The organism is Amycolatopsis sp. (genome assembly GCF_035546795.1).
Classification (GTDB): Bacteria; Actinomycetota; Actinomycetes; order Mycobacteriales; family Pseudonocardiaceae; genus Amycolatopsis_E.
The window spans coordinates 1-220160 of sequence record NZ_DASZWC010000001.1 but is presented as its reverse complement, the minus strand read 5'-3'; the positions used below and the strand labels follow the sequence as shown (position 1 = coordinate 220160).

Below are 220160 nucleotides of genomic sequence, written 5' to 3'. Positions count from 1 at the left end.
GGCCGGTACGCTGCTCGCGCTGTCGACGTTCGGCGTCGGGTATGTGACCCGCCCGCTCGGCGCGATCCTGCTCGGGCACCTCGGCGACCGGTTCGGCCGCAAGCGGGTGCTGGTGCTGACCCTGCTGATGATGGGCGCCTCGACGGTGCTCGTCGGCTGCCTGCCCAGCTATCACACCGCCGGCATCACCGCGCCGGTCCTGCTCGTGGCACTGCGCCTGCTGCAGGGCCTGTCCGCGGGTGGCGAGCAGGCCAGCGCCAACTCGATGTCGCTGGAACACGCGCCGGAGAACCAGCGCGCCTACTACACCAGCTTCACCCTCAGCGGCACCCAGGCCGGGCAGATCATCGCCACCGCGGTCTTCCTGCCGGTGGCCGCGCTGCCGAAGGACGATCTGCTGTCCTGGGGCTGGCGGATCCCGTTCTTCGCCAGCGCGCTGATGGTCGTGGCCGGTTACCTGATCCGCCGCACACTGGAGGAAACGCCGGTGTTCCGGCGCGAAGCCCGCCACGGCGAGGTGGCGAAAATGCCGTTGGCGATCCTGCTGCGCGAGCACTGGGCGGACGTGCTGCGGGTGATCGTCGCCGCGCTGATCGCCTCGGTGAGCACCATCTTCACCGTCTACGCGCTGAGCTACGCGGTGAACACGGTCGGCCTGAGCAAGACCCCGATCCTGTGGGCCGGGGTGCTGGCGAACGTCGCCGCGGTGATCACGATCCCGTTGTGGGCCAAGCTTTCCGACCGGATCGGGCGCAAGCGGATCTTCATCGCCGGTTCGCTGGGGTGCGCGGTGCTGATCTTCGCCTACCTCGGGGCGATCGCCGCCGGCAGCTACGGGTGGATCTTCGTGGTGGGCATCCTGATGTTCGGTGTCGTGTACACCGCGACGAGCGCGGTCTGGCCCGCCTTCTACGGCGAGATGTTCCCGGCGCGGGTGCGCATGTCCGGCACCGCCATCGGCACTCAGATCGGGTTCGCGATCAGTGGTTTCCTGCCCACCGTGGCGGCCGCGGTCGCCGGGGACGGCAAGGGCGCATGGCTCGGCGTGTCCGTTTTCACCGCCGGGCTGTGCATCGTGAACGCCATCGCGGTGGCCACCGGCCGGGAGACCTTCCGGGTGCCGACCGCCAGGCTCGGACTGAAGAACGCGAAGGAAACGGCGCGCCAGGAGGCCGTCGCGCAGTGAGGGAGTACCGCGTCTACGCGCTGGCCTACGGTCATCGCGCCGGTATCCGCGGCCGGCACTTCCTCGGCTGCGGCGAGCACGAATGGAACCAGCCGCATCCCACGGCCTACTACGTGTGGCTCGCGGTTTCCGGCAGCCACACGGTGCTCGTCGACGCCGGGATCCGGCCGGAGCGGGCCGGCGCGCTGGACGGTTACGAGCCACCGCACCGGGTGCTGGCCGATTTCGGCGTGGCGCCCGGTGCGATCGACCAGGTCGTGCTCACGCACCTGCACTACGACCACGCCGGGACGGTCGCGGACTTCCCGCGCGCCCGGTATGTCGTGCAGCGTTCGGAGTACGCGTACTGGACCGGTCCGTGGGCGCGGCGGATCACCCGTGAGCAGTGGCTGCTCGACGAGCAGGCGCTGGCCTTCCTCGGCGACGCGGGGGAGCGGCTGCGGCTGGTCGATGGTGACGTCGAGCTCCTGCCCGGACTGAGCGTCCACCTTGTCGGCGGGCACACCGCGGGCATGCAGATCGTCCGCGTCGCCACCGCGGCTGGGCCGGTGGTGCTGGCCTCGGACGCCACGCATTTCGCGGAGAACCTCGAAGCCGACCGGCCCGCCCCGCTGGTGCACACGATGACCGGCATGTACGGCGCCTTCGACCGGATCAAGGAACTGGCCGGCGCGCGGCGGCTGTTCGTGCCGGGGCATGATCCCGTTGTGCTGGAACGGTTTCCGGCGGAGATCGACGGCCGCGTGGTGCGGATCGCCTGAGGTTGCACGCGGTCTGCCGAGGACGGTTGGATGAGCCCCGTGACAGACCGGGAAGAGCGGGAAAGACACCGCCAGGACAGGATCACCGGGTACCGGCGCGATGCCGCCCCACTGATCCACGCCCTGACCGAGGCCGGTTTCGACTGCACCGGCTTCGGCAGCTTCGTCAACAGGGTCACGCCGGGCGTCATCGAACCGGCCGCCTTCGATGGACCGGGCGCGACCGAAATCCTGCTGGACTGGCTGCCGTGGATGACCAACGAGCACGTCAAGGGCTCGATGGTCCGGCATCTGCGCACCAAGGCGGCGAAGGGAACCGCGACCGGAGCCCTTGTCGCCGAGTTCACGAAATCCCCGAACCCGCACTACAAGTGGATCGTCGGCGACGTGCTGGCCTTCCTGGTCACCAGGTCGCAGCTCCGGCGGCTGGTCCCGCTCGCCGCGGATCCCGGCCATGGCTGGGGGCGGCAGATGCTGGTCTCCTGCCTTTGGCGGGTGAAGACACCCGAAGCCGACGCCGTGCTGCTCAGCTCGCTGGATGACCCGGACGTCACCCGCCACGCGATGTCGGCGTCGCGCCGCCGGTTCGGCAACCGGCAGGCCCGCCGGCACATCGCGCCGCTCGCCGGCCATCCCGCCGAACAGGTCCGGCGCGCGGCCCGTGACTGCCTCCGCAGGATCGACAAACGCCTGGCGGGTGAGGACTCCTGATCACCGCAGCACGCGGTACTTCACGTGGGTGACGGTCGGTGAGGCGATGACCTCGAACGGCTCGAACTCGATCTTTCCGGCGTTGTCCAGCGGACGCTCGCCGGCGCCGAGGGTGACCGGGACGATGTGCAGCCACATCTCGTCGAGGTGGCCGGCGACCAGGTACTGGTGAATGGTGTTCGCCCCGCCCGCGATGACGATCTTCCGGTCGCCGGCCACCTCGCGCGCCTGCTTCAGCGCCGACTCGATGCCCTCGGTGACGAAGCTGAAGGTGGTGCCGCCTTCCATCGGCAGGCTCTCCCTCGCGTAGTGGGACAGCACGAACACCGGCGCGTGGTACGGCGGGTTCTCGCCCCACCAGCCCGTCCACGACTCGTCCCAGGCGCCGCGGCCGGGGGCGAACATGTTGCGGCCCATGATGAACGCGCCCACACCCTCGTTGAACTCGTCCAGCAGCGCGGCATCGGCCTCGTGACCGGGCCGCGTGGTCTCGAACTGCCACTGCGGCAGCCGCATCCCGCCGTCGCCGAACGGTTCCTCCTGCCGCTGGTTGGGGGCGGCGGTGTAGCCGTCGAGGCTGATGCACGTGCGGCAGATGACGAGGCTCATGGGTATCCCTTCAACGTGGGCCGGTTCAGCACGGTAGACCCCCGCGGCGGGGAAAAGTCATCGCGCGGAGATCTCGGCGACGATCGAGTCGAGGTGGACCGGCCGCAGGTCGTTGACGTCGAGACCGACGTTGAGCTGCCGCTCGCGCAGGCGCCACTCGCTGTGCACGTGGCCGTGCAGCAGCCACCGGCCCTCGTCCGGCAGCCGGTACTGCGACGCCCGGTCGTCGCCGGTGTGGTCACCTTCGTACGGGAAGTGGCACAGCAGCACGCTCCGGCCCGCGATGCGCCGCCGCGCGAATGCCTGCACCGTCGCGAAATACTCCAGCCACGCGCGCTGGTACTTGTGGGCCTGCCGCGAACCGGGCCATGGCTGGTCGTGGTTCCCGGTGATCAGGTGGATCTCGCCGTGCAGCCGCCGCAGCGAACCGGCGAACCGCGCGAGGCGGCCCATGCCGACATCGCCGAGATGCCACACCTGATCGCCGGGTTCGACGGTCTCGTTCCACAGCTCGACCACGGCGGCGTCATGCTCGGCGGGGGAGCCGAACCCGCGCAGGCCCGCCACCAGCTGGTGATCGAAATGTGTGTCCGAGGTGAACCAGACGTTCACGGCCGGAGGTCCAGGTCGCCGAGAGCCATCCGCCCCACGGTAGCCGGTCCGGATTCCGCCGCCGACCGTCAGCCGACCGCGCGGCCGCCGGTCCAGTACCGGGCCCGCAGGGCCTTCTTGTCCACCTTGCCGAGCCCGGTCAGCGGGAGCGCGTCGACGGCGAGGACCTGCTTCGGTGATTGCACGGAACCCTTGCGCTCTTTCACCATCTGCTGGATCTCCGCCACCACCGTGCCGCCGAGTTCCCGGCCTTCGCGCAGCACGACGATGGCGGTGACCGCTTCGCCCCACTTCTCGTCCGGCGTGCCGATCACGCCGACCTGCGCGACGGCGGGATGCTCGGCGACCACGTCCTCGACCTCGCGCGGGAACACGTTGAACCCGCCGGTGACGATCATGTCCTTCGTCCGGTCGACGATGTACCAGAACCCGTCCTTGTCCGAGCGTGCGACGTCGCCGGTGCGCAGCCAGCCGTCGCGGAACGTCTCCGCGGTCGCGTCCGGCAGCTGCCAGTACCCGCCGGCCAGCAGCGGGCCGCTGACGCAGATCTCCCCGGGTTCGCCCGGCGCCACGGGATTGCCGTCGTCGTCGAGCAGCGCCGCGCGGATGAAGGCCGACGGCCGCCCGCACGAGGTGAGCCGCGCCTCGCCGCCCTCGATGTGGTCCTTTTTGGACAGATAGGTGATGGCCATCGGCGCCTCGGACTGCCCGTAGTACTGCGCGAAAATCGGCCCGAACCGGTCGATCGCCTCGCGGAGCCGGACCGGGTTGATCGCCGACGCCCCGTAGTACACGGTCTCCAGGCTCGACAGGTCGCGGGTGCGCGAGTCGGGGTGGTCGAGCAGCGCGTAGATCATCGACGGCACCAGCATGGTGGCGGTGATCCGGTGCTCCTCGATCGTGCGCAGCACCTGCGCCGGGTCGAACTTCGCGGTGACGAACAGGGTGCCGCCCTTGATCACGGTCGGCACGAAGAACGCCGCGCCGGCATGGGAGAGCGGGGTGCACAACAGGAACCGCGGACTCTCCGGCCATTCCCATTCCGCCAGCTGGATCTGGGTCATCGTGTTCATCTGCTGGGCGGTGCCGATCACGCCCTTGGGCTTGCCGGTGGTGCCGCCGGTGTAGGTGATCGAGACGATGTGGTCCGGCGGCAGGATCTTCGCCTTCAGCTGCCGGGGCTCGAACTTCGCGGCGGTGGCGACCAGATCGTGGGTGTCCGCGCGCGTGGCCGCGAGGCGCTCGGGCACCGGGCCGATCGTGAGCACCTTGTCGAGCCCGGGGCACTTCTCGAGCAGTGCGATCGCGCGGTCGGTGAAGTTCAGGTCGGTCACCAGCGTGGTGATCCCGGCGTCGTTGATCACGTACGCGTGGTCGTCGGCGCTGCCCAGCGGGTGCAGGCTGGTGCGCCGGTAGCCCTGCGTCTGCCCTGCGCCGAGGATGAACAGCACCTCGGGCGCGTTGAGCGCGAGCAGTGCCCCCGCGGATCCGGTCCCGGCGTCCAGGTGCTCGAAGGCTTGGACGTACTGGCTGATCCGCGCGGTCAGCTCGCCGCCGGTCAGGGTGACGTCGTCGAGGTGGAGCACGGGCCGGTCGTGGTGCCGGTTGAGCCCGGTGACCATCAGGTGGCCGTTGTGCACGCCCAGGCGCGTCGTCTCGGGGCCTGGCGTCAGGTCTGCTGGGGAACGTTCGTCGGTCGCTGCCACGTCCGTGATACTAGAACGTGTTCTAGATGTGGGCAATGCGCCGGTTCCGAAGGCGAGCGCGCCAAGGGATAACGCGACCAGCGCCCGGGAACGGAACCGGCGCGCCCACGCCGCACACACCCCGCCACCGGACCGGTCCCCAGCGCCCGCGGTTTCCGTTGAACACTGCGCAAATCGGGGCCGGAGGTGGGGTGTGCAGGGCGCGGTCACGCGCGTCCGTCGCCACCGCACCCCCGAGTAGGTCCGGGCACCACGGGCCGGTGCCCACCTCGATCCGGCCCGTGGTGCCCGGCAGGAGGAACCCGATCTATTTCACCGCCGGTGTCCCTCGATCAGCACGCGCGCCGCCCGGACCGACTTTTCCACCACGAGTCCCGGCGGGTAGCCCTGTTTCACGAACACCCCGTCGAGCCAGAAGACGCCGTAGCCGTGCGCCTGGGTGAACAGCTGCTCCATCAGTTCGAGCGCGTCCTGGGGCCGGTCGCATACCTGCAGGCACAGCATCAGGAACTGGTCGGTCAGCCCGCGCGTCTGCTCGTGGAGCTCGGCGTGTTCCGGGCCCTGCAGGCCGTCGGCGTGAATGAGGTTGATCCCGGCCCGCCGTTCCAGCAGGTAGCCGGTGTATGCGCCGAAGGCGGCGGCGAGCGCGTCCGCGGGGTCGTCCTCGCCGGCGATCGCGGTGCGGACCCGGCCGGCGAGCTGGCAGGCGACGGCGGCCGCGGCGGCCGCGAGCAGGCTTTCGCGTTCCGGAAAATGCCGGTACGGCGCGCCGGGGCTGACCTTCGCGCGCCGCGCGACCTCGGCGACGGAGAACCCGGCCAGGCCCCGGTCGGCGATCAGGTCGAGTGCGACCTGAACGAGCTCGGCACGGAGGTTGCCGTGGTGGTACTTGCCGCCCATGTCGTGGCTCACATCTTCCGCCCGGAATATGTAAGAGCCCTCTTACGTCGGGCAGGTATGAGGGGTCTTACCTGACACCCCGCATTGTCGTACACCGGAGGGTTCATGACCACGACCACGAACGCCATCGCCGTCCCGTCGCCGGGCGCCCCGCTGGCGCCGACCACGATCGAGCGGCGTGACCTGCGGCCGGACGATGTGCTGATCGACATCGCCTACGCCGGGATCTGCCACAGCGACATCCACCAGGCCCAGGACGACTGGGGGCGGGCGATCTTCCCGATGGTCCCCGGGCACGAGATCGCCGGCGTCGTCGCCGCGGTCGGCCCGGCCGTGACGAAGTACCAGGCCGGTGACCGGGTCGGAGTCGGCTGCATGGTCGACTCCTGTGGTGAGTGCGAGTACTGCCGGGCGGGCACCGAGCAGTTCTGCGTGAAGGGCAACGTCCAGACCTACAACGGCGTCGGCTTCGACGGCGAGAACACCTATGGCGGCTACAGCACGCAAATTGTCGTCAAGGACGCCTTCGTGTGCCGGATTCCCGAGGGAATCGGCCTCGACGTCGCCGCGCCGCTGCTGTGCGCGGGCATCACCACCTACTCGCCGCTGCGCCAGTGGGGCGCGGGGCCGGGCAAGAAGGTCGCCGTGATCGGGCTCGGCGGGCTGGGCCACATGGCCGTGAAACTGGCGGCGGCGATGGGCGCCGAAGTGACCGTGCTCAGCCAGAGCCTGAAGAAGCAGGAGGACGGGCTGCGCCTCGGCGCGAAGGAGTACTTCGCGACCAGCGACGAGTCCACCTTCGAGACGTTGCGCGGCCGGTTCGACCTGATTCTCAACACCGTCTCGGCCAGGCTCCCCGTCGACTCCTACCTTGGCCTGCTGCGGGTCGGCGGCGCGATGGTCAACGTCGGTGCGCCCGGGGAACCGTTGTCCTACAACGCTTTTTCGCTGTTGGGTGGCAACAAGGTCCTCGCCGGCTCGATGATCGGCGGGATCGCCGAGACGCAGGAGATGCTCGACTTCTGCGCCGGGCACGGTATCGGCGCGGAGATCGAGACGATCTCCGCGGACGAGGTCAACACCGCGTACGAGCGCGTCGCGAACAGCGACGTGCGGTACCGCTTCGTGATCGACACCGCCACCATCGGCGCCTGAGCGGCACGGGAGGCCCGGTCCGTTCGGGCCTCCCGGAACCGGCGGCCCGCCAGCCGGGCCGCCGCCGTCTGTCCCGCCTGTGCTGCCGGCGAATCCGGCAGCTGAGGGCGCTCTCAGACTGGAGTTCAACGAGCGCGGAATTCTGGCACACTGATGCCCATGGCCGCTGAGAAGTCCGGGCCGCCTGCGTTCGCGCGCAGGGCCAACACGATCGCCGCGAAGGTCGCCGGCCGCCGGATCCTGCCGGTGTGGGCCCTGGTCGGACACCGCGGCCGCAAATCGGGCAAGTCTTACCAGACGCCGATCGCGATCATCGGGTCCACGCGGGATGCCGTCTACATCGGGCTGCCGTGGGGGCGCCGAACCGACTGGGTGCGCAATCTGCTGGCCGGCGGCGGCACGCTCACGTGGAAGGGCCGGGAGTTCGCCGTCGCCGAACCCGCGTTCGTCGGCAAGGACGAGATCTTGGCCGAGACGTCCGGACTGCGCCGCCAGGTCGTCCGGCGGTGGAGCATGGACGACTTCCTGCGCTTGACGGTGCGTCCGGCGGAGCGGCCCGACCCTTCTGTATAACGACCTATACGCGGCGGCCACTATGCGCCGCGGATCCTATGCTCGGGCGATGACGCGAGCGGATGGCAGGCCGGCGTGGCTGCCCGTGTGGTCCACGGCCTCGGCGCTGCGCGCAATCCGGGCCACCGTGGTGGTGCCGGGGCTGTTCGCGTTCGGCTACCTCGTGCTGGGCGATCCGCAGATCGCGACGTTCGCCGCGTTCGGCGGTTTCGCCACGCTCGTGCTGGCGTCGTTCGGCGGGCGGTGGCAGGACAAGGTGCGCGCGCACCTCGGGCTGGCGCTCGCGGGGAGCGTGCTCGTGGTGATCGGCACCGCGGTGAACTCCTCGGTCCCGCTGGCCACGCTGATCACGGTCCCGGTGGCGTTCGTGGTGCTGTTCGCCGGGGTGGCGGGACCGAACGCCGCGTCCGGCGCGAACGCCGCATTGCTTGCGTACGTGCTGCCCGCGGCTTCGCCCGGCACGCTCGACATGATCCCGGCCAGGCTCGGCGGCTGGTGGCTCGCGTCCGTCGCGGGCACTGTCGCGGTGCTCGTCCTCTCGCCGCGTTCGTCCGGCTCTGCCCTGCGGGAGGCGGCGGCGCGCTGCGCCCGGGCGCTGGCGGACCAACTCGATGCGGCACTGGCGGGCGACTCCGGGCCCGCACACCGCGCGGCGTCCATCGACGCCAAGCACGGGCTGCTCGCCACGTTCACCGCGACGCCGTACCGGCCCACCGGGCTGGCGACCGCCGACCAGGCGATGGACAACCTCGTCGGGCTCCTCGAATGGGCCGCGTATGTGATCACCGACAGCCTGAGCGAATACCGGGATCTGAGCACCATCGCCGAGGCGGAACGGGACCTGCTCGCCGAAACCGCGGCCGTGACGCGGGACATCGGCACCCTGCTCAGCGGCGGCGCGGTGGAAGTGGACCTGGAACCGCTCGAACGGCGGCTCGCCGCGAGCGTGGAATACCTGCGGCGCATCGACAACGCCGGCGACGGCTATGCCGAAGCCGTGCACGTGTCCTTCCACGCGCGCACCGCGGCCGTCGCGGCACACACCGCGATGGCGGACACGCTCGTCGTGGCCGGGCGCGCCGACCGTTCGATCGTGTCCGGCTCGCGACGCCGGTGGTACGGCGAGACCTTTGAATCCGCCGCGACCGACGAGCGGCGGCTGGCCGGACTTCTCGCGGCGACGCGGGTGGTGTCCCGGCACGCGAGCCTGCGGTCGGTGTGGTTCCTCAACAGCCTGCGTGGCGCCTTGGCCCTGGCCGCGGCCGTCGGGGTCGCCGGCGTCACGGGCGTCGAGCACGGGTTCTGGGTCGTCCTCGGCACGTTGTCGGTCCTGCGCACCAGCGCCGCGTCGACGGGCGCGACGGCTTTGCGCGCCTTGCTGGGCACGGTGATCGGGTTCGTGGTCGGCGCGTTGCTCCTGCTGGTGATCGGCACCGGGCCCGCCGCGCTGTGGATCGCACTACCGGCCGCGGTGCTCGTGGCGGCCTACGCGCCGGGTGCGCTGCCGTTCGTGGCGGGACAGGCGGCGTTCACGGTCGTGGTGTCGGTGCTGTTCAACATCCTCGCGCCGGCGGGCTGGGAGATCGGCGTGGTGCGGATCGAAGACGTGGCGATCGGCTGCGCGGTGAGCTTCGCCGTCGGAATCGTGTTCTGGCCGCGCGGCGCTTCTTCGGTGGTGGCAGACGATCTCGCCGACGCGTTGCGGGCGGGTGGCGCGTATCTCGCCGAGTCGGTGGACTGGGCGCTCGGGCTCCGGACGGCGGTTCCGCGGGCCGCGGCCGCGATCGCGGCCGGTGTGCGCCTCGACGACGCGTTGCGCGGGTTTCTCGCCGAGCAGGGCTCAAAACGCCTGCCGAGAGACGATCTGTGGCGCCTCGTCGCGGGCACGATGCGGGCCCGGCTGACGGCGTACTCGCTGGCGGGATTGCCCAACCCGGAAGCCGGGCCCGACCGGTTCCGCACGCAGCTGTCCGACCAGGCCGGTCAGCTCGCCGCCTGGTACGACCATCTCGTGTCGCGGCTCGACCGGACCGACCACGGCGCGGTGCCCGTGCTCACGCCGCCGGAATTCCGCGATCCCCGCTCGGCCGGTGCGAGCGTGGCCGATCTGTCCTGCGCGCTCTGGGTGGGGGAGCACCTGCGGCACCTGATGGAACGCCTGCAGGAACTCGTGCCCCCGGCCACGCTGGTCGCGGATCTGCGGCACCGGCCATGGTGGCGCTGACGCGGTCCGGGTCAAGCGGCCATCGCCCCCGGTGCGGTGACCGAGGCGGACACCCGTGCGACGAATTCCGCGTTGGACTTCGTGGTGCGGATCTGGTCGAGGAACTGTTCGGTGGCGCGCTTCGGGTCCTGACCGGCGAGCGCGCGGCGGACCTCGGTCATGACGGCCAGTTCGGCGGGCGCCAGCAGCAGCTCGTCCCGGCGGGTGCCGGAGGCGAACAGGTCGATGGCGGGGTAGACGCGGTGGTCGGCGAGGGTGCGGTCGAGGCGCAGTTCGGAGTTCCCGGTGCTTTTCAGTTCCTCGAAGAAGACCGTGTCCGCGAGGGATCCGGTGCCGACCAGCGCGGTGGCGATGATGGTGAGCGACCCGCCGTCTTCGATGTTCCGCGCGGCACCGAGGATTTTCTTCATCGGGTGCAGCGCGCCTGCATCGACGCCGCCGGACAGGATGCGGCTGGAAGTGCGGGCGGCCAGGTTGTAGGCGCGGCCGAGCCGGGTCAGGGAGTCGAGCAGCAGCACCACGTCGCGGCCCGATTCCACCAGGCGTTTGGCCCGTTCGAGCGCCAGCTCGGCGATGACGGTGTGCTCGGCGGGTTTGCGGTCGAACGTCGACGCGACCACTTCGCCGTGCACGGTGCGGCGCATCTCGGTGACCTCTTCCGGCCGCTCGTCGGCGAGCAGCACCATGAGGTGCGCGGTGGGGTGGTTCGTGGCGACGGCGTGGGCGATCGCTTGCAGCACAGAGGTTTTACCGGTGCGCGGCGGGGCGACGACGAGCGCGCGCTGCCCTTTGCCGATGGGTGCGACGAGGTCGATCACGCGGGTCGTGAGCTGCGGGCGCCCGGTTTCCAGGACAAGCCGTTGGCCGGGGTGGACGGGCGTGAGCCGGTCGAACACCGGGCGGTCCCGGATGGGCGGGGCGCCGTTGAGGGCAAGCAGTTCGTCGCCCTCCAGGACGATTTCGTCGCCACGGCGCAGGCCGTGGCCGCGGACGAGTCCCCAGGGGACGGTGGGCCCGCCGGGGCCGTAGCCGAGGGTCGCGGACTTGCCGTGGATATCGAGAATTCCTTGGTATGGCATGGGTTTTCAGCTCCTGAGAGAAGGGGCGATCAACGCGTGAGCGGATCGCCGGAAACAGCAAACCCGAAGTACTTCGGGAGTGAGGGGAGAAGAATTTCCTCCGGGCGGCCGAGCCGACATCCGTGAGGAATGTTGCCAGTGTAGCCGGATCTTCCGGTATCGCGCAAGCCGGGTCCCGCCAGGGGTAACGTCCGGGCGGCGCACCGTCACTGTCCGAAGTGGACCCGCGGCGGCGCTGGTCTGGGGATACGGACACCGGCGATGCGGAAGTCGGCCGGGTTCCCACGCCGCGGCTTCGGCCACGCGCTTGGCCGGGGCGAGCCTGTGCACCGGCGGCTTCGCCCAGTTCGGCCGCTCCGGCGTTAGTGGCCCGGCCCAGCGGCAACCTCGACCCTGGCGTGGCTCACACGCCGCGCTGCCCGTTCAGCGAAGACGAGCAGGAGCGCTGAGCCCGGGCAAGCCGAGGTGCTCGCGCAGCGTCGTGCCTTCGTACGCCGTCCGGTAGACGCCGCGGTCCTGGAGTTCGGGCACCAGCTTGTCGACCATATCGTCCAAAGAGGACGGAACGAGATGTGGCGAGATGTTGAACCCGTCGACCGCCCGCGTGCGGACGTAACGCGCCCATTCGTCGGCGATCTGTGACGGCGTGCCGACGAAGACGCGTTGCCGGGGCTGGACTTCGAGCACCAGTTCGTGGATCGACAGCTGCTTCTCGGCGGCCAGCTCGCGCCACTGGCGGATCCGGTCGAGCTTTCCGGTGCGGTGCTCGATCGAGATGGTGCCGCGCGAAGGGTCCAGCTCGTCCTCGACCGGCTCGATGTCCGGCAGCGGCCCGTGCGGGTCGTAGGCCGAGAGATCCTTGCCCCAGTACTGCTCCAGGAAGGCGATCGCCCGCTGCGGGTTCATCTGCTGGCGGCGGACCCATTCCGCGCGCTCCTGCGCTTCGGCGGCGGTGTCGCCGAGCACGACGGACGCGCCGGGCAGGATGCGGACGGAGTCGGCGGGCCGGCCGTAGGCGGCGAGCCGGGCGCGCAGGTCCGTGGCGTAGGCGAGCGCCTTGCCGTATTCGGTGTTGGCGGAGAACACGACATCGGCGTGGCGGGCCGCCAGGTCGCGGCCGCCGGGGGAGTCGCCGGCCTGGAACAGCACCGGCCTGCCCTGCGGGCTGCGCGGCAGCGTCGGCGTGACGCGCAGATCGACGAGATCGGTATGGCGTTCGACGGGATGGATCGAGCCGGGGCGTGACCACCGCTCCGTTTCCGCGTACCCGGCGATCGCGCCGGTGTCCCACGAGTCCCAGATCGCCTTGGCGGCCTCGACGAACTGGGTCGCCCGCTCGTAGCGGCGCTCGTGCTGCAGCCAGCCGCCCCGGCGGAAGTTGGCGCCGGTCCAGGCATTGTCGGTGGTCACGATGTTCCAGCCGGCGCGCCCGCCGGACAGGAGGTCCAAAGTGGACAGCCGGCGGGCGAGGTCGGCGGGGAAGTTGTAGGTCGCGTTCTGGGTCGCGACCAGACCGATGTGCCCGGTCGCGCCGGCGAGGGCGGCCAGCTGGGTGATCGCGTCGGGCCGCCCGGCGACGTCGAGCGAGTGCACCCGGCCGCGGTTCTCCCGTACGCGCAGCCCTTCGCCGAGGAAAAACGCGTCGAACAGGCCGCGTTCGAGCGTGCGGGCGACCGCGACATAGGTCTCGATCTCGGTGTGTTCGGCGTTCGACGGGTCGGCCCAGATGTACTGCGGGCCGACCCCGGTGTAGAAGACGCCGAGGTGCACCTGCGCGTTCTCGTCATACGGCTCGGACATGGCTGCCCTTTCGGCTGGTCGCGGCGAAGCGGTTGGCGGGCCGGGGGAGTCCGAGCGTCGCGCGCAGGGTTTCGGCGGGTGGGTGCGGCGGGAGCGCGGGCAGCACCCAGTCGGCGAGCAACGGCAGATCGACCGACAGCACCGCCGGGTGCAGCCGGACGCCGTCCACGACATCCGCGAGTTCTTTCAGCAACCGGCTCAGGTCGCCCGCGGAACCGGTGTGCCGTAAGCGATCCGAGGGCCACGGGGTGGCCGCGTCGAGCCGCGCCAACCGCTCCGTGGCGGGTTCGTTCGCGTCGAGGACCACGTCGATGTCGGCGAACACCAGTGGTGCACCCGATTTCCGGGCCGTCCCGGCGTCGCGCGCCAGGTCGTGTCCGGTCACCAGTGCGATGTCGGCCTCCACGCCCAGCGATCCGGGCGCGATGACCACCGGCTGTCCCTGGGGCGGGCGGGGCGTGATGAGCGGGCCTTTCACGGAAAACGCGGCGCCCTCGAAGTCGACGTGGTGCACTTTGTCCGGGTCGAGGTAGCGGCCGGTCGCGACGTCCTTGATGACGGCGTCGTCCTCCCACGAGTCCCAGAGCCGCCGCACGACCTCGACCACGTCGCGCGCTTCGGACGCGGGGACGTCATCGGAGCGGACCGTCGCCAGCTCGTCGCCGCGCGCCGCGCCGACCAGCCACGCCGCGCGGCCGTGCGTCGCGTGGTCGAGAGTCGCCAGCTGAGCGGCGACATGGAACGGCTCCGTCGTGGCGGTGTGGATCGTGGGCGCCAGGCCGATTTTCCCGGTCAGCGTGCTCAGGTACGCGGCTCGCGCGCCGGCCTCCAGCCGCCCGGCCACATCGGGTCCCGTGCTGGGAGGCAGGGGCGAGTCGGCGAAAGTCACGAAGGTGAAGCCGGCTGCTTCGGCTGTGCGCACCACGTCGCGGATCTTTCGTGGATTCAGCACGTCCGCGGGCGCCTGGCCGGCCAGGCGCCAGGCCGCCGGATGGGCGCCCGCCCCGTCCACCTCGAGCGCGAGAAACATGGCTCCGCCCCATTTCCTGTTTGCTGTCAACGAGATCGACAGTAAACAGTTCGGGCGGGCCGGAGCCGGCTGTTCAGTATGTGGGAGGCTCAGGTGAGTTCGGCCGAGACCACCGCGGGAAGCCCCCGAAGGCCGGTGAGCAGTGGCTCGATCTCGTCAGCGGGCAGCAGGACCGCGCACGTCATGCTGCTCTCCCGGACCCCGTCCCGGATGTCGACGGACAGCTCGTGCACGACGCGGCCCCCGTGCGCCAGCAGGGTGACCAGGCCGGGGATCTCCTCGACCCCGCCGACGAAGTAGGCGGCGATCCGGCGCCGGACCGGCATCGAGGTCCGGGTGGCGAGGGAAGTGGAACCGAAGGACATGGCGAAACTCCACGGGAAAGGGAGACTGGCTGGAAGCCGGGCCAGGTCCCGGGAGGATGCGGCTTTGTCCGCGATCGTCGACACTGCGCGCCGGCGACCTGGTTCAGCCGGCGCGCCGGGCTACGAGTCGCTGGGACATCATGAGGCGCTGCACGGGCACAGGCTAACACGAGCCGCGTCCGGGACAACCCTCCGCCCCGAAGCGCGTCTCTACCTGCGTGCCGAACGAAACCGTGCGATGGATCCGCGGCCTGGGGGCGGCGCTGGGCGTGACGGCGCTCCTGACCCCGGTGCACGCCACCGCGATGGCCGTGTTCCTGCTCGGGTCCGGGCGGTTCGACGCCGGCGGCCAGGGTGGTCCGTTTCGCGCCTGCACGGCCGATTCGGCCGTGTGTGAAGGCCCCGACGTCGTGCTGATGACCGGCTCCGCGCTGGTCGTCGCCGCGGGGGTGGCGCTCGCCGCGTGGGCCGGACGGCGCGCGGGAGGGTTCAGCCGGAGGAAGCCCGCCGGGTTCCTCGCCTGACCCGCCCGGCCCCGGCGACGGACTGTGTCCACTGTGGAGTGGCCGGTGACCCGGTGACCAGTTCTCGATCTCGACCGGTGACGGGCCCGCCCCGATCGCGCGGACCGTCGGGCTGCACCTGTCGGTGTTCGACGATCGTCGGCTCCCCCGTGCCAAGCGGGTTGGATGACCGGCACGGCAACGAGAACCGGTCCTCCGACCGATCGCCGTGGCAGGATCGGGACCGTGGGGGACGGGGAGGCGAAGCGCGCCAGGGCCGGGGTATCCGTCGTGTTCGCGGTCTGTGGCGCCTCGTTCGCCACCTGGGCTTCGCGCGTCCCGGCGGTGCAGCAGCAGGCCGGGGCCAGTACCGGTGAGCTGGCGATCGCGTTGTTCGGCCTGGCCGCGGGATCTGTGCTGGCGCTGGCCGCCGCGGGGCCGCTGATCACCAAGATCGGCAGCCGCCGGGCCGCGGTGCTCGGCGTCCTCGTGCTGGGTACGGGGCTGGGGGTCGTCGTCCTCGCCCACGACGTCGCCGCGCTGACCGCGGCCCTGATCTGGCTCGGCGTGGGCAACAGCGTGCTCGACGTCTCGATGAACGCACACGCGGCACGCGTGGAAGACCGTTACGGCCGCCCGATTTTCGCCGGGTTCCATGCGTTCTGGAACATCGGCGGCCTCGTCGGCTCCGGGGTCTCGGCCCTGGCGGCGGCCGCCCGGGTGCCGGTGGCCGTGCACTTCCCCGCCGCCGGGCTGGTCGCGCTGACCGTGGGCCTGTGTGCGGTGCTGACCCGCTTCTTCACCACCCCGGACACCGGTCAGGGCGGGCCCGCGCTGGTCAGGCCCGGCCGGGTACTGCTGCCGCTCGGCGTGATCGCGTTCTGCGGATTCGTCGCCGAGGGTGCCGTGAACGACTGGAGTGCCGTGTATCTCACGGACATCGGCGGGGCGTCCGGCTCCGCGGCGTCGCTCGGCTATTTCGCCTTCTCCAGCACGATGATCTTCATCCGCCTCATCGCCGACCGCACGAGCGATCGGGTCGGTGCCGCCCGTCTGATGCGTGTCGCGGCGGCGGTCACGGCCGGCGGGTTCGTGCTCCTGGCCGCCGTGCCCCAGCCAGCGGTCGGCGTGGCAGGCTTCGCCGTGCTCGGCCTCGGCGTCGCGGCGATCGTCCCGCTCGCCTGGAGCGCCGCGGGCCGGGCGCGGCCCGAGGCTCCGGCGATGGCGATCTCCGCGGTCGCCACCTGCGGTTACCTGGGGTTCCTCGTCGGACCGGTGCTCATCGGCGGCCTGGCCGGCGTGATCGGCCTGCGCCTGGCGATGCTCACCGTCGCCGCGCTGGCGTGCGCGGTGTATTCGCTGGCGCCCTCGGTGCGGGCCGGCGCGCCTGGAACACGTGCGCGGACATCCAGGCGGTGACGGGCCCCGGGCCGGGCCGTCATGGCTTTGGCGATCGCGTCGGTGGCGGCCGCGAGATCGAACCGCCCCGGCGGGATCCCGGCCCCGCCGGCGAGGCCCGCCGACGTCGGCGATCACCTGAATGTCCGTCTCGGGAGAGCGCTTTCAGGACCCCCCGTCCGGCGGCCTCTCCGGGGCTTCTGGTAAAAGGTGCGGGGCGTCTGTCATGGACGAAGACGTCCCCGCTATGCTCGCGACCCCCACCGCCGAGAACTTCACAAGGACAACTACATGGAAACCGAGAGCGACCAGCCGGCTGCGTCAGCGGACATCCTCAGCAGCGCGGCCCATGCCGCCCGACTGACCATGTTGGACACCATGGAAGAGAAGGTCCGCTACGCCTGCGAGGCGCTGGACCAACCGTCGACATCGGACGTACTCGCGTTCCTGATGACCTACGGCGTGGTCAACCATCCGAAACGGGAACGTGCCGGCGTGGCCGCGCACGTGGCCAAGTGGCGCGAGGAGCGCGGCCTCGGTGACACCGGGGAACTGCCCCGGCTGTCGGTGGAGATGCTGTCCGAACTGGACGACCGCCGCGCCGGGGAGACCACGGCGGTCACCGAAGACAAGCCCGAGGCCGCCGCGGAGCCCGCCGCGGCCGCGGTGACCGGGACGCTCGACGAGAAGCCGGCCGCCACCAAGAAGCGGCGGACCACCCCGGAGGGTTCGCGCGGGTTCTACCTGGTGGCGTTCATGTCGCTGCTGGTTTCGGTGGACACCTCGTGGCGCTTCTTCGGCGAGAAGCTCGGCATCGTCAACATCTACGAGCGGGCCGCCATGTTCGCCGTGGTCGAGGTCGCGCTGATCGCCTGCGGTTTCGCGATGCGCGCCGGAATCCGCAGCGCGAGCGGAAAGCCGGGACCCGCCCGGCTGATCCTGTGGGCGCTGTGCGCCGCGTCCGGCTACATGGCGTTCGACCTGGCCGGCCCCGTGTCCGGCCTGGCGCGCGTCACCCTCGGCCCGGTGCTCGGCGTGGTCATGCTGCACCTCGCGCTCGGCATCGAGCTCCGGCACGGCCGGCAGCGGGTCACCACCTGGGCCCGGGTCAGCCGTGAACTGAAAGAGCGCTTTCTTTCCCGGCTCGGCCTCGGCGACGACGAGCGTGACGCGCTCGCCCGCACCCGCGACCGTGCGGCGCGGCGCGCCGCGCACCTGGCCCGCGCGTCCTGGTTCACCCCGTTCCGCAAGGCCCGGCTGGACCGGGCGCTGCGTTCCGCGAACGTGGCGCACGACGACCGGATGCGTGCCCGGCTGATGGCGGAGCTGGCGGCCGTCCAGCACGCCAACGAACTGCGGCGCCTCGACCTCGCGTCGCCGTGGTCGGACTCGCTGGCCGCGACCCTGAAGTACCTGAAGCGCTAGTACCGCGTTCTGCCACACTGCGTGCCGTCCCCGCTCATGGGGGCGGCACGCAGTGTCAGTTGTGGACCCCGGCGCGGAGAAGTCGTTCGGGCGCCTGCTCCCGGAGTGCGTCGCCGGAGACCGGGGCCTGGCCGTGGAGTGCTTCCCAGCGGGCGTTGTGCGCCGCCGGCCACAGGCCGGCCGCCCAGGCGACCTCCAGTTCCGCGGCGGTGAACCGACGTCCCCGAATGTCCTGATAGGACGCCAGGAACGCGGCCGAACTCCCGACGGGCGCCAGCGTCGCCGGCCGGGCTCCGGCGAAGGTCCCGCTCGCGGCACCCACCAGCGAGGCCTCCGGCTGCCAGGCCAGGCTGTCCCAGTCGTGCACCGTCCACACCCGTGTCCCGTGCCAGCTCAGATTCTGTGCCTCGAAGTCCGCGTGGCCCAGCACGCACGGCAGGTCAGCGGCCAGCAGCCGCCGCCGTGCCCGCTCCGCCGTGTCCGTGACGTGCGCGGGCACGACGCTCTGGTCCCGGTCGTCGAGGAAACCGATCGCCGGCCACAGCCCGGGATCCGAGTGGTCCCAACGTGCCCAGCGCGGATTCGGCAGCGGAGGCGCGACGCGGAGGTCGGCGAGCCCGGCCATCAGCCGGGCGAACACGTCGGCGTAGCGCACGGCCACCTCCGGCGAGTCTCCGCGCAACATCTCGCCCCCGGGCCGGAACTCCTCGGCGTGCACGCCCAGCGAACCGACGCGCACCACCGGCGTGAGGGGCCGTGCGCAGGGGAATCCGTTCCCGGCGAGCCGGGCCTGCGCCGCGACACAAGACGCGGCCCGGCCGTCGTCGGGGCGTGCCTTGATGACCACAGGGGCGCCATCGGTCAACCGGAGTGCGAAAACCGCTGACAGCTGCCGCAGCCGGAACAGCACCCCGGCAGGTTCGCTGCCGAGGTGGTCCAGGCACCATCCGGGTAACCAGTCCGGCAAGTCGTCCGGCATGGCCACAACTGTGCCAGTGTGGCCATGCCGGAAGGTTCCCACGGGGTGGCGCGGGCCGTGATTCGCTGTCCGGCGGGGAAATTCACCCTCGTGAAACCGGACAGTAACGCCTTTCGCGGCACGTTCGTCTCCGAAGAGGGGACAAACGGCGCGAAAGGACGGGACCATGCGAACGACCCGACTCTTGGTGACTGCCGTGACCGCGTTCGCGGCAGTGCTCATTCCGGCGACCGCCCAAGCGGGCGGAGCGCAGCCATCGACGATAGCCGGCGGCCTGAACGCCCCGCGGGGATTGGCTTTCGCCCCGGACGGCGCGCTCTACGTCGCCGAGGCCGGCACCGGTGGTTCGGGCCCCTGCCTGCCCGGGCCCGAAGGCGGGCAGGTCTGCTTCGGCACCAGTGGTTCGGTGACGCGGATCGGCCACCACGGTCAGAAACGCGTGCTGACGGGCCTGCCGTCGCTGGCCGGTCCGGGTGGCGCGAACGCGATCGGCCCGTCCGACGTGTCCTTGCAGGGCAACGGCGGGATGTACGTGACGGTCGGGCTCGGCGGGAACCCGGCGACGGTGCGGCCGCAGCTGCCCCCGGCCGGGCAGCAGCTGGGTTTGTTGCTGCGCAACGGAAAACCGGCCGCGGACATTTCGGGCTACGAGGTGCGGGCGAACCCGGACGGTGGCGAGGTGGACACGAACCCGAACTCCGTGGAGGCGCTGCCCGGCGGCCGGGCGGTGGCCGACGCGGGCGGGAACGACCTGCTGTGGGCCGGGTCCGACGGCCGGATCACCACGATCGCGACCTTCCCGGACCGGCTGGTCGACGCGCCCCCGCAGCTCGGCCTGCCGCCGGGCACGAAGATCCCGATGCAGGCCGTGCCGACCTCGGTCGTCCGTGGCCCCGACGGCGCGCTCTACGTCGGTGAGCTGACGGGCTTCCCGTTCCAGCAGGGCGCGGCGCGGGTGTGGCGCGTGGTGCCTGGGCACGCGCCGCAGGTGTACGCGCAAGGGTTCACCAACATCATCGATCTCGGTTTCGACCACGGCAGGCTGTACGTGCTGGAGATCGCGCGGAACGGTCTGCTCGGCGCCGAGACCGACCCGTCGGGCGCGCTGTTGCGGGTGGACCGGCATGGTCCGCCGCAGGTCGTTTCGCAGAACCTGACCCTGCCGGGCGGCCTGGCACTGAAGGACGGCAACGCCTACGTGTCGAACTGCGGCGCTTGCCCCGGCCCGGCCGGTTCCATCGTCCGCATCCGGTTGTGAACTCTCGACGGTTTCGGCCGGCACGGGGCGGCGTGGGCGCGGTTGCTAACGGACGGACGCGCGGCGACGGCCCTGCCCGGGATGTCGCGTACATCGGCCGCGCTGAACTGAACCTGACCGGCCCGGAGGCTCGCTTCGCGGCGGCGCCGCAGCTGCGGGTCATCGCACCCCGTGACGCTTTCCTCGACTGAAGCTCGTGCCCCGCCCTACCTCAGGTGCCGGGCGAAGAACCGGTTCCCGGATTCGCCCTCGAACCGGGGGACGCCGGTGTGCCCGCCCATGTTGGCGTGCAACGTCTTCTCCTTCGAGCCGAAGGCGTCGAACAGGTCCAGGGCTCGCTGCCGGTCGTTGCCCTCGTCGTCCCATTGCAGCAGGACGTGCAGTGGAATGGTGACCTGGCGGGCCTCGCCGAACATGGCGCGGGGCACGAAACTTCCGGCGAACAGCACGGCGGCGGCGATCCGCGGCTCGACCACCGCCAGCCGGACGCCGACGGAGATCACCCCGCCCGCGTACCCGACCGGGCCGCCGATCCCCGGCAGCGCAAGGAGGGCGTCCAGGGTGGCCCGCCACTCCGGGACCGACTTTTCGACCAGCGGGAGGATGAGCCGGTCGATGATGTCGTCGCCGGCCGGCCGGCCGGCGGCCAGCGCCTGGCGCAGTTCGGCGCGGGCCTCCTCGGCGACGGGGGACCGGGGCCGGTCACCGCTGCCGGGGAGTTCGATGGTGGCCGCGGCGTAGCCCTCGGCCGCGGAGTGCCGGGCCCGGGCCGCAAGGCGCGGGTACATCCTGCGCAGTCCGCCCGGATGGCCGAGCAGGATCAGCGGGGCCGGTGCGGATCCGGGCGTCCACAGGATGCCGGGGATCTCGCCGAGGGTGAACTCGCGTTCGAGGACGCCGTCGCCGAGGCGCCGTTCGGAGGTGAATCGCATGGTCGTGCCTTTCGGGAGTGCTGGTGTACGGCGCTCCCGGACGACCTATCGCCCGACCGTGACCCCGGAGGGGAGCACCCACGTCGTTGCGTTCACGGGTACCACCTCCTCGTTCTCTCTCACGGCCCCGCGAACTTAGCAGCCGCCGCCGTGCTCCGCCAACGGGTTTTCGCGTGCGACGTCATCGCGAAGCCGCTGTTGAAGGAGCGCCTGCCGTGGCGAACGCGCCCGCGACGACGGCCACGACGACGGCGGCCAGCGCGATGACGGCGGTGGGGGACCACCGCAGGATGCCCGCCCCGGCCGCGGCCCCGGCGAGCATCGCGGCGATGGAGCCGAGCCGCCGGTGCGGCTGGGCGCCGGGGCCGCCCGCCAGCGCGCTGTCCGCGGTCAGGCCGGTGAGTGTCAGCGTCAGTACCGTCGTGGTCAGGTCGCGGGCGCCGAGGTGGCGGACGGTGCTGTTCTGCACGCCGAGCGCGGCGCCGAGCACGGCGATCGTGGCGTAGCCGGCCCCGCCGCCGAACGGCAGGACGCCGGTGCCGGTGAGCAGGGCGACCAGGCCGAGGATGATCGCCTCGCCGGTGAACGCGATGCCCAGCCAGCGGCGGGGACCGACCTCGGCCAGGGTGTGCGCGAGCCGCCCGCCCGCGAACGCGCCGACCACGAACCCGCCGATGGCGATCGCCGAAGCTATCGCCGACAGCCCGGAGCCCGGGGTGATGCTGAAGCCGAGGAACACCACGTTCCCGGTCATGTTCGCGACGAACACATGCCCGAGGCGCAGGTAGCTGACGGCGTCGACGAGCCCGGTGACAGCGGTCAGCACGAGCATCGCGGCCACGGTCTGCCGGGAGCCCAGCGGCGAGGGGACGGGCATCGGGTACTCCCTTCCGGAGGGGCGCGCTCGGCGGGTGGGGCCGAGGCGTTGACACCGGTGATGTCTACTCCCGCTCCGCCGGGCGCGCTCGCCGAGGCCCCGGCTGTTCGTGTCCACTGTGGACGATGCCGCCACCGCTCAGCTCGGGGCCGGTGCGAGATGCCCGAGTTTGTCGGGGTTGTTGACCGTGCGGATCGTCTGGATCCGTCCGTCGAGCACCTCGAGCGCCCACGTGCTGAGGACCTTCCCGTCCCGGTCGCGGAACACCGCGCCCGGCTGGCCGTTCACCTGGTGCGGCCGCACCTGCGCGCCGGCCTTCGCGAACAGCGGCATGAGCGCGGCCAGCGCCCGGGTCACGTTCCCGGCGCCGGTGAAGCGTTCGGCCCACTGCGGGGCCTTGCCGCCGGCGTCACCGATCAGCCGCACATCAGCGGACAACAGCTCGGTCAGCCGGTCGACGTCCCCGTCCCGGAACGCGTCGAGGAACCGGCCGGCGAGCTCCTCGCGTTTGCTCCGGTCGGCTTCGAACCGGGGCCGGCCCGCGTCCATGTGCCGGCGCGCCCGCACCGCGAGCTGACGGCACGCGGCTTCCGAGCGTCCGACGGCGGCGGCGACCTCCGGGAAACCGAACCCGAACACCTCGCGCAGCACGAAAACCGCGCGTTCGAGCGGGCTGAGCCGTTCGAGCAGCAGCAGCGCCGCCATCGACAGCGAGTCGGCCAGTTCCGCCGAGCGCTGCGGGTCCTGATACGGATCGGCCAGCAGCGGCTCGGGAAACCACGGCCCGACATAGGACTCCCGGCGGACGCGGGCCGAGCGCAGCACGTCGATCGCGATCCGGCTCACGGTCGCCGACAGGAAAGCCTTGGCGGAAGCGGGTTCGGTCGCGGAGGCCGCATAACGCAGCCACGTCTCCTGCACCGCGTCCTCGGCCTCGCTCACGCTGCCCAGCAGCCGGTAGGCGATCGAAAACAGCAGCGGCCGCAACCCCTGGAACTCCTCGGCCCGCGTCATGCGTGTTCCTTTCACCAGGGGATCGGGCCGTCTTCGCCGAAGAACCCGGCCGTCGGGCCGTCCGCTCCCAGCGTCGCCATGCGCACCAGCACCGCGGCGCCTTGCGCGACGGTGAGGAATCCGGTGTGGTTGTTGCTGTCCGTGTCGACGAAGCCGGGGGCGACGGCGTTGACGAGCACGCCGTCCTTCCGCAGCTCGTTGGCGTACTGCACGGTCAGCGCGCAGAGCGCGGACTTCGACGGGCTGTACGCGGCGGACGGCAACAGCGAGGCCATGGGCCCGTCCGGATCGCCGGCGAGGGTGACCGAAGCGGCGTGACTGCTGACGTTGACGATGCGCGGCGCGGGCGACCGGCGCAGCAGCGGCAGCATCGCGTTGATCACCCTGATCACGCCGAACACGTTGGTGTCGAACACTTCCCGTACCATGTCCACGTCCACCGAGCTGGGCACCTGGTCGTGGGCGTCCTCGGGGGAGACCGGCCCGGAGCCGGTGATGCCGGCGTTGTTGATCAGCACGTCGAGCCGCCCGAAGCGGTCCTCGACCTGGTTCGCGGCTTCCCGCACGGTGATCGGGTCGGTCACATCCAGGGTGAGCGCGTGCACGTCACCGCCCGCCGCGCGCAGTTCCGCCGCGGCGTCCTCGCCGCGGCGCGCGTCTCTGGCACCGATCAGCACCGTCATGCCCAGCGCCGCGAGCTGCTCGGCGGCGCCGCGGCCGATTCCCTTGTTCGCGCCCGTGACCAGCGCGACCTTCCGCTCACTCATGTCAGCTCCTCGTTGTGGGTCCCTCTTCGAGACCCCAGACGAGACAGCCCGGCCCGCTGTGACATCTGCTCACCCCGGCCGGGCTTCGCGACGCCATTCCCGTGGCGTCGCGCCGTTTTCCCGGCGGAAGATCCGCGCGAAATATCCCGGGTCGGACAGGCCGACCCGGCGGGCCACCTCGGCGACCGGCAGCTCGGTCCCGGTGAGCAACCGGCGCGCTTCGGTCATCCGGTGCTCGGTGATCCAGTCCAGCACGGTCCGCCCGGTGCGCCGCCGCACCAGTGTGGTCAGGTAGCCGGGTGTGATGCCGACGCTCCTGGCCACGTCGCGCAGCGACAGCGGGCCGGCGAACCGCTGCCGGATCACCTCGAACACCTCGGCCAGCAGGGTTTCGTTGCTGCGGCGCAGATCGTCCACGACATCACCGGCCAGCCGCGTGACGTCGACCAGCAACAGGGTCAGGTGTGCCAGCGCGGCCTGGCGGTACCCCTCGGCGCGATCGGCGAGCTCCGTTTCGATCGCCGCTATCGCCGCCGTCCACACCGGACGTCGTTCCGGCGGCACGTGCAGGCGCAGCAGCCCGCCTGCAATCCCGTGCAGGAAAGGGAAAAGCAGCGGATGGGACCGCCAGGACGGCGACTGCCCGGCACCGGCCAGCGTGGCCGGATCGAAGAACACACCCCGGCCCACGGCCGCCGGGGCGAGCACGGCCGGATCGATCAGCGCGCCGGGAGCCAGCACGAACGCGTCGCCGTCCTGGATGTGATCCGCCGGCTCGCCCGCGCGGTCGATGTAGACGAGCACCGGGAAGTCGTGGATGTGGCGCTTCCCGTGGCCGGGCTGTGGATCCTCGTCGAACCGCAGCACGGACACCGGCGGCGTCTGCGGGGCCGTGCGGTAGCGGTAGATCGGTACCCCGGCGCGGTAGCCGACCGGCCTGGCGACTTCGGGCATGAGCTGAAGATAGTCCTACTTTCGCCGACAATCGACCATCTTTGCCGGTCCACCGGACAGCACCATGGAAGGCATGACGAACAATCATCCCAGCGACACCTCCGAGGAACACGACTACCTGCCTGCCGCCGGCAAAGACGCGTTGCTGCCGTGCTACGACCTGTTCACCGCCCTGCTCGGGGTCGCGAAGGTGCACCGCACCCTGATCGGCCAGGCCGGGCTCTCGCCCGGGCAGCGCGTGCTCGAAATCGGCTGCGGGACCGGGAACATGTCGCTGCGCCTCAAGCGTGCCCACCCGGGCGTCGAGTTCGTCGGTTCGGATCCTGACCCGCTGGCGCTGCGCCACGCGCGACGGAAGGCCCGCCGTCTCACCGGAATCCGGTTCGAGCGGGGCTACGCGCAGCGCCTGCCGTATGCGGACGCGAGTTTCGACCGGGTCCTCTCGGCGTTGATGCTGCACCACCTGGACGACGCCACGAAGCGTGCCGCGGCCGCCGAAGTCGCGCGCGTGCTGCGCCCGGGCGGCCGCCTGCACCTGGTCGATATGACCGCGCAAGGCCAGGGCTGCATGGCTTCCTGTCCCGGCGGATGAGGAAAACCGGCCACCTCGCCGGCCACGGCGGCATCCCGGCGTTGTTCGAAGAGGCGGGCCTCCGCTGCACCGAGACAGCCGCGCGCAACCACCCGGTCATGGGCCGGATCGGCTACTACCGCGCGGAAAAGGCCTGATCGCGGCCGCGGCGACGGCACGGCGTCCGCACTGTGGGATCGCTGCTGAGGATTCGCCGGTCGGCCTAGGCTTTCGCGTCATGACCACCGCACTGCCGCTGATCGACATCTCGCGGTTCCGCGACCCCGCTGCCGACCGCGAGGAGTTCCTGGCGCAGCTACGCCACGCCGCACACCACGTCGGTTTCTTCTACGTGGTCGGGCACGGCGTCCCCGAGGCACTCACGTCCGGGTTCTTCGAGGTGGCCAGGCGGTTTTTCGCACTGCCACCGGAACAGCGGCTGGAGATCGAGAACATCCACTCGCCCCAGTTCCGGGGCTACACGAGCACCGGCCACGAGTACACGGCGGGCTCGCCGGACTGGCGCGAGCAGCTCGACATCGGCCCCGAGCGCGTGACGCCCGAGACGGCGCCCGGCGACCCGGCGTGGAAGCGGTTGATCGGGCCGAACCTCTGGCCGGCCGCGCTTCCCGAACTGCGGGAAACGACGCTGGCCTGGCAGGCCGAAGCGCTGCGCGTCAGCCGGGAGGTGCTGCGGGCACTGGCCGCGGCGCTCGGTCAGGACGAGGGCTACTTCGACGAGTGGTTCGACGAGGAAGCGGCGACCCATGTCAAGGTCATCCGCTACCCCGGCCGCCCGGCCGAGGACGCCGACCAGGGCGTCGGGGTGCACAAGGACTACGGCTATCTCGCCCTGCTGCAACAAGACGACGTCGGCGGGCTGCAGGTGGAACAGCCCGGCGGTGGCGGCTGGATCGACGCGGCTCCGGTGCCGGGCAGCTTCGTGTTCAACATCGGCGAGATGCTGGAGATCGCGACACAGGGCTACCTGACGGCGACCCGGCATCGGGTGGTCAGCCCGCCCGCCGGGGCCGAACGGTTCTCGATCCCGTTCTTCCTCGGGCCACGGCTGGACGCCGTCGTCGAACCGCTGAAGCTGCCGGCCGAGCTGGCGGGGCAGGCGCGCGGGGTCAGCGAAGAGGAGCACAACCCGCTTTTGGCGGCGTACGGGGAAAACGCGCTCGTCGGCTGGCTGCGTTCGCATCCCAAGGTCGCGGAGCGCTGGTGGTCCGACGTATCGGCGGACCGCGGATGACGCGCGAGCGATCGTTCGAGACACGCCAGATCCACGCCGGTGCCGCACCGGACTCGGCGACCGGGGCGCGGGCGACGCCGATCTACCAGACGAGCTCCTTCGTCTTCGACGACGCGCGGCACGCGGCCGAGGCCTTCGCCTTGCGGGACCTGGAAACCCACGCGTACACGCGGCTGTCCAACCCGACCACCAGCGTCGTCGAGGAACGGCTCGCGGACCTGGAGGGCGGGGTGGCGGCGGTCGCCGTCGCAAGTGGACAGGCCGCGTCGAGCCTCGCGCTGCTGAACCTCGCGCGCGCCGGTGACCACATCGTTTCGGCCGCGACGCTGTACGGCGGCACGTACAACCTGTTCGCGTACACCCTCGCCGATCTCGGGATCTCGGTGGATTTCGTGCGTGACCCGGACGACCTGGGGCAGTGGCGTGCGGCCGTCCGCCCCAACACCAAGGCGTTCTACGCCGAAACGGTGGGGAATCCGCTCGGCAACGTGCTGGACGTGTCGGCGGTGGCCGGGATCGCCCACGACGCCGGGGTGCCGCTGGTCGTCGACAACACCATCCCCACCCCGTACGTGACGCGCCCCGTCGAGCACGGCGCCGATTTCGTGGTGCATTCGACGACGAAGTTCCTGTCCGGGCACGGCACCGGCATCGGCGGCATCGTGCTCGACGGCGGCCGGTTCGACTTCCGCGCGCAGCCGCGGCGGTGGCCGCAGTTCAACCAGCCCGACCCGAGCTACCACGGGCTGGTCTTCGGCGACGAGTTCGGCGACCTCGGCTACAGCCTGCGGCTGCGCACCAGGCTCGTGCGTGATCTCGGGCCCGCGGTCTCGCCGTTCAACAGTTTCCTGCTGGCACAAGGCATCGAGACGTTGTCGCTGCGGATGGAACGTCATGTGGCGAACGCGCGGGCGATCGCCACCTGGCTGTCCGGACGGCCGGACGTGGCGGCGGTCCACTACGCGGATCTGCCCGGCAGCCCCTGGCACGACGCGGCGAAGCGGTATCTCTCCCACGGCGTGGGCGCGGTGCTCGCGTTCGAGCTGAAGGGCGGGCTCGACGCGGGACGGCGGCTGGTCGACCGGGTGCGGCTGTTCAGCCACCTGGCCAACATCGGTGACGTGCGCAGCCTGGTGATCCATCCCGCCTCGACCACCCACGCCCAGCTGGACCCGGAACAACAGCTCGCGAGCGGTGTCACGCCCGGGCTCGTGCGCCTGTCGGCCGGGCTCGAAGGCATCGACGACCTGATCGCGGACCTGGAAGGAGCCCTCCGTGGCTGAGTTCGGCGGCAGCACCGGAAAGGTCCACTATGGACATTGGGTACCACCGGAACCCCGTGCCGTGGTCGTGTTCTTCCACGGCCTCGGCGAGCACATCGGCAGCTACGAGCCGTTCGCGGCTGCGCTGAACGACGCCGGTTTCGCGCTGTGGGCCGCCGACCACGCCGGGCACGGCCGAAGCGAAGGCGTGCGGGTGCTGATCGAGTCGGTCGACAACCTGCTCGACGACGCGGAAACCCTGGTGCGGCTGGCTCGCGAAGCGCATCCGGACCTGCCACTCGTGGTGGCCGGGCATTCGCTCGGTTCCCTCGTCGCGGCCCTGCTCACCGGGGAACGCGCGGTGGCGCCGTCGGCGCTCGTGCTGGCGGGCTCGTCGCTGCTGCCCGAAGGCGGCGGTCTGGCCGAACTGGTGGCCGGCGGCGTCGATCTCTGGGAGCTGCGCAAGGACCCCGCAGAGCTGAGCAGGCATCCGGACTTCGTCCGGCAGATCCGCGAGGACCCGCTCACCTGGGACGGCGGCCTGCGAGTGGAAACGTTGCGGGCACTGGGTGAAGCGGCGCCGCGAGTGTCCACTGTGCTCGGTTCGCTCAACCTGCCCGTCCTGCTGCTGCACGGCGCCGAGGACGACCTCGCTCCCGCGTCCGGCGCGGAGCGGGCGGCGAAACTCCTGCCGGACGCGCGCGCCGTGATCTTCCCCGAGGACCGGCACAACATCCTCAACGAGCTCGACCGCGACGAGGTCTACCGCGTGCTGATCGGGTTCCTCGACGAAACCTTGCAAGGAGACAGATGAAGCGCCTGATCCTCCCCGTGCTCGCGGCGGCTCTGTTCGCCGCGGCGGCCTGCGGTACGGGTGGCGTGACCAGCCCCGGGGCCGCGACGTCCAGCCAGGCCGCGACCCCGCCGGACGACCAGCTCGACACCAGCGCCACCGTGGACGTGCGGCTGGTGCTGGAGCCGACCAGCTTGAACATCTTCGCCACCTCGGGCGCGGCGCTCGACCAGATCCTGCTCGACAACGTGTACCAGGGCCTGGTCGGCATCGACACCGGCGCCAAGGACAAGATCGTGCCGCGGCTGGCCACGTCGTGGGACATCTCGGCCGACGGCCTGACCTACACCTTCCACCTGGTGCCGGACGCGAAGTTCCACGACGGCTCCCCGCTGACCTCGTCGGACGTCGTATGGTCGTTGCGGCAGCAGATCGCGCCCGGCTCGAAGGCCGTGTACGGCGCGAACTTCGCCTCCATCGCGCACGTGTCCGCCCCGGACCCGCGGACCGTGCAGATCGGCCTCAACAGCCGCGACACCTTCCTGCTGTGGAACCTCGCGCAGCGCGGCGGCATCGTGTACAAGCAGGGCACCGACTTCTCCACTTTGGACTCGGCGGAGAACGGTTCCGGGCCGTTCACCCTGGCGCAGTGGAACCGCGGCGCGTCGATCACCTTGGCCCGCAACGACACCTACTGGGGAGCCAAGCCGAAGGTGGCCAAGGTGGTCTTCCACTACATCACCGAACCGAGCGCCGCCAACAACGCGCAGCAGACCGGGCAGACCGACATCGAGACGGCCGCCGACCCGACGCTGCTGCCGGCCTTCACCGGCAACGGCGACTTCTCGGTGCTGAAAGGCACCACCACCGACAAGTTCACGCTGGCGTTCAACGGCACGCAGGCGCCGTTCACCAACCCCGACGTGCGCCACGCCATCCGGCAGGCCATCGACAAGCAGTCGATCATCAAGGCCTACGGGGCGGGCACCGCGATCGGCAGCGCGGTACCCCCGCAGGACCCATGGTACGAGGACCTGACCTCGATCGACGCCTACAACCCCGATAACGCCAGGAAACTGCTGGCCGCCGCCGGTTACGCGGGCGGGCTGCAGCTGACGCTGGACGTGCCCGGCATCTACCCGGCGTCGATCACCGACGTGCTCGTGTCGGACCTCAAGCAGGTCGGCGTCACGCTCACCGTGCGGCCGGTCGAGTTCCAGACCTGGCTGTCACAGGTGTTCAAGAACCACGACTTCCAGCTGAGCCTGGTCGATCACGCCGAAGCACGCGACATCGCCAGCTACGCCACACCCGGCTACTACTTCGGCTATGACAACAAACAGGTCCAGCAGTGGTACGGCCAGGCACGGACAGCGGCGAGCGACACCGAGCGCGACGGCCTGCTCAAGCAGGTGGCGCGGCAGGTCTCGCAGGACGCGGCCACCGACTGGCTGTTCCTGGCCGAGGCGGACACGGTGGTGCACAAGGGAATCTACGGCGTTCCGCAGAACGAGACGAGCAACCGGTTCAACCTAAGCGCGCTCGCGGTGGGCAAGTGAGCGAGGAGCCCCGGTGACGCTGTACGCGGTACGCCGGGTGGCGTTGCTGCTGGTGTCGCTGGCGGTGGCGAGCGTCATCGTGTTCGCCCTGTTGCGGCTGCTGCCCGGGGATGTCGCCGCCACCATCGGCGGCATACAGGCCAGCCCGGCGCAGCTGGCGGCGATCCGCGCCGATCTGGGCCTGGACCGGTCGATGGCCGTGCAGTACGGCGACTGGGCGGCGGGGGTGCTGCACGGTGATTTCGGGCGCTCCCAGCTCAACGGTGGCTCGGTGAGCAGCGAACTGTGGCAGAAGCTGCAGGTGACCGCCCCGCTCGTGGTGGGCGCGGTCGTGGTGGCGCTCGCGATCGCGGTCCCGCTGGGCACACTGGCCGCGGTGCGCAGCCGTTCGGCGGTGGGCACCGGGCTGAGTGTGTTCTCGCAGCTCGGCATCGCGATCCCGACGCTGTGGCTCGGCCTGGTGCTGGTGCTGGTGTTCTCGGTCGAACTGGGCTGGCTGCCCGCGCAGGGTTTCCCGGACGACGGCTGGTCCGAGCCCGGGCTCGCGCTGCGCAGCCTGGTGCTGCCGTGGATAGCGCTGGGGCTGACCGAAGGCGCGGTGCTGCTGCGCTTCGTGCGGTCGTCGGTGCTCGGCGTGCTGCATTCGGACTACGTGCGCACGGCCCGCGCCAAGGGGCTCACCCGCGGCCAGGCGCTGGTGCGCCACGGGTTCCGCAACGCGGCGCTGCCCGTGGTGTCGGTGCTCGGGCTGCAGCTGGCGGCGCTCATCGTGGGCGCGATCGTGATCGAGCGGGTCTTCACGCTCCCCGGGGTCGGCAGCATGCTGGTCACCGACGTCGGGAACCGGGATCTGGTGAAGGTGCAGGGCGAGGTGTTCCTGGTGGTGGCCGCGGTGCTGGTGATCGGGTTCGTGATCGACCTCGTGCACCGGCTCGTCGACCCGCGGCTGCGGGAGGCGCGGTGACGGTCCTGACCGCGCTCATCCGGCGTCCCGGCGGGGCGTTCGGCCTCGCCGTGCTCGCCCTGCTCGTGCTGGCCGGCGTCGTTTCGCTGTGGTGGACCCCGTTCGACCCGGAGACGACGGACCCGGCGAACGCGTGGCTTTTGCCGTTCCAGCAAGGACATCTCCTCGGAACCGACCAGATCGGGCACGACCAGTTCAGCCAGTTGCTCGCCGGGGCGCGCGAGACGCTCGTGGCCGCGGTGGCGTCCGCGGCCGTCGCGACCGTGCTCGGCCTTGTCCTGTCGCTGACGGCCGTGCTCAGCCCGCGATGGCTGGGCGCGGCGGTGGTGCAGCTGATCGACATCGTGATCGCGTTCCCGACCCTGCTGCTCGCGATGGTGCTCGCCGCGGTCTACGGCAGCTCGCTGGCGACCGTGGTGGTGGCGATCGGCATCGGCTTCGGGGTCGTCGTGGCGCGGGTGACGCGCGGGGAACTGGCGAGCGCGCGGGGCAGCGACTTCGTGCTGGCCGCGCGCGCGAGCGGGGCGCGAACGTGGCGGATCGTGCGCAAGCACCTGCTGCCCACGGTCGCGCCGACCCTGATCGTGCAGCTGTCGCTGGTGATGGCACTCGCGGTGCTGGCCGAGGCGGCGCTGACCTACCTCGGCTACGGCAGCTCGCCGTCGTCGCCTTCGTGGGGCGGGATGCTGCACGAGCAGCAGGCCTACATCAGTGCCCGGCCCCTGCTGGTGATCTGGCCCGGGCTGGCGGTCGCGGTCACCGTGCTGGGCTTCAACCTGCTCGGCGACGCATTACGCGACTCGACCGACCCACGACTGCGGAGCGGGGTGCGATGACACTGCTGGAGGTCGCGGACCTCACTGTCCAGATCGGAGGGCGCAAGGTCCTCGACGAGGTCGGTTTCACGGTGGCGGCGGGGGAGCGGCTCGGCCTGATCGGGGAGTCGGGCTCCGGGAAGTCCCTGACCGCGCTGGCGGTGCTGGGCCTGCTGCCCGAAGGCGCCCGGGTGACCGGCAGCGTCCGGCTGGACGGCGCGGAACTGCTGGGGCTCGGGGACAGGGCGCTGTCGCGGGTGCGGGGCGAGCGGATCGCCATGGTGTTCCAGGAACCGCTTTCCGCGCTGAACCCGTTGATGCGAGTGGGAAAGCAGATCGCCGAATCGTTGCGGCTGCACCGGGGCGTGTCCCGGAAGCGGGCGCTCGCCGAGGCGGTCGAGCTGGCCGCGAAGGTGGGGCTGCCCGATCCGGAGCAGGCCGCCCGGGCCTTCCCGCATCAGCTTTCCGGTGGACAGCGGCAGCGAGTGGGCATCGCCATAGCGCTGGCGTGCCGGCCCGCCCTGCTGATCGCCGACGAACCGACCACGGCGCTGGATGTGACCGTGCAGGCCGGAATCCTCGACCTGCTGGGCAGGCTGGTGCGCGACGAAGGCAGCGCGCTGCTGTTCATCACGCACGATCTGGCCGTGCTCGCACAGGTGGTGCAGCGGGTACTGGTGCTCGGTGGTGGCCGCGTGCTCGAAGACGGGCCGCTCGCGGACATCCTGCGCGCGCCGGCGCATCCGTCCACGCGGACGCTGCTGGAAGTGGCCCGCGCCGGTTCGTTCCGCCGGGCCGAGGAGGCCACGCCATGACCCTGCTGGAGGCGGCCGGCCTGAGCCGGTCCTACCGGTTACCGCGCCGCGGACTGTTCACGCCCGGCGGGCAGCGCGAAGCCCTGCGAGACGTGAGCCTTTCGCTGGAGGAGGGCGCCGTCCTCGGCATCGTGGGCGAGTCCGGTTCGGGCAAGTCCACGCTGCTGCGCCTGCTGCTGGCGCTGGACCGGCCCGATGCCGGCGTCGTGCGGTACCGCGGCCGGGAGGTCGCCGGGCGCGACCTCGCGTGGTTCCGGCGCGAAGTGCAGGTGGTGCTGCAGGATCCGTTGAGCTCGCTCAACCCGCGCAGCACGATCCGCGACAGTGTCGCCGAACCGCTCGAATGCCTCCGCGTTCCCGGCGACCACGACGCGCGGGTCGCGGAACTGCTGACCGCCGTGGGCCTCGAACCCGATGCGGCGCGGCGATATCCGCACGAGTTCTCCGGCGGCCAGCGACAGCGCATCGCGATCGCCCGCGCACTCGCGCCGGGCCCGCGGGTGCTCGTCGGCGACGAACCGTTCTCGGCGCTGGACGCCTCGGTCCGGACGCAGATCATCGCACTGGTGCGCGACCTCGCCGCGCGCTTCGGGCTGTCGCTGATCCTGGTCTCGCACGACATCGGCGTCGTGCGGCAGGTGTGCGGCGAGGTGCTCGTGCTCTCGGCCGGTGAGGTCGTCGAACGCGGCACCACCGCCGAAGTACTGCACGCGCCGCGGCACCCGTACACCAGGGCGTTGCTGGCGGCGGTGCCGCAGCTGCCGGAGGAAGTCCGGTGAAGTTTCCATCGAACCCGAAGGAGTACCGAATGACCACCATCGAGACCGGCGCCTTCACCGCCGAGTGGCAGGCGTGGCACCGCGCGCACGACGAGAAACTGGCCGCGCCCAACGGGTTCCTCGCGATCACCAGCCTGCACTGGCTCGGTGACGTGCCGACGCGATACCCCGACGCCCCGGGCGCGTGGTCGACCGGCCCCGACGGCGTGACCGTGCTCCTCGACGAGGGAACCGAGCTCGTCGTCGACGGCGAACCGGTACGCGGGCGGCATTCGTTCGGCGTGCTGCCCGAACGCGGCGGCGTGAACGCGGTCTGGGGTGACGCGGTGATCGAGGTCGCCCGGCGCGGCGGGCACGACATCCTGCGACCGCGCCATCCGGGCAACGCGCTGCGCACCGCCTTCGCCGGGACACCGGCCTACGCGCCGGACCCGCAATGGGTGGTCACCGGACGCTACGAGGCGTTCGACCACCCCCGGCCGACGACCGTCGGCGCGGCCGTCGAGGGGCTCGAGCACGTGTACGACGCGCCCGGCCGGATCCACTTCACGCTCGACGGACAGGAGCTGAGCCTGACCGCGTTTCCCGGGCACGACAAGGAAAGCCTGATCGTGCTGTTCACCGATGCCACCTCCGGCGTCACCACCTACGCGGCGAACCGGGTGCTGCAACTGGCGCGGCCGGACGCGGACGGGCAGGTCACGCTGGACTTCAACCGGGCGGCCAACCTGCCCTGCGCGTACACCGACCTCGCCACGTGCCCCTTGCCCCCGGCGGAAAACCGGCTCCCGGTCGCGATCGAGGCCGGCGAGCAGATCCCCGCCGAACGCCGCTGACCGTGACGATCACTTCGCTGGCCTTCCTCACCCCGGGCAACTTCGCCGACGACGACCCGTACCCGGGGCTCGAGGACACGCTGCGGCTGTTCGAGTACGGCGAAAACCTCGGCTTCGACGGCGCCTGGATCCGGCAGCGCCATCTCGAACACGGGGTCGGCTCGGCGGCGGTGTTCCTGGCCGCGGCCGGGCAGCGCACGCGGCGGGTCGAACTGGGTACCGCGGTGATCCCGATCGGCTACGAGAACCCGTTCCGGCTGGCCGAAGACCTCGCGCTCGCCGACGTGCTTTCGCGCGGACGCCTGCAGGTCGGGTTCTCCACCGGGATGCCGCACGCCGAGCTGCTCGGTGATCTCGTCCACGACGGCGACTGGCGCTCGTTCGACCTGGGTTACGGCCGCATCGCCCGGGTGCTGGACAACCTGCGCGGCGACTACCTCGGCGACGAGCACACCGTCATCCACTCGCCCGGCAACACCCAGCGGCCCCGGCTGCAACCGCACGATCCCGGACTGACCGACCGGATCTGGTACGGCGGCGGCAGCCTGCGCTCGATCCGCTGGGCCGCTGGGCGCGGGCTGAACCTGCTCACCGGCAACGTCATCAGCGGCGAGGGCACCGACGACTTCGTCACCGCCCAGCTCGCCCTGATCAGCGAGTACCGGCGGCTGATCGCGCCGGACCGCCCGGGGCGGGTGGCGCTGGGCCGCGTGATCGTCCCGTTCGACAGCGCCGGCGCGCCGACACGGACCCGGTACCGCGAGTACGCGGCCGCCCGGCACGAACGCACCCTGAAACCGCAGGGGGAGCGGCGGACCCTGTTCGCCCGTGACGTGGTCGGCACCTCGGAGCAGATCCTCGAACAGCTCTCGGCCGACCCGGCGGTGGCCGCGGCCTCGGAACTGCGCCTCGAGCTGCCGTACGAGTTCGGCCGGCAGGACTACGAGCAGATCCTGCACGACGTCCGCACGGTGATCGCGCCGCAGCTCGGGTGGCGGCCGGAAACCGTTGCCCGCGTGTAGGGGTGCCTACCCGGCGGTGATCGCGGTCTCGATCTGCTGACGCGCCTGGATCATCAGTTTCGGCTGGGTGATGCTCAAATGCGCGGTCAGCCGCCCGTCGGGCGTGTGCCACGCGGCGCTCCACTTGGGCGCGCCGGCGTCGCGGATCTCGACGGTGTCCGCGGGCCCGTGATGGCCCACGTACTGGATCTTGCGGCCGAACTGGTCGCTCCAGAAGTAGGGCACCGGGTCGTGCACCGGCAGCGGCCCGCCGCTGCCCAGGATCACCCCGGCCACGGTTTCCGGTGCCGAACGCGCGTCGTCCCAGTGCTCGACGCGCAGCCGGGTGTTCCAGCGCGGCGACCAGCGGGCCGCGACGTCGCCGATCGCGTACACCCGCTCGCGGCTGGTCCGCAGGTGCTCGTCCACCACGACCCCGGGGTCGGTCTCCACCCCGGAACCGGCCAGCCAGCCGGTCTCCGGCCGCACCCCGACCCCGGTCACGACGACGTCGGCGGCCACCTGCGTGCCGTTGCTGAGCGCCACCCCGTTTCCGGTCACCTCGCGGACCCCGGTCCCGAGCCGGAGGTCGACCTCCGACCACCACTCGGCGATCCGGCTGCCCACTTCTTCGCCCAGTGCCAGCGCGAGCGGCGCCGGCCCGGGTTCCACACACGTGACGCGGCAGCCCGCCTTCAACGCCGACGTCGCGACTTCCGCGCTGATCCAGCTCGCGCCCGCGAGGACGACGTGCGCGCCCGGAACCAGCCGGGAACGCAGGCGTGCGGCGTCTCCGGCCGTGCGGACGGTGAACTGCGGGCCGGGACCGGGCAGCCGGATGGGGCTCGCGCCGGTGGCGATGATCAGCGCGTCGAACGGGATCTCCCCGCCGTCGGTGTGCACGACGTCGCGATCGGGAGCCAGCGACGTGGCGGGCACGCCGAGGCGCAGATCCGTGCGCAGCAAGGAAAAATCGGTGCGCAGCGTCGTGTCGCGCTCTTCGTTCAGCGCACCCTTCGTCAGCGGCGGCCGGTCGTAGGGCGGGCAGGACTCCGCGCACAGCACGGTCAGTTCGCCCTCGTGCCCCTTCGCGCGCAGCTGCTCGCACACCCGCGCGGCGGCGAGGCCGCCTCCCACCACGACAATGTGGCCCATCGATCGTCTCCTCACGGTGCGGCTGGACGAATGGTGCCACGGCCGCGAGCCCCGGGGCTGTGATCTGCGTCAGTGGTGCCAGGGCAGCCGGACCGGCTGGGCGGGCAGGGTGCCACCGGTGAGCCCGGCCAGCAGCGGCACCAGGCCGAACGGGTAGACCACTTCGGTCGTGGCGGCCAGTTCGGCGGTGGGCCACCAGCGGTGGCCGAGGATGTAGCGGCGTTCGATGCGGTCGAAGCCCCGGGTGTCCACGTCGTGGCCGGCGACCCGGTGGAAGAAGAAGTCGTCGCGGAAGACGCCCTTCGCCCAGGTGAATTCGACATATCCGGAGGTCAGTGCCACGCACGAGCCGAGCGCTTCGGGCGGCACCCGCAGCCCGGTCTCCTCGAGGAGTTCGCGGGACGCCGCCTCGGGCAGCGACTCGCCCTCTTCGACCCCGCCGCCGGGGGTGAGCCAGCAGTGGCTGCCGTCCTTGTTCGCGAACCGGAACAGCAGCAGGCGATCGTCCTCGTCCAGCAACAGGACACGCGCCGTGCGGCGCCGGTATTCCTCGGTCACTCCGACGAGACTAGCAATGACAACGCGGCCGGACGATCATATCGTCCGGCCGCGCCCGGTGCGTACCTCAGCCCTGGCGGGTGTTGAACCTCGGGTTGCGCTTGTTGATCACGAAGGTGCGCCCGCGCCTGCGGACCACGATGGAGCCCGTCTGCTGCTTGAGCGACCTGATCGAATTCCTGGCCTTCATCTCTCGCCCGTCCTCTCTCCCCGTGCGCTGCAACGCTTTCCGGGCCGGGCGCATTCCCTACCAGCGGTCGTGGTGCAGCACCTCCGACAATGGCTGGCGCGGCGCGGGGCGGAACGTGTCGCCGGTGTGGAAGGCAGTAGGGATCAACGCGGCCTGCCGCACGTCGTCGGGCAGACCGAGCACCTCGGCGGCTTCCTTCTCGTAGGTCAGGTGGAGCGAGGTGTAGGCGGTGCCGAGGCCGAGGGTGCGCGCGGCGAGCATGTAGCTCCACACCGCGGGCAGGATCGAGCCCCACAGCCCGGCCTGGTTGCCCGGCGGGAACTGCCCGCCCGGCACCGTGATCGCGGCGATCACCAGCACCGGCACTTCGTGCAGGTGCTCGGACAGGTAGTCGGCGCTGCTCTGGACACGGTGCTGGGTGGCGGCACGCGCCGCGTCACCGCTGTAGCGCTCTTCGGGGCTCGGGCCGCTGTCGCGGTAGGTCTCGAAGGCACGGCGGTACAGCTCCGCGAGCTTCGCACGCTGCCCGGGGTCGGTGACGACGATCCAGTGCCAGCCCTGCGAGTTCGAGCCGGTCGGGGCCTGCAGCGCGAGGGTGAGCGCCCGCTCGACCAGCTCGGCGGGCACCGGCCGGGTCAGGTCCAGCCGCTTGCGTACGGTCCGCGTCGTGCTCAGCAGTTCTTCCGGTGTCATACCCCGATCTTGGCATCCGGCTGAGCCCGCAGCGTCGCGAGTTCACCACGTGAGCTGATGCCGAGCTTGGGATACGCCTTGTACAGGTGGTAGGCCACGGTGCGGGGGCTGAGGTAGAGCTGCGCGGCGATGTCGCGATTGGACAGTCCCTCTGCCGCCAGCCGGGTGATCTGCAGTTCCTGCGGGGTCAGCCGGGCGAAGACGTCCGGCACGGGTGCCTGGGTGACGTTCGCCCCGGCCGCGCCCAGTTCCGTCCGCGCGCGGGCCGCCCACGGGGCCGCGCCGAGGCCCTCGAACGTGCGCTGGGCGGAGGCGAGGTGTTCGCGGGCTTCGTTCTTACGCCGGGCCCGCCTCAGCCATTCGCCGTACAGCAGCTCGGTTCTGGCCCGTTCGAACGGGCGGCCCCGCTCGTGGAGTCCCAGCGCCCGCAGGTAGTGCGCACCGGCGTCGGCGTCCGGCGCGGTCATCGCCCGGCAGCGGGCGACGAGTGCGTCGATCCACGGCCGCCCCAGGGTTTCCGCCCAGTTCGCGTAGCGCGCGAAGGACACGTCGACGCCCAGCCGGACGCCCGCCTCGACGTAGTCCGGGGTCGAGCGCAGCACCGCGACCTGGTGCCGGCTGGGGGAGTGCGCGAGTGCACCGAGCCGGTCGAAGGCCGCCCGCATCCGCCCGTGGCCGAGATCGAGCAGCGCCAGCGCCGCCTGTGTCCAGGCGGAGCCCGCACGGCCGTCGAGTCCCGCGCCCGCGGCGTGCGCCCGGCAGCGTTCCTCGTCGCCTTCGATGGCGGCGAGATACGCGAGCGCGCCGTGTGTGTAGCTGGCCCACAGGCCCTGGCCGGTGTCGGCGGCGATGCGCAGTGCTTCGTCGCCGTTGCCGAGCGCTTCCCGGTGCAGGCCGAGCTGCGTCTGCGTCAACGCGAGCTGACCCAGCCCGCCCGGCAGGGCGAACAGCATCCCGGTCTCGCGGGCGGTGTCCACCAGCGTCGTCGCGACCTGTGCGGACACCTCGTCGAACCCGGTCACGAAGGAACGGCTGGCCACCTCCGCGAGCCCTGGCACGCCCGCCGTCCCGGCCGCGCCGACAGCCTGCTCCAGCACCTCGGGCAACGGCGGGAAGCCGCCGGTCTCGACGCCGACGGCAGTCGCCGCGCCCCACCGGGCGAGCCACGCGACCGACAGCAGGGGATGCCCGTCGGGCAGGTCCAAGCGGTCGAGCGCGCGGGACATCAGCGCCGTGCCATCCGGGGCGGCCCAGCCCGCGTGCAGCGCCTTCATCACCATCCAGAAAGCACGTCCGGCATCGGTGCTTCCCGCTGCGCCTTCGAGCAACAGGCTGTGTGCCTGCGGCAGTGCGCCGCGCGCGAAGGCCGCCGACGCGCGCACTTCGGCCAGGCGTGACCGGAGCGTCGGATCGGTGACCCCGGGCAGGATCCGTTCGGCCCGCCCGCGCGCCCAGTCCAGCTGTCCACTGTGGACGGCGGACTCGCAGGCGCTGGTCAGGCGCCGGGCCGCGTCGTCGTTGTTTTCGCTCAGCTGTGCGGCCTTCTCGTGTGCGCTGGCCGCCGCGGCGTAGGCGTTGCGGGCCTGTGCGCGCAGCGCCGCCTCCTCCAGCTGCGCGGCTACCTGCTCGTCGGGACCGGGGGAGGCGACCGCGCGATGCCACGCCTGGCGGTCGCCGTCGCCACGTGCGGCGTAGGTTTCGGCGAGCGCGTTGTGGGCCGCGACGCGTTGCACGAGCGCGGCGCCGTGATACACGGCGGCGCGGATCAGCGGATGCCGGAATTCGAGCGCGCCCGAGACGAGGTTGTGCTCCTCGGCGGGGCGCAGATCCGCGACGCCGACGCCGAGGGCTTGCCCGGCCTGCAGGATGACGGTCGCTTCGCCGGAATCGTCGGCCGCGGCGAGCAGCAGCAACGTCTGGGTCGCGGCAGGCAGCGAGCGGACCTGGTGGTGAAAGGCGTCGAGCACCCGGCTGGTCAGTGGCAGGGGACCGGGCTGCGGTTGTGTCGTGACGATCGAGGGAAGTTCCAGTAGCGCCAACGGATTTCCGCGCGTTTCCGCGACGAGCCGGCGGCGCAGGGCGGTCGGCAGGGTGCCGTCGAGCAGGGCTTCGGCGCTGTCGTCGTCCAGCCCGGTCAGCCGCAGTTCCGGCAGCCCGGCGCCGGTAAGCGCGTCGGCGTAGTCGCGGACGGCGAAGATCACCGCGATCCCTTCGCGATCCAGCCGCCGCGCCGCGAACAACAACGCCTCCGCCGACGCGCGGTCCAGCCACTGAGCGTCATCGATCACGCACAGCACCGGCGCGTCCTCGGCGACCTCGGCCAGCACCGAGAGCACCGCCGCGCCGACCATGAACCGGTCACCGCCGCCGTCGCTGAGCCCGAACGCCCCGGACAGCGCCTGACGTTGCGGCCCCGGCAGCGCGTCGAGGCGATGCAACTCCCGGCGCAGCAGCAGATGCAGGCCGGCGAACGGTAATTCGGCTTCGGACTCGATGCCGGCGCCCCGCAACACGCGGAGCCCGTCCGCAGTGGTCACGGCATGTTCGAGCAGGGCCGTCTTCCCGATACCGGGCTCGCCGCGAAGCACGAGCGCACCGCTGACGCCGGCGCGGGCCCGCGCCAGCAGCGCGCCGATCTCGCGCAGCTCCGCGTCCCGCCCCCTCAACATGCACAGACCCTACGGTCACAAGTACTGATACCGATACCGATTACCCATACCCGGCGCGCCCGTACTGTTCCGGACATGACCTTGAACAGTAAAAACGCCATCATCTACGGGGCCGCCGGCGCGATCGGCTCGGCCGTGGCCACCACCTTCGCCGAGCACGGCGCGAGAGCGTTCCTCGTGGGCCGCACCAAGGAAACCCTCGACGCGCTCGCGGCCGAGATCACCGTGAAGGGCGGGCAGGCCGACGTGGCCGTGTTCGACGCGCTGGACGAGGCCGCGGTCGACGAGCACGCCCGCACGGTCGCCGAGACCGCCGGCGGCATCGACATCTCCTTCAACCTCATCTCCGGCGGCGACGTGCAGGGCATCCCGCTCGCGGACATGACCACCGCCGACTTCACCCGCCCCGTGCTCACCCGGCTCACCGCCAACTTCGTCACCGCCCGCGCCGCCGCGCGCCACATGGTCAAGCAGCGCTCCGGCGTGATTCTCGCGCTGGACAGCGGATCCGCGCAGGGCAGCCCGATGATGGGCGGCACCGGCCCGGCCGACGCGGCCACCGACACCCTCGTCCGCAACCTCGCCGCCGAACTGGGCCCCCAGGGCGTCCGGGTGGCGGGCATCTGGACCGCGGGGCTGCCGGAAACCCTGTCGCCGGAGAAGATCGCCAAGCACAGCGGGGCTCCCGCGATGGACGACGCCGCGTTCCAGGGGCTGCTGCAGCACCTCGACGGGATGCGGATGACCAAGCGCTCGCCCCGGCTGGCCGAGGTGGCCGCCACCGCGGCGTTCCTCGCCTCCGACGCTGCCGGCGCGATCACCGGCACCTTCGTCAACGTGACCAGCGGGATGTTCCCGGGCTGATCGTCAGTGGTGGTACTGGTGCACCACGGCGTGGCCCTTGCCGCGGGAGATCATGAACCTGTTCACCGGCGTGGTGAAGAGGAAGGCGATCACCAGCGACGCGGCGAGGGAACCCCAGAACAACAGGTCGCCGAGCCCGGAGTCCATCGCGCCGGGCACCGCGACGATCACCAGGTTGTCGAGGATCTCCATGACGGCGATGGACACGGTGTCCGCCGCCAGCGCCACTTTCAGCGCCGAGCGCACGTCCAGCCCCGCCCGCAGCACGCCGCGCATCGTCAGCGCGTAGCCGAACGCGAAGGCCAGCACGATCGAGATGACCACGGTGGCCGCGTTGTGCAGCGCGAACGCGGTGCCGATGACCATGCCCAGTACCTCCCCGATGGCGCAGCCGGTCAGGCAGTGCAGCGTGGCCTGCGCGGCGGCGGACCAGGTGGCGGATGCGGTGTGGTGCTCGTGCATGACGGCTCCTCCTCATATACCCCCCCAGGGTACTCGAACCCGTCGCCTCCCGCATTCGGCGGTACGGGGCCGGGCGGGAGGGTGCCTAGGCTGGCGACTGCGTGGTGACGGGCGTCACCCGCGCCCGCGCCGCCGGTTCAACGACGAAACGAGGTGGCTGCACTGATGACGGGAAACAAAGCTGTCGCATACGTCGGAAAGGGCGCCGTCGAGGTCCAGGACATCGACTATCCGGGCTTCGTGCTGCACGACGGCCCCGGGGTCAACAAGGCGAACGTGGGGCGCGAATGCCACCACGGCGTGATCCTGAAGAACATCGCGACCAACATCTGCGGCAGTGACCAGCACATGGTCCGCGGGCGCACCACGGCGCCGGAGGGACTGGTGCTCGGCCACGAGATCACCGGCGAGGTGGTCGAAACCGGCCGGGACGTCGAGTTCGTGCACAACGGCGACATCGTGTCGGTGCCGTTCAACATCGCCTGCGGCCGCTGCCGCAACTGCAAGGAGGGCAAGACCGGGATCTGCCTCAACGTGAACCCGGACCGGCCGGGCTCCGCGTATGGCTACGTGGACATGGGCGGCTGGGTCGGCGGGCAGGCCGAGTACGTGATGGTGCCCTACGCGGACTGGAACCTGCTGAAGTTCCCGGACCGCGACCAGGCGATGGCCAAGATCCTCGATCTGACCATGCTGTCGGACATCTTCCCGACCGGCTTCCACGGCTGCGTCACCGCCGGGGTCACCGTCGGGTCCACGGTCTACATCGCAGGTGCCGGACCGGTCGGGCTGGCCGCCGCCGCTTCGGCGCAGCTGCTCGGCGCGGCGGTGGTCATCGTCGGGGACCTCAACCCCGAGCGGCTCGCCCAGGCCCGCAGTTTCGGCTGCGAAACCGTGGACGTCTCCCAGGGCGACCCGAAGGACCAGCTCAACGAGATCCTCGGCGAGCCCGAGGTGGACTGCGGCGTGGACGCCGTCGGGTTCGAGGCGCGCGGCCACGGGCGCGACGCCGGCACCGAAAAGCCCGCCACGGTGCTGAACTCCCTGATGGACTTCACGCGCGCGGGCGGCGCGCTCGGCATCCCCGGCCTGTACGTGACGGGGGACCCCGGCGCCGCCGACGAAGCGGCCCGTGAGGGAGCGCTTTCGCTGCGGATCGGCCTCGGCTGGGCGAAGTCGCATTCGTTCGCCACCGGTCAGTGCCCGGTGATGCGCTACCACCGGAAACTCATGATGGCGATACTGCACGACAAGGTACAGATCGCGAAGGCGGTCAACGCGACCCCGATCCCGCTCGCCGAGGCGCCGCGCGGGTATCACGAGTTCGACCAGGGCGCGGCCCGCAAGTACGTGCTCGACCCGCACGGAATGCTTTCACGCAACTGACACCTGCTCGTCCATTAGAGTGGCCGCGTGGACGACGGCGGTGACTATCGCGGAACGCCCGTCCGGCCGGGAAATCCGCCCGGCCGGACGGTTCCGCGTCACGTGCGCCGCAAGCGGAAGCGGGTCTGGCGCCGGGTCCGGCGGACGCTGTACTGGCTGATCGGCCTGGCCGTGCTCGGCCCGGTCGCGGCGTTCGTGATCACCTACTTCCTCGTGGACGTGCCGGATCCGAACGCGCTCGCGGCCAGCCTGAACCAGCCCGTCACGCTGTACTACGCCGACGGCTCGACCCTGTATGCCAAGGGCGACGCGCAAAGCCACCAGGTGGTCACCTGGGCACAGATCCCGCAGTCGATGAAGAACGCGCAGATGGCCGCCGAGGACGAGACGTTCATGACGAACAACGGCTTCGACCTCAAGGCGATCGCGCGCACGGTCTGGAACCAGGCCACCGGCGGCACCGGCGGCGGCTCGACCATCGGGCAGCAGTACGTCAAGAACGCCACCGGCAACGACGCCCCGACCCTGACCCGCAAGTTCACGGAAATGGTGCAATCGTACAAAATGACGCGCACCTATTCCAAAGAGGACATTCTCACCGCGTACCTGAACACCGTCTATTTCGGACGAGGCGCCTACGGGGTGCAGGCCGCCGCGCACGCGTATTTCAACGAGGACGTCGGCCGGCTCACCAACGAACAGGCCGCACTGCTCGCCGGGCTCGTGCAGGCGCCGGGCCAGGCGGGCAGTTCCGACTACCAGCACCGCCGCTACACCTACGTGATGGGGCGGCTGCTGGCGAACCACTGGATCACCCAGGCCGAGTTCGACTCGGCGCAGTTCCCCGAACCCGTCGCGGACGCGGCGAAGAACGGCGGGTCGAACTTGTCGGACCGGCAGTTCATCGTGTCCGAGGCGTTCGCGGAACTGGCGCGGCAGGGCTTCTCCGAGCAGCAGCTGACCGCGTCCGGCGCGCGGATCTACACCACGATCCAGCCGCCGGCGCAGACCGCGGCCGAGCAGTCGGTCGCGAAGATCATGGCGGCGGACAAGGACTATCCGGACGAGGGCAGCGCGCTCGTCTCGGCGAACCCGGCGACGGGGGAGATCATCGCCTACTACGGCGGCGACGGCTCGACCTCCTACGACCTGGCGACCACCCCGCAACAGCCCGGCTCGTCCTTCAAACCGTACGTGCTGGCGGCGGGGCTGCGCGCCGATCCGCAGCACATCGGCCTCGACACCGTCTACGACGGCAGCGACAACCAGACGATCGCCGGGCAGCTGGTGCACAACTCCGACGGCGAGGGCTCCCCGCGGATCACCGTGAAGGACGCGATGACCCAGTCGGTCAACACCGTCTTCTACCGGATGGGCGCCGAGGTCGGCGTGCAGGCGGTGCGCCAGGCCGCCTGGGACGCCGGCATTCCCACCAAGATCACCACGTCGCTGGGCGGCTCGTTCGACTCGCTGCAGAACGACGACCCGGCGACCGGCGCGGGCACCGGCACCACGGAGCTGGGCATCGCGATCGGGCAGTACCCGGTGCGCCCGCTCGACCAGGCACAGGGCTACGCGACGTTCGCCGGCAACGGGATGTACGTGCCGCTGCACATCGTCTCCCGGGTGACGGACGACAGCGGCGGCCAGCAGCTCTACGAGTTCGATACCGCGCCGAAACCGGCGTTCAGCCCGGATTCCGCGACCAACGCCGCCATCGCCGGCACCGTCACAGCCTCCCTGTCCGACGTCGCCACGTCCTCGGGCGACAGCCTGTCCGGCAGCAGGCCCAACGCCGCGAAAACCGGCACGGCGCAGTTCGAGGACACCGGGCACAACTCCGAGGCGTGGATGGTCGGGTACACGCCGCAGGTGGTCACCGCGGTGTGGTTCGGCAACGAGAAACAGCCCGCGCCGATCTACGGCAACTACCACAACGGGCACGGCAAGGAGCGCGGGTACGACGTCTACGGCCGCGAAGAACCAGGCTACATCTGGCAGGCGTACATGGACGCCTACCTCGACGGGAAACCGGTGCGGGCCTTCCCCCAGGTCCCGCTCATCACCGCCCCGCCGCCCGCGCCGACCACCACGACGGAACCGCCGTCCACCACCGAAACCCCGACGACGGAACCCCCGAGCACCAGTCTCGCCCGCCCGAGCTTCACCCGGCCGACGGTGCCCACCATCCCCACGTGCTACTTCGGCGGCTGTGACTCCACGAGCCCGGCCCCGACTTCGCGGCACCGCCCCGGGCACGGCTGAGCCCTTCCGCCCCGTCAGGCTGCGTCGGCGACCGTTGCCCGTGCGGCGCAACATTTTCCGTTCACCTCGGTCGGCGAGACTCGGGCGCCGATTCGAGGAGGCCAGATGAAACGTCTAGGAGTCACCGTCGCCGCCGGTGCGCTCGCCGTGTCGTGCGCCGTCGCGGGCACCGCGGAAGCTGCCGCCCCGCTGCGCGTGCGGGACGACAATTACCGTGCGCAGGCAGGAAAAACCCTGCAAGGGCGCAGCGTGCTCGCGAACGACGACGGCTCGGGGACCCTGGTCGCGCACACGTCGCCGGCGCACGGTTCGCTGAAGATCGGCCCGGACGGTTCGTTCAGCTACACGCCGGAAGCCGGGTTCACCGGCACCGACACGTTCACCTACACCGTCAGCGACGCGGTCCGGCTCTACCGCACGCACATCCCGCCGCTCGCCACCATCGACGGGGTGGCCATCACCGGCGGGGCCTACGGTTCGTCGCTGACGCCGGTGCCCGGCAGGCCGGGGGAGTACTACGGGCTCACCGACCGCGGCCCGAACGTCGACGGGCCAGGCGGGGAAAAGGTCGAGCCCCTGCCGGACTTCACCCCGGCCATCGGCCGGTTCCAGCTCGTGGACGGCAAGGCCGTGCTCAAGCAGGTCATCCCGCTGCGCGCGAAGGATGGCACGCCCTACAACGGGCAGGCCAACCCCGCCGCGAACACCGGTGAGACGATCGTCGACCGCGACGGCCACGTGCTGCCCGCGAGCGCGGACGGCTACGACTCGGAAGGCCTGGTGGCGCTGCCGGACGGCACGTTCTGGGTGTCCGACGAGTACGGGCCGTTCATCACCCACTTCGACGCGCGCGGCCGGGCGATCGGGCGCCTCTCGCCGTACGACGGCACGCTGCCGGCGGAACTGGCGAACCGGGTCCCGAACAAGGGCATGGAAGGGCTCACCAGCACGCCCGACGGCCGCACGCTGGTCGGCATCATGCAGTCGGCGCTGCAGCAACCGGACCTGACGAAGAAGCCGGGCAACGTGGCCCCGGTCCGCATCGTGACCTATGACCTGCGCACCAAGCGCACCCACGAGTACCTGTACCTGCTGGACGATCCGAAGGCCAACGGCGGCGCGGTGAGCGAGATCACCACGCTGGACGTCACGCATTTCCTGGTGGACGAGCGGGACGGCCATTTCGAGCCGGGCGCGTACAAGAAGCTGTTCAAGATCGACCTTTCCGGGGCCACCGATGTCGGTCCGGAGTCGGCGGTCCCCGGCGCGAGCTATGACCCCGGGAAGGGCGGGTTGCTGCTCGGCGGCAAGACGATCGAGACGCTGACCGGCACCGACGACACGGCCACCACCACGGCCGACCTCGCCGCGGTGGGCGTCAGACCGGTCACGAAGAAGCTGTTCGTGGACGTGGCGGGCCTGGTCACCTCCCTCGACCCGTCCGGCGGCTTCTTCGGACACGACAAGATCGAGGGCGTCGCCACCACCGACGGCGGTCGCACGGTCGTCGTCAGCAACGACAGCGACTTCGGCATCGACGGGGTCACCACCGACACTCCGCCGTACGAACTGCACCCGAAGACACTGCCGGACGGCAGTCAGGACGACGGCGAGTTCCTGGCGATCGACACGACGAAGCTGCCCGCGAAGACGAGCACCGCGACGGTCTCGATCACCGTCAAGTAGGCCGGGGGCCGTGCGGCGGGCGCCACACCGTTCGCCGCACGACCCGGAACCCGGCGCGTTCGAGGTTCGCCGCGCTGACGGACTCCGGACGTGCGGTCGCGACGGCCAGGCCGCAGCCCGCCTCGGCGGCGATGTGCAGGCGGTGGCGAAGGGCGCTGGACTGCGCGCCGCGCCCGCGGAAGCAGGGGAGCGTCGAGGCGCCACCGAGCACTGCGACGTTGTCGTGGATCGTCATCGCGGCTGCCCCGATGGGCGTTTTTCCGTCCACCACAACGAATTGTGTACGCCTTCGCTCCGGTGCCCGGCCTCGATGAACCGGGCGATCGTGCCCGTCGCTTCGTACCCGGCCAAGAGGATGCGCGCGAAGGCATCGACATCCTCATCCTCGGCCTCGTGTACCCGCGCCACCGGATCGCTCGGCGCATCCAGTTCCTTGACCGCGAGTAGCCGGTCCGGCAACCGGACGAGGCCCGCGGCCTCGGGTGCGGCGATCCCCGTGACCGTGGACAGGAACCCAAGGTCGGGGTGCCCCACGGCGACGATGAGCAGGCCGTCTACCTCGCGCGTCTGGAAGCCGCCCGGGATACCCGCCTGTTCGGCGGCGGCGCACGCGAGGGTCGCACGGCGGAACAGGGCGAGTTCGGCGAGGCTCACGACTGACGGCACGGGTGCGAGTCTGCTACCCGGCCGCCGGCGCGTTCAACCGTGGCTGGTGAGCCGTGAGTTCAGGATCTTCGCGCGGGTGGCCAGTTCGCGGGTCGTCGGCTTGCGGCCGTCGGGGAGCTGGGCTCGCAGCGCCGCCCGCGAAATGACACCGAGCGCTTCGGGGTAGCGGCGAAGCGAACCGACGGGGACGATCCGGAACTGCTCGTGGTCGAGGATGAGTTTCGGATCGCCGATGTCGGTCCGCAACAGTTTGTCGAGTTCGTCGACCGTGACCTTCATTCGTTCTCACCTCGTCCCCCGCTTACCCGGGGCGAACCGGTCGAAAACCGGCCCGTTGCCCAGCCGGTGATCGTCCTGCCCGGTCGTCACGAATCACCTGAAGTGTATAACGACATATACGGCACGGCGATCGACGCGATCATCATCGCAGCTCGACCGCTCCTCTCACCGAAAAACCGCCCCGAGGGGCCACGAATGCTAGTTTTCGGCGGTGAGCAGCGAAGAACTCCGCCCGCAGAAGCGCGGCCGCAAGATCGCCATGACGCCCGACGAGATCGACACCTTCCTCGGCACCGAACGGACCTGCCGGGTGGCCACGAACGGCCCGGACGGACCGCACGCGACCCCGCTCTGGTTCGTCTGGCACGACGGGAAACTCTGGCTCAGTTCGCTCACCCGCAGCCGCCGCTGGGCCGATCTGCAAGGCGACCCGCGCATCGGAGTCGTGATCGACGCCGGCGTGGAGTACCAGGAACTGCGCGGGGTCGAGTTGAGCGGCACGGCGGAGGTGGTCGGCGAAGCCCCGCGCACCGGCGCGGAGGAGCCCGGGCTGGTGCAGCCGGAACTGCTGTTCGCGCGCAAGTACCTCGGTGGCGACCAGATGTTCCACGACGGCAGGCACGGTTGGCTGCGTGTGACCCCGGACAAGATCACCAGCTGGGACTTCCGCAAGCTGGGCTGATCGCGCACCACGGGGAAATACTTGACCCGCTGGGACCAAAGTCCCCTATTCACTGAAGTTTTGTCATTGATTCCCCGCTACTCCCATCGGGTAGCGGGGAATGATTCTTTTCCGGATCCGTGGACACGCAGGTGGTGCGGTGTAACGCTGATTCCTCTCGAATTGGGGAGTTGAGATGACCAAACCTGAAACGCCCATTCCCGGTTATCGGCGGACGTTGGTGTGGCGGGCTTTCACCGGGGTCACCGAGCTGGTGGACCGGGTGATCGGCTGGGACCGGCTGCCGTTGCCGCTGGGGCTGCTGGATCTGATCGGGCTGCGCACCAAGCTGCGGCAGGAGAATCTGCACGACATGTCCGCGTTGCCGGCGGTGAACACGCCACCGGTGGCGCCGATGCGCCCGGAGTTCCTGGTGCACCGCACCGCGGACGGGACGCACAATGATCTCGCCGAGCCGGCGATGGGGATGGCGGGCTCGCGGTTCGGGCGCAACATCCCGCCGGAGCGGATCGTCAAGGCGGACGCGGAGTCGGTGCTCACGCCCAATCCGCGGGAGGTGAGCCGGAAACTGTTGACCCGTACGGCTTTCGTGCCTGCCGGTTCGGTGAACTCGCTGGTGGCGGCGTGGCTGCAGTTCATGATCCGGGACTGGTTCAGCCACGGCACCAGCCCGAAGGAGAACCCGTGGGAGGTGCCGCTGGCCGAGGACGATCCGTGGCCCGAGCGCCCGATGCACATCATGCGCACGCCGGAGGACCCGACGCGGCCGCCCGCGGACGCGGATCTGCCGCAGACCAGGGTGAACGTGCTGACGCACTGGTGGGACGGTTCGCAGGTGTACGGGGTCGGCGCGGAGGACGGGCAGCGGTTGCGGACCGGCAGCGATGGGAAGCTCGCGGTGCTGGACAACGGGTTGCTGCCGGTGCCCGAGGATCCGGAACGGGATCCGGCGCGGGTGCCGGGGTTCTGGCTGGGCACCGAGTTGCTGCGGACGGTCTTCACGTTGGAGCACAACGCGATCTGCGACAAGCTGCACTCGGAATACCCGGCGTGGGCGGACGAGGAGCTGTTCCAGCGGGCGCGGCTGGTGAACTCGGCGTTGCTGGCGAAGATCCACACGGTCGAGTGGACCCCGGCGGTGATCAGTCATCCGACGACGAAGGCGGCGTTGCGGGCGAACTGGTTCGGGATCGCGGGTGAGCGGGTGCAGAAGTTGTTCGGGCGGCTCAGTGACAGTGAGGTGATCAGCGGGATCCCTGGCGGGCCGACGGATCACTACGGGGTGCCGTTCGCGCTGACCGAGGAGTTCGTCGCGGTGTACCGGATGCATCCGCTCATCCGGGACCAGTGGGAGTTCCGTTCGGTGGCGGGCAACGAGCCGATCCTGGACGCGGAGTTCCCGGACATCGCGGGGCCGAACGCGATGAAGGTGCTCAATAGCGTTTCGGTGACCGATCTGCTGTACTCGTTCGGCACGCTGCATCCCGGTCTGGTCACGTTGCACAATTTCCCGAAGCACCTGCAGGAGTTCCAGCGTCCGGACGGGCATCTGCAGGATCTGGGCGCGACGGACATCCTGCGGTCGCGGGAGCTGGGGGTGCCGCGGTACAACGAGTTCCGGCGGTTGCTGCATCTGGCGCCGGCGCGGGATTTCCGGGAGCTGACCGATGATCCGCGGTGGGCGGAGGAGATCAGCCGGTGTTATGACGGGGACATCGAGCGGGTGGACCTGTCGGTGGGGATGTTCGCCGAGCGGCGGCCGGCGGGTTTCGCGTTCAGTGACAGCGCTTTCCGGATCTTCATCCTGATGGCTTCGCGGCGGTTGAACAGTGACCGGTTCTTCACCGAGTACTACCGGCCGAACGTGTACAGCCAGGCGGGGCTGGACTGGATCCGGGACAACTCGATGGTTTCTGTGCTGTTGCGGCATTATCCGGCGTTGCGCCCGGCGCTGGTTTCGGTGACCAACGCGTTCGAGCCGTGGGCGGCGACGGGATGAGTGCGGTGCGGCAGGCGGATCTGGTGCTCGAAGGCGGTGGGGTGAAGGGCCTCGGCGCGGCGGGCGCGGTGATCCGGTTGCTGGAGCGTGGTTTCCGGTTCGAGCGGGTGGCGGGGACGTCGGTGGGTGCGCTGGCGGCGGCGCTGGTCGCGGCGGGGGTGGATGCGGACGGGTTGTCGGAGGCGATGTCGCGGCTGGTGTTGCGCAAGGTGCCGGATCGGTCGGCGCCGCCGATAGCGGTGGTGTCGGAGGGGCTTTCGTGGCTCACCGGTGGTCATCTCTATCAGGGTGAGTATGTGCGCGATTGGCTCTACGGCGAGCTGGCGGCGCTGGGGATCCGGACTTTCGGGGATCTGCGCCGGGACGACGCCGCCGACGATGCCCGTCTGGGTGGGGAGCGGCGTTACAAGCTGGTGGTGATGGCCACCGACATCACGCACGGGCGGTTGCTGCGGCTGCCGTGGGACTACCGGCGGCTTTACGGGCTGGATCCGGATGAGCAGGTGGTGGCGGACGCGGTGCGGATGTCGTTGTCGATCCCGTTCTACTTCCAGGCGCGGACGCTGACCGCCGTTCCGGGTGGGGAGGTGTCGACGGTGGTGGACGGTGGGGTGCTGTCGAACTTCCCGGTGGAGGTGTTCGACCGGACCGACGGGGTGGCGCCGCGGTGGCCGACGTTCGGGGTGCGGATGTTGCCCGATCTGCCGGAGGGGCTGCCGGGGGCGTTCCCGGTGTTGCATTGGCTGCCGCCGCAGTTGCAGATGTTCGTGGAGGTGGTGGCGACGACGTTGCTGGGGCGGGATCAGACGCACCTGGATCTGCCGGGGGTGCGGGCCCGGATGATCGATGTGGACACCTCCGGGGTGGGTGTGGTGGATTTCGGGTTGCCGGAGAGTGATCGGCGGATGCTGCTGGATCGCGGGGCGAAGGCGGTGGACGACTTCCTGGCGCAGTGGAACCGGGCGTAGCCCGTGACAGGGCTCCGGGGTCAGCCGGCTGTGCCGGCGGCGGGTGGGATGGTTCCTGCTGCGGGTACCGGGTTGGGGCCGGGTAGTGGGGCGGCGGCGCCGAGGCCTTTTTCGGCGGCCGCGGCGCGGACGGCGTCGATGACGAGTTGCAGGGAGGGCCGGCGGGAGTTGGCTGTGCGGTGCGCGATGGACACGGTGCGCATGACCGGTTCGGTGAGGGCGACGATGTCGACCCCTGGCGGCCGGAGCACGAGGCCGAGGTCGGAGACGAGGGTGACGCCGAGCCCGGCGCCGACCATGGCGAGCGCGGTGGCCTGTTCGCCGACTTCGTGGTTGATCTTGGGTTCGAAGCCGTGGCGCTGGCAGGCGAGGCGGACGGCGCGGCCGAAGTGGGAGCGGGGGCCGGCCAGGATCCAGGGTTGTTCGGCGAGTTCGGTGAGGTGGATGTTGGCGGCGGGGATGACGCCGCGGGGTACGGCGGCGTGCAGGCGTTCGACGGCGATGACGACGCGGGTGAGTGCGGGGTCCCAGGGCATCGGGTAGTCGGAGTAGTCGATGACGAAGGAGAAGTCGAGTGCGCCGTCGCGGACGGCGCCGGCGGTGTCTTCGGGGGCGAGTTCCTTGGTGCGGACTTCGATGCCGGGGTGTTCGGTGGCGAGTGCGGTGAGTGCGTGTGGTAGCAGGCCGGAGGCGACGGAGGCCCAGACGCCGGCGGTGAGGCGGGCGGAGACGCCTTCCTGTGCTTCCTCCAGTGCCATGGTGGCGCGTTCGACGGAGCGGAGGATCTCGTCGGCGTGTTCGGTGAGGACCATGCCGAGTTCGGTGAGCTGGACGCGGCGGCCGAGGCGTTCGAAGAGTTTGGCGCCGACGTCACGTTCGAGCTGGGCGAGCTGCTGGGACACCGCCGACGCCGTGTAGTGCAGGGCGGCCGCGGCCGCGGTGACGGTGCCGCGGCGGTGCAGTTCCCGAAGCATCCGCAAGCGGTGCAGCGAGAGCTCCATGCGTCCCAGGGTAGGCAACCGCGGCGCAGTGTGCAGGAAGCGTGAACGGAACCGTGCATGATCCTTAACTGGACGCGCGGGGATTTCCTGCCGCACTCTGGAGTCACCGGCCGGGCGGGCCGGGAAAACCCTTCTTCCCCGTTGTGGGCCCTGCTGTGCCCAAAAGGAGGATCTTCCGTGACCACGATGCACGACCAGGGCGCGACCCTGCCTCAGCTTCCCGCCGCGCCGGGCGCCGGGCACGCCGAGCCGTTGCTGCGGCTGACCTGGACCGACCGGGTCACCGGCGCCCACGGTTATCTGGTGGTGCACACGCTGGTGTCGGGGCTGGCGACCGGGGGGACCCGGATGCGGGCCGGTTGCACGATGTCGGAGGTCGAGGATCTCGCCCGGGGGATGGCCGCGAAGACTGCCACGTTCGAGCTGCCCGTCGGGGGCGCCAAGGGCGGGATCGATTTCGACCCGAAGCATCCGGACGCGGTGGGGGTGCTGGAGCGGTTCTGCCAGGCGATGCGGCCGTGGCTGGATGCCCATTGGGTGACCGCGGAGGATCTCGGGGTGCCGCAGCATCTGATCGACGAGGTGTTCGCGCGGTTGGGGCTGGAGCAGTCGTACCACGCGGCGATCCGGCGGGCGGCGGATCCGGCGCGGACGTTGCGGCGGGTGCGGGCGGGGTTGAACGCGCCGGTGCCGGGTGGGTTGCTGCTGGGCGACGTGATCGGGGGTTACGGCGTGGCGCAGGCGTGTCTCGGGGTGGCCGGTGCGAACGGCTGGGAGACCGGCGCGACGACGGTGGCGATCCAGGGGATCGGCACGATGGGTGGTGGCGCGGCGTGGTATCTGCACGAGGCGGGGATGAAGGTGGTCGCGGTGGCCGATGCCGCGGGCACGTTGTACCGGGCGGGTGGTCTGGACATCCCGGCGTTGCTGGAGCTGCGGGACGCGTTCGGCGAGATCGACCGGTCGAGGGTGCCGGCCGACGTGGAGTTGTTGCCGCGTAACGCTGTCGTGGGTACGCGGGCGGATATTCTGGTGCCGGCGGCGATCTCGTACGCGATCACGCCGGACAACACGGTGGACGTGGCGGCGAAGGTGGTCGTGGAGGCCGCGAACGCGGCGACGACGCCGGAGGCCGAGGCGATGCTGGCGGTGCGGGGGATTCCGGTGATCCCGGATTTCGTGGCCAACGCCGGTGCCGCGGCGTGGGCGTGGTGGCTGTTGCTGGGGCAGGTCGGGGCGAACCCGGCGGATTCGTTCCACCGGTTGCGCACGGAGATGCGGGCGAAGGTCGCGTTGCTGGTGGGGCAGTGGCTCGCCGAGGGGGTGCCGCCGCGGCGGACGGCGCAGGAGCTGGCGTCGACGCGGGCGGATCTGCCGGAAGGGGTCGTGATCCCGTGACGCGGTGGGGCCGGTGGGTGGTTCGCCTGCCGGCCCCGGTCCGGGTCAGGCCGTGGTGAGTTTGATCCGGGAGCGGTACCACAGCAGGGTGGCCGCGCCGAGGCCGAGCACGACCCAGCCGATCGGGCGGCCGATGGCGAGGAAGGTCGTGACAGGCAGGCTCAGTGCCAGTACGAGCAGCAGGGCGGAGTGCACGACCGCGACGGTGCCGGCGAGCGCGGTCAGCACGGCGGCGGCGTGAGGGTCGAGCCGGACGGGGATTCCCTTGCGGCGGGCGAGGAATCGGCTCACGACGAGGAGCAGGGGCCGGCGCACGAGCACCGACAGCAGCAGGAGTGCGCCCAGTGGGCCGGTGATGACGGCGTCGTGGGTTTCGATCACGACCTGGCTGCCCCCGGACAGTGCGGCCACGATCAGCGCGACGGCGAACGCGATCGTCATGACGACGCCGACCGGGTCGATCCGGCGGCGGATCGCGAATTCGGCGAGCGTGATCACGGCCGGGATGGCGGCGCCGATGGCCAGTGCGGTGAAGTCGTTCGTGACGTGCGGCCGCAGCAGCAGGTAGGCCAGCAGCGGCAGTGCGGCGTTGAGCACGATGCCCGGGCCGAGCCTGGAGGGCAGTACTTGTTTCGGTGACGGCATTTCCGTTGTCCTCCCTCGATTGTGCTGTTGATCGTGGCGGGTGCCGGGGGCGGAGCGCGTCGGCGTGGGGGTGGCGATCGGGATTTGCGGTCCGGAGTGGACGTTTGCACCCGGGGGTTGACGTGCGTTTTCCACCCTCGGGTGCGGGACCCGTGGCGGGCGTGGCCGGTAGCGTCGGGGCGGTGGCCGGTCTTGTGGTTCAGCGTTCGCGGGTCCTGCTCCGGCGGCGGGCGGCTGTGCTGGTGCTGTTCGTCGTGGTGGCGGCGACTGCGGTGCGCACGGAGCCGGATTCGCTGACGCGCGGCACCGGGCCGCTTGTGCTGGGCGCGATGCTCGTCGTGTTGCTCGGCGGTGTGGCGCTGTTGTACGGGCTGGCGGCGTGGAAGCCGGTCGAGCGGGTCGTGCTGGGGCTGGTGATGCTCGGTTCGCTCGTGCTGGTGTGGTTCGAGCCGAACGGGGTGGGTTATTTCGGGGTGTTCATCATCGCCAGCGCGGTGGCGTTCCGGGCGATGGACCGGCGTGGCGGGCTGGTGGTGGCGGCGGTGTTCCTGGTCGCGATCGGGGTGCTCGGGGTGTTGTCGGGGCATCGGCCGCTGATCACGGTGCTGCTCAACGAGCTGGGTGCGATCGCGTTCTACCGGCTGGGGATCTACGCGCACAAGCTGGAGGAGCGCACCGCCGAGTCGGAGCGGCTGGTGGTGGAGCTGCGGGAGTCACGGCAGGCGCAGGTGCGTGCGGCGACGCTGGCGGAGCGGCAGCGGCTGGCGCGCGAGATGCATGACGTGCTGGCGCATTCGTTGTCCGGGCTGGTGTTGCAGCTGGAGGGTGCGCGGTTGCTGGCCGCGGCGGACCCGGCGGACCCGCGGCTGGCCGGCACGCTGGACCGGGCGCACCGTCTGGCGCAGGCCGGGCTTGGTGAGGCCCGGCAGGCGATCGGCACGTTGCGCGACGAGGAGCTGCCCGGTCCGGAGCGGTTGCCCGCGTTGGCCGGGGAGTTCGAGCGCGACACCGGGATTCGTTGTGATTGCGTCGTTTCCGGGGAGCAGGTCGAGCTGCCGGCGGAGATCCGGCTGACGGTGTACCGGGTGGCGCAGGAGGCGTTGACCAATGTCCGCAAGCACGCCGAACCGGTGCGGGTCGAGGTGCGTCTTGGCTACGGTCCGGGCGTGGTGGTGCTGACGGTGGAGGATTTCGGGGTGCCGGCGGGTGCCGGGGACGGGCAGGGTTATGGGGTGACGGGGATGCGGGAACGGGCCGAGCTGGCCGGTGGCACGCTGGCGGCGGGGCCGACCGGGACCGGTTTCCGGGTGGCGCTGCGGGTTCCGGCGTGATCCGGGTGCTGCTGGCCGACGATCAGCGGGTCGTGCGGGAGGGGCTGGCGATGCTGCTGGGCCTGTTGCCGGGGGTCGAGATCGCCGGTGCGGCCGCCGATGGTGACCAGGCGGTGGCGCTGGCGCTGGAGTTGCGGCCGGACGTGGTGCTGATGGATCTGCGGATGCCGCGCTGTGACGGGATCGAGGCCACCCGCCGGCTGGGGGCGCGGGCCCCGGAGGTCCGGGTGGTCGCGTTGACCACCTACGCCGACGACAGGTCCGTGCTCGACGCGTTGCGCGCCGGGGCGCGGGGTTATCTGACCAAGGACGCGGGCGCCGAGGATATTCGCCGTGCGCTGGAACAGGTGACCCGGGGCCAGGCCGCGGTGGATCCGGCGGTGCAGCACCATCTGATCGCCGCGCTCGCCGGAGCTGCCCCGGCCGCCGAGCGGCCGCCGGACGGGCTGACGCGGCGGGAGGCGGAGGTGCTCGGTCACATCGCGAACGGGTTGTCCAACAACGAGATCGCGCAGCTGCTGACGGTCAGCGAGGCGACGGTGAAGAGTCACGTCAACCGGATTTTCGGGAAGATCGGGGCGCGGGACAGGGCGCAGGCGGTCACCTACGCGTACCGGCACGGGCTGGCGCCGGGTTGAGCGCCAGCCAGCGGATGTCGCGGCCGAACGACCACACCAGCGCGGTCAGTGCGAGCGCGGCCACCGCTGCGGCGGCGGGCAGCGGGCACACACTGGCGACGAGCAGCGCGATTCCCTGGATGGCGGCGACCGTCTTGCGCGCGATACTCGCGGGCAGTTCGGCGCGCAGCCATGGTGCCGGCCACGCGGCGGCGGCGAACAGGTAGCGCATCGCGCCGATCGCCAGCACCCACGGCCCGACCGTCCACGCGACGTGCACGCTGAGCACCAGGATCAGGAACGCGTCGATCTCCATGTCGAAGCGTGCCCCGAACGCGGAGGTGGTGCCGGTGCGGCGCGCGACTTTCCCGTCCACGGCGTCCAGCGCCAGCGCCACCGCGGCGAGCGGGACGAACACCGCGAGTGGGCCCGGGGTGCCGAGGTGGTCGGCGACCAGTGCGGTCACTCCGCCGGCCAGGATCGCCCTGGCGAAGGTGACGTGGTCGGCCGGGCCGAAGGCGGCGCGCCCGGCGTGGCGCATCGCCGAGCCGAGCAGCAGCACCAGGCCCAGCCCGTAGAAAACCCCGGCCAGCCAGCCCGCCGGGCCGAGGCCGGCAGCGGCCCCGAGCAGCGCCAGCAGCAGGATCTGTGCGGCGAAGCCTGCGGACGGCGCGCCCGGCGTGTAGACCGGATTCTGCTGTGCTCGTGTGATCATCGTGGTCCCCGCACCTTTCTGGGAGGTCTTCCATGACACGTTCGGCCCGGGCGTTCTGGTTCAAATCGCCTGGGGAGTGCGAGATCCGGGCCGCGGCCCTGCCCGCGCGCGGCGCGGAAGACGTGCTGGTCAGGACCCTGTTCTCGGGGGTGAGCCGGGGCACGGAAACGCTGGTGTTCTCCGGCGGGGTGCCGGAGAGCCAGTACACGGTGATGCGGGCGCCGTTCCAGGAGGGCGAGTTTCCCGGGCCGGTGAAGTACGGCTACCTCAACGTCGGCGTGGTGGAGGAGGGTCCGTTGCTCGGGCGGACCGTGTTCTGCCTGTACCCGCACCAGACCCGGTACGTGGTGCCGGCGGACGCGGTGACGTTGGTGCCGGGCACGGTCCCGCCGGGGCGGGCGATCCTCGCCGGCACGGTCGAGACCGCGGTGAACGCGCTGTGGGACGCGGCGCCGCTGGTGGGGGACCGGATCGCGGTGCTCGGCGCGGGCATGATCGGGTGCAGTGCCGCCGCGATCCTGGCGAAAATCCCGGGTGTGCGGCTGGAACTGGCCGATCCCGATCCGTCGCGGGCCGCGGTCGCGGAGGCGCTCGGGGTCGGGTTCACCTCGCCGGAGCGGGCGCGCGGCGACTGTGATCTGGTGATCCACGCGAGCGCGTCGGAGGCGGGGTTGGCGCGTTCGCTGGACCTGCTCGCGCCCGAGGGGCAGGTGATCGAGCTGAGCTGGTACGGCGACCGGCGGATCAGCGTGCCGCTCGGGGAGAACTTCCACTCGCGGCGGCTGAGTATCCGTGCCAGCCAGGTCGGCACGGTCTCGCCCGCGCGGCGGCGCAGCTACGGTGAACGGCTCGCGCTCGCGCTGGACCTGCTGGCCGATCCCGCGTTCGACGCCCTGATCACCGGGGAGAGCGCGTTCGACGAACTGCCCGCCGTGCTGCCCCGGCTCGCGGGCGGGCAGCTGCCCGCCCTGTGTCACCGCATCACCTATTCCTGAAGGAGCACGTCTTGTTCAGCATCACCGTCCGCGATCACGTGATGGTCGCGCACAGTTTTTCCGGTGAGGTCTTCGGCCCGGCGCAGCGCCTGCACGGCGCGACGTTCGTCGTGGACGCGACCTTCCGCCGGGCGGACCTGGACGGCGACAACATCGTGGTCGACATCGGCCTGGCCACCGGGCAGCTCAAGGAGGTGCTGGCGGACCTGGACTACCGCAACCTCGACGAGATACCGGAGTTCGCCGGGATCAACACCTCCACCGAGTACCTGGCGAAGGTGATCGCCGACCGGATCGCCGCGCGCATCGAGGCCGGCGCGCTGGGCGAAGGCGCGCGCGGCCTGGCCGGGCTGACCGTCACGCTGCATGAATCGCACGTCGCATGGGCGAGCTACGAGCGCACGTTGTGAACACCGTCCACTTCGTACTGCCCGCCGATGTCGACGATCCGGCCGCGCCCAGCGGCGGCAACGTCTACGACCGGCGCCTTGCCGAGGGCCTGCGGGCCGCCGGGTGGACGGTGCACGAGCTGCACGAGGTGAACCGGCTGGCCGCGCTGCCCGTGGGTTCGGTTGTGCTGCTCGACGGACTCCTCGCCTGCAATGCCCCGGAAATCGTTGTCCCGCAAGCGGAACGGCTCCGGTTGGCGGTGCTGGTGCACCTGCCGCTGGCCGAGGAGACCGGGCTGAGCGCGGCGGCCGCCGCCGAACTGGACGCACGGGAACGCGAGGTGCTGCACGCCGTGGCCGCGGTGGTGGCGACCGGCCCCGCGGCGTCCGGCCGCCTCGCGGTCCGGCACGGCCTGTCCCTGGTGCACGTGGTGCCGCCCGGGGTCGATCCGCAGCCCCGGGCCCCCGGCACGGACGGCGTGTCGTCCCTGCTGTGCGTGGCGTCGGTGACCCCGCGAAAAGCCCAGGACGTGCTGGTCGAAGCGCTGGCCAGGGTCGCGGAGCTGCCGTGGCACTGCCGCCTCGCCGGCCCGCTCACCCGTGCCCCCGAGTACGTCGGCCGGGTGCGTGAACTGATCGCGCGGCACGGGCTGGCGGAGCGGATCGACGTGCTCGGCCCGCGCACCGGCCTCGCCCTCGATGCGCTCTACGCCCAGGCGGACCTCGTGATCCTGCCGTCGCACGCCGAGACCTACGGCATGGTCGTCACCGAGGCGCTCGCCCGCGGCATCCCGGTGCTGGCCACCGAACCCGTCGCGGAAACCGTTGGTGTGTATGGCATCGTGGTACCGCCCGGCGACGTGGGAGCGCTCGCCGGCGCGCTGCGCCACTGGTTCGAGGACCCGGTCTCCCGCGAATGGCTCCGCGCGCAGGCCCCGGAACTGCCCGGCTGGGGCCGGACGGTGCACGACATGGCCGACGTCTTGACGGGGATCGCCGGATGAGCTTCTCCCCGGACTGGCTGGCCCTGCGCGAACCCGCCGACGCGGACGCCCGCTCCGCCGAACTCCTCGGCCCGCTGCGCGAATTCCTGGCCGGCGCGGGCGAACTGACCATCCGCGACCTCGGCTGCGGCACCGGCTCGATGGGCCGCTGGCTCTCGCGCAGGCTGCCCGCCCCGCAACGCTGGGTCCTGCACGACCACGACCCGGCGCTGCTGGCCGAAGCCCGACTGAACCTGATCGCCCGCGGCCCCGTGTCAGGAGTGGAGACACGCGAAGGCGATCTCACCGGTCTGCGAGCCGAGGACCTGACCGGTACGTCGTTGGTGACCGCCTCGGCACTGCTGGACCTGCTCAGCGCGGCGGAGGTGAACGACCTCGCCACCGCCTGCGTGGCGGCGGGAACTCCGGCACTGTTCACGCTTTCGGTCGCCGGGAGGGTCGAAATGACGCCAGCCGAACCACTCGACACCGCGTTCAGCGCGGCGTTCAACGCCCACCAGCGGCGCGGGACCCTGCTCGGCCCCGACGCACCCGAGGTCGCGGCCGCCGCCTTCGAACAGTGCGGCGCCCGCGTCCTGACCAGGCCCAGCCCGTGGCGGCTCGGCCCGCGGCAGGCGGTGCTGACCGCGGAATGGCTCACCGGCTGGGTCGGCGCGGCCTGCGAACAGGACCCCGGCCTCACCCGCCACGCCGGCGCGTACCTGCGCCGCCGCCTCCAGGACAGCGTCGAGGTCGTGGTGCACCACCAAGATCTGCTCGCCCTGCCCGGAGCGGCGTCATGACCCGGCGGCTCTGGCCGTGGCTGCGGCTGGCCATCGCGCTCGGCATCCTCGCTGTGCTCGGCTGGCGGCTGGGGACCGGCGCGTTCCTCGACGGGCTGCGGGTCATCGGCCCCGGCTCGCTGCTCGCCGCCCTCGGCATCGGCCTGCTCACCACCGTGTGCAGCGCCGCGCGCTGGTGCCTGATCGCCCGCAGGCTGGGCCTGGAACTGACCCTGCCCGCCGCGGTCCGCCACTACTACCGGGCGCTGCTGCTCAACGCCGTGCTCCCGGCCGGAATCCTCGGCGACGTGCACCGCGCCGTGGACCACGGCCGCCGCTCCGGCGACGTCGGGCGCGGCATGCGAGCGGTGTTCCTCGAACGCTTCGCCGGGCAACTGATACTGCTGTCCCTCGGTGCCGTCGTCCTCGTGACACAACCGTCGATCACCCGGGATCTGTTGCCAGGCAAGGAAATCCTCCTCGGCGTGCTCGCTGTCGTGATCGTTGTGGCCGCAGTGGTCTTGTGGGCGCGAAGGGGCGGCGGCCGGATCCGCCGCGGCGTCACCAGGTCACTCGCCGACGCGCGCTGTCTGCTGGCTCGCGACACCGGCCCCCGCGTCGCGCTGCTCTCCTTGATCACGCTCGCCGGGCATGTCGGGCTCTTCGTCGTGGCCGCACGGGCGGCCGGGGCGGACGTGCCGGTCACGCGGCTGATCCCGTTGCTGGTGCTGGCGCTCGTGGTGATGGGCCTGCCCCTGAACATCGGCGGCTGGGGCCCACGGGAAGCCTTCCTCGCACTCGCGTTCGGGGCGGCCGGGCTCGGCGCGGACCAGGGCCTCACCGCCGGGGTCGTCTACGGCGTGCTCACCCTCGTCTCGGCCCTGCCGGGCGTCCTCGTCCTCGGCTACGAGTCCAGGATCGCCAGGTACTCGCCGAAACCGGCCACCAGCGCGGCCAGCACCTCCTTGCCCTTCCGGGCCGACGCGAGCGAAGGACGCCCCACGATCCCCGAAGCCGTGTACGCGGCCAGCCCGAGCGTGAGCAGATGACGCCTGTCGTCGGCCACCGTGTCGACCGTGTCATAGCCGGGCCGGACCAGCTGCGGGTGGGCGTGCAACAGGATCGAGGTTTCCAGCTCGCCGCCGTGCATGTCGCTGTCCAGCGAGGTCTCCAGGCCCGCCGCCGCCCTGGCCGACTCCCAGTCGGGCAGCCCGGGGAACAACGCCATCCCGCCACCGGCCTCCTGCACCACGTTGGCCAGCACGTAGTTCCCGCCGTGCCCGTTGACCAGCACCAGATTCCGCACCCCGGAACGGCGCAGCGAATCCGCGATATCGCGGACCACCGAATACAATGTGCGCGCCGAAATGCTGACCGTTCCCGGCCACGCCGCATGCTCCTGCGAACAGGAAATGGTGACCGGCGGCAGCAGTTCCACCGGATGCTTTTCCGCGATGGCACCGGCGATGGTGCAGGCGATCACCGTGTCCGTGGCCAGCGGAAGGAACGGTCCGTGCTGTTCGAAACTCCCCACCGGCAACAACGCCACGTTCGCGTGGCGGCGCTGCGTGTCCACCGTCGTACCCAGGGGCAGCAGGTCCATGAAGGTCACGCCTTTCGTGGTGGGAGCACCGGCCCTCCTGTATACCGGGATAGGCGCCCTGTCGACGACCGATACGAGGGACGAATGCCGAAAGCCATCGAAAGTGAAGACATCGCCGAGTCCACACTGGTGACCCGGCGCGGCACATTCCGCGCCGTGGCGTTCCGGGACGGCGGCGCCGAACACCTGGCCATGGTTTACGGAAATCCCGGCGCGGACTCCGACGTGCTGGTGCGCGTGCATTCCGAATGCATGACCGGTGACCTGTTCGGCTCCACCCGCTGCGAATGCGGCGAACAACTGGAAGCCGCGCTCGACGCCATCGTCGACGAGGGCGGCGGGATCCTGATCTACCTGCGCGGGCACGAGGGCCGGGGGATCGGGCTGGTCGCCAAAATCCGCACGCACATCCTGCAGGACGAGGGCCTGGACACCGTCGATTCGGCCACCAGCCTCGGTTTTCCGGTCGACATCCGCGACTACGGCCCCGCCGCCCACGTGCTCGGCCACCTCGGGGTGCGCTCCGTGCGGCTGATGTCGAACAACCCGGACAAGATCAGCGCGCTGGAGGCCCACGGTATCCGGGTCGCGGCCAGGGTCCCGCTGCTCGCCCCGCCGAGTCAGGACAACATCCGCTACCTCACCGCCAAACGTGACCGCCTCGGCCACGACCTGCCGCAACTCGACCACTTCGCCGGAAAATGACCGCCGAGCTGCTGCCGGTGGCCCGCGAAGCCGTCGCGATCGCCCACCACGTCATCCGCTCCCGGGCCCCCGCCACGATCACCGCGAAAGGCGACCGCGACCTGGTGACCGACATCGACCTCGCCGTCGAGGACGAGGTACGCGGGTTTCTGGAACGCGAAACCCCCGAGATCGGCATCCTCGGTGAGGAACACGGCCACACCGGCCGGACCGACGGCCACTGGTGGGCGCTGGACCCCATCGACGGCACCGCGAACTTCGCGCGCGGTATCCCCCTGTGCGGGGTGTCGCTCGCTCTGGTGTCCGGCGACCGCGCGGTCGTCGCCGCGATCGACCTACCGTTCCTCGGCGTGCGCTACACCGCCGCCGAAGGCGAAGGCGCTTATGCCGGAGACGAGCTCATCGCCGTCTCGACGGCCCAGGAACTCTCCGACGCGATCGTTTCCGTCGGCGACTTCGCCACCGGGCCCGGCGCCGAAGCCAGGAACAACGTCCGCCTCGCCCTGCTGGCCCGGCTCGGCGCACACGCACAGCGGATCAGAATGCTCGGCACCGCCGCGATCGACCTCGCCTGGGTCGCCGAAGGCAAGCTCGACGCCACCGTCATCCTCGCCAACCTTCCCTGGGACACCATGGCGGGAGTCCTGCTCGTCCGCGAAGCCGGGGGAGTCGTGCTCGACGTCGACGACACCGAGCACACCACCGCCTCCGCCGCCACCATCGCCGTCGGCGCAGCCCTGCGCCCGAAGCTCATGGCCCTGCTGCGGGAGTCCACAGTGGACGCCTTCCGGTAAGCGCTTTCACGCCACGCCAACCGCCGCCCGGCGGCGAAAGCCGGGACACCCCACCGTCGCCCCGATCCCCAGCCGCACCCTGCGGTCGCGACGCCGCGACCGCGAACACCAGCGTGCTCTGCGCGCGTCCGTTGCCGTTGCAGCGCAAGGAAAACCGGGCCCTCGCCGGACGGGCCGGCCCCGGGATGAAGGAGAATCCGTGGCGCGGCCGCCAGTCAAGAGGGTGGCGCCTGCTCGCGCGCCCGTCCCGAGGAAGCGCTTTCAACCAACCCCTCGACCCTGCCACCAGCCAATTCGGACGGCTGTTCACTCGGAAGAGTGGTGTTGGCGGACCGTGCGTCCCGGGCCGTGTCGCGGTGCCTCTCTTCTCACGGGCGTGCCGGTCCGGATCGTCCAGCCCCCCGAACGGACCGGACCGGCACGCCCCTATCGGACCCCGGTCCTGGGCGGTGCTCCGGCGCGGAAGCACCGCCCAGGACCATCCCCGGACACTTCCCCGGGGCCGCAAGGTTCACGGCCGCTGACCCTATGATGGGCGGACCGTATCGACCGCCCGGGTCGGCACCGGAACGACAAGGACGAGCAGGCCGGAAATGGTGGCTCGGGACGCAGCGCCGGCGGCGGCGCCGATCGGCGAAAGACCTGGTCCGACACGTCTGCTATTGGTCGAGGACGACGACGGGGACGCCCTGCTCGTGCAGGAGCTCCTCGGCGAGGTCGACGCCGAGGTGCAGGTACGCCGGGTCCGTTCGCTCGCCGAGGCCAAACCGGTGCTCACCGGCAGCGAATGCGTCCTGCTCGACCTCGGCCTGCCCGACACCCACGAGCTCGACGGGCTGCGCTGGCTGCAGCAGCACGTCCCCGAAGTCGCCGTCATCGTGCTCACCGGCCTGTCCGACGAGTATCTCGGCGAGGAAGCAGTCCGCACCGGTGCCCAGGACTACCTCGTCAAGGGCCAGGTCGACGGCCGGCTGCTGAACCGCGTCATCCGCTACGCCGTCGAGCGGTTGCGGGCCGAGGAGGTCCAGCGGCAGCTGCGCGAAGCCCAGATCTACGCCGAGGAGAACACCCGCCTCGAACGCGGGCTGCTGCCGTCCCCGGTGCTGTCCGACCCGGCGGTCACGGTCGCCGCCCGCTACGCCCCCGGCGGCCAGCAAATGTTGCTGGGCGGCGACTTCTACGACGTGGTGCAGGCCGCGGACGGCTGGGTGCACGTGATCGTCGGCGACGTGTGCGGGCACGGGCCGGACGAGGCGGCGCTCGGGGTGTCGATGCGGGTGGCGTGGCGGACGATGGTGTTCGCGGCCCGCCCGGTGACCGAGGTCCTCACCACGGTGGACCAGGTTTTCGCCCACGAACGGCACAAACCCGGCCTGTTCACCACGATGTGCATGCTCTCCATCGACCCCACCCGCACCGCGGGCAGGCTCTACCTCGCCGGGCATCCACCGCCCCTGCTGCTCACCGCGGACGGGGTGCGCACCCTGGACGCGCCCGTGCGTACCCCGATCGGCATCGGCGACGGCACCGTCTGGCCCGGCGTCGACGTCCGGCTCGGGGCGCGGTGGTCGGTCCTGCTCTACACCGACGGGCTCATCGAAGGCCGGGTCGGCACGAAACGCCGCTGCCTCGACGTCGGCGGGCTGATCGAGCTGATCCAGGCCGCGCGCGAGGCGGACCCGGGGATCAGCACGGAACGGCTGCTGGACGAGGTGATCAGCCAGGTGCGCAGCCTCAACGGCGGCGATCTCGACGACGATCTCGCCGTGCTCGCCGTGACCGGGACAGGCCGCGTATGACCGCGACAGCAGAAGCCCCGGCGCTTCCGCGCCGCCGTGTCGAACGGGTCGACCGCTGGCCGCTGAGCCGGATCCTCACCGTCGGCGTCGGGCTCATCGCCCTGTTTTCGGTGGCCGCGATCGTCGTCGGGCTGCTCGCGCTGACGAACCTTCGCGACGCCAGGGCGCAGGTGGTCGATCGCATCGACCCGGCGAGCCAGGCCGCGCTGCGGCTCGACGCGGCCCTCGTCGACCAGGAAACCGGCGTCCGCGGCTACGCGCTGAGCGGCCAGCGCGACTTCCTCGAGCCCTATATCTCGGGGCAGGCCAGCGAGCAGCAGGCGACCGCGAAACTGGCGTCGCTGCTGGCCGGAATGTCCGTGCAGACCGGAGACCTCAGCCAGGTCACCGCGCTCGCGCAGAGCTGGCGCACCGGCTACGCCGAACCGGCCGTGCATGCCGTGGACGCCGGCGGCACCGCGTCCTCGGGCACCAACATCGACGTCGGCAAGACCACCTTCGACAGCGTCCGCGCCGCCGTCACCACCCTGCAGAACGACCTCACCACCGCGCGCGCCGACGCCACCGGCAGACTCAACCATTCGGCCACGGTGCTGGACATGGCGTGCGTCGGCATCGCCGTGATGTTCATCCTCATCGTGCTGGTGCTCGCGTTCGGCCTCCGCGCCGCCGCGATCCGGCCGCTGTCGCGCCTCGCCGCCGAGGTGCGCACGGTCGCCGACGGCGACTTCGCGCACGAGGTCGTGCCCAGCGGCCCGCGCGAGGTCCGTTCGCTCGGCGAAGACGTCAACCTGATGCGCGAACGCATCCTGCACGAGCTGTCCGCGCTGCGGTCCGCGCACGACGTGCTCGACGCCCGCACCCAGGACCTGCAGCGCTCCAACGCCGAGCTCGAACAGTTCGCCTACATCGCCTCGCACGACCTGCAGGAACCGCTGCGCAAGGTGGCCAGCTTCTGCCAGCTGCTGCAGCGCCGCTACTCCGGCCAACTCGACGAACGCGCCGACCAGTACATCGAGTTCGCGGTCGACGGCGCGAAACGGATGCAGGGCCTGATCAACGACCTGCTCGCGTTCAGCCGGGTCGGCCGGGTGGTGCGCCAACCCGTCGCGGTCTCCTGCGAGTCCGTGCTGGAGCAGGCCAAGAACAACCTCGCCACCGTCATCGAGTCCTCCGGCGCGACGATCGAATCCGGCGAGCTGCCCACCGTGCCGGCCGAAGTCCCGCTGCTGACCGCGGTGTTCCAGAACCTGCTCGGCAACGCGCTCAAATTCCGCGGCGAGGACCCGCCGCACATCGAGGTCACCGCCGAGCGCGACGGCGGGTTCTGGCGGTTCTCCGTCACCGACAACGGCATCGGGATCGACCCCGGCTACGCCGAACGCATCTTCGTGATCTTCCAACGGCTGCACAACAAGAGCGACTACCCGGGCACCGGGATCGGACTGGCCCTCTGCCGCAAGATCATCGAACACCACGGCGGCACGATCTGGCTCGACACCACCGTCGAGCGCGGCTCCCGCTTCTGTTTCACGCTGCCCGCGCTGCCCGAGGGAGAGGACGAAAATGGCCGACCCGAGCCCACTTGACGTCATCGACGTGCTGCTCGTCGAGGACGACGCAGGCGACGTGCTGATGACCCGCGAAGCGTTCGAGTACCACAAGCTGCGCAACAACCTGCACGTGGTCAGCGACGGCGAACAGGCCCTGCAGTTCCTGCGCCGCGAAGGCGAGTACACCGACGCGCCCCGCCCGGGCCTGATCCTGCTCGACCTGAACCTGCCCCGCCGCGACGGCCGCGAGGTGCTCGCCGAGCTGAAGGACGACCCGGAGTTGCGCGTCATCCCCGTCGTCGTGCTGACCACGTCCGAGGCCGAAGAAGACATCGTGCGCAGCTACCGGCTGCACGCCAACGCCTACGTCAGCAAGCCGGTCGACTTCGACCGCTTCATCGAGGTGATCCGGCAGATCGACGACTTCTTCGTCACCGTCGTCAAGCTTCCCTGAGCCGCCGGTCCGCGTACGCTTCGGGATGCTGGTAACGGATTCGAGGAGCAGCGATGGCGGACTGGCCCGACGACGGGGACGACGAGGTCTTCGAGCAGCTCGACGGGAACGACACCCTCGAGTATGGCCGCCCGGCCGACCCGCTCGACGAGGGCTACTCGCCGGCCGAAAAGCCCTGGGCGAGCGAGGATTTCGGCACCACACCCCAGGAAGCGGCCGCGGGCGAGAGCCTGGAGCGCAGGCTCGCCCGCGAACTGCCCGAGGGCACCGGCGGGGACACCGACGGACTCGGCGACAGCGAGGACACCGACGGCGAACTGCTCGACGACGAGGTCGGTGACCTGCGCGCGGGCCGGCTCGTCGCCGGTGACGGCGGGGACACCGAGCTGTACGCGTCCGACATCGGGGTCGACGGCGCCGCCGCGTCCGCGGAAGAAGCCGCCGTGCACGTGGTCGCCGAACGCGACGAGTACTGACCGGGCACCTTCGCGCATCCGGAACAGCCGGTGTTCGCCTGGCGGTGAACGGGAGGTCGGGATGGAACAGCAACGGCCGGTCGTCGGCCCGGCGGAACTGTTCGACGCCATCGGCAGCGGCTACGAGGACGCGTTCGGCCGCCCGCCCGTGGTGGCCAGGGCGGTGGGAGAGCTGCTCGCGCTGCTGCCCCCGTCGGCCAGGGTGCTCGACATCGGCAGCGGCACCGGCCGGCCCGTCGCGCACGCGCTGGCCGGCGCCGGCTGCCGGGTCACCGGCCTCGACGTGTCCGGGGTGATGATCTCCATCGCCCGCGAACAGGTTCCCGACGCCGAATTCGTGCACACCGACGTCCGCGCCTGGACGTCACCGCCGGCCTGCTGGGACGCGGTGTGCGCGTACTTCCCGTTCCTGCAGATGCCGCGCGCGGACACCGAAGCGGTGCTGGCGAACGTCGCGCGCTGGCTCGTGCCCGGCGGCTACCTTTCACTGATCACGGTGCCGATGGACGCCGAGGAGCTGCCCGTGGACTTCCTCGGCCACCCGGTGCGGATCACCAGTTTCCCCGCACTGGAGCTGGAGGAGCGAGTGACCGCGGCCGGGCTTCGCGTCGTGTCCACCTACTCCGAGATCTTCGAACCCGATGGCGGGCAGGCCGAGGAACACCTGCTCATCACGGCCAGACGGCCCTGACCATTTGCGTGTTTCCCGCTCCGCGACCGGGGGTACGCGGGCGACATGGCTGACATGACATCCACCGTTCCCGGCGTCCGGCTGAACAACGGGGTGACCATTCCCCAGTTCGGGTTCGGGGTGTTCCAGATCCCGCCCGAGGACACCGCCAACGCGGTCCGCACCGCGCTCGACGCCGGCTACCGGCACATCGACACGGCGCAGATGTACCGCAACGAGGAAGGCGTCGGGGAGGGCATCCGCGGGGTGCCGCGCGAAGAGGTCTTCGTGACCACCAAACTCGCCAACGACGCGCACGGCCACGACAACGCCATCACCGCGCTCGAAGGCAGCCTGCAGCGGCTGGGTACCGACTACGTCGACCTCTACCTGATCCACTGGCCACGCCCCGCACACGGCCGCTACACCGAAACCTGGCTCGCGTTCGAGGAAATCCTCAAGGCGGGCAAGGCCAGGGCCATCGGCGTGTCCAACTTCCAGCCCGCGCACCTCGACGACATCCGCGAGGCGGGCCCGGCTCCCGCGGTCAACCAGATCGAGCTGCACCCCTATCTGCAACAACGCGAACTGTCCGAATACCACCGCGAGCACAGCATCGCGACGGAGGCGTGGAGCCCGATCGCGCAAGGGGAAGTGCTCGGCGACCCGGTGCTCGCCGACCTGGCCGGCGCGCACGGGAAAACCCCGGCACAGGTCGTGCTGCGGTGGCACATCCAGCTGGGCAACATCGTGTTCCCGAAGTCCTCGACCCCCGAGCGCGTCCGGGAGAACATCGACATCTTCGACTTCGAACTCGGCGAGGACGAAATGACCGCGGTGGAGAAACTCGACCGCGGCCACCGCACGGGGCCCGACCCGGACACCTTCGAAGGCTGAGTCTCACCGGCCCATCGCCGCCGCGAACAGGTCGATCACGTCGTCGTCGAGGTGGCCGTCGGTGAGGTAGCCGCCGAAAATCGGCACCAGCAGCTCCGCCAGATCGCGCGCCACCTCACCGAGGCCCTCGACCATGCTCCACACGAACCGGTAGGTCTCCGGATCGTCCACGTGCAGCACGTTCAGCGGGAAGCGATACCGCAGGCCGGCCGTCACCCCGAACTCGCCGGGGCTGGCGAACAGCGAACCGAAGGAATACTTGTTCGCGTTGGTCGCCACGAAACGGAACAGCTCCGGATCCGGGCGCAGGTCCCGCGCCCCCGCGCCGATCAGGTGCACGAACGCGGCCACCCCGCCGTCCGGCGGCTGGGCGTGCACCAGGGTGAACAGGTACTCGTTGACACAGCGCCACATCGGGATCCCGTCCACGGACCAGTCGAGCACCTCGAACCGGTTCGTGGTCCTCGCCCCGTCGTCGATCGCGTCGACGAACACGTCGAACCGGGACATCGTCATACTCTGTGGAACGGATCGCACGGCCGGGCGGATTACTCCGTTGCCGAGCGTGTCCCGGTTCTGATCAACTGACGGTATGCGGGCAGGCAGGGAAGTGGCGATCGTCGGCGCCGGCGCACTGGGCACGGTGTTCGCCGCCGCGGCCGAACGAGCCGGCCTGGACACCGTGATGTGCGCGCGATCCCGCGTCCCCGCCCTGGTGCTCGAACGCGACGACGGCGCACACACCCTCGACGTGCCTGTCGTCGACGACCCGTCCGCCGCCGGGCCCGCCGGCTGGGTACTGGTGACGACCAAGGCACAGGACACCGCCGCGACCGGGCCGTGGCTGAAACGCTTGTGCGGGCGGGAAACCGTCGTCGTGGTCGTGCAGAACGGCGTCGAACACCGCGCAAACGCCGAACCGCTCGCCGGCCCCGCCACTGTGCTGCCCGCACTGGCCTACATCGCCGCCGAACGCGTCGCCCCGGGCCGGGTCGTGCACCGGCGTGGCAGCCGCGTGGTCGTCGAAGCCGGGCCGGCCGGCGTGGCCTTCGCCGAACAGTGGGCACCGGCGGGGCTCGACGTGGTGCTAGAACCGGATTTCCGCACCGCCGCGTGGCGCAAACTGCTCAGCAACGTCGCCGCGAACCCGATCACCGCGCTCACCTCGCGCCGGATGGAAGTGCTGCGAGAGCCGAAGGTGCGGGGCCTGGCGAGCACCCTGCTCGCCGAAACCGTCGCGGTCGGGATCGCCGAAGGCGCCCGCCTCGGACCCGGGGACGTCGACGAGACGCTGGCGTTCTACGACGGCTTCGCCGAGAGCGACGGCACCTCCATGCTCTACGACCGGCTCGCCGGGCGTCCGCTGGAACACGAGTCGATCAACGGCGTCGTCGTCCGGCTCGGGCGACGGCACGGCGTGCCGACCCCGGCCAACGAAGCCCTGTGCGCGTTGCTCGGCGCGGTCGGCTGAGCTGCGGCAACCGCTTCCAGGATCTGGGAGCCGTGGACAGCGCCGCCGGATCGGCGATCCTGGACCCATGACGGTGTCCCTCACCCAGGTCGAACACGACAACGGTGCCGTCGAACTGCGCATCGTCGTACCCGGCGCGCACTGGCTCCCCGAGGTCGCCGCCCACCTCGCCCAGGCCTACCCACGGTCCGGCGAGCCGGCCGCCCGCATCGAGGTCGCGCCACGCCGTGTCTTCGCCGGGGGTGCGGAGGTCTCGCTGGCCCGCCTCGAGTTCGACCTGCTGCTCTTCCTGTGCCGGAACGCCGGCCGGGTCTGTGACCGGCACGCACTGCTGCGGCACGTATGGCACACCACGGACCGGCGCGGCGCCCGCACCATCGACGTGCACATCCGCAAGCTGCGCACCAAAATCGGCGTCCTCGGCGCGGCGATCACCACCGTCCGGGGCGTCGGCTACCGCTTCGACGGCGCCGGTCTCGTCCACATCGACCACCCCGCCAGTCCTTCTTGGACAGGCAGCGCCACCACCCGGCAGACTCCAGGGTGACCAGGGGTTTCGCAGTCACCCGCGGCAACGAGGGTGGCTGGGAGGGGCCCGGTGGGTGGTGTGCGCCCCGCGCCCACAGCGCTCGCCGTCGGGCGCCGTCCTCGCTACTGACCCGCGCCGCTCCGCGTCTGCGGCCGGGTGTTCGGGCGGACGCCGGGGTTGGCGATCGCGGCCGTCATGCAATAGCCGATGGGCCCCCGTGAATCGTGCAGGGTGCAGTGTCCGACGGCGACACCGTCGGCGCTGGAATGGCCACCCGAAGCCAAACCGACATACTCGCCCTCCGGCAGGCGGCTCAAATAGAGGCTGTAGTCGGCGTTGATGAACTCCAGTTGCTGTTCCCCGGCGTGCGCGAGGGGGCTGGCGGTGTCGGCGGCGAGCGCGGCGCGGACGAACGGGCTCAGCGGCTCGTTTTCCACCAGCTCGCAGGTTTCGCGGACCCACGTGCGGCGGCCGTCGAGGTGCCAGCGTTCGGGAGTGGCGCCGGCGCGGTGCGGCGGCAGGGTGCCGGGGCGCGGGGCGTCCCACGCCGGGGTGGCCGGGGCGGGGTCGGGCGGCTGCTCGCTTTCCCGTAGCTGCACGGCGGTCGCCTTGGCGTACACCGCGTCCCCGGCGTGCACGGTCGCCTCGCAGACCCGGATCCGGTGCCCGTCCCGGATCCTCGTCGTGCTGATCTCCAGCGGAGCCAGGGGAGCGCTGCGGAACAGGTCGACGGTGAGCCTCGCGAACCGCATCCCCGGGCCCGGCTGCTCCGCCTCCAGCGTCCGCGCGAGCAGACCGCCCAGGAGCCTGCCGTGCGTCATCGAGGGCACCCACCAGCTGCGGGCATGCGGGGCCGGGACGAACCGGCCATCGGTCAGGGCGAAAAAGGCCTGCGGCACGCGGAAATCCTTTCGAGCGGGTCTACTGCGCCGGGCGTAGCGGATCGAGCCGGCGGATCAGTTCCACCGCCGCCTCGGTGAGCGCGGTGGCCTTGCGTTTCGTGCCGCAGTTCGCGATCTCCCGGCCCGCCTCGCCGATGATGCTGGTGATCACCGAGACGGTCAGCCGGTCCACCGGATCCGCACCCGCCCCCAGCAACACCGCGTTCTGCCGCACCCATTCGCGGGTGCGGGTGCGGCGCACCAGTTCGAAACCCGGTGGCCCGTCGTTGTCGAGGAACAGGCGCACGAGATCCCGTCGCTGCCACGAGCCTTCCAGGTACGCGCGCGCCCCGACGATCAGCAGCGCCAGTGGATCCTCCTCGCCCTCGGCGCGCGCCTTGGCGACCGAGGCGGTGGCGTTGTGCTCGTGGCTGGCCTGGTGGTCCTCCCACAACGCGAGGAACAGTTCGGTCTTACCGCCGAAATGGTGGTATAGGCTGCCGACGCTGGAATGGGCGCGCTTGACCACCTCGGCCACGCTCGCGTCGGCGAAACCCTGCTCGCCGAACACCTCGCGCGCCGCGGCCAGCAGCACGCGGCGGGTTTCGGCGGTGCGGCTCCACTGCCAGGCGCCGCCGGTGCCTGCTTTGCGTGCCATGTCCGTACTCCGTTCCCGGTACCGAGTCCGATTTTAGAATTTCGTCTCCGTGTCGGCGCCGACGTCCCCCGGGAAGCCTCTTGCCCCGGCCGCCACCGATCCGATCAAATCGATGGAGATCGAATTTCTCCGCTGGTGCGGTGGGAAGGACGTGGGGTGAGTACTGCGAACCCGGACATCCGGGGTGACAAGTACAAATGGGTCGCGCTGACGAACACGACGATGGGGGTGCTGCTGGCCACCATCGACTCGTCGATCATGCTGATCGCGATGCCGGACATCTTCCGCGGCATCCAGCTCGACCCGCTGCTCCCGGAGAACAGCTTCTACCTGCTGTGGATGATCCTGGGCTATCTCGTCACCTCCAGTGTGCTCGTGGTCAGCGTCGGGCGGCTCGGTGACCTGTTCGGCCGGGTCCGGATGTACAACCTCGGGTTCGTCATCTACACCTTCGCGTCGCTGATGCTCACGATCGACTGGATGACCGGGCACGCCGGCGCGATTTGGCTGCTGGTGTGGCGGATCGTGCAGGGCGTCGGTGGCGCGTTCCTGGTCGGCAACTCCGGCGCGATCCTCACCGATGCCTTCCCCGCCCGGCAGCGCGGGCTGGCGCTGGGCATCAACAACGTCGCGGGCATCAGCGGCACGTTCATCGGCCTGATCCTGGGCGGGCTGCTCGCCCCGATCAGCTGGCGGCTGGTGTTCCTGATCTCCGTGCCGTTCGGGATCCTCGGCGCGGTGTGGGCCTACCGCAAGCTGCACGACCTCTCGACCCGCTCCGGCGAGCCGATCGACTGGCTCGGCAACGTGACCTTCGCCGTCGGCCTGATCCTGGTGATGATCGGCATCACGCACGGCATCCAGCCACACGGCGGGCACACCATGGGCTGGACGAGCCCGCTCGTGCTGGGCTGCCTCGGTGGCGGGGTCGCGCTGCTGATCGCCTTCGGGATCATCGAAACCCGGGTGCGGTACCCGATGTTCCGGCTGCCGCTGTTCAAGATCAGGGCGTTCACCTTCGGCACCCTGTCCACGTTCCTGTCCGCGCTCGGCCGCGGCGGGCTGATGTTCATCCTGATCATCTGGCTGCAGGGGATCTGGCTGCCCCTGCACGGCTACAGCTTCGAGGAAACCCCGTTGTGGGCGGGGATCTACATGCTCCCGCTCACCGTCGGCTTCCTGGCCGCCGGACCGGTCTCGGGCTACCTCTCCGACCGGTTCGGGGCGAGACCGTTCGCCACGTCGGGCATGCTCGCTGCCGCGGTCACCTTCGCACTGCTCGAACTGCTGCCCATCGACTTCCCGTATCCGGCGTTCGCGGCGATCCTGTTGCTCAACGGCCTGGCGATGGGCTGCTTCGCGTCACCGAACCGGGCCGCGGTGATGAACAGCCTGCCCGCGAACCACCGCGGCTCCGGCGGCGGGATGAACTCCACCTTCCAGAACTCCGCGCAGGTGTTCTCCATCGGCATCTTCTTCACACTGATGATCACCGGGCTGGCCGCCGCGCTGCCGACCACGCTCACCACCGGCCTGGAGGCACACCACGTGCCAGCCGCGGCCGCGCAGGCCGTGGCCGCGAGCCCGCCGGTTTCCGTGCTGTTCGCCGCTTTCCTCGGCTACAACCCGATGCAGCACCTGCTGGGCGACAACGTGATCGCGCAGCTGCCGCCCGCGGACTCGGCGGCACTGACCGGCAACACGTTCTTCCCGAACCTGATCTCCGGGCCGTTTCAGCAGGGCCTGCACATCGCCTTCGGGTTCGCCATCGCGGCCTGCCTCATCGCCGCGGGCGCCAGCGCCTTCCGCGGCAGCCGATACGTGGCCGAGCTCGAAACACCGGTGCTCACACACAAGAACTAGCCGTGGTGGACCGCCTCCACGTTGTGCCCGTCGGGATCGCGGAGGAAGACCGCGTAATAGCCAGGGTGGTACTCCGGCCATTCACGCGGCGCGTGCAGCACCTCCACGCCCGCGGCCACGGCGGCCTCGTGCACGTCGTCGACGGCGGCGCGGCTCGGGGCGGCGAAAGCCACGTGCAGCTCCCGTGTTTCGCCGCCGGTGGCCGGGCTGAGCCAGAACTGCGGCCCGCTCTGCCCGGCCGCCAGCGCGACCACGGAACTGTCCCCGGCCGGGAAGCGCATCGCCTCGCGCATCCCGATCGGGGCGAACACGCGGATGTAGAAGGCGGCCGCCGCGTCGACGTCTCCGGCCTGAACGCCAAGGTGATCCAACATGCCGCGCACGCTAACGGACACCTGCGACAATTCTCCTTCCGTCAGTAGCTCCGCCAGGTCCCGGCCGGGTTCCGCGACTCGACGCCGGGCCTGCCGTAGTCGCAAACGCCATCCGGGAAGGTGGCGCGCAGGCTCGCCTGCTGCGCGGAGGTGAACCGCACCGGGTAGTCGCCGAAGTCCAGCGGCCGCAGCCGGCACTTCAGCACGTCCATCGCGATGTCCTCGCCCGCCACCGTGCGCGGGTTGCCCGCCACCGGATACGTGGCGGCGCACTGGCTCCCGGTGAGCGGCGCCTGCACGCGCTGCCCGCCCACGTAACAGCCGTCGCCGACATCGCGCGGCTTGTCCGCCAGTACCTTCTGGGCGAGGCTGCGTCCCGAGCGGTCCGTGTCGATCGCGGTCAGCCAGCGGTCCATCGCGTTCAGCTCATACACGCTCGCCGCGGCGGCGTCGGTCGCCTGGTTTTCGATGATCACCTGGTTGGCCGCGGTCCCGTTGGCGTCGATCAGCCGCTGCCGCGCCGTGAGCGACCACTCGGTGGTGTGGATGTCATTGCCGAACCCGGCCAGGTCAAGATCGGTGCGCTGGTCGATGATCGGCGTCTCGCGCAGGCCGCGCGACGCCGAGTTCAGCAGGTCGTCGGCATACGCGGCGGAGAGCGCTTTCTTGTCGGCCGTCGTGCGCTGCGGGACGGCCACGCCGGTGTAGTCGATCCCGCCGATGCCCGCGTTGAGATCCACGAACTGCGGCGCGCTGATCTGGCCCGAGTTCAACGCCGCCAGCCCGTACTGCACGCCGACGCTGTCGAGCGTGCTGCGCACGAACCCGGTCGCCGGGTCACGCCCGAACTGGTTCGCCAGCTGCTCGTTGGCGTTGCACTTCACACCGCCGGGATTGGTCACCGGATCCCACCGCGCCGTCACCGGGATCGCCGCGTTGCAGCTGCCGGTCGCCGTCGCGCGGCTGGCGAAGGTGAGTTCCCACGACGTGCAGGTGGTGTAGTCGCGGTAGCCCGACACCGCGAGCTTCTGCGCCGCGGTGAACGAGGCGTCCTTGGCGAAATACTGGTTGAACAGGCGGCAGTCGGTGACCGGGCCCGCCGTGCTCAGCGGGTCCGGGAACGACACGCCCGGGATGATCCCGTCCACGATCCCCGGGTACGCCTCGGCGATGTCGTACTGCTGGATCGCACCACCCGAGCCGCCCCAGCCGATCGTGTGCAGCACCGGGCCGTAGGTCTCGATGAAATGTTCCTTGACCATCATCGCCGCCTCCGCGGAGATGATCGGGCTGCAGTTGGTGTCGAGCACGTTCAGGCTCGACGAGGCCACCGCGTAACCCTGGCCGAGGAACAGGTCCTGCAGCACGCCACCGGTCGCGGCCCCCTGGTGGTACCCGCCGTTGCAGCCGCCGCCAAAGGTGTAGACCAGCCTCGAGTTCCAGCCGCGGTCGGTGGTGAACGGCGAGGGCTGACCGTCGTAGAGCGCCGCGATCTCGTACACCGCGCGGTCGATCGTGCCGCGCTCCACCCGCACGATGTAGGGCAGCCGGCGGCCGTTCACCGTCGCGGTGGCCAGATCCGCCGGCCTGGCGCCGGGATCGGCGAGCGGGGCGAACGCGCCCGCGGTGGTGCGGTACTGGTAGCTCACCCGGGTCGGCGCGGTGCACGACGGCTGTTGCGCTGGTGGCAGGCCGTAGGCCGTCGTCTCGCAGTAGAACGGGAGTTGTTGCCGTCCCGAGAAAACCGGCCCGGCGGCGGGATGGTTGGTCACCCGCAGCTTCGCCGTCCGGTGCCCGCCCGAGGCGGTGATCTCGTTGACCCCGTCGCGAAGCCCGGTCACCAGGCCGAGCAGGGTGCCGTCCGGCCCGGGGTGGAAGTCCGCGGTCACGTCGCGCCCGTTCGCCGAAACCCGGGCCGGGCCGGTGACCGAGACCAGCACCTGCCCGCCGCTGACGAACTCCGGATGGGGATTGGACACGCTGGTGATCGCGAGCTGGGACGCAGGGGAGGCGGCGGCGGTCACCGGGACCGCGATCGGCGCCACGAGCGCGGCCAGCAACGACAGGGCACGCCAAGTACGAATTCTCACCGAACACTCCATTGGCTCGGTGGCACCACTTCCTTGTGGCGCCTGGCGAACGCCGGTATAGCACAGCGTGCATTTTCAGAACAGCATTCGGTGCGGCGGCCTCGCCAGTTCCTGATACGCCGGTATCATATACACCCGTACCACAACGAAAACCGCAGCTGGGGGCTTTCCTTGCCGAGAACGGTGGATCACGAGCTGCGGCGGTCGCAGATCGCCGCGAGTCTGGTGCGGCTGGCCGCGAGGCAGGGCCTGCACACGGTCACGATGCGGGCCGTCGCGGCCGAGGCCGGGATCTCGCTGCGCCTCGTCCAGTACTACTTCGACACCAAGGCCGAGCTGATCCAAGCGGGCCTGCGCCAGCTGCAGCACCAGAGCAGCCAGCGCTGGGCGGCCCGGGTGGAGAACCTGCCGAGCCCGCACTCCGGGCGCGCTGTCGTCGAGGCGTTCCTGGCCGAGGCGCTGCCCACCGGGGAAGCCAGCCGCACCTTCCACGTCGTCGGCGCCTCGTACGCGGCGCTGGCGATGACCGACCCCGAACTGACCGGCAAACCCGTCGTCGCCGGCCTCAACCATCTGGAGGCGGAACTCGCCGGCACGCTGCGGAACGCGCAGGCCGACGGCGAACTCCGAGCCGGCATCGACCCCGCCCGCGAAGCCGCCCGGCTGATCGCGCTCAACCACGGCATCGGCACCGCCGTACTCGTCGGCCAGCGCACCGTCGCCGAAGCGCGGGGAATTCTCCGCTACCACGTCGATCAGTTGTTCAGCACGGACCGCATCCCCCAGTGAATCACCGGCACGCAAGCCCTGTTCAGCAGTGGTCTGAACCAAGGCACGAAAGGGCAACGATCGCGTACGCACTGCGCGGGTACTAATTGCGCAACCGCGCTGGCATGTGGTTACTTTTCCGCTTCGAGCCAATCCAGAGAGGCGGAGACACGTGGGGCTGAGTTTCTCCAGACGATGGCGCGCGGGCGCCGTGGCGCTGGCGGCGATCCTGCTCGCCGGGCCGTTCGCGCCACAGGCGCAGGCACAGGAGGGCGGCGGCAAGGTCCTCCGGGTGGCGCTGGTGCAGGAGGTGGACCACCTCAACCCGTTCCTCGCCTCGTTCGCCTCCAGCACCATGATCGGCCGGATGACCTGGGAGTTCCTCACCCTGCCCTCGGCGCAGGACAACACCCCCAGCCCGGGCCTCGCCACGTCCTGGAAGTCCTCCGACGACAAGCTGACCTGGACCTACACCATCCGCGGTGGCGTGAAGTGGTCCGACGGGCAGCCGGTGACGGCCAGGGACGCCGCCTACACGTTCAACCGGATCATGACCGATCCCAAGGCGCAGGAGGCCAACGGCACCTACGTCGAGAACTTCGAGAGCGTCACCGCACCCGACGACGCGACACTGGTCATCAGGACCAAGACGCCGCAGGCCAGCATGAACGCGCTGGACGTGCCGATCGTGCCCGAGCACATCTGGTCCGGGATCGGCGACATGGAGGACCCGGCCACCGACACCGTGCCCGTGGTGGGTGTCGGTGACGGGCCGTTCCTGATCACCGAGTACCGGCCCAACGAGCTGGTGCGGCTCAAGGCCAACCCGGACTACTGGCGCGGTAAGTCCAAAGTGGACGAGCTGCAGTTCATCAGCTACAAGAACGCCGACGCCGCGGTCAACGCGCTGAAGAACAACGAGATCGACTTCGTCAACCGGCTCACCTCGACCCAGTTCGACGCGCTGGCCGGCCAGTCCGGCATCGCCACCAACAAGGCCAACGGCCGCCGCTACCGGGAGATGATCATCAACCCGGGTGCGCAGAACGCCGCGCGCCAGCCGATCGGCGACGGCAACCCGGCGCTCAAGGACGTGCGCGTGCGCCAGGCCATCGCCAAGGCGATCGACCCCCAGACGCTGATCGACAAGGTGCTCGGCGGCTACGGCCAGCTCGGTTCGAGCATCATCCCGGCGTCTTTCCCCGTCTACCACTGGGATCCCACCGGCGCGCAGCGCTACAAGTTCGACCCCGCCGCCGCGAACGCGCAGCTCGACGCCGCCGGTTACCCGAAGGGCACCGACGGGATCCGGGTCGGCCCGGACGGGAAACCGTTGGAGCTGCGGCTGATCGGCCGCGCCAGCGAGGACTTCGCCCAGCGCGCGTCGGACTATGTCGTCAGCTGGCTCGGCGCGGTCGGTATCAAGGTGAACAAGCAGCTGGTCTCGGACAACGAGGTCGACGAGCGCACCAACGCCGGCGAGTACGACCTCGCGTTCTCCGGCTGGGGCACCACCCCGGACCCGGACTACATCCTGTCCAAGGAGACCTGCGCCGCGCTGCCCGCGACGGCCGGCAGCAGCAGTAGCACCGCGTTCTTCTGCGACCCGCAGTTCGACGCGCTCTACGCGCAGGAGACCGCCGAAACCGATCAGGCCAAGCGCGCCGATCTGGTCAAGCAGGCCCAGGCTCGCTACTACGACCAGGTGCCCAGCGTGGTGCTCGACTACGACAACGTGCTCGAGGCCTACCGCTCCGACCGGTTCTCCGACTTCCCGAAGCAGCCCGCGGGCACCGGGCAGATCATGGAGCAGAGCGGCTACTGGGGTTTCTACGGCGCCACTCCGGCCGGCGGTTCCGGCAGCGGCGGTGGTGGCGGGCTGTCCACGGGCGCGTGGATCGGCATCATCGCGGGCGTGGTGGTCATCGTGGCGATCGGTGGCACCGTGGCGGCGCGGCGGCGCAAACCCGCCGAAGACCGGGAGTAGCGGTGTCACAGGCGCTCCAGGAGGCCGAACTGGCCGACCCCGACGAGCGGCGCGGCGGAACCGGCTGGGGCCGGTTCCTGCTGGGCAGGCTCGGCGGGGCGGCCGCCAGCCTCCTGCTCGTCATCGCGCTGGGGTTCCTGCTGTTCCGGATGATCCCGGGCGACCCGGTAGCGACGCTCACCAAGGACCGGGCCAACAGCCCGGAGCAGATGGCCGCGCTGCGCGAGCGGCTCGGCCTGGACAAACCGCTCATCCAGCAGTTCCTGGACTACGTGTTCGGAATCTTCCGCGGCGACCTCGGGGTGTCGTACGGGTTCAACCGGCCGGTGGCGGACCTCATCGCGGAACGGTTCTGGCCCACCCTGCTGCTCGTGGGCACGGCCACCGTGCTGGCGGTGGCGCTCGGGCTGTGGCTCGGGGTGCGGGCGGCATGGCGGCGCGGCAGCGCGTTCGACCGCACGCACACCGGGATCGCGCTGACCCTGTGGTCGGTGCCGCAGTTCTGGCTGGGGCTGCTGCTGCTGATCGCCACGCACGGGCTGTTTCCCAGCGGCGGCATGCGTTCCCCGGACACGCCGCCGGGCTTCTTCCCGCAGCTGGGCGACATCGCCTACCACCTGGTGCTGCCGTGCGTGACGCTGCTGGCGGTGATCTACGCGCAGTACATGCTCGTGATGCGCTCGTCGCTGCTCGGTGAGATGGACGCCGAGTACCTGGTCACCGCCCGCGCCAAGGGGTTGCGGGAGGACATGGTGCGCCGCAGGCACGCGGTGCCCAACGCGCTGCTGCCCACGGTGACCCTGGTGTTCCTGCAGTTCGGCCTGGTGGTCTCGGGCACGGTCACGGTGGAGACGGTGTTCTCCTGGCCGGGCCTCGGGCTGCTGACCTACGAGGCACTGCGGGTGCCGGATCTTCCGCTGCTGCAAGGAGTTTTCGTGGTGCTGGCCGGTTCGGTCATCGTGATGAACCTGATCGCCGAGGTGCTCTACCGGGTGCTCGACCCGCGGGTGCGTGCGCAGTGACCGCGGCGATCGTGTGGCAGCGGCGGCGTTCCGCCGTTGCGGGAGTATGGCGGGAGTTCGCGGCCAACCGCGGTGGCCTGGCCGGGCTGGCGGTGCTCGTGGTGATCGTGGTGCTGGCCCTGCTGGCGCCGGTGATCACCGACCAGGCCGGGCTCGACGTCACGAACGCGCCCGGCAGGCCGTTGCAGGCGCCGAGCGGGAAGTTCCCGCTGGGCACCGACATCGACGGCCGTTCGGTGCTGTTGCTGACGTTGTGGGGCGCCCGGGTTTCGCTGCTCGTCGGGTTCTCCGCGACGATCCTGTCGGTGCTGATCGGCACCCTCGTCGGTCTCGCCGCCGGGCATTTCGGCGGCTGGGTGGCGGCGGTGCTGCTGCGGTTCACCGACTTCTTCCTGGTACTGCCGTCGCTGGTGCTGGCGATCGCGCTGTCCACCGTGCTGCCGCAGGGCATCGCGACGATCATCCTCGCGGTCGGGGTGACGTCGTGGCCGACCACGGCACGGCTGGTGCGCGCGCAGACGCTCACGATCGAAAGCCGTCCCTACATCGAGCGTGCGAAGGCGCTCGGCGGCGGGCACGGCCACATCGTGGGCAAACACGTGCTGCCCGGGGTGCTTCCGCTGGTACTGGCGAACACGACGCTGGTCGTCGGCAACTCGATCATCGCCGAGTCCACACTGTCGTTCCTCGGCCTCGGTGACCCGAGCGCGGTGTCGTGGGGCTCGATGCTGCAACGCGCGCTCCAGTCCGGCGCGGTCACCGGGGGAGCCTGGTGGTACCTGCTGCCGCCGGGGCTGGCGATCGTGGTGATCGTGCTGTGCTTCACCCTCGTCGGCCGCGCTTTGGAAACCGTGCTGAACCCACGGCTGGCCCGGGGCACCGGACGGAGTGGGCGCGACGGAGGAGCGCGCTCGAAGGAGGACCGATCGGGTGCGGGTGTCCCGCAGGACAAGGGGGCGCGGGCTTGAATCCGTTGCTGGAGCTGAAAAACCTCGGCGTCACCTACCGCACCGGTGGTGGGCGGGTCGAGGCGGTGCGCGACGTCAGCCTGGCGTTGCAGCCGGGGGAGACGCTGGGCCTGGCGGGGGAGTCGGGCTCGGGCAAGTCCACGGTCGCGATGAGCGTGCTGCGGCTGCTGCCGAAATCCGCGCGCGTGTCGGGCGAGATCCTGCTCGACGGCGAAGACGTGTCGGAAATGAAATGGGGCCGGCTGCGCGCGGTCCGCTGGGCGCAGGCGTCCGTCGTGTTCCAGGGCGCCATGCACGCGCTCAACCCGGTGCGCAAGGTCGGCGCGCAGATCGCCGAGCCGATCCGGCTGCACGCCGGGAAACCGCCCAGCGAAGCCGAAGTCCAGGCGCGCGTGACGGAACTGCTCGAATCGGTCGACCTGCCGGTGTCCCGCGCCACCGCCTACCCGCACGAGCTCTCCGGCGGCCAGAAGCAGCGCGTGATGATCGCGATGGCACTGGCCTGCCGGCCGCGGCTGATCATCGCCGACGAGCCGACCACGGCGCTCGACGTGATCGTGCAGGCACAGGTGCTGGACCTGATGCGCAGGCTGGTCGCCGAACAGGAGCTCGGGCTGGTCATGATCAGCCACGACCTGTCGGTGCTCGCCGCCACCTGCGCCCGGATCGGCGTGATGTACCAAGGGAAACTGGTCGAGCACGGGCCGAGCGCGGAACTGATGGCACAGCCACGCCACGATCACACCCGGGCACTCGCCGCCGCGTTCCCCACGGTCGGCGACCCGGTCTCGCGCTACGCCCCGGCGACGGCGACCCCGCTCCCGCCGGAGCCGGAGCGTGCGGCCGGCGAGGAAGTCCTGCTCTCCGCGCACGATCTGCGGGTCACCTTCCGCGACCGCACCGGCGCGAAGATCCACGCCGTCGCGGGCGTCGACCTCGAAGTCCGGCGGGACGAGATCGTGGCACTGGTGGGCCAGTCCGGCTCCGGCAAGACGACACTCGCCCGGACCCTGCTCGGGCTGCAGAAGCCCACCTCGGGCGCGGTGCGCTACGCCGGCGAGCCGGTCCCGTCCTCCGGCGCCGGGCTGAAGGCCTACCGCCGTCAGGTCCAGCTCGTGCTGCAAGACCCGACGAGCGCACTGAACCCGCGGCACACCGTGTACGAGGCCGTCGCCGAGGGGCCGCGTATCCACGGCCTGTCCGGTGACGAACGGCAGCTCGTCATCGAGGCACTCGAAGCCGCCGAACTCCGCCCCGCGGAACAGTTCCTGTCCCGGTTGCCGCACGAGCTCTCCGGCGGGCAGCGCCAGCGGGTCGTCATCGCGGGCGCGCTGGCGCTGCGACCCGGAGTGGTGGTGGCCGACGAACCGGTGGCGTCGCTCGACGCGTCCGTGCGCGGCGAAATCCTCGCGCTCCTGCTGCGGCTGCGCCGGGAACTCGGGCTGGCCGGGCTGGTCATCACGCACGATCTCGGGCTGGCGTGGAACATCGCCGACCGGGTCGCGGTGATGTATCGCGGGGAGCTGGTGGAGGTCGGTACCGTCGAAGAGGTCCTGCTCGATCCCCAGCACGATTACACCCGCTCGCTGCTGGCGGCACTGCCCGGCCGGGTGCAACGCGCTGCCGCCGCGAATCCGTCCCGGCGCGGTGTGTAATCTCCCAGAACGAAATGGCGACCACTACTGATCCCGTGCCGGACGCCCCCTCGCTGGGCGAGGCCGCCGGGGCGCCGGCCGAGGCGCGCCCGGGAAACGGCCGTGTGCGCGTACCCTCCCGCTTCCCCTACCGGACCATCTCGATGGGGACCATCGGCAGTGTCCTGCTCCTGCTCGGCGCCCTCGGTGCCGGCGGTGTGCTGATCCGCGACCCGGTCATCGGTACCGGGCCGCTGTCCTGGATCCGTTACGGGCACGGCCAGATGCTGGCCAACGCCGTGCTCTACGCCGGGTTCGGCCTCCTGATGTGGGCGTGGGTGCGGCTGGGCCGGTACATGCTCGCCGGGCGGATCGGCACCCGCCCGATCCTCATCGCCGCCGCGTGCTGGATGGGCCCGCTGCTCGTCTCGCCACCGCTGTTCACCCGCGACGTGTTCTCCTACCTCGGCCAGGGCGCGCAGCTGCTGCACGGGCTCGACCCGTACGCGCACGGCCCGGCGGAGCTGGAGATCCTGCCCAACATCGTGCAGAACGTGCACCCGGTGTGGCAGACCACGCCCGCCCCGTACGGGCCGCTGTTCCTGCTGGTCGCCAAGGGTGTCGTCGCGCTGACCGGGGACAACGTCATCGCGGGCGTGATCGTCACGCGGCTGGTGCTGCTGCTCGGCCTCGGCGCGATGGTCTGGGCGATGCCGCGGCTGGTGCGCCACCTCGGTGGCAAGCTGCCGGTCGCCATGTGGCTCGCGGTGGCCAGCCCGATGACGGTGATCCACCTCGTCGGCGGCCCGCACAACGACCTGATGATGCTCGGCTTCCTCACCGTCGGCCTCGTCGCCGCGCTGGAACGCAAACACGCGGTCGCGATCGCACTGGTCACGCTCGGCATGCTGATCAAACCGACCGCGGCGGTCGCGCTGCCGTTCCTGGTCTGGGTGTGGGCCAACCACCTGCCCGGTGAGAACAGGCTGCGCAACTTCCTCAAGGCCGGTGCGGCCTCGGTCGGGATCTTCGCCGTCGTGTTCGTGCTCGGCACCTGGGTTTCGCTGGGTTCGTTCAACCTCGGCTGGGTCACCGGCCTGCAGGCGCCCACGCTGGTGACGAACTGGCTGAACTTCCCGACCGGCATCGGCCAGGTCGTCTACACCCTGGTGCACCTGGTGATCAACGTGCCGGAGTCGCCGTTCGTCACGGTGGCCCGCGCGCTGGCCATGCTGACCCTGGCGGTGTTCGGGGTGCGGCAGTGGTGGAAGTCCCGCTTCGGCGGCAACGAAGCCATCTTCCGCGCGGCGATGACCTTGCTGGCCACCGCGATCCTCGCCCCGCCCACCCTGCCCTGGTACCTCACCTGGGGCTTCGTGGTGGCCGCGGCGTTCCCGTGGCGGCGCAGGCACCTGGCCATCGTCGTCGGGGTCGCGATCTTCCTGGTCATGGCCTACTACCCGACCGGTGAACAGGCGCTCTACGACTGGTGGTTCGTCGCCGTGACGATCGGCTGCGGTGTCTACGCCGCGGCGTCGCTGCTGCGGCCGGACCCGCTGGGCCTGATCGGCGCCTGGCGCCGCCAGACCGGTGCCGCGGAAGCTTCGGTGGAGCAGGGCGGCCAGGTTTCGCGGAGCTGACGTCAGCCCGCCGCGCTCCAGCCGCTGATCCCGGTGATCTCCGTGCGCACCACCGGGCCTTCCGGCGGCCGCTCGCGGTACTGCGGGTACTTGGCCACCAGCGCGTCCACCGGATGGCCAGGGACCACGGCGGCGAAGCCGTCGGCGCGCACCCACCACAGCCGGGCCCAGTCTTCGTCGTAGGCGTCGGCGAGGAACGCGACCGACGGGTTGGCGGCGATGTTCCGCAGCCGGCGCAGATCGGTGCCGCGCTTGGGTTTGTGGTCGACCGCGAACACGATCGCGCCGCGGTCCACGGCGAACGTCACCGGCACCAGATGCGGCACGCCGGCCGCGTCCACGGTCGCCAGCCTGGCCACCCTGGCCGCGGCGAACCGTTCCCGTGCCTCGTTTTCCGACAGTCGCATGCCCGCACGCTAGCCGCAGATGAGCCTGTCCGCCGACAGTGCCGCCGTGACACCGAGCGGGATCGTCGCCGCGCCCGGCCGGTGCCCGAACGGCAGCCCCCACAGCATCGGCACCCCGAGCGTGCCCAGCCTGTCGAGCACCAGCCCGCGCACGGTTTCGGGGGCGCCGCATCCGGTCCATGAGCCGAGCGCGATCCCGCGCACACCCTCGAACCAGCCGGCCCGCAAAAGCTGCGTGAGCATCCGGTCGATCCGGTACACGGCCTCGCCGATGTCTTCGAGCAGCACGATCGCCCCGGCGGCCGAGCGCTGTTCGGGCGTGCCGACGCCGGCGGCGAGCAGACTCAGATTGCCGCCCGTCAACGTTCCCGCCGCCGCACCGGGGACGAGAATCTCTGCCGCCGTCAGCTCCGGCGTCGATTGTCCGAAAAGGACGGAGCGCAGGCCTTCGGCCGCCTCCGCGTCCCAGTAGGTGCCCGCCGGCATCGCGGAAAACAGTGTCACCACGCCGAGTTCCGCCGCCAGCGCCTGATGCAGCGCGGTCACGTCGCTGGAGCCCGCGAACACCTTCGGCCCCGCGGCCCGCAGCGCGTCCCAGTCCAGCAGGTCCAGCATCCGCTGTGTGCCGTAGCCGCCGCGAGCCGCGATCACCGCCCGTACCGCCGGATCCAGCCAGGCCGCCTGAAAATCGGCGGCCCGCTGCGCGTCGGTTCCGGCGAGGTAGGGCAGCCCAGGATGCCGCTCCCCGGTGAACCGCTTCACCGTCAGGCCCCAGCCTGCCAGTTCGGCCGCGGCCGCCTCCAGCAGTTCCGGCGCGACCGGCCCGGCCGGGGTGACCAGCGCGACGGTGTCGCCGCGCCGGATCACCGCTGCAGGTCCAGTCGTGGCACACCGGGGGCGTCGAACCCGAAAACCTGGCCGTAGAAGGACAGTTCGGCCTCCAGGGCGGCGATGATGGTCTCCGCCTTGCGGAACCCGTGCTGCTCGCCTTCGAAGGTCAGGTAGGCATGCGGGATTCCCTTGCCCCGCAACGATTTCACGAACCGGTCGGCCTGCTCCGGCGGGCAGATCTGGTCGTCGAGGCCCTGCAACAGCAGCACCGGCCCGGTCAGCTCACCCGCGTGCGCGAGCGGCGAGCGCTCCTCGTAGCGGGCCCGGGTTCCGGGCAGCGGCCCGATGAGCCCTTCGAGGTAGCGGGATTCGAAGTCGTGGGTCTCGCCGCCGTCGCCGGTCCAGCCGGCCAGGTCGAGGATCGGGAACTTGATCGTGCCCGCGCCGAACACCGGGCAGGTGGTCATCGCCGCGGCGGAGGTGAACCCGCCCGCGCTGCCCCCGCGGATCGCCAGCCGGCGCGGGTCGGCGATGCCCTCGGCGACGAGCGCCTGCGCCACTGTCACACAGTCGCCGACGTCCACGACACCCCACTGCTCCCGCAGCCTGTCCCGGTATGCGCGGCCGTAGCCGGTCGAGCCGCCGTAGTTGACCGCCACCACGCCGATGCCACGGCTGGTGAAGTAGGCGAACTCCAGGTCCGGCACCGGGAAGTTGCGCCCGGTCGGGCCGCCGTGGACGTGCACCAGATACGGCGGCAGCTCCCCGTCGGGCGCCATGTGCTCCGGGTTCGCGGGCGGGTAGACGTAGGCGGGGATCTGTGCTCCGCCCGGGCCGGTGAACATCCGTTCCTCGGGCGAACGCAGGTACGCCGTGGACACCGGAGCGGGCTCGGCGGCGAGTTCGGTGACCGCGCCGGTGGTGGTGTCCACGCGCAGGACAGCGCTTTCCCGGCCGGGGCCCGAGGCGATGCCGAAGACCCCGCGGTCGTGTGCCGCGATGGTCGGCGCCCATTCCGCGAGCTCCGGTGCCACCTCGCGAACCGTGCCTTCGTGCTCGTCGAGCACGGCGAGCCGCCCCGAGTCGAGCACCGCGTAGCGGCCCTCACCGAGCGGGGCGAACCAGCGCGAGCCGATCTTCCACAGCGCACCACCGAGTTCCGCTCCCGCCGGAGCCAGCGCGGTGCTCGCGCCGTCGAGGGTGATGCGGTGCAGGTTCCACCAGCCGTCGGGATCCAGCAGCGCGAGCAGCGACGCAGGGGAGTCCCACTCCAGCTGGCACACCGACACACCGTGGCCACCCGCGAGGACCCGGTGCGGCCCGAACGTTCCGTCGGCGCGTACCTCGGCCACGCACAGTTCCGTTTCGTCCCACGGCATCGCCGGGTGATTCCAGCCCAGCCACGCCGCGTGCGTGCCATCCGGGGACAGCTGCGGCGCGGTCAGGAAGTGGTGGCTCGCGGCCAGCGAACGGATTTCGCCCTCCGCGAACGCGACGAGATCGCGGCGGATGTCGGTGCGCCGCGGCCCGGTGCTCTCCTCGCGGACCGCCCACACCGTGCCGCCGGGCCCGGGACGCAGATCGCCGTAGCGGACACCCTGCCGCGTGCCGGGCTCGGGCGTGACGGGGCTGATGTTCCCGGTGCCCAGATCGCGGACGTACACACGCTGGTCGTCCCAGTTCGTGAAGTACAGCGACCGGCCCGTGACCAGCCACGGACGGCCGCCGTACTCATGTACGCGGTTACGCGCGTTCCACGGTGCGGGAAGCATTTCCTCGCCCGCGCGCACCAGCGCGAGCCGCCCGCCCTCGGCCGGTCTGGCCTCGGCCCACCACGCCTCGCCGTCGACGATGCCGAGCCACTGCGGCCCCCCGCCGGCCCCGGCGACTTCGGTGGCACTGATCGGTGAGGGCCAGGATCCACACGGTGTGCTTTCGGGCATCGCTGCACTGTAGTCGGCCGGGCTCCATACGTGACCGGCTCCACTAGACTCAAGCAGGGGCGGCGGATGCCGATCATGTAGCGGTGGCTTAGGGTCGAGGTGTCATGGCTCGTGTTATCCACGTCTTCCGCCAGCCCGACCGGTTTGTCGCCGGAACAGTCGGGGAGCCCGGGGACCGCACTTTCTACCTGCAGGCGTCCGAGGACGTCCGCACCATCAGCGTGACCATCGAGAAGCAACAGGTCGAAGTGCTCGCCGAGCGCCTCGGTTCACTGCTGGAAGAGGTCGCCAACCGCTTCGGCGCCGATGTGCCCGAGACGGCGCCCGATGAGCTGGTCGACGTCGACCCGCTGCGGGTGCCCGTCGAGGAGGAGTTCCGCGTCGGCACGATGGGCCTCGGCTGGGACGCCGAGAGCAAGGCCGTCGTCGTCGAACTGCTCGCTATCACCGAGGGCGAGGTCGACGAGACGGTGGTGCTCGACGACACCGAGGAAGGCCCCGACGCGGTGCGCGTGTTCCTCAGTCCCGTCGCCGCCCGTGCCTTCGCCGAACGCGCCGACCGAGTCGTCAACGCCGGGCGCAAACCGTGCCCGCTGTGCGGGGAGCCGCTGGACCCGGCGGGGCACATCTGCCCGCGCCAGAACGGGTACCGGCGCGAGACCGGCCTGACCGAGGAATAGCGTCCGTGGCCGAATCCGTCAGCGCGACCGATCCCCGGGCGAAGCAGTTGATCGCGCACGGAAAGCTGGACGTCGAGGGCCGCCTCGTCGATGCCTCCAACGTCACGCTGTTCTGCGCCGTGGAGCTCGACGGCCTGCAGGCGAACGCCGTGTACAAGCCGGTATCGGGCGAGCGGCCGCTGTGGGACTTCCCCGACGGCACCCTCGCCGGCCGGGAGGTCGCCACGTACCTGCTGGCGGAGGCGCTCGGGCTGGGCGCCATCCCGCCGACCGTGCTGCGCAACGGGCCGTTCGGTCCCGGCATGGTGCAGCTGTGGGTGGAGACCACGGACGAAGAGCTGATCGACGTCCGCCCGCCCGAGGAGGTGCCGCCCGGATGGAAAGTCGTGCTGCACGCGCACGACCGGCTCGGCGAGCCCGCGGTGCTCACGCATTCGGACCATCCCGGCGTGCAGGGCCTCGCGCTGCTGGACATCGTCGCGAACAACACCGACCGCAAGGGCGGCCATGTGCTGGCCGGGGAAGACGGTCAGGTGTACGGCGTCGATCACGGGATCTGCCTGCACGCCGAGCCGAAGCTGCGCACCGTGTTGTGGGGCTGGATCGGGGAGCCGCTGCCGGGCGACGGCATCGAGAAGCTGCGCGCGCTGCCGGAGAAGATCTACGGCCCGCTCGGCGACGAGCTGTCGGAACACCTGACAGGCCTGGAAATCAGCGCGATCGCCGAACGCGCCGAAGCGCTGCTGGCCGCCGGCGTCTTCCCGGAACCGGGCGACGACTGGCGCGCCATCCCGTGGCCGTTGTTCTGACCGACGCCGACCGCGCCCGGCTGGGTCGCTGCGGGCTCGACATCGGGGAAGCGCTTTCCGCTGCCGTGACGCCCACGGCCGGATGACGGTGCTGAAGGTGACCCCGGAGCGCGACATCGCGGAAACCGAGGCCACAGCGCTGCGAGCGTGGTCGGGCAGCCCAGCCGTGGCCGATCTGCTCGACGCCGACCTGGATGCCGGAGCGCTGCTGCTCGACGGCATCGTGCCCGGCACGACCCTCGCCGAGCGCGGCACCGCCCACCGGACTTCCTTCGCTGGCACAGCGAGTGGAGTTCATGTTCGACCTCGCCGGACGCCGACGCGACGACCGCATCCCGGCTGACCTGCTTGCCTCCTCACGCGCGGCCGCTCTCGCGCTCGCCGCGAAGGGGCCGCGCAAGCTGGTGCACGGCGATCTGCATCCCGGCAACGTCCTGGCCGGTGCCGGACGCGCTGTCGCGATCGACCCGCGCCCCTGCATCGGTGACCCGGCGTTCGACGCCGTGGACTGGGTGCTACATCCCCGCCATACTCAGCTGTCCGTCTTCGACGCGGACCGGGTGCGTGCGTGGTGCGAAGCGCTCGCCGTATTGGTCGCGATGTCCCGGCTGCGCACCCACAAGCCGGACAACTACATCGAATCGTTGCTCGAGCTAGCCCGCGAAGTGCCACCAATCCGGTGACTGTGTTCACCCGAACCACTGGCAAACCCGCGCGTGACGTTGCGGCGGGGCCTGTGTCTGGAATACCGAGGGCACCGAAGAAGACCGAGGTGAACATGGGCGGGGGTGGGCATGACCGCGGCGACCGGTACGGGTACGGGGGCGGCGCTGGACGACGCGACGCTTGTCGCTCGGGCTCGTGACGGGGACGTACGCGCCTACGAGGAGCTGGTCCGGCGCTACCAGACGCCGATCTACCGGCTCGCGTTGCGCATGCTCGACAGTGCCGGCGACGCCGAGGACGTGGTGCAGGACGTGTTCCTCACCGTGTGGCGGCGGCTGGAGCAGCTGCGGGAGGACGCCGCGTTCGTCGGCTGGCTGTACCGCACCGCCACCAACCGCTGCCTCAACGTGCTGCGGGCCCGCCGTCCAGTGGCCGACGTCGACCTGGACACCACCGAAACCCCGCGCGGCGACGCGAAACCCGAGCACGCCGCGGAAGTCAGCGCTCAGATGGCAGCGCTTACCCGTGCGCTCGCGGACCTCACGCCCGCGCAGCGCGCCTGCTGGCTGTTGCGGGAGATCCACGGCCGCTCCTACGACGAGATCGCCCAAGCGCTCGACAGTTCACCCACCGCGGTCCGGGGCCGTATCTTCCGTGCCCGCGCGCAACTGGCGGAGGTGATGCAGCCGTGGCGGTAGAAACAAGCTACGACCTGCCCTGTGGCCGCTCACTCGAGCGGATCTGGGCCGACCTGGACGCCCTCGACGAGCACGAACGCACCTGCCCGCACTGCTCGACGGCGCGCGGCAGCCTGCTTGCGCTGCGTTCGGCCACGCGGGAACTGGCGGCCGAACGCGCCGAGCCGCGACTGGACCTGACCGACCGGATCATGGCCGCCGTCCGCGCCGATGTCCGGCGCCGCGGCGACATGCTGCCGGTCCGGGCCGACGAGCCCGGCGCGCTGGAGATCAGCGAACAAGCCGTCGCCGTGGCGTTGCGGTTCGCCGCCGACGAGATCGGCGGTGTCCGGGCACGGCGATGCCGGGTGCAGGCGATCAGTCACGACGCCGACGGCGAAGCGGTGCTGCACGCCGAACTCACCGTCGCGGTCGAGTACCGGGAGGACCTCGCCGAGGTGCTCGAAACCGTGCGACAGCGGCTCACCGCCGCCTGCGCGGCCGCGGTCGGGCTGCGGCTGGCGACGCTGGATCTGGTGGTCGCCGATCTCTACGACCGATGAGGAGGTGACGATGAGCGTTCAATGGATCATCGAGGAACCCGTGGTGGCAGCGGTCGCCGCCGACGCGGCCCGCGCCACGCCCGGCGTGGTCCGGCTCGAAGCCGGCGTCGCCGGTCTCCTGCGCGCCTGGGGCCGCGGGAAATGGCAGCAGGTCAAGGGAATCGACCCGGTGCCTGCCGAAGGCGTGCTCGCCGAGTCCGGCGACGGCGAACTGCGGGTGCGGGTCGGTATCGCGACCGCGGGTCAGGTCCCGGCGGCCGCGGTCGCCCGGCAGGTGCAGCGGGAGGTCCGTCGCGCCGTCACCCACCACACCGGGCTGGACGTGGCCGAGGTGTCGGTCGTCGTGCTGGACATCGAGCCGGCGGCGGCGCCGTGACCGCGCGCTCGGAGACAGTGGCCCAGCTGCTCGGCGCGCTGTCCACGGTGGACGGATTGCGGCCGGCGCCACCGCTGCTGCGCTCCACCGTCACGCGGAACACCGACGCGCTCGCGTTCGACATCGACGCCGAGGTGGTGCGGATCCGGCTCGTCGCCACCGCACTGCCACTGCCCCCACTGCTGGCGAACGCCGGTGAGGTGGTGGCGAAAACCCTTGCGGGCACGCCATTCGCGGCCGCGCGGATCGAACTGGTCGTGACCGATGTGGACAGTGCCGCGTTCCGGCGGCCAGAACAACCGTGACTTCCGGTCCCCGGCGGTGTCCTACCCAGTGAACACAACGAGAAGGAGATGACGAACGATGGCCACGAGCACCGAAGAGAAAACACCCGCCCGCGCCGAGAACAGCGCGCCGCTGGTGACCAGTCAGGGCACCACCACCATCGCCTCCACGGTCGTGCAGAAGATCGCCGGGCTCGCCGCCCGTGAGATCAACGGAGTGCACGATCTCGGCGGCGGCATGACCCGCGCGTTCGGCGCGATCCGCGACCGCATCCCCGGCGCGAACGCCAGCGCGGGCCAGGGTGTGTCGGTCGAGGTGGGGGAGAAGCAGGCCGCCGTCGACCTACAGCTCGTCGTCGAGTACGGGGTATCGATCGCCGACCTGGCGCGCGCGGTGCGCTCGAACACGATCAGCGCGATCGAGCAGATGACCGGCCTGGAAGTGGTCGAGGTGAACATCGTCGTCAACGATGTGCACCTGCCCGACGAGGACGACGTCGAGCAGCAGCAGGCCACCGGCCGGGTGGAGTAGGCCATGACACCGACCGTGCTGGGCCTGCTGACCGGGCTGGTGCTCGGGCTCGCGGCGGCCTTCGGCGGGTTCGGCGCCTTCCTGGTGGTCGCCGTGCTCGCCGCGCTCGGGCTGCTGGCGGGCCGGGCCCTGGAAGGCAAGCTCGACCTGTCCCAGCTGCTCGGGCGGGACCGCCGATGACACTGACCGACACGCGCGGCACCACGGTCGTCACCGACAAAGCGGTGCGGCGGATCGCGGGACAGCTGCTCGGCGGGAAGGTCGGCGCGAAGGTCACCGGCGAACGGGTGAGCCTGGACGCGGAACTTTCCGTCGAGTACCCGAAGTCCGTCGCCACGGCCACCGACCGCGTGCGCGCCGACCTCGCCCGCGACGTCGCCGAGCTGACCGGGCTGACCGTCGAGCGGGTGGACATCACCGTCGTCTCGCTCGACGGCGGTGGGGAACGGAGGATCGAATGATCCGCCGCCCTCGCCGCAGCCTGGCGGCGACGCTCGTCGCCCTGGTCGGGCTCGCCCTGTGCGCCCTGGTCGCCACCAGCGCCATCCAGCTGCTGGTGCACCAGAAACCGGTGCTCGACTACCACGCGGCCGCCACCCGGCTGCACGACCTGCACTGGAACGAGCTGCCGGTCGTGATCGCCGGTGCGGTGCTGGCCGCGCTCGGCCTGGTACTGCTGCTGACCGCGGTATTGCCGGGGAGGGCGCTCGTGCTGCCCCTGCAGGGGGGAGGCGGCACGAGCGCCCCGCTCGACTCCGGGGCCGCCCGGCGCGGCATGACGAACACGCTGCGCGCGGCCGCCGAGTCGATCGACGGGGTGGGCTCGGCGAAACTCAAGCTCGGGCGCCGGAAGCTCAAGGCCCGCATCACCCCCGACCGGCTGGCGGGCGACGAGCTCGGCCGGCAGGTCACCGCCGCGCTGGACGAGCAGCTGGACCGCATCGCCCCGGCGCGCCGGCCCGCCACCAGGGTCAAGATCGGGAGGTCGTGACATGGCGAGCCTCAACCGCCCGGCCCGGCTCAACCGCACGCTGCTGGCGTTCTTCGGCGTGGTGCTGCTCGCGGCCGGCGCGTTCGCGATCACCACGTCGTATGGCTGGCTGCGGCTGATCGACCGGGAGCAACCGTTGGTGCCCGGCTCCGAGCTGCCGCCGATCTGGGTGCTCTGGCTCGTGGCCGTCGTCGCGGTGGTGCTGGGTCTGCTGTTCCTGTGGTGGCTGTCCGCACAGGCGTTGCGCCGTCCGAAGACTTCCGCGTGGCGGTGGGAAAGCGCGGAGTCGCGGGGCAGCACGAACCTGGCGGCCTCGGTCGCGACCGAGCCGTTCGCCGGTGAGGTGGGCCGTTACCGCGGCGTGGCCTCGGCCGACGCTGTGCTGTCCGGCAACCAGGATTCGCCGACCCTGCTGGTGACCGTCACGGCCGAACCGGACGCGGATCTGACCGCGGTGCGGGAACGCATCGCCACACTCGGTGTGCCGCGCCTGAAGGAAGCCCTCGACCTGACGGATCTGCCGACAGTGGTGGAGTTCCGCTTCGCCGACACAGGTACGCGGGTGCGGTGAGTACGGCTCAGGCCGGAACTGATTCCTTGCCCGCGTCGTAAGCGGCGCGGGCCTGGGCGATCGCGAGGCGGTGCCGTTCGGCCCAGCCGAGCAGCCCGGTGAGCGAGGTGTACAGCTCGCGCGCCATGTCGGTGAGCGAGTATTCGACCTTCGGCGGGACAGTCGGGTACACGGTGCGCACCAGCAGGCCGTCGCGCTCCAGCTTGCGCAGGTTCAGCGTCAGCATGCGGCGGCTGATGCCCTCGATGTGGCGCTCCAGCTCGGTGAACCGCACCGGCCCGTCGGCCGCGGCGACGATGATGCCGATACTCCACTTGCCCGCGACGTGGTCGAGCACCTCGACGATCGGGCAGGCCTCGGCGATGGGATCGGACATGAGCGGCCTCCTTCCGGCCGCTCAACGTTACCTCAGATCAACCCTGTTACACATAGTCTCCTGAGCGACCGTCGGCCAGTTCGCGCAGCGTGGGCGTGCTGACCTGGACGGTCACAGGAATGTGCCACTGGCACACCAAACTGCCTTCTTTCGCGCATCGCCCGAGGAACACAAGATGGGCACTGTTACAAATCGTGCCCTCTTGGAGTTCAGATGACCCAGACCAAGCCCACCACCGACCGGTCGCGGCTGCTCGCGCTGGTCGTGCTCTGCGCGCAGACGCTGATGATCGTGCTCGACCAGACGATCGTGAACGTCGCGCTGCCCTCGATCCGCGACGATCTCGGCTTCTCCCAGTCCGGCCTGGCGTGGGTGATCAACGCCTACGGCATCGCGTTCGGCGGGCTGCTGCTGCTCACCGGCAGGCTCGGCGACCTCGTCGGCCGCCGCAAGGTGTTCCTCGCCGGGATGCTCCTGTTCACCGCCGCCTCCCTGGTGTGCGGGCTGGCTTGGAACGCCGAAGTGCTGGTGGCCGCCCGGTTCCTGCAGGGCGTAGGTGGCGCGACCTCCTCCGCGGTCGTACTCGGGATGATCGTCGGGCTGTTCCCCGAACCCGGCGCGCGGGCCAAGGCCATCGGGGCGTTCAGCTTCGTGCAGGCGGCGGGTGGCTCGATCGGGAGCGTCGCGGGCGGTCTACTGACCCAGGCGGTCAGCTGGCACTGGATCTTCCTGATCAACCTGCCGATCGGGATCATCGCGGCGGGGATGTCGCTGCGCGTGCTGGAAGACGACCGCGGCATCGGGCTCCGCAACGGGGCGGACGTGTTCGGCGCGATCCTCGTGACCGCGGGCCTGATGCTCGGCGTCTACACGATCGTCGAGGTCGACGGGCACGGCTGGGGATCGGCGCACACGCTGGGCTTCGGCGGGGCGGCCGTGGTGCTGCTGATCGCTTTCGTGGTCCGGCAGGCCACGGCCCGCAACCCGTTGCTGCCGTTACGGATCTTCGCCTCGCGCATCCTGTCCGGCGCCAACGTCGTGCTGGCCCTGCTGGTCGCCGCGATGTTCGGCTTCCAGTTCCTCGTCGTGCTGTATATGCGGCAGGTGCTGGCCTACTCGGCCGAGCAGACCGGGTTCGCGATGCTGCCGGTGGCGCTCGCGATCGCGGTGGTCTCGCTCGGTCTCTCGGCCAGGGCGACGGCCAGGTTCGGGGAACGGCCGGTGCTGCTGACCGGTCTGGCGCTGATCACCGCCGGTGTCGTGGTGCTGGCCCGCGTCCCGGTGGACGGGCATTACGTCACCGACCTGCTGCCCGGGCTGCTGCCGATGGGGATCGGCTTCGGGCTCGCGATGCCCGCGCTGATGGCGCTGGGCATGAGCGACGCGCGGCCCGAAGACGCCGGGCTGGCGTCCGGCCTGTTCAACACGACGCAGCAGGTCGGCGGCGCGGTCGGGCTGTCGGTGCTCGCAGTGCTGGCCGCTACCCGCAGCGACCGGCTCGCCGCATCCGAGCCACTGCCCTCGGCATTGGCCGCGGGTTTTCACCTGGCGTTCTGGATCGCGGCCGCCCTGGTCGCCGCGGGTGGTGTGGGCGCGGTGGTGTTCCTCAGGCCGCGTGCGGGCCGGTCAGAATGAACCGGCTCATCGAGCGCAGCGCGGCGACGACCTGGGCGGGGGCCTTGTCCGGTGCGCCGGCGTCATACGGCGGCTGCGGGTCGTACTCGATCCCCAGCTGGATGCCCTGGGCGAAGGTGTCCCCGGCGATCCGGCCGGCCAGGGTCAGCGCCATGTCGATGCCGGAGGAAACCCCGGCCGCGGTGACGTACTTCCCGTCGCTGACCACGCGCCCGGAGCTCGGCTGCACGCCGAGCGAGGGCAACTGGTCCAGCGCCAGCCAGTGCGAGGCCGCCCGGCGCCCCTTCAGCAGTCCGGCGGCGGCGAGGATCAGCGAGCCGGTGCAAACCGATGTGGTCCAGACGCTGGTCGCGTCGGCGCAGCGCAGCCACTCGTGCACGGGGCCGTCGGTCATCTGGCCGGTCTGCCCCGGTCCGCCGGGGACGACGATCACCTCCGGGTCGGGCAGTTCGTCCAGCGTCGCGGCCACCTCCAGCCCGAGGCTGCCCACCTCGTTGGTCACCGGGCCCGTGCGCTCGCCGACGAAGACGACCTCGGTCTCGGGCAGGCGGCTGAGCACCTCGTAGGGGCCCACCGCGTCCAGCGCGGTGAACCGGTCAAACAACAGGATCGCGATCCGCATGATGCTCCTTGTCCGATCGGGAAAATCCGGGATGGAAACGACGGCGGTACTCGGCGGGCCCCACGTCGAGGGCCCGCAGGAACGCGCGCCGCATCGCCTCGGGGGTGCCGTAACCGCACTGGCGGGCGATGGTCTCGACGCTGTCGCGGCTGTCCTCCAGCAGCCGGCGCGCGGCCTCGAGGCGGACGCGGTCGACGTAGCGGCCGGGGTTCATCCCGACTTCGGCCGCGAACACGCGCGCGAACTGCCGTGGCGACAGCCGAGCACGCTGGGAAAGCGCTTCCACGGACAGGTCGGCCTCGGGGTGCTCGACGATCCACTGCTGCACCTCGCCCACCGGTTCCCGCTGCGCGACCTGGGTGGACAGCTGGGCGCTGAACTGCGCCTGGTTGCCCGGCCGCCGCAGGAACACCACCAGCCGCCGCGCCACGGCCAGCGCGGCCTCGCGCCCGAGCTGGTCCTCCACCAGCGCGAGCGCGAGGTCGATCCCGGCCGTCACCCCGGCCGAGGTCACCACATGCCCGTCACGCACGAAGATCGGCTCGGTTTCGACGTCGAGATCCGGGAAGCGGTGGGCCAGCGACTGGCAGTATGCCCAGTGCGTGGTGACCCGTTTTCCGCTCAACAGCCCGGCTTCGGCGAGCAGGAACGCCCCCGTGCACACCGAAACCAGCTGCCCCGCCTGCCCGCCGCGCTCCCGCAGCCACGCCACGAGCGCGGGATCGGCCGGCCGCGTCCCCTCGCCGCCCGGCACCAGCACCATGTCCAGGCCGGTGGCCGCGCGCAGATCCCGGTCCGGGAGCACGCACAGATTGCTGGAGCTGCGCACCGCGCCGCCGCCGAGGCTCGCCGTGGCGATCTCGAACGCCGGCGCGCCCCCGTGCGCCGCCTGCCAGGTGTTCGCCCCGGCCAGTACCTCCAGCGGACCCGTGACGTCGAGGCTCTGCACGCCGTCGAAGAGAACGATGAGCACCGACCGTGTCCGCATGCCTTCGATCGTCGCTCCCACCAGCGATGACGGCAATGACCTGTTTCCCACCTTTCCTGCCACGGGACCGACGCCCGGCGTGGCGGCAAGACGGCCCGCCGCCGCGGCGCTACCGTCCCCGGTCGTGCGATCCCATTCCTATGACGACGTCCTTTCCGGGCCGCGTAAGCGGAAGATCCCCGAGGTGGCCGCGGAAGCGGGGCTCGTGGTCGAGGAACCGGGCAGCGGGTTCTGCGGCGCGGTGGTCCGGCTCGAGTACGGCAATGTCGTGCTCGAAGACCGCCGCGGGAAGCATCGCGTCTTTCCGTTGAGCCCGGCCGGGTTCCTGCTCGAAGGCAAACCCGTGACCCTTGTGCCGCCGAAGGCCGCGGCCAAGCCCGCGCGCACGATCTCGGCGTCCGGCTCGGTGAAGGTGCAGGGCCTCAAGGCGCGCACCGCCCGTGACTCGCGGATCTGGGTCGAGGGCAAGCACGACGCGGAGCTCGTCGAACGCGTGTGGGGGCACGACCTGCGCGTGGAGGGCGTCGTGGTCGAACCGCTGGACGGCGTGGACGTGCTCGCCGAGCGCATCGAGGAGTTCGGCACCGGCCGGGAACGGCGGCTGGGCGTGCTGGTCGACCACCTCGTGCCGAACAGCAAGGAATCCCGCCTGGTCGACGCGATCCACGACGACAACGTGCTGGTCACCGGCCACCCCTACGTCGACATCTGGCAGGCCGTGAAACCCGCGGCGGTCGGGATCAGGGCGTGGCCGGAGGTGCCGCGCGGGCAGCCGTGGAAGGAAGGCGTCTGCACTGCTCTCGGCTGGGGCGAGCCCTACGAAGGATGGCAGCGGGTGCTCGGCGCGGTGTCCGGTTTCCGCGACCTGGAGACCCCGCTGCTCGGCGCGGTGGAGCGGCTGATCGACTTCGTGACCGTCCCGCGGGACTGAGTCGCCGAAGGTCACGCGATGGTCACTTCGGGTGGCGCGGTGGCTGCCAATGGTCACTTTCTGCCACGATAGCGACATGACACCGGCGCTGATCTGGCTGATCGTGGGCATCGCACTCATGGTGGCCGAGGTCGTGTCCGGTGACTTCGTGCTGCTGATGCTCGGCGGCGGCGCGCTCGTCGGCGCCGGGGCCGCGCTCTTCACCGGCAACGCGGTCATCGACGTGATCGTGTTCGCCGTCGCGTCCGCGGCGCTGCTCTGGCTGGCCCGGCCCGCGCTCAAGAAACGCTTCCTGCACGGGCCCGACGTCAAGACCGGCATCGAGGCGCTGGTCGGCACGAAAGGCGTTGCGCTGTCCACCGTGGACGGTGACGGCGGCCAGGTGAAGCTGGGTGGCGACGTGTGGAGCGCGCGCAGCCTCGCCGAAGGGGAGGCAATCGAACCCGGCACGAGGGTGACCGTGGTACAGATATCGGGCGCCACGGCCGTGGTGTCCCCGGAGCTATGACAAACCGACCCGCACACTGGGAGAGAACTTGGGAACCGCAGCCGTCATAGTCGTTGTGGTCATCGCCCTGTTCGTGATCGTCACGATCGCGAAGGCGATCATGGTGGTCCCGCAGGCACAGTCGGCGGTGATCGAGCGGCTCGGCAGATTCCGCACGGTGGCCTCGCCCGGCCTGAACTTCCTGGTGCCCTTCCTGGACAAGGTGCGCGCCCGGATCGACCTGCGCGAACAGGTCGTCTCCTTCCCGCCGCAGCCGGTGATCACCGAGGACAACCTGACGGTTTCGATCGACACGGTCGTCTACTTCCAGGTCACCGACTCGCGGGCGGCGGTGTACGAGATCTCCAACTACATCGTCGGTGTCGAGCAGCTGACCACCACCACGCTGCGGAACGTGGTCGGCGGCATGACCCTGGAGCAGGCGCTGACCTCTCGCGACCAGATCAACAGCCAGCTGCGCGGGGTGCTGGACGAGGCGACCGGCCGCTGGGGCATCCGGGTCGCCCGAGTCGAGCTCAAGGCGATCGACCCGCCGCCGTCGATCCAGGACTCGATGGAGAAGCAGATGCGCGCCGACCGGGAGAAGCGCGCGATGATCCTGAACGCCGAAGGTCAGCGGGAAGCCGCGATCAAGACGGCGGAAGGGCAGAAGCAGTCGCAGATCCTCGCGGCCGAAGGCCAGAAGCAGGCCACGATCATGGCCGCGGAGGCGGACAGGCAGTCCCGCATCCTGCGCGCCCAGGGTGAACGGGCCGCCCGCTACCTGCAGGCGCAGGGCCAGGCGAAGGCGATCGAGAAGGTGTTCGCCGCGGTGAAGGCGGGCCGCCCGACGCCGGAGGTGCTGGCCTACCAGTACCTGCAGACGCTGCCGCAGATGGCGCAGGGCGACGCGAACAAGGTGTGGCTGGTGCCCAGCGACTACGGCAACGCCCTGAACCAGTTCGCCCGCGCCTTCGCCAAGCAGGACGACGACGGGGTGTTCCGGTACGAGCCGGCCAAGGACGAGGACATCCAGCCGCCGACGTTCGACGACGACGAGGTGTCCTCTTGGTTCGACACCTCCACCGACCCGCGGATCGCCGAAGCGGTGCGTGAGGCGGAGAAGGTCGCGCGCCAGGAGGTGCCGGGGCCGCTGGGTTCGGCGGGCAGCCCGGCTCCGCCGGCGGCGAACGTGCTGCGCGGCACGTCCGCCGCGCCGAAGGCCCCGGTCGACGCACCGCCGACGCCGGCGGCGGAGCCGGTCGAGCCGGAGGAACCGCAGACGGTCAAGCAGCAGCCGCCGACGCCCCCGCAGGCACCGCAAAGCCAGCCGCCCCAGCAGAACCCGAACCTGCCGCTGCGTAACCCGGGCCAGCATTACTCACCGCCGATCAGCCCCTACCCGTCGCAGCAGCCCCCGCAGAACCCAGGCCAGCAAGGGCCCCAGGGACCGGGCAGCGGCCCGCTCCCGAAGCCGTAACCGCAAGCCGCGCAGTGGCCCCGCTCCCGAACCGGGAGAGGGGCCACTGTCGTCAGGTGCGGGCGTAGGTCGCGTCGTCGGTGATGTCGGCGCGAGACCGATCTTTCAACAGCACCACGCAGATCACCGTCACCACGGCGGAGAGCACGATGTAGGCCGAGATCGAATACGGCGTGCCGGTGACCTGCAGCAGCCACGTCGCCAGCAGCGGCGCGGGGCCACCGGCGAACACCGACGCGAGCTGGTAGCCCAGCCCGGCGCCGCCATAGCGCAGATGCGTCGGGAAGCTTTCCCCGATCAGGGCCGCCTGCGGTCCGTACTGCAGCGCGTGCACCATCAACGAGATGATCACCGCGACGAAGATCGCGACGTGCCCGCCACCCTTGAGCACCGTGAAGTACGGGAACGCGATCACCCCGGTCAGCACCGCGCCGATGAGGTAGATCCGTTTGCGGCCGACGCGATCGGAGAGCTGGGAGAAGAACGGGATCGCGAACAGCTCCAGCGCCGCCGCGACGAGCACGGCGTTGAGCACGAACGTCTTCGAGTAGTGGTGCTGGGCCACCACGTAGACCAGCACGTAGCTGGTGAACAGGTAGAACGGCATCTGCTCGCTGAACCGCAGGCCCGCCGAGAGCAGGATCTCGCGCCAATGGTGCTTGACCGCGTCGACGACCGGGCTGCGCGAGATCCGCTTCTTCGCCACCACGGCGGCGAACATCGGCGTTTCCAGGATGCGCAGCCGGATCACCAGCCCCACCCCGACCAGCACGAGACTGAGCAGGAACGGGATCCGCCAGCCCCAGGAGTTGAACGCGTCGTCGGACAACAGCGCCGAGAGCAGCGTCATCCCGCCCGTGCCCAGCACCAGCCCGACCGGCACGCCGATCTGGGCGAAACTGCCCAGCAGCCCGCGTTTGCGCTGGTTGCCCCATTCCATCGCGAGCAGCACCGAACCGCTCCACTCGCCGCCGATCGCGAGACCCTGGATCAGCCGCAGCACCACCAGGATGATCGGCGCGGCGATGCCGAGCGTGGCCGCACCGGGCAGCACGCCGACGAGACCGGAGGCGATCCCCATCAGCAGCAGGGTGATCACGAGCGTGACCTTGCGGCCGATCCGGTCGCCCCAGTACCCGAAGATCGCGGCGCCGACCGGCCGGGCGGCGAACCCGACCGCGTAGGTCGCGAAGGACTGCATCGCCCCCGCATAGCTGCTCGACGCGGGGAAGAACAGGTGCGGGAAGATCAACGCCGCCGCGGTGTTGTACAGGAAGAAGTCGTACCACTCGATGGTGGTGCCGATCGCGCTGGCGAAAGCCGCCCGGCGGACCTGGGTGCGTTGTTCGCTGTCCTGGCTGTCGACGACCTTTTTCGCTTCGTTGGGCCCGAGAACCATGCCACGTGCCTCCTCTGTGACCGGAATCACTCTGGAGGTCAAGATGACTCACGGATCGGGTGATGTCCAGCGGCGATGGACATTCACTTTCCGCGATCACCTCCCGGGCGGTGTTCACCAGGACATACCATCTCGGCGTGCCCGAACCGAAACCTCTGCGCGCGGACGCCCGGCGGAACCGGGTCCGGGTGCTCGAAGCCGCGGAGACCGTGTTCGCGCGGGACGGCACGAGCGCGCCCACCGAGGAGGTGGCGAAGGAGGCCGGGGTCGGGGTCGGCACCGTGTTCCGTCATTTCCCCACCAAGGAAGCCCTGCTCGAGGCCGTGCTCCTGGAGCGGATGCGCCGGTTCGCCGCTGACGCGACCACCTGGGCCGAGGCCGACGAACCGGGCACGGCGTTCTACGCGTTCCTGAGCCAGTGGGCCGACATGGCCGCGACCAAGAACGCCTACTCCGACGCCCTCGCCGCGGCCGGCGCGCGCGTGCCCAGGCTCGGTGCCGAGGTCGGCGCCGCGGTGCGCGACGCGCTCAACTGCCTGCTCAGCCGCGCACAGGAGGTCGGCGCCGTTCGCGACGACGTCGGGGTCACCGAGCTGATCGCGTTGATGGTCGGCGCCTCCCGTGCCGCCGAGCACCTCGGCGACGACCCGGCCCTGCGGCAACGGACGCTCGAGATCGTGTTCGACGGGCTGCGCCCGGCCGGGGTCAGGCCGGCCCGATCGGCTCGAGAGCAGGACGTTTCGCGGTGATCGTGTCGCCGGAGGACTCCTTGCGGATCCGGCGGCCCAGCCACGGCAGCGCGTGCTCGCGTGCCCAGCGCAGATCCTCGGCACGCTGGCGCCTGCGGTCCACCCGCGGCTTCGGTCCCAGCTCGGCCGGGGCGAGTTTGTTCGGCACGCCAAGGACATCCAGCACCGCGATCGCCACCTCGGTGTGGCCCAGCGCGTTGAGGTGCAACCGGTCGGCCGACCACATCCGCCGGTCGCGCAGCTGCCGCATCGCCCACATGTCCACCACCAGCGTGCCGTGCCGGGCGGCGAGGACGCGGATGTGCTCGTTGTAGATCGCGGTGCGGCCGCGCATCTTGCGGAACAACGGGTCCTCGACCCCGTCGACCCCGGTGAACAGCACGACCGTCGCCCCCGTGGCGGCGAGCCGGGCGACGGCCTCGTCGTAGGACGCGACGAGCGCGTCGATGTCGACCTTGGGGCGCATCAGGTCGTTGCCGCCGGCGTAGAGGGTGACCAGGTCGGGCTCCATTGCGAGCGCCGGTTCGAGCTGCTCGTCGAGCACCTGGCCGAGCAGCCTGCCGCGGATCGCGAGATTGGCGTAGCGGAAGGCGGGCTCCCCGGCGGCGAGCTGTTCGGCGACGCGGTCGGCCCAGCCGCGCACGCCGTTCGGCCGAGCCGGATCGTCGTCGCCGACGCCCTCGGTGAACGAATCCCCGATCGCCACTAAGCGCTTGCTCATGCACTGGACTCTATCCGGGCCCGGTGCTCCGCTACATGCACCCGGGTCGCGCACCGAGTGGAGCAGTACCGGCGCCGCCCGTTGCGCGAGGTGTCGACGAACACCAGTCCGCAGCCCTCGCGTGCGCAGACGCCCATCCGGTCCGGATCCTCACAGGCCAGATGCGCCAGCCCGCCCGCGGTGTAGGCCCGGGTGCGCTCCGTGCGGCCCGCATCCTCGCTCGCGTAGTGCAGGTGCGCGGGCATCCCGTTGTGCCGGGAAACGTAAGGGCGGCAAGCGGAATCGGCCAGCAGCCGGTTCACCAGCCCGACCCTGGTGTCCACATCGGACGCTTCGAACACGGCACGCAGGCGGCGCCCCCAGGCGATCGCGTCGGCGGCCTCGGCTGCCGAGAGCCGCGTGATCGACATCCCCGCTTCGCGCATCATCGCGAGCAGCTCGGCCGGCGCCGCGTCCTGGAGGTTGACCAGTCCCGCGGCGACCTGGGCGGCCGAGCCGCCGTAAGGGTTGAAATGCACTTGTCCATTACAGCAGGCTGGGTGCATGGTCCACCAGTGCCCCGGCTGCGGCTGTCCCGTCGCCGAACTGATCGCCCGCTCCGGCCACCGGTCCTCGGCGGGCCACGTTCGCTACCATCGCTGTATCTGTGGTCGATGGCTGGTCGAGGTGGAGGGAAACCTCGTGGCGTCGACCGGAAGCGGGGGATCATGACGGGGCGCGGGCTGGTGCTCGGCGGTGGCGGCGTGGCCGGTATCGCCTGGCAGACGGGATTGCTGGCCGGGCTCGCCGCCGAGGGCGTGCGCCTGGCCGAAGCCGATCTGTTCATCGGCACGTCCGCGGGCTCCACCGTCGCCGCGCAGCTGACCAGCGGGCTGCCGCTGGAGGAGCTCTACCGCAGGCAGGTCGACCCCGCGCTGCAGACGACGGAACTGCCGTCGGTGGTGGATGCCGAGGCGCTCGCGGAGATGTTCGGGGCCGCCACGGAGGCCGACCCGGCGCAGCTCAGGGCACGGATCGGCCAGCTGGCGCTGGCCGCGCGGACCGTCCCGGAAGCCGACCGCCGTGCCGTGATCGAGGCGCGCCTGCCGGTACACACCTGGCCGGAGGCGGACCTGCGGATCGTCGCGGTGCACGCCGGCACCGGCGCGGAACGGATCTTCGACCGGCACTCCGGGGTCGGCCTGGTGGACGCGGTCGCGGCGAGCTGCGCCGTGCCCGGCAGCTGGCCACCGGTCACGATCGGCGACGCCCGCTACGTCGACGGTGGCGTGCGCTCGCCGGAGAACGCCGATCTGGCGGCCGGCTGCGCGAAGGTGCTGGTGGTGAAGGCGATGAACATCCCGGGGATGAACGAGCTCGAAGCGCAGGTGGCGGCACTGGAGGCGCAGGGCAGCCTGGTCACCGTGACGGAGCCGGACGAAGCCTCGCTCGCCGCGATCGGGGTCAACCCGCTCGACCCCGCCGTGCGGGAGCCTGCCGCGAAGGCCGGCTACAGCCAGGGGCTGCGGGCGGCCGCCGCGCTTGCCGGGTTCTGGGGCTGAGTCAACGGGTGCGGAGCTTGCTCACCGAGATCGTGAGCAGGCCGCGGTCGAGGTTCGCCTGCATGCTCCGCGCGTCGGCGCTCAGCGGCAGCGTGCTGCGGTAGCAGAACCGGCCGCTGCGCCGCACGCTGTCGGGTGCGCTGCCCTTGGCCGGCACCTCACCGCTGACGCACAGGTCGCGCACCCGCACCTCGACCAGCACGTTGTCGCAGCAGGCACCGGGCAGCTCCACTTCGAACACGAAACCCCGTTCGGTCTCCTGAATGCCGACCACGGGTTTCCAGGCGCCGGGCGTGGCCCAGCCGGGGGAGAGCACCGGCCGCATCCGTTCGGTGAACCCGGAGAGCAGGGACAGGGGCTCGGCCGGGAGCCCGGTGCAGGGCTCGGGCTGGGCGACCGCGCGTCGTATCGGGACGGACTCGTTCATTGGTCCTGCCTCCGTTGCGGCGACACGGCGGCGGGGGAAGCGGGGTGCACCACGTCGAACTCGATACCGCGCTGGCGGGCGCGTAGCTCCGCGACGGCGAGCACCGAGGCGCCCTCGGTGTCCAGAGTGTCCACTTCGGACAGATCCAGCACGAGGCGGCGCAGCGTGCCCCGCAGGCGGCTGGTGAGCAGCTCGGCGAGACGCGGCGCGGTCGACCAGTCGAGCTCGCCGGCGATGACGACCACCGCGGTGTCCGGCGTGGGGCGGCGCACCTGCAGGCGCAGCCGGTGCGGGATGACGGGCTCGGTCCGGCGCTGACGCGGGAACCCGGCGAGGTGATGCGAGGAAGAAGATCTTGCGGCGGTCACGATGGTGCCTCCTGGAGCCACCGCGCAGCGGGACGGGACAGCCGGACGGAAAGCAGTCGCGGGCCCCGCCGGTAGGGCGGCGCGGGATGTTCGTCGGCGACGGCTGCCGGTTGAACCGTTCGTTCCAGTGTAGGGGAAATCACTCACCCGCGACACACACCGGCCCCAACGGCCCAGGTCGGCGCCGGGGGCGGCGAATTTCGCCCGGCGCACGGAGCGCGGAACGATCACCGGGCGCGGCACGTCGGACGGGACGGAGTTGCCCGCCACCCGAGAGGAACACGCCGTGAACGACGCCTGGCCCGAGACCGTGGGCGGCTGGGAACTCGCCCGGCACGGCGACATCGAGAACTACCGCAGGCGCTTGACGAACAACGTCACGGTCACCGCGGTCTGGGAGAACAAGGCCGGGACCGGCAGGCTGAAAGCCCACGTCGAAACGCTGGGTGTGGGGCGCACGCTGACCAGCAGCCGCACGGACTTCACGGACAAGGAGGCGTTCTGGACCGCCGCGCGCTGCGTCCTCGACATGGCCGCGAACCTGCCGTCGGTCGGCGCGGGCAACGAGAGCCCGGCCGAGTCGGCGTTGGCCGGTGAGGTCGCCGGCAGCGTCGAGGCCGAACCGGGCAGCAACGGCGTCCCGGAGGCGGAGCTGACCTTCACCCTGGTCGACGGACGCACGGTCACCTTGATCCTGTCCGACGAGCAGGCGTTCGACCTGACCAGTGCCATCGACGGCCTCGACCGGCATGTGTGGTTCGAGCAACGCGACGAATCCGGGGACGAATCCGGGGATGAGGACGCCCCGGCCGACGATGTCGAGGTGGAGCCCGTCGAGGTGCCCGACGTCGAAGAGGTCCGCGCGGCGCCTGACACCGGCCACGACGTGGTCACCCTGTTGGAGTCGCAGTTCGGGGTCACCGAGGACTACCTCATGGCGCACGTCGACTGGTCGGCGCTGATCGTCGTCGGCGAACCCGCGGTGAGTTCCCTGCTCCAGCGCGGCGCCGAACTGCAGGCCGCGCTGGCGCCCCGCTGGTACCCGGTCGTCGCGCAGCGGCCGGGTGAGCAGTGGATCGTGCTGCGGCGCACCGGGTTGTACTACGGCCGCGAGTGACTCAGCCGTCCTGGACGAGCCGCAGGTGCCGTTTGTCAGCGGGCGCGCGGCTCGTGCCCGGGGCGGCGGGTGGCGGCGTCGTTCCGCTGGTGAGGTCGGCCAGCATCTGGGTGGTCTGGCGGCGCCGGGTGCGGCGGACGTAGATCAGCGTGGTCGCGACGCTCTCGTGCCCCAGCAGGTCGGAGAGGTCTTCGAGCGCGACGCCCTGTTCGTAGGCCAGGAATCCGACGCTGTGCCGCAGCGAGTGCGGAACGACATCGTCGGGTGCGTCGAGGCCCGCGCCGCGGGCGGCCGTGTGCAGGAGGTTCGCCAGGTCTCGCTGGGTGAGCGGGCGCCCGGTGCCGGTGGCAAACAGCCAGCCTGAGAGTTCGGCGGCCGGGGTCTGTTCCCGTTCGGCACGGACGGACAGGTAGTCGTCCAGCGCGAGTTCCGCCTGGCCCAGCACGTCTGCCTTCTTGCGGTGGCCGCCTTTGTTGACGTAGCGGAGGATCCGGTGGCCCTGGTCGATGCCGAGGTCGCCGTCCGGGCCGATCCGCGCGTGCAGGATCGCGCCGGAGCGGACACCGGTGGTGGACATGATCTCCAGGATCGCCCGGTCACGTAGCGCCGCTTCACTGCGGAGGCGTCCGGCGCGGGCACGGACGTAGCCGAGCAGGGCGACGAGCTCGTCGTAGGTGAGCGCGCGGGTCAGGGATTCGGTGTGGTCGCGCTTGTTCCGGGCGACCAGCCGGGCCGGGTTGTCGTCGTGCACGCGATTGTTGATCAGCTCGGTGTACCAGGCCGATACCGCCGCGAGCCGGGCGTTGTAGGTGGCGGGACTCGTGGGGCCGAGGCCGGCGATCCAGTCTTTGACGTCGGCGAGGCGCGCGTTGAGCGGGTCGACGCGGTGCCAGCCGCAATAGGACAGCCACAGCGAGAGACCGCGCCAGTAGGAACGCCGGGTCTGGTGGCTTTTCATATGCCGGAACCAGGCCCGCGTGACGGGCCGGGCGCCGTACCGGTCGGCCGGGTCTTCGGCGGGCAGGGCGGGCAGCTCGGCGATCGCGTCACGCAGGAGGTCGGCGAGCTCGGCCGCATCGGGTTCGCGCGCGGGCAGCGGCCGGGGCTCGTACGGCGCGAGCGAGATAGGGGAGAGGTCGTCGCTCGCGGGCGATCCGTTCCGGGGCTCCATGTTGCTCCACACCTCGACCGAGTTTCGTCACCGTGACGATCACGGCTTTCGTCGTCCAAGTTCCGACCGGCCCGATCCTAGCGCATACACTCGCGATAACCGGGATTATCGAGGGCTTCTCGCAATCAGATTCATGAAAGATAATGAGTTATTTCCAATCAAGAATGCGATACTGGTAGACTAGTGCCGTGGAAGAAATCGCAGATCAGAGGCTTGAGACTCCGGCACCGCCGCGCCGGGATGCCGACGGACGTCGCGAGCCCCCGCTGGACGCGGACCTGTGCCGGTTCTGCCAGCGGCATCCGCGCAAGGGCCTTGGCGGGCGTGGGCGCACTGCCGACACCTGCGACCATGTGTGGGCGGTCGACGAGAAGGGGCGCGAAGTGACCTGCGCCCGCCTGGACGAGGCCGACCAGGTCATCCACGCCACCTACGGGGCGGCGTTCCCCGGCCTCGACCTCGCCGGATTCGGTCGTGACGTTTCGGCGGCGCTGGCCGTGATCACGCCGCTGCAGCAGGGCCTCGCGGCGCTGGACAACCGGCTCGACGAAGAAGTGACCGCAGCCAAAGAAGCTGCCGCCGAGGCCGAAGCCGCGCGCGACGCGGCACTGACACGCGCGGCGCAGGCCGACGCTCACGCCGCCGAAGCAGAAGAGCGGGCCGTGTCGGCGGAGCGCGCAGCGCGGGAAGCCGAAGCGAAGGCCGCCGACGCCGCGCAACAAGCGGCACGGGACCGCGCGGCCGCCCAGCAGGCCACAGCCGACCGGATCGCCGCGCAGGGCAAGGCTGAGGCGCTGGAAGCCCAGGTCGACCGGCTGTCCGCGGAGCAACGCCAGGCAGCGGAGCGCATCGAAGACCTCACCCGCGACGTCGCCGCCCGCGGCACGGAGGCCGAAGCCGCCCACGCCCGTGCCCGCAGCCTCGAACAGGACCTGCGGGACGCCACCGAACGCCATCGCGCCGAACTCGGCGAACTCCACGGCCGGTACGAGCAGGCGTTGGCCGACCTGCGCGCGCAGGACCAAGCCGCGCGCCGCCAGTTGCAGGACGACTACGACCAGCACACCCGTGTCCTGCGCGAGGAACACCAGGTGGCACTCGACGCCGAACGGGCACGCACTTCCGAACAAGCCGCCGCCCGCGCCCGAGCCGAAATCGCCGTCGACGAGGCCCGCGCAGGCACGGCGTCTGTCTTTCAGGCCGCCGAACGAACAGCGAGCCGGCTGACCGTACTGCGTGAGGGCGTGCTCACTGCCCTGGCCGACGAACCGCAGCAACTGCCCGGAACCCTGCGGGAGCTGCTCGCCGCCACGGGATAGCCGTGGCCTCCGGGAGAAAGCGGTCGGTTACGGCTGGGTAGGCTCCTGGCCAGGGGATCTTCAGGCTCTGGCGGAGGTGCTGGGTGGTCGCGCCGATGTGCACGGACGAGGAGCCGGAGGACCTGCGGTGCTTCCCGGAGATCGCCCGGCAGGAGCTGTTCCGGTTTTCGCCCCGGCCCCTGCGGACCTGGCATTCGTCAATCCCGGACGCGGCCGCGCGGATCGGCTTGGGCTGGCCGTGGCCCTGCGCAGCCCGCTGTGGCTGGGGTTCGTGCTCGACGATGTCGCCTCGGCGCCGCCGGCGTTCGTCTCGCCCGACCTCTTGCGTGTCAGTCCGGTAGCCAATGCAGTTCGTGCGCCAGGGTTTTGGCGACGGCACGGATGCGTCGGTGCAGCGGCGACTGCTCGCGTGGGAGGACCAGGTGGATCGTCAGGCTGGACGCGCCCCGCAGCGGCCGCCAGGTGAGACCGGCCGGTTGTACCGTGACCGCGGCTTCTCCGGCCGGGGCGAGGGTGAGCCCGTCACGCAGGTCGCGCTGAGACATGTCGAACGAGACTGCGGGCGTGTGGAATCGGGACTGTGGCCGGGTGTGCCGGAACACTGCGGACAGCTGATCGTGGATGACGGGGTTGGTCGCACGGTCCGGGAGCCGCAGCGGATACGCGGCCGCGTCGGCGATGTCGATCTCCGGGTGTTCGGCCAGCGGATGGTGCTGTGCCAGCTGGACCCCGACCCGCTCACGCCGCAGCAGGAACCGGCGCACGCCACGGCCCGGCTGTTCACCACGGGTGATCCCGGCATCGATGCGGCCGTCGGCGACCGCGGGAGAGATCTCCGGTGTCGCCATCGGGACCGCGCCGACCTCGAGGCCGCTGTTGCCGTGAATCAGCCTGTCCACCAGCGCCGGTGCCGTCTCGGCCCCGGCGCTGAGGCTGTATCCGATGCGCAGCGTGCCCAGTTCACCGGACGCCGCGCTCCGGGCGGTGGCCCATGCCCGGTCGAGCGTCGCCAGCGCGGGCGGCGCGGACTCCGCCAAAGCCGCACCGGCTGTGGTCAATACGACGCTACGTGTGTTGCGGACCAGCAGGGCCGTACCGAGTTCCGCCTCCAATCGGCGCATCCGGGCGCTGAGTGCGGGCTGTGCGATACCGATCCGTGCGGCCGCGCGCGTGAAGTTCAACTCCTGCGCCAGCACCAGGAAGTACCGCAGGCTCACCGTATCCGGCGCCATGTGCCCTCCCCGTCGATTGATAACGACCCGCTCTGAGCCTATCCCGTACCGGTCTTTCCCTCGACCGCGAATCAAGCCCTAACCTGCGCATATGGCGGTTCAACCGGCCGCAGTACCCGTCGCCGGGATCGGTCGACCGGGGTGTCGATGCGAAGACGGACGTGTCCGGCCGAACGCAGGAGGTTTCCATGGCCAAGGGCTACTGGGTGAGTGTCTACCCTGCCATTTCCGCCCCCGAGAGGCTGACTGCCTACGACAAGCTGGCCGGTCCGGCTGTCCGGGCCGGAGGCGGGCGGGTCCTGTCCCGTGGCGGTCGAGTCGTCGCCCACGAGGCAGGAATCACGCGACGCGTCGTTCTGATCGAGTTCGACAGCTTCGAACAGGCCGTCGGGGCATACGAGAGCGAGGCATACCAGAAGGCGCTGGTGGCCCTCCCCGACGGCGTCGAGCGCGACTTCCGCATCATCGACGGCATCGACTGACCGGCGGGCGCAGCGATCCCAGGAGCAATACAGCTCAATCTGTACAGGTAAAACTGTACAATTCAACCTGTGGGTTCTAGGGTGGCGGTATGAGTGAGAGCCCGCGTCTGTCGCCTTCGGCGGTTCAGGCTTCGCGTGAGGTCCGCGCGATCATCAGCCGTCTCCGGCGCCGGATCCTCAACGCCGCCGAAGACGAGGACCTCACGCTCGGGCAGGCGTCCGTGCTCGCCCGCCTGTCCGGCCGGCAGGGCGTCACCGCCAGCGAGCTCGCGGCCGCAGAGGGAGTGCGCCACCAGTCGATGACGACGACCATCGGCGCGCTGACCGCGTTGGGGCTGGTGGAACGCCACCCCGATCCCGAGGACGGGCGCCGCCTCCTGATCGCGCTGACCGGGGAAGGCCAGCGGCGGGTGGACGAAGGACGGCAGGCCCGGCACGAATGGCTCGCCGGTGAGTTGCAGCAGCGGTGCACGGAAGAGGAACGCCAGGCCGTGATCACCGCGATGGCGGTCCTGGAGCGCCTCACCCATGACTGACCAGAAAACGGCGGGGTTCGACCGGCGGCTGCTGCCGCCGATGATGCTGGGTTCGATCCTGAACCCGATCAACTCGACGATCATCGCCGTCACACTCGTCCCCATCGGTGACGCACTCGGCGCGCCGCCCGCGCAGACCGCGTGGCTGGTCTCGGCTCTCTACCTGGCCACCGCGCTCGGGCAGCCGGTCGTGGGCCGGCTCATCGACATTTTCGGCCCGCGCCGGCTGTTCCTCGTCAGCACGAGCCTGGTCGGGGTGGCTGGTGTCGTCGGCACCCTGGCCCCGAACCTGGGGGTGCTGATCGGCTCGCGGGTGCTGCTCGGGTTCGGCACCTGCGCCGGATATCCCGCCGCGATGGCGCTTGTGCGCAGTGAAGCCAGGCGAACCGGGCGGGACAGCCCCGGCGCGGTGCTGACCGCGCTGGCCGTGGCGAACCAGACCATCGCCGTGATCGGTCCGCTGCTGGGTGGCCTGCTGGTCGGGCTGGGTGGCTGGCGCGCCACCTTCGCGGTGAACGTGCCGCTGGCAGTGGTGGCTGTGCTGCTGGGTTTGTTCCGGCTGCCCAAAGAAGCCGGAACGGGGGAGTCGCCGGAGCGTGGGCGTCTCGCCGATCAGCTGGACTTGCCTGGCATGGGGCTGTTCGCGGTGATGCTGGTGTCGTTGCTGCTGTTCCTGATGAACCTGCACCTGCGCGACTGGTACCTGCTGCTGCTCGCCGTCGCCGCGAGCGTCGTGTTCGCGGTGCGGGAGCTGCGGGCTCCCACGCCGTTCATCGATCTGCGGGTGCTGGGCGGCAACACACCACTGTTGATCACCTACGGGCGTGCGCTGGTGGCGTACATCGTCGCCTACTGCTTCCTTTACGGGTTCACGCAGTGGACGGAGGACGGCTTCGGGCTCTCGCCCTTTCACGCGGGGCTGGTGCAGATCCCGATGTTCCTGGTCGCCATCGGCGTCTCCATCCTGACCGGCCGGCGCAAAGGGGTGCGCGGCAAGCTGCTCGTCGGCGCGCTCGGGCAGATCGCCGCCTGTGTGGTGATGCTGACGCTCGCCGGGGACAGTCCCGTGTGGATGCTGGCTCTCGTCGCGGTGATCTTCGGTATCCCGCAGGGGCTGAACAGCCTGGCATTGCAGAATTCCGTTTATTTCCAAGCGGATCCCGAGCGCACCGCGTCCTCGGCCGGTCTGCTGCGCACCTTCGCCTACATCGGCTCGATGGTGGCTTCCTCCACTACGGCCGCTTCGTTCGGGGCGCGCGCGGACACCGGCGGCATGCACCACCTCGCGTGGATCATGCTCGGTGCGGGCGTGCTCTACCTCCTCGCCACCGTCTTCGACCGCACCCTCGGCCACGTAGCCCGCACCTGAAAGGCCCGATTCCGTGCCCCGCACCGCTTTCCTCGCGATGGACCTCCAGCTCAACCACATCGGCCGCACGCCGGCCGACTACCTGCCGCGCGCCGTACGCGCCCTCGACACGGCGCGCGGCGCGGGTGTCCTGGTCGTTCACGTGGCGCTGCGGCTGCGCCCCGGTCACGTCGATGCCCACCCGCGCAACAAGACCTTCGGCTCCCTGCCCTCCCAGCTGTACACCGCGGACGACCCCGGCGCCGCGATCCACCCCGACGTCACGCCCGTGGACGGCGAGATCGTGGTGTACAAGAACCGGGTGAGTGCCTTCGCGGGCAACAACCTTCGGCAGATCCTGGCCGCCCAGGACGTCGATCACCTCGTCCTGGCGGGCATCGCCACCAGTGGCATCGTGCTGTCGACCGCGTTGCAGGCCGCCGACCTCGACTACCGGGTCACCGTCCTGTCCGATGCCTGCGCCGACCCCGACCCCGCGCTGCACGACACGCTCGTGAACGACGTCCTCGCCCGGCGTGGCGAAGTCGCCACCATCACGGAGTGGCAGCAGAGCCTGTGAAGCCCGCGCATACCGGGGACAAAGTGGGCCCACCTTCGGCGAGCGTCGCCCGACGGTGGCTGGGCAAACTGGTCGGATGAACGCCTACGACGGCACGCCCGCGCATGCCACCATGGACTGGGCGGGCGAGGCCAACCACGCCCAGCACGGCGATCCGGTCCAGGGTGCGGCGCGCTGGTCTACGAGGCGACCAGCCAGGACAAGCTGCCCACGCACCTGCCCCTCGGGCGCGACGCGATCGAGCGGCTGGAGGTGAAGATCGCCCGGCTGCGTGACGATCTGGCCTCATGGCGGGAAAAGTCAGCGGCCACCGCCCATCCCCGGCTGATCCGCGGTGGAACTCAGGCGCGGTCTGCGACCAGATCGAGTACGAGGTCGAGGTAACGGCCGGTCATGCCTTTCATCGCGGTGATACCGAAGGCGTAGCGGTCGACCCGGCTGTGGCCGCGGGCCCGCAGCGTGGTGCCCTCGACGGTCGCCGTCTCGAGGGTGACGTCGAGGGGTCCGCTGGTACCGCGGACGGTGAGCGTGCCGTGCAGGACCCACGTTCCGCCGGTCTGTTCCAGCCCGGTCGAGGCGAAGGTGATATCGGGGTGCTGATCGGTCTCCAGGTACTGGCCGGAGCGCACGGTCCGGTCCCGCCCGGCGTTGCCGGTGTCGATGCTCGCCGCGTCGATGGTGGCTGTCGCGGTGGAGCCCGCCACCGGGTCCGTGACGTTCAGTTCTCCTTCGCGGATCCGGAAGGTGCCGCGGACGGGGCCCAGGCCGAAGAAGTGCTTCGTCTTGAAGGACAGTCCGGACTGGGCCGCGTCGATGCGGTAGGTGCCGGCGGCGGGGATTTCGACGGCGCCGGCTTCGGTGTTGGTCATGGCGGCCAGTGTGGCCCGGATCGGCGGCGCGTGCCGGATTTTCGGCGAGAGATTCAGCGGTGTCCGGCGAATTGCACCACCTGCTGGAACGTCGGCCGGTTCTGCCAGGTGCTCGACGGGTCCGTCACCCCGCCCAGCGGCCGCTGCACGATCGAGTCGGCGCACCACTGCTGGCCCGCCGAGCAGTTGTCGTCGGCGGGGTAGACCGCCGACGCCGGTTCCGCGGCGGCTTGCGTCAGGCTCGTCAGCAGCGCCGTCCGGCACGCCGCGAGGTCACCGCCACCGCAGTAGGGCTGTCCGAGCGGGCCCGCGACCGGTTCCCCGAGCACGCTCCGCAGGTCTTTGTCCACATAGGACCACCAGCCGAGCTGGAACGCCGAACCCCGGTGCGGCACCGATTCGTTCGCGCTGGCGGATCCCGCGGACGGCCCGGTCTGGCCGTTGGACGGTGACTCGTTGATCTGCAGGGCGCCCGTCATCGCGGTGAACAGGTCCGGTCCCATGCCGGGGCCGAACTCGGCCTGCACGAGCAGCGGCCACCACGCGTCCATCACCCGGATCGCGTCCGCGTCGGTGTAGGTGTGGCTGCCGGGGGAAGTCTCGACCCGCTTGGCACCGTGGGCAAGCCACGTCCGCAGCTGCTCGACGGCCTTGGCCTGCGCGGGATCGGTGACCGTCTGTGAGTCGATCACCCGCAGCAGTTCCGGGAGCACGTCCTCGCCACGCAGGTCGGTGACCGCGGCGTCCTCCATCGCCTTGACCACGTCGGCGCGGCTGATCTTCGCGCCGCTGCGCACCAGGGCGCCCAGTCGCGAGTCGAGCAGATCCGAGCGGTGCACGCTGCCGTCACCGAACCCGGCCGCGGTGTAGCCGAGCGCTTGTTTGTTGTTCCAGGACACGTAATAGTCCTGCCCGATGGAGTTCGGATGCTGTGCAGCGGGGGTGTGTGCGTCGTCGTTGGTGGCCGGGTTCCAGCCGCTCCATTCGTACCGCGGTTCGCCGAGTATCGGCAGGTTCGGGTCGACCCCGGCGGGGCGGACCGGGTTCCAGCCGGAGTTGAAATAGGCGGCCTCGGTCGAGTTCACGTAGAACCAGTTGAAGGTGTAGTTGATCTGCGCGGCCGCCTGCTGGAACTGCTGCGCGGTCGCCATTTGCGCGGGGTCGTTGAACTTCTGGAAGCCGATGATGGAATCGGCCTCGTGGCGGTAGGTGGAGCGCTGGCTCGCGTAGGCGACGGGTTTGCCGCCGATCGTCGCCCGTGACTGCACCAGCCCGTAGCGGGTTCGGTAGACGATCAGCTTGTAGGAACCCTTCGCGGTGCTGTCGGCGATCGTGGGGCTCCACGCGTCGTCGACCTCGAGCGCTTCCATCGGCACGCACTGGCCGTTGTCGAGGTAGGCGCTCGAGTTCTTGGTGACCACCGAGCCGTCCGTGGTGCACAGGGTGACGGCGAAGGTGTCGGTGATGTCCTGGCTCGCGGAGGTGGCGCTCCACGCGTAGTCCTGACCGCGGCCGAGCTGCACGTAGAAGTTGGTGCCGGCGAACGCCACGCCGCGCGCGCTGATTCCCGGGCCCTGCAGTTCTTCCAGCATCAGCAGCTGCGGGGCGAAGTAGCCGGTCTGCGGGCCGAACACGGCGATCGGGTGCCCGTCGTCGGTGTGCCCGCCGGACACCACGAGCGCGTTGGACATGCCGTGCTTGTCCGAGAGCATGGCTCCGGGCAGCACGCCGTTGTCGAACATTCCCTTGGCGGGGCTGAGGTTCGCGGGTACCGCGACCTCGGCCTCGGCGTTGGTGACCGCCGACCCGGTGGGGTCGTAAACCTCTGTCTGCGGGGTGACCGAGCCGGGGTCGGGAGTGGCCACGCCCTCGGGGTTCGCGGGGCTGGCGCCGTAGGGGAACGTCTGTCCGTCGTGGAGGGTCAGGTCGGCCTCGGGGTCGTTCTGCTCACGGAAGGACTGCCACACCTGGTCGCCGAGCTGCGTACCGTATTTCGCCTCGGCCGCCTGTTTGACCAGTGCGGACTGGACCTCGCCACCACCGCCGGTGCCGAACAGCGCGCCGACCACGCCCGCGATCGCGATGAGGTCGGTCGGGGTGAACGGGGCGATCGTGCCTGCGTTGGTGATCGCGTCGACGTGGCCGGTGAGCACGTATTCGCCGGGGAAGTAGCGGCCGTCGTGCGACTGCTGGATGTAGGTGTTGAGGCCGTCGAGGTAGGCGGTGATGTCGCCGAGTGCCTGCGCGCCTTCGGGTCCGCTCTGCGCGATGCGGTCCACCTGTGCCTGCAGGTCCTGTTCGGTGTAGGGCGCGGCGGCCCAGAAGGTCTGCTCCAGTTCGCGGTTCGCTTCGGCGCCGCCGGCGAAGCCGCTCAGCTGGCCGCGCCCGACGTGGCGGAAGACGTCCATCATCCAGAGCCGGTCCTGGGCGGCGGCGTATCCGGCGCCGAACTCGGTGCCCGCGCGGGTGCTGCCGTAGACGTGCGGGATGCCGGACTTCTTGTCGCGCACGATCTTCACGTCCGAGCGTGGCTGGATCGTGCTGGCCACGTCAGCGGAGGCGACGCCGAACGAGGAGTCGTTGAAGTAGTCGTCGATCGTGTCGTTGGTGAGCTGCTGGTAATTCCCGGCGAGCTGCTCGTAGGGCTTGAGCTGGTCGTCGGTGTGCGCGGGCCGGGTGCCGAAGAGCCGGTTGGCGAGGATGTCGGCGAGCGTGGCGTTGCCGTTTTCGCCGGGCGGCAGGATGTCGTCGCACTGGCCAAGGCAGTAGCCGCCCGCGGCGGCGGCCCCGGCGGGCGCGCTGACTCCGGCGGTGAACGCGATGACGGCGGTGGCCAGCGCCACCAGTGTCCGGGCGGTCCGGGGCATGCGCACGCTCCTTCCGGCGGGGGCACGACATCGTGCGGAGCGAGACACTACCCGTCAGTAGGCGTATTACGAAAGTCCCTCACGTTTTCTCACCGGACCGGCGGAACGACGGTCACTCCGCCCTCGGCGGAGTCGGTGGAGCGGCTGAGTTTCTCCCAGGCGTCGAAGTCGTCCCGCACGCGCCGGCGACCGGCGGCGACCAGACGCAACGCGTCCGAGCCGAGCACGATGTGCACGGGCGGCTTCTCCGCGTCCAGGAGAGCGAGGATGGCGTCGCCCGCGCGATCGGGGTCGCCGATGCCCTGGCCCGCGAGGGCCTGGCGCCGGGTCCGGATCGGGTCGAACAGTGCGTCGTAGTCGGCGATGCTGCGTGGTGCGCGGACCAGCGACCTGCCCGCCCAGTCGGTTTTGAACGCGCCGGAGGCCACGGCGGTGACCCGCACGCCGAACTGGGTGACCTCCTGGGCGAGGGTGTCGGTGATGCCTTCCAGCGCGTGTTTGCTGCCTTCGTAGAACGCCAGCCCGGGGAAGGTGGTGTGCCCGCCCATCGAGGTGATGACGAAGATGTGGCCGCCGCGCCGTTCCCGCATACCGGGCAGGACGGCTTTCACGCTCGCGACCGTGCCGAAGACGTTGACCTCGAACTGGCGGCGCAGATCGGCCATCGACGACTTTTCGAAAGTGCCTTCGAGCCCGTAGCCGGCGTTGGCCACGAGTACGTCGATCGGGCCCAGTTCCGCTTCGCCGGCGCGCACCGTGGGGGCGATCCGGTCCTCGTCGGACAGGTCGAGGATGAAAGCGCGGGCATGGCGGGGTTGTGTCCGGGCGGTGGTCAGGACTCGGCGATGCCCCGGGCGGGCGCGCCGGTGGGTTCGCTGCCCCAGCTGGCCAGCAGTCGCAGGCGTTCCTGGGATGGCAAGCCGGCCGGCGCGGAGTAGACGACGAGCGAGTGGCCCGGGTCGGCGACCGAGGTGAAGATCTCGTACTGCAGTTCCAGGTCACCGGCGACCGGGTGGTGGAGGCGTTTGAGGCCGGTGCTGCGTTCCTGGACGCGGTGTTCCGACCACCACGCCGGGAACTCGGGCGAGTGCATCATCAGCTCACCGATCAGGTTGGCAATGCGCTGGTTTCGCGGCTGCGCGGCGGCGGCCAGCCGTAACCCGTGCACGTAGTCGCGGGCGGCGCGTTCCCAGTCGCACCACACCAGGCGGGCACGCGGGTCCAGCAGCGTCCAGCGCGCCATGCTGCGTTCCCGGCGCGGCAACTCGGCCACCTCCGGAAACAGCGACGCCCACAACGTGTTCCCGCCGGCGACGGTGAGGTTCCGGTCGCTCGCGAAAGCGGACGCCAGCTCCATCGACTCCAGCACCTGCCGCAACGCGGGCCGGAGCCGCGACGAGTGCTCGCCCGGGTCCTTGTGCCCGGCCGTGGTACCCCCGAGGGCGAACAGATGCCGCCGCTCGATGCCGTCGAACTGCAGCGCGTCGCAGAGGGCCTGCAGCACCTGTTCGGACGGCTGCCGGGCGCGGCCTTGTTCCAGCCGGGTGTAGTACTCGGTGCTGACCCGGCCAGCTGCGCGACCTCACCACGCCGCAGGCCCGCGACCCGGCGACCGGCGCCGAACTCGACCGGCAGACCGATCGCATCCGGTGTGAGCCCGGCGCGGCGGGCCCGCAGGAAGTCGCCAAAGTCGTTCTTGCCCATGCCTCAAGTCTGCTCTTGGCCCAGCTGATCACCGAGGTGATAGCCAGCCCTGCCAGTACTACGCACCAGGTGCCGCGGAGCGCACCAGCGCGGTGGCCAGTTCCGTGAGCTGCGCGCGTTCGCCCGGGGCGAGGCACCCGGTGAGCTCGAAGACCCGGCGGCTGATCTCGGCGGTGGCCTCCTCGGTGAGCCGTTTGCCTTGCGGGGTCAGGGAAACGAGCACGGCCCGGCCGTCGTGCGGCGACGGTGCGCGCCGCACCAGCCCGCGTTTCTCGGCGCGGCTGACGAGGCCGGTCATCGACGACTTGTCCAGGCCGAGATGGGCGCCGAGTTCGAGCATTCCGGCCTGGCGGTCCCGCAGTACGCCGAGCAGGCGGATCTGGATGATCGACAGCTCGTGTTCGGCGCCGACCGCGGACAGCAGTCGCTGTGTGAGGAAAGACAGCTGCACCAAAGCGTCCACGGTGTCGAGCGGAGTATCCGTGCTCATGGGCCTACCCTACTTGACCTAGTACGTGGCACAAACTACTCTCCAATTAGTACGTGCCACAAACCACTTCGCTCAGGGAGGCCCCATGTACGCCGCAGTGGTCCACGAGTTCGGCACACCGCCCTGCTACGAGCAATTCGAGACACCGAGACCGGCGGGGGAGCACGAGGTGCTCGTCGACGTCCTGGCCGCCGGGCTGCACCCGCGGGTGCGTTCGTCCGCCGACGGCAGCCACTACAGCTCCGAAGGCACGTTGCCGCTGATCCCCGGCGTCGACGGCGTCGGGCGCACCGCCGAGGGCGAGTTGCTCTACTTCGTCGCAGTGGACGACGCCGTGGGCACGATGGCCGAGAAGGCGGTGGCCGACCGCCGCCGCACCGTTGCGCTGTCCTCGGCCGCCGACCCGATCGCCGTGGCGGCGGCGATGAACCCGGGCATGTCGTCATGGGTCGCGCTGCGGCGGCGCGCCGGGCTCGAGCCGGGGCAGTCCGTTCTCGTCCTCGGTGCAACGGGCAACGCCGGGCAACTGGCGGTGCAGATCGCCAAGCACCTGGGCGCCGCGCGCGTATGTGGGCGCCGGCCGTTCACCGGAACGGCTGGAAATGGTGCGGCGCATCGGCGCCGATGAGGTGGTCAACCTCGGCGACGGCGCGGACAGCCTGGCGCGCGCGGCCGCGGACGTCGACGTGGTGCTCGACTACCTGTGGGGCGAGCCGACGGAACAGGCGATGCGCACCCTGCTGACCGCTCGTGCGGACCGGGCAAAACCGTTGACGTGGACGCAGATCGGGTCGGTGGCGGGTGCGGAGATCACGCTGCCGTCGTTCCTGCTGCGCGCGGGTGCCCTGAACATCCTCGGCAGCGGACAGGGTTCGGTGACCACCGCCGGCATCGTCGCCGAGCTGCCCGCGCTGGCCGACGAGATCGCCAAAGGCACGCTCGCGATCGACCCGCTGCCGTTCCCGTTGGAGCAGGTGGAAAAGGCGTGGCAGGCCCCGGCCGCTCCGGGGCAGCGCGTGGTGCTCACCGGCCCCGCCGGGCACTGACGGCGTTTTTCCTTGCCGGAAAAGGGGAAGCCCCGGCCGGTGTTCGACGACTTCGACGCCGCCGTGATCCCCCTCGACGAGTCCCGGATCTTCGTCCGCCACGGTGGCGCGGGGCCGCCCGTCCTGCTCGTGCACGGTCATCCCCGCACGTCGGCCACCTGGCACCGGGTCGCACCGCTGCTGGTGCGGCGCGGATTCACCGTGGTGTGCCCCGATCTGCGCGGCTACGGCCGCTCACGCGGGCCGAAGTTCACCACCGACCACACGGGATACAGCAAACGCGCCGTCGCCGCTGACCTCGTCGCCGTCATGCGCGAGCTCGGGCACGAGCGTTTCTTCCTCGCCGGGCACGATCGCGGCGGCGGGGTCGCGTTCCGCCTCGCGTTGGACCATCCGGGCGCCGTGGCCAAGGCCGCGTTCCTGGACGCACTGCCGATCATCGAGCACCTGCGGCCGATCACCCTCGAGTTCGCGACCCAGTGGTGGCACTGGTTCTTCTTCGCCCAGCCCGGCATCCCCGAACGCGTCATCAACGCCGACCCGGACGCCTGGTACCGGGGCGACCCGGACCGGATGGGGCGGGAGAACTACGAAGAATGGCACGCCGCCACCCGGGATCCCGACGTGGTGCGGGCCATGCTGGAGGACTACCGCGCCGGGCTGACCGTGGACGTCCGCGACGAGTGGGCGGACTGGGCCGCGGGCGTACGGGTGCGGTGCCCGGCGCTGGCCCTGTGGTCGTTGCGCGACGACCTCGAACAACTGCACGGCGACCCGGTGGCGATCTGGCGCCGCTGGGCCCCGACATCCGCGGGCACGGCATCGACTCCGGGCACCACATGGCCGAAGAGGCCCCGGACGAGCTCGCCGCGGCGCTGGCCGGTTTTTTCGGTAGGTGAACCGGGCCCGCCCGGGGCAGAATCCCCGGGTGAGCGTTGACCTGCGTGTGTGTTTCCTCGGCGACTCGTTCGTCGCCGGCGTCGGCGACCCCGAGTACCGGGGCTGGGCCGGGCGGCTCGCCGCCCGCACCCAGCAGCCGTTGACCTGCTACAACCTCGGCGTCCGCCGCCAGACCAGTGAGGACGTGCGTGCGCGGTGGCGTGCCGAGTGCGCGCCGCGCCTGCACGGCTTCGCCGGTGCGCTCGTCCTCTCGTTCGGCGTCAACGACACCATGCACGAGAACGGGCGCAGGCGCGTTGCGCTGGAGGATTCGGTGGCGAACCTGGTGGCGATGCTGGGGGAGTGGCCGGTACTGGTCGCCGGCCCGCCTCCGATCGCCGACGACGAACACAACCGCCGCACCGCCGCCCTCAACGACGCACTGCGCGCCGCCTGCGCGGAGCATCGCACACCGTACGTGGACGTGCTCGAACCCCTGCGGGACAACAAGAACTGGATGCGCGAGGTGGAAGCCGGCGATGGCGCGCACCCGGGTGCGGAAGGCTACGCCGCCTACGCCGACCTCGTCTGGCCACAGTGGACGGACTGGCTCACCGGGCGCTGAGGCCATGGACGCCGCCGGCGGCGACGGCGCCCAGCTTGTCCGGATTGGCCACGTTGTGCACCGTGGTGATCCGCCCGTCGGGGCCGAAATCGAACGTGACCGTGGAGATCACTCGCCCCTGCCCGCTGAACAGGATCCCGGGCCCGCCGTTGATCTCGACGATCCGGGCTTCCATCTCGCCCGGGGGCACGCCCTGGTAAGTCACCGTGCCCAGGGCCGCGAACCAGGACGCCACCGTCGACGCACCGAGAACCGGGCGCAGTGCCTGGCGCACCTTGCCGCCTCCGTCGGTCCACAATGTCACGTCCGGCGAGAGCAACTCCAGCAACGCATTCACGTCCCCGCCGGTCGCCGCGGCGAAGAACCGGTCGGTGATCTCGCGCTGCCGCGCCCGGTCCGTGCTGAACCGCGGCCGCCGGGACCGGACGTGTTCCCGCGCGCGGTGCGCGGCCTGGCGCACGGCGGCCTCGGAACGCTCCACCGACTCGGCGATCTCGGCGTGGCTGAAGCCGAACACCTCCTTGAGCACGAACACCGCGCGCTCCAGCGGGCTCAAGGTCTCCAGTACCACCAGCATCGCCATGGACACCGAGTCGGCATCGGCGACGGTGTCCGCGGTGTCGGCCACCGTGAGGATCGGCTCCGGCAGCCACGGCCCCGCATAGGTTTCCCGTTTGTGCTGCGCCGAACGCAGCCGCGCGAGCGCCACGTTCGACACGATGCGCGAGAGGTAGGCCTTCGGGTCGGCGACCCCGGAGCGGCCGGCGGCCGCCCACTTGATCCAGGCTTCCTGCACCGCGTCCTCGGCGTCGGACGCGCTGCCGAGGACGCGGTAGGCCACCGAGAACAACAGCCCGCGGTGCCGTTCGAACACTTCCTGGCCAGGATCGGTCACCGGACACCCCGGGTGAAGCGCCCGCCGCGCGGCCAGAACGCGCCCGAAGCGGGCAGCTTCTTCATCCGGCCATACGTCGGCCACGGTGAGGCGGTCACCGTTTCCTTATACCTGACCGCCGGACGCCCGGTCAGGAACAGCCGCCGCGGCCGGTCGTCGGGGTGGGTGAACTGCACGACCGCGTCACCACGGCCGAGGCTGACCGGCGTGTGGTAGTAGCCGAACCGGAAAACCTTGGGCTGTTTCCCTTGCAGCACACGGAAAATCGAGACGGCCGCGTGCACCCCGGCCGGCATGCCGCCCTGACAGGTGCCGTGCATGACGCCGTAACCCTGCTTGATCGCCGCCGCGTCACCGACCGCGTACACGTCCGGATGCGTCACCGACCGCAACGTGGCGTCGGTGACGATACGGCCGCGCTCGTCGGTCGCCAGTCCGGCGGCGGCCGCGAGCGGAGCCGCCCGGGTGCCGCTCGTCCACAGCACCACGTCGGCGTGCATGGTCTCACCCCCGGCCAGTTCCACCGCGTCAGGCAGCACCTTCACGATCTCGGCCCCGGCGCGCACGGTGACACCGAGCCGCTCCAGCGCCGCCTGGAGGTACGCCCGCGGCTTCTCCCGCATGTTCGCGCCCGGCTCGCCCCGGCCGAGCAACACGACGTCCAGTCCCGGGTGCTGCTCGGCGATCTCGGCAGCCGACTCGACGCCCGTCAGCCCGGTGCCGGCCACCACGACCGTCCCGCTGCCGAGCCGGGTGAGCCGGTCGGCCAGCAGTTCCGCGTCCTGGAAACTGTTCAGGGTGTAGGCGTGATCGTCCACCCCCGGCACCGTGTCGGCCACCGTGCCCAGTGCGTACACGAGCGTGTCGTAGTGCAGCACCCGCTCGTCGTCGATCCGCACCGTTTTCGCGTCCGCGTCCACCGCCGTCACCCAGCCTCGGACGAACCGCGCACCGGTGCCGGCCAGCAGCTCGGGGATGTCGAACCGCGCGACCTGCTGGCCGGTCCCCGTCATGTGCAGCCGGAGCCGTTCGGTGAACGTCGCTTGCGGGTTCACCAGCGTGACCCGCACGTCGTCACGTCCCTTGGTGCGCGCCGCCAGCTGCGTCGCCGCCGCCATGCCGGCGTAGCCCGCGCCCAGAATCACCACGTTCTCCATCGTCCGCTCCCTTTTCCGGGTCAGTTACGACCACCAGATGCGGACGGCCCGGCGATCCGTGACAGGGAGCCGTCGTGACGCGCGGCACAGTCAGCTGAACTGCTCGCGGGCCCGGGAGATCAGCGCCCGTGCGGCGGGACTGTTCGGCCCTGCCGCACGCCAGGCCAGCGCCAGCCCACCGCGCAGCACCGGCCGCACGATGGGCAACGGGTGCAGATCCGGTGAAGACCGGGCGAGCGAGTCGGGCAGGATCGCCACCCCGAGCCCGCGCGCCGCGAGCTTCGCCAGCATGGGCGGTGCCCCGGCCTCGAACGCGATCCGCGGGCTGAACCCGGCCGCGGCGCACGCCTGGTCCAGATGCGAGCGGATCCCGCTGCCCGGCGGCAGGCTGATCAGCGGCCGGTCCCGCAAACCCTTGAGCGGCAGCGAATCCCGCCCGGCCAGCTCGTGCCGGTGACCGACCGCCGCGGTGATCGCCTCTTCCACCACGACCAGGATTTCCAGCTCCGGCGGCGGTTCCGGGCCGAGCGCGAGCAACGCCGCGTCCAGCGTGCCCGCACGCAGGCCGGCGATGAGGTGATCGGAGTTGGCCTCGGTGAGCGTGATCTCCACGGCCGGATGGTCGTCGTGGAAACCGGCCAGCAACCCGGGCAGATCGACGTTGTGCGAGGTCACCATGCCCACCGCGACATGCCCGCGGACCAGCCCGGTCAGCTCGTCGACCGTGCGGCGGGCACCCTCGACGGCCGCGAGCGCCGCACGCGCGTAGGGCAGCACCGCGGCCCCGACCTCGGTCAGCCGCACCGTGCGCCCCGAGCGGTCGAACAACTCCTGACCCAGCTCACGTTCCAGCCGGCGGATCTGTGCGCTCACCCCGGGCTGCGCCACGTGGACCTGCTCCGCGGCCCGGGTGAAATTGCCCTCCGCGGCCACCGTGACGAAGTATTCGAGCTGCCGAAGTTCCATAACCGTTGATTCTAGTAGTCAGCAGAACCAACTCTTGGACTTCTCGCTACACCGGCGTCAGGCTGGAGTCATGACGAACAAAGCCAACACCCCCGAGGACCTCGCCCGCCTCTTCGTCGAGCTCGCCAATGCCGGCGACGCCGACGGCCTGGCAGAGCTGTACGAACCCGACGCCGTTCTCGCGTTTCCGCCTGGATCGCAGACCGTGGGGCGGGCCGCGATCCGCGAAGTGCTCAAGCAGTTGCTCGCCCGCGGCGGCGACTTCCAGGTCGAAGAGGCGATGCCCACCGTCTATCACGGCGACCTCGCGCTGACCTCCACCAAACCCGCCGACAACACCGGCGGCCGCGTCCAGGTCGCGCGGCGCCAGGCCGACGGCAGCTGGCTGCGGATCATCGACCGCCCCGAGATCCGGAGCTGACATGCGCGTCCTCATCACCGGGGCCGGCATCGGCGGGCTGACCGCCGCGCTGAGCCTGCACGCAATGGGCATCGACGCCGTCGTCCTCGAAGCCGCCCGCGAAATCCGCCCGCTCGGCGTCGGCATCAACCTGCTGCCGCACGCGGTCGGCGAGCTCACCGCGCTCGGCCTCGGCGATGAACTCGCTGCCATCGGGATCGCCACCACCGAGAACGTCTACTGCGACCACACCGGCACCGACCTGTTCACCGAACCGCGCGGACTGGCCGGCGGCTACCGCTGGCCGCAGTACTCCGTCCACCGTGGACAGTTGCAGCGGATGCTGCTCACCGCGGTCGAGGCACGCGGCATCCCAGTCCGCACCGGCAGCCGCGTGACCGGCTTCGAGCAAGACGACGACTGCGTCCGTGCCGCAGGCATCGAAGCCGACGTCCTCGTCGGGGCGGACGGGCTGCACTCGGCGATCCGCGCCCAGCTGCACCCCGGCGAAGGACCGCTGAACTGGTCCGGCGTCCGCATGTGCCGCGGCATCACCGAAACCGGGCCGTTCCGCACCGGCCGCACCATGATCATCGCCCGCGGCCCCGGCGACGCCGAGCTGATCGCCTACCCGATCGGACCGGCCACGATCAACTGGGTCGCGATGGTGGCGGTCGCCCCGCCGGGACCGCTACCCGGCGACGCCGACTGGAACACGCCAGGCAGCGCCGAGGACGTCGTGCCCTACTTCGGCTGGGACCTGGGCTGGCTCGACGTGCCGCGGCTCATCACCGACAGCGAACGGATCTTCGCCTACCCGATGGTCGACCGCGACCCGCTCCCGCACTGGGGCCACGGCCGCGTGACCCTGCTCGGCGACGCCGCACACCCGATGTACCCCGTCGGCGCGAACGGCGCCTCCCAGGCCATCGTCGACGCCCGTTCACTCGCCGCCGCGTTGAGCACCGAAACCCTTGCCGTGTACGAGAAAACCCGTCGCGAAGAGACCGCGGCCGTCATCGCCGCCAACCGCGAGATGCAACGCACCGGCCACGCCCGCACCGCCGGCGAACTCGCCCACATCACCGACACCTACCGGCGCGACACCCGCGCCGACACCCTTCGCGGAGCCTGACATGACCACCTTCGTCCTCATCCCGGGCGCCTGCCACGGCGGCTGGTGGCTCGAACCCGTCGCCGCGCGACTGCGCGCGCTCGGGCACCGCGCCTACGCGCCGACCCTGACCGGACTCGGCGAACGCCGACACCTCGCCACCGCCACGGTCAACCTCGACACCCACATCCAGGACGTGCTCGGCGTGCTGCGGAACGAACAACTGGAGGAGGTCGTACTGGCCGGGCACAGTTACGGCGGGATGGTGATCGCCGGCGCCGCCGACCGCGCCCCCGAACGCGTCTCGTCGCTGGTGTTCATCGACGCGTTCGTGCCCCGCGACGGCGATTCCTGCTGGACGCTGACCACCGAGGAACAGCACGAGTGGTACCTGGACGTGGGGGAGGACGGGCACTCGATACGCCCGCTGCCCTTCTTCGACCCGCGCGCCACGCCACACCCGCTGGCCAGCCTGCTGCAGCGGATCCGCCTGACCGGCGACCTCGGCCGCTTCGCCCGCACCTACGTCTACGCCACCGAATGGGACGGGCAGTCGCCGTTCGAGCCGTTCTATGACCGCTACCGCGACGATCCCGAGTGGACGGTGCACGCGCTGCGGAGCCCCCACAACGTGCTGCGCGGCAACGCCGACGAGGTGCTGAAGATCCTGCTCGACGCGGCGGAGTAGAAACGGACGTATGGAGGACGTCGTCGAACACCGCTACGGCGCGGACGAACTGCGCCTGGTCACGGCGTCCTTCCGGACCCACCACTTCGTGCCGCACGCGCACAGCGACTACGCCATCGCCGCCGTCGAACGCGGTGTGGAAGCCGTCCGCTACCGCGGCGCCACCGAGTACGCGCCCGCCTGCTCCTGCTCGACGCCGACACCATCCACGCCGGCCGCCCCGCGATCGCCGAAGGCTGGGACTACCGCGTGTACTACGTGCCCCCGGCAGTCATAGAAGAGATCGCCGGGCACCGGCCCACGTACACCACACCGACGCCGCACGATCCGCAAACCGTTGCCACGCAAGAACAATTCGCGGCACTGTGCACCGACATCGTGGCCCGCCACACCCGGCGTTGCCTCCGCGACACCGCATCGCCCGTCGTCGGCAGGATCCGGCGGCACCTGTCCGAAGACCTGCACCACACCCGCCGCCGTCGCCGGGATGCCCCGGTTCCAGCTGCTGCGCGCCTTCCGCCGCGAAACCGGCCTCACCCCGCACGGATATCTCCGGCAACTGCGGCTACGCCACGCCCAGCAGCTCCTCTCCGCCGGGCACACGGTCGCCACGCCGCCGCGGAAAGCGGTTTCTACGACCAGGCCCACCTGCACCGCCACTTCCGGCGGACCTTCGCCGCCGCACCAGGACGATTCGCCAGCGGCTAGCGGCGCCGCTCGGCACGCGCCGCCCACCGGCCCTCGTCCCGCACGATCCGCACCGGATGGTCGAAGCACTTCGTGACCTGATCACTGGTCAGCACCTCGTCGACCGGCCCCGTCGCCAGCGCCCGCCCCTCACGCAACAACAGCGCGTGCGTCGTACTCTCCGGCAGCTCCTCCAGGTGGTGCGTGACCAGCACCGTCGCCAGGCCCGGGTTCTCCTCCCGCAACTCGTCCAGGCTGGTCAGCAACTGCTCCCTGGCCGCGAGATCAAGCCCGGTCGCCGGCTCGTCCAACAGCAGCAGACGCGGCTGGGGCATCAACGCCCTGGCGATCAACGCCCGCCCGCGCTCGCCCTGCGACAGGACAGTCCAGCGCGCCTCCCGCCGGGAGTTCAGGCCGAGCATGCCGATCAGCCGGTCGGCCCGCGCGACCTGCTCGCGCGTCGGCGCCCAGCGGGGGACCAGCTCGGTGGTGTTGGTCAACCCCGTGAGCACGACGTCCCGCACCCGCAGGGGAGTGCCGAGCGGATGCCGCGGATCCACGTGCCCGACGTAGGAACGCAGCTCACGCATGTCCACCCGCCCGAGCCGGTGCCCGAGCACCTCCACATGCCCACGAGTGGGATGCGTGCGCGCGCCCAACAAGCCCAGCAGCGTGCTCTTACCGGCGCCGTTTCCGCCCAGCAGCGCCCAATGCTCGCCTCGGTGCACGGTGAGCGAGACCGACTGCAGCAGGTAGCTGCCGGAGCGCACGAGGTCGACGTCGTACGCGGCGAGCACCGGGCCGGTGCTCGCCGGGATCGCGGTGCTCACTGCGCCACCGCCGCCCGCACACCCGAGAGCACCGTTTCCAGATTGTCCACTGTGGCCTCGACCGCCGCCGCGGCATCACCACGCTCCAGCGCGTCGAGCAGATCCGCGTGCGCGCACGACACGTCGGGCAACCCCGTCTCGTGCCGCACCATCTCGATCAGCGTCTCCCGCAACAACGGCAGCGCCGCGAGGAACAGGTTCAGCAGCAAGGCATTCCCGGACAACTCGACGATCGCGCGGTGGAACTCCAGATCGGCGTCGACGAACGCCGCGGGCGCGCCACCACGTCGCTGCTGCCGGTTCCGCAGCCCGGCCCGCAACCGCTCGATGTCCTCCGGCCGGACCCGCTGCGCGGCCAATCGGGCCGCCTCGACCTCCAGCGCACGCCGCACCTCATACACCTCCAGCAGCCGCGCCCGGCGCAGCAACTGCTGCACGCCGGAGGACTCGGCCGGCGGCTCCGCGACGAACGTGCCCGCACCGTGCCGGACATCGAGCAGCCCATCACGCGCCAGGAGCCGCACAGCCTCGCGCACCGACGAGCGCCCGACGCCGAGCTCCTCGGCGAGGCGCACCTCGTTCGGCAACCGCTCGCCAGGTGCCCATTCCTTGCGCCGCAACCGTTCCCGCAACAGGTTCTCCACCTGCGGGACCACCGGACCATGCCGTAGTTCGCCCACCACTACCTCCTGCGCGGAACCGTAACACAACCTCCTCAGACGTCTGAGGACTTTCGCGTGCCGGTGATCGACTCGACATACTGTGCCCGTGACGACCACAGCGATCGCACTGCGTGGCCTGCGGGCCGGGGCGGCCGGTGCGGCACTGGCAGGAGTCTTCTGGGCCGTGGCCGCCGCGAACGTCAGCCTGCCGTTCTACGCCCCGCGCCTCTCGTGCGACCGGACCCAGGACCAGTACTGCCTCGGCACCGGGTTTTTCAGCCTGCTGATCGGCCTGGTGCTGGTGGTGCTGATCATCATCGTCGCGGTGGTGCTGCTCGGCTGGGGGCTGCTGGCGTTGTTCCGGGTCCGGCGCCCGCTGCTGGTGGCCTTGGCCGGACCGCCGATCATGTTCATACTGGCGTGGCTCAGCAGCACCGTCGGGGTGACGGTGTTCCGGTCTTCGATCGTGCAGGTGGTCGCCGCGTTCGTCGCCTACGCACTGTCCGCCCTCGTCCTGTCCCGGTTGGCCTGAGGCGGGTCCTCTAGGGCGAAGTGTCCAGGAACACGACGTCCGGGGGAGCACGATGGGCAGGACCGACGACATGGGCGCCAGCGTGGGGGAGTGGTTGCGGGGGCTGGAAGTGTTCGCGGGCCCATTCGCGGATTTCGACCCCGCCGGAGCCCCGGCCGAGCCCCCGGAGCTGTTCATCGCTGGCTGCGCGAGGCCGTCGCCGCAGGCGGCCCCGATGCGCGGGTGCTCATCGTCAAGAACGTGGACACCAAGGCTGGCAGTTCGCCGCGCACGCCGAGAGCCCGAAGGTCCGCCAACTCGCCGATCGTCCCCACGCGGCGCTGACGTTCCACTGGCCGCTGCACGGATGCCAGATCCGCGTGCGGGGCACGGTGGAACCGGCCGCCCCGGAGTAGAGCGCCGCCGACCTGCTGGCCCGCGTGCCTTCCGTACGTGCCGAGATGCTGCTGAGCGGTCAGAGCACGCACCTGGATACACCGGACGAACGAGACAGCGCTTTCCGTACGGCACTCGCCCGGATCGAGGCGGAGCCCGATCTGGTCAGTCCGGAATGGACGCTCTGCATCGCCGCCCCCGCGATGGTCGAATTCTGGCAGGCGGACGAGGACCGGATGCACACCCGGCTGCGCTACGAACGCGCCGATCGCCGCGGCCCGTGGGAGCGCCACCTGCTCTGGCCCCGGCCTTCTGCGGGCAAAACCGGTTGCCGCGCCGGGGATCATGGTCGTGATGAAGATGCACGCCGACCAGGTCCCGACGAGCGTGGGGCTGGTGCGTGCCCTGCTCGCGGACCAGTTCCCGCCGTGGGCGGCGCTGCCGGTGACTCCGGTGCGATCCTGGGGCACCGATCACGACATCTACCGCCTCGGCGACGGATTGTCGGTCCGGCTGCCGAAGATCGGCTGGGCGACCGCGCAGGCCGCGAAAGAAGGGGAGTGGCTCCCGAAGCTGAGGCCACGGCTGCCGGTCGCCGTGCCCGTCTATGTCGCGAGCGGTCGCCCGGGCCGTGGCTATCCGTACGAATGGTCGATCTGCGAGTGGCTGCCCGGTCACCCCGCCGGGCCTGCCGACGATCTGTCCACAGTGGCTGGTGATCTCGCATATTTCTTATACACATTAAGGAAAATCGAGACCAGGGGAGCGCCACTACCGTCTCCGGGCAGTCGAGGCGGCCCACGCTCCAAGCTCGATGAACCGGTCCGGGCGGCCATCGCGAAACTGGGCGATCGTGTCGACGGACGCGCGCTGATCCACTCGTGGGAGGAGTCGCTCGCCGCGCCGGCATGGCAGGGCCCGGACACCTGGATGCACGGCGATCTGCTGCCCGGCAACCTGCTCGTCGACGGCGGCCGGTGGTCCGCGGTGATCGACTGGGGAAGTTCCGTGGCCGGTGATCCGGCCTGTGACCTGATGGCTGCCTGGAACGTGTTCCCGCCGGCGGCCCGTCGAGAGTTCCGCGAGGCGCTGGACGTGGACGAGGCGCAGTGGCTGCGCGGCCGCGGCTGGGCGCTCGCGCAAGCGGTTATCGCGCTGCCGTACTACTGGGAGACCAACCCGGGCATTGTCGGCCAGGCGAACCGGGCACTGGAACAGGTGCTGGGAGACTGGCCCGGTTCCCGTTACTTAACATAATGTACATTATCGGCACTTGATAACGGCGCGGGAAGGGGACTGTCCGGGGTTCAGCGCAGCCGTTCCAGGTCCTGGGCGCTGCGTGCGAGCTCCTGTGCCATCCGGCGGAGTTCGTCGCTCGCCGCGCCGTCGTCCGCGGCCGTGACGACATCCTCCGCGGCGCACCGGAGTTGGAACAGCTTGTCCTGCAGCGCCGCCAGTTCGGTGTCCGACAGCACGACGGCGTCCTCGGGCAAACCGCTTCGCTGCAACGCTGTCCGGCGTTCATAAGCCCGCTGCCGGCACGATTGCCCGCAGTAGCGACGACGGCGCCCCTTGGTCACGCCCTGCTGCTCCAGACGCCGACCGCACCAGCCACAGTGCTGCGGCGGCACGTTCCGCCGTATCCCCTCCAAAACGTCACTTGACGTTTTGACCGTCTCGGTCCCGTCGCTCACCCGCAAGACCTTAACGGGCCACCGAGCGCTCATGCCCCGGCCACGCCGATACCGCACACTGGTCTGGTGCAGAGCAACCACCCGTATCTGGCCGGCACCTTTCCCCGAGCATTCGTGCATCGCGGATGGCATCTGGACGAGCTGGAGGGCATGGAGAACTCGCTGTCCTCGTTCCGCCGCGCCGCCGCCGAGGGGTTCCAGTACCTGGAGACCGACGTGCACGCGACGTCGGACGGGGTCGTCGTCGTGCACCACGACCGCCGGCTGGAGCGCACGACCGACGGCCACGGGCCGATCGCGGCACAGCCGTGGCAGACCGTCTCCCGCGCGAAGATCGGTGGCCGGGAACCCGTGGCGCGCCTGGAAGATCTGCTGGAAGAACTGCCGGAGGCCCGGTTCAACGTCGACGTGAAGTCCGCCCGTGCGGTGCTCCCGTTCCTCAAGGTCGTCGAACGGATGGGCGCCTACGAGCGGGTGGCGGCCGCATCGTTCTCCGACGCCCGGCTGGCCCGCATCCGCAGGCTCGCCGGTCCGAAGCTGATCACCTCGATGGGCCCGGGGTCGACCGCGGTGCTGTGGGCGAACGGCTGGACGCCGTGGCTGCGCCTGGGTTTCCCGCACCGCGGCCAGATGGCGCAGGTGCCGGTCAGCCAGGGCCCGCTGACCGTCGTGACAAGGAGCTTCATGCGCAGCGCCGAACACGTGGGCGTCGAGGTGCACGCGTGGACGATCAATGATCAGGCCGAGATGCGGCGGTTGCTGGACCTCGGTGTGCGCGGGATCGTCACCGACCGGCCGGACCTGCTGCGCGAGGTCCTCAAGGAACGGGGCGCCTGGCCGTCCTGATCAGCGCGGCGCTTTGCCTTCCCAGGCCGCGGTCCAGGTCTTGGGCCCGAGCCTGCCCGAGTCGTTGATCGCGTTGGAGCGCTGCAGGTCCAGTACGGCCTGCTTGGTCTTGTCGTAGTAGCAGCCGGTGCCGTCGAAGCCATAGCCGAAGGCGTTCATCCGGAGCTGGAAGGTCTTGAGCGACGGGGCGCAGTCGCCATAGGCGTAGACGACGCCGGGCCACGCCGGTTTGCCCGGGCCAGGTGCCGGGCTGCCGCCACCGCCGATGTAGGCGGATTCGGCGTAGGTGGGGACTCGTTTGCTGCGCGCGTCGCCGTCGCTGCGCAGGCCGAGCATGCCGGCGCATTCCCAGGGCTGCCAGCCGCGCATCCGGTACAGGTACAGCGCACGGAAGTCCTGTTCGGCGGGGCTGGCCTGATCGGGCCGTCCGGTGCCGCCGACGCTGCGCCACGTGGGCAGATCGAACTGGTAGGCGCCGTAGTAGCCGTTGCCGGTGTTGACGGCGTACCGGTTGCTGGACTCGCAGTTCCGGAGTTTCAGCCAGGTCGCCGAGGTGGGATCGGCGGAGGCTGTGGTGCTCGTGATGACCTGGACGCTTGCCGCGACTATGCCGACCAACAGGATCCGGACACCCAGCCGGAGCGCGGGTCTGAACCTGTGCTTGATCATGCGAGCACACTAAGTACCCACACCAGGAACCACAACCTTCACATCCAACCCAACAGCATCACATGCACCAGGCCACGTGACCTGCAACGACACGCCGAAACCGTCATCACGCCTGGCAGATCACCTCTCCCCCGCCCTCGACACTCCGGTCGGCGCTCTCCGCGCAAATCACCCGATCAAGGGAGAGATAGGGTCGGGTTTCGTGACCTCGATATCCGAGCTGCCGGACGAAGATCCCGATCCGACGGACGCGTTGTCCGCCGTGCCCGGCGCGGGCAGCCGCCGTGCTCCGGTGCGGGGCATGCTGCGGTTCTGCTACGGGCCGATGGACTGCGGGAAGTCCACGCTGGCGCTGCAGATCGATCACAACCACGCGCGGCAGGGCCGGCGCGGGCTGCTGCTGGTGCGCCATGACCGCTCCGGCGAGCCGCGGATCACCAGCCGGATCGGGATCACCCGGCGCGCCGTCGAGGTGCATGCCGACACCGACATCCGGAGGCTGATCCGGGAAGAGTGGGTCGCCGGGCGGCACGTGGACTACCTCATCGTCGACGAGGCGCAGTTCCTCTCCCCCGCGCAGGTCGAACAGCTCGGTGAGCTGGCCGACGAGGTCCAGATCGACGTCTACTGCTTCGGCATCGCCACCGACTTCCAGAGCCGGCTGTTCCCCGGCGCGCGGCGGCTGTTCGAGCTCGCCGACGAGCTGCAGCCGGTGCAGGTCGAGGTGTTGTGCTGGTGTGGCGCGCCCGGGCGGTTCAACGCCCGCGTGAGCGACGGAGAGGTCCTCCGCGAGGGGGATACGGTCCTCGTCGCGGACACCGGTCCGGGTGTACTTGAAAGCACAACTTCATCACAGCCGGAGTCGAATTTGGCTACGTTGCGTTATCAAGTATTGTGCCGCCGCCACTTCCGCCTGGGGGACCTCGGGCCCGCCGCCGGGCAGCGGGGTCAGCTGCGTCTCACTTGAACGTTGTTACCCACCGGAAATGCCGCCGACTGATAGCCCGACTGGGGGATTATCCCAAGAAGCAGGGCTAAAACGCGTCACGCGGCGACGCATACGGTGTCCCTCTGGTGGAAGCTGTTGCCGAGGGGTGAATCGGCTCATCGTGAGCGACGACATGTTCTCCGGGGAATTCCCGGGGCACCTTGGGTCGTTGCATAGGGTGAGCACCACCCTGGCTCTAAACCGCAGAGCCGACTGAAAGGACGTCATCATGGCCGACCGTGTACTCCGTGGAAGCCGGCTAGGAGCGGTCAGCTACGAGACCGACCGCAATCACGATCTCGCTCCACGCCGCACCGTGCGCTACGCGTGTCCGAAGAACCACGAGTTCGAGGTCCCGTTCTCCGACGACGCCGAGATTCCCTCGGTGTGGGAGTGCAGGCTGCACGGCAGCGAGTCCGAGATCGTCGACGGTGGGCAGCCCGAGCAGAAGAAGGTCAAGCCGCCGCGCACGCACTGGGACATGCTGCTGGAACGCCGCTCGATCCCGGAGCTGGAGGATCTGCTGAACGAACGTCTGGCCGAGCTGAAGGGCCGCCGGACGACCCGCTCGGCGTAGCTGGCTGACACTTTTCCGCCACGACGCAGGAAAGCCCCCGCGATCTCCCGCCGCGGGGGCTTTCCTGCGTCTGTGGTTTCCTCAGCGGCGGAACACGCGCCGCAGCTGTTCCCAGCGGTGCTGCACGCCCCACACGCCGACCTTGAAGGCGGCCTCGAAGATGATCGAACTGCTCATCTTGGACTCGCCGATCTCGCGTTCGGTGAACGTGATCGGCACCTCCACGATCTCGAACCCGGCCTGCAGGGTGCGCCAGGCCAGGTCGATCTGGAAGCAGTAGCCGCGCGAGGCGATCTCGTCCAGTTCGAGCTTCTCCAGCACCTGACGGCGGTAGGCGCGGAACCCGGCGGTGAACTCGTGGACCTTCGCGCCGAGCGCGAGCCGCGAGTAGAGGTTGGCGCCGCGGGAGAGGATCTCCCGGCGCTTGGGCCAGTTCACCACGCTGCCGCCCGGCACGTACCGGGAGCCGAGCACGAGGTCGGCGTCGCCGAGCGCGTCGAGCATGCGGGGCAGGTCCTCCGGCGCGTGTGAGCCGTCGGCGTCCATCTCGACGATGGTCAGGTAGTCCCGTTCCAGGCCCCAGCGGAAGCCTGCGACGTAGGCCGCGCCGAGGCCGGCCTTCTCCGTGCGATGCAGCACGTGGACGCGCTTGTCGTCCGCGGCGAGCTTGTCGGCGAGCTCGCCGGTGCCGTCGGGGCTGCCGTCGTCGACGACGAGGGCGTGCACGGACGGCAGGGCCTCGTGCAGCCTGCGCAGGATGGGCGTGAGGTTCTCACGCTCGTTGTAAGTCGGGATCACCACCAGGACTGGATCGATCGGTTGTGGTGCCCGTGGCTCCTGCGCCATCCGTGTCCTCCCTCGCGGTGGAGGTCACTCCACCACGGTTGCTCGTTTTTCCTTGGCGCGTGTGCGCCGGGTGCGACGACTCTGCACCATCCCCGCCACCGACGCCACGAGCGCCACGCCGACCAGGACGTACTCCGTCCACGCACCGAGTCGATCCGACAGCGTAGTCGTCTGCCGTAACGGCACGCGCCCGACCAGGGATGCGGCGGTGAATTCGCTGGTCGACTGCATGATCGAGCCGTCGGGGGCGACGATCGCGCTGACGCCGCTGGTGGCCGAGACGACGACCGAGCGGCTGTGCTCGACGGCGCGCAGGCGGGCCATGGCCAGCTGCTGGTAGCTCATCTCGCTCTCGCCGTACCACGCGTTGTTGGTCGGCAGGACGATCAGCTGGGCGCCGTCGTCGACGCCTTCGCGGGCGACGTAGTCGTAGGCGATCTCGTAACAGATGGGCGCGGCGACGCGGATACCGGCGACGTTGAGCACCGAGGGGGTGGTGCCGGGCTGGATGTCCTTGGTCGAGTCCACGAACGGGGTGACGAGGCTGGCGATCTCGCGGGCGGGCACGTACTCGCCGAAGGGCACCAGCTGGCGTTTGGAGTAGCTTTCGCCCGGTCCGGTGCCCGGGTTCCACACGACGACGCTGTTGCGCCGCTGCGGGCCGGCGTAGTCCAGCACGCCGACCAGCGCGGGGACGCCGATGCTGTTCACCGCTTCGTCGACGCCGGGGTCGTCCCCCGCGGCGGCGACGGCTGTTTCCGGCCAGACGACGAGATCGGGTTTGGAGACCTGGCCGGAGGCGATTTCCTGGTGGAGGCGGGCGTTCTGCGCGAGGTGGTTCGCGCGCAGGATGGCGCCCTCGTCCTCCAGCGCCAGTCCGATGTTGGGAGCGTTGCCCTGCACGGTGGCGACGGTGAGGCTGCCGGTCTGCGCCGCCGTGCCGATGGTGGGCCAGAGCGCGAGGCCCGCCACGACCGGCAGCGCGACCCCGATCGCGGGGGTGAGCAGCGGCCGCCAGGTGCGCCGGCGCAGCCGGGCGATGAGCGCGGCGAGGCTGAAACCGGTCAGCACCACGGCGAATCCGACCAGTGGCGCGCCGCCGATCGAGGCGAGCGGGAGGAACGCGCCTTCGGGCTGGCTGAACGCGACGCGGCCCCAGGCGAACCCGCCGAGCGGCCACCAGCTGCGGGGTGTCTCGGTGGCGATCATGATCATCGCCATCCAGACCGGCCCGCCGGGCAGCCGGGCGGCGAACGTGCACAGCGCCGTCCCGATGCCGAGGTAGAGCGCCAGCGCGGCGGACAGTGCCAGCCACGGCGTGGGCCCGACCTCGGCGCCGAGGAAGTCCTGGAGCCATGTCAGCAGCGGGATGTACAGGCCGAGGCCGAACGCGAAGCCGTAGCCGAGGCCGCCCCACATCCGCCTGCCCCGCAGCACGAGGCCGAGGCCCGCGAAGGCGATGGGCGCGAGCCACCACAGCGAGCGCGGGGCGAAGCTGAGGTAGAACACGAATCCCGAGGCCGTGGCGGCGGCCAGGCGCAGCAGCCACGGGCGCCAGGCCCGGCGGGAGCGCTGGGGGGTTTCCGGTGTTCCGGTGTCGGAATCCGGCATGGTTACGGCCACGCGCCCAACCCTAAGCGCTGCCCGTTAAGCCCTGTGTACGGCAGGTGGAACCTCATGCCTCGAACAGGGTCCGGCCCGCGCGGACGGTGCGCAGGCAGGTCGGCGCGGGGACGCCGGGGTCGAGTGGGGGCAGCGCGGGCACGCGGGAGCGGGGGTCGGTGGACCAGCGCTGGACGCGGGAGTCCGAGGTGGCGACGACGAGTTCGGCGGCGTCCCAGACGGCGTAGTGCGCGGGGGCGCCGGGGGTGAGGCTGCCGGTGATGCCGTCGTTGACCCCGGCGGCGCGGTGCCCTCCCCTGGTGTGGGCGTTGAACGCGGCGCGGGCGGACAGCCCGGAGCCGGGTGTCCGGTGGTGGATCGCGGCGCGCACGGTTTCCCACGGTTCCAGCGGGGTGACGGGGCTGTCGGAGCCGAAGGCGAGCAGGACGCCCTTGGCCGCGAGCATCGCGAAGGGGTTGAGTGCGGGGGCGCGTTCGCCGAGCCGGGTCGCGTACATGCCGTCCTCGCCGCCCCAGAGCGCGTCGAAGCGGGGTTGCGTGGAGGCGGTGACGGCCCAGCCGGCGAGCAGTTCGGCCTGTTCGGCGTCGACCATTTCCAGGTGTTCCAGGCGGTGTCCTCGTGCGGCGAGCGCGCGGTGCCCGACGGTCTTCTCGGCGAGCTGGAAGCCGTGGACCACTTCGGCGACGCTGCCGTCGCCGATGACGTGAAAGCCGGCCTGCAAACCGGCTTCCGTGCAGGCGATGAGGTGTTCGGCGATGGCGGCGGCATCGAGGTAGCGGGCGCCGGCGGTGCCGGGCTCGTCGGTGTAGGGCTCGCGCAGGCAGGCGGTGTGGGAGCCGAGGGCGCCGTCGACGAACAAGTCCCCGGCGAGGCCGCGCAGGCCGTGGCGCCGGGCGACGTCGGTGGCGCCGTGCTCGCCCCAGTAGGCGACGATTTCGGGCTGGTTGGCCTCGCCTGCCAGCTCCAGCAGGCCGGCGAGGTCGGCTTCGCCGGAGATGTCGGGGCCGGCGCATTCGTGGACGCTCACGATGCCGTTTTCGGTGGCGCGACGGAGGAACGCCTCCTGGGCGCGGCGGCGCTGGGCGGGGGAAATCGCCGCGCGCATGGCTTTGCGGACCTGGTGGTGGGCGTCGCGGGTCAGCGGCCCTTCGGTGGACCAGCCGTCGGCTTCGCGGGCTTCGGGCGCGAGGGCGATCAGCGCGCTGGAGACGAGCGCGGAGTGGACGTCGACCCGGCTGAGGTATACGGGGGCGTCGCCGGCGGCGTCGTCGAGTTCGGCGCGGCTCGGGAGCCGGGCGGAGGTCCAGGTGGTTTCGTCCCAGCCGTGCGCGATGAGGACTTCGCCGGGGTTCACGGCGGCCCGGACGACGGCGAGGAGTTCGCCCGCGTCGTGGACGGTGGTCAGGTCGAGGCCGGTGAGGTGCAGACCGGTGGCGGTGGCGTGCACGTGGGCGTCGACGAAGGCGGGGGCGACGAAGGCCCCGCCCAGCTCGACGATCTCGGCGCCGGGGTGCAGGGCGCGGCCGGGGCCGTCCTGCCCGACCCAGACGACTGTGTCCCCGGTGACTGCCATCGCGGTGGCGTCGGGCGAGCTCGGACTGTGGATCCGGCCGCCGACCAGAAGCGTCGTGTCGTTCACGGTGTCGAGTCTGCCTGATGCAATGCGACCGCAATATTTACGTCGTATTGTCGTATCGACAGGAGATTTTGACGTATTTATGCCGACGAGGAGCACAGATGACTGCGATCCAGGATGCTGTCTCAACCGCCGACACTCTCGGGCAGCCCTACTCCTACGCCAGGAAGGAGCTGGTCGAACCGGACTGGCGCCGCTTTCCGGGCTGGCGGGAGGTGACCGAGGCGCAGTGGCGCGATGCCCAGTGGCAGCGGGTGCACTGCCTGCGCAACATCAAGCAGCTGCGGGCGGTGCTGGGCGATCTCGTGGGCGACGAGTTCTACGAGGATCTGGCCGCCGACCAGCGTGAGCTGGCCACGATGTCGATGTTGCTGCCGCCGCAGATGCTCAACACCATGCACGCCGGCTCGACGGAGGAGTTCTACGCCGATCCGGTGCGCCGGTACATGCTCCCGGTGCGTTCGGACCGGGAGCCGGAGTGGCCCAGCCACCCGCATTCGGAGCGGGATTCCTTGCACGAAACCGAAATGTGGGTCGCGGAGGGGCTGACCCACCGCTACCCCACCAAGGTACTGGCCGAGCTGCTGTCCACCTGCCCCCAGTACTGCGGGCACTGCACCCGGATGGATCTCGTCGGCAACTCCACCGAGCAGGTCGTCAAGCACAAGCTGGCACTCAAGCCGGTGGACCGGCAGGACGCGATGATCGACTACCTGCGGGCGACGCCGGGCGTGCGGGATGTGGTGGTCTCCGGTGGTGACGTGGCGAACGTGCCGTGGCACCAGCTGGAGTCGTTCCTGATGCGGCTGATGGACATCGAAACCGTGCGCGACATCCGGCTCGCGACCAAGGCGCTGGCGGGCCTGCCGCAGCACTGGCTGCAGCCGAAGGTGGTGGAGGGGCTGCAGCGGGTGGCGGTGACGGCCGGGCGGCGCGGGGTGAACCTGGCGATCCACACGCACGTGAACCACGCCCAGTCGGTCACGCCGCTGGTGGCGGAGGCGGCGCGGACGGCGCTCGAGGTCGGGGTGCGGGACGTGCGCAACCAGGGTGTGCTGATGCGCGGGGTGAACGCGACGCAGGGGGCGTTGCTGGATCTGTGTTTCGCGTTGCAGGACGAGGCGAACATCCTGCCGTACTACTTCTACCTGTGCGACATGATCCCCAACGCCGAGCACTGGCGGGTCGCGGTCTGGGAGGCGCAGGAGCTGCAGCACGCGATCATGGGTTACCTGCCGGGATACGCGACCCCGCGGATCGTGTGCGACGTGCCGTATGTCGGGAAGCGGTGGGTGCACCAGCTGGCCGAGTACGACCGTGAGCGCGGGATCTCGTACTGGACGAAGAACTACCGCACCGGGATCGAGCACGCGGACCCGGAGGCGCTGGCAAGGCGTTACCCGTACTACGACCCGATCGCGACGCTGCCGGAAGCCGGGCGGGCTTGGTGGAAAACGCAGCGGGGGTGATCTTCGCCCGCCTATCGTGACGCCCGGGGGGTGTCATGACACGGATCCTGATCGTCGGTGGCGGCATCGCGGGTGCCGCCACCGCGCTGGCCGCGGACAAGGCCGGGTTTTCGCCGGTGCTGTTCGAGGGGCATCCGGCCAGTGGTGCGGACATCGGTGCCTTCTTGACGCTGGCGCACAACGGGTTCGCCGTGTTGAAGGAGCTCGGCACCGCCGAAGCCGTGGCGGCCGCCGGGTTCGCCCAGACCGAGTTGTCGGTCATTGCGCAGAATGGCGACGTGGTGGCCACGCGGCCGATGCGGGAGAGTCACTGTCTGCGGCGCGCCGAGCTGTGCCGGGTGTTGCAGGCGGCGGTGATCGGCCGCGGAATCCCGCTGTACCACGGGAAATCGCTGGTATCGGTGAGCGAGGACGCCGCCGGCGTGACTGCCGGATTCGCCGACGGCGACTCGGCGCGCGGTGATTTGCTGGTCGGTGCGGACGGGCTGAACTCGACCGTGCGGCGCTTGCTCGACCCGGCGGTCACACCACGCTATGCCGGGCAGCGGGTGTTCTACGGCTACACGACCAAGGCCGCTCCCCCGCCGGATCCGGCGGGAATGGTGATGGTGCGCGGCAGTTCGGTCGCCTTCGGCTACACCGTCTCCCCCGCCGGCGAGACGTACTGGTTCGGGCGCACGCACGGGCCGGAACTGTCGGCGGCGGAGATCGCCGCGCCCGGCTGGCGGGATCACCTGGTGCGGCTGCTGGAGGACGACCGGACACCAGCGGCGGCGATCGTCGCGGCGACGGACGAGCCGTTGCTGGTGACCAACGCGTGCGATCTGCCGGAGGTGCCGCGCTGGCGCACCGGGCGGGTGGTGCTCGTCGGCGATGCGGCGCACGCGGCCTCGCCCGCCACCGGACAGGGCGCGTCGATGGCGCTCGAGGACGCGATCGTGCTGGCGAAAGCGTTGCGGGACACGGCAAAACCGCTGGAGGTCTACGAGCGGCTCCGCCGGCCGCGGGTGGCGGCCAACATCGCGGCGAGCGCGCGGATGACCGCGGGCGCCACGAACACCGTGCAGCGCCCGGCCGAGCCCCGCCCGGCGGATGATCAGCTGGGCCGGGTACTGGAGTGGAACACCGTGCTGGAGGGCTGAATTTGGGGTGGGACCAGATTCGGGCGGTGCAGCAGTGTGCCGCGTCATGGCTCTCTTCCAGCGCGGAGTAGGCCGCTTCCCGCACCTCCGGCGGCACTGAGTCGTCAGCCACGCCGTTGCGTGCGTACTGCTCGGCCGGTTCCATCGCCCACGAGATAATACGGTCTGGGTCGCCGGACAGGCCGAGCCAGTTCAAGGCCTCCCCCGCGATCCAGCCGCCGATCCACGTCACCCACCTCCGGACGAACCGCTCCGCACCTTCCGGGTCCAGCGCAACCGCGGGAATGCACATGCCGGCGCGGGGACCGGTCCGGCGGGCACGCATGCCTCCGGAATCGCCCGTGCACGAGCGATGTTCGCTTCGCCGCGCCACTCGCGGGTCGCGGGCGACGTAGCGGGCCTTCTGCATCCCTTCGACCACGTTGACGACGATGTGCTCGCCTTCGGTGCTGACCCACACGGTGGTGATGAAGCAGCGGCTTGGGCAAAGGGGACAATTTGGTTGCCGGCGGGCACCTAGCTCAGTGTGGCGATACCTGCCAGGAAGATGTCGACGCCTGCGAGGAACTGCTCTCGGTCGTCGTGCTCGCGCAGCCGCGTCGCCGCCGCTTGCACGAACGGGTACCGGCTCGGGTCGACCTGCGCCCATTGCGCGGCCGCGGCGTCCAGGAAATCCGCCCGGCCGGTGTTGCTGCCGGCCAGGTACCGGGCGTTCGCGGCGTTCTGCACGGCGACGCCGAGGATGTAGTTCACCAGCGCCCCGGCCGCGTCGAAGCGGGCTTGCTCGGGGGCACCGAGCGCGTCCATGAGCCTGCCGATGCTCTCGTAGAAGTCCAGCAGCGCGGGCCGCCACACCTGGCGGGACAGTTCCGTCCCGACCCAGGGATGCGCGTCGACCGCATCGAACAACCCCAGGGCGAGGCGGCGCAGGGTTTCGCGTGGGTCCGGATCGGCGGCCGCGGCGGACAATACGCGGCTGATGAGGTCGTCGGTGGCGGCGGCAAGTACGTCGCTCTTGTCCGCGACATGGTGGTAGATCGCTCCGTAACCGGTGCTCAGGCGGATGGTGAGCGCGCGCAGGGTCAGCGCGCTCTCGCCGCCGCTGTCCAGAAGCTCGGTCGCGGCCTGGATGATCAGCTCTCTGGACAGGCTGTCCGTGCGCCGCCGGGATCGCGCCGCCGTCTTCTTCGCCATGTCCTCATCCTCGCATGATTGGATCGCCACTCCAGTATGGTGCCAGATTGTTTGGAGTGACGATCCAATCAAGGGAGTCCCATGACGACACCGGTCACGATCATCGGCGCAGGCCTCGGCGGCTTGATGCTGTCGCGCGTACTGCGGGTGCACGGCATGCCGGCCACGGTCTACGAGGCCGAACCCTCCCCGTCGGCGCGCACGCAGGGCGGGTTGCTCGACATCCGCGGCTACAACGGCCGGCCGGCACTGGAGGCAGCGGGGCTGACTCAGGAGTTCCGCAAGCTCATCCTGGCGGGACGCCAGGCGCTGCGGCTGCTGGACCGTGCCGGGAATGTCCTGCTCGACCTGCCTGATGACGGCACGGGCGACGAACCCGAGGTGCAGCGCGGCGAACTGCGACAGATGCTGCTCGACTCGCTCCCGGCCGGCACCGTCCGGTGGGGCCACAAGGTCAGCGCCGCCCGCGCGCTCGGTGACGGCTGCCATGAAGTGGCCTTCGCCGACGGCAGCACCGCCATCACTGGACTACTCGTCGGCGCGGACGGCGCCTGGTCCCGGGTCCGGCCGCTGCTTTCCGGCGCGACCCCCGAGTACACCGGCATCTCGTTCATCGAGACCCATCTGTTCGATGCCGACAACCGGCATCCGGCCAGCGCGAACACCCTCGGCGGCGGAGCGATGATGGTGCTGGAGCCGGGAAAGGGGATCCTGGCGCACCGGGAGCGCGGCGGGAACCTGCACACGTGGATGATGCTCGCCCGGTCGCGGGAATGGTTCGCCGGTGTCGATTTCACCGATGCGGCGGCGGCCACCGCGCGGATCGCGCAGGAGTTCGACGGCTGGGCGCCGGAGATCACCAGGCTGGTCACCGGCGGCGAGACCGCGCCGGTCCTGCGCCACATCCACACCTTGCCTCCCGGGCACCGGTGGGATCGGACACCAGGAGTGACCTTGCTCGGCGACGCCGCCCACCTCGCGGCGCCCAATGGCGAAGGCGCGAATCTGGCCATGTATGACGGCGCCGAACTGGGCCAGGCGCTCGCCGCGCATCCCGACGACGTCGAGGCCGCGCTCACCGACTACGAGCAGGCGATGTTCGCGCGTGGTGCCGCGGCCGCCGCCGATGCGCCCGATCTGTATCTCATGCTGGGCGACGGCACGCCCCATACCCTGATCAAGGGCTTGAGCGGGAGCTGATCAGGCAGTCGCGGGCCTGTAACGGGGTTGATCAGCTGGGCGCGACGGTGGTGACACCGGTGAGCGCGCGCAGCCCGTCGGCCAGGTCGCCGGTGTGCTCGCAGTGCCGGATGGCGGCATTGGCCATCGCCTTCCACCGTCCCGGGTCGGCGATGAGCTGGCGCACGGCGGCGGACAGTTCCCCGTCGCGCTCGCACACGATCGCGAGCCCGGCTTCGGCCATCAGTTCGGCGTTTGCGCGGCCGTGCGCGGCGATCGGCCGGTGCATCAGCACGGGACGGCCACACGCCAGCGCCTCCAGCCCGGTTGCGCCGCCGGCGTTGGTGACGACCACATCCGCGGCCACCGTGTACGCGGGCATTTCGTCGGTCCAGCCGAGCAGGCGCAGCCTCGGCTCCCGTTCGGCCAGTGGCTGTAACCGTTGCAGCAGCGCGGTGTTGCGCCCGCACACCACGACCGGCAGCACGTCGGGGTGCGCGTCGAGCAGTTCGGTGGCCGCGTCCTCGACATCACCGAACCCGAGGGAGCCGCACGAGACGAGTGCGACGAACGCGCCCGGCGGTAGACCGAGCCGGGCGCGCGCCGCCTCCTGATCGCCGGGGCGGAAAGCGCTGCGGACCGGGGGCGCCGACACCGCCACCGCGGCCTCGGGGACACAGTGGAGCGCGGGTGCGACGGCGCGTTCGTGCATCACCAGGTTGAGGTCGATGTCCGCGTAGACCCAGAACGGGTGCGGCGCGAAGTCGGAGATCCACGCGCCGGCGGGCATGCCGAGGCGGTCGTGGCGGCGCAGCCAGGCCAGGCCCGCGGTGCCGAGCGGGTACGTGGACAACACCAGGTCGGGCCCGTACTCGTCGATGCGGCCGGCGAGCCGGCGGCCGCACCAGGCGCCGACGAACCGTTTCGACGCCGACGCGAACCACCGGTAGCGCCACAGGGCGCGGTAGAAGAACTCGTACAGCCACGGGGTTCGCTGCACGTTGGACACGTAGATCCAGCGGAACAGCGGGCCGACGCCGGAGCCCATCACGTCGAGCGCGTCCAGCCAGCGGGTCTCGGCATCGGGCCACAGCCGGGCGATGCTGTCCTGTAGTGCCCGTCCCGTCGCGTTGTGCCCTTCCCCCATCGCCGCGGAGACGATCAGCACCTTGTTCATGCCGCTCCCTTGCTCTGCTGCGGCCGGAATCGTGTGTCCTGGCCGGGTTGGGTGTGGTCGAGGTGTGCCGCGCGGCTGGACAGCAACACGATGCCGACGATGATCACCGCGCCGGCGATCGCTTCACCGGCGAGTGCGCCAGGGCCTGACGCGGCGGTCTCCCCCATCCACCAGACCCCGATCGCGACGCCGACGAGCGGGTCGAGCGCGGTGATCACGGCGAGCGCCGGGGTGAGGAAGCGGCCCTGCTGGAAGGTGTTCTGGCTGAGCAGGAACCCCAGCGGGCCGACAAGACAGACCAGGTAGAGGGTCCAGTGCTGGAAGGGTTCGGCCAGGCCGCTCCTGGCCTGCCCCGCGACCACCTTCATCAGCCCGGCGGTCACGCCGTAGAGCACTCCGGTGGCCACGGCCAGCCCCAGCACGCGCGCGGATCCGTGCACCAGCAGGGCGACCACGAGCGCGACCACGGTCAGCACGGCGAGCGCGATGGCCAGCGGCAGTGGCTGGGTGCCGATGGTGAAGCTGTCGGCGTTGCCGCTGGGGCGGGCCACGAGCAGGAACGCGGCGAGCCCGGCGACGCAGATCAGCGATCCGGTGACCATCACCCCGTCGAGCGGGCGGCGTTCCAGGCGTGCGGAGATCACCCCCGCGAACATCAGTGAGGTGATCAGCAGGGGTTGCACGACCAGCAGCGGCGCGAACGCCAGCGCGACCAGTTGCAGCGCCAGCCCGGCGCCGGTGGCGATCATCCCGATCAGCCACAGGGGACGGTGCGCGAGGCCGCGCAGCAGCCCGGGGTCGAGGATCTTCCCGACCGCCACCTCCTTGGTGGCGCGCGCCTGCGCCGCGCTCGCCAGTCCCATGCTGGCCGCGCCCACCACCGCTGCCGGCACGGCCAGCAACAGTGAGGTGCCGGTCGACGACACCATGCACCCGCCACCTTCCTGGGGTGGGGTCGCTGTGAAGTTTCCGGTCCCGACCCTAGCCGAACTCGGGCCGTCGGCAAGGGATCATCAGCGGGGAATCCGTTGGCGGAGAACGTGGTTGAGCAACTCGCCGCCACGATCGAGACAATCTCGGCAAATGACCGCGTGCGCCTGGGTACAGCTCATCCTGGGCAGTGGCCGGTGCCTGCCGAAGAACCCGCGCCGGACGCTGCGTTCGCAGAACTCGCACGCGTCGTCCTCGGGCGTGATCACCCGGACCAGGACGGTGCCGCCGCGGCTGCGCCGTTCCCGCCCGTCGCGCACCAGCGCCAGCCCGGCTTCGAGGCAGGACGGGCAGATCGGTCCGAGTGGTCCCGGCGCGCGGTATTCGCCTGGGGTGGGTGCCCGGCCGCAGAACCGGCATGCCGCGCCTTGTCCGTTGGTTCCGCGCTCACCCATGGCGCACCCCTTCCCCGTGACACTCCCCGGTCCTGTGTTCCACCCCGGCGGCCGCGTGAAACTCGCGGCAACGCATATGCCCGGCGACGAAACCACCGGATCGGGTCTCGGGTTCGATCTTTCGGGGTAGCGTTCGCGCATGCGAGAGACCCGGGGGATCTCCCTGCCATGGCGAAGATCGCCGCGGGCGGCGTTGTCCAGTCCACTGACGTTGTTCGTCGCCGCGGTGACCGCGTTGCTGTCGTGTTTCCTGGCGACGTCGGCGGTGCTGATCGCGGGCGCGTCGGGCGGCGCGGCCATGGACTACCTCACCGGCAACGCCTGCCCGGACGCCTACGGCGCGACGGCGACCAGGGCGTCACTGTCGCCGGCGAAGGTGCCGGCGGTGACCCGGACCGTGCAGCGGCAGGCTGCCGCGCACGGGTTCCCGCAGCCGGTCACCGGGATGTACACCGGCCCGTTCGTGCCGGTGTCGTTCGGGAACTTGGCGGGGCACAAGGTGACGCTCGGCTACCGCGATGGGGCGGCGGGCCAGTTGCAGATGCTGCGGAACACCGACAGGCCCGGGGTGCTCGTCGGTGACTCGCTGACCCGGCTGGAACCCATCGGCCCCGGTGATCGCGTGCAGTACCGGGCGGGCGTGCTGCCGGAGGTTTCCGGGGTGTACCACGATCTCGGCGTGCCACCGCCGCGCTGGTGGTGTTCCCAGCAGAGTGGCGCCACGATCTACGCCTACGCCAACGATCCGGTGCAGACGGTCATGCTGGCCACCGACCGGCAGACGTTCCTCGACACCGTGCAGGCGCTGCGCGTGCCGGCGGTGTCGTTCTCGATGACCTTCTACCTCGACCCCCCGCGCACCACGCAACAGGCCCGCGATTATCTGGACCGGTCGCGGGCGCTGATCACAGACATCCGGGCGGACCTGACCCGGCAGGGCCTCGGTGACGCCGTTTCGCTGCAGCTGCCGTTCGAGCAGTCGGTCGCACTGGCGGAGCAGGCCGGCTCCCATGTGCTGGTGTCGATCCTGCCGCTGGCCGCGATCAGCGTGCTGGTGGGCTGCGGCGGGATCGTGACGGTGGCGTTGCAGTGGTATCAGCGCCGCCACGCGCAGGTGCGGCTGCTCGCCGCGCGCGGGACGAGCCCGCCCGCGCTGGGCGGTCTGGCGGTCGCCGAGCTGGGCCTGCCGGTCGTGGCCGGTGGTGTCGCGGGCATTCTCGTGGCCCGGTTCGCCACCGGCATGTACGCCCCGCCCGGACAGATCGCATGGTGGCCACAGGTGCTGGCGGCCTTGGTCGCGGCCGGGGTGCTGGTGTTCTCACTGCTCGTGCTGGGCGCGGTCGCCGCGTGGCGGGCGCATCGCGAGTTCCAGGTCGGCCGTGCCGCGCGGGGTGAACGGTGGCGGCTGCTGCTGTTCTTCCCGTGGGAACTGCTCACCGCGGGCACCGCGTATCTGGGCTGGTCGCGGCTGTCCGGCTACGGGAACCTGAAACTGGGCACGCCGCTGGCGCAGGTGGATCCGCTGGCGCTGACGTATCCGGTGTTCGTGGTGCTGACCGCGGGACTGCTCGTGGCGCGGATCGCTTGGCTGTCGCTGCGGGCCTCGCACCGGGTGCGGCTGTGGTCGCGGCCGTCGTTGCAGCTGGCGATCCGGCGGCTGGCCGGTGCGCGGGCACCGGCGGTGGGAGTGCTTGTCGTCGGGGTGCTCGCGATCGGCACGCTCGCCGCGGGCAGCGGGATCGCGGCGGGCCAGCGCAACGCGCTCGACACCAAGAGCGGCATCCTGGTCGGCGCGGCCACCCGCGTGGATGTGGAGGCCCCGGTCGGGCGTGGCACCACGGCATTGCCGGAACCGTTGCGGGACAACAGTTCCCTGACCGGGCAGACCAGCGGCACGGGCAGTGTGGTGCTGGTCGTGGATCCGGCGACGCTGACGAGGGCGGCGTATCTGGGCAGCCTGCATGACGACGTCGAAGCGTTGCTGCCCAAGCTCGAACACCCGGTGGCGGGCGGTGTTCCGGCGATCCGCGTCGGGCACGCCCGTGATCAGTCGCCATCGCTGCCGAAGCTCCCCCCGGCGGTGGTCGTCGGTGACCTGCCGTGGTTCCCGCAACTGGGCGAGGGCGCCGGCTACGTGATCTCGCGGACCGCGCTCACCCCGGAGCAGCTGGCCACGATCCCCCGCTGGAGTTTGCTGTCCGGCCGGCCGTTGGATCAGGTTTCCGCGGCGCTGGCCGCCGCCCGGCAGACGGTGACGAACCGGACGACGCAGTCCACCTCGCTGGACGCGCTGCCGTTCTACGTCGTGGAGTGGACGTTCTCCTTCGTGACGGTGCTCGGCGGGGTGCTCGGGGTGGTGGCGATCCTCGGGCTGCTCGTCGCGGTCGAGGTGCGGCGGCGGCAGAACGCGCTGGCCGGGGCACTGGTGCTGCGGATGGGGCTGGGCATGCGGGCGCTGTTCGGCAGTCACGTGCTCGAACTCGGCGGGCTGGCCGGGCTCGCGGTGCTCGCCGGGATCGGCTGCGGCGTCGGGGTCGCGGCGGTCGCGGTGCCCCGGTTCGATCCGGTGCGCTGGCTGCCGCCGGGTTCGGTGCTGCCGGACGAGACGACGTTCGTGCTCGCCGTGGCCGCCGCCGGGCTGCTGGTGGTGCTGCTCGCGGCGTCGATCGCGGTGCGTTCGGTGCGCACGGCCCGGACCGCGGAGCTGCTGCGTGGCTGACATCTTCGAGCTGACCGGCATCGGCGTCGACTACACGACGCCCGCCGGGGTCGTGACCGGCCTGCACGACGTCACCCTGTCCGTGCCGGCGAACGGGATCACCGTGTTCGCCGGGCCTTCGGGCTCCGGCAAATCCACCCTGCTGCGGGTGCTGGGGCTGTTCGAACGTCCGGCGCGGGGCACGCTGCGGTTCGAGGGCGCGGACACCGGTTCGCTGCGCCATTCCGGGCGGCGGGCGCTGCGCCGCGACCGGCTGGGGCAGGTTTTCCAGAACCCGCCGGAGAACCTGCTGGACTATCTGTCGGTGGCCGACAATCTGCGCGCGGCCGCGCAGTCCGCGCGAAGGCGGTGCGAGCCCGGGGAGATCCTGGCCCGGCTCGGTCTCGGTGGCACCGGCGACTGGCACGTTTCGGCGTTGTCGGGCGGGCAGCAGCAGCGGCTGGCGTTCGGGTGCGCGCTGGCGCGGGGTTCGTCGGTGATCCTGGCCGACGAACCGACCTCGCAGCTGGACGAAGCGTCGGCCGATCTGGTGCTGGAGACGTTGCGGTATCTGGCGGAACAGGGGTTCGCGGTGCTCGTGGCGTCGCACGACGACCGGTTGATCGCGCTGGGTTCGCGGGTCGCGCGGTTGCGGGACGGGCGGCTGGAAGGGATCGGGGCCTCGTGACTGGACCGGTTCTGCGTGCGCTCGGGCTGCGCCGCCGTTTCCCCCATCCCAGTGGGGATGTGGAGGTGCTGCGCGGGCTCGAACTGTCGGTGGACGCCGGGGAACTGGTCACGGTGTCGGGCCGTTCGGGCTCCGGCAAGAGCGCGCTGCTGGCTCTGCTGGGCGGTTTCGACTCCCCCGACTCCGGCCGTGTCCTGCTGGGCGGGGAGCCGGTCGACGGGGCGCCGCCGTGGCACACCTGCGCCGTGCTGCCCCAGGCACTGGGCCTGGCACCGGAGCTGACGGTCGCGGAGAACGTGGCGCTGCCGTTGCGGCTGCAACCGGGTGGCGACCGCGACGGTATCGACGCGCGCGTGGCGGGGCTGCTGGGCGATCTCGGTGTCGGGGCGCTGAGCGACCGGTATCCGGGCGAGGTGTCTTTCGGTCAGCAGCAACGGGTCGCGCTCGCCCGCGCGGTCAGCGGCAGGCCGAAGGTGCTGCTCACCGACGAGCCGACGGCGCATCTGGACGCGGCGAGCAAACCGGCGGTACTGCGGTTGCTGCGCCGCTGCGCGAACGAGGGCGCGGCCGTGGTCGTCGCCACCCACGACGACGAGGTGCACGCCGCGGCGAACCGCCGCGTGCGGCTGGCCGACGGCGTGATCATGGCCGCATCGGGCTGATCCGTAGAATTCCCGGTGATGCGAAGATATCGGTGGTGGATCGGCGGGGGTGTCCTCGTTTTCGTGGTGGGTCTGGTGGCGATCTTCGTGTTCTCCGGCCCCGGCACCCCGACCGGCCCGGTGAAGCGGCCGGGCCCGCCGGGTACCGGTCCGCTGACCATCGTTTCCCTGGGTGACAGCACGATTTCCGGTGAAGGCGCCGGCGATTACACGCTGGACACCAACGGCAGCGACGGGGACTGGTGTCACCGCTCCCCCAACGCCGAGGTGTTCGAGACCGACGTGCCCGGGATCGCGGCCAAGACGAACCTGGCCTGCTCGGGGGCGCCCGCCGCGCAGGTGGCCCTGGGTGACACGAAGCAGTGGAACGAACCGTCGCAGGCGCTTCAGCTGGCGAACCTGGTCAAGGATCACCGGGTGGCGGTCGTCGTCGTGGGCGTCGGCGCGAACGACGATCCGCATTTCTCCGAGCTGGTCTCGCAGTGTTTCCAGGCCTGGTTCCTCTCCGGCAACCCGCCGTGCAGCACCGCGATCGCGCCCGGATGGCAGAGCCGGATCGACGCGATGGTCCCGAAAGTCGTGTCCGCGCTGGCGGATGTGAAGAAGGTGCTGGCACAGGCCGGTTACGAGACCGGCGACTACCAGCTGGTGCTGCAGTCCTACGCGGCACCGATCGGGCCCGGGATCCCGGCGGATCTGCAGAACCTCAACGGCTGCCCGTTCAAGACCGAGGACCTGCGGTGGGTGCGTGACCAGGGCGTGCCGGCGCTGTCGGCGGGGTTGTCCAGAGCCGCGACCCAGGCGGGCGCACGGTTTCTGGATCTCTCACGCGCCGGGCGTGGCCACGAGGCGTGCAGCGGCGGGGCCGACGCGGGCAAGGAATGGTTCTCGCGCCTGACGTTGCAGCTCAACGACCTGGCCGACGCGAACCGGGCCGGTCACGCGCTACAGGAATCCTTCCACCCCAACGCCAACGGGCATGCCGAGGTCGGGCGCTGCCTGACGGAGTTCCTCGCGACCGCGCTGCCCTCGGCGGCCTGCCTGTCCGGTTCCGACGGGAACCTGCATGCCGCGGCCACCGTCGTGGCGGCCGGGTAAGCGCTTACTCAGAGATCGAGCGCGGCGCGCAGGGCGACGTCCACCTGCTCCTGTGTGGCGTGGTCGATCTCGGCGAGGCGTTCCTGGAGCCAGCCCCGGTAGAGGCGGGTCAGGTTCAGCGTGGAGATCCAGAACCGGGAGTCCAGTGCGACGCCGAGGATGTCCTGTGGATCCTTCTCCAGCAGCTCGGTGCCCAGCAGCCAGGGGCGTTCGGACTCGTTCACGCCGTCCGAGGACAGCAGCAGGACCGTGCGTTCCCTGGCCGGCTGCGTCGGCGGCCGGTAGGTCCAGACTTCACCCCTCCGCACGCAGCTCCCGTTCGGCGGCGGCGGCTTCGGCCTCGTCGGTGGCGGCCTGTTCTTCGGCGGCGGGCGCCAGGTGCGGCCCGTAACCGGTGCGGACGGCCTCGCGGCGGGCGGCCTTGGACAGCCATGACGACAGCGAGATGCCGTGCGCCTTGGCGGCGCGCTCGGCGAACTCGATGGCCGCCGTGTCCAGCGACAGCGTGACCTTACGTGTTGCCATACCTTTTATCGTACCCGTCGTCACAGGGTGGGGGAACGCCCTTCGAACGGGGTGGACAGGACCACCGTGGTGCGGGTGGAGACCTTCGCCGATTCGCGGATGCGGCGCAGCAGGTCTTCCAGCCCGCGCGGTGAGGCCACCCGCACCAGCAGGATGTAGGACTCGTCGCCGGCGACCGAGTAGCAGGACTCGATCTCGGTGATGTGCTCCAGCCGCTGCGGGTAGTCGTCCGGGGCCGCCGGGTCGTTCGGGGTGAGCGAGATCAGCGCGGTCAACGGCAGGCCGATCAGCTCTCCGTCGAGCTGGGCGGCATAGCCGCGGATCACGCCGCGCTGTTCGAGCCGGCGCACCCGCTGGTGCACTGCCGACACCGACAGCCCGACCCGCTCGGCGAGATCGGTGAAGCTGCAGCGCCCGTCGGTGGACAGTTCCCGTGCGATGGCCTGGTCCAAAGGTTCCAGCGTGCCCTCGGTGCTCATGCGGGACACCCGCATCCGGTCGGTCCTCCACGCCGTCGCTCCTGCGTCACGCCGGCTGCGTGCGGTGCCTTGGCGCTCATGAACCCAGCACGACCAGGTCGTGCGGCCGGTTGTTGAGCGGGTCGACGCCGGTGTCGGTGACCACCACGATGTCCTCGATCCGGGCGCCCCAGCGGCCGGGCTGGTAGATGCCGGGTTCGACGCTGAACGCCATCCCGGCCTCCAGCGGCAACGTGTTCCCGCCGACGATGTAGGGCTCCTCGTGCACGTCGAGCCCGATGCCGTGGCCGGTGCGGTGGATGAAGTACTCGCCGAACCCGGCGTCGGTGATGATCTCGCGCGCCGCGGCGTCGATCTGCTCCGCGGTCGCGCCGGGGCGCACGGCCTGCACCGCTGCCTGCTGCGCGCGCTGCAGCACCGCGTACGTGTCGGTCACGTCGGCATCGCGCGGTTCACCGACCGAGTAGGTGCGGGTGGAGTCGGAGTTGTAGCCCGAGGCGATGGGGCCGCCGATGTCGATCACCACGACGTCGCCGGGCTCGATCACGCGGGCGGACACATCGTGGTGCGGGCTGGCACCGTTGGGGCCGGAGCCGACGATCACGAAGTCCGCGTGGGTGTGGCCTTCCTCGACGATCGCCGCGGTGATGTCGGCGCCGACCTCGGCCTCGGTGCGGCCGGGTCGCAGCCACTCACCCATCCGCGCGTGCACCCGGTCGATCGCCTCGCCCGCGGCACGCAGTGCGGCGATTTCGGCGGGGTCCTTGCGCATCCGCAGCTCCCGCACCACGGGACCGGCGAGGGTCTGCTCGGCGTCGCCGAGCGCGTCACGGAAAGCCAGCACGTGCAGTGCGGCGGTGTTGTCGCTGACCGCGACGCGGCCGGGCCGGCCGAGCCGGGCGGCGACCATGCGGTACGGGTCCTCGCCGTCGACCCAGGTGACGATCTCGATGCCCAGTTCGTCGGCCGGGACGTGCGCGTAGCCGGGGGCCTCCAGCTTCGGCACCACCAGCGCGGGCGCACCGTCACCGGCTGGCAGCACGAGCGCGGTGAGCCGTTCGAAGGAGCCACCGGCTTCGCCGAGGAAATAGCTGAGGTCGGAACCGGGCGCGATGAGCAGGGCGTCGGTCTCGGCCCTGGCCGCCGCCTGGCGGGCCCGGTCGAGCCGGGCGCGCAGGGTTCCCGGGTCCAGGGGTGTGGTCTGTGGTGCACGGCGCGACATGGGCCAGAGCCTATCGGGCTTCGCCATGGCTCACGTGTTGGCCAGGCGGGTGAGCCATTCGATCAGCAGCCTTCGTTCGGCGGAGCTGAGCGCCTCGAACTCCCCGGTGCGCAGCGCTTCGGACAGCGCGGACGCGCGGGTGTGCACACCGGTGTCCGGAGTGGACGGCCGCTCGGTGGTGATGTTGCCGATGACCATCTCCCGGACCTGTGCTGGCAGGCCGGGGTCGCGTTCGGAGGGCGGGGTGGCGATAACGGTGAACACCACGCCGACCCCGGTGGCCTCCACGATCCGCACCGCGCGGTCGACACTCGTGGTGAGCCGCCCCGCGTCGGCGATGCGGGTGATCATGCGGTGCAGGATCTCCTCGGCGGCTTTGCTCGCCGGCGACGCGGCGCGGCCGCTGCCGTACATCAGCTCGTAGAAGGCGGGCCGCGCGAGGCCGAATTCCAGGTGCAGGTCCCAGCCGCGGCGCAGATCCTCGACGGGGTCGTCGCTCTGCCGGAGCGCTTCCTTGCCGGCGAGGTAGGTCTCGAACCCGAAGGTGGCCACGGCGTCGAGCAGGCCGTCCTTGTCGCCGAACAGCCGGTAGAGCGTGGGCGCCTGCACCCCGGCGGCGGCGCTGACCGCCCGGGTGGACACCGCGTCGCGGCCCTTGTCGGCCAGCAGCGCGGCGGCCGCCTCGAGGATGCGGTCGCGGGTCGTCGGAACCTCCGTCATGTTTCCGATGATAACAGCTGTCCGGTAGCGCGGGTTCGCTATCGATGATACGGTGATCTCGTTATCGACGAAAACAGGAGGTGAAAGTCATGGACACCCGCAGGCTTGGCGCGACCGGGCCCGTCGTTTCGGCGCTGGGTCTCGGTCTGATGGGCATGTCGGATCTCTACGGCCCGGCGGACGACACGGAGTCGATCGCGACCATCCACGCCGCGCTCGAGGCCGGTGTGAACCTGCTCGACACCGGCGATTTCTACGGCATGGGCGCCAACGAGTTGCTGCTGCGCGAGGCGTTGCGCGGCCACGACCGGGACAACGCGGTGATCAGCGTGAAGTTCGGCGCGCTGCGTGATCCCGACGGCGGCTGGGCCGGGCAGGACGGGCGCCCTGTCGCGGTGAAGAACTTCGCCGCATACACCCTGCGCCGGCTGGGCACCGACCACATCGACATCTACCGGCCCGCGCGTCTGGACCCGCAGGTCCCGGTCGAGGACACCGTCGGCGCGATCGCCGAGCTGATCGAGGCCGGGCACGTGCGCCACATCGGACTGTCCGAAGTCGGTGCCGAGACGCTGCGCCGGGCCGCGGCCGTGCATCCGATCGCGGACCTGCAGATCGAGTATTCGTTGCTCTCACGCGGGATCGAGGCGGAGATCCTGCCCACGGCCCGTGAGCTCGGCATCGGCATCACCGCCTACGGCGTGCTGTCCCGCGGCCTGCTCAGCGGCCGGTGGAGCAGCGATCGCGCGCTGGCGGGCGGGGACTTCCGCGGTTTCAGCCCGCGTTTCCAGGGCGAGAACCTGGAGCACAACCTGAAACTGGTGGAGGCGTTGCGGGCCGTCGCCGAGGACAAGGGGGTCACCGTCGCGCAGGTGGCGATCGGCTGGGTCGCCGCGCAGGGCACGGACATCGTGCCGCTGGTCGGCGCACGCACCCGGGAGCGGCTCGCGGAATCGTTGGGCGCCAACGGGTTCGGCCTGCCCGAAGTCGACATCAAGGCGATCGAGGCCGCGATCCCGGCCGACGCCGCGGCCGGTGCCCGCTATGACGCGGGCTCGATGCACGCGCTCGACAGTGAACGCTGAGGCGGGGCGGTGCGGGCGGGCACTAAACTCCACCTGCCCGCCGACGGCACGACCTCTGGAGCCGATGAACTTCCGCACCGCACTCGCGTTCGCCGTGACCGCCGGGCTGATGGCCGGTTGCGGCGCCGAACCGGCCCCGGCCGGCGCACCGTCGCCGTCCAGCGGCGCCCCCACCCCGGCCGGCCCGTCGAGCGCGACCTCGTCGAGCGCTGCCCCGTCGAGCGCTGCCCCGTCGAGTACCGGCGGCGATGCGTGTGCGGCGGTGACCGCGCAGATGACCCAGCGCGAAAAGCTCGCCCAGCTGCTGGTGGTCGGGGTGAGTCCCACCGACCCGAGCGGGGCCGCGCGGCTGGTCCGTGAGAATCAGGTGGGGGGCATCTTCATCGGCGGCAACCCGACCACGATCCTGAGCGGCAACGCGCTGGACCAGGTGCGGGGTGGGGCACGGTGGGGTGTGTCGGTCGCGATCGACGAGGAAGGCGGCCGGGTTCAGCGCATCGACCAGCTCGACGGTGACATGCCCAGCGCCCGCACCATGGCCGAGACCATGACCCCCGCACAGGTCCGTGATGAGGCCCGCCGGCGCGCGCAGCAGATGCGAGCACGCGGGGTCACCGAGGACTACGCGCCGATCGCCGACGTCAGCGGCCAGCCCGCCGACGGCCCGATCGGTGACCGGTCCTTCAGCGCCGACCCGCACACCGCACGCACCTACGCGCTCGCGTTCGCCACCGGGCTGGCCGAGGGCGGGGTGACGCCGGTACTCAAGCACTTCCCGGGCCACGGGCACGCGCAGGGCGACTCCCACGACGGCGCGGTCACCACTCCCCCGCTGGATTCCTTGCGTACCAACGATCTCGTGCCGTATGAGAACGTCGCGGACTATGGGGCGAGCAAGGTCATGGTGGGCCATCTGACCGTGCCGGGGCTCACCGGGGGCCAGCCGGCGTCGCTCTCGCCGGCCGCGTACCGGCTTCTGCGCGAGGACTACCACTTCACCGGCGCGGTGGTCACCGATGATCTCGGTGCGATGCGCGCGATCACCAGTGACCACCCGCTGCCGGAGGCGGTGCTCGACGCGCTCCTGGCAGGGGCGGATGAGGCGCTGTGGTCCTCCGGCGGCAAGGTCGGCGCGGTGCTCGACCGCCTGGAGGCCGCGATGCGCGATGGGGAGTTGCCGGGCGCACGGGTGGACGATGCGCTCGGTCACGTGCTGCGGGCCCGACACGCCTGCGGATGAGGAATACAGGCTGAGGGACACGCCTGCGCGGGACGGCTGCCGCGTTGCGGCTTGATGTCGAAGGGTTTACACCGTTCGGCGGTACGGCCACACTGCTCGGCGCGGCCGGAGAACTGGGGAGGACACCGTGATCAAGGTGCTGCTGCGGCCTGCCGAGTACCGGCCACCGTGGTGGGGCGCGCTGCTGACGACGCTCGTCGCGGTGGTGCTGGCGGCCGGCGGGGCGCTGTTGTATGCGTTCAACGCGCCGGATCTGGACGTCGTCGGGATCGAACTGGGTGCGGTCACCCCGCTGCCCGCGGGCACCGATACGGCGCTGTGGTGGGACTTCGTGTTCATCGCCGGGTACGGGCTCGCGCTGCTGCTGGGCACGACGGCGGCGATCTGGGTGGCGTGGCTGCCGCGGGCCGAGGAGCTCACCCGTTTCGCGCGGATCGCCGCCGTGGTCACGATTCTCGCGGACGTGCTGGAGAACATCCTGTTGCTCACCGGCGAGCGTGACGCCGCCGCGGGCGCAGCGACGGTGAAGTTCTGCGCGCTGCTGCCGGCCACGCTCGTCGCGCTGTACGGGATCGTCGAGACCTGGCGGCGCGTCCTGCGCGAGTACCTGCCGCCAAGGCGGGATGTCTCGGTCGGCGAAGGCGAGGGCATCGCGGCCGCGCCGTTGGAGCAGCCGGACTTTCCCGTCGATGCCGCCGGCCAGCTGCGTGCCGCGACCCGGTGGCGTCGCGGTTATCAGGTGCCCGACGCGGTACCGGGCACTGAAGGTTTCTGCTTCTCCGGCGGCGGGATCCGGGCCGCCAGCGTCGCGCTCGGCGTCGCCCAGTCGCTGCGTGAACAGCTGCGCGACGCCCGCTATCTCGTGTCTGTTTCCGGCGGCGGCTACACCTCGGGCGCGCTGCAGCAGGCCCTCACGCCGGAAGTGGCGCAACCGGTGCCGGGCCAGGTCGTGCGTGATCCGCAGACGGTGTTCGCGCCCGGCGGGGTCGAAGAGGACCACGTGCGCCGGCACGTGAGCTACCTGGCGGACTCGGCCACCCAGACCCTCACCGCGTTCGCGATCCTCGGGCGTGGGCTGCTGCTGTCGCTCGTGGTGCTGTTCGCCCCGGCTGTCGTGCTCGGCGCCGTGACGGGCTGGCTGTACCAGCGGGTGCCGATCACGGAGCTGCCGCCATCCATTCCGGACTTTCCCGCGTTCCGTCCCGGCGCGGTGGGCGGGCTCGCCGCGGTGGTGCTGCTGGCGTTGGTGTTTTCCTTGGTGGGGCGCGGAATCTCGACGAAGACGATGCGGTTCCCGCTGCTGCTGCGGCGCTGGGCGAACCGGCTCGCGCTGCTGGGCGTGCTCGTCGCGGCGGTGGTCGTGGTGGTGCCCGTGCTGGCGTGGCTCGCCTGGCTGCTGCCCACCACCGAGACCGGCGTGCGGGTGGGCAGCCCGGTGTTCGCGGTATTGCTGACCTACGCCTCCACGCTGGCGTCGATCCTGTGGCGCAAGCGATCCACGCTCGGTAAGTCCGGTGTGGACGGTGGGCTGACCGCCGCGGTGCCCACCAGCCTGCTGCAGCGCATCCTGGTGATCCTGGCGACCACCGTGCTGGCGCTCGCGTGGCTGCTGCTGTTCGTGGTGCTCGCCGGCGATGGCGGCACGGCGCCGGCGATGTGGACGGCCGCCGGTGGCGCGGTACTGGTGCTGATCGTGGGCGGGTTGCTGGACGAGACGTCACTGAGCCTGCACCCGTTCTACCGGGAACGCCTGGCCGGGACGTTCGCGGTGCGGCGGGTGGCGCGCGACGGTGGCCAGATCGCGGTGCCGTACCCAAGCACCGAACGCACGGCGCTGTCCCGCTATGGCCGTCGCACGCCCGGTTTCCCGGAGGTGATCTTCGCGGCGGCGGCCAACCTCACCGGCGAGGGCCGCACCCCGCCGGGCCTCAACTGCGTGTCGTACACGATGAGCGCGGACTGGGTGGGTGGCCCGGATGTGGGCTGGGTGCGCACGGGCAGGCTCGAAGCGGTGGTGCCGAAGCGGTTCAAGCGGGATCTGACGGTGCAGGGCGCGGTCGCGATCAGCGGAGCGGCGTTCGCGTCGGCGATGGGCCGGTCGGCACGCTGGTTCCAGGTGCTGCTGGCGGTGTCCGGGGCGCGGCTGGGCGCGTGGCTGCCGAACCCGTCGTTCGTTCTCGCCGCGCCATCGGAGCGGGCGGACACCGGCTGGGCGTATCCGCGGATGCCCGCCGCGCGGCGGTTGCCGTACCTGTGGCGCGAGGTGTTCGGGCTGCACTCGCACAGCGACCGGCTGCTGCACGTCACCGACGGCGGCCACTACGACAACCTCGGCCTGGTCGAACTGCTACGCCGGCGGTGCAAGGTCATCTACAGCGTCGACGCGAGCGTGGACGAACCCCCGACGGCCACCACCCTGGCGCAGGCGCTCACGTTGGCGCAGCAGGAGCTCGGAGTGCGGGTGGAACTGGACGAGCCGTGGCAGGCCGAGCCGGGCAGCGGGCAGCCGCTGGCGCCGGCGAATCCGTTGAGCGCGTTGAATCCCCGGCTCGCGGCGAACCCGGTGATCACCGGGACGATCCACTACCCGCCGGAGAGCAACCTGCCCGAGGGTGGCCGCACCGGGAAGCTGATCGTGGCGAAAGCGCTGCTGTGGCGGGACCTGCCATATCCGGTGCTGTCCTATGCGGCGCACAATCCGGAGTTCCCGCACGACAGCACGGGCGACCAGTTCTTCGACGACGGCAAGTTCACCGCCTACACCGAACTGGGCCGCAGCCTCGGTGAACTGGTGCGCCAGCAGGCGGCTCGCCGGTAATTCACCGGCATCGCCGGCCGGGTGCCGCGATCATGGGCCGGACATTGCCGGACAAACCGTTGAGGAACCGCCCTTCATGCCCTCGCCCGCCGACCCGGTGATCCTGCACCCGATGCCCGGCCGGCCACGGGTGGTGCTGCTCAAGCCGCCGGTGCAGTCTCCGCTGATCGAGGTCGGGGAGTACTCCTACTAGGACGACCCCGACGATCCGGCCGCGTTCGAGACCCGCAACGTGCTTTACCACTACGGGCCGGAAAAGCTGGTCATCGGCAGGTTCTGCGCGCTGGGCACCGGGGTGCGGTTCATCATGAACGGCGCCAACCACCGGATGGACGGCCCGTCCACGTTCCCCTTCCCCACCATGGGCGGCTCGTGGGCCGGGCATTTCGGCCTGCTCACCGGCCTGCCGGACCGGGGCGACACCGTGGTCGGCAACGACGTGTGGTTCGGCCACAGTGCCACCGTGCTGCCCGGGGTGCGGATCGGGCACGGCGCGATCGCCGGCTCCGGCTCCGCGGTCACCCGCGATGTGCCGGACTACGGCATCGCCGGTGGCAACCCGGCCCGTCTCATCCGCACCCGCTACCGCGACGAGGACATCGCCCGGCTGCTGGCGGTGGCGTGGTGGGACTGGCCGCCGGAGCACATCACCGAGCACATTCCGACGATCATGTCGGGCAGCATCACCGAGCTGGAAGCCGCCGCCCCGCCCGCGTGACCCTTCGCCACAGACCGGAAACGAGTGAGCGTCCCACGCCCCGCGCCCATCTCGCGACGGCCGGCATCCCGGTCGCCGGCATCGGGGCTTACGCCGCACCGCCGCGGGTGGCACGCGGGTGCCGCCGGCCTGTCCGAGCAGATGCTCAGCCCTCGTTGAAGACGATCTGTTCCGGTTCGACGGTGAGGCGCACGTTCTGGCGCTTCACCTCCACCAGGGTGGCCAGTTCGGTGGCGTGCCCGGCGGGCACAGTGAACAACCGGTCGTCGCGGGTGTCGAGATAGTGCGCGAAACCGGTCAACGACACCCCGCCCGTCTCGTCCAGGCCGAGGTAATCGACGAGACGGCGGAACAGTTTCGGCAGGATCACCAGCTCGTCCCGGAGCTGCGTCCGCGACTTCAGCCGGAACCCGGCGCCCGTGGTCACGTCGTCGGCCCACACACCTTTACCCGCGTCGCGGGCGGTCACGGCCGCGTCCGACATGGCCTGGCGCAGATCCAGGTACAGCTTGGAGTAGAAGGTCGGGTATACGAGCCCGTCGCGCAGCAGCGCGTAGTTCGCCGACGCGCGCAGGCCTTTCGGATCGAGGTGGACGTCCGCGCCGTCGCGGGTGCGGCCCGGGCGCTGTCCCGGGAAGGCGATGGCGACCGCGCGCCCGTATTTGTCGGCGAACCGGGTCATGATGTGGCCCGGCACCTGTGCCGGGGTGGCCGCGGTGACGGTGCCGTCGGCGTCGCGGGTGACCTTCTTGAAGCCCAGGTGTGACAGCAGGCCCGCGGCGGCGGCCTGGCCGAGTTCGGCGGGCTGGCGCCACTGGCCACCGTGGTTCTGGGCCTGGTAATGGGTTTCCAGCGCGTCGATACCGTCCAGCCGCAGCTGCGCGCCGCCCTTGGAGTTGAGCCGGACGCGGATGCCGGCGGTCTGGAAGGCGCCCGGGTCGTCGGGATAGAAGCGGACCGAGTCGCCGTCGGGCGAGGCGCCCACGATCCGGAAAGTGCCTTTGATCAAGGTCAGTGTCATGACCTCACCCCCATGGCGGGAACGGTCGGGCACCACGGAAGTCGCGGCAAGGCCCCGCGCGTTACGGGCTGCGGCCTGGGAATACGGCGGCCGGGCCGCGGCGGGTCCCTATACTGGCCCTCGACCGGCCGCGCTAGGAGGAACGACGTCACCGTGCCCATCGAGCTGATCTTGCGCTGGCAGGGGCGGCCCACCGGGTGCGGCCGGGCCGAGATCCTCGACCAGCTGAGCGTGCTCACGCCCACCTACCGCCTGACGCCGGGCCCCCGCCAGGCCTGGGACGCCACATACCTGGACACAGTGGACTGGCGGCTGCGCAAGCGCGGCCTGGTGCTGCGTCATCTGGCCGGGTCGCTCGTACTCGACGGGGAAGGCGGGCCGTGGCGGACGGAATTGCCGGGCGAGCCGCAATGGCCGGCGCTGGCCGGTGCGCTGGCGCCTGGCGAAGTCCGCGACCAGGTCGAGCGCGCGATGTGGGTGCGGGCCATCGCCCCGAAACTGCGCAGCAGCGAGGTGTCCCGGGAGGTGACGGTGCTCGACGCCGAAGGCTGCGCCGTGGCCGAAGTGGAATGGGCCGAGTCCGCGGGCGTCGAACCCGTGCAGACCGCTCCCCTGACCCGCGTGACCGTGCGCGCGCCGCGCAAACGCGACGCTGAGCGCATCGCCCGGATTCTCCTTGCGGGTGACCAATTCCAGTCCGGTGAAGGCACCGTCTACGACGCGCTGCTGACCGCGTCCGGCTTGCCTGAACGCCGCACCCGCCCGGCGATCACCGCCGACATGCCCGCCGACGCCGCCATCGCCACCGCCCTGCTCGGCTTCGCCGACGCGATCGAGGCCAACGTCGCGGGCACGGTCGAGGACGTCGACACCGAGTTCCTGCACGAGCTGCGCGTGGCGGTGCGGCGGACGCGGTCCCTGCTCAAGATCGCCGGGGACATGCTGCCGGGGGCGCCACCGAAGGGGTTCAAGTGGGTCGGCGCGCTCACCACCCCCACCCGCGATCTGGATGTGTACCTGCTGCGTTTCGACGAACTCGCCCGCCGCAGCACGGTCGGCGAACTCGGCGACCTCGAACCGTTCCGCCAGCACCTGCGGTGGGAACGCGCGCGGGAACGGCGCGCACTGGTGCGGGGACTGCAGTCGAAGAAGTTCCGCAAGCTGCTCGACGGCTGGTCCGCGGCGCTCCGGGAAGTCGCGGGCGGATCCGGGGTCACGGCCGCCGAACTCGCCGGCGAGCGCCTGCACCTCGTCGCCGACGATGTGCTGCGCCACGCCGCGGCCATCACGCCCGCCTCCACCGCCGAGGACGTGCACACCCTGCGCAAGCGCTGCAAGGAACTGCGCTACTCGCTCGAGGTGTTCCGGCCGCTGTGCGCGCCGGAGCCCTACCGCAAGGTGGTCAAGAACCTCAAGCGCCTGCAGGACGTGCTCGGCGCGTTCCAGGACGGCGAGGTGCAGAGCGCGCATCTGCGCCTCTACGCCGAACGCATGCTCCGCCGGGGAGATCCGCCGGCGGCGACCCTGCTGGCGATGGGCGAGCTGCTGGCCCGGTTCGTGGAGCAGCAACAGCACGCGCGACACTCGCTCGGCTCCGCGCTGGACAAATTCCTGGGCGCGGGCACGCGCGAACAGCTCGCCGCGCTGCTGCCGGCGGCTCAGTGGGCGTCGTAGATGCCCTGGTAGTGCGCCAAAGACTGCTCGCGGATCTTGCTCGCGTCCCAGTCGTCGAACCGGGCGGGATCGAGCCGGGCCGGGTCGACGGCGGTGTCCCCGGCGCCCAGCAGCAGGTTCGCCACGTGCCTGCCGATGCCGGCGGCGTGGGTGACCCAGCCGGCTTCGGCGAACCACAACCCGGGCACGGTGCTCGGCCCGGCCAGCGGCAGCTCGTCCGGGGTCATCGCGAACACGCCGTTGAGGCGGCGGCCCTGCGGCGTGCCCCGGAACGCGGGTACCAGCTCGGCCGCCCGCTCCAGCGCGGTGCCGAAATCGTCCGCACGGAAGGAAACCTCGGCGGTGTCGAGTGATTCCGGGCTTGCCGGCAGCGGGGTGTGGGAGTAGGTGCCCATGTCGTAGGCGCGGCCATGGCGGCGGGTGTACACGGTGTGCTCGGGGTAGCGCACGATCGGCGTGTCGATGGGGGTGTCGTACGGTTCCGGCCGTTCGGTGGTGAAGACGTACGGATGCTGCACGCCCACCATCGGCAGCCGGACCCCGGCCGTCGCGGCGAGCACCGGGCCCCAGATCCCGGCGGCGAGCACGACCTGATCCGCCTCCAGCACGCCGTCGCCGGTGCGCACCCCGACGACCCGGCCGTGCGCGGTCTCCAGCGCGTGCACCCTGGTGCGCCAACGGAATTCGGCGCCGGAGGCGGCGACGAGGGCCTGCGTGATCGCGGTGGGTCCGGCCGCCCCGTCGGAGGGGATGAACAGCCCGCCGAGCGCCACGTCGGCATTGACCAGCGCGGGCGCCCGCGCGACCGTCGCGGGCGCGTCCAGTACCCGCGCCTCGATACCCAGACCCCGGCCGTGTTCGACGTCGCGGTGCGCCTGCTCCAGCCGGGCCGCGCTGGTCGCGACCTCCAGGCAGCCGACCGGATGGAACACCTCACCGGGCAGTTCCCGGTACAGGGCAACGCTTTCCTTCGCCAGCACCGCCAGCTCCGGTGTCGCACTGAGCTGCCCGGCGAAGCCCGGGGCCAGGCCGGTGGAACCCGGCAACTTCGCCGAGTCGCGGGCGTCGAGCACCACCACGCCGGTCTCGCCGAGCCGCGACAGGTGATAGGCCACCACCGCGCCGACCACCCCCGACGACGTTCATCGGGCCTCCTCAAACATGGTGTGGCGCCAGTGTATTCAGGCGAGCCGGCAACATCGCGAAGGTCAACACCAGCACCAGCGCGATCAACCCGACCGCGATGTCCAGCGCGGCGGTCACGGACACGCGGAAGAACACCGTCCCCAACAGCGCGACACCGAACGACGCGCCAAGCTGCTGCACGGCGTTGAGCAGACCCGACGCCGAGCCCGTCTCGTGCCGGCCCACCCGGGAAAGCGCGTTGCCGAAGAACGGCACCGTGAACAGCCCCATGCCCAGCCCACAGACCGCCAACGGCGCCCACAACGCCGGTGTGGCAAGGAGGAACACCATCCCGCCGAGCCCCGCGAGCACCAGCACGGCGCCGATCCGCATCACCCCGGGACCCAGCCGCGGCACCAGCACCGTGCCCGCGAGCAGCGATCCCGCACCCAGCCCGGCCGACCACGGCAGCATCATCAGCCCCGCGCCCAGCGCGTCCTCGCCACGCGCCACCTGGAAATACACCACCAGCACGAACATCAGCCCGCTCAGCACCGCATAGAACAGCAACAACCCCAGCATCGACGCGGGGAACACCCGGCCCCGGAACAGCCCCGGCTCGACCAGCGGGCCCGCGCCACACCGCGCCTTGTGCCGCTGCTGGACCACGAACACCGCCGAGCACCCCAGCCCGGGCAGCAGCAACAGCCACCCGCCCTGCACCACCGGGTAGATCAGCAGCCCCATCGCCCCCGCGGCGAGCACCGTGCCCGTGACGTCCAGACGCGGGCGGGCGGGGGAACGGTCCTCCTCGATCAACGGCGCCAGCAGCACCACGAGCACCCCGAGCGGGACGTTCACGGCGAACACCGAACGCCAGCCCGCCGCCTCCGTCAGCACACCACCCAGCAGCGGCCCCGCCACGGCGGACAACGCCATCACCGGACCGATCAGCCCCAGCGCCCGGCTCAACTCGGGACCCTCGAACATCGCACGGATCAGCCCGAACGTCTGCGGGATCAGCAACGCCGCGCCCACGCCTTGCAGCACCCGCATCGCCATCAGCACCGCCACCGACGGCGCGAGCGCGCAGAGACCGGAGCACACCACGAAGACCACGACACCGGTGACGAACACGCGGCGGCGGCCCAGGATGTCACCGAGCCGCCCACCGGTGATCAGCAGCAGCGCGAACGACAGCGTGTACCCGGCGGTCAGCCACTGCAGCTGCCCCTCGGTGGCGTGCAGCCCGTCGCGGATGGACGGCGCGGCCACCTGCACGATCGTCGTGTCGAGCAGGTTCATCGCCTCGGCCAGCAGCAGCGCGCCCAGCGCGAACCAGCGGAAGTTCCTTGTCATGCCGACGAAACTAGACACCGGGCACGAAAAGTACCCCGCATCAGCGGTCAGTTGACGGATATCGCCACCGAGCGGTGGTTATCCTTCGCGATGTGCCACTCGACGAACTCGACCGCGCCATCATCCACGCGCTGATGCTCGACGGGCGCGCACCCTTCAACCAGCTCGCCGACGTCCTCGGCGTCTCCCAGCAGACCGTGGCCCGCCGCTACCGCAGGATGCGCTCCGACGGCACGCTCCGCGTGGTGGGCATGACCGACCCGCGCCGCACCGGCGGGGTGCAATGGTTCGTCCGCCTGCACTGCACCCCCGACGCGGCACTGAAGGTCGCCGACGCGCTGGCCCGCCGCAACGACACCTCCTGGGTCCAGCTCACCTCCGGTGGCACCGAGATCGTTTGCATCGTGCGCACCAGCGGTGGCGCCCCGGACACCTTGCTGCTGCAACAACTCCCCCGCACCCCGCGCGTCGTGTCCGTGTCGGCGCACTGCCTGCTGCGCACCTTCGTCGGCGGACCGCTCGCCTGGCACTGGGCCGCCGCCGTGCTCACCCCGGACCAGATCCGGCAGCTGACCCCGCCCCCACCGGCGGAACCGCCCACCGACATCTCCGCCGACGAAGCCCTCCTCGCCCACCTCAGCCACGACGGCCGGACACCCTTCGCCGACCTCGCCACCGCCGCGGGCATCCCCGAACCCACCGTGCGCCGCCGCGTCCGGCAGCTCCGCCGCAGCGGCGCCCTGTACTTCGACGTGGACATCGACGCCGCCGCGCTCGGCTACACCGCACAAGCCCTGCTGTGGCTCGCCGTCCCGCAGACCGCGCTGGCCACCGTCGCCGAAGCCCTGTCCCAGCAACGGGAAGTCGCATTCGCCGCCGCCACCACCGGCACCACCAACCTGGTCGCCAACGTGCTCTGCCGCGACGTCGACGCGCTCTACACGTACCTCACAGCCGAGATCAGTACCATCAGCGGCGTCGGACACGTGGAGACCGCACCGGTGATCCGCACCATCAAACGCGCGGCCACGCCCGCACGCACCCCCGAGGGAGCCCGATGAGCCAGACGCGCCGCGCCCTGCACGGTGTCGCCGAACTCGTACTGGCCGGGCCGCAGTACCGCGCCACCGGCTCCATCCGGCTGCGCATCACGCCCGGCGGATTCGCCACCACCGAAGAACCCCGCGTGATGGTGGTGGTCGACCAGCTCGTCGCCGGGGAACGCCGCGTCCCGCTCGACGGCGCCACCTGCGCGCGCCTGCACCCCGACGCCGGGGCGCCCGCCGGGCTCTACTCCGACGGCTCCGGAGTCGCCTCCGGCGAAACCCTCTCCGTCGACGCGGCCGAGGCACTGGTGATCATGGCCGGGTTTTCCGACGGCGACGCCGCGCTGCGGCTGTTCGCCCCCGGAGCCGAACCGGTGCTCTGGCCCGAACACTTCGACCTGGCCATCACCGTCGACGAAGTCGACTACGGCATCTCCGCCGGGGACAGCCACCTGCCCGAGCCCTACGCGTACGTCGGCCCGCACCGGCCACGCCGGGGCGAGTTCTGGAACGCGCCCTTCGGCGCGACCCGCCCGCTGCGCGAACTCGCCGGTGTGGAAGGAATCCTGGAGTTCCTGCGCCGCGGCCGGGACGAGACCTGACCCGCTACGGCTTGCGCGCCAGCAGATACGCCTGCGACGTCGACTCCCAGCGCTCCGGCTCCCGCACCAGCCGCGAGCCCACCACGAACCCGTGCCGCTCCAGCAGTTCCGCCACCCGCTCCGGCACCAGCCGGTAGGCGTCCAGCGAGATCTCGTGCCCATAGCCCTTGTCCAGATGCCTGACCTCGTCGCCCACCTGGAACGCGAGCACCAGCTGCCCGCCCGGCGCCAGCACCCGCGCGAACTCGGTGAACACCGCCGGCAGCTGCTCAGGCGGGGTGTGGATGATCGAGTACCACGCCACGATCCCGCCAAGGCCACCGTCGGGCAGATCCAGCGCCGCCAGCGAACCGACCTCGAACCGCAAACCCGGGTGGGTCCGCCGCGCCACCTCCACCATCCTCGGCGACAGGTCCACCCCGAACACGTCCAGCCCCAGCGACGCCAGGTGCCCGCTCAGCCGCCCTGGACCGCACCCGAGATCACCCACCGGCCCGCGACCCCTTGCCAGCTCGGCGAAAGCGACCAACACGGCCCGGTCGATCGGGCTGGCGTCGAGCTCGTCCTTGAGCACTTCGGCGTAGTCGGCGGCCACAGTGTCGTAGGCCGTGCGGATCTCGGTGAGGTAGTCGGGTTCAGTCACGCGGTGGACGATATCCCCCGGAGCACCTGCCCCAGACCAGTCTCGAAAGCCGTGTCGCGACTGGGATGCACCGCATCCCGCACGACCTCCGCCAGCATCGGGAACCGCCCCGTGGCCAGCATCCGCTCCAGATACGGGCCCACCTCCCGCTGCCACCGCAGCTCGTCCAGCCCACTGGCCCGCTCCTGGCGCAGCTCGGTGATCTCCACCCGGATCGCACCCAGCACGTACGAATGCACCGTTCCCACCGCGGCCAGCACCGCACCGATGTCCTCGAACCCGGGCGCCGCGCGCACCCCCGCCAACAAGGATTCGGTGTACGCCAGCGCGTTCGGCCCCAACTGCGGACGCCCGCCCAGCAGATCGGCGAACCACTCGTGCTGCCGCGCGGCCTTCCGCAGGCCCCGGGCCAGCGCCCGGATCGTGCGCTGCCACTGCCTGCCCGCCTTGCGTGGCAACGGAATCTCGCCGTACACGGAGTCGACCATCAGGTCCAGCAACTCGTCCTTCGTGGACACATAGCCATACAGCCGCATCGGGCCCACGTCCAGCGCCGCGGCCACCTTCCGCAGCGACACCGCGTCCAGACCCTCGGCATCCGCCAGCGACATCGCGGCCGCCACGACGCGCTCCCTGCTCAACGGGCTCAGCCCACCCCGCTGCACCGGTTCGGCCCGCTCCCACACCAGCCGGCCACTGTCCGCTCGTGCCGCCATCACACCTCCCGATACGATGTATCGTACGATACAGTGTATCGAAAAGGAACGCTCATGCGCATCGCCATCACCGGCGCCGGTCCCGGCGGCCTCACCCTCGCCCGCGTCCTGCACCAGCACGGAATCGACGCCGCCGCGGTCTACGAACGCGACACCGGCCGCACCACACGCACCCAGGGCGGCACCCTCGACCTGCACCCCGACACCGGCCAACGCGCACTACGCGATGCCGGGCTCGAAGCCGAATTCCTGGCCGTCGCCCGGCGCGAAAGCCAAGACCTGCGCCTGCTCGACAAACACGGCACCATCCGGCTCGACCAGCACACCCCCGACGACGCGCCGCTCATCGACCCCGAAGTCGACCGCGCCGACCTGCGCGACATCCTGCTCGACTCACTCCCGGCCACGACCGTCCACTGGGGACACGAACTCACCCACGCCACCCCGCTCGGCGACGGCAGGCACCGCCTGCACTTCGCCGACGGCACCACCACCGAAACCGACCTGCTCATCGGCGCCGACGGCGCCAACTCCCGCATCCGCCCCCTGCTCACCGACGCCGAACCCCGGCCGACCGGCCGGCAGCTGCTCGAAACCCAGATCCCCGACATCGACCGCACCCACCCCGAACTCGCCGCCGTCATCGGCCGCGGCAACTACTGGGCACTCGACGCCGGCCGATCCCTGTCCGCCCAGCGCAACAGCGACGGCCGCGCCCGCGTGTACGTCAGCGTCCAGGCCCCCACCGAACTACCGGCCGGCGACCCCGCCACGATCCGCGCCGGAATCGCCAAGCTCTTCCACGACTGGGCACCCGGCTTCCACGACATCATCGACGCCTGCGAGGACACCTTCCTCCCACGCAAGATCACCGTGCTCCCCGTCGACGTGACCTGGCCGGGAACCCCCGGCGTCACCCTCCTCGGCGACGCCGCCCACCTCATGCCACCCGTCGGCCGCGGCGCCAACCTCGCCATGCTCGACGCACTCGAACTCGGACTCACCATCGCCGCCGGCAAACCGGTCCGCGACTACGAAACCGCGATGTTCCACCGCGGCGGGAAAGCCGCGCGGCGCTCGGCACAGGTCAACGAGATCGTCGCTGCCGGAGCGGAAGCGACACTCGCCTTCTTCCAGGGCCACGACGGCGGACGCTGACCCTCACCCGCGTCGCGCCAGCAACCCCTGAATCCGCACTTCCAGCGCGGTCAACCCGATCTCCCGGCACACCGCCAGCGCCTCGTCGTACAACTCACCCGCCCGAGCCCGCTCGCCCTCGCCGTCCCGCACCGAGGCGATGGCCAGCAACGCACGCGCCTCCAGCAACCGCAACCCCAGCCGCCGCGCCAGCGCCAGCCCCTCTTCACCCGCCTCCAGCGCCCCCGCGAAATCACCGGCACGCGTCCGCAACGCCGCCAGGCCGATCAGCGCCTCCGTCAGATCGAAGGGCGCGTTCCAGTTGCGCGCGATGTCCACCGCACGGACCTGGAACCGCTCCGCCTCGGCCACCCGCCCGAGCGCCGCCTCCGCGCGGCCCAGCGCGTTCAACGCCGCCGCCGACGTTTCCGGATTGTTCTCCCGCTCCGCCAGATCCAGCGCCGTCGCCGCATACTCCCGGCCCAGCTCGAAATCCCCGGCATCCACCCGCAACAGGCTCAACCCACTCAACGCGTACGCCTCACCGTAAAGATCCTTCGCCTCCCGGTGCAGCTCCCGCGCCTCGGTGAGCAGCTTCTCCGCCGCGTGCTCCTCGTTCCGCAACCGCAACGTGAGACCGAGACTCACCAGCGTCGCCGCCTTGCCCCAGTTCGAATCCGCCCCCGCCGCCAGCTCCAGCGCCCGGCTGAGCTGCACCACCGCGTCGTCGAGCCTGCCCAGCTGCCGGTACACGAAACCCAGGTTGTTCAGCGACATCATCTCGCCGATCTCACTGCCCAGCGAACGCTGCAACCGCGCCGCGGCTTCGTACTGCCCGGCCGCCTCGCTGTACTGCCCGGTCCCCTGGTACGACACCCCCAGCGCGTTCATCGCCGCCGCCCTGCCCTCCAGCCAGCCACTCGACTGGTGCGCGTCCATCGCTTTCAGCAGATGGTGGATCGCCTGATCCCGGCGTTCCAGGTAGTTCCACACCGTGCCGATGCTCTGGTGCATCAACGCCACCACCCGCACCTCGCCCAGCCGCTGCGCCGCCGCCAGCACCGAGGTGGCCAGATCCCGCCATTCCGCGCGCATCCCCCGGTGCATGAACACCATCCGCGCCGTGTCCGACAAGTACCAGGCCTGCGGATACGGGCCGTTCTCCGCCGCCTGCCGCAACAGCGCCGACAGATTCCCGTGCTCGGTGTCCAGCCACGACGCGGCGGCCGCCGCATCCGGGAACCGCAACGCCTGCGGGCTGTACACGTCGAAATCCCGCGGCAACCGCAACCCGCGCCGCCCGAACCGCTCCTCCGCCGACTCCGCCGTCGCCAGATAGAACTCCACGAGCCGCTGCCACGCCGCGTCCCGCTCCGCCGCGGCCTCCTCTTCACCGAGCCGGTCCCGCGCGTAATCCCGCAGCAGATCGTGGAAATGGAACCGCCCGATCGCCTGTTGCTCCAGCAGATGCGCCGCGGCCAGCCTGTCCAGGCGCCGCCGCACCTCCGGCAACGGCTCACCCACCAGCGCCGCCGCCACCGGCGCGGTGAAATCGGCGCCCGGAATCAGCGCCAGCAACCGGAACAACCGCCGCAGCTGCGGCGGCAACGCCTGATACGACACGTCGAACGCATTCGTCACCGCCCCCAGCCGCTCCCCGCGCGACAGCTCGTACACCAGCTCGGCGATCCGCGGCTTCGCCCGCGTGGTCAGATTCGCCGCCGCCACCCGCAACGCCAACGGCAGATTCCCGCACAGCTCCGCCAGCCGCCACGCCGCCTCCGGCTCCGCCGACACCCGGGCCGGACCCAGCACACCCGTCAGCAACGACCGGGAATCCTCCGGCGGCAACACATCCAGCGGCAACGGCCGCGCACCGGTACGCGCCACCAGATCACTGAGCCGGTGCCGGCTCGTCACCAGCACCGTGCCCGAAGGCGGCAGCAACGGCAGCACCTGCGCCCCGTCCGCGGCATTGTCCAGCAGCACCAGTACCCGCTTGTCCGCCAGCAACGAACGGTACAAACCCTCCTGAGCGTCCAAACCGGACGGAATCCGCTCCGGTGCGACACCCAGCGCCCGCAACAAACTCACCAGCGCCTGCTCCGGTGTGAGCGGCGCACGCTCGGCATCGAACCCGCGCAGGTTCACATACAGCTGCCCATCCGGGTAGTGCGTGCGCATACCGCGTGCCCAATGCACTGCCAGCGCCGTCTTCCCGACCCCGGCAGTGCCATGGATGACGCAGATCCCGGTCGCGTCCCTCCCGCCGGACAACTGCTCGCCCAGCTGCGCCAGCTGACCGCTCCGGCCGGCGAAACTCTGTGCGCCATAAGGCAAACCGGCCGCCGAGACCACCGGCTCCCGCTGCCCGTCGGCGATCAGCCGCCGCAACTCCCGTAGCTCGGCACTCGGCTCGATCCCCAGCTCGCCACCGAACAGCCGCTCCGCGTCCGCATAGGCCGCCAGCGCGTCGGCCGTGCGCCCCGACCGGTGCAGCGCCAGCATCAGCTGACCACGCAACCGTTCCCGGAACGGATGCGCCGCCACACTCTCGCGCAGCTCGCCGACCACCTCTGCGTGCCGTGCCGCCGACAACTCCGCCTCGTACAGCTCCTCCAGCGCCGCGGTCCGCCGTTCCTCCAGCACCGGCACCATCCTGTCGGCCAGGAACGGCGTCACCCCCGCCAGCGGCTCCTCGTCCCACAACGCCAGCGCCGCCCGGAACCGCTCCGCCGCCTGCAACGGCCTGTCCTCCGACAGCTCCGCCTTGCCCTCGGTCACCGCCGTCTCGAACACCTCCAGATCGAGATCACCCGGCCGCACCCCGATCAGATAACCGGGCGACCGGCGCACGATCAGCGCACGCCCCAGCAGCTTGCGCAGCTCCGAAATCCGCACCTGCAGCTGCCCGCGCGCGCTCGCCGGCGGCGTCTGCCCCCACACGAACTCGATCAGCTGATCCTCGGCCACCACACGATCGGCGTTGAGCAGCAACGCGGCCAGCACGGTCCGCTGCTTCGGACCACCGAGCCGGACCGGCCCCTGATCATCGAAAGCCGCCACCGAACCCAGCAACCGGAACCGCACAGAGCCCAACGACATGACACCATGCTGCCAGTGCCCGGTACACGCGCCGGACACAGTTTCCCGCTGATCGAGAGTCCCGGCGACCTCTTTGCTGTCTTTTGGAGTGGAAAGCGCACTGTGCACAGGTAGGCAAAGCCGTTCGCTCCCGCGCCGTATATGGTGTTATACACCTAAGAAGAAGGATAAAGCCGGCCCATCAGCTCGAGCACCTCGTCGATCATCCGCCGTGCCCTCGCCCGGCTCGGCGCCGCGGCCACCTCACGGCCGGCCTCGGTCGCCATCGCGGTCAGGCACAGCACGAGCATCTCGCTCAACGGCCGCACATGCCCGTTGACCAGCACCGAGTTCGCGTGCAGCCAATCGCGGAACCGTTCCCTCGCCAGCAACCCGAACCCGGCGGGCCCTCCCCCGCCCAGCAGCACCGTGGCCAGCTCCCGCTCCTCCCAGCAGCCCTCCAGGTACGCCCGGGTGCCCACGATGAACAGCCGCAGCGCGTCCTGCTCGCCCTTGCCCAGCGCGGTGCGGAAGGCCTGGGCCGAACGATGCTGCTGGCGCCGCTGATAGTCGTTGTACAACGTGATGTAGAGGTCCGACTTCGCGGCGAAATGGTGATAGAGACTGCCGATACTCGCCCCGGCCCGCTCGGCGATGTCGGCCATGTTCGCGTTGTCGTAGCCGGCCGCGGAAAAGACCTCACGCGCGGCTTCGAGCAGCGCCGCGCGTGTGATCTGGGCCCTTTTGCTGCCGGTCACGTCGGTCATGCCCCGATTCTGCCGGACACCCCGTGGAGCGGACACGTCGGCGCGAGACGTGCCCGCTCCACGAGCTTCACCCCACCGGAATCCCGTTGGCGGGCGCGGCAGGCTGCGCCCCCGTGTACGGCACGATGGGACCGTCGGCGTCGTCGGTGGTCAGTGGGGTACCGGACGTCACGGCCACCCCACCGTGGATCGTCGCGATCTGCCCGCCGGTGTAACCGGCGTGCGAATCCGCCCCGTAACGGAACGGCACCAGGCCCGGGCCGGCGAGCCCGCCCTTGTTGAGCGTGTCCAGCAGCTTCTGCCGGGTCAGATCCTTGCCCGCGGCCTGCAGCGCCTGCACGAAGGTGTAGGCGTAGGACATCGCGTAGATGACGTTGCCGTCGAAGGGAATCGCCGGGATGTACTGGTCGTGGATCTTCTTGAACAGTGAGATCCACGAGTTCGCGGTGTCCCCGCCCGCCGGCAGGTACGCGCTGCTGACCAGGCCCTCGATCAGATCGGTGCCCTTGACCGCCGTGCCCGACTGCTTCGCGAAGTTCTCCAGCAGCCCGGACACCGTGATCGGGTCCGCGCCGACGCTGGACGCGACCAGCTGCGGTTTGTAACCCAGTTTCAGCGAGGTCAGCTTGAACAGCGCGGTGTAGGCCGGGATCGCCTCCAGTACCACCACGTCGGCCTGCGAGCGCGCGATCGCCGAGACCTGCGCGGCGATGTCGGTGTTGCCAGGCTGGTACGGCTGGCGCGAGACGACCAGGCTCTGGTCGATGTACTTGTCCAGGCCCTTGATCCCGTCATGGCCGAAGTCGTCGTCCTGGTAGAAGTACGCCACCTTCTTGCCCGCGAAGTTCTGCTTCACGTAGTTGCCGAGGATCTTGCCCTCGACCGTGTAGTCGGGCTGCCAGCCGTAGGTGTACGGGTGGTCCTTCGGGTTGTCCCAGCAGGTGCAGCCCGACGCGACGAACAGGTCGGGCACCCGGGAGCTGTTGAGGAAGTCCACGACCTTCGTGTGCGTCGGCGTGCCGAGCGCGCCCAGCACCGCGAACACGTTGTCCTGCAACACCAGCTGCTTGGTCAGGGTGACCGTATTCGCCGGGTTGTAGCCGTCGTCGAGGTACTTGTAGTCGATCTTGCGGCCGTTGATCCCGCCGTTGGCGTTGATGTAGTCGAAGAACGCCTTCGCCGCCGGGCCCTGCTCGCTGTACCCCGGCGCCGCCGCCCCGGTCAGCGGGAGCGTGCTGCCGATCGACACGCTGGTGCCGGTCACACCCGGCGTGCTTTCGCCACCACCCCCTCCCCCGCCACACGCGGTCAGGGTCAGTGTGAGCGCCGCGGTCAGCGCGACCGCCGGACGCAGGTGCCTGGATACGGTCATCTTCACTCCATCACGGTTGTTCGGGTGAACTTCGACGACGTACGGGCAGCCGGCCGAGCCGACGCACCCCGGCCTGGATCCCACCCGGGAACAGCACGATCACGGCGATCAGCACGACGCCGTAGAGCACGAGCGGGATGTTGGCGTAGACCGCCTGCGGCAGGTTCGCCGACTGGGCCAGGTTGGTGGACCAGTTCGGCAGCAACGTCACGATCACCGCGCCGTAGACGGCGCCGGCGAGGCTGCCGAGCCCGCCGAGTACCGCCGCGGTCAGCAGCGACAGCGACAACGTGAGGGTGAAGGCACCAGGCGCGGCCAGGTTGTTGACCATCGCGAACAATCCGCCGGCGAGGCCCGCGCAGCCGGCGCTGACGCAGAACGCGAGGATCTGCGTGCGGGCCACGTGCACCCCGGACAGCGCCGCCGCGTCCTCGTCCTCGCGGACGAACCGCATGTTGCGGCCGAGCCTGCTGCGCGCCAGGTTCGCCAGCAGGAACAGCACGATCACCAGGCACAGCCCGCCGATCCAGGCCTGCCAACGCTCCAGCGGGAACGACTCCCCCAGCGACAACGGCGGCGGCTCGGGCGTGACGATCAGCCCGTTCGCGCCCCCGAGCAGGTCACGCAGCCCGTGGTAGTCCGCGAGCGAAGGCAGCCCCACCGCCAGCGCCAGGGTCGCGCCGGCCAGGTACGGGCCGCGCAACCGTGCCGCGGCCACGCCGACAAGCGCGCCGAGCGCGGCGGTGATGACCGTGGCCGCGATGAGTGCTGTCCACAATGGCCAGTGGAGATGTTCGAGCAGCAACGCCACCGAGTACGCGCCGACAGCGACGAAAGCGCCGTGCCCCAGGGAGATCTGTCCGCTCAGGCCGGACAGCACGGTGAGCCCCGCCGTCGCGATGGCCATGTAGCAGATCTGCGCCAGCTGCAGGTTGTCGAACGCGTCCAGCGAGATGCTCAGGAAGTAGAACGCGACCAGGCCCAGCACCGCCCAGAAAACGTGGCGCAGCAACGTGGAACCACGCCACCACCGCAGCGGCGCGGGCACCGGCTTCACTTCGGCGTCCTCGTGGGTCTTCGTCGCCGTCATACCCGCCGCCTCACGCCGGTGCCGAACAACCCGTTGGGGCGCACCATCAACACGGCGATCAGCACCACCAGCGACGCCAGCGTGACGATGTCCGAGCCGAGGTAGCCGGACACGTAACTGAGCACCGCGCCGAGAATCAGCCCGCCGACGACCGCGCCCGGCGGACTGTCCAGTCCGCCGATCACCGCGGCGGTGAACCCGAACACCAGCACCGCGTCGAACCCGGTGGGGCTGACGAACGTGCTCGGCGCGATCAGCACCCCCGCCACGGCGCCGACCACCGCGGCCAGCGCCCAGCCGACGGTCAGCATCCGCCCGACCCGCACCCCCAGCAGCCGGGCCACCTCCGGCGCGAACGCGGCCGCCCGCATCTTCAGCCCCAGCGACGTCCGGCGGAACACCACGGCGAGCACCGCCATCATGCCCAGCACCACCAGCACGACCCACAAGTCGTTGGGCGAGAACAAAAGCTGATGATCGCCCACCTTGAACCCGGCGATCCCGAAGCCCGGCGGGTAGGAGCGCGGGGTGCCGCCGAAGACCATCCCGGCCAGCCCCTGCAACAACACCAGCAGGCCGAAGGTGACCACGACCGCGTCCAGCGGTGGCCGGTTCTCGACCGGGCGCACCAGCAGCCGTTCGACCAGCGCGCCCAGGATCAGGCCGCTCACCACGGCCACGGCCAGCGCCAGCCAGTACGAGCCGCCGTGGCTGACCACGGTGTAGGCGAGGAAAGTGGTCAGCATCAGCATGCCGCCCTGCGCGAAGTTCACGATCCGGGTGGACCGCCAGATCAGCACCAGCGCCAGCGCGACGGCGGCGTAGACCGCGCCGCTGGTCAGCCCGGCCAGGGTCAGATCGAGGAATCGGCCCATCACATCTCCAGGTAGGCGCGGCGGACCCGGTCGTCGGCGGCCAGGTTCCCGGCGGTGTCGTCGGCGACCTTGCGGCCGAGGTTGAGCACGACGGCACGGTCGGCCACCGACAGCGCGGTGCCGGCGTTCTGTTCCACCAGCAGCAAGGTCAGCCCGGTCTCGGCGCGCAGCGAACGCAGCGTCGCGACGATCCGCGCGGCGGTGCGCGGGGCGAGCCCGAGCGAAGGTTCGTCCAGCAGCAGCAGTTTCGGGCGGCTCATCAGCGCCCTGGCGATCGCGAGCATCTGCCTTTCCCCGCCCGACAACGTTTCCGCACGCCGGGAGCGGCGCTCGGCCAGGGGCGGGAACAGTTCGTACATCCGGGAAAGGCCGGTTTTGAGCACGCCCCGGTCCTTGCGCCACAGCCCGCCGAGGCGCAGGTTTTCCTCCACCGTCAGCTCGACGATCACCCCGCGGCCTTCGGGCACGTGCGCCATGCCGAGCCGGACCAGGTCCTCGGGCACCCGGCGGGTCACGTCCTGCCCGGCCAGCCGGACCGTGCCGGCCTTCGGCGGCAGCAGACCGCTGATCGCGCGCAGCAGGGTGGTCTTGCCCGCGCCGTTCACGCCCAGCACCGCGGTGATCGAGCCCTGCTCGACGGTGAAATCGACCTGGTCGAGCGCGCGCACCGGGCCGTACTCGGCGACGAGACCGGTGACCTCAAGCATCGCCCACCTCGACCGTCTCGCCCAGATAAGCGCGCTGCACCAGTGGATCAGTGCGGATCTCGGCCGGGGTGCCGCGCGCGATCACCTCGCCGAAGTCGAGCACCACCAGCTGGTCGCACAGGTTCATCACGAACTCCATGTGGTGTTCCACGACCATGACCGTGGTGCGCTCCCGCAGCCCGCGCACGATCTCGGCCAGCTCCGTGGTCTCGGTGGCCGAGAGTCCGGCCGCCGGTTCGTCGAGCATCAGCAGCCTGGGCTCGCTGATCAGCGCGCGCCCGAGCGCGACGCGTTTCCGCACCCCATAAGGCAGGCTGGCGCAGATCCGCGGCGCCTCGGCGGCGATGCCCAGTGACTCCAGCACCTCCATCGCCCGCTCGCGGACCCGGTGCTCGCGCCGCTCGGCCCAGGGCGAGGCCAGCAGCGCGGCGATCGCGCCGGTGCGCACCCGGTGCGAGGCGCCCGCGATCACGTTCTCCAGGACGCTCAGATGCGGGAACAGCCCGAGCCCCTGCAGGGTCCGGGCGATACCGAGCCGGGTCAGCTGGTGCGGACGTGGCCGCAGCGGCTTCCCGTCGAACAAGATCGAACCGGATTCGGGCCGGACGAACCCGCAGACCGTGTTGAACAGGGTGGTCTTGCCCGCCCCGTTCGGGCCGATCACCCCGAGCACCTCACCGCGGGCGACATCGACGGAAACCCGGTTGAGCACTTGCAGTCCACCAAACGCGACACACAGTTCCCCGGCGCGCAGCAGTGCCTCGAACTCAGGCATCTCGTCCGATCACCGCCTCGTTGCAGTGTGCCGATTCCAGAACCCGGTTCGGTTCGCGGCGAACAGTACAACGCCGGGCACGGCTTGCCCAGAGCTTCGGCGGAAACAGACATTCCGGTGCTTTTCCGTGACCTCGGAGTGACGCCGCCTTGATCGACGGCGCCGACCTGTTAGCGTCGGACCAGCAAAGACCGAATGGCGTTCTAGTTTTTCGCCGAAGGGGAGGACATGCTCAATCTCTCCGTGCTGCTGGAGTCCACCGCGCGCCGCTTGCCCGGCAGGGCGGCGATCGTGCAAGGCACGCGCACACTCACCTACGCCGAACTCGACGCGCACGCCGGCCGGGTCGCCGCCGCCCTGCGCGCGGACGGGCTGCGCCCCGGCGAACGGGTCGCGCTCATCGCGCCGAACGTGGCCGAATTCCCCATCGTCTACTTCGGGCTGCTCAAGGCCGGAGCGGTCGTGGTGCCGCTCAACCCGTTGCTGAAAGAACGGGAACTGAGCTTCATCTTCAACGACTGCGGCGCCGTGGCCGTGTTCGCCACGGAAGGCAGCGCACAGCTACCCGTGCTCGCCAACGCGCGCGCGGCGGCCGCCGAGGCGCCCAGCGTGCGGAAGATCGTCCCGCTCGAAGAACTCGACGACTACCTCGCCCCGCACCCCGAGCCCGCCGAGACCGAGCCGACCGGCGCCGAGGACCCGGCGGTGATCATCTACACCAGCGGCACCACCGGCACCCCGAAGGGGGCGACGCTCTCGCACGTGAGCCTGTTGCTCAACGCGCGCATGAAGGAACTGCTGGTGCCCAAGCACGATCACGACGTGGTCCTCGTGGCACTGCCGCTCTATCACGTGTTCGGGCAGACGTCGGTGATGAACGGGAACGTGCACGGCGGCGCCACCCTCGTGCTGCTGCCGCGCTTCGATCCCAGCACCGCCCTCGACCTGCTGATCGAGCACGAGGTCACGCTGTTTTCCGGGGTGCCCTCGATGTTCCAGGCTTTCCTGCAGGCCGACCCCGACGGTGTGTGCCTGCGTGAGGCGGCGAAGACCGTCCGGCTCATCACCTCCGGCGGCGCCGGCCTGCCGACCGCGTTGTACGAACGGTTCGAGCAGACCTGCGGGCTCGGCATCCGGCAGGGCTATGGGCTGTCCGAGACCAGCCCGACGGTCACGTTCAGCCCGTGGGACGAACCGATCCGGCCCGCGTCGGTCGGCAAACCCGTGTGGGGCGTGGACATCGAGGTGGTGGACAAGCAGGACAAACCCGTGCCCGCGGGCACGGTCGGCGAGATCGTCATCCGCGGCCACTGCCTGATGTTGGGCTACTTCAACCGGCCCGAAGCCACCGCGGAGGCCGTGCGCGACGGCTGGTTCCACACCGGCGACCTCGGCCGTTTCGACGAGGACGGCTGGCTCTACGTGGTCGACCGCGTCAAGGACCTCATCCTGCGCGGCGGCTACAACGTCTATCCCGCCGAGGTGGAACAGGTGCTGCTGTCCCATCCCGCCGTCGCGATGACCGCCGTCGTCGGCGAACCGCACGAACGGCTGGGCCAGGAGGTGGTGGCCTACGTCGTGCCGCGGACCGGGCACGAGATCGACGTCGCGGAGCTGTCCTCGTGGGCGCGGGAACGGCTGGCGGAGTACAAGTACCCCCGCCGCATCCACGTCCGCGACAGCCTGCCGATGACCTCCACCGGCAAGATCCTCAAGCGCGACCTCACGGCCGGAGGATGAAGGCGCGGCCCGACACACGGAAGGCGGGCCCCGGCGAGGGCCCGCCTTCCGGTACGGCTCAGGATTGCTGTTGCTGCTTCTGCTGTTCGGCGATCTCGCGGCGGACTTCAGCCATGTCGACCTCGCGTGCCTTGCCGATCAGCTCTTCCAGCGCCGGCTCGGGCAGCGCGCCGGGCTGCGAGTACAGCACCACGCCGTCCCGCACGATCATCAGGGTCGGGATCGAGGAGATCCCGAACGCACCGGCCAGCTCCTGCTGCGCCTCGGTGTCCACCTTGCCGAACACGACGTCTCCGTGCTTGTCCGACGCCTTCTCGTACACCGGCGCGAACATCCGGCACGGCCCGCACCAGGAGGCCCAGAAGTCGACCAGGACCATACCCTCCTGACCGACCACCTCGTCGAAGTTCTCCTTGCTCAGTTCGACCGTCGCCACGTGACTCTCCTTGGATGGGGTACGACAGTCGGTGTAACACCCGGGGCGGCGGCATTCTTCCTGGCCTGTTTCCCGTCAGTGGTGGAACAGCCGCAAGCCGGTGTGGACCAGGGAGATCCCGTGCTCCCGGCAGGCAGCCTCGACCTCACCGGAGCGGATCGACCCGCCCGGTTCGGCGAGGTGGGCGACGCCGTGGCGGTAGGCGTGGTCGACGTTGTCGCGAAACGGCAGGGCGCCGTCCGACGCGAAGGCCACCCCCGTCAGGTCCGCGAGCCACTGAGCGCGTTGCTCGTCCGTCAAGGCCGCGACAGGTTCGTAAAAAACCTCCGACAGACGGGCGTTTTCGCCCGGCGTGAGGTCGCCTTCCACGAAGCGGATCTGCCAGTTGATCCGGTCCTGGCGCCGGAGGCCAGGCCGGAACGCGAGCGCCCGGACAGCAGGGTGACGGCGTAGCCACCACGTGTCGGCCTTCGCACCGGCCAGGCGGGTGCAGTCCACACGCGACTGCTGGCCCGCGCCGATCCCCAGGGTCGCGCCGTCACGCACGTAGCACACGGAATTCGACTGTGTGTAGCGCAAAACCGCCAGGCCCAGCAGGAGATCGTCCCTCGCCGTCGCGGGCAGCGTGCCGCATACGACGTTGTCCAGCAACGCGGTGGAGAGCGCCGTCGTGTCACGCTGCTGGGTCAGGCGCACGCCGAACACCTCGCGTGCCTCGATGTCCGGCGGCACAAAGGAATCGTCGGCCTCCAGCACCAGGAACCGGCCGTTCTTCTTCCTGCTCAGCGTCGCGACAGTGCCCGGCGCGTAACCGGGTGCCACGATTCCGTCGCAGACCACGCCCGCCAGCATCCCGGCGAGCTCGGCGTCGACCGGGTGCGAGACCGCGGCGAAATCGCCGTACGAGGACTTCGGGTCGACGTCGCGGGCGCGCAGATACGCGCTCGTGAGCGCACCCACACCGGCCGGATCCACGCCGTACAGCTCGGCGACGACGTCGTCGACCGGCCCGGCAACCGCGGCTCCGGCGGGCGAGACGTGCTTGAAGGACGCGGCGGCCGGCCGGTTCAGGGCCCGGCTCGCCTCCAGCACCAACTGCCAGCCGTTGAGCGCGTCGAGCAGGTTGACGAAGGACGGGCTGCCGTGCAGCACCCGGACCGGCCATGCGCCGGGCCGCGCCGGTTCGATCGCCGCTTGCTGCTGGGGGTTGGTGCCGTACCGCAGTTCCACGCGAAGCCTCCAATGTCAGCCGACTCACTGACGCAGGCACCCAGGCGTTCGACGCGCACGTGAACAACCGGCCGCTCCCCGGTGGTTGTCCACCTTCGCCAGTCGCGGCCGGATCCGATGCTATCCGCCGGCTTCGATCGGCAGCCTGCCCGCCTCGCGATCGGCGCGCAGCCGGGTCTTGAGCACCTTGCCGCTCGGGTTGCGCGGCAGCGCGTCGAGGACGGCGATGGACCGCGGCCGCTTGTACCGCGCGAGCCGGTCGGTGCACCACTGCGCCAGTTCGGCGGCGGTCGGCGGATCGCCCGGGGTGCGCGGGCTCAGCACGGCCAGCGGGGTTTCGCCCCATTTCTCGTCCGGCATCCCGATCAGTGCCACTTCGCCGATCTTCGGATGCGCGGCGAGCACGTTCTCGACCTCGGCGCAGTAGATGTTCTCCCCGCCGGAGATGATCATGTCCTTCTTGCGGTCGACGACGAAGTAGTAGCCGTCCTCGTCCTGGCGCACCAGATCGCCGGAGTGGAACCAGCCGCCACGGAAGGCCTCGGCGGTCTCGGCCGGTTTGTTCCAGTACTCCTTCATCACCATCGGGCCGCGGTAGACGATCTCGCCCACTTCGCCGGGCGCGACGTCGTTCATGTCGTCGTCGACCACCCGCACCTCGACGTTGAGCATCGGGGTGCCGACCGAACCGATCTTGCGGATGGAGTCCTCGCCGCGCAGCAACGTGGTGACCGGGCTGCATTCGGTCTGCCCGAAGGCGGTGTTCACCTCGGCCTGCGGGAAGGTGTCGATCAGCGTGCGCAGCAGCGTGGTGGAGGCCGGGGCCGCGCCCCAGGAAATCCGCCGCAGCGCGGACAGATCCCGCTCGGCGATGCCCGGCACCGCGCAGATCGCCTGCCACTGCGCCGGCACCAGGAAACACGACGCGACCCGTTCCCGCTCGAACAGTCCGACCACGGCGGCGGGATCGAACTGCCCCGAAGGCAGCAGCACCGTCCGGCCGCCGAGCAGCAGGTTCGGCAGCAGCCCGGAAAGCCCGGCGATGTGGAACAGCGGGGCGGCGGCCAGCCACACCTTGTCGTCCGGCTGGACACCGAGGTGCGCCATGTTGCTGAACGCGTGCATCAGCAGGTTGTAGTGGGTCAGCACCGCGCCCTTCGGCCGGCCGGTGGTGCCCGAGGTATACATGATGAACGCCGGGTCCTGCTCATCCACGGTCAGTTCGCCGAACTCCGGCGACGCGGCCGCCAGCGCCTGTTCGTAGTCCCCGCCTTCGCCGAAGACCAGGCAGGGCGCGGTGCTTCCGGCCTTTTCCCGTGCCTTCGCCATCGTGTCCGCGAGCGGGGCATGCACCACGATCGCACCGGCGCCCGCGTCTTCGAGCACGTAGGCGATCTCGTCGGCGACGAGCCGGAAGTTGACCGGGACGCAGATCGCGCCCAGCCGGGTGGAGGCCAGATAGGTTTCCAGCACCTCGAGCGTGTTCAGCCCGAGCACGACCACACGGTCGCCGTACCCGGTGCCGCGCTCGCGCAGCGCGTTGGCCAGCCGGCTGACGCGTTCGTCGATTTCGGCGTAGCTGCGGCTGATCTCGTTGTACTTGAAGGCGATCCGGCCGGGGATGACCCGGGCATGGCGGGCGAGCTGGTCGCCCATCGTCATGCCACGGCCCAGCAGACGGGGAACTGACTGTGCGGACATCGGCCACCTCTGCGCTGAAGACGGGCGATACTCGCGCCAACCTACGGGCCGGGGACCGAAACAGTCAACGTTGACTGCCTTCGCCGAACAGCATCCCCCGCGCCATTCCCTTCCACAGGGGCACATGCCGATCGGTCGACGGGACACGGGTTTCGAACGCGTAGGGCAGCGCGGCGCCGCGCATACTGGTGAACAGCAGCTCACGCAGCTCGCGGTAGCGGGGATGCGCGCAGACCGCCGGGCCCCAGATCCGGTCGCCCACCTTGTGGATCGCCTCGCGCAGCTGACGTTCGGCCGGGCGCAGCGATCTGGCGAGCGTGCGGTTGGTGCGGGCCGCCGTCCACAGCTCCATCGCGGCCCAGAACGGCGGCTCCTGGAACGTCGACCAGAGCAGCTCGATACAGCGGTCGACGCGGCGCGGCCCGTCCGGTTCACCGGCCAGCGCGCCCGCGACGCGCTCCTCGATCTGCTTCAGGTGCGTGGCCGACAGATGCTGGGCGGCCGCGACCAGCAACTCGTCGCGGGACGGGAAATGGTGCAGCAGCCGCCCGCGCGAAACCCCGGCCTTGGCCTGGATGGCCAAAGTGGACGCTCCCGCATACCCGAGTTCGACCAGGCAGTCCACGGCCGCGTCCAGGATCAGGGCGCGGCTGTCGGCGCTGCGGTCCTGGCGGCTGCGCGTAGCGGGTCGGCTCACCGCGTCAGCGTAGCGCCGCGCGCAGAAACAGTCGGTGTTGACTGTCAGTGGGTTTCCTTGCCACTCTCAAGGCACCCGCCGGTTCGAGGAGGAGCCGCATGTATCCAGGGACCTTCGCCGCGACCCAGCCGGACCGGCCCGCCGTCGTCATGGCCGGTTCGGGTGAGCGCCTGACCTACCGCGAACTGGACGAGCGCTCCACCCGGCTCGCCAACGGCCTGGCGGCAGCGGGGTTGCGCCGCGGGGACACCGTCGCACTGCTCACCGACAACTCGCCCCGCGCCTACGAGGTGTACTGGGCGGCGCTGCGCTCGGGGCTATACGTCGCGGCGGTGAACAGCCATCTGTCCGCGCCCGAAGTCGCCTATATCGTCGGCGACGCGCAGGCCCGCGCGCTCGTGGTCTCCGCGGCGTTGCGCGAGCTCGCCGATGAGGCGGGCAGGCAGCTGCCCGACGTGGAAATCCGCTTGGCGTACAACGGTTCCGTCGACGGGTTCGACGACTACGAGCGGTTCCTGGCCGGCGCCTCCCCGATCGCCCCGGCCGACCAGCCGTGCGGCGCGGACATGCTCTACTCCTCCGGAACCACCGGGCGCCCCAAGGGAATCCGCGTGGAGCTGCCCGATCGCCAGGTGGACGAACCCGGGGACACGCTGAGCCCGCTGCTGGTCGCGATGTACGGCTTCGGCGAGGACACCGTGTACCTCTCCCCCGCGCCGGTGTATCACGCCGCGCCGCTGCGCTACGGCGCGAGCGTGCACCGCGTGGGCGGGACAGTCGTGATGATGGAGCGTTTCGACCCCGATGCCGCGTTGCGGGCCATCGAGAAGTACCGCGTCACGCACAGCCAGTGGGTGCCGACGATGTTCGTCCGGATGCTCAAACTCCCCGAGGAGGTGCGCACCCGCTACGACCTGTCCAGCCACCGGGCGGCCGTCCACGCCGCCGCGCCTTGCCCGGTCGACGTCAAACGGGCGATGATCGACTGGTGGGGCCCGGTCATCTACGAGTACTACAGCTCGACCGAGGGCATCGGCATGACGTTCGCCGACACCGGGGAATGGCTGGCGCGCCCGGGCACCGTCGGCCGCGCGGCGCTGGGCATCGTGCGCGTCTGCGACGACGACGGCCGCGAGCTGCCCACCGGTGAGATCGGCACCATCTACTTCGAGCGCGACGAAGTCCCGTTCACCTACCATCGCGACCCCGAGAAAACACGGCAGGCGCAGCACCCGGGCCATCCGACGTGGTGCACCAACGGCGATGTCGGGTATCTGGACGAGGACGGCTACCTCTACCTCACCGACCGCAAGGCGTTCATGATCATCTCCGGCGGGGTCAACATCTATCCGCAGGAGATAGAGGACGCCCTCGCCCTGCACCCGGCCGTGCTCGACGTCGCGGTGATCGGCGTGCCCGACGAGGAGATGGGCGAAGCGGTCAAAGCCGTCGTGCAGCCCGCGCCCGGCGCCACGCCCGGCCCGGCGCTGGCGGCGGAACTGCTGGAGTACGTCCGGGCGCGCATCGCGCACTACAAGGCGCCGCGCACGGTGGACTTCGTCGGCGAACTTCCCCGCACACCAACGGGAAAACTGGTGAAGCGGCGGTTGAAGGAGCGGTACGCGGCGCCGGTCGCGTCCTGACGGCAGAGCCAAGGAGGAACACCGTGCGAGACGCGGTCATCGTGGAGGCGGTACGTACCCCGGTCGGCAAGCGCAACGGCGGGCTGTCCGGTGTCCATCCGGTGGACCTGTCCGCGCACGTGCTGCGCGGGCTGGCCGCACGCACCGGGATCGACCCGGCCGAGATCGACGACGTCGTGTGGGGTTGTGTCAGCCAGGCCGGTGAGCAGACCGGCGACATCGGGCGCACCGCGGTGCTCGCGGCGGGCTGGCCGGAAAGCGTGACCGGCGTGACCGTGGACAGGCAGTGCGGTTCGTCGCAGCAGTCCGTGCATTTCGTCGCGGCGGGCCTGATCGCCGGGCAGTACGACGTCGCCGTGGCCGGCGGGGTCGAGTCGATGAGCCGGGTGCCGATGGGCTTCTCCGCGCAGGGCGCGAATCCGCTGGGCGAGCAGGTCCTGGCCCGCTACGACGGGGTCCGGCCGAACCAGGGCGTCGGCGCGGAGATGATCGCCCAGCGCTGGGGCTTCTCCCGTACCCAGATCGACGAGTTCAGCCTCGCCTCGCACGAAAAGGCCGCCGCGGCACAGGATTCCGGCGCCTTCGACGCCCAGATCCTGCCGGTCGCCACGCCCGGCGGCACCGTAGTCAGCGCCGACGAAGGTGTCCGGCGCGGGGGCAGCGTAGCGAAGCTGGCCGGGCTCAAACCCGCCTTCAGCGAGGACGGCGTGATCACCGCGGGCAACAGCTCGCAGATCAGCGACGGCGCGGCGGCACTGCTGATGACCACCAGCGAGAAGGCCGCCGAACTGGGCCTGACCCCGATCGCGCGGGTGCACACCGCCGTGCTGGCCGGGGACGATCCGGTGATCATGCTGACCGCCCCGATCCCGGCCACCCGGAAAGCCTTGCAGCGCAGCGGTTTGTCGGTCAGCGACATCGGTGTGTTCGAGGTGAACGAGGCGTTCGCCACGGTGCCGCTGGCGTGGCTGGCCGAGCTCGGCGCCGACCCGAAGAGCATGAACCCGCACGGCGGCGCGATCGCGCTCGGCCATCCGCTCGGCGGCAGCGGGGCGCGGATCATGACCACGCTCGTGCACCACATGCGCGCGGCCGGCATCCGCTACGGGCTGCAGACCATGTGCGAAGGCGGCGGCCAGGCCAACGCCACGATCCTGGAGCTGCTGTGAACGACTTCCGTGCCAGGGCCCGCGAATGGCTGGCCGCGAACGTGCCGGCCGCCGACGAAAACCGCTCGGCCGACGAGGCGGCCGCCACCGCCAAACGGTTCCAGGCCGCGCTCTACGACGCCGGTTTCGCCGGCATCACGTGGCCTGCCGAATTCGGCGGGCAGGGTCTGGGCATGGCCGAGCTGCAGGCGTTCAACGACGAGGCGGCCGCCTTCGACCTGCCCAGCGGCCTGTTCATGATCGGCATGGGCATGTGCGGGCCGACGGTGGTGGATCTGGGCACGCCGGAGCAGAAGTCCCGCTACCTGCGGCCGTTGCTGCGCGGCGAGGAGGTCTGGTGCCAGCTGTTCTCCGAGCCGGGCGCCGGTTCGGACGTGGCCGGCCTGCAGACCCGCGCGGTGCGCGACGGCGACGGCTGGCTGATCAACGGCCAGAAGGTCTGGACCACTGGCGCGCAGTTCTCCGACTTCGGCGCCCTGCTCGCGCGCACCGACCCGGACCTGCCCAAGCACCAGGGCCTGACCATGTTCATCGTGGACATGCACGCGCCAGGGGTGACCGTCCGGCCGCTCAAGGACATGACCGGGCGCGCCCCGTTCAACGAGATCTACTTCGACAACGTGCGGGTGCCCGCCGACGCGATCCTCGGCGAGGAGAACGCGGGCTGGCTCGCCGCGGTGACGATGCTCGGGCACGAACGCGTGTCCATCGGCGGCGGGGTGCGGCGGCGCTACGACCCGCTCGGCTACCGCAATCTCGTCGCGATGGCGCGCGAGCGCGGCCGGCTGGCCGATCCGGTCGTGCGCCGTGAACTCGCCAAGCTGTACACCGAAGAACGGGCTCTCTCGCTGTTCAACGCCCGGCTGCGCCAGGAGGCCGATGCCGGTTCCCCGCCGGGTGCCCGTGGTTCGGTGGCGAAGCTCGCGGGAGCGCGGCTGTTGTGGCACGCCACCGACGTCGCCGGACTGATCGCCGGCCTGGACGCGGCGGCGTGGGACACCGCGGAGGGCGACGAGCTGGCGGTGGCCGTCAACGCGACCCCGGCGGCCAGTATCGCCGGCGGTACCGACCAGGTGCAGCGCACCATCATCGGCGACCGGATCCTCGGGCTGCCAAGGGAACCCGCCGCCGACCGCGATGTGCCGTTCCGCGAACTGCGGGTCGGCACCCAGCGGACGGCGTGAGGAAGGGGCGGACATGCGACTGGTGCTCGACAAGGAACAGCAGGAACTCCGCTCGACGGTCCGGAAACTGCTCGCCGAACAGGGCCGGGTACGCGAAATCCTGGACAGCGGCGAGGGAATCGACCGTCCACTGTGGCAGCTGCTCACCACGGAGCTGGGGCTGGCGGGGCTCGTCGTGCCCGAGTCGTCCGGTGGCGCGGGCGCGGGCCACATCGAACGCGCCATTGTGCTGGAGGAGCTCGGGCGAAGCCTCGCGCAGGTCCCGTTCTTCGCCTCCGCGGTGCTCGCCGTGGACACCGCACAGGCGTTGCGTGACGAGGAACTGGTGCCACGCTTGGCATCCGGTGAGCTGATCGGCACCGTGGCGGTCTCGGGCGACTGGGGCCCGGTGCCGGTGACAGCGACCGAACGCGACGGCGGCTGGGTGCTCGACGGGCAGGCGCCGTTCGTCATCGCCGGTGACGTCGCCGACGTCGTCTACGTCTACACCGGCGAATGGTTCGCGGTCACCGAAGGCTTCGAGCGCAAGGCGTTGCGGACGCTCGACCCGACCCGGCCGGTGGCACGCCTGGAGTTCTCCGCCACCCCGGCCCGGCGGCTCGACGGCGATCCCGTCGGGCAGATCCGGGATCTGGCCGCCGTGGCACTGGCGGCCGAGCAGGCCGGCGGGATGGGCCGGGTACTGGAGATGACCACCGAGTACGCGAAGGTGCGGGTGCAGTTCGGCCGGGCCATCGGGTCGTACCAGGCGGTCAAGCACGCGCTGGCGGACATGTATTCGGCCTACGAACAGGCCGGGTCGCTGGTGCGGCACGCGGCGTGGGCGGCGGACGAAGACCCCGAAGCCCTGCCGCTGGCGGCGGCCGCCACCCAGTCGTTCGTGGGCCCGGCGTACTTCAAGGCCGCGGCCGACGGCGTCCAGCTGCACGGCGGCATCGGCTACACCTGGGAGCACGACGCGCACCTGTACTACAAGCGGGCGAAAACGAGCGAACTGCTTTTCGCCGGGGCCGCCGATCAGCTGGTGCGGCGGCTCGGGCTGGAGCCGGCGTGACCTCTCAGATCAGCTACGCAGCGGCCGACGGGATCGCGACGATCACCCTGGACCGGCCGGACCGGGTCAACGCGTTCACCGCGGTGATGGCCGGCGAGCTCACCGAGGCGTTCGACCGGGCCGATGCCGACGACGACGTGCGCGTGGTGATCGTGACCGGCGCGGGCCGCGGATTCTGCGCCGGCGCGGACCTTTCCGGCGGCGGCGGCACGTTCGACCACGAGGACGGTGTCGACGAGGCACGCGGCCGGTTCGGGGAGATCGACGGCGTGCCACGCGACGGCGGTGGCACGGTTTCGCTGCGCGTCGCGGCCTGCCGCAAGGTGGTGATCGGGGCGGTCAACGGGCCCGCGGTCGGCGTCGGGGTGACCATGACGCTGCCGATGGACGTGCGGATCGCGGCGGAGTCGGCGCGGTTCGGGTTCGTGTTCGCGCGGCGCGGCATCATCCCGGAGGCGGCGTCGACGTGGTTCCTGCCGCGGATAGTGGGGATCTCGCAGGCGATGGAATGGGTGGCGACCGGCCGGGTCTTCGACGCCGCGGAAGCGTTGCGGGGCGGGCTGGTCTCGCGCGTGGTGCCCGATACCGAACTACTGGCGACCGCCGTCGCGTTGGCGCGGGAGATCGCGGACAACACGTCGGCCGTGTCGGTCGCCGTGGCGCGGCAGCTGTTGTGGGGCATGCTCGGCTCCCCCACCCCGTGGGACGCCCACCGCCTCGACTCGAAGGCGATGTTCGAACTCGGCGCGGGCAAGGACGCCGCCGAGGGTGTGACGGCGTTCCTCGAAAAGCGCCCGGCGGAGTTCCCTGCCCGCGTCACCACCGACTACCCGGGCTTCATTCCGCCCTGGCCCAGCCGCTAGCAGCTCGGCACCGAGTTGATCCGGAGCTGGACGCGCTGCAGGAGGCCGCGGATCACGATGCGGGCGGTGGGCCTGACCGTGTGCCAGTACCATTCGGCCCAGTGGAACGCGACCTCGTCGCTGCACGTCGTCCTGGCCTCGAATGTCAACAGGGTGCGGTGTTCGCCGTAGGGCAGCAGGGCGAACCCGATCGCCAGGCTCGCCCGCCGCGGGCCGTCGAACGCGCCGAAGGTGTCGGTGTCCAGGCGCTGCCAGTCCATGAACGGCGTCCAGAACCGGCCTCCCGCGCCGAACACGATCTCGTGGCCCGCCCGCTGCCCCAGCACCGTCCACGGCGCACCGGCGAGCACTTCGTCGAACCCGGGCACGCTCGGCCTGGGCCGCAGCGGGTGCCTGGTCACGGCCAGCAGCGAGGGGTCCGGCGCCGCCACCGTCGCGAAGACCGTCGCGGGATCCGCCTCGATCGCCATGTGCTCCCGCAGGTCGAAATCGAACCGCGGGGTGAACTCGTCGAGCACGGTGACCATCGGCATCTCGCCTCACTTCCGTGCTCCAGCCTTCCGGAGAGGATGCCATCGGTGTAGGGCATTTGGTCACCGCCGAATGCCGAAAAGCTAAGAGACGTTTTCCGGCAGCCACCGGCCGATGCAGGTCAGCAGCTCGCCGGGGTCCACCGGTTTCGTCACGTAGTCGCTCGCCCCGGACGCGAGGCTCTTCTCCCGGTCGCCGGCCATCGCCTTGGCGGTGACCATGATGATCGGCAGGTCGTCGAACCGGGGCATCTCGCGGATCGCCGCGGTGGTGGCGTAGCCATCCATCTCCGGCATCATCACGTCCATCAGGATGAGGTCCACGTCCGGCCGGGCCAGCAGCGCCTCGATCCCCTTGCGGCCGTTGGGCGCGTGGCTGACCGTCATCCCGTGCAGCTCCAGCATCCCGGCGATGGCGAGCACGTTGCGGGCGTCGTCGTCGACGAGCAGCACCGTGCGCCCCCGCAGCCTCGGTGAAGTGCCGCTCTCCCCCGCCACCGGCTGGAGCGCCGTTTCCGATACCTCCGCCGGCGCTTCCCGCTCCGCCCACGCGGTCTCCTTCGGCGGCGGATTTTCGCTCAGCAGCAACACGAAACGCTCCCGCAGCTCGTCCAGTGACGGCAGCAGATCGATCAGGTGGTTGCGCGTCTGCGCGTCCAGCAGCCGTTCCTGCGCCGGGCTGAGCTTGCGGCTCGGGTGCGCCAGCACCGGCACCGACAGGGGCTCGGCCCCTTCGCCGATGCGCTGCAGGAACGTCAGCGCCGACGCGCCGGGCAGGCTCGCGTCGAGCACCACGCACCGGTGCGCGCGGGCGGTGAGCGCGTCGACGGCTTCGTCCGGCGTGGTGACGGTTTCGATGTGCACGGGCCCGTCGGTCTCCCCGAGGTCGGCGACGAACTCCCGGACCAGCAAGGTCAGCAACCGGTTGTCCGGCCCCTCGATGACGAGCACCCGGCGATCGCCGTCCTGCGCGGACCGCGGCCGCAGCTCCGCGCCGCCGAGATCGAACTCCGCCGCCACCGGCAGCCGCAGGGTGAACGTGCTGCCGGTGCCGAGCGCGCTGTGCGCGTGGATCTCCCCGCCCAGCAGGTTCGCCACCTGACGGCTGATCGACAGCCCGAGCCCGGTGCCGCCGTAGCGGCGGCTGGTGGTGCCGTCGGCCTGCTGGAACGCGCCGAAGATCGTCTCCAGGTTCTCCTCGGCGATGCCGATCCCGGTGTCGGTGACCGAGAACTCGACGCGCGTGTCGTCGCCGTCGGCCGGCCGCACGCCCAGCTCCACCCGGCCCTTCTCGGTGAACTTGACCGCGTTGGACAGCAGGTTGCGCAGCACCTGCCGCAGCCGCTGCTCGTCGGTGAACAGCTGCTCCGGCGCGTCGGCGGCGACGGTGACTTCGAAGTCCAGCCCCTTCTCCGCGGTCAGCGGCTGGAACGTGGTGGCGACGTAGTCCATCAGCTGGACCAGCGGAACCTGCTCGGGATGGATGTCCATCCGGCCGGCCTCCACTTTGGACAGATCGAGGATGTCGTTGATCAGCTGCAGCAGATCGGTTCCGGCGGACTGGATCACCTGCGCGAACTCGACCTGTTTGGCGGTCAGGTTCTGGGTCGCGTTCTGCGCCAGCACCCCGGCCAGGATCAGCAGGCTGGTCAGTGGGGTGCGCAGCTCGTGCGACATGTTCGCGAGGAACTCGGACTTGTACTTCGAGGCCAGCGCCAGCTGCTGCGCGCGTTCCTCGATCTCCTGGCGGGCCTGCTCGATCTCGAAGTTCTTGATCTCGATGTCCCGGTTCTGCCGGGCCAGCAGCTCCGCCTTCTCCTCCAGCTCGGCGTTGGACTGCTGCAGTTTCACCTGCTGCGCCTGCAACTCACCGGAGCGGGTCTGCAGTTCGCCCGCGAGCCGCTGCGACTCCTCCAGCAGCGCGTCGGTGCGGGCGTTGGCGATGATCGTGTTGACGTTGACGCCGATGGATTCCATCAGCTGTTCCAGGAAGTCGCGCTGCACCGGGGTGAACCGGGTGAAGGAGGCCAGCTCGATCACGCCGAGCACCTGGTCCTCGAACACGATCGGCAGCACGATCAGGTTCACCGGCGGGGCGCCGCCGAGGCTGGAGGAGATCTTCACGTAGTCCGGCGGGGTCTGGTCCACCACGATCGGCCGCTTGGTGCGCGCCACCTGCCCGATCAGCGACTGCCCGAGTTCGAAGCTGACCACCTCGTTGGTGGCGTGCCCGTAGCTGGCGAACAGCTGCAGCACGGGCCGGTCCGGGTCCATCAGGAAGAACGTGCCGTGCTGCGCGCCGACCAGCGGGGTCAGCTCGTTCATGATCAGCTGGGCGACCGCCCGCAGGTCACGATGTCCTTGCAGCAGACCGGAAGTACGCGCGAGGTTGGTGTTGAGCCAGTCCTGTTCCTGGTTGGCCATCGTGGTCTCGCGCAGGGACTGCACCATCGCGTTGATGTTGTCCGACAGCTCGGCCACCTCGCCCTTGGCCTCGACCGAAATCGAGCGGGTCAGGTCGCCGGTGGCGACCGCGCTGGCCACCTCGGCGATCGCGCGCACCTGCCGGGTCAGGTTCCCGGCCAGCTCGTTGACGTTCTCGGTGAGCCGTTTCCAGGTGCCGGACACGCCTTCCACCTCGGCCTGCCCGCCGAGCCTGCCTTCCTTGCCCACCTCGCGGGCCACGCGGGTGACCTCCGCGGCGAACGACGAAAGCGTGTCGACCATCGTGTTGATCGTCGTCTTGAGTTCGAGGATCTCGCCGCGCGCGTCCACGTCGATCTTCTGCGACATCTCGCCGCGCGCGACGGCGGTGGTGACCTGGGCGATGGAGCGCACCTGGTTGGTCAGGTTGTTGGCCATCGAGTTCACGTTGTCGGTCAAGGACTTCCACGTGCCCGCGACGTTGGGCACCCGGGCCTGGCCGCCGAGGATGCCCTCGGTGCCGACCTCGCGGGCGACACGGGTGACCTCGTCGGCGAACGCGGAGAGCGTGTCGACCATCGTGTTGATCACCTGGGCCAGCGCCGCGACCTCACCCTTGGCCTCGACGGTGATCTTCTGCGACAGATCCCCGCGCGCCACCGCGGTGGCCACCGACGCGATCGAGCGCACCTGGTCGGTGAGGTTGTCGGCCATGACGTTCACGGATTCGGTCAGGCCCTTCCAGGTACCCGACACACCCTTCACATCGGCTTGCCCGCCAAGGCGCCCTTCGGTACCCACCTCCCGGGCGACGCGCGTGACCTCGTCGGCGAACGCGGACAGCTGCCCGACCATCGTGTTGATGGTGTCCTTGAGTTCCAGGATCTCGCCGCGCGCGTCGACCCGGATCTTCTGCGACAGGTCACCGCGCGCGACGGCCGTGGTGACCTCGGCGATCGAGCGCACCTGATCGGTCAGGTTCGCCGCCATGACGTTCACGGATTCGGTCAGGCCCTTCCAGGTACCCGACACACCCTTCACATCGGCTTGCCCGCCAAGGCGCCCTTCCGTACCGACCTCGCGCGCCACGCGCGTGACCTCGTCGGCGAACGAAGACAGCTGGTCGACCATCGTGTTGATCGTGGACTTCAGCTCGAGGATCTCGCCGCGGGCGTCGACGGTGATCTTCTGCGACAGGTCACCTCGGGCGACCGCGGTGGCGACCTGCGCGATGGAGCGCACCTGCGCGGTGAGGTTGCCGGCCATGAAGTTCACCGACGTCGTCAGGTCACGCCACGTGCCCGCGACACCGGGCACCTGCGCCTGGCCGCCGAGAATGCCCTCGGTGCCGACTTCCTTGGCGACGCGCGTGACCTCGTCGGCGAACGACGAAAGGGTGTCGACCATCGTGTTGATCGTCGATTTGAGTTCGAGGATCTCGCCGCGGGCGTCGACGGTGATCTTCTGCGACAGATCGCCCTTCGCCACCGCCGTGGTCACTTCCGCGATGGAGCGCACCTGCGCGGTCAGGTTGCCGGCCATGAAGTTCACCGACGTCGTCAGGTCACGCCACGTGCCCGCGACACCGGGCACTTCGGCCTGGCCGCCGAGAATCCCTTCGCTGCCCACTTCGCGGGCCACCCGGGTCACCTCGTCGGCGAACGAGGAGAGCTGGTCGACCATCGTGTTGATGGTGTTCTTCAGCTCCAGCAGCTCGCCCTTGACGTGCACGGTGATCTTCTGGGTCAGATCGCCCTTGGCCACGGCCGTGGCGACGCTGGCGATGTCCCGCACCTGCGCGGTCAGGTTGCCGGCCATCGCGTTGACCGATTCGGTGAGATCCTTCCAGGTGCCCGACACGGCGGGCACGGACGCCTGCCCGCCGAGCTTGCCGTCGGTGCCCACCTCGCGCGCCACGCGCGTGACCTCCGAGGTGAACAGCGCCAGCTGGTCGACCATGCCGTTGAACACGGTCGAAATCTCATCCAGCAGCACGTCGCCCACCTGCGGCAGCCGGGTGCTGAAATCGCCGTCGCGGACGGACTTGAGCCCGTCGAGCAACTGCTGGAGGCGTTCGTCGTCGGGCACCCGGTCCGCTCCGGCCGGTGCCTGCGTTCTCGGTGTCATGATGGCCCCCTCGTCAGCGGCGCAGCCGGTGATCGGGCAGGTCGACGTCGAAGGCGTCTTCCCCGGCCGCGACCTTGCGGATGGTGGCCACGAGGTCCTCCAGGAGACCGGCCTTCAGCAGCAGCCCGGCCCCGCCCGCGGCCGCGACCCGCTCGATCACCGACCGGTCCGCGCCGCCGGTGAACACGAGTACGCGGGAATCCGGGCTCTGCTCGCGCAGGCGCCCGATCGCCTCGATGCCGTCGCCGTCAGGCAGCCGCCGGTCCAGCAGCACCACGTCGGGCCGGTGCTTCCCCGTGGCGGCCAGCGCCTCCGCGACCCCGCGCGCCTGGCCGACCAGCTCGATGTCGGGCACCGTTTCGAAGGCCGACCCGAGCGCGAGCGCGACCTGGGAATGGTCCTCGACGAGCAGTAGCCGGATCGGACCGGTTTCCGGGCCGGACGGTGACGAGGTGGGCACGTGCATCATCTCCCGCATTACCCGATCGTCTTGCGGATCAGGAGTTTAGGCCGCTGGGCGGGGGTATGGCGACCCCTTCACCCGCCTGCGAGCGGGCCCGGGCGGCGATTCCGGAAGGCGATCACGGCCGCCCGCTCTAGACTGACCACGTGGCGGTGATCCTGGTGACAGGCATGTCGGGTACGGGAAAGTCGACGGTACTGGACCAATTGAAACAGCGGGGCTATCGAGCGGTGGACACCGACTACGGCGACTGGATCGAACACGTCCCTCGTCGCGACGGCGCCGGCGTGGAGCCGCAGTGGCGCGAGAACCGGATCGACGCCCTGATCACCGGCCACGAGCTGTCCGGTGAAGCGCTGTTCGTCGGGGGCACAGTGTGGAACCAGGCCAGGTTCCGTTCCCGGTTCGACGAGGTCGTTCTGCTCAGCGCGCCGATCGGGGTGCTGCTCGCCCGCATCGCCCATCGCGACACCAACCCCTTCGGGAAGACCGCCGGGGAACGCGATCGGATCGTGGCAGACGCGGCCGCGATCGAGCCACTGCTCCGGTCATCGGCCACGGTGGAAATCGACACCCGAAGGCCACTCGCGGACGTGGTGGGCCGGCTGACGGCGCTGGCCTGCCCACCACCGGCCGGCGTCCATTTTGGACGCCACGCACGGGGTTCCGCCTGAGGGGATCACGACGTGGCCCCGGGTTCGCGCCGTCCGAAAGCACCCGGGCCGGCGTGGAACAGGCCAATCAGCAACACCCCGACCGCGATCGCGCCGAAGCTCCACGCCGGATGGCTCGCCGGCCCGGCGAAGGCGCCGATCACGCCGGCCAGCACGAGCCCGGACCAGCCCGCGATCAGGTTGGGCACCGGCCCGTTGCCGGTCAGGTTCGGGTAGCGTCGGCGGGTGAGCCCGCGCAGGAAGTGCGGCAGCGCGTTGCCGCCGACCACCCCGGCCAGCAGACTGAGCAAAACGGTGTGCCACATGGGAAACTCCTCATCTCCGGGCGTGCTGATCGAGCAGGGGAAGCAAAATCTCGTCCACGAGGTGCCGGATGAACCGGTCGTCGAGCGATTCGCCGGTGACGAACAACCGGGAGAACAGCATCGCGGAACTGATCTCCGCGAAGAGCCCGTGATCGAGGTTCGCCGGCAGGTCACCGCGCCCGGCCGCCCGGTCGAGCACCGCACCGAACACCGCGCGCTTGTCGTCCACGACCTGGCCGCGCACCGCCTCGGCGAGGCCGGTGTCCCGGCGCATCGCGGCCAGCAAACCGAACAACAGCGCGGCATCCTGACCCCTGAGGGTCTCCCGCATCAGGTCCAGCACCGCGATCAGGTCGCCACGCAGCCCGCCGGTGTCCGGCGGCACGAGCGTGCCGGCACGGGCCCGCCGTTTCACAGCGCTGACCACGAGTTCGGCCTTACCGGGCCAGTGCCGGTAGATGGTCGCCTTGCTGGCCCGCGCGTGCGCCGCGACCGCGTCCATCGTCAGCGCGTCGTAGCCCTTTTCCGCCAGCACGGCCAACGTCGCGTCGAGGATCGCCTCCTCGCGCACCACACCCCGGGCCACCGTCACCTCCTGAAGTGAACGAAACTGTTTCGTACAGTATCAGAAGGGTGCCGGCGTCAGTAGCGAATCCCGCCGCGCGTGGGCAGGCGGACGCTCACCCGGAGCCCGCCGCGGGCTCCGGGCCCGGCGCGCACGGAACCGCCGTGCCCGGTGGCGATCGAGCGCACGATGGACAGCCCGAGCCCCGCGCCTGCCGTGTGCGAAGCGCGCTCGGGCCCGGCCCGGCGGAACGGTTCGAACAGGCCCGCCACCACCTCGGCCGGCAGCACCGGCCCGGTGTTCTCGACCACGAGCTCACGGCCGAGCCGCACCAGCACCACTCCCCCGCCGGTGTTGTACAGGATCGCGTTCCGCACCAGGTCCGTGACCAGCCGTTCGAGCAGAACCCGTTCTCCCGCAACGGTTTTTTCCGACAAGTCCGCGGACAGGGTGACGTCGCGGGCGGCAGCTTCCGCCGACAGTTCAGCGAGCACGCGGGCCGCCACCTCGTCGAGCCGGACCGGCGCGAGCACCGACGGCCCGTCGTCGGCCCTGGCCAGCATCAGCAGTCCGTCGACGACCCGCTCGATCCGGTCGTTGGCCATCAGCAACTGCTCGCCGAGACGGTGCATTTCGGTCCCCGCGCCGGCCTCGATCATCGCGACGTCGACGAGGGTGCGCTGCACCGAGACCGGCGTGCGCAGTTCATGCGAAGCGTTGGCCGCGAACCGGCGCTGACCCTCCCGCGCGGCGGCCAGCCTGCGCCGGATGCCGCGCCGCAGCAGCACCCAGCCGAGCAGGAGCACCGGAATTCCGCTCAGTGCCAGCGAAATCCCGGCCAGCCACGGATGACGGTCCACAATGGACCGGACGAGCGCGGGCACGCAGAGCGCCGGCAGCAGCCAGAGCACGGCCAGCACCGCGACAGCGGCGAACAGGCGCACCCGCCGTCCGGTCATGGCCGCCCCTCCCTCCGACTCGTCCAGCGTGCGCCGAGACGCGTAAGCAAGGGATAAGGGAACCGGGGGTGGCGAGCGGTCCCGGGTGCCGGGGCATTGGGGGAGTCCGCACCGGAGAGTGGGACCGCTCGCCCGCCCGGCACTTCGAGGGGGAGTAAGCGCCGGGCAAGCACCTCGACTTCAGCGTACCCCTTTTTCCGCGATTCAACTCCGCCGTTCACCGGCGGGTATCGCGGCGGCCTCAGAACCGGGTTTTCTTTACGGCAGTGGGTTTTTCCCGCACGTGCAGGCGACCGTGCAGCCGCGCAACAACCGCCTCGGAAAGCGCTTTCTCGGGATATTTGGCGGTCATCGTCTCACCGGGGTGGGCAGGGCCTGTTCGGCGATGGCGAGCACGGTGTGCAGTGCGGCCGACGGGTTGTCCGCGCGCCACGCGAGCGCCGCCTGCAGCCGGACCTCCGGACCGGCGAGACGCCGGTACACCAGGCCGGTCTGCTGGATGTGCTGGCAGGAGGTGAGCGTCAGGGTCACGCCGACACCGGCGGCCACCAGTGCCAGAATCGTGTACGAGTCCGGGGCTTCCTGCACCATCCGCGGACTGAACCCGGCCGCCGCGCACACCCGCGTCGTCGCGTCACGGACGGTCGAGCCCGCGTTCGCGGGGAAGCTGACGAAGGGCTCGCCGGCCAGGTCTTCCACCGCGATCTCGGTGCGCCGCGCCAGCGGATGGTCCGACGGGAGCGCGCAGAGCATCTCCTCCTCGTCGATCACGCGCGTCTGGACCCCGGGCCGGTTCACCGGCAGCCGCACGAACCCGAGATCCAGCGAACCGTCCGCGACCCGGTCCAGCGCGACGTTCGCGTAGGTTTGCCCGCGCAGCACCAGTTCCAGCCCCGGATGCGCCGCGCGGACGGCGCGGGTCAGCAGCGGCAGGCTCTCGTTGCTGGACGCGCCGGCGAACCCGACGGTGACCCGGCCGTACTCCCCGCGCCCGGCGGCCCGCACCGCGCGGGTGGCCACCTCCAGGTCTTCGAGCACCCGCTGCACCGGCTGGACGAACGACTCCCCCGCGCTCGTGAGCCGGACCGAACGCGTGTTGCGCTCGAACAACTGCACGCCGAGTTCCTTCTCCAGCTGGCGGATCTGCTGGGACAGCGGCGGCTGGGCCATCTGCAGGCGTTTGGCCGCGCGGCCGAAGTGCAGCTCCTCGGCGACGGCGAGGAACGAGGTCAGATAGCGCAGCTCCACGATTGTTTTCCTCTCCGTCTTGATCTGACCTGTATCTAGTATTGGACAGTAATCAATGGTTTTGCCACGGTGTAGAGGGGACCCAGCCGAAGGAGGAGCACGGCGATGCGGCCGGACAAGACGATGACCCTGCGGGAGGCCGTCGCCCCCTTCGTCCGGGACGGGGACACCGTCGCGCGGGAAGGGTTCACCCACCTCATCCCGGCTGCGGCCGTGCACGAGATCATCCGCCAGGGCCGTTCCACCCGCTGCGTTCCCACGCCGGCAGCGACGTCCCGAAGATCAACCCGGACATCCGCAAGCTCGGCATCCTGGCCTGCCCACCGGCGCGGAGCTGCGGCAGGTGGGTGAGGATGTCGATCGGGACCGGGTTCACCCGCGCTGAGGAAGTGAGGAACGGCAATGCGAATCAGGATGATCGGCACCGGGGTGATGGGCCGCGGCATCGCGCAGTGGGCCGCCACCGCCGGGCACTCCGTGGAACTGTCCGACGCGCGCCCCGAGTCGGTCGGCGAGGCGGTGGAGTTCATCCGGTCCATGCTCGACCGCGCCGTGGGCAAGGGCCGCACCAGCGCCGAGGACGCCGCCGCGATCGCGAATCGCCTGGTGCCGCTGGCTTCCCCGGGCGAGCCGGGTGACGACGTGGATCTGGTGATCGAAGCGGTGCGCGAGGATCTGGGCACGAAGGCGGAGCTGTTCGCCGAACTGGAGCGGGTGCTGCCGGCGTCGGCCGTGTTCGCCACCAACACCTCCTCGCTGCCGATCACGCAGATCGCCGCGACGCTGAAGGACCCGTCCCGGCTCGTGGGCCTGCACTTCTTCAACCCGGCCCCGCTGATGAAGATCGTCGAGGTGATCCCGGGGACCTTCACCCGGCCCGAGATCGTCCGGCAGGTCAGCGAATTCGTGCGCGCGAGCGGGCACGAGGCGGTCGTCGTCTCGGACACCCCGGGCTTCCTGATCAACCACGCCGGGCGCGGCCTGGTCACCGAGGCGCTCGCGCTGCTGGAGGAGCAGGTCGCGGAGCCGGCGGTGATCGACCGGATCGCGCGCGACGTGCTGGGGCTGAAGATGGGGCCGTTCGAGCTGATGGACCTCACCGGGCTCGACGTGACCTCGGTGGTGATCGAGTCCATCTGGGAGGGTTTCCGCTTCGCCGACCGGTTGCGCGCCTCCTACCTGACGCCGAACCGCGTCGCGGCGGGCCTGCACGGCCGTAAGACCGGTCGCGGCTGGTACGACTACCAGGGCGAAAACCCCGCCGAAGGCACGATTTCCGGCGACGCGACCCGTCCCGTGTGGTCGCCGGACGCCTCGGTGCGGGAGGCGCTCGCCGCAGCCGGTGCGACGGTCTCCGAGGGCGGCATCGTGCTCGTGCCGACGTGGGGCACGACGGTGGCTTCGGCCATCGCCGGCCAGGGTCTGCCGAAGGACCGGTCGTTCGGTGTCGATCCCCTTTCGCTGGCTACCGACAGGCGCGTGCTCGCCGTCACCCCGGCGTCCGACGTGGTTGCGGCCCGCGATGCGGCGGCCGTGCTTTCGTTGGGCGGCAACAAGGTCTCGGTCGTCCGCGACACCGCGGGCGGCGTCGCGCAGCGGCTCGTCGCGTCCATTGTGGGCGTCGCGGCCGCCATCGCCGAGCACGGCATCGCCTCCCCCGGCGACATAGACCTCGGCGTCACCCGTGGCCTCGGCTACCCGGTCGGCCCGCTGGCCTGGGGCGACCGGATCGGCGCGGAGCGGGTGCTGGCACTGCAATCCGCGCTGCACGAAACGCTCGGGGATCCGCGCTACCGCCCGACCCGCTGGGTCACCGAACGCGCGCAGCTCGGGCTGCCGCTCACCGCCGCCGGCGTCTCCCCCACCGACGTCTAGCAGGAGCTTTCCCGCCCGCGACTGCGCCGTGCGCGGCATCGTTTCGGTGTCGCGCGGACTGGGCGCTGCATCGCGGGCCGCGACAACGTCCGCGTACCCGACACGGCGCGCCGCGGACGCTGCCGTGGACGTGCAGAGCGCGCGGCTGCTGACCCACCACGTCGCGCGCATGGCCGACGCCGGCGTCGCGCCGACGGACTACGCGACCGACGCGAAGTACCAGGCGAGCGAGACAGCGGTGCGCGTGACCGATAACTGTCTGCAGGTCTTCGGCGGGTAGGGATTCATCGACGAGTACCCGGTGGGCAAGTACGTGCGCGATGCCCGCGTCCTCACGCGATCTGACCGGCATCAACGCGACGACGTGACACCGGGCCGGTCGAGTTGGCGCCAGGCGGGGAAAACGAACGGGGCGAGCGTCACGACAAGCATGGCCGCCCCGCACGCGAGCAACGCCAGGGTGAGGCCCGTTCCGGCGGTGAGCGCGCCGCCGAGCAACGAACCGAACGGGATGCCGGTCCACGCGCTGGCCTTGATCGCGCCGAGCACGCGCGCCTGCAGGTGTTCGGGGATCCGTTCGTAGGAGACGGCGCCGATGATCGGGTTGTTCACTCCCCCGGCCAGCCCGGCCAGCCCGGTGATGACGAGTACCGGCGCCAGGGTGCCGAATGCCGCCATGGCAAGGAATGGTGGCGCGCCACCGAGCAGGTAGCCGAGCGAGAAAATGGCTCTGCGCGGCAGCCGGTGACCGATCCAGGCCGCGAGCAGCACACCGAGCAGCGCGCCGATATTGCTTGCGCCGCCAAGGAAACCGACCGACGCGGGGTCATGCAGCCGGTCGCGGATCCAGACCGGCACCAGCACCGACAGCAGCGCCTGGTCGAGGAGGTTGGTCGCCGCCACCAGCACCACGATCCCCAGCAGCAGCCGGTCGGTCCCGATGAACCGCAGCCCCTCGCCGAGCCCGGCCAGGAAGCCGCCGGGCCGTTCACCGGAACCGGCGGCGGGAACCAGCACCATGACCGCGACGGCCGCGACGCCGAAGGTGATGCCATCGACGAGCACCGTCGCCGGCGCACCTGCACCGGCGACCAGCACACCCGCCAGCGGCGTACCGAGCAGCAGCCCGGTGCGGCCGGCCCCGGAGTACAAGCCGGCGGCACGTTCGAGCGGCACGCCACCGAGCTTGGCCATCGCCGGCACCAGCGGCCCCGTGGCAGTGTCCGCCATGCCTCGCACCGCGCCGCCGACCGCCACCAGCACGACCAGGACACCGAAGGACAGTCCACCTGCGGCGTGGAAAACCGGGATCGCGCACACCAGCACGCAAGCCACGGCATTCCCCAGCACGCACCCGCGCTTGGCGCCGATCCGGTCGACTACCGGCCCGGCGAGCACCTGCAACAGGACGTACGGCGCCATCTCGGCGAACCCCACCACCCCGGTTCGGCCGGCGCTGCCGGTCGTGCTGAGCACCAGCCAGGGAATCGCCAGTGCCGACATCGCCGTGCCCGCCACCGAAACCCCGCACGCCAGAACCAGGGAGAACAGCGGGGCCCGCCGCTCAGTCACGTCTGCTCTCGTCCGGCAACAGCTGGAACTGGAAGTACGCCCGCTCGGTGCCTTCGCGCGGGCCGGGGTCGCCCTGCGTGCGCCGATACGGCGCCACCACGGCGTTGATCTGTTCGGCCAGAGCCCTCGCCTCGTCCCGGGTCAGGCGCACCGGCCAATAGCTCAGCGTCCACGGTAATTCGGCCAATTCCTCGCGCCTTGCCGCGAAGGTGTCGATGAACGCCACCATCCGCCGGTACATCTCGTCGGCATCCATCCGGACGAACCGCTCGGCGTCCTCGACGCTCTGCTCGTCGCCGGGATCCCCCGGCATCCGGAAGGTGAACGACGTGGAGCGGTGCACCGCCCGCCACCACCGGTCCCGGGCATTGCCCCGCTCGGTGTCCTCGGCGATGAACCCGTGTTCGGCCAGCACCCGCAGGTGGTAGCTGGCCACGCCGCTGGACTGCCCGATCCGCGCGGCCAGGCTCGTCGCCGTGGCCGGGCCGTCCTCCTGCAGCAGTTGCAGCAGTTTCATCCGCACCGGATGCACCAGCCCGCGCAGCCGGCGCGGCGTCAGGATCAGATCTTGAGCGGGGTCCAGCCACTCCGGCAAGTTCATGCCCTCCGACGATAGAACCGCAAAGAAGTTTTCGCAAAGGAATCTTTGCCGTCTGGCGCACAGTAAGTTGTCAAATCCAACTCAGCCGGTGTATACCCATAAGTAACCACTCTCTTCGAGGAGGAGTCATGCGGGAAGCGGTGATCGTCGACGCGGTGCGCACGCCGGTCGGCAAGGGCAAGCCCGGTGGCGCGCTCTCCGGGTTGCACCCGGTGGACCTGCACGCGCACGCCATCCGCTCGCTACTGGAGCGGACCGGGATCGACCCCGCGGCGGTCGATGACGTGATCAGCGGCGCGGTCGGCCAGATCGGCGAGCAAAGCGGCAACACCGCGCGCTGGGCCGCGCTGTCCGCAGGGTTGCCGGAGTCGGTGCCCGCGGTCACCGTCGACCGGCAGTGCGGCTCGTCCCAGCAGGCGATTTCCTTTGCCGCGCAAGGAATCCTGAGCGGCGCCTACGACGTGGTGATCGCGTCCGGCGTCGAGTCGATGAGCCGGATCCCCATCGGCAGCCAGACGGCGGGCAAGAGCATCTTCGGCGAGGGAATCACCGAGCGCTACCCCGAGGGCCTCGTGCCGCAGGGCATCAGCGCGGAGCTGATCGCCGACAAGTGGCACCTCTCGCGCAGCCGGCTCGACACCTTCGCCGCCGAAAGTCACCACCGCGCGGCCGCCGCGTGGGCGGACGGCCGGTTCGCGGACGAGGTCTCGCCCTTGCCTCAACTGGCCCAGGACGAGTCGGTCCGCCCGTCGACGTCGGTCGAGGTGCTGGCCGGTCTCAAACCGGCGTTCCGCGCCGACGTCTGGGAGCAACGTTTCCCGCAGATCGACTGGCGCGTCACGGCCGGGAACTCCTCCCCCGTCAACGACGGCGCCGCCGCGGTGCTCATCACCAGCCGCGAGACGGCCGAACGTCTCGGCCTGCGCCCGCGCGCCCGGATCCACTCGCTGGCCGTCGTGGGCGACGATCCGCTGTTCATGCTGACCGGCGTCATCCCGGCCACGGAAAAGGTGCTCCGGCGGGCCGGACTGTCCTTTTCGGACATCGACGCGTTCGAAGTCAACGAGGCGTTCGCCAGCGTCGTACTGGCCTGGCAGGCGGAAACCGGCGCAGATCTCGCGAAGGTCAACGTCAACGGCGGCGCCACCGCCATCGGCCACCCACTCGGCGCGAGCGGCGCCCGCCTTATGACCACCCTGCTGTCGGTGCTCGAACAGACCGGCGGCCGCTACGGTCTGCAGACCATGTGCGAAGCGGGTGGCCTCGCCAACGCGACGATCATCGAACGGCTCTGACCGCTCAGCCCGCGCTCTGCCGGCCGGGCTCGATGAGGGCGACGACCCGCTGCTCGGCGCGAGAGTAGGGGCCGCCGATGTACTTCGTCGAAATCCGGTCGACGATCTCCCAGGCGGCGTCGCCCTCGATCCATTCGACGACACTGCCGCGGATGACAACAGGCTGGAACGGGTTCTCGGCCGGCGTCAGGGAAAGCGCGACGCGCGGGTCGCGGCGCAGGTTGCGGGCCTTGACGCTGTCCGGGCCGGTGAGGATCGCGATGTGGTCGCCATGCGTGCCGATCCAGACGGGCACGGAATGCGGGGCGCCATCGGGCAGGACGCTGGCGACATGGGCGATGGGAGTGCCGTCGAGGACGCGGCGCACGGCAGGCTCGAGCATGGTCATCTCCTTCTCACTTCTCGATCGCGTAGTGCAGGTGCGTGACCCCGGGCGCCGCGACGCTGTCGACGAGGCGGAGCCGCACCTGCTCGGGTAGCGACCGGAAGAAGGGCCTGCCACCGCCCAGCAGGACCGGCACTTGGTGCAGGACCACCTCGTCGACGAGCCCAGCCTTGAGCGCCTCGGACACGACGCCGCCACCCATCAGGCCGACATCCTTGCCCCCGGCCGCCTCCCGTGCCGCCGCGATCGCGTCCTCGATGCCGGTGGTCACCAGGGTCTGCCGCTCGGTGATCTCGGGAGCGGGCCGGTGGCTGAGCACGACCAGCCGGGCGGCCGGATGCGGGCTGCCGCCGCCGAAACGGCCGGAGTCCTCATAGGTGTTGCGCCCCGCCACCACCGCGCCCACCCGTGCGGCGAGCGCGTCGAAGACCCGGGCGCTGGGCTCGCTCAACCGGAACCCGTCGAACACCTGGCTCGACGTGTCACCGTCGAAATACCAGTCGAAGAGGAACCCGGCATCGCCGAGCCCGCGCCCGGGGCCGGGCTCCCGGCCGGTGATGTATCCGTCGACCGACACCGCGTGGGCGCTGAAAACCTTGCTCATCCTCGCGACCCTTTCTGGAGTTCCTTCAGGAGACTCCAGAACCGTAGCAGTGTTAGTTCCTTCAGGGAACCCCAGTTGCTAGACTGGGGTCATGCAGCGCACGGACTTCGGCAAAATGGCGTGCTCCATCGCGCGCACGCTCGACGTCATCGGGGAACCCTGGTCGCCGCTGATCCTGCGCGACGTGTGGGTCGGGTTCGGCCGGTTCGAGCAGCTCCAGGCGGATCTCGGGATCTCGCGCAAGGTCTTGACCGAGCGGCTGAACCACCTCGTCGGCCACGGCGTGCTGGAGCGAAAGCCTTATGACCAGCGGCCGCGCTACGAGTATGTGCTGACGGAGAAAGGCGCCGAACTGGTCGATCTGCTGATGGTCATGGCCGGCTGGGGGGACAGATGGCTCGCAGGCAAGGCCGGCCCGCCCGTGCTCTACCGCCACCACGCCTGCGGCGAGATCAGCGGGGTCGACCTGCGCTGCACCTACTGCGGCGAGCCCATGCACGCCCACGACGTCGACCCGCTGCCCGGCCCCGGCGCGGCCGCATAGCCAAGCGGAAGGGGGTGCGCCCGCCCGGAACGCACCCCCTCGCCGCACCGCACCCATCACCGGGTCGCGCCCACCTCCACGCCAGGCTCCGGCGCGTCGCTGCGCTTGTCGCGCGGCACCTTCAGGAACGCCAGCATGATCGCGCACACGACCAGGCAGCCGACCGGGAAGTACAGGCCCGCGGACACGTTGTTCACCGTCGCGCTTTTGCCAATCACGTACGGCCCGAAGAACCCGCCCAGCGCCGCGATCGAGTTGATCACCGCCAGCCCCACCGCCGTGTGTTCCTTCGACATCACCTTGGCCGCCATCGCCCAGTACGGCGCCATGTAGCCGAGCACGCCGATCGCCACCAGCGACAGGCAGGTCAGCGCCACCACGGGGTTGTGCCGGAACCAGATGGTGCCCAGCAACCCGATCGCCGCCAGCAGCATCAGGAAGATGACGTGGTTGCGCCGCTCACCCGTGCGGTCGGACGTGCGCGCCACCACGAGCATCCCCACCGCACCGACGAGGAACGGGATCGCGCCGAGGAACCCGATGTTGGTCGAGGAATACCCGGAGTCCATCTGCTTGACGATCTGCGGCAGGAAGAACGTGAACCCGTAGAGCCCGCACGCGGCGAAGAAGTTCGCCACCGCCAGGTACAGCACCTTCTTGTCGCGCATCACCCGCAGCTCGCCGAGCAGGCCGCCCTTCTGCTCCGGCTCGTATTCCTTGTTGATCTCACCTTCGAGCCACGTGCTCTCCTCTCGGGTGAGCCATTTCGCCTTGCTCGGCACGTTCGGCAGGTAGATCAGCACCACGATGCCGATCGCCACCGCCGGGATGCCCTGCAGCAGGAACACCCAGCGCCAGCTGGAGAGCCCGGCCCAGTGCACGTGGTCGAGGATCAGCCCGCCGGTCAGCGAACCGATGATCATCGCGACCGGCTGCGCCAGCGCCAGCCCGGCGATGGCCCGGCCGCGCTCGTTGCCCCGGAACCACAGGGTCAGGTACAGCAGCAGCCCGGGGAACAGGCCGGCCTCGGCGACGCCCAGCAGGATCCGGGCGATGTAGAGCTGCGGGATGTTGTGCACGAAGCCGGTGGCCGCGGTGACGATGCCCCAGGTGATCGCGATCCGCGCCAGCCACAGCCGGGCGCCGACCTTCTTCATGATCATGTTGCTGGGGATCTCGAACACCACGTAGGCGAGGAAGAAGATCGCCGACGCGGTGCCGAAAACCGCCGTCGTGATCGCCAGCTCGTGCTGCATGCCCAGCTGCGCGTAGCTGATGTTCGACCGGTCCATGTAGTTGAACACGTACAACAGGCCGACGAGCGGCAGGATCCGGCTCGTCACCTTGCGGATCGTTCGTCTGCCGAGCTCGGTGTCTTCCATCGTGGTTTTCTCCTCGTCGTTGAGTCTGGTGGTCAGCGCGCGGCGTTGCGGCCCGCGATGCGACCCATCGTCAATGCGTTGGCGACCGCGTTGCCGCCACCGACGTAGCGCAGCCCGAGCACGCCCGCGCCGGCCTCACCCGCGGCGAACAGGCCTTCGATGACGTCGCCGTTCTCGTCTCGCACGGCCGCGTTCTCGTCGATCTCCAGCCCGGCGTGGGTGCAGACCAGCTCCGCGGGCAGGGTGCGCACCGCGTAGAACGGCGGTTCGCCGATCGGTCCGGGGTTCTCCGTCGAGCCCTTGTTCGCCAGCGTCCGGTGGCGCAGGAATTCCGGGTCCTCGCCGAGCGGCAGCTGCTCGTTCCACCGCCGGACGGTGGCGGTCAACGCGGCAGGCGGGACGCCGAGCTTCCCGGCCAGCTCCTCGAGGCTACGTGCCCGGATGGTGCATCCCGCTTCTGCCTCCGCAGCCACGACCTGGGCGTTCCAGTGTGCGTAACCGTCCGGAAGGGACAGCCGGGCCCGTTCGTCGAAAACGGACCAGACGGTGCCGCCCTGCGCGTCGATGATGCCGCCGGAGACCGCGTAGGAGGCGTCCTCGTCCATGAACCGCCGGCCGTGCTCGTTCACGTAAATGCGCGACTTCGGCGGGAAACCGGACTGCCAGTGGTGCAGCCGCTGCAGGTACGCCGTGGGCATCAACAGCCCCCAGCCGTCCCCGGCCAGCGCCGCGCCGGCCTGCTCACCGAAGCCCAGGTGGTCGCCACGGCTGCCTTCGGCGGCGACGACGAACAGGTCGTCGCCCGCCCGCAGCGCCGCCGGGTAGTACTTCGCCAGCAGCTCACGGTTCTGCGCGAACCCGCCGCTGGCCACGATCACAGCGTTCGCCCGGACCTCCAGGTCGTCCGCGACGACCCCGGCCACCCGGCCGTCTTCGACGATCAGCCGCTGCACGCGGGTGTTGAGCACGACGTCGACCTTGTTCGCCCGCGCCGCCTTCGCCAGCACCTGCACGAGCCCGTAGCCCTGGTCCTTCGGCACGTGCCCGCGCCAGACATCTTCCACGCCCGCCTGGCAAAGCCCGGGCATATGCGCGTTGCTGGACACCTTCGCGGGGATCTCCACACCGAGGCCGATCAGCCATTCCAGCGTCGGGCCCGCGCCGCGGCAGAACGCGGACACCAGGCCCGGCCGCAGCACCCAGTGGTTGAGATCCATGTAGTGCTGGAAGAACCTCTCCGCCGAGTCCTCGATCCCGAGTCCCTTTTGGACACTCGTGCCCGCGGCGGTGAACAGCCCGGCCGACAGCTGGGTGGATCCGCCGAGCTCCTTTTCGGACTCGAACAGCAGCACGCTCGCGCCGTTCTCGGCGGCCGACACCGCCGCCGAGAGCCCGGCGCCACCGCCACCGATGACGATGACCTCCACGTCGGTCATGACAAATCCCCTCCGGCGCCGGCGATGATGCGGTGGTACAGCCCGTTGGAAACCAGCCCGCCGTCGACGGTGACCTCACTTCCGTTCATGTAGCTGGAGCCGTCCGAGAGCAGGAACAGCACGACCTTGGTTATCTCCGCGGGTTCGGCCAGCCGGCCCGCCGGGATGCTGGCCAAGGCGGACTCCACGAAGGCGTCCGCACCGGCGAGCAGCGCGGTGCCGACGAGGCCGGGGTGCACCGAGTTGACCCGGATCCCCCATTTCGCGAAGTTGCCCGCGGCCGATTTGGACAGTCCGGTCAGGCCCCACTTGCTCGACGAGTACGCGGGCGAGAAGTACCCGATCTGTCCGGAGATCGAGGAGATGTTGACGATCGGACCGCCGCCGGAATCCCGCATCAGCTCCGCCACGGCCTTCATGCCGTAGAACGGGCCGGACAGGTTGATCCGCAACACCTGTTCCCAGACCTCGTCGGTGGTGTCAAGGAATTCCAGCCGTCGCGAGATGCCGGCGTTGTTCACCAGTCCGCCGAGTTCCCCTTTGGCCGCACGGATTTCCGCGACGACGCGAGCCCATGCGGCAGGGTCGGTCACGTCGAGCGTGTGGGCCGAAGCGGAACCACCGGCGCTGGTGATCTCCTCGACCACCGGCGTCGCGTCGGCGACATCGGCGAGGCAGACGTGCGTGCCCTGGGCCGCGAGGGCGCGGGCGTGGCTCGCGCCCATGCCCGCCGCCGCGCCGGTGATGAGCACGACGCCCGGGTACTGCTCAGACATGCCGGGAACCACCGTCGACGGCGATGCTGTGGCCGGTCACGTACCGGGCGCTGTCGGAGAGGAGGAACAGCATGGGGCCGACGACCTCTTCGGGCGAGCCGAGGCGGTGCAGCGGGACGGCGTCGAGCGCGTGCTGCAGGGCCTGCGGGTCTTCCTTCACCCAGCGCGTCATCTCGGTGTCGATGTAGCCGGGGGCGATCGAGTTGACCCGGATTCCCTTGTCCCCCAGCTCGACGGCGAGCGATTCGGTCAGGTGCGCCACGGCGGCCTTGGAGGTGCAGTAGGCCCCGCGGCCGCGGCGGACGCGGATCGCCGACACCGAGGACATGTTCACGATGGCGCCGCCCGGTTCCATGTGGCGGGCCGCGGTCTGCGCTCCGAAAAGGACACCCTCGACGTTGACCGAGAGCGTCGCGTTGATCTGCTCGGGCGTGATCTCCTCGGCCGGCGCGAACGGGAAGATGCCGGCGTTGTTGATCCAGTAGTCGATGCGGCCGAACTGCGCGAGCGCGAGCTGGGCGACCTGCTCGTGCTCTTCCGGCTTGGTGACGTCGATCTTCGCGGCGACGACCTGCCCTGGTTTGTCCTGTGTGGACAGTTCCGCGTTGAGTTCTCGCGCGGTGGCCTGCATTTGCTCTTCGTTGATGTCCGCGCCGACGACGTTGACCCCGCGGGTGGCCAGCGCGGCGGTGAAGCGGGCGCCCATGCCCCGGGCGGCTCCGGTGACGACCGCGGTCTTGCCCGCGAACTCGGGGTGGACGACGGTCATCGGCTCGTGCAGTACGCGGCCAGGCCCGGTGGGCTCACTCATTTTTGTTCTCCTGACTGGGAAACGGGCTCGTCGTCGCGGCGGACGTCCCGGCGCCGGACGCGCCAGTGCCCGTCGAACGCAAGCTGGTCGGTGATCGTCGTCTGCCGCACGAGCCGGGATTGCCCGCCCGCCGGCGTGTGCACGATCTGAAGGTAGGCCCGCACGGTGGCGGTGACGGCGTCCGCGGATTCGACGTACACGTTCGTGAGCACGTGGCGCGTGGTCCCCGCACCGGCGAAGAACCGTTCGGCGAAGCGCGTCAGCTCCGCGGTCCCCACGACTGGCGCCGGGTAACTCGGCGAATGGAACTCACCGGCCGCGGTGAACGTGCCGGCCCAGGCCCGCGCCTGCCCGTCGTCGATGAAATGGCTCTGCGCGCCGTAGAGCTGATGGATGCGTACCAGCGTCTCAGTGCTGACGTCAGCGATGACATCAGTGGTCACGACTACCTCCGGGGCTTGCACACCCGCTTTGGTGTGCTATTATCGCACATAGTGTGCGATCTACGGAAACAGTAGGTCGCGGTCGATGCTTGCGTCAAGGGGAGGGCCATGCCTGCCGTCGAGCTGGACTCGGGGATGTCGAAGACGCTGCACAACGGTTTGCAGGTGCTGGAACTGCTGGTCGCGCACCCGAAGGGCATGTCGCTGACCGAAATCGCCGAGGCTGTGGGTGTGCACCGGACCGTGGCGCACCGCCTCGTGCGGACACTGGAGGCGCATCAGCTGTGCCGGCGGGACCAGTTCAAACGGATCTCACTGGGCACGGGCCTGGTGCGCCTGGCCGAGCCCGTCGAACAGGACCTGAGGACGCTCGCCCGCCCTATCCTGGAAGAACTGACCGACGCGACCCAGGCGACCGCGCACCTGGTCGTACGGGAGAACGAGGAGCAGGTGCGGATGCTGATGATCGTGGAGCCCCATCAGGCGCGGATGCACGTGAGCTTCCGCCCCGGCCAGATGGACCCGATCGACCGCGGCTCGGCAGGCCTCGCCATGCTCGCCGCGCTCCCACCGGTGAAGGGTGAGCGCGAAGAGGTCACCCGCGCCCGCGAACGGGGTTTCGCCGTGTCCTACGGGGAGATCGCACATGGGATCGTCGGCATCTCCGCCATCGTCCCCCGATCTCGCGCGGAGCTGCCCATCAGCATCGGCCTGTCCCTGTTCGAGGCCCCCGACGAGGACAAACTGGGCAACGCCGTCGTCGAGGCCGCCACCCGCCTCGCGGCCCAACTCCGCTAACACTGCGTGAGCGACCGGGCTTATATCGCAACCGTCCGCAGCTACGGACACGCACCCCCGGTGCAACGGCCTCCGGGGATCGGTTACTCTGTTCCACAGCAAGTCCGAGTGGCGGAATGGCAGACGCGCTAGCTTGAGGTGCTAGTGCCCTTAACGGGCGTGGGGGTTCAAGTCCCCCCTCGGACACACGCACTATCTACACGGGGACTGGCTGTCGCATAGACAGCCAGTCCTTTTGGTTCGTAGCGAAGTTCCAGGTTCAGCGCCCGATACAGCCTCTCCAGGCTGGCCGGTTTCGCATCGGTCAGCAGAGCGGCCACGTCACCGAGCGAATCGATCATCGCGTAGACCTCCGCGTCGTTCACGGCGGCTGCGCGGGGCATGTTGTCGACCTCCACACGCGCGGCCGCCCGCTCAGCCTGTACCTGATTGATCGCCTCGACCAGCGCCGCCGGGTCGACACCGGACGCGATCGCCGCTTGATAGCGCTTCAGCCGGGCCTCAGCATCCGCCAGACAACGCTTCGCCACTTCGCGCGCGCCCGCTCCGGCGCCACCGTCGCCCTGAGACTCGACCAGCGCGGCAACGGTCCGATCGACGTTGTCTCGGTCGAACAACAGACCGATCCACCCGTTCAGGGCCTCGACCACGACATCCTCTCGCAGGTTGACCGTCTTCGGATGGCTCGCGAGCATCGCTGAACCAGGCGCGAGAGTCCGGGAGGTGCATCGGTAGTACGCGCCTTTGCGGATGGTGGCTCCCTGCATCTTGCGCTGACAGACACCGCACCGGACAAGTCCCCGCAGCAGGTACGAGCGCGCCGTGCTCCTCCCACCTCGATCAACCTTGCGCGCCGTAGCCAAACCACCCGCAGACTTGGACCGCCTCAGCAATTGCGTCTGCGTGAACTCCTCAACCGAGACAACCGCGGGGTGAGCCTGCTCCCGCGAGCGGACCACCCGATCGGGATTGGACCGCCGAAACCGGACCACATGACCAGCCGCCACGTCCTCAGGTTCAAGGAGCGTCTCGTGCTTCGTCCACCGCCCTAAGAATGCGTACCCCGTATACCGAGGGTTCTCCAAGATCGCCCGAACCGAACTCCCCTGCCACCCATCCGCCAACCGATGCCGATTCTGATCCGGCCGCCGCGCCGAAGGACACGGAATCCCATCCCGATTCAGTCCATTCGCGATCGCCCGATCTCCCTTGCCCTCCAAGTACTCCGCGAACATCCGCCGCACTGCCTCGGCGGCCGGCTCATCAATCGCCAACACCCGCAGCCTGTATCCCTCTGCCGCCTTCCGCGGATTCGGATGCGGCCCGCCATCAACCGTCACGTACCCGTACGGCGCCCGGCCGCCCTGATGCCGCCCTTCGTTGATCACCTGCGCATCCATCGCCGCACGCACCCGGGCCTGCACATGCTGGCGCTCCGACTCACTCATCCCACCGAGGACGCTCATCAGCATCTTGTGCGACGGATTCCGCGCATCGAACTTCCCACCCAGCTCCGGCACCCAAAGGTCCACTCCATAAGCGGCAAACTTGGGCGCTATAAGCGAAAACTGGTTCCCGAACCAACACCGCGTGCCCTCACCAACGACCACGGCGCTCCACCCGCGGCGCGAGTCCTTCAAGGCCGCGAGAAGCCGCGCTGCCTCCCCTCGGCGCTCCCACGGGACCGACCGCGACTGCCCGATATCGAAGAACTCCGCAGCAACGACACCGCCGAGAGGTTCGACGAACTTCTGCGCGTTGCTCAACTGCCAGCCGTGCGACGTCTCCGGGTCCTGGTTCTCCTCAGTCGAGCACCGTCCATGGAAGATGTCTCCATGTCAGCGGCCGTTCCGCCAGCATTGGCCAAACGGCCGAGATTGATCTCAGTCGCTTCGCTCTGCGGCCACCAGCCAATGCCCGAGGTCGCCCTCAACCGCGCGCAAGACTCACGAACTGAGGTCGTTGGAGTCTTCGAACTCCAACGCTCGACCAGCGCTGTCCAGGAGCTCTGCATATGTCAGGACATCGATCCTGCTCAAGTGGCTCGCGTAGGTGCGCAGAGTTTCGTTTATCTGCCGTGCGTCGATCTTGGGCTGGAACAAGGGGTGCCCGATCACGACCGTCGCGAACGATCGCCTGGTCTCCACACCGAGCGTTTCGGCTATCTCGCCGGCCTGAGGAGCGGGATGTCAGCCTCCATACCAAGCGTCAGCCGTCGCCGGGCAAGTTCGCCGACGTATTTTCCTCCGAAGATCCACCATGACCCCGACAAGGCCCTCCGGATGTGTTCCTCCGAGCTGTAGCGGTTCTCGACGGCTTTTTTGATCTCTGCTAACTGGCCTCGACGGCGCGTGATCTGTGCAGCGGTCAAGATGGCGTCGACATCCGGCAATTCGAGCAGGTCGTCGAGTGGGTGCTTGCTCCCCTTGAAATGATGGACATAGTCGACTCGATCGGCCAAAACGTCGACTATCCATGCAGCGATATCCGACCGTATCCGAAAGGCGCCGTAGTGGCCCACGCGTCTCGCGCGGGCGAAGCGCAACGCTCTGTGACCGTGTTGAGCAAAGTAGTTCCTGACGTCTTCCCCTGACGCGCCGGGGTGTTCCGTGAGGTATTCCTCGATCTCCTGGGCGGTGAAAGCCTTTACGCCACTCACAGTGCGTTCGAGCATCTGTAGATCATCTTGCCCGTTTCCGGAGTAGAGTGGATACCTACTGGCCAAGTCCTGCTCTAGCACGGTGCCGTTCGAGTAACCCAGGGCATCCTTCAATCCCTGAGTGGTGTGCTCATCATTCCGTTCTTGCGCAGTCCGCCGAGCGAACTGTAGGAGATCGAGTAGTTGTCGTCCTTCCCGATACGGGCTCATGGTCCCCATGTGCTCAAGTACGTCCATAACAGACTGAGCAATCTCGTCGCTGTGCGCGCGCTCGTGAATCGCCAGCAGCAAGTACTTGAGTGTCGAGTCCGATCTGATGCGCATCGCCCGTTCCGGTGTGTGCGGCAACTGCTCCGTTGTGTGGACTCGCGATTCCTCGGCCGGACTGTTGAGCGCCCAGTAACTTCGCCGAAGCGACAGGTTGGGCAGCGTCGCGGTGCATTTCCGGCGAGAGTGTCGTCACGTCGTGTTCGAGCCACTATCGTAGTGCCGTGCCCTGCTCGCCGATCCATGAGACGGCGGGACAGCCGAGAACGGGGTCAACGTTGACTTCCGCTCGCGTGCTCAGCCGTTGAATTCGGCAGCTCGAGCCGTGTGGTTAGTGCGCAAGTCCCCTCGGACACTCTGTTGTCGTGCACACGCGACGTATGACGTATCCAGTGGACCGGTGGTTGAAGATCTTCGACCACTGGTGTTCTGCGTCCGTGCGCGTTCGCGGTGCCTTCGGGCGGTGGGCCCGATGACCGCGGGAATCCTTGATCCGGTCCGGTTCCGGCCACCATCGCCGCCACCCGCGGCGGCGGCTCCGGCTCGCCGGCCGCTGCCGCTCCCGGCGCTGCCGGAACCGCGGACATCGCGGGTGGCCTTCAGCGTCGGCGCCCCACCGAACAACAGCAGTGAAACGGCGTCACCCGGCCGAAGGCACGCCAGCGTGGCACACGGCTGACCCCGTGATGCCCGGTCGGACGAACGAAGGCGATTTGGGCATCGTGAACCGATCCACGTGATCGACGGTGAAGCCCGCCTCCCGGATCGATGTCAGGGTCGGCCGGTTGCAGTCGCAGCGCACCAGGAGCCGGTTCAGCCAATTCATCCGGTCCTGCAGCCGGGCGACTTCGGGCTCGTCCGACCTTACGTGTTCCAGGAACAGCAGTCGGCCCTCCGGGCGCAGCACACGCCGGATCTGATTGACCGCGCGCTGCTGGTCGCTCACGCCGCACAGTACGAGCGTCGAGACGACGGTGTCGAAGGTGTGATCCTCGAACGGGAGGTCTTCGGCCGGCGCCTGCAACACGGTCACCGGACGATCCGCCGCTTCGGCGTGTCGCTTGAGCCGCCGGAGCATCGAAGCGTCCGGCTCGGTGATCGTGATGGACCGCACCTGCGGACCGTAGGCCGTGATGTTGGCCCCGGTTCCGCCACCGATTTCCAGCACATCCCCGCTCGCGTCGGCGAGCAGCTTCCGGCGCAATTCGGCCAGCAGCAGCTTCTCTGTCTTCGCCATGAACCGGTCGTAGGTGGCGGCGAACAACGCACTGTGGATTCCCATGTCTGCCTCATCTCCTCGTTGCGGATTCGTCGACGTTAGGTCGGCGGCCGGGCTCGGACATGAGGCAGTTGCCCCATTCGCAGGTCAGTGGTCGAAATCAGTAAGGAGCCCGTGGCGCACCGCGAAAAGACTGGCGCCGGCACGGTTCGTCGCGTCGATCTTGGCGTAGATGTGCTCGACGTGATTGCGCACGGTTTTGGGCGAGATGACCAGGCGCGTGGCGATCTCCCGGGTGGGCAGGCCCCGGGCCACCAGGCGCAGTACGTCTATTTCGCGCTGGGTAAGCCGAGCGGGTCCGTTCACCGTGCGCGGCACCCGGTGGCCGGCCGCCTCCAGCACAGCGTCGACCGCTCTCGCGTCCAGCCGGCCCGCCGTGGCCTCCGTGCGGAGGAAGGCCGCGGCCGCCGGCGGGCGCAACGCCGGCCGGTGCGGGCGCTCCTCGATCTTGGTCTGGTACGTCTGCGCCGCCGCGAGGATCCGTCCGGGCAGCGAGATCGCCGCGGCTGGCAGTTGCCGGGGATAGCCCGAGCCGTCGAGCTTTTCGTGGCACTGTATGGCAACGGCGCCGATGGGGGCGAGCGTGGGTGACTGCCGGAGCATCCGCTCGGTCAGGTAGGGATAGAGCCGGACCCGTTCCAGCTCACCCGGCCCGAGGCGACCGGTTTTGTCCCAGATCGAGTTGGACACGCCGAGCCGGCCCCATCCGTGGACGAGCGCCGCGCGGCGCAGTAAGTCGACGTCCGCCGCGGGGAGGGCCAGCCGTTCGCCGGCCGCGCCCGCCAGATGGGCGACGCCCCGGGCGTGTCCGAGCATGAACGGCGACTTGAGATCGACGAAGTCGGCGATCGCGAGGAGCGCCTGGTCGAACTCCGCGTCCGTCATCCGGACGCCGAGCGCCGGCTCGGCGTCGATCACCGCGTCCCAAGTCTGGAGTGAATCGAGACCGTCGAGAACGGCTGCACCATCGGAACACAGCATGTCCGCCAGCTTCGGGTCGAACTGGCGGCCCGACCGCTTCCGGGCCAGCTGCACCGCCGCGTCCAGCCCGCCGACCCGGTGCGCGACCTCGGTGAACTCCGCGAGTTGCGCGAGCCGTGCGGCGATCGGCACGTCGGCGCCGCGGAGTGTGCCCGGCCAGCCCTTGCCGTCCCACTGTTCGTACGAGGCGCCCACGGATTCCTGCACCGCGGGCGGCAATCCCAGCTGCTCAGCGAGTGTTCGCGCTAGCCGGGAGTGGTTGCTGATCAAGCCGGTGAAATCGTGCCGGCCCGTGACGACAAACTCCAGGCCGAGCCGGAAACGGTGCAGCACCGGCTGGCCGGCACCGAAGAGCCGGAGCGTCGCTCTCGCGTCGGCGAGGCTGCCGATTTCGTATTCGTACTTGCCACCCTTGAGGGCGATATCGTCGCTGAACCATTTCGCCTGCTCGTGCGCGTCCGAATGGCAGCCGACGTTCACCAGCAACGCCGTGTAGTACACGACCAGCCGGTCCGACTCGGCCAACCCCACCCGGTCGGCGAGCCGCAGCGCGATCAGGCATTCCCGCAGGACGTGTTCCATCGGCTGGCCGAACCCCAGGTCGACGCCCAGCGACAGGGCGGCCACCAGTTCGGCGAGCCGTACGCGAGCTGCGCTGTCCCTGCTCACAGGGCATACGTTACGCGTGGTGAGTGCGAACGGCGTACGGTCGCATCAACGCGGCCACCGCACATTCGAGGACCGCCATGACGATCGACATCGATGCCATCAACCAACGATCGCGACGAGATCAGGCGGACCTACCTGGCGGAGTACGGCTCGCGCCCGCCGACGACCGCCCGGGGCATGCATCACATCGCCCTCCTGTCGTCGGACGTCCGGCGCACGATCGAGTTCTACCAGCGTCTCCTGGAGTTCCCGCTGACGGATATTTTCGAGAACCGGGATTACGCTGGATCGAATCACTTTTTCTTCGATATCGGCGGCGGAAGCCTGCTGGCGTTCTTCGACATGCCGGGGCTGAACCTGGGCCCATACGCGGAGGTGCTCGGCGGGCTGCATCACCTGGCGATTTCGGTGGCCCCGGATCGCTGGGAATACCTGGGCGGCAAACTCGACGCCGCGGGCGTGGAGTATCTGCTGGAGACCAACGTCTCCCTCTACTTCCGTGCCCCGGACAGGACCGGTCCGAGCGATCCCCGCATTGCTCACCAGGACATCGAGGCGGCCGAACAGCTCGACCGCCGTGGTGCTGTCCCGCATCGGCGCGATGCGACATGTGGGACGCATCCGCCGATCGAGCCGTCCCGATCCCGCCCGTAAACGTCAAGAACCTTCGCGCAAGGCGAGCCGTAGGGATAGGGCACACGACCCCCTCGGACACGCAGACTATTCACCCGTTTCATCGGTTGGATAGTCACATCAGCGGCGGTCGTCTCGTGGTCGTAGCGAATCTCCAGGTCAAGGGCCTCCTAGAGGCTTGCCGTCTTCTCCGGCTTGCACCCGTTGAGAGCTGTTTCCACGTCACCGAGTGAGTCGATCGTCGCGTACGCCTTGGCGTCGGTCACCGGGTTCGGCTCCGGCGCGTTCTCCGACTCCGCCCGCGCGGCTGCCCGCTGGGCGGAGATTGCCATGAATTTGCAGCTGTGGCAGCGATCCGTCGATCTCGCCGGGGACGATCGTCTCGCCGACAAGGACCAGGGTTCCGGCGATCCGGCTCGGCATCGCGACCACGTCTTGCGGTCGATCAGCCACCGGCCGA

The 220160-nt window shown here is 70.5% G+C and carries 226 protein-coding genes, 1 tRNA gene, 6 pseudogenes and 1 riboswitch (1 of these 234 running past the window's edge); of the genes and pseudogenes, 126 read left to right on the top strand and 107 right to left on the bottom strand.

What is annotated here, in order from left to right; all coding sequences use genetic code 11:
- The 3 genes in view from VHD82_RS01155 to VHD82_RS01145 are tightly spaced (at most 30 nt apart) and all read left to right on the top strand, a layout consistent with a single transcriptional unit that may run on beyond the window.
- Nucleotides 1-1186 carry the 3' portion of an MFS transporter gene (locus tag VHD82_RS01155; protein WP_325695990.1) on the top strand. It extends 155 nt beyond the left edge of the window, so 1186 of the gene's 1341 nt are visible here — the last part of the coding sequence; its start codon lies off the left edge, out of view; it ends in the stop codon at nt 1184-1186.
- Nucleotides 1183-1947 carry an N-acyl homoserine lactonase family protein gene (locus tag VHD82_RS01150; protein WP_325695988.1) on the top strand — a complete coding sequence of 255 codons (765 nt, stop codon included), beginning with the start codon at nt 1183-1185 and terminating at the stop codon, nt 1945-1947. Before VHD82_RS01155 ends, VHD82_RS01150 begins: the two co-directional genes overlap by 4 nt.
- A gap of 30 nt (nt 1948-1977) precedes the next feature.
- On the top strand, nt 1978-2658 hold the full coding sequence (locus VHD82_RS01145) for a hypothetical protein (RefSeq protein ID WP_325695986.1): 681 nt from the start codon (nt 1978-1980) through the stop codon (nt 2656-2658).
- On the opposite strand, the gene VHD82_RS01140 is transcribed toward VHD82_RS01145, so the two are convergent.
- From VHD82_RS01140 to VHD82_RS01125, 4 genes are all read right to left on the bottom strand, one after another.
- Complete coding sequence (locus VHD82_RS01140) at nt 2659-3267, bottom strand: dihydrofolate reductase family protein (RefSeq protein ID WP_325695984.1); 609 nt, start codon at nt 3265-3267, stop codon at nt 2659-2661.
- Between the two features lie 57 nt (nt 3268-3324).
- Nucleotides 3325-3879, bottom strand: coding sequence for a metallophosphoesterase family protein (locus VHD82_RS01135; protein ID WP_325695982.1), 555 nt, complete (start codon nt 3877-3879; stop codon nt 3325-3327).
- Between the two features lie 68 nt (nt 3880-3947).
- Nucleotides 3948-5585, bottom strand: coding sequence for a fatty-acid--CoA ligase FadD8 (fadD8, locus tag VHD82_RS01130; protein WP_325695980.1), 1638 nt, complete (start codon nt 5583-5585; stop codon nt 3948-3950).
- Between the two features lie 312 nt (nt 5586-5897).
- A complete protein-coding gene (locus VHD82_RS01125) occupies nt 5898-6485 on the bottom strand; it encodes a TetR/AcrR family transcriptional regulator (RefSeq protein ID WP_414637414.1) in 588 nt (195 codons plus the stop codon).
- 105 nt (nt 6486-6590) lie between these two features.
- Here VHD82_RS01125 and VHD82_RS01120 point away from each other — a divergent pair, with 105 nt between their 5' ends.
- From VHD82_RS01120 to VHD82_RS01110, 3 genes are all read left to right on the top strand, one after another.
- Entirely contained in the window at nt 6591-7640 is a 1050-nt protein-coding gene (locus tag VHD82_RS01120) for an NAD(P)-dependent alcohol dehydrogenase (RefSeq protein WP_325695975.1), read from the top strand.
- Nucleotides 7641-7799: 159 nt separating this feature from the next.
- Nucleotides 7800-8213 carry a nitroreductase family deazaflavin-dependent oxidoreductase gene (locus tag VHD82_RS01115; protein ID WP_325695973.1) on the top strand — a complete coding sequence of 138 codons (414 nt, stop codon included), beginning with the start codon at nt 7800-7802 and terminating at the stop codon, nt 8211-8213.
- A 49-nt stretch (nt 8214-8262) separates the two neighbouring features.
- Nucleotides 8263-10437, top strand: coding sequence for an FUSC family protein (locus tag VHD82_RS01110; protein WP_325695971.1), 2175 nt, complete (start codon nt 8263-8265; stop codon nt 10435-10437).
- An 11-nt stretch (nt 10438-10448) separates the two neighbouring features.
- Here VHD82_RS01110 and rho read toward each other — a convergent pair whose 3' ends face one another.
- The 4 genes from rho to VHD82_RS01090 form a co-directional block, all read right to left on the bottom strand.
- A complete protein-coding gene (rho, locus tag VHD82_RS01105) occupies nt 10449-11516 on the bottom strand; it encodes a transcription termination factor Rho (protein WP_325695969.1) in 1068 nt (355 codons plus the stop codon).
- A gap of 423 nt (nt 11517-11939) precedes the next feature.
- The gene (locus tag VHD82_RS01100) at nt 11940-13316 is read right to left on the bottom strand and encodes an NtaA/DmoA family FMN-dependent monooxygenase (protein ID WP_325695967.1); all 1377 of its coding nucleotides are present in this window, start codon (nt 13314-13316) and stop codon (nt 11940-11942) included.
- The gene (locus VHD82_RS01095) at nt 13300-14346 is read right to left on the bottom strand and encodes an LLM class flavin-dependent oxidoreductase (RefSeq protein ID WP_325695965.1); all 1047 of its coding nucleotides are present in this window, start codon (nt 14344-14346) and stop codon (nt 13300-13302) included. The genes VHD82_RS01100 and VHD82_RS01095 overlap by 17 nt, the downstream gene beginning before the upstream one ends.
- An 89-nt stretch (nt 14347-14435) precedes the next feature.
- On the bottom strand, nt 14436-14711 hold the full coding sequence (locus VHD82_RS01090) for a hypothetical protein (RefSeq protein WP_325695964.1): 276 nt from the start codon (nt 14709-14711) through the stop codon (nt 14436-14438).
- A gap of 218 nt (nt 14712-14929) precedes the next feature.
- Between VHD82_RS01090 and VHD82_RS01085 the strand changes: the two genes are divergently transcribed.
- The 3 genes from VHD82_RS01085 (at nt 14930) to VHD82_RS01075 (ending at nt 18037) form a co-directional block, all read left to right on the top strand.
- Nucleotides 14930-15235, top strand: a complete 306-nt coding sequence (locus VHD82_RS01085) for a hypothetical protein (protein WP_325695962.1) — start codon at nt 14930-14932, stop codon at nt 15233-15235.
- A gap of 225 nt (nt 15236-15460) precedes the next feature.
- Nucleotides 15461-16633, top strand: coding sequence for an MFS transporter (locus VHD82_RS01080; protein WP_325695960.1), 1173 nt, complete (start codon nt 15461-15463; stop codon nt 16631-16633).
- 270 nt (nt 16634-16903) lie between these two features.
- The gene (locus VHD82_RS01075; RefSeq protein ID WP_325695958.1) at nt 16904-18037 is read left to right on the top strand and encodes a hypothetical protein; all 1134 of its coding nucleotides are present in this window, start codon (nt 16904-16906) and stop codon (nt 18035-18037) included.
- A gap of 55 nt (nt 18038-18092) precedes the next feature.
- Here VHD82_RS01075 and VHD82_RS01070 read toward each other — a convergent pair whose 3' ends face one another.
- Nucleotides 18093-19016 (bottom strand): hypothetical protein, encoded by a 924-nt coding sequence (locus VHD82_RS01070; RefSeq protein ID WP_325695957.1) that lies wholly within the window; start codon nt 19014-19016, stop codon nt 18093-18095.
- Between the two features lie 166 nt (nt 19017-19182).
- Here VHD82_RS01070 and VHD82_RS01065 point away from each other — a divergent pair, with 166 nt between their 5' ends.
- Nucleotides 19183-20274: a ScyD/ScyE family protein gene (locus VHD82_RS01065; protein ID WP_325695955.1), complete on the top strand. Its 1092-nt coding sequence runs from the start codon at nt 19183-19185 to the stop codon at nt 20272-20274.
- Nucleotides 20275-20480: 206 nt separating this feature from the next.
- Here VHD82_RS01065 and VHD82_RS01060 read toward each other — a convergent pair whose 3' ends face one another.
- The 5 genes from VHD82_RS01060 to VHD82_RS01040 form a co-directional block, all read right to left on the bottom strand.
- Entirely contained in the window at nt 20481-21206 is a 726-nt protein-coding gene (locus VHD82_RS01060) for an alpha/beta hydrolase (RefSeq protein WP_325695953.1), read from the bottom strand.
- Between the two features lie 181 nt (nt 21207-21387).
- Nucleotides 21388-22083: a YoaK family protein gene (locus VHD82_RS01055; protein ID WP_325695951.1), complete on the bottom strand. Its 696-nt coding sequence runs from the start codon at nt 22081-22083 to the stop codon at nt 21388-21390.
- A 138-nt stretch (nt 22084-22221) separates the two neighbouring features.
- On the bottom strand, nt 22222-23097 hold the full coding sequence (locus VHD82_RS01050; protein ID WP_325695949.1) for an RNA polymerase sigma-70 factor: 876 nt from the start codon (nt 23095-23097) through the stop codon (nt 22222-22224).
- A gap of 11 nt (nt 23098-23108) precedes the next feature.
- The gene (locus VHD82_RS01045) at nt 23109-23864 is read right to left on the bottom strand and encodes an SDR family oxidoreductase (protein WP_325695947.1); all 756 of its coding nucleotides are present in this window, start codon (nt 23862-23864) and stop codon (nt 23109-23111) included.
- A gap of 69 nt (nt 23865-23933) precedes the next feature.
- Nucleotides 23934-24818, bottom strand: a complete 885-nt coding sequence (locus VHD82_RS01040) for an AraC family transcriptional regulator (RefSeq protein ID WP_325695946.1) — start codon at nt 24816-24818, stop codon at nt 23934-23936.
- 73 nt (nt 24819-24891) lie between these two features.
- Between VHD82_RS01040 and VHD82_RS01035 the strand changes: the two genes are divergently transcribed.
- The 12 genes from VHD82_RS01035 (at nt 24892) to VHD82_RS00980 (ending at nt 35489) form a co-directional block, all read left to right on the top strand.
- Nucleotides 24892-25410 carry a class I SAM-dependent methyltransferase gene (locus tag VHD82_RS01035; RefSeq protein ID WP_325695944.1) on the top strand — a complete coding sequence of 173 codons (519 nt, stop codon included), beginning with the start codon at nt 24892-24894 and terminating at the stop codon, nt 25408-25410.
- The gene (locus VHD82_RS01030) at nt 25407-25547 is read left to right on the top strand and encodes a hypothetical protein (protein WP_325695942.1); all 141 of its coding nucleotides are present in this window, start codon (nt 25407-25409) and stop codon (nt 25545-25547) included. The genes VHD82_RS01035 and VHD82_RS01030 overlap by 4 nt, the downstream gene beginning before the upstream one ends.
- An 80-nt stretch (nt 25548-25627) precedes the next feature.
- Nucleotides 25628-26644, top strand: coding sequence for an isopenicillin N synthase family dioxygenase (locus tag VHD82_RS01025; protein ID WP_325695940.1), 1017 nt, complete (start codon nt 25628-25630; stop codon nt 26642-26644).
- A complete protein-coding gene (locus tag VHD82_RS01020; protein WP_325695938.1) occupies nt 26641-27927 on the top strand; it encodes a bifunctional o-acetylhomoserine/o-acetylserine sulfhydrylase in 1287 nt (428 codons plus the stop codon). The genes VHD82_RS01025 and VHD82_RS01020 overlap by 4 nt, the downstream gene beginning before the upstream one ends.
- Nucleotides 27920-28720, top strand: a complete 801-nt coding sequence (locus VHD82_RS01015; RefSeq protein WP_325695936.1) for a lysophospholipase — start codon at nt 27920-27922, stop codon at nt 28718-28720. The genes VHD82_RS01020 and VHD82_RS01015 overlap by 8 nt, the downstream gene beginning before the upstream one ends.
- A complete protein-coding gene (locus tag VHD82_RS01010) occupies nt 28717-30258 on the top strand; it encodes an ABC transporter substrate-binding protein (protein WP_325695934.1) in 1542 nt (513 codons plus the stop codon). The genes VHD82_RS01015 and VHD82_RS01010 overlap by 4 nt, the downstream gene beginning before the upstream one ends.
- Nucleotides 30259-30271: 13 nt before the next feature.
- A complete protein-coding gene (locus VHD82_RS01005) occupies nt 30272-31222 on the top strand; it encodes an ABC transporter permease (protein ID WP_325695932.1) in 951 nt (316 codons plus the stop codon).
- Nucleotides 31219-32058 (top strand): ABC transporter permease, encoded by an 840-nt coding sequence (locus VHD82_RS01000; protein WP_325695930.1) that lies wholly within the window; start codon nt 31219-31221, stop codon nt 32056-32058. Before VHD82_RS01005 ends, VHD82_RS01000 begins: the two co-directional genes overlap by 4 nt.
- Nucleotides 32055-32852 carry an ABC transporter ATP-binding protein gene (locus tag VHD82_RS00995; protein WP_325695928.1) on the top strand — a complete coding sequence of 266 codons (798 nt, stop codon included), beginning with the start codon at nt 32055-32057 and terminating at the stop codon, nt 32850-32852. The genes VHD82_RS01000 and VHD82_RS00995 overlap by 4 nt, the downstream gene beginning before the upstream one ends.
- Nucleotides 32849-33631 carry an ABC transporter ATP-binding protein gene (locus VHD82_RS00990; RefSeq protein ID WP_325695926.1) on the top strand — a complete coding sequence of 261 codons (783 nt, stop codon included), beginning with the start codon at nt 32849-32851 and terminating at the stop codon, nt 33629-33631. Before VHD82_RS00995 ends, VHD82_RS00990 begins: the two co-directional genes overlap by 4 nt.
- A gap of 29 nt (nt 33632-33660) precedes the next feature.
- Nucleotides 33661-34467 (top strand): DUF1684 domain-containing protein, encoded by an 807-nt coding sequence (locus VHD82_RS00985; protein WP_325695924.1) that lies wholly within the window; start codon nt 33661-33663, stop codon nt 34465-34467.
- A gap of 2 nt (nt 34468-34469) precedes the next feature.
- The gene (locus VHD82_RS00980) at nt 34470-35489 is read left to right on the top strand and encodes an LLM class flavin-dependent oxidoreductase (RefSeq protein WP_325695922.1); all 1020 of its coding nucleotides are present in this window, start codon (nt 34470-34472) and stop codon (nt 35487-35489) included.
- 6 nt (nt 35490-35495) lie between these two features.
- Here the strand turns inward: VHD82_RS00980 and VHD82_RS00975 are convergent, their stop codons facing one another.
- The 5 genes from VHD82_RS00975 to VHD82_RS00955 form a co-directional block, all read right to left on the bottom strand.
- Nucleotides 35496-36623, bottom strand: coding sequence for an FAD/NAD(P)-binding oxidoreductase (locus VHD82_RS00975; protein WP_325695920.1), 1128 nt, complete (start codon nt 36621-36623; stop codon nt 35496-35498).
- Between the two features lie 69 nt (nt 36624-36692).
- Nucleotides 36693-37181, bottom strand: a complete 489-nt coding sequence (locus VHD82_RS00970) for an NUDIX hydrolase (protein ID WP_325695918.1) — start codon at nt 37179-37181, stop codon at nt 36693-36695.
- A gap of 67 nt (nt 37182-37248) precedes the next feature.
- On the bottom strand, nt 37249-37371 hold the full coding sequence (locus tag VHD82_RS00965; RefSeq protein WP_325695916.1) for a ribosomal protein bL36: 123 nt from the start codon (nt 37369-37371) through the stop codon (nt 37249-37251).
- Nucleotides 37372-37428: 57 nt separating this feature from the next.
- Complete coding sequence (locus VHD82_RS00960) at nt 37429-38064, bottom strand: nitroreductase family protein (RefSeq protein WP_325695914.1); 636 nt, start codon at nt 38062-38064, stop codon at nt 37429-37431.
- Nucleotides 38061-40733 carry an ATP-binding protein gene (locus VHD82_RS00955; protein ID WP_325695912.1) on the bottom strand — a complete coding sequence of 891 codons (2673 nt, stop codon included), beginning with the start codon at nt 40731-40733 and terminating at the stop codon, nt 38061-38063. The genes VHD82_RS00960 and VHD82_RS00955 overlap by 4 nt, the downstream gene beginning before the upstream one ends.
- A 75-nt stretch (nt 40734-40808) precedes the next feature.
- Between VHD82_RS00955 and VHD82_RS00950 the strand changes: the two genes are divergently transcribed.
- A complete protein-coding gene (locus tag VHD82_RS00950; RefSeq protein WP_325695910.1) occupies nt 40809-41597 on the top strand; it encodes an SDR family NAD(P)-dependent oxidoreductase in 789 nt (262 codons plus the stop codon).
- A gap of 3 nt (nt 41598-41600) precedes the next feature.
- Here VHD82_RS00950 and VHD82_RS00945 read toward each other — a convergent pair whose 3' ends face one another.
- On the bottom strand, nt 41601-42059 hold the full coding sequence (locus VHD82_RS00945) for a DUF4396 domain-containing protein (protein WP_325695908.1): 459 nt from the start codon (nt 42057-42059) through the stop codon (nt 41601-41603).
- Between the two features lie 165 nt (nt 42060-42224).
- Between VHD82_RS00945 and fdhA the strand changes: the two genes are divergently transcribed.
- From fdhA to VHD82_RS00930, 3 genes are all read left to right on the top strand, one after another.
- Nucleotides 42225-43445 carry a formaldehyde dehydrogenase, glutathione-independent gene (fdhA, locus tag VHD82_RS00940; protein WP_325695906.1) on the top strand — a complete coding sequence of 407 codons (1221 nt, stop codon included), beginning with the start codon at nt 42225-42227 and terminating at the stop codon, nt 43443-43445.
- A 27-nt stretch (nt 43446-43472) separates the two neighbouring features.
- On the top strand, nt 43473-45710 hold the full coding sequence (locus tag VHD82_RS00935) for a transglycosylase domain-containing protein (RefSeq protein ID WP_325695904.1): 2238 nt from the start codon (nt 43473-43475) through the stop codon (nt 45708-45710).
- Between the two features lie 105 nt (nt 45711-45815).
- Nucleotides 45816-47396 (top strand): esterase-like activity of phytase family protein, encoded by a 1581-nt coding sequence (locus VHD82_RS00930; RefSeq protein WP_325695902.1) that lies wholly within the window; start codon nt 45816-45818, stop codon nt 47394-47396.
- Here VHD82_RS00930 and VHD82_RS00925 read toward each other — a convergent pair.
- From VHD82_RS00925 to VHD82_RS00915, 3 genes are read right to left on the bottom strand one after another with little or no spacing between them, the layout of a single operon-like run.
- Nucleotides 47389-47631: a hypothetical protein gene (locus VHD82_RS00925; protein ID WP_325695900.1), complete on the bottom strand. Its 243-nt coding sequence runs from the start codon at nt 47629-47631 to the stop codon at nt 47389-47391. The two genes, VHD82_RS00930 and VHD82_RS00925, sit on opposite strands and share 8 nt — an antisense overlap.
- A complete protein-coding gene (locus tag VHD82_RS00920; protein WP_325695898.1) occupies nt 47628-48062 on the bottom strand; it encodes a hypothetical protein in 435 nt (144 codons plus the stop codon). Before VHD82_RS00920 ends, VHD82_RS00925 begins: the two co-directional genes overlap by 4 nt.
- Nucleotides 48063-48095: 33 nt before the next feature.
- Nucleotides 48096-48341: a hypothetical protein gene (locus VHD82_RS00915; protein ID WP_325695896.1), complete on the bottom strand. Its 246-nt coding sequence runs from the start codon at nt 48339-48341 to the stop codon at nt 48096-48098.
- A 211-nt stretch (nt 48342-48552) separates the two neighbouring features.
- Between VHD82_RS00915 and VHD82_RS00910 the strand changes: the two genes are divergently transcribed.
- The 3 genes from VHD82_RS00910 to VHD82_RS00900 all read left to right on the top strand — a co-directional run bounded on the left by VHD82_RS00910 (nt 48553) and on the right by VHD82_RS00900 (nt 51990).
- Complete coding sequence (locus tag VHD82_RS00910) at nt 48553-49023, top strand: pyridoxamine 5'-phosphate oxidase family protein (protein WP_325695894.1); 471 nt, start codon at nt 48553-48555, stop codon at nt 49021-49023.
- Between the two features lie 175 nt (nt 49024-49198).
- The gene (locus VHD82_RS00905; protein WP_325695893.1) at nt 49199-51022 is read left to right on the top strand and encodes a peroxidase family protein; all 1824 of its coding nucleotides are present in this window, start codon (nt 49199-49201) and stop codon (nt 51020-51022) included.
- Nucleotides 51019-51990: a patatin-like phospholipase family protein gene (locus VHD82_RS00900; RefSeq protein WP_325695892.1), complete on the top strand. Its 972-nt coding sequence runs from the start codon at nt 51019-51021 to the stop codon at nt 51988-51990. The genes VHD82_RS00905 and VHD82_RS00900 overlap by 4 nt, the downstream gene beginning before the upstream one ends.
- Before the next feature lie 20 nt (nt 51991-52010).
- Here the strand turns inward: VHD82_RS00900 and VHD82_RS00895 are convergent, their stop codons facing one another.
- Nucleotides 52011-52991: a LysR family transcriptional regulator gene (locus tag VHD82_RS00895; protein WP_325695891.1), complete on the bottom strand. Its 981-nt coding sequence runs from the start codon at nt 52989-52991 to the stop codon at nt 52011-52013.
- Between the two features lie 186 nt (nt 52992-53177).
- Between VHD82_RS00895 and VHD82_RS00890 the strand changes: the two genes are divergently transcribed.
- Nucleotides 53178-54389 carry a Glu/Leu/Phe/Val dehydrogenase dimerization domain-containing protein gene (locus tag VHD82_RS00890; protein ID WP_325696162.1) on the top strand — a complete coding sequence of 404 codons (1212 nt, stop codon included), beginning with the start codon at nt 53178-53180 and terminating at the stop codon, nt 54387-54389.
- Between the two features lie 45 nt (nt 54390-54434).
- Here the strand turns inward: VHD82_RS00890 and VHD82_RS00885 are convergent, their stop codons facing one another.
- Nucleotides 54435-55034, bottom strand: a complete 600-nt coding sequence (locus VHD82_RS00885) for a VC0807 family protein (protein ID WP_325695889.1) — start codon at nt 55032-55034, stop codon at nt 54435-54437.
- A 182-nt stretch (nt 55035-55216) separates the two neighbouring features.
- Between VHD82_RS00885 and VHD82_RS00880 the strand changes: the two genes are divergently transcribed.
- Nucleotides 55217-56365: a sensor histidine kinase gene (locus VHD82_RS00880; protein ID WP_325695887.1), complete on the top strand. Its 1149-nt coding sequence runs from the start codon at nt 55217-55219 to the stop codon at nt 56363-56365.
- A complete protein-coding gene (locus tag VHD82_RS00875; RefSeq protein ID WP_325695885.1) occupies nt 56362-57003 on the top strand; it encodes a response regulator transcription factor in 642 nt (213 codons plus the stop codon). The genes VHD82_RS00880 and VHD82_RS00875 overlap by 4 nt, the downstream gene beginning before the upstream one ends.
- Here the strand turns inward: VHD82_RS00875 and VHD82_RS00870 are convergent.
- Nucleotides 56966-57697: a CDP-alcohol phosphatidyltransferase family protein gene (locus tag VHD82_RS00870; protein ID WP_325695884.1), complete on the bottom strand. Its 732-nt coding sequence runs from the start codon at nt 57695-57697 to the stop codon at nt 56966-56968. The two genes, VHD82_RS00875 and VHD82_RS00870, sit on opposite strands and share 38 nt — an antisense overlap.
- Before the next feature lie 32 nt (nt 57698-57729).
- On the opposite strand from VHD82_RS00870, the gene VHD82_RS00865 reads away from it, so the two are divergent.
- The 5 genes and pseudogenes from VHD82_RS00865 to VHD82_RS00845 all read left to right on the top strand — a co-directional run.
- Nucleotides 57730-58692, top strand: a complete 963-nt coding sequence (locus VHD82_RS00865) for a zinc-binding alcohol dehydrogenase (protein ID WP_325695882.1) — start codon at nt 57730-57732, stop codon at nt 58690-58692.
- A gap of 11 nt (nt 58693-58703) precedes the next feature.
- Nucleotides 58704-59102: a 6-carboxytetrahydropterin synthase gene (locus tag VHD82_RS00860; protein WP_325695880.1), complete on the top strand. Its 399-nt coding sequence runs from the start codon at nt 58704-58706 to the stop codon at nt 59100-59102.
- Nucleotides 59099-60085, top strand: coding sequence for a glycosyltransferase family 4 protein (locus VHD82_RS00855; RefSeq protein WP_325695878.1), 987 nt, complete (start codon nt 59099-59101; stop codon nt 60083-60085). The genes VHD82_RS00860 and VHD82_RS00855 overlap by 4 nt, the downstream gene beginning before the upstream one ends.
- Entirely contained in the window at nt 60082-60867 is a 786-nt protein-coding gene (locus VHD82_RS00850) for a class I SAM-dependent methyltransferase (protein WP_325695876.1), read from the top strand. The genes VHD82_RS00855 and VHD82_RS00850 overlap by 4 nt, the downstream gene beginning before the upstream one ends.
- Nucleotides 60864-61676: pseudogene (locus tag VHD82_RS00845) on the top strand (lysylphosphatidylglycerol synthase transmembrane domain-containing protein); the annotation flags it as partial. The gene VHD82_RS00850 and the pseudogene VHD82_RS00845, both read left to right, overlap by 4 nt.
- 74 nt (nt 61677-61750) lie before the next feature.
- Here the strand turns inward: VHD82_RS00845 and VHD82_RS00840 are convergent.
- Nucleotides 61751-62449: a creatininase family protein gene (locus VHD82_RS00840; RefSeq protein WP_325695874.1), complete on the bottom strand. Its 699-nt coding sequence runs from the start codon at nt 62447-62449 to the stop codon at nt 61751-61753.
- Nucleotides 62450-62533: 84 nt separating this feature from the next.
- Here VHD82_RS00840 and ribA point away from each other — a divergent pair, with 84 nt between their 5' ends.
- The 8 genes from ribA (at nt 62534) to VHD82_RS00800 (ending at nt 69797) form a co-directional block, all read left to right on the top strand.
- The gene (gene ribA / locus VHD82_RS00835) at nt 62534-63154 is read left to right on the top strand and encodes a GTP cyclohydrolase II (RefSeq protein WP_325695872.1); all 621 of its coding nucleotides are present in this window, start codon (nt 62534-62536) and stop codon (nt 63152-63154) included.
- Nucleotides 63151-63948 (top strand): inositol monophosphatase family protein, encoded by a 798-nt coding sequence (locus VHD82_RS00830; RefSeq protein WP_325695870.1) that lies wholly within the window; start codon nt 63151-63153, stop codon nt 63946-63948. Before ribA ends, VHD82_RS00830 begins: the two co-directional genes overlap by 4 nt.
- Before the next feature lie 593 nt (nt 63949-64541).
- Nucleotides 64542-65747, top strand: a complete 1206-nt coding sequence (locus VHD82_RS00825; protein WP_325695868.1) for a PP2C family protein-serine/threonine phosphatase — start codon at nt 64542-64544, stop codon at nt 65745-65747.
- A complete protein-coding gene (locus tag VHD82_RS00820; protein WP_325695866.1) occupies nt 65744-67336 on the top strand; it encodes a sensor histidine kinase in 1593 nt (530 codons plus the stop codon). The genes VHD82_RS00825 and VHD82_RS00820 overlap by 4 nt, the downstream gene beginning before the upstream one ends.
- Nucleotides 67314-67754, top strand: coding sequence for a response regulator (locus VHD82_RS00815; RefSeq protein WP_325695864.1), 441 nt, complete (start codon nt 67314-67316; stop codon nt 67752-67754). Before VHD82_RS00820 ends, VHD82_RS00815 begins: the two co-directional genes overlap by 23 nt.
- A gap of 53 nt (nt 67755-67807) precedes the next feature.
- Nucleotides 67808-68230: a DUF5709 domain-containing protein gene (locus VHD82_RS00810; RefSeq protein ID WP_325695862.1), complete on the top strand. Its 423-nt coding sequence runs from the start codon at nt 67808-67810 to the stop codon at nt 68228-68230.
- Between the two features lie 61 nt (nt 68231-68291).
- Nucleotides 68292-68921, top strand: a complete 630-nt coding sequence (locus tag VHD82_RS00805; protein WP_325695860.1) for a class I SAM-dependent methyltransferase — start codon at nt 68292-68294, stop codon at nt 68919-68921.
- Nucleotides 68922-68966: 45 nt separating this feature from the next.
- Nucleotides 68967-69797: an aldo/keto reductase gene (locus VHD82_RS00800; RefSeq protein WP_414637403.1), complete on the top strand. Its 831-nt coding sequence runs from the start codon at nt 68967-68969 to the stop codon at nt 69795-69797.
- A 3-nt stretch (nt 69798-69800) separates the two neighbouring features.
- Here the strand turns inward: VHD82_RS00800 and VHD82_RS00795 are convergent, their stop codons facing one another.
- Complete coding sequence (locus VHD82_RS00795) at nt 69801-70307, bottom strand: hypothetical protein (protein WP_325695858.1); 507 nt, start codon at nt 70305-70307, stop codon at nt 69801-69803.
- A gap of 82 nt (nt 70308-70389) precedes the next feature.
- On the opposite strand from VHD82_RS00795, the gene VHD82_RS00790 reads away from it, so the two are divergent.
- Together VHD82_RS00790 and VHD82_RS00785 are read left to right on the top strand one after the other, a co-directional pair.
- Nucleotides 70390-71268 carry a 2-dehydropantoate 2-reductase gene (locus tag VHD82_RS00790; protein ID WP_325695856.1) on the top strand — a complete coding sequence of 293 codons (879 nt, stop codon included), beginning with the start codon at nt 70390-70392 and terminating at the stop codon, nt 71266-71268.
- A gap of 67 nt (nt 71269-71335) precedes the next feature.
- Nucleotides 71336-71815 (top strand): winged helix-turn-helix domain-containing protein, encoded by a 480-nt coding sequence (locus VHD82_RS00785; protein ID WP_325695854.1) that lies wholly within the window; start codon nt 71336-71338, stop codon nt 71813-71815.
- Nucleotides 71816-71919: 104 nt separating this feature from the next.
- On the opposite strand, the gene VHD82_RS00780 is transcribed toward VHD82_RS00785, so the two are convergent.
- Nucleotides 71920-72696, bottom strand: coding sequence for an acyl-CoA thioesterase domain-containing protein (locus tag VHD82_RS00780; protein WP_325695852.1), 777 nt, complete (start codon nt 72694-72696; stop codon nt 71920-71922).
- Nucleotides 72697-72718: 22 nt separating this feature from the next.
- A complete protein-coding gene (locus VHD82_RS00775) occupies nt 72719-73336 on the bottom strand; it encodes a helix-turn-helix domain-containing protein (protein WP_325695850.1) in 618 nt (205 codons plus the stop codon).
- 222 nt (nt 73337-73558) lie between these two features.
- On the opposite strand from VHD82_RS00775, the gene VHD82_RS00770 reads away from it, so the two are divergent.
- Nucleotides 73559-75199, top strand: coding sequence for an MFS transporter (locus tag VHD82_RS00770; protein ID WP_325696158.1), 1641 nt, complete (start codon nt 73559-73561; stop codon nt 75197-75199).
- On the opposite strand, the gene VHD82_RS00765 is transcribed toward VHD82_RS00770, so the two are convergent.
- Nucleotides 75196-75573 (bottom strand): VOC family protein, encoded by a 378-nt coding sequence (locus tag VHD82_RS00765; protein ID WP_325695848.1) that lies wholly within the window; start codon nt 75571-75573, stop codon nt 75196-75198. The genes VHD82_RS00770 and VHD82_RS00765 overlap by 4 nt on opposite strands.
- A gap of 41 nt (nt 75574-75614) precedes the next feature.
- Nucleotides 75615-77663, bottom strand: a complete 2049-nt coding sequence (locus tag VHD82_RS00760; protein ID WP_325695846.1) for a DUF6351 family protein — start codon at nt 77661-77663, stop codon at nt 75615-75617.
- A 171-nt stretch (nt 77664-77834) separates the two neighbouring features.
- On the opposite strand from VHD82_RS00760, the gene VHD82_RS00755 reads away from it, so the two are divergent.
- From VHD82_RS00755 to mptB, 6 genes are all read left to right on the top strand, one after another.
- Nucleotides 77835-78452 carry a TetR/AcrR family transcriptional regulator gene (locus VHD82_RS00755; RefSeq protein WP_325695845.1) on the top strand — a complete coding sequence of 206 codons (618 nt, stop codon included), beginning with the start codon at nt 77835-77837 and terminating at the stop codon, nt 78450-78452.
- A gap of 151 nt (nt 78453-78603) precedes the next feature.
- Entirely contained in the window at nt 78604-80418 is a 1815-nt protein-coding gene (locus tag VHD82_RS00750; RefSeq protein WP_325695843.1) for an ABC transporter substrate-binding protein, read from the top strand.
- A gap of 2 nt (nt 80419-80420) precedes the next feature.
- A complete protein-coding gene (locus VHD82_RS00745; protein ID WP_325695841.1) occupies nt 80421-81440 on the top strand; it encodes an ABC transporter permease in 1020 nt (339 codons plus the stop codon).
- A complete protein-coding gene (locus tag VHD82_RS00740; protein ID WP_325695839.1) occupies nt 81437-82408 on the top strand; it encodes an ABC transporter permease in 972 nt (323 codons plus the stop codon). The genes VHD82_RS00745 and VHD82_RS00740 overlap by 4 nt, the downstream gene beginning before the upstream one ends.
- The gene (locus VHD82_RS00735; RefSeq protein WP_325695837.1) at nt 82405-84063 is read left to right on the top strand and encodes an ABC transporter ATP-binding protein; all 1659 of its coding nucleotides are present in this window, start codon (nt 82405-82407) and stop codon (nt 84061-84063) included. Before VHD82_RS00740 ends, VHD82_RS00735 begins: the two co-directional genes overlap by 4 nt.
- A 14-nt stretch (nt 84064-84077) precedes the next feature.
- Complete coding sequence (gene mptB, locus VHD82_RS00730; protein WP_325695836.1) at nt 84078-85682, top strand: polyprenol phosphomannose-dependent alpha 1,6 mannosyltransferase MptB; 1605 nt, start codon at nt 84078-84080, stop codon at nt 85680-85682.
- A gap of 2 nt (nt 85683-85684) precedes the next feature.
- On the opposite strand, the gene VHD82_RS00725 is transcribed toward mptB, so the two are convergent.
- The 3 genes from VHD82_RS00725 to VHD82_RS00715 are packed head-to-tail and all read right to left on the bottom strand — an operon-like array spanning nt 85685 to nt 88863.
- Nucleotides 85685-86089 carry a TIGR03668 family PPOX class F420-dependent oxidoreductase gene (locus VHD82_RS00725; RefSeq protein WP_325695834.1) on the bottom strand — a complete coding sequence of 135 codons (405 nt, stop codon included), beginning with the start codon at nt 86087-86089 and terminating at the stop codon, nt 85685-85687.
- 9 nt (nt 86090-86098) lie between these two features.
- Nucleotides 86099-86953, bottom strand: a complete 855-nt coding sequence (locus VHD82_RS00720; RefSeq protein WP_325696156.1) for an LD-carboxypeptidase — start codon at nt 86951-86953, stop codon at nt 86099-86101.
- A complete protein-coding gene (locus tag VHD82_RS00715) occupies nt 86953-88863 on the bottom strand; it encodes a prolyl oligopeptidase family serine peptidase (protein ID WP_325695832.1) in 1911 nt (636 codons plus the stop codon). The genes VHD82_RS00720 and VHD82_RS00715 overlap by 1 nt, the downstream gene beginning before the upstream one ends.
- A 104-nt stretch (nt 88864-88967) precedes the next feature.
- On the opposite strand from VHD82_RS00715, the gene VHD82_RS00710 reads away from it, so the two are divergent.
- The 13 genes from VHD82_RS00710 (at nt 88968) to VHD82_RS00650 (ending at nt 95012) form a co-directional block, all read left to right on the top strand.
- Complete coding sequence (locus VHD82_RS00710; protein ID WP_325695830.1) at nt 88968-89543, top strand: DUF3090 domain-containing protein; 576 nt, start codon at nt 88968-88970, stop codon at nt 89541-89543.
- 5 nt (nt 89544-89548) lie between these two features.
- Nucleotides 89549-90352: an SCO1664 family protein gene (locus tag VHD82_RS00705; RefSeq protein ID WP_325695828.1), complete on the top strand. Its 804-nt coding sequence runs from the start codon at nt 89549-89551 to the stop codon at nt 90350-90352.
- A gap of 82 nt (nt 90353-90434) precedes the next feature.
- A complete protein-coding gene (locus VHD82_RS00700; RefSeq protein WP_325695826.1) occupies nt 90435-90695 on the top strand; it encodes a hypothetical protein in 261 nt (86 codons plus the stop codon).
- Nucleotides 90640-91035 carry an aminoglycoside phosphotransferase family protein gene (locus tag VHD82_RS00695; RefSeq protein WP_325695824.1) on the top strand — a complete coding sequence of 132 codons (396 nt, stop codon included), beginning with the start codon at nt 90640-90642 and terminating at the stop codon, nt 91033-91035. The genes VHD82_RS00700 and VHD82_RS00695 overlap by 56 nt, the downstream gene beginning before the upstream one ends.
- 111 nt (nt 91036-91146) lie before the next feature.
- Complete coding sequence (locus VHD82_RS00690) at nt 91147-91716, top strand: RNA polymerase sigma factor (protein ID WP_325695822.1); 570 nt, start codon at nt 91147-91149, stop codon at nt 91714-91716.
- Nucleotides 91707-92258 (top strand): Asp23/Gls24 family envelope stress response protein, encoded by a 552-nt coding sequence (locus VHD82_RS00685; RefSeq protein WP_325695820.1) that lies wholly within the window; start codon nt 91707-91709, stop codon nt 92256-92258. The genes VHD82_RS00690 and VHD82_RS00685 overlap by 10 nt, the downstream gene beginning before the upstream one ends.
- Nucleotides 92259-92268: 10 nt before the next feature.
- Nucleotides 92269-92634: an Asp23/Gls24 family envelope stress response protein gene (locus VHD82_RS00680; protein WP_325695818.1), complete on the top strand. Its 366-nt coding sequence runs from the start codon at nt 92269-92271 to the stop codon at nt 92632-92634.
- Nucleotides 92631-92939, top strand: coding sequence for a hypothetical protein (locus VHD82_RS00675; RefSeq protein ID WP_325695816.1), 309 nt, complete (start codon nt 92631-92633; stop codon nt 92937-92939). The genes VHD82_RS00680 and VHD82_RS00675 overlap by 4 nt, the downstream gene beginning before the upstream one ends.
- 58 nt (nt 92940-92997) lie before the next feature.
- Nucleotides 92998-93450: an Asp23/Gls24 family envelope stress response protein gene (locus VHD82_RS00670; protein WP_325695814.1), complete on the top strand. Its 453-nt coding sequence runs from the start codon at nt 92998-93000 to the stop codon at nt 93448-93450.
- Between the two features lie 3 nt (nt 93451-93453).
- The gene (locus tag VHD82_RS00665) at nt 93454-93630 is read left to right on the top strand and encodes a hypothetical protein (RefSeq protein ID WP_325695812.1); all 177 of its coding nucleotides are present in this window, start codon (nt 93454-93456) and stop codon (nt 93628-93630) included.
- Nucleotides 93627-93911: an Asp23/Gls24 family envelope stress response protein gene (locus tag VHD82_RS00660; RefSeq protein ID WP_325695810.1), complete on the top strand. Its 285-nt coding sequence runs from the start codon at nt 93627-93629 to the stop codon at nt 93909-93911. Before VHD82_RS00665 ends, VHD82_RS00660 begins: the two co-directional genes overlap by 4 nt.
- On the top strand, nt 93908-94441 hold the full coding sequence (locus tag VHD82_RS00655; RefSeq protein WP_325695808.1) for a DUF6286 domain-containing protein: 534 nt from the start codon (nt 93908-93910) through the stop codon (nt 94439-94441). The genes VHD82_RS00660 and VHD82_RS00655 overlap by 4 nt, the downstream gene beginning before the upstream one ends.
- A 1-nt stretch (nt 94442) precedes the next feature.
- Complete coding sequence (locus VHD82_RS00650) at nt 94443-95012, top strand: alkaline shock response membrane anchor protein AmaP (RefSeq protein WP_325695806.1); 570 nt, start codon at nt 94443-94445, stop codon at nt 95010-95012.
- Nucleotides 95013-95019: 7 nt separating this feature from the next.
- On the opposite strand, the gene VHD82_RS00645 is transcribed toward VHD82_RS00650, so the two are convergent.
- Nucleotides 95020-95388 carry a helix-turn-helix domain-containing protein gene (locus VHD82_RS00645; protein WP_325695804.1) on the bottom strand — a complete coding sequence of 123 codons (369 nt, stop codon included), beginning with the start codon at nt 95386-95388 and terminating at the stop codon, nt 95020-95022.
- Between the two features lie 213 nt (nt 95389-95601).
- Here VHD82_RS00645 and VHD82_RS00640 point away from each other — a divergent pair, with 213 nt between their 5' ends.
- Nucleotides 95602-97023 (top strand): DHA2 family efflux MFS transporter permease subunit, encoded by a 1422-nt coding sequence (locus VHD82_RS00640; RefSeq protein ID WP_325695802.1) that lies wholly within the window; start codon nt 95602-95604, stop codon nt 97021-97023.
- Here VHD82_RS00640 and VHD82_RS00635 read toward each other — a convergent pair.
- Together VHD82_RS00635 and VHD82_RS00630 are read right to left on the bottom strand one after the other, a co-directional pair.
- Complete coding sequence (locus VHD82_RS00635) at nt 96995-97645, bottom strand: DJ-1/PfpI family protein (RefSeq protein WP_325695800.1); 651 nt, start codon at nt 97643-97645, stop codon at nt 96995-96997. The two genes, VHD82_RS00640 and VHD82_RS00635, sit on opposite strands and share 29 nt — an antisense overlap.
- Nucleotides 97620-98633, bottom strand: a complete 1014-nt coding sequence (locus VHD82_RS00630; RefSeq protein WP_325695798.1) for a GlxA family transcriptional regulator — start codon at nt 98631-98633, stop codon at nt 97620-97622. Before VHD82_RS00630 ends, VHD82_RS00635 begins: the two co-directional genes overlap by 26 nt.
- 124 nt (nt 98634-98757) lie before the next feature.
- On the opposite strand from VHD82_RS00630, the gene VHD82_RS00625 reads away from it, so the two are divergent.
- From VHD82_RS00625 to VHD82_RS00615, 3 genes are all read left to right on the top strand, one after another.
- The gene (locus VHD82_RS00625; RefSeq protein WP_325695796.1) at nt 98758-99564 is read left to right on the top strand and encodes a DUF3097 domain-containing protein; all 807 of its coding nucleotides are present in this window, start codon (nt 98758-98760) and stop codon (nt 99562-99564) included.
- Nucleotides 99565-99640: 76 nt separating this feature from the next.
- Nucleotides 99641-100072 carry an NfeD family protein gene (locus VHD82_RS00620; RefSeq protein WP_325695794.1) on the top strand — a complete coding sequence of 144 codons (432 nt, stop codon included), beginning with the start codon at nt 99641-99643 and terminating at the stop codon, nt 100070-100072.
- A 28-nt stretch (nt 100073-100100) separates the two neighbouring features.
- Nucleotides 100101-101531 (top strand): SPFH domain-containing protein, encoded by a 1431-nt coding sequence (locus VHD82_RS00615; protein ID WP_325695792.1) that lies wholly within the window; start codon nt 100101-100103, stop codon nt 101529-101531.
- Nucleotides 101532-101583: 52 nt separating this feature from the next.
- Here the strand turns inward: VHD82_RS00615 and VHD82_RS00610 are convergent, their stop codons facing one another.
- Nucleotides 101584-102930, bottom strand: coding sequence for an MFS transporter (locus tag VHD82_RS00610; RefSeq protein WP_325695791.1), 1347 nt, complete (start codon nt 102928-102930; stop codon nt 101584-101586).
- 137 nt (nt 102931-103067) lie between these two features.
- Here VHD82_RS00610 and VHD82_RS00605 point away from each other — a divergent pair, with 137 nt between their 5' ends.
- Nucleotides 103068-103679 carry a helix-turn-helix domain-containing protein gene (locus VHD82_RS00605; protein ID WP_325695789.1) on the top strand — a complete coding sequence of 204 codons (612 nt, stop codon included), beginning with the start codon at nt 103068-103070 and terminating at the stop codon, nt 103677-103679.
- On the opposite strand, the gene VHD82_RS00600 is transcribed toward VHD82_RS00605, so the two are convergent.
- Together VHD82_RS00600 and VHD82_RS00595 are read right to left on the bottom strand one after the other, a co-directional pair.
- Nucleotides 103636-104400 (bottom strand): SGNH/GDSL hydrolase family protein, encoded by a 765-nt coding sequence (locus VHD82_RS00600; RefSeq protein ID WP_325695787.1) that lies wholly within the window; start codon nt 104398-104400, stop codon nt 103636-103638. The genes VHD82_RS00605 and VHD82_RS00600 overlap by 44 nt on opposite strands.
- On the bottom strand, nt 104397-104918 hold the full coding sequence (locus tag VHD82_RS00595) for a CGNR zinc finger domain-containing protein (RefSeq protein ID WP_325695785.1): 522 nt from the start codon (nt 104916-104918) through the stop codon (nt 104397-104399). Before VHD82_RS00595 ends, VHD82_RS00600 begins: the two co-directional genes overlap by 4 nt.
- 189 nt (nt 104919-105107) lie before the next feature.
- Between VHD82_RS00595 and VHD82_RS00590 the strand changes: the two genes are divergently transcribed.
- Nucleotides 105108-105941 (top strand): patatin-like phospholipase family protein, encoded by an 834-nt coding sequence (locus tag VHD82_RS00590; protein WP_325695783.1) that lies wholly within the window; start codon nt 105108-105110, stop codon nt 105939-105941.
- Nucleotide 105942: 1 nt separating this feature from the next.
- Here VHD82_RS00590 and VHD82_RS00585 read toward each other — a convergent pair whose 3' ends face one another.
- The gene (locus VHD82_RS00585) at nt 105943-106368 is read right to left on the bottom strand and encodes an Hsp20/alpha crystallin family protein (RefSeq protein ID WP_325695781.1); all 426 of its coding nucleotides are present in this window, start codon (nt 106366-106368) and stop codon (nt 105943-105945) included.
- Nucleotides 106365-106736 carry an STAS domain-containing protein gene (locus VHD82_RS00580; RefSeq protein ID WP_325695779.1) on the bottom strand — a complete coding sequence of 124 codons (372 nt, stop codon included), beginning with the start codon at nt 106734-106736 and terminating at the stop codon, nt 106365-106367. Before VHD82_RS00580 ends, VHD82_RS00585 begins: the two co-directional genes overlap by 4 nt.
- Before the next feature lie 286 nt (nt 106737-107022).
- Here VHD82_RS00580 and VHD82_RS00575 point away from each other — a divergent pair, with 286 nt between their 5' ends.
- Nucleotides 107023-107853 carry a hypothetical protein gene (locus tag VHD82_RS00575; protein ID WP_325695777.1) on the top strand — a complete coding sequence of 277 codons (831 nt, stop codon included), beginning with the start codon at nt 107023-107025 and terminating at the stop codon, nt 107851-107853.
- Nucleotide 107854: 1 nt separating this feature from the next.
- Here VHD82_RS00575 and VHD82_RS00570 read toward each other — a convergent pair whose 3' ends face one another.
- Nucleotides 107855-109024 carry a tyrosine-type recombinase/integrase gene (locus VHD82_RS00570; RefSeq protein ID WP_325695775.1) on the bottom strand — a complete coding sequence of 390 codons (1170 nt, stop codon included), beginning with the start codon at nt 109022-109024 and terminating at the stop codon, nt 107855-107857.
- Nucleotides 109025-109212: 188 nt separating this feature from the next.
- Between VHD82_RS00570 and VHD82_RS00565 the strand changes: the two genes are divergently transcribed.
- Nucleotides 109213-110343 carry a hypothetical protein gene (locus tag VHD82_RS00565; RefSeq protein WP_325695770.1) on the top strand — a complete coding sequence of 377 codons (1131 nt, stop codon included), beginning with the start codon at nt 109213-109215 and terminating at the stop codon, nt 110341-110343.
- Between the two features lie 329 nt (nt 110344-110672).
- On the opposite strand, the gene VHD82_RS00560 is transcribed toward VHD82_RS00565, so the two are convergent.
- Nucleotides 110673-111575, bottom strand: coding sequence for a LysR family transcriptional regulator (locus VHD82_RS00560; protein WP_325695769.1), 903 nt, complete (start codon nt 111573-111575; stop codon nt 110673-110675).
- 188 nt (nt 111576-111763) lie between these two features.
- Between VHD82_RS00560 and VHD82_RS00555 the strand changes: the two genes are divergently transcribed.
- From VHD82_RS00555 to VHD82_RS00540, 4 genes are all read left to right on the top strand, one after another.
- On the top strand, nt 111764-112057 hold the full coding sequence (locus VHD82_RS00555; protein ID WP_325695767.1) for a DUF1330 domain-containing protein: 294 nt from the start codon (nt 111764-111766) through the stop codon (nt 112055-112057).
- 89 nt (nt 112058-112146) lie between these two features.
- Nucleotides 112147-112593: a MarR family winged helix-turn-helix transcriptional regulator gene (locus tag VHD82_RS00550; protein WP_325695764.1), complete on the top strand. Its 447-nt coding sequence runs from the start codon at nt 112147-112149 to the stop codon at nt 112591-112593.
- Entirely contained in the window at nt 112586-113962 is a 1377-nt protein-coding gene (locus VHD82_RS00545) for an MFS transporter (protein ID WP_325695762.1), read from the top strand. The genes VHD82_RS00550 and VHD82_RS00545 overlap by 8 nt, the downstream gene beginning before the upstream one ends.
- 13 nt (nt 113963-113975) lie before the next feature.
- Entirely contained in the window at nt 113976-114521 is a 546-nt protein-coding gene (locus VHD82_RS00540) for a cysteine hydrolase (RefSeq protein WP_325695760.1), read from the top strand.
- Nucleotides 114522-114862: 341 nt separating this feature from the next.
- On the opposite strand, the gene VHD82_RS00535 is transcribed toward VHD82_RS00540, so the two are convergent.
- The 5 genes from VHD82_RS00535 to VHD82_RS00515 form a co-directional block, all read right to left on the bottom strand.
- On the bottom strand, nt 114863-115390 hold the full coding sequence (locus VHD82_RS00535; protein ID WP_325695758.1) for a YceI family protein: 528 nt from the start codon (nt 115388-115390) through the stop codon (nt 114863-114865).
- A 53-nt stretch (nt 115391-115443) separates the two neighbouring features.
- Entirely contained in the window at nt 115444-118257 is a 2814-nt protein-coding gene (locus VHD82_RS00530; protein ID WP_325695756.1) for a penicillin acylase family protein, read from the bottom strand.
- Nucleotides 118258-118346: 89 nt separating this feature from the next.
- Complete coding sequence (locus VHD82_RS00525) at nt 118347-119141, bottom strand: oxidoreductase (protein ID WP_414637413.1); 795 nt, start codon at nt 119139-119141, stop codon at nt 118347-118349.
- Nucleotides 119090-119761, bottom strand: a complete 672-nt coding sequence (locus VHD82_RS00520; RefSeq protein WP_325695754.1) for an XRE family transcriptional regulator — start codon at nt 119759-119761, stop codon at nt 119090-119092. Before VHD82_RS00520 ends, VHD82_RS00525 begins: the two co-directional genes overlap by 52 nt.
- Nucleotides 119762-120019: 258 nt before the next feature.
- Complete coding sequence (locus tag VHD82_RS00515) at nt 120020-120451, bottom strand: MarR family winged helix-turn-helix transcriptional regulator (RefSeq protein WP_325695752.1); 432 nt, start codon at nt 120449-120451, stop codon at nt 120020-120022.
- An 85-nt stretch (nt 120452-120536) separates the two neighbouring features.
- Here VHD82_RS00515 and VHD82_RS00510 point away from each other — a divergent pair, with 85 nt between their 5' ends.
- From VHD82_RS00510 to VHD82_RS00495, 4 genes are read left to right on the top strand one after another with little or no spacing between them, the layout of a single operon-like run.
- Nucleotides 120537-121079: a zinc-binding alcohol dehydrogenase family protein gene (locus tag VHD82_RS00510; RefSeq protein WP_325695749.1), complete on the top strand. Its 543-nt coding sequence runs from the start codon at nt 120537-120539 to the stop codon at nt 121077-121079.
- Nucleotides 121054-121497: a zinc-binding dehydrogenase gene (locus VHD82_RS00505; protein WP_325695747.1), complete on the top strand. Its 444-nt coding sequence runs from the start codon at nt 121054-121056 to the stop codon at nt 121495-121497. Before VHD82_RS00510 ends, VHD82_RS00505 begins: the two co-directional genes overlap by 26 nt.
- Nucleotides 121498-121536: 39 nt before the next feature.
- Nucleotides 121537-122436 (top strand): alpha/beta hydrolase, encoded by a 900-nt coding sequence (locus tag VHD82_RS00500; RefSeq protein ID WP_325695746.1) that lies wholly within the window; start codon nt 121537-121539, stop codon nt 122434-122436.
- Nucleotides 122426-123001 carry a GDSL-type esterase/lipase family protein gene (locus tag VHD82_RS00495; RefSeq protein ID WP_325695745.1) on the top strand — a complete coding sequence of 192 codons (576 nt, stop codon included), beginning with the start codon at nt 122426-122428 and terminating at the stop codon, nt 122999-123001. The genes VHD82_RS00500 and VHD82_RS00495 overlap by 11 nt, the downstream gene beginning before the upstream one ends.
- Here the strand turns inward: VHD82_RS00495 and VHD82_RS00490 are convergent.
- The 3 genes from VHD82_RS00490 to VHD82_RS00480 all read right to left on the bottom strand — a co-directional run bounded on the left by VHD82_RS00490 (nt 122988) and on the right by VHD82_RS00480 (nt 126019).
- Nucleotides 122988-123896: an RNA polymerase sigma-70 factor gene (locus VHD82_RS00490; RefSeq protein WP_325695743.1), complete on the bottom strand. Its 909-nt coding sequence runs from the start codon at nt 123894-123896 to the stop codon at nt 122988-122990. The genes VHD82_RS00495 and VHD82_RS00490 overlap by 14 nt on opposite strands.
- Entirely contained in the window at nt 123893-125053 is a 1161-nt protein-coding gene (locus VHD82_RS00485) for an NAD(P)/FAD-dependent oxidoreductase (protein ID WP_325695741.1), read from the bottom strand. The genes VHD82_RS00490 and VHD82_RS00485 overlap by 4 nt, the downstream gene beginning before the upstream one ends.
- 90 nt (nt 125054-125143) lie before the next feature.
- Nucleotides 125144-126019 carry a LysR substrate-binding domain-containing protein gene (locus tag VHD82_RS00480; protein WP_325695739.1) on the bottom strand — a complete coding sequence of 292 codons (876 nt, stop codon included), beginning with the start codon at nt 126017-126019 and terminating at the stop codon, nt 125144-125146.
- 70 nt (nt 126020-126089) lie between these two features.
- On the opposite strand from VHD82_RS00480, the gene VHD82_RS00475 reads away from it, so the two are divergent.
- The 6 genes and pseudogenes from VHD82_RS00475 (at nt 126090) to VHD82_RS36670 (ending at nt 129005) form a co-directional block, all read left to right on the top strand.
- Nucleotides 126090-126440, top strand: a complete 351-nt coding sequence (locus VHD82_RS00475; RefSeq protein WP_325695737.1) for a YybH family protein — start codon at nt 126090-126092, stop codon at nt 126438-126440.
- A gap of 1 nt (nt 126441) precedes the next feature.
- Complete coding sequence (locus VHD82_RS00470; protein WP_325695734.1) at nt 126442-127554, top strand: FAD-dependent monooxygenase; 1113 nt, start codon at nt 126442-126444, stop codon at nt 127552-127554.
- Between the two features lies 1 nt (nt 127555).
- Nucleotides 127556-128221, top strand: coding sequence for an alpha/beta hydrolase (locus VHD82_RS00465; RefSeq protein WP_325695731.1), 666 nt, complete (start codon nt 127556-127558; stop codon nt 128219-128221).
- A gap of 10 nt (nt 128222-128231) precedes the next feature.
- A pseudogene (locus VHD82_RS36680) lies at nt 128232-128336 on the top strand (hypothetical protein); the annotation flags it as partial.
- Nucleotides 128337-128401: 65 nt separating this feature from the next.
- Nucleotides 128402-128539 (top strand): annotated as a pseudogene (locus VHD82_RS36675) (AraC family ligand binding domain-containing protein); the annotation flags it as partial.
- 169 nt (nt 128540-128708) lie between these two features.
- Entirely contained in the window at nt 128709-129005 is a 297-nt protein-coding gene (locus VHD82_RS36670; protein ID WP_414637412.1) for a helix-turn-helix domain-containing protein, read from the top strand.
- Here the strand turns inward: VHD82_RS36670 and VHD82_RS00455 are convergent.
- Complete coding sequence (locus VHD82_RS00455) at nt 128926-129738, bottom strand: ABC transporter ATP-binding protein (RefSeq protein WP_325695724.1); 813 nt, start codon at nt 129736-129738, stop codon at nt 128926-128928. The genes VHD82_RS36670 and VHD82_RS00455 overlap by 80 nt on opposite strands.
- Nucleotides 129735-130418: a FadR/GntR family transcriptional regulator gene (locus VHD82_RS00450; protein WP_325695721.1), complete on the bottom strand. Its 684-nt coding sequence runs from the start codon at nt 130416-130418 to the stop codon at nt 129735-129737. Before VHD82_RS00450 ends, VHD82_RS00455 begins: the two co-directional genes overlap by 4 nt.
- A gap of 88 nt (nt 130419-130506) precedes the next feature.
- Between VHD82_RS00450 and VHD82_RS00445 the strand changes: the two genes are divergently transcribed.
- The 4 genes and pseudogenes from VHD82_RS00445 to VHD82_RS00430 all read left to right on the top strand — a co-directional run bounded on the left by VHD82_RS00445 (nt 130507) and on the right by VHD82_RS00430 (nt 132564).
- Entirely contained in the window at nt 130507-130932 is a 426-nt protein-coding gene (locus tag VHD82_RS00445; protein WP_325695718.1) for a hypothetical protein, read from the top strand.
- 20 nt (nt 130933-130952) lie between these two features.
- Nucleotides 130953-131327: a pyridoxamine 5'-phosphate oxidase family protein gene (locus VHD82_RS00440; RefSeq protein ID WP_325695715.1), complete on the top strand. Its 375-nt coding sequence runs from the start codon at nt 130953-130955 to the stop codon at nt 131325-131327.
- A gap of 45 nt (nt 131328-131372) precedes the next feature.
- Nucleotides 131373-131600 (top strand): annotated as a pseudogene (locus tag VHD82_RS00435) (pyridoxine 5'-phosphate oxidase C-terminal domain-containing protein); the annotation flags it as partial.
- A 61-nt stretch (nt 131601-131661) separates the two neighbouring features.
- Complete coding sequence (locus VHD82_RS00430; protein WP_325695712.1) at nt 131662-132564, top strand: aminoglycoside phosphotransferase family protein; 903 nt, start codon at nt 131662-131664, stop codon at nt 132562-132564.
- 50 nt (nt 132565-132614) lie between these two features.
- On the opposite strand, the gene VHD82_RS00425 is transcribed toward VHD82_RS00430, so the two are convergent.
- Nucleotides 132615-133001 carry a hypothetical protein gene (locus VHD82_RS00425; protein WP_414637400.1) on the bottom strand — a complete coding sequence of 129 codons (387 nt, stop codon included), beginning with the start codon at nt 132999-133001 and terminating at the stop codon, nt 132615-132617.
- Between the two features lie 66 nt (nt 133002-133067).
- On the opposite strand from VHD82_RS00425, the gene VHD82_RS00420 reads away from it, so the two are divergent.
- Nucleotides 133068-133847, top strand: coding sequence for a glycerophosphodiester phosphodiesterase family protein (locus VHD82_RS00420; RefSeq protein WP_325695706.1), 780 nt, complete (start codon nt 133068-133070; stop codon nt 133845-133847).
- Here the strand turns inward: VHD82_RS00420 and VHD82_RS00415 are convergent, their stop codons facing one another.
- Nucleotides 133848-134516 (bottom strand): transglycosylase family protein, encoded by a 669-nt coding sequence (locus VHD82_RS00415; protein WP_325695703.1) that lies wholly within the window; start codon nt 134514-134516, stop codon nt 133848-133850. It lies immediately after the preceding gene.
- A 211-nt stretch (nt 134517-134727) separates the two neighbouring features.
- On the opposite strand from VHD82_RS00415, the gene VHD82_RS00410 reads away from it, so the two are divergent.
- On the top strand, nt 134728-135483 hold the full coding sequence (locus VHD82_RS00410; protein ID WP_325696152.1) for a thymidine kinase: 756 nt from the start codon (nt 134728-134730) through the stop codon (nt 135481-135483).
- 250 nt (nt 135484-135733) lie between these two features.
- Nucleotides 135734-136081, top strand: a complete 348-nt coding sequence (locus VHD82_RS00405; protein WP_005151365.1) for an RNA polymerase-binding protein RbpA — start codon at nt 135734-135736, stop codon at nt 136079-136081.
- Nucleotides 136082-136162: 81 nt separating this feature from the next.
- Here VHD82_RS00405 and VHD82_RS00400 read toward each other — a convergent pair whose 3' ends face one another.
- The 3 genes from VHD82_RS00400 to VHD82_RS00390 all read right to left on the bottom strand — a co-directional run bounded on the left by VHD82_RS00400 (nt 136163) and on the right by VHD82_RS00390 (nt 140189).
- Nucleotides 136163-136927 (bottom strand): polyprenol monophosphomannose synthase, encoded by a 765-nt coding sequence (locus VHD82_RS00400; protein ID WP_325695667.1) that lies wholly within the window; start codon nt 136925-136927, stop codon nt 136163-136165.
- A gap of 24 nt (nt 136928-136951) precedes the next feature.
- Entirely contained in the window at nt 136952-138538 is a 1587-nt protein-coding gene (lnt, locus tag VHD82_RS00395) for an apolipoprotein N-acyltransferase (protein WP_325696150.1), read from the bottom strand.
- Between the two features lie 64 nt (nt 138539-138602).
- A complete protein-coding gene (locus tag VHD82_RS00390; protein WP_325695664.1) occupies nt 138603-140189 on the bottom strand; it encodes an amidohydrolase in 1587 nt (528 codons plus the stop codon).
- Nucleotides 140190-140287: 98 nt separating this feature from the next.
- Here VHD82_RS00390 and VHD82_RS00385 point away from each other — a divergent pair, with 98 nt between their 5' ends.
- Together VHD82_RS00385 and VHD82_RS00380 are read left to right on the top strand one after the other, a co-directional pair.
- On the top strand, nt 140288-141655 hold the full coding sequence (locus VHD82_RS00385) for a lysine 2,3-aminomutase (RefSeq protein WP_325695661.1): 1368 nt from the start codon (nt 140288-140290) through the stop codon (nt 141653-141655).
- A gap of 35 nt (nt 141656-141690) precedes the next feature.
- Nucleotides 141691-142797, top strand: a complete 1107-nt coding sequence (locus VHD82_RS00380) for an NAD(P)/FAD-dependent oxidoreductase (protein WP_325695658.1) — start codon at nt 141691-141693, stop codon at nt 142795-142797.
- A gap of 516 nt (nt 142798-143313) precedes the next feature.
- Here the strand turns inward: VHD82_RS00380 and VHD82_RS00375 are convergent.
- Nucleotides 143314-143991 (bottom strand): TetR/AcrR family transcriptional regulator, encoded by a 678-nt coding sequence (locus tag VHD82_RS00375; RefSeq protein WP_325695655.1) that lies wholly within the window; start codon nt 143989-143991, stop codon nt 143314-143316.
- Nucleotides 143992-144072: 81 nt separating this feature from the next.
- Here VHD82_RS00375 and VHD82_RS00370 point away from each other — a divergent pair, with 81 nt between their 5' ends.
- On the top strand, nt 144073-145191 hold the full coding sequence (locus VHD82_RS00370; protein WP_325695652.1) for an NAD(P)/FAD-dependent oxidoreductase: 1119 nt from the start codon (nt 144073-144075) through the stop codon (nt 145189-145191).
- Nucleotides 145192-145222: 31 nt separating this feature from the next.
- Here VHD82_RS00370 and VHD82_RS00365 read toward each other — a convergent pair whose 3' ends face one another.
- The 3 genes from VHD82_RS00365 to VHD82_RS00355 all read right to left on the bottom strand — a co-directional run bounded on the left by VHD82_RS00365 (nt 145223) and on the right by VHD82_RS00355 (nt 147732).
- Entirely contained in the window at nt 145223-146347 is a 1125-nt protein-coding gene (locus VHD82_RS00365) for a glycosyltransferase (RefSeq protein ID WP_325695649.1), read from the bottom strand.
- Nucleotides 146344-147276: a DMT family transporter gene (locus tag VHD82_RS00360; protein WP_325695646.1), complete on the bottom strand. Its 933-nt coding sequence runs from the start codon at nt 147274-147276 to the stop codon at nt 146344-146346. The genes VHD82_RS00365 and VHD82_RS00360 overlap by 4 nt, the downstream gene beginning before the upstream one ends.
- Before the next feature lie 84 nt (nt 147277-147360).
- Nucleotides 147361-147732 (bottom strand): hypothetical protein, encoded by a 372-nt coding sequence (locus VHD82_RS00355; protein WP_325695643.1) that lies wholly within the window; start codon nt 147730-147732, stop codon nt 147361-147363.
- A gap of 139 nt (nt 147733-147871) precedes the next feature.
- On the opposite strand from VHD82_RS00355, the gene VHD82_RS00350 reads away from it, so the two are divergent.
- The 4 genes from VHD82_RS00350 to VHD82_RS00335 are packed head-to-tail and all read left to right on the top strand — an operon-like array spanning nt 147872 to nt 152878.
- On the top strand, nt 147872-150451 hold the full coding sequence (locus VHD82_RS00350; protein WP_325695640.1) for an ABC transporter permease: 2580 nt from the start codon (nt 147872-147874) through the stop codon (nt 150449-150451).
- Nucleotides 150444-151118, top strand: a complete 675-nt coding sequence (locus VHD82_RS00345) for an ABC transporter ATP-binding protein (protein ID WP_325695637.1) — start codon at nt 150444-150446, stop codon at nt 151116-151118. The genes VHD82_RS00350 and VHD82_RS00345 overlap by 8 nt, the downstream gene beginning before the upstream one ends.
- Complete coding sequence (locus VHD82_RS00340) at nt 151115-151780, top strand: ABC transporter ATP-binding protein (RefSeq protein ID WP_325695634.1); 666 nt, start codon at nt 151115-151117, stop codon at nt 151778-151780. Before VHD82_RS00345 ends, VHD82_RS00340 begins: the two co-directional genes overlap by 4 nt.
- An 18-nt stretch (nt 151781-151798) precedes the next feature.
- A complete protein-coding gene (locus VHD82_RS00335) occupies nt 151799-152878 on the top strand; it encodes a GDSL-type esterase/lipase family protein (protein ID WP_325695631.1) in 1080 nt (359 codons plus the stop codon).
- An 8-nt stretch (nt 152879-152886) separates the two neighbouring features.
- On the opposite strand, the gene VHD82_RS00330 is transcribed toward VHD82_RS00335, so the two are convergent.
- The 5 genes from VHD82_RS00330 to VHD82_RS00310 form a co-directional block, all read right to left on the bottom strand.
- Entirely contained in the window at nt 152887-153186 is a 300-nt protein-coding gene (locus VHD82_RS00330; RefSeq protein WP_325695628.1) for a hypothetical protein, read from the bottom strand.
- Entirely contained in the window at nt 153173-153403 is a 231-nt protein-coding gene (locus VHD82_RS00325; protein WP_325695624.1) for a DUF6364 family protein, read from the bottom strand. Before VHD82_RS00325 ends, VHD82_RS00330 begins: the two co-directional genes overlap by 14 nt.
- Before the next feature lie 20 nt (nt 153404-153423).
- Nucleotides 153424-153882 (bottom strand): Lrp/AsnC family transcriptional regulator, encoded by a 459-nt coding sequence (locus VHD82_RS00320; RefSeq protein WP_325695621.1) that lies wholly within the window; start codon nt 153880-153882, stop codon nt 153424-153426.
- Nucleotides 153883-153958: 76 nt separating this feature from the next.
- Nucleotides 153959-155104: a Xaa-Pro peptidase family protein gene (locus VHD82_RS00315; RefSeq protein ID WP_325695618.1), complete on the bottom strand. Its 1146-nt coding sequence runs from the start codon at nt 155102-155104 to the stop codon at nt 153959-153961.
- Nucleotides 155105-155134: 30 nt separating this feature from the next.
- Nucleotides 155135-155824, bottom strand: a complete 690-nt coding sequence (locus VHD82_RS00310; protein ID WP_325695615.1) for a TetR/AcrR family transcriptional regulator — start codon at nt 155822-155824, stop codon at nt 155135-155137.
- An 89-nt stretch (nt 155825-155913) separates the two neighbouring features.
- Between VHD82_RS00310 and VHD82_RS00305 the strand changes: the two genes are divergently transcribed.
- The 4 genes and pseudogenes from VHD82_RS00305 (at nt 155914) to VHD82_RS00290 (ending at nt 161685) form a co-directional block, all read left to right on the top strand.
- Nucleotides 155914-156909 (top strand): aldo/keto reductase, encoded by a 996-nt coding sequence (locus tag VHD82_RS00305; RefSeq protein ID WP_325695612.1) that lies wholly within the window; start codon nt 155914-155916, stop codon nt 156907-156909.
- A 64-nt stretch (nt 156910-156973) separates the two neighbouring features.
- Entirely contained in the window at nt 156974-158149 is a 1176-nt protein-coding gene (locus tag VHD82_RS00300; RefSeq protein WP_325695609.1) for a glycoside hydrolase family 3 N-terminal domain-containing protein, read from the top strand.
- A gap of 127 nt (nt 158150-158276) precedes the next feature.
- Entirely contained in the window at nt 158277-160967 is a 2691-nt protein-coding gene (locus VHD82_RS00295) for a hypothetical protein (protein WP_325695605.1), read from the top strand.
- 76 nt (nt 160968-161043) lie between these two features.
- Nucleotides 161044-161685 (top strand): annotated as a pseudogene (locus tag VHD82_RS00290) (CatB-related O-acetyltransferase).
- Between the two features lie 145 nt (nt 161686-161830).
- Here the strand turns inward: VHD82_RS00290 and VHD82_RS00285 are convergent.
- Complete coding sequence (locus VHD82_RS00285) at nt 161831-162706, bottom strand: nuclease (protein WP_325695602.1); 876 nt, start codon at nt 162704-162706, stop codon at nt 161831-161833.
- Nucleotides 162707-162859: 153 nt separating this feature from the next.
- On the opposite strand from VHD82_RS00285, the gene VHD82_RS00280 reads away from it, so the two are divergent.
- Nucleotides 162860-164380: a CHAD domain-containing protein gene (locus VHD82_RS00280; protein WP_325695600.1), complete on the top strand. Its 1521-nt coding sequence runs from the start codon at nt 162860-162862 to the stop codon at nt 164378-164380.
- On the opposite strand, the gene VHD82_RS00275 is transcribed toward VHD82_RS00280, so the two are convergent.
- Both VHD82_RS00275 and VHD82_RS00270 read right to left on the bottom strand, forming a co-directional pair.
- Nucleotides 164365-165510, bottom strand: coding sequence for an FAD-binding oxidoreductase (locus tag VHD82_RS00275; RefSeq protein WP_325695597.1), 1146 nt, complete (start codon nt 165508-165510; stop codon nt 164365-164367). The genes VHD82_RS00280 and VHD82_RS00275 overlap by 16 nt on opposite strands.
- A 25-nt stretch (nt 165511-165535) precedes the next feature.
- Complete coding sequence (locus tag VHD82_RS00270; RefSeq protein WP_325695594.1) at nt 165536-166864, bottom strand: MFS transporter; 1329 nt, start codon at nt 166862-166864, stop codon at nt 165536-165538.
- A gap of 92 nt (nt 166865-166956) precedes the next feature.
- Here VHD82_RS00270 and VHD82_RS00265 point away from each other — a divergent pair, with 92 nt between their 5' ends.
- Nucleotides 166957-167925 (top strand): Lrp/AsnC family transcriptional regulator, encoded by a 969-nt coding sequence (locus tag VHD82_RS00265; RefSeq protein WP_325695591.1) that lies wholly within the window; start codon nt 166957-166959, stop codon nt 167923-167925.
- Nucleotides 167922-168512, top strand: a complete 591-nt coding sequence (locus VHD82_RS00260; protein WP_325695588.1) for a hypothetical protein — start codon at nt 167922-167924, stop codon at nt 168510-168512. Before VHD82_RS00265 ends, VHD82_RS00260 begins: the two co-directional genes overlap by 4 nt.
- Nucleotides 168513-168516: 4 nt before the next feature.
- Here the strand turns inward: VHD82_RS00260 and VHD82_RS00255 are convergent, their stop codons facing one another.
- Nucleotides 168517-169155: a class I SAM-dependent methyltransferase gene (locus VHD82_RS00255; protein ID WP_325695585.1), complete on the bottom strand. Its 639-nt coding sequence runs from the start codon at nt 169153-169155 to the stop codon at nt 168517-168519.
- Nucleotides 169152-169871 (bottom strand): TetR/AcrR family transcriptional regulator, encoded by a 720-nt coding sequence (locus VHD82_RS00250; RefSeq protein WP_325695582.1) that lies wholly within the window; start codon nt 169869-169871, stop codon nt 169152-169154. The genes VHD82_RS00255 and VHD82_RS00250 overlap by 4 nt, the downstream gene beginning before the upstream one ends.
- Nucleotides 169872-169925: 54 nt before the next feature.
- On the opposite strand from VHD82_RS00250, the gene VHD82_RS00245 reads away from it, so the two are divergent.
- On the top strand, nt 169926-171029 hold the full coding sequence (locus tag VHD82_RS00245; protein WP_325695579.1) for an NAD(P)/FAD-dependent oxidoreductase: 1104 nt from the start codon (nt 169926-169928) through the stop codon (nt 171027-171029).
- A 3-nt stretch (nt 171030-171032) separates the two neighbouring features.
- Here the strand turns inward: VHD82_RS00245 and VHD82_RS00240 are convergent, their stop codons facing one another.
- The 7 genes from VHD82_RS00240 to VHD82_RS00210 all read right to left on the bottom strand — a co-directional run bounded on the left by VHD82_RS00240 (nt 171033) and on the right by VHD82_RS00210 (nt 179678).
- Nucleotides 171033-174113, bottom strand: coding sequence for an AfsR/SARP family transcriptional regulator (locus VHD82_RS00240; RefSeq protein WP_325695575.1), 3081 nt, complete (start codon nt 174111-174113; stop codon nt 171033-171035).
- A 155-nt stretch (nt 174114-174268) separates the two neighbouring features.
- Nucleotides 174269-174859: a helix-turn-helix domain-containing protein gene (locus tag VHD82_RS00235; protein ID WP_325695572.1), complete on the bottom strand. Its 591-nt coding sequence runs from the start codon at nt 174857-174859 to the stop codon at nt 174269-174271.
- A gap of 67 nt (nt 174860-174926) precedes the next feature.
- Entirely contained in the window at nt 174927-176231 is a 1305-nt protein-coding gene (locus tag VHD82_RS00230) for an ABC transporter substrate-binding protein (protein ID WP_325695569.1), read from the bottom strand.
- Nucleotides 176232-176241: 10 nt separating this feature from the next.
- Nucleotides 176242-177321 (bottom strand): branched-chain amino acid ABC transporter permease, encoded by a 1080-nt coding sequence (locus VHD82_RS00225; protein WP_325695566.1) that lies wholly within the window; start codon nt 177319-177321, stop codon nt 176242-176244.
- The gene (locus VHD82_RS00220; protein ID WP_325695563.1) at nt 177318-178196 is read right to left on the bottom strand and encodes a branched-chain amino acid ABC transporter permease; all 879 of its coding nucleotides are present in this window, start codon (nt 178194-178196) and stop codon (nt 177318-177320) included. The genes VHD82_RS00225 and VHD82_RS00220 overlap by 4 nt, the downstream gene beginning before the upstream one ends.
- Nucleotides 178196-178903: an ABC transporter ATP-binding protein gene (locus tag VHD82_RS00215; protein WP_325695560.1), complete on the bottom strand. Its 708-nt coding sequence runs from the start codon at nt 178901-178903 to the stop codon at nt 178196-178198. Before VHD82_RS00215 ends, VHD82_RS00220 begins: the two co-directional genes overlap by 1 nt.
- Entirely contained in the window at nt 178896-179678 is a 783-nt protein-coding gene (locus tag VHD82_RS00210) for an ABC transporter ATP-binding protein (RefSeq protein WP_325695557.1), read from the bottom strand. The genes VHD82_RS00215 and VHD82_RS00210 overlap by 8 nt, the downstream gene beginning before the upstream one ends.
- Nucleotides 179679-179906: 228 nt before the next feature.
- Between VHD82_RS00210 and VHD82_RS00205 the strand changes: the two genes are divergently transcribed.
- On the top strand, nt 179907-181418 hold the full coding sequence (locus VHD82_RS00205) for a long-chain fatty acid--CoA ligase (protein ID WP_325695554.1): 1512 nt from the start codon (nt 179907-179909) through the stop codon (nt 181416-181418).
- 58 nt (nt 181419-181476) lie between these two features.
- Here VHD82_RS00205 and trxA read toward each other — a convergent pair whose 3' ends face one another.
- The 4 genes from trxA to VHD82_RS00185 form a co-directional block, all read right to left on the bottom strand.
- Nucleotides 181477-181854 (bottom strand): thioredoxin, encoded by a 378-nt coding sequence (trxA, locus tag VHD82_RS00200; RefSeq protein ID WP_325695551.1) that lies wholly within the window; start codon nt 181852-181854, stop codon nt 181477-181479.
- Between the two features lie 75 nt (nt 181855-181929).
- Entirely contained in the window at nt 181930-183084 is a 1155-nt protein-coding gene (locus tag VHD82_RS00195) for a phosphoribosylaminoimidazolecarboxamide formyltransferase (RefSeq protein ID WP_325695548.1), read from the bottom strand.
- 31 nt (nt 183085-183115) lie between these two features.
- Nucleotides 183116-183200: riboswitch (ZMP/ZTP riboswitch) on the bottom strand.
- A 4-nt stretch (nt 183201-183204) separates the two neighbouring features.
- The gene (locus VHD82_RS00190; RefSeq protein ID WP_325695545.1) at nt 183205-184785 is read right to left on the bottom strand and encodes a long-chain-fatty-acid--CoA ligase; all 1581 of its coding nucleotides are present in this window, start codon (nt 184783-184785) and stop codon (nt 183205-183207) included.
- A gap of 64 nt (nt 184786-184849) precedes the next feature.
- Nucleotides 184850-185482, bottom strand: coding sequence for a TetR/AcrR family transcriptional regulator (locus VHD82_RS00185; RefSeq protein ID WP_325695541.1), 633 nt, complete (start codon nt 185480-185482; stop codon nt 184850-184852).
- Between the two features lie 98 nt (nt 185483-185580).
- Here VHD82_RS00185 and VHD82_RS00180 point away from each other — a divergent pair, with 98 nt between their 5' ends.
- From VHD82_RS00180 to VHD82_RS00160, 5 genes are read left to right on the top strand one after another with little or no spacing between them, the layout of a single operon-like run.
- Nucleotides 185581-187125, top strand: coding sequence for an acyl-CoA synthetase (locus VHD82_RS00180; protein WP_325695538.1), 1545 nt, complete (start codon nt 185581-185583; stop codon nt 187123-187125).
- A 23-nt stretch (nt 187126-187148) separates the two neighbouring features.
- The gene (locus VHD82_RS00175; RefSeq protein ID WP_325695535.1) at nt 187149-188294 is read left to right on the top strand and encodes a thiolase family protein; all 1146 of its coding nucleotides are present in this window, start codon (nt 187149-187151) and stop codon (nt 188292-188294) included.
- The gene (locus VHD82_RS00170; protein WP_325695532.1) at nt 188291-189478 is read left to right on the top strand and encodes an acyl-CoA dehydrogenase family protein; all 1188 of its coding nucleotides are present in this window, start codon (nt 188291-188293) and stop codon (nt 189476-189478) included. Before VHD82_RS00175 ends, VHD82_RS00170 begins: the two co-directional genes overlap by 4 nt.
- 13 nt (nt 189479-189491) lie before the next feature.
- Nucleotides 189492-190532: an acyl-CoA dehydrogenase family protein gene (locus VHD82_RS00165; RefSeq protein WP_325695530.1), complete on the top strand. Its 1041-nt coding sequence runs from the start codon at nt 189492-189494 to the stop codon at nt 190530-190532.
- Nucleotides 190529-191395 (top strand): enoyl-CoA hydratase-related protein, encoded by an 867-nt coding sequence (locus tag VHD82_RS00160; RefSeq protein WP_325695528.1) that lies wholly within the window; start codon nt 190529-190531, stop codon nt 191393-191395. The genes VHD82_RS00165 and VHD82_RS00160 overlap by 4 nt, the downstream gene beginning before the upstream one ends.
- Here VHD82_RS00160 and VHD82_RS00155 read toward each other — a convergent pair.
- The 3 genes from VHD82_RS00155 to VHD82_RS00145 all read right to left on the bottom strand — a co-directional run bounded on the left by VHD82_RS00155 (nt 191392) and on the right by VHD82_RS00145 (nt 196954).
- The gene (locus tag VHD82_RS00155; RefSeq protein WP_325695525.1) at nt 191392-191928 is read right to left on the bottom strand and encodes a hypothetical protein; all 537 of its coding nucleotides are present in this window, start codon (nt 191926-191928) and stop codon (nt 191392-191394) included. The genes VHD82_RS00160 and VHD82_RS00155 overlap by 4 nt on opposite strands.
- An 81-nt stretch (nt 191929-192009) precedes the next feature.
- Nucleotides 192010-196476 (bottom strand): HAMP domain-containing protein, encoded by a 4467-nt coding sequence (locus VHD82_RS00150; protein ID WP_325695521.1) that lies wholly within the window; start codon nt 196474-196476, stop codon nt 192010-192012.
- Nucleotides 196477-196489: 13 nt separating this feature from the next.
- A complete protein-coding gene (locus VHD82_RS00145) occupies nt 196490-196954 on the bottom strand; it encodes a response regulator transcription factor (RefSeq protein ID WP_325695518.1) in 465 nt (154 codons plus the stop codon).
- A gap of 131 nt (nt 196955-197085) precedes the next feature.
- Here VHD82_RS00145 and VHD82_RS00140 point away from each other — a divergent pair, with 131 nt between their 5' ends.
- A complete protein-coding gene (locus VHD82_RS00140) occupies nt 197086-197613 on the top strand; it encodes an AAA family ATPase (protein ID WP_325695515.1) in 528 nt (175 codons plus the stop codon).
- 5 nt (nt 197614-197618) lie between these two features.
- Here VHD82_RS00140 and VHD82_RS00135 read toward each other — a convergent pair whose 3' ends face one another.
- The 4 genes from VHD82_RS00135 to VHD82_RS00120 form a co-directional block, all read right to left on the bottom strand.
- Nucleotides 197619-197918, bottom strand: a complete 300-nt coding sequence (locus VHD82_RS00135) for a hypothetical protein (protein ID WP_325695512.1) — start codon at nt 197916-197918, stop codon at nt 197619-197621.
- Between the two features lie 10 nt (nt 197919-197928).
- Nucleotides 197929-198510 carry a TetR/AcrR family transcriptional regulator gene (locus VHD82_RS00130; protein WP_325695508.1) on the bottom strand — a complete coding sequence of 194 codons (582 nt, stop codon included), beginning with the start codon at nt 198508-198510 and terminating at the stop codon, nt 197929-197931.
- Nucleotides 198511-198560: 50 nt separating this feature from the next.
- Nucleotides 198561-199442, bottom strand: coding sequence for a HAMP domain-containing sensor histidine kinase (locus tag VHD82_RS00125; protein ID WP_325695505.1), 882 nt, complete (start codon nt 199440-199442; stop codon nt 198561-198563).
- 348 nt (nt 199443-199790) lie between these two features.
- Entirely contained in the window at nt 199791-200690 is a 900-nt protein-coding gene (locus VHD82_RS00120; protein WP_325695501.1) for a LysR family transcriptional regulator, read from the bottom strand.
- Between the two features lie 105 nt (nt 200691-200795).
- Here VHD82_RS00120 and VHD82_RS00115 point away from each other — a divergent pair.
- Nucleotides 200796-200933 (top strand): annotated as a pseudogene (locus VHD82_RS00115) (CoA transferase subunit A); the annotation flags it as partial.
- Here the strand turns inward: VHD82_RS00115 and VHD82_RS00110 are convergent.
- Entirely contained in the window at nt 200914-201066 is a 153-nt protein-coding gene (locus VHD82_RS00110) for a hypothetical protein (RefSeq protein WP_325696164.1), read from the bottom strand. The pseudogene VHD82_RS00115 and the gene VHD82_RS00110 sit on opposite strands and share 20 nt — an antisense overlap.
- A gap of 26 nt (nt 201067-201092) precedes the next feature.
- Between VHD82_RS00110 and VHD82_RS00105 the strand changes: the two genes are divergently transcribed.
- Both VHD82_RS00105 and VHD82_RS00100 read left to right on the top strand, forming a co-directional pair.
- Nucleotides 201093-202565, top strand: coding sequence for a 3-hydroxyacyl-CoA dehydrogenase NAD-binding domain-containing protein (locus VHD82_RS00105; RefSeq protein ID WP_325695498.1), 1473 nt, complete (start codon nt 201093-201095; stop codon nt 202563-202565).
- A gap of 28 nt (nt 202566-202593) precedes the next feature.
- Complete coding sequence (locus tag VHD82_RS00100; protein WP_325695495.1) at nt 202594-202845, top strand: acyl-CoA dehydrogenase family protein; 252 nt, start codon at nt 202594-202596, stop codon at nt 202843-202845.
- 71 nt (nt 202846-202916) lie between these two features.
- Here VHD82_RS00100 and VHD82_RS00095 read toward each other — a convergent pair whose 3' ends face one another.
- The gene (locus VHD82_RS00095; RefSeq protein ID WP_325695492.1) at nt 202917-204137 is read right to left on the bottom strand and encodes an MFS transporter; all 1221 of its coding nucleotides are present in this window, start codon (nt 204135-204137) and stop codon (nt 202917-202919) included.
- Entirely contained in the window at nt 204130-204738 is a 609-nt protein-coding gene (locus tag VHD82_RS00090; protein ID WP_325695489.1) for a helix-turn-helix domain-containing protein, read from the bottom strand. The genes VHD82_RS00095 and VHD82_RS00090 overlap by 8 nt, the downstream gene beginning before the upstream one ends.
- A gap of 128 nt (nt 204739-204866) precedes the next feature.
- Between VHD82_RS00090 and VHD82_RS00085 the strand changes: the two genes are divergently transcribed.
- Nucleotides 204867-206033 (top strand): acetyl-CoA C-acyltransferase, encoded by a 1167-nt coding sequence (locus VHD82_RS00085; RefSeq protein ID WP_325695486.1) that lies wholly within the window; start codon nt 204867-204869, stop codon nt 206031-206033.
- Nucleotides 206034-206037: 4 nt separating this feature from the next.
- Here VHD82_RS00085 and VHD82_RS00080 read toward each other — a convergent pair whose 3' ends face one another.
- Both VHD82_RS00080 and VHD82_RS00075 read right to left on the bottom strand, forming a co-directional pair.
- A complete protein-coding gene (locus VHD82_RS00080) occupies nt 206038-206415 on the bottom strand; it encodes a PPOX class F420-dependent oxidoreductase (RefSeq protein WP_325695483.1) in 378 nt (125 codons plus the stop codon).
- A 13-nt stretch (nt 206416-206428) separates the two neighbouring features.
- A complete protein-coding gene (locus tag VHD82_RS00075) occupies nt 206429-207022 on the bottom strand; it encodes a dihydrofolate reductase family protein (protein WP_325695480.1) in 594 nt (197 codons plus the stop codon).
- Between the two features lie 91 nt (nt 207023-207113).
- On the opposite strand from VHD82_RS00075, the gene VHD82_RS00070 reads away from it, so the two are divergent.
- The gene (locus VHD82_RS00070; protein WP_325695477.1) at nt 207114-207566 is read left to right on the top strand and encodes a helix-turn-helix domain-containing protein; all 453 of its coding nucleotides are present in this window, start codon (nt 207114-207116) and stop codon (nt 207564-207566) included.
- Nucleotides 207567-207622: 56 nt separating this feature from the next.
- Here the strand turns inward: VHD82_RS00070 and VHD82_RS00065 are convergent, their stop codons facing one another.
- The 5 genes from VHD82_RS00065 to VHD82_RS00045 are packed head-to-tail and all read right to left on the bottom strand — an operon-like array spanning nt 207623 to nt 212414.
- Nucleotides 207623-208948, bottom strand: coding sequence for an MFS transporter (locus VHD82_RS00065; RefSeq protein ID WP_325695474.1), 1326 nt, complete (start codon nt 208946-208948; stop codon nt 207623-207625).
- Between the two features lie 32 nt (nt 208949-208980).
- Entirely contained in the window at nt 208981-210384 is a 1404-nt protein-coding gene (locus VHD82_RS00060; protein WP_325695471.1) for an FAD-dependent oxidoreductase, read from the bottom strand.
- A complete protein-coding gene (locus VHD82_RS00055) occupies nt 210381-211160 on the bottom strand; it encodes an SDR family NAD(P)-dependent oxidoreductase (RefSeq protein WP_325695468.1) in 780 nt (259 codons plus the stop codon). Before VHD82_RS00055 ends, VHD82_RS00060 begins: the two co-directional genes overlap by 4 nt.
- Nucleotides 211153-211971, bottom strand: a complete 819-nt coding sequence (locus VHD82_RS00050; RefSeq protein WP_325695465.1) for an SDR family oxidoreductase — start codon at nt 211969-211971, stop codon at nt 211153-211155. Before VHD82_RS00050 ends, VHD82_RS00055 begins: the two co-directional genes overlap by 8 nt.
- On the bottom strand, nt 211968-212414 hold the full coding sequence (locus tag VHD82_RS00045; RefSeq protein WP_325695462.1) for a nuclear transport factor 2 family protein: 447 nt from the start codon (nt 212412-212414) through the stop codon (nt 211968-211970). Before VHD82_RS00045 ends, VHD82_RS00050 begins: the two co-directional genes overlap by 4 nt.
- Before the next feature lie 108 nt (nt 212415-212522).
- Here VHD82_RS00045 and VHD82_RS00040 point away from each other — a divergent pair, with 108 nt between their 5' ends.
- Nucleotides 212523-213212 carry an IclR family transcriptional regulator gene (locus tag VHD82_RS00040; protein WP_325695458.1) on the top strand — a complete coding sequence of 230 codons (690 nt, stop codon included), beginning with the start codon at nt 212523-212525 and terminating at the stop codon, nt 213210-213212.
- A gap of 102 nt (nt 213213-213314) precedes the next feature.
- A tRNA-Leu gene (locus VHD82_RS00035) sits at nt 213315-213398 on the top strand.
- Here the strand turns inward: VHD82_RS00035 and VHD82_RS00030 are convergent.
- The 4 genes from VHD82_RS00030 to VHD82_RS00015 form a co-directional block, all read right to left on the bottom strand.
- Nucleotides 213380-215041, bottom strand: coding sequence for a recombinase family protein (locus VHD82_RS00030; RefSeq protein ID WP_414637411.1), 1662 nt, complete (start codon nt 215039-215041; stop codon nt 213380-213382). The two genes, VHD82_RS00035 and VHD82_RS00030, sit on opposite strands and share 19 nt — an antisense overlap.
- A 332-nt stretch (nt 215042-215373) precedes the next feature.
- Nucleotides 215374-216162, bottom strand: coding sequence for a hypothetical protein (locus VHD82_RS00025; protein WP_325695452.1), 789 nt, complete (start codon nt 216160-216162; stop codon nt 215374-215376).
- Nucleotides 216163-216778: 616 nt separating this feature from the next.
- Nucleotides 216779-217420, bottom strand: coding sequence for a class I SAM-dependent methyltransferase (locus VHD82_RS00020; RefSeq protein ID WP_325695449.1), 642 nt, complete (start codon nt 217418-217420; stop codon nt 216779-216781).
- Between the two features lie 84 nt (nt 217421-217504).
- Nucleotides 217505-219067, bottom strand: a complete 1563-nt coding sequence (locus VHD82_RS00015; RefSeq protein WP_325695446.1) for an HD domain-containing phosphohydrolase — start codon at nt 219065-219067, stop codon at nt 217505-217507.
- A gap of 93 nt (nt 219068-219160) precedes the next feature.
- On the opposite strand from VHD82_RS00015, the gene VHD82_RS00010 reads away from it, so the two are divergent.
- Nucleotides 219161-219721 carry a VOC family protein gene (locus VHD82_RS00010; protein WP_325695443.1) on the top strand — a complete coding sequence of 187 codons (561 nt, stop codon included), beginning with the start codon at nt 219161-219163 and terminating at the stop codon, nt 219719-219721.
- Between the two features lie 149 nt (nt 219722-219870).
- On the opposite strand, the gene VHD82_RS00005 is transcribed toward VHD82_RS00010, so the two are convergent.
- A complete protein-coding gene (locus VHD82_RS00005) occupies nt 219871-220032 on the bottom strand; it encodes a hypothetical protein (RefSeq protein WP_325695440.1) in 162 nt (53 codons plus the stop codon).
- Nucleotides 220033-220160: the final 128 nt, after the last annotated feature.

Excerpts from the sequence above, each read along its gene's own strand:
- VHD82_RS01145 (WP_325695986.1), top strand. The coding sequence starts at position 1,978 with ATGAGCCCCGTGACAGACCGGGAAGAGCGGGAAAGACACCGCCAGGAC.
- VHD82_RS01140 (WP_325695984.1), bottom strand. The coding sequence starts at position 3,267 with ATGAGCCTCGTCATCTGCCGCACGTGCATCAGCCTCGACGGCTACACC.
- VHD82_RS01125 (WP_414637414.1), bottom strand. The coding sequence starts at position 6,485 with ATGGGCGGCAAGTACCACCACGGCAACCTCCGTGCCGAGCTCGTTCAG.
- VHD82_RS01120 (WP_325695975.1), top strand. The coding sequence starts at position 6,591 with ATGACCACGACCACGAACGCCATCGCCGTCCCGTCGCCGGGCGCCCCG.
- VHD82_RS01115 (WP_325695973.1), top strand. The coding sequence starts at position 7,800 with ATGGCCGCTGAGAAGTCCGGGCCGCCTGCGTTCGCGCGCAGGGCCAAC.
- VHD82_RS01110 (WP_325695971.1), top strand. The coding sequence starts at position 8,263 with ATGACGCGAGCGGATGGCAGGCCGGCGTGGCTGCCCGTGTGGTCCACG.
- rho (WP_325695969.1), bottom strand. The coding sequence starts at position 11,516 with ATGCCATACCAAGGAATTCTCGATATCCACGGCAAGTCCGCGACCCTC.
- VHD82_RS01100 (WP_325695967.1), bottom strand. The coding sequence starts at position 13,316 with ATGTCCGAGCCGTATGACGAGAACGCGCAGGTGCACCTCGGCGTCTTC.
- VHD82_RS01095 (WP_325695965.1), bottom strand. The coding sequence starts at position 14,346 with ATGTTTCTCGCGCTCGAGGTGGACGGGGCGGGCGCCCATCCGGCGGCC.
- VHD82_RS01090 (WP_325695964.1), bottom strand. The coding sequence starts at position 14,711 with ATGTCCTTCGGTTCCACTTCCCTCGCCACCCGGACCTCGATGCCGGTC.
- VHD82_RS01075 (WP_325695958.1), top strand. The coding sequence starts at position 16,904 with ATGGAAACCGAGAGCGACCAGCCGGCTGCGTCAGCGGACATCCTCAGC.
- VHD82_RS01070 (WP_325695957.1), bottom strand. The coding sequence starts at position 19,016 with ATGCCGGACGACTTGCCGGACTGGTTACCCGGATGGTGCCTGGACCAC.
- VHD82_RS01065 (WP_325695955.1), top strand. The coding sequence starts at position 19,183 with ATGCGAACGACCCGACTCTTGGTGACTGCCGTGACCGCGTTCGCGGCA.
- VHD82_RS01060 (WP_325695953.1), bottom strand. The coding sequence starts at position 21,206 with ATGCGATTCACCTCCGAACGGCGCCTCGGCGACGGCGTCCTCGAACGC.
- VHD82_RS01055 (WP_325695951.1), bottom strand. The coding sequence starts at position 22,083 with ATGCCCGTCCCCTCGCCGCTGGGCTCCCGGCAGACCGTGGCCGCGATG.
- VHD82_RS01050 (WP_325695949.1), bottom strand. The coding sequence starts at position 23,097 with ATGACGCGGGCCGAGGAGTTCCAGGGGTTGCGGCCGCTGCTGTTTTCG.
- VHD82_RS01045 (WP_325695947.1), bottom strand. The coding sequence starts at position 23,864 with ATGAGTGAGCGGAAGGTCGCGCTGGTCACGGGCGCGAACAAGGGAATC.
- VHD82_RS01040 (WP_325695946.1), bottom strand. The coding sequence starts at position 24,818 with ATGCCCGAAGTCGCCAGGCCGGTCGGCTACCGCGCCGGGGTACCGATC.
- VHD82_RS01035 (WP_325695944.1), top strand. The coding sequence starts at position 24,892 with ATGACGAACAATCATCCCAGCGACACCTCCGAGGAACACGACTACCTG.
- VHD82_RS01030 (WP_325695942.1), top strand. The coding sequence starts at position 25,407 with ATGAGGAAAACCGGCCACCTCGCCGGCCACGGCGGCATCCCGGCGTTG.
- VHD82_RS01025 (WP_325695940.1), top strand. The coding sequence starts at position 25,628 with ATGACCACCGCACTGCCGCTGATCGACATCTCGCGGTTCCGCGACCCC.
- VHD82_RS01020 (WP_325695938.1), top strand. The coding sequence starts at position 26,641 with ATGACGCGCGAGCGATCGTTCGAGACACGCCAGATCCACGCCGGTGCC.
- VHD82_RS01010 (WP_325695934.1), top strand. The coding sequence starts at position 28,717 with ATGAAGCGCCTGATCCTCCCCGTGCTCGCGGCGGCTCTGTTCGCCGCG.
- VHD82_RS00995 (WP_325695928.1), top strand. The coding sequence starts at position 32,055 with ATGACACTGCTGGAGGTCGCGGACCTCACTGTCCAGATCGGAGGGCGC.
- VHD82_RS00990 (WP_325695926.1), top strand. The coding sequence starts at position 32,849 with ATGACCCTGCTGGAGGCGGCCGGCCTGAGCCGGTCCTACCGGTTACCG.
- VHD82_RS00985 (WP_325695924.1), top strand. The coding sequence starts at position 33,661 with ATGACCACCATCGAGACCGGCGCCTTCACCGCCGAGTGGCAGGCGTGG.
- VHD82_RS00975 (WP_325695920.1), bottom strand. The coding sequence starts at position 36,623 with ATGGGCCACATTGTCGTGGTGGGAGGCGGCCTCGCCGCCGCGCGGGTG.
- VHD82_RS00965 (WP_325695916.1), bottom strand. The coding sequence starts at position 37,371 with ATGAAGGCCAGGAATTCGATCAGGTCGCTCAAGCAGCAGACGGGCTCC.
- VHD82_RS00960 (WP_325695914.1), bottom strand. The coding sequence starts at position 38,064 with ATGACACCGGAAGAACTGCTGAGCACGACGCGGACCGTACGCAAGCGG.
- VHD82_RS00955 (WP_325695912.1), bottom strand. The coding sequence starts at position 40,733 with ATGTTGAGGGGGCGGGACGCGGAGCTGCGCGAGATCGGCGCGCTGCTG.
- VHD82_RS00950 (WP_325695910.1), top strand. The coding sequence starts at position 40,809 with ATGACCTTGAACAGTAAAAACGCCATCATCTACGGGGCCGCCGGCGCG.
- VHD82_RS00945 (WP_325695908.1), bottom strand. The coding sequence starts at position 42,059 with ATGCACGAGCACCACACCGCATCCGCCACCTGGTCCGCCGCCGCGCAG.
- fdhA (WP_325695906.1), top strand. The coding sequence starts at position 42,225 with ATGACGGGAAACAAAGCTGTCGCATACGTCGGAAAGGGCGCCGTCGAG.
- VHD82_RS00930 (WP_325695902.1), top strand. The coding sequence starts at position 45,816 with ATGAAACGTCTAGGAGTCACCGTCGCCGCCGGTGCGCTCGCCGTGTCG.
- VHD82_RS00925 (WP_325695900.1), bottom strand. The coding sequence starts at position 47,631 with ATGACGATCCACGACAACGTCGCAGTGCTCGGTGGCGCCTCGACGCTC.
- VHD82_RS00915 (WP_325695896.1), bottom strand. The coding sequence starts at position 48,341 with ATGAAGGTCACGGTCGACGAACTCGACAAACTGTTGCGGACCGACATC.
- VHD82_RS00905 (WP_325695893.1), top strand. The coding sequence starts at position 49,199 with ATGACCAAACCTGAAACGCCCATTCCCGGTTATCGGCGGACGTTGGTG.
- VHD82_RS00900 (WP_325695892.1), top strand. The coding sequence starts at position 51,019 with ATGAGTGCGGTGCGGCAGGCGGATCTGGTGCTCGAAGGCGGTGGGGTG.
- VHD82_RS00895 (WP_325695891.1), bottom strand. The coding sequence starts at position 52,991 with ATGGAGCTCTCGCTGCACCGCTTGCGGATGCTTCGGGAACTGCACCGC.
- VHD82_RS00890 (WP_325696162.1), top strand. The coding sequence starts at position 53,178 with ATGCACGACCAGGGCGCGACCCTGCCTCAGCTTCCCGCCGCGCCGGGC.
- VHD82_RS00885 (WP_325695889.1), bottom strand. The coding sequence starts at position 55,034 with ATGCCGTCACCGAAACAAGTACTGCCCTCCAGGCTCGGCCCGGGCATC.
- VHD82_RS00870 (WP_325695884.1), bottom strand. The coding sequence starts at position 57,697 with ATGATCACACGAGCACAGCAGAATCCGGTCTACACGCCGGGCGCGCCG.
- VHD82_RS00865 (WP_325695882.1), top strand. The coding sequence starts at position 57,730 with ATGACACGTTCGGCCCGGGCGTTCTGGTTCAAATCGCCTGGGGAGTGC.
- VHD82_RS00850 (WP_325695876.1), top strand. The coding sequence starts at position 60,082 with ATGAGCTTCTCCCCGGACTGGCTGGCCCTGCGCGAACCCGCCGACGCG.
- VHD82_RS00840 (WP_325695874.1), bottom strand. The coding sequence starts at position 62,449 with ATGGACCTGCTGCCCCTGGGTACGACGGTGGACACGCAGCGCCGCCAC.
- ribA (WP_325695872.1), top strand. The coding sequence starts at position 62,534 with ATGCCGAAAGCCATCGAAAGTGAAGACATCGCCGAGTCCACACTGGTG.
- VHD82_RS00830 (WP_325695870.1), top strand. The coding sequence starts at position 63,151 with ATGACCGCCGAGCTGCTGCCGGTGGCCCGCGAAGCCGTCGCGATCGCC.
- VHD82_RS00825 (WP_325695868.1), top strand. The coding sequence starts at position 64,542 with ATGGTGGCTCGGGACGCAGCGCCGGCGGCGGCGCCGATCGGCGAAAGA.
- VHD82_RS00820 (WP_325695866.1), top strand. The coding sequence starts at position 65,744 with ATGACCGCGACAGCAGAAGCCCCGGCGCTTCCGCGCCGCCGTGTCGAA.
- VHD82_RS00815 (WP_325695864.1), top strand. The coding sequence starts at position 67,314 with ATGGCCGACCCGAGCCCACTTGACGTCATCGACGTGCTGCTCGTCGAG.
- VHD82_RS00810 (WP_325695862.1), top strand. The coding sequence starts at position 67,808 with ATGGCGGACTGGCCCGACGACGGGGACGACGAGGTCTTCGAGCAGCTC.
- VHD82_RS00805 (WP_325695860.1), top strand. The coding sequence starts at position 68,292 with ATGGAACAGCAACGGCCGGTCGTCGGCCCGGCGGAACTGTTCGACGCC.
- VHD82_RS00800 (WP_414637403.1), top strand. The coding sequence starts at position 68,967 with ATGGCTGACATGACATCCACCGTTCCCGGCGTCCGGCTGAACAACGGG.
- VHD82_RS00795 (WP_325695858.1), bottom strand. The coding sequence starts at position 70,307 with ATGTCCCGGTTCGACGTGTTCGTCGACGCGATCGACGACGGGGCGAGG.
- VHD82_RS00790 (WP_325695856.1), top strand. The coding sequence starts at position 70,390 with ATGCGGGCAGGCAGGGAAGTGGCGATCGTCGGCGCCGGCGCACTGGGC.
- VHD82_RS00785 (WP_325695854.1), top strand. The coding sequence starts at position 71,336 with ATGACGGTGTCCCTCACCCAGGTCGAACACGACAACGGTGCCGTCGAA.
- VHD82_RS00775 (WP_325695850.1), bottom strand. The coding sequence starts at position 73,336 with ATGGCACGCAAAGCAGGCACCGGCGGCGCCTGGCAGTGGAGCCGCACC.
- VHD82_RS00770 (WP_325696158.1), top strand. The coding sequence starts at position 73,559 with ATGGGGGTGCTGCTGGCCACCATCGACTCGTCGATCATGCTGATCGCG.
- VHD82_RS00765 (WP_325695848.1), bottom strand. The coding sequence starts at position 75,573 with ATGTTGGATCACCTTGGCGTTCAGGCCGGAGACGTCGACGCGGCGGCC.
- mptB (WP_325695836.1), top strand. The coding sequence starts at position 84,078 with ATGGCGACCACTACTGATCCCGTGCCGGACGCCCCCTCGCTGGGCGAG.
- VHD82_RS00725 (WP_325695834.1), bottom strand. The coding sequence starts at position 86,089 with ATGCGACTGTCGGAAAACGAGGCACGGGAACGGTTCGCCGCGGCCAGG.
- VHD82_RS00715 (WP_325695832.1), bottom strand. The coding sequence starts at position 88,863 with ATGCCCGAAAGCACACCGTGTGGATCCTGGCCCTCACCGATCAGTGCC.
- VHD82_RS00710 (WP_325695830.1), top strand. The coding sequence starts at position 88,968 with ATGGCTCGTGTTATCCACGTCTTCCGCCAGCCCGACCGGTTTGTCGCC.
- VHD82_RS00700 (WP_325695826.1), top strand. The coding sequence starts at position 90,435 with ATGACGGTGCTGAAGGTGACCCCGGAGCGCGACATCGCGGAAACCGAG.
- VHD82_RS00690 (WP_325695822.1), top strand. The coding sequence starts at position 91,147 with ATGACCGCGGCGACCGGTACGGGTACGGGGGCGGCGCTGGACGACGCG.
- VHD82_RS00680 (WP_325695818.1), top strand. The coding sequence starts at position 92,269 with ATGAGCGTTCAATGGATCATCGAGGAACCCGTGGTGGCAGCGGTCGCC.
- VHD82_RS00670 (WP_325695814.1), top strand. The coding sequence starts at position 92,998 with ATGGCCACGAGCACCGAAGAGAAAACACCCGCCCGCGCCGAGAACAGC.
- VHD82_RS00665 (WP_325695812.1), top strand. The coding sequence starts at position 93,454 with ATGACACCGACCGTGCTGGGCCTGCTGACCGGGCTGGTGCTCGGGCTC.
- VHD82_RS00660 (WP_325695810.1), top strand. The coding sequence starts at position 93,627 with ATGACACTGACCGACACGCGCGGCACCACGGTCGTCACCGACAAAGCG.
- VHD82_RS00655 (WP_325695808.1), top strand. The coding sequence starts at position 93,908 with ATGATCCGCCGCCCTCGCCGCAGCCTGGCGGCGACGCTCGTCGCCCTG.
- VHD82_RS00650 (WP_325695806.1), top strand. The coding sequence starts at position 94,443 with ATGGCGAGCCTCAACCGCCCGGCCCGGCTCAACCGCACGCTGCTGGCG.
- VHD82_RS00645 (WP_325695804.1), bottom strand. The coding sequence starts at position 95,388 with ATGTCCGATCCCATCGCCGAGGCCTGCCCGATCGTCGAGGTGCTCGAC.
- VHD82_RS00640 (WP_325695802.1), top strand. The coding sequence starts at position 95,602 with ATGACCCAGACCAAGCCCACCACCGACCGGTCGCGGCTGCTCGCGCTG.
- VHD82_RS00635 (WP_325695800.1), bottom strand. The coding sequence starts at position 97,645 with ATGCGGATCGCGATCCTGTTGTTTGACCGGTTCACCGCGCTGGACGCG.
- VHD82_RS00630 (WP_325695798.1), bottom strand. The coding sequence starts at position 98,633 with ATGCGGACACGGTCGGTGCTCATCGTTCTCTTCGACGGCGTGCAGAGC.
- VHD82_RS00620 (WP_325695794.1), top strand. The coding sequence starts at position 99,641 with ATGACACCGGCGCTGATCTGGCTGATCGTGGGCATCGCACTCATGGTG.
- VHD82_RS00610 (WP_325695791.1), bottom strand. The coding sequence starts at position 102,930 with ATGGTTCTCGGGCCCAACGAAGCGAAAAAGGTCGTCGACAGCCAGGAC.
- VHD82_RS00600 (WP_325695787.1), bottom strand. The coding sequence starts at position 104,400 with ATGAGCAAGCGCTTAGTGGCGATCGGGGATTCGTTCACCGAGGGCGTC.
- VHD82_RS00590 (WP_325695783.1), top strand. The coding sequence starts at position 105,108 with ATGACGGGGCGCGGGCTGGTGCTCGGCGGTGGCGGCGTGGCCGGTATC.
- VHD82_RS00585 (WP_325695781.1), bottom strand. The coding sequence starts at position 106,368 with ATGAACGAGTCCGTCCCGATACGACGCGCGGTCGCCCAGCCCGAGCCC.
- VHD82_RS00570 (WP_325695775.1), bottom strand. The coding sequence starts at position 109,024 with ATGGAGCCCCGGAACGGATCGCCCGCGAGCGACGACCTCTCCCCTATC.
- VHD82_RS00560 (WP_325695769.1), bottom strand. The coding sequence starts at position 111,575 with ATGGCGCCGGATACGGTGAGCCTGCGGTACTTCCTGGTGCTGGCGCAG.
- VHD82_RS00555 (WP_325695767.1), top strand. The coding sequence starts at position 111,764 with ATGGCCAAGGGCTACTGGGTGAGTGTCTACCCTGCCATTTCCGCCCCC.
- VHD82_RS00550 (WP_325695764.1), top strand. The coding sequence starts at position 112,147 with ATGAGTGAGAGCCCGCGTCTGTCGCCTTCGGCGGTTCAGGCTTCGCGT.
- VHD82_RS00545 (WP_325695762.1), top strand. The coding sequence starts at position 112,586 with ATGACTGACCAGAAAACGGCGGGGTTCGACCGGCGGCTGCTGCCGCCG.
- VHD82_RS00535 (WP_325695758.1), bottom strand. The coding sequence starts at position 115,390 with ATGACCAACACCGAAGCCGGCGCCGTCGAAATCCCCGCCGCCGGCACC.
- VHD82_RS00530 (WP_325695756.1), bottom strand. The coding sequence starts at position 118,257 with ATGCCCCGGACCGCCCGGACACTGGTGGCGCTGGCCACCGCCGTCATC.
- VHD82_RS00515 (WP_325695752.1), bottom strand. The coding sequence starts at position 120,451 with ATGAGCACGGATACTCCGCTCGACACCGTGGACGCTTTGGTGCAGCTG.
- VHD82_RS00510 (WP_325695749.1), top strand. The coding sequence starts at position 120,537 with ATGTACGCCGCAGTGGTCCACGAGTTCGGCACACCGCCCTGCTACGAG.
- VHD82_RS00505 (WP_325695747.1), top strand. The coding sequence starts at position 121,054 with ATGGTGCGGCGCATCGGCGCCGATGAGGTGGTCAACCTCGGCGACGGC.
- VHD82_RS00485 (WP_325695741.1), bottom strand. The coding sequence starts at position 125,053 with ATGGAGAACGTGGTGATTCTGGGCGCGGGCTACGCCGGCATGGCGGCG.
- VHD82_RS00480 (WP_325695739.1), bottom strand. The coding sequence starts at position 126,019 with ATGGAACTTCGGCAGCTCGAATACTTCGTCACGGTGGCCGCGGAGGGC.
- VHD82_RS00475 (WP_325695737.1), top strand. The coding sequence starts at position 126,090 with ATGACGAACAAAGCCAACACCCCCGAGGACCTCGCCCGCCTCTTCGTC.
- VHD82_RS00470 (WP_325695734.1), top strand. The coding sequence starts at position 126,442 with ATGCGCGTCCTCATCACCGGGGCCGGCATCGGCGGGCTGACCGCCGCG.
- VHD82_RS00465 (WP_325695731.1), top strand. The coding sequence starts at position 127,556 with ATGACCACCTTCGTCCTCATCCCGGGCGCCTGCCACGGCGGCTGGTGG.
- VHD82_RS36670 (WP_414637412.1), top strand. The coding sequence starts at position 128,709 with ATGCCCCGGTTCCAGCTGCTGCGCGCCTTCCGCCGCGAAACCGGCCTC.
- VHD82_RS00430 (WP_325695712.1), top strand. The coding sequence starts at position 131,662 with ATGAAGATGCACGCCGACCAGGTCCCGACGAGCGTGGGGCTGGTGCGT.
- VHD82_RS00415 (WP_325695703.1), bottom strand. The coding sequence starts at position 134,516 with ATGATCAAGCACAGGTTCAGACCCGCGCTCCGGCTGGGTGTCCGGATC.
- VHD82_RS00405 (WP_005151365.1), top strand. The coding sequence starts at position 135,734 with ATGGCCGACCGTGTACTCCGTGGAAGCCGGCTAGGAGCGGTCAGCTAC.
- VHD82_RS00400 (WP_325695667.1), bottom strand. The coding sequence starts at position 136,927 with ATGGCGCAGGAGCCACGGGCACCACAACCGATCGATCCAGTCCTGGTG.
- lnt (WP_325696150.1), bottom strand. The coding sequence starts at position 138,538 with ATGCCGGATTCCGACACCGGAACACCGGAAACCCCCCAGCGCTCCCGC.
- VHD82_RS00385 (WP_325695661.1), top strand. The coding sequence starts at position 140,288 with ATGACTGCGATCCAGGATGCTGTCTCAACCGCCGACACTCTCGGGCAG.
- VHD82_RS00380 (WP_325695658.1), top strand. The coding sequence starts at position 141,691 with ATGACACGGATCCTGATCGTCGGTGGCGGCATCGCGGGTGCCGCCACC.
- VHD82_RS00375 (WP_325695655.1), bottom strand. The coding sequence starts at position 143,991 with ATGGCGAAGAAGACGGCGGCGCGATCCCGGCGGCGCACGGACAGCCTG.
- VHD82_RS00370 (WP_325695652.1), top strand. The coding sequence starts at position 144,073 with ATGACGACACCGGTCACGATCATCGGCGCAGGCCTCGGCGGCTTGATG.
- VHD82_RS00365 (WP_325695649.1), bottom strand. The coding sequence starts at position 146,347 with ATGAACAAGGTGCTGATCGTCTCCGCGGCGATGGGGGAAGGGCACAAC.
- VHD82_RS00360 (WP_325695646.1), bottom strand. The coding sequence starts at position 147,276 with ATGGTGTCGTCGACCGGCACCTCACTGTTGCTGGCCGTGCCGGCAGCG.
- VHD82_RS00355 (WP_325695643.1), bottom strand. The coding sequence starts at position 147,732 with ATGGGTGAGCGCGGAACCAACGGACAAGGCGCGGCATGCCGGTTCTGC.
- VHD82_RS00350 (WP_325695640.1), top strand. The coding sequence starts at position 147,872 with ATGCGAGAGACCCGGGGGATCTCCCTGCCATGGCGAAGATCGCCGCGG.
- VHD82_RS00335 (WP_325695631.1), top strand. The coding sequence starts at position 151,799 with ATGCGAAGATATCGGTGGTGGATCGGCGGGGGTGTCCTCGTTTTCGTG.
- VHD82_RS00325 (WP_325695624.1), bottom strand. The coding sequence starts at position 153,403 with ATGGCAACACGTAAGGTCACGCTGTCGCTGGACACGGCGGCCATCGAG.
- VHD82_RS00320 (WP_325695621.1), bottom strand. The coding sequence starts at position 153,882 with ATGAGCACCGAGGGCACGCTGGAACCTTTGGACCAGGCCATCGCACGG.
- VHD82_RS00315 (WP_325695618.1), bottom strand. The coding sequence starts at position 155,104 with ATGTCGCGCCGTGCACCACAGACCACACCCCTGGACCCGGGAACCCTG.
- VHD82_RS00310 (WP_325695615.1), bottom strand. The coding sequence starts at position 155,824 with ATGACGGAGGTTCCGACGACCCGCGACCGCATCCTCGAGGCGGCCGCC.
- VHD82_RS00305 (WP_325695612.1), top strand. The coding sequence starts at position 155,914 with ATGGACACCCGCAGGCTTGGCGCGACCGGGCCCGTCGTTTCGGCGCTG.
- VHD82_RS00300 (WP_325695609.1), top strand. The coding sequence starts at position 156,974 with ATGAACTTCCGCACCGCACTCGCGTTCGCCGTGACCGCCGGGCTGATG.
- VHD82_RS00285 (WP_325695602.1), bottom strand. The coding sequence starts at position 162,706 with ATGACACTGACCTTGATCAAAGGCACTTTCCGGATCGTGGGCGCCTCG.
- VHD82_RS00270 (WP_325695594.1), bottom strand. The coding sequence starts at position 166,864 with ATGACAAGGAACTTCCGCTGGTTCGCGCTGGGCGCGCTGCTGCTGGCC.
- VHD82_RS00260 (WP_325695588.1), top strand. The coding sequence starts at position 167,922 with ATGAGCCAGACGCGCCGCGCCCTGCACGGTGTCGCCGAACTCGTACTG.
- VHD82_RS00250 (WP_325695582.1), bottom strand. The coding sequence starts at position 169,871 with ATGGCGGCACGAGCGGACAGTGGCCGGCTGGTGTGGGAGCGGGCCGAA.
- VHD82_RS00245 (WP_325695579.1), top strand. The coding sequence starts at position 169,926 with ATGCGCATCGCCATCACCGGCGCCGGTCCCGGCGGCCTCACCCTCGCC.
- VHD82_RS00240 (WP_325695575.1), bottom strand. The coding sequence starts at position 174,113 with ATGTCGTTGGGCTCTGTGCGGTTCCGGTTGCTGGGTTCGGTGGCGGCT.
- VHD82_RS00235 (WP_325695572.1), bottom strand. The coding sequence starts at position 174,859 with ATGACCGACGTGACCGGCAGCAAAAGGGCCCAGATCACACGCGCGGCG.
- VHD82_RS00230 (WP_325695569.1), bottom strand. The coding sequence starts at position 176,231 with ATGACCGTATCCAGGCACCTGCGTCCGGCGGTCGCGCTGACCGCGGCG.
- VHD82_RS00225 (WP_325695566.1), bottom strand. The coding sequence starts at position 177,321 with ATGACGGCGACGAAGACCCACGAGGACGCCGAAGTGAAGCCGGTGCCC.
- VHD82_RS00220 (WP_325695563.1), bottom strand. The coding sequence starts at position 178,196 with ATGGGCCGATTCCTCGATCTGACCCTGGCCGGGCTGACCAGCGGCGCG.
- VHD82_RS00215 (WP_325695560.1), bottom strand. The coding sequence starts at position 178,903 with ATGCTTGAGGTCACCGGTCTCGTCGCCGAGTACGGCCCGGTGCGCGCG.
- VHD82_RS00210 (WP_325695557.1), bottom strand. The coding sequence starts at position 179,678 with ATGCCTGAGTTCGAGGCACTGCTGCGCGCCGGGGAACTGTGTGTCGCG.
- VHD82_RS00205 (WP_325695554.1), top strand. The coding sequence starts at position 179,907 with ATGCTCAATCTCTCCGTGCTGCTGGAGTCCACCGCGCGCCGCTTGCCC.
- VHD82_RS00190 (WP_325695545.1), bottom strand. The coding sequence starts at position 184,785 with ATGTCCGCACAGTCAGTTCCCCGTCTGCTGGGCCGTGGCATGACGATG.
- VHD82_RS00180 (WP_325695538.1), top strand. The coding sequence starts at position 185,581 with ATGTATCCAGGGACCTTCGCCGCGACCCAGCCGGACCGGCCCGCCGTC.
- VHD82_RS00165 (WP_325695530.1), top strand. The coding sequence starts at position 189,492 with ATGCGACTGGTGCTCGACAAGGAACAGCAGGAACTCCGCTCGACGGTC.
- VHD82_RS00155 (WP_325695525.1), bottom strand. The coding sequence starts at position 191,928 with ATGCCGATGGTCACCGTGCTCGACGAGTTCACCCCGCGGTTCGATTTC.
- VHD82_RS00150 (WP_325695521.1), bottom strand. The coding sequence starts at position 196,476 with ATGACACCGAGAACGCAGGCACCGGCCGGAGCGGACCGGGTGCCCGAC.
- VHD82_RS00145 (WP_325695518.1), bottom strand. The coding sequence starts at position 196,954 with ATGCGGGAGATGATGCACGTGCCCACCTCGTCACCGTCCGGCCCGGAA.
- VHD82_RS00135 (WP_325695512.1), bottom strand. The coding sequence starts at position 197,918 with ATGTGGCACACCGTTTTGCTCAGTCTGCTGGCCGGGGTGGTCGGCGGC.
- VHD82_RS00125 (WP_325695505.1), bottom strand. The coding sequence starts at position 199,442 with ATGACCGGACGGCGGGTGCGCCTGTTCGCCGCTGTCGCGGTGCTGGCC.
- VHD82_RS00105 (WP_325695498.1), top strand. The coding sequence starts at position 201,093 with ATGCGAATCAGGATGATCGGCACCGGGGTGATGGGCCGCGGCATCGCG.
- VHD82_RS00090 (WP_325695489.1), bottom strand. The coding sequence starts at position 204,738 with ATGAACTTGCCGGAGTGGCTGGACCCCGCTCAAGATCTGATCCTGACG.
- VHD82_RS00085 (WP_325695486.1), top strand. The coding sequence starts at position 204,867 with ATGCGGGAAGCGGTGATCGTCGACGCGGTGCGCACGCCGGTCGGCAAG.
- VHD82_RS00080 (WP_325695483.1), bottom strand. The coding sequence starts at position 206,415 with ATGCTCGAGCCTGCCGTGCGCCGCGTCCTCGACGGCACTCCCATCGCC.
- VHD82_RS00075 (WP_325695480.1), bottom strand. The coding sequence starts at position 207,022 with ATGAGCAAGGTTTTCAGCGCCCACGCGGTGTCGGTCGACGGATACATC.
- VHD82_RS00070 (WP_325695477.1), top strand. The coding sequence starts at position 207,114 with ATGCAGCGCACGGACTTCGGCAAAATGGCGTGCTCCATCGCGCGCACG.
- VHD82_RS00065 (WP_325695474.1), bottom strand. The coding sequence starts at position 208,948 with ATGGAAGACACCGAGCTCGGCAGACGAACGATCCGCAAGGTGACGAGC.
- VHD82_RS00060 (WP_325695471.1), bottom strand. The coding sequence starts at position 210,384 with ATGACCGACGTGGAGGTCATCGTCATCGGTGGCGGTGGCGCCGGGCTC.
- VHD82_RS00055 (WP_325695468.1), bottom strand. The coding sequence starts at position 211,160 with ATGTCTGAGCAGTACCCGGGCGTCGTGCTCATCACCGGCGCGGCGGCG.
- VHD82_RS00050 (WP_325695465.1), bottom strand. The coding sequence starts at position 211,971 with ATGAGTGAGCCCACCGGGCCTGGCCGCGTACTGCACGAGCCGATGACC.
- VHD82_RS00040 (WP_325695458.1), top strand. The coding sequence starts at position 212,523 with ATGCCTGCCGTCGAGCTGGACTCGGGGATGTCGAAGACGCTGCACAAC.
- VHD82_RS00020 (WP_325695449.1), bottom strand. The coding sequence starts at position 217,420 with ATGGGAATCCACAGTGCGTTGTTCGCCGCCACCTACGACCGGTTCATG.
- VHD82_RS00010 (WP_325695443.1), top strand. The coding sequence starts at position 219,161 with ATGCCATCAACCAACGATCGCGACGAGATCAGGCGGACCTACCTGGCG.
- VHD82_RS00005 (WP_325695440.1), bottom strand. The coding sequence starts at position 220,032 with ATGGCAATCTCCGCCCAGCGGGCAGCCGCGCGGGCGGAGTCGGAGAAC.